The following is a 225,448-nucleotide window of genomic DNA, read 5'->3' on the forward strand; positions in this document are numbered from 1 at the left end:
CCTTCGTCGGATCCGCCTCTGCGGCGAGATAGCGCCGCTTCCAGACCGAGTCAAGGTGGAGCGGCTGGACGCTCACGTTGATGCGGGGCGGCTGCTCGACGGAATCAAGGTCGCCCCTTCCGACCTTGATCGGCGGCCTGCCCTCCGGAAGGGTGCGCGTAGACATTGCGCTAGCGGTGCGCGGCTTTGCCTTACAGTTGCTTGCAGGTCACATAGTGGGGTGTTGCGATCAACAGGCAGACCCTGTGGCCGAGGCCGGCCGGGAGTGTGCTTGGATCGCTTTCGTACCGATCAGGAGCCGATGGATACCGTTAAGAGACGTGAGCGAATGGGGTCATCTCGTTCTTCTTCAGTCAGGCGTGGCCGTCCCTATGGTCAGCGACCGCCGGCGTGCACGACTATAACGGCGGTGTTATGATCCCGGGCATTGGATCTGACTCGGCCCTAGATGACGACCTTGCCGCGATGTCTGACCGAGAGGCTGCCTTGTGGCTTGAAGTCATCGATCTTTTATGGGACAACCCGCTTGTGCGGGCGGAACTGGAACGCGAAAGATCCGAACGGCATACTGATCCTAGATTTGATGCTGAACCTGTAATCGAACTGCGGGATGTTGGATATTTCATTAGTAGGCTAAAGCTTACGCTGGCGGACGGAAAGCCTGCGAGTGCCTATCGTCTACTGTATGCAATTGATTACAGGCTAAGTCCTCCGAAGATTTGGTTGCTTGGCCTTATGCCTAGGGAAGAAAATTATGTCGCATCACAACCAATTACCTCGCGGTCAATCCGACGCTACGACAGTATTGGTATCCCGCGGCAAGGGACGCATTGAAAGCACGGTCAGAATCGCGCGCTCGCTTACTGTTTGGACCGGTGCATCGTTCGCCCAGTCCAAAAGCGAGGATGTGTCAGATGCGCGCCCTGGGCGTGCACGTAGGGCTGCGCTGGATGCGACGCCTGCGGGCCGAACTGCAATGGCTGAAGCGCGCGTGCAGGTCGGGCAGATGTTGGCTGCGGATCGAGTCGCGCCGTTGGCTGCTTTGCGATTGACCAAGGGTCTCACTCAAGTGGAGCTAGCAAAGCGCTGTGGCTTCCTGCAGCCGCAAATTGCTCGCCTGGAGGCGGGTGCGCATAAGACGGTTCTTGCTACGACACTGGAAAAGTTGTCTGCAGCTCTTGGCGTCACCATAGATGAGGTGAACGCTGCGGTGCTTGCTTCCCGCGAGTGTCGCGAACGTCGGGAGTGATCATGGAAGAAATCCAGGCGCGTTTCTTTTTCTGTGACGACGTTCGGCATGAAACCTCTGGCAAGGTTTCAATCATTGGCCTTTATCGGGGGTATATCGGCATCCTGCAGGCCATTCCATTTGTTCCTAAGATCGTGTGTCTGGTGTTGCTGGATTTTCCGCAATCCTTGGCGGGTGCTCCAATCGCGGTTTCGCTTCGCAGTGATGACGACGTACTGCTTTCTGAGACTATCCCCTTGCCCAGTCAGAGGCCTGGTTTGGCTGCAGGTTCAGATGATGGCTCTGCACTTGTGGAAGCGACCATCCCGGTAGAGTTGATTGGTTATGAATTTCCTAATGGGAAATCTCTCACTTGCGCAATCGACTTTGGTGGCAAAACGATTGTGAGTTCTCCGTTGAAGATTTTGCGGCTAGCTGAGCCGCCGCGAGGCTAATTCGCCATACAGGGCATGGTAAGAGTCGAATGCGCAATGTTAGGTGGCGGCTTCATCGTCACAGTATGCCGCCCAGTCTTGCATCATTGCCTGCCGCTTCTCGAACAGATCGCCCCGCCGATACGCCGCCTCTGCAGCGTTTCCGATGGCGTGAGCAAGTGCCATCTCGCTAACGTAGTTTGGGTAGTTCGTCTTCTCTGACGCCCAGTCCTTGAACGTTGAGCGAAGCCCGTGTGGGACGCACAGGCGACCGCTTGCATCCTTGTGCCCAAGACGCCGCATAAGCATGGAGAGGGCCATATCTGAGAGCGGTCCGCCTCTAGGTGCTTCAAAGCAATACTCGGGCTCAGCGCTAGCCTTGCCCATCACCGCCGGTCGCCTGGGCAGTGCTGTAAGGATGTCAACGGCCTGACGCGAAAGCGGGACTTTGTGTTCCTCGCCTGTTTTCATGCGCTGGCCGTTTGAGTCGTTCAAGGGCTCGCCGGGGATCGTCCACACAGCCCGGTCGAGATCTACTTCCCGCCAGGTCATCATTCGCACGTTGGCCGAGCGAACGGCTGTCAGCATCAAGAACTCTAGTGCGCGTGCCGTGATGCCACGAGCCCAAGTTTCTTCAAGAACGCCTGCCATTGACGCACCTTCGCCGGTTCGAGGGCGAAGGCTGGCGTCAGCGCGATCGGGGCGGTGCCGGGTATCGCTGTGGCCCGCCTTGAGAAAGTCGCGCGCAAAGCTTCGGCCAAGGTCTCTCCCACAAGGGGCTTAGACCTGGCGATGTGCGCGAGGTCAAAGAAGTCCTTCATGCGAGTGTTGGCCATGCCGAGCACGACCATCGCGTGCAGCTTTTCGGCGACTACCGTGTAGACCGGATAGGTGCGCAGCGCCGGCGCCGCCATGTCGTCGATCAGGATGGGATAGGTCACCATCTCCGGGGCGGGCGTGATGGCGTCGCCGAAGCCGATGTCCACCTGCACCGGCAGGCGAGCGTTGCCGACGAACGCCGTCACGGTCAGGCGCAGGCCGCCGTAGGTGTTGTATTCGCGGATCGGGGAGATCCGGATGGTCCGCTCGTCATACCGAACACCATCTTCTGCATCGATGCGGCAGATATCGATGAACCGGGCCCGCAGCGTCTCCTCGTCGTCGGCGCCGAAACCCAGCAGATCGGCATCCTTGGTCGGCCGGTGCGGTGTGTCGTACCAGAGCGCGAACAGCAGCGCTCCCTTCAACACGAAGTGGCCAGCATGTGCTGATACCGAAAGACGATAGAGCAGGCGCTCGATCGCGAAGCGCGAGAGCAAGAGGTTGTAGTTCTCACCCGTACCGCGTGAGCGATTGAGCAGGCGGGCCAGCACCGAGGCCGAGCGATCCGAGCTCATGCGGCAAGCAACTCCAGATATGGCCGCATCACCTGTGTCATGCGGTTGACCTTGGCATAGCGCCATAGCTCATCCATCGTCACCTTGCGTTGCGTCCACGCTTCGCGCAGCGCCTCGAGTGCGACGTCAATGCCTACCTTGCTGCGCAGCTTGAAGCAGTCGGTGATGGTTTTGGCCAGGCAGTAGACACGAACCTGCGCGCCATCAATCGTCAGGGTCTCGATGCCCTCGGTAAAGGACTCGCCGGACAGGCGAGTGACGCGCAGAGCGCTGGTGGGACTCTTTGGTGCATGAGTGCCGGCCGGCAGGGCGATCCAGACCTCGAAGGGGGTCTGCACACCGATGCCATGGATCTCCAGCGCGCTGAGCAGGCACAGCACAGCCCTCGGCACCAGCTTGCTCACTTCGATCGCGGATTGGTGCGCACTTGGCGGTACATCGGCGCCGACGTACAGACCTCGTCCGACGCGCTTGATTTGGCCGCTGGCCGTCAGGCTTGAAATCGTGCGTGCCGGAATTCCGACCGCCGCCAGCTCGCGCGCGGACAGCGCAGGCTGTTGTGCGGCGAGGCGCAGCAGCTCGGGGCTATGGGTGTCAGTTGGCATGCCTGCATGTTAGCAAAATGCACTACTTGCATGTGTCTGGTGCATTTTCTTCTTCCGTTCCCTCTTGGGCGCCACTCGAGGTGGTCGACAGCATGGTCACTCGAACGGCCATCGACCCCGCTGCTCTCGACCGCGACTCAGAGGCGAGGTGGCTGCAAGGGACGGCAACCATTGCAACCGCCCGGTGCGGACCCGCATGCCGGGTGGTGTGGGAGGGGTGGAGCCAGTCGGTTCCCCCTATCCCGATCTGCGCGCTGTTTCCGCTTCCGGGCGATACATCACGGATTCGCAGATCCGAGTTCAGTTTCGCCAATTGGGACGGCGATTCGATCATTTATGATTGAATTGTGACGGTGATGGCGAGAAATAGAACCCGGTGTCGTTGGGGCGCCCTGCTGACGCTGGCTGGCAGTCTGCTGGCCGGCGCAGCCGTGGCTGCGAGTCCAGCGCGCGGGGCTTCGCCGCCCAATCGGGCACCGGTCAGGTTGCTCGTGCCCTTCATGGCTGGCGGCGAGGCCGACGGCTCGGCCCGCAACTTCGTGCAGGCTGCCACGCGCGTCGGCGGCGGGCTCAGCTTCGAGATCACCCATCTGACGGCCGAGTCGGGCGCCGCGGCGGCGCGGGCGGTCAAGCAGGCCGCACCGGACGGCCAGACGCTGCTGCTCGCGCGCGTTGGCAACCTTGCCATCCTGCCGGCGCTGGCGCCCCGCACGACCGTGCCGGTGAGCGATTTCACCGTGCTCGCCGTGCTGGACCAGGCGCCGCTCATCTGCGCCGTTCGCAGCGGCACGCCGGTCCGGTCGATGCGCGAACTGCTCGCTGCGATCGTCGCGACGCCCGGCCAGCTGCGCTACAGCACCGCCGGCGCCGGCACGCTGCAGAACCTGGCCGTGCGCTATTGGCTTGCACTGAACGGCCTGCCGGATGACGCGGCCAGGCCGTTGCATTTCGGGCAGGGTTCGCAGGCGACGCAGGCACTGCTGCAGGGCGAGGTGGAGTTCAGCTGCAACAACGCGCGCAGCATGGTGCCGGCGGTGCAAGCGGGTGCCTTGCGTGGCCTGATGACGACGGCGCAGGGGCGGTTGCGCGCGCTGCCGCGCCTGCAGAATGCCGCGGAGCTGGGCCTGCGCGACATGCAGCAGCTGCAGGGCTGGTCGGCGCTACTGGGACCGGCGGGCATGCCGGCCGAAGCCGTCGAGCGCTGGCGTGCCGTGCTCGACAAGGTGGCCGACGATCCCGAATGGCGCGCCGGCACCGAGGCGCTGGGCGCTTCGGCCCGCATCCGCGCCATCCCGGACCCGGCGCACTTCCTGCGCCAGCAGGCCCAGTTCTATGAGCGCCTCGTGACCACGCTCGGAGCCCGGCCATGAAGTCCCGGAAGGGCCGCGGCCTCTGGCCCTCGATCGTGGACGTGGCTCTGGTGGCCTTGCTGCTGCTCGTGGGTCTCGCCGGCAGCCTGGGGGCTTACCGCTTCTTCTCCCTGAAGGCCGAGGCGCAGGAGCAGGAGCGGCTGAATGCGATGGGGCAGAGCGTCGTCGGTGCCTTCGATCGGCAGTTGACACGCGTGGTGGAGGCGCTGCAGGCGGCCGGCCTGTTGCTGTCGGCACAGACCGAGCTGACGCACGAGCAGTTCGCGCGCTGGGGTGCCAGTCTGGTCGGCGACTCGTCGGCCATTGCGCTGCTTGAATGGCAGCCCGTCGTGCCGCACGAGGAACTGGCTGAATTCGAGAAGCAGGCGGCGCGCGAGCAGCCCGGCTACCGCGTTGTCGAGCCGGCACCCGACTACCAGGGCGACGGCTTCGTCGCTGCGCGCGAGCGCGAGATCCATGTGCCGGTGCGCTATTCATGGCCCGAGAACGGCGCGGCCGTTGGCGTCGACATGGCCTTCGACCCGCGTCGCATGCGCTCCAAGCTGCTTGCCCGCGACTCCGGCGCGCCCATCGCATCCGAGACGTTCGCGCTGATCCGTCGTGGCCAGCCGGGAGCGGCGGTCAGCGGCTTTGCCGTGTCCGCGCCGGTCTACCGTCGGCCGCGGCCGGTGGGGGCCGAGGCGCGTCAGCGCGAGCTTCGTGGTTTTCTGGCCGGGGTCGTCGAACTGCCCGAGCTGATGGCCGATGCGGCACTGCGGGCCGACGCCAACGGGCTGGACGTCTTCATCTTTGACCAGCAGGACAAGCATCGCCTTATCTACGCTTCTGCGGGGAGCGAGCCTTTCCTCGCCGACGAGCGAGACATGGCGCTCAACATCGACGTCGGCGGCCGGCCCTGGCAGCTCGTGCTGCGACCACGGCCGGGTGCTTCCGACGCCGAGCGCGATCGCACGGCGCTACAGGTCCTGGCGGCGGGCAGCCTGGCCACGCTGCTCGTCGCCCTGGCCGTAGCCCGGAGTCTGGTCGTGCGCCGGCGCCTGGAGCGCACCGAGGCCGTGCTGGCCGAGGACCGCGAGCGCATGGCCAACGTGCTGGACGGCACGGCCGCCGGCACCTGGGACTGGCATGTCGACGGCGGTCGCCTCATCGTCAACGAACGCTGGGCGCAGATGCTGGGGTACTCCCGGGCCAAGCTGGAGCCCATCACCGTCTCGACCTGGGAGAGCCTGTGCCACGCCGGCGATCTCATCGAGGCCAACGACGCGCTGAAGCGCCACCTTGGCGGCGAAGAAGAACGCTACTCGGCCGAGTTCCGCCTGCGCCACGCGGATGGGCACTGGGTGTGGGTGCAGAGCCATGGCCGCATCGTCGAGCGCGATGCCGACGGCCGCCCGCTGCGCCTGGCGGGCACGCACATGGACATCTCGCGCCGCAAGGCCGACGAGCAGCGGCTGCATGACGATGCCCGTGCGCTGGAGGCCGCCAACCGCCAGTTGCGCGACCTCGCCATCCTCGATGCGCTGACCGGCGCCTTCAACCGGCGCCATTTCAACGACGTCTGCCTGGCCGCGCTGGCCGGTGGCCAGCGCGGCCAGGCCGTGGCGCTGTGCATGCTCGACGTCGACTACTTCAAGGCCTACAACGACCGCTACGGCCACCAGGCCGGCGATGCCGTGCTCCAGGCGCTTTCGCAGACGCTGCGGGACAGCCTCAAGCGTTCGACCGATGCCCTGTTCCGCCTTGGCGGCGAGGAATTCGGCATCATTTTTTCCGCGGCCTCGGCCGAGGCCGCGCAGCGTTTCGTCGGCCAGCTGATCGCCGCCCTGCACGCGCTGGCGATGCCGCATGAAGCGGCCCCGCTGCGCATCGTCACGGCCAGCTTCGGTCTGGCCTGGTGGGCGGCGCCGACCTCTCGCCTCACGCCCAAGGCCATGTATGCCGCGGCCGACGCGGCGCTGTACGAGGCCAAGCGGACCGGGCGCGATCGCGTCGTCACGCGCTGCTACCGAGCCGGCGAAGGGGAAGATCAGGCAGCGCCGGAGCCGGCGATGTCGGTGGGGCCTCAGGCGTAGCGCGTTGCGCGACCTTCGCGCACAAAGGCCCAGAGCTGCAGTCCCAGGCGAGCCGCCGTCTCGATCGCCAGGCTGCTGGGCGCCGACATGCAGGCCAGCAGCCCGGCGCCGGCCATGGCCGTCTTGTGCACGAGCTCGAAGCTGGCGCGGCTGGACATCAGCACGAAGCCGTCGCACGGATCAACGCCGCGGCGGGCGAGGGCGCCGGTCAGCTTGTCCAGCGCGTTGTGGCGGCCGACGTCCTCGCGCGCCAGCAGCAACTCGCCGCTGGGTCGGCACCAGGCGGCGCCGTGCATGCCGCCGCAGCGCTCGTTCAGCACCTGGGCCGTGTGCAGGGCCGCCAGTGCGCGCTCCAGCGCGTCGGCGGCCAGGGCCGGCGCCCGCACCGGCGCGGGCTGCACGGCGGCCAACGCCGCCAGGCTCTCGACGCCGCAAAGTCCGCAGCCCGTGCGGCCCGCCAGCGTGCGTCGCCTGACCTTCAGGCGCTGCTCGCAGGCGGCTGTGACGGTCAGCGCCAGCTCCAGGCCCTGCTCGCGGGCCTCGATCTCGATGTCCAGCAACTCGTGACGGGACGCGAGCCAGCCCTCGGTGAGGGCCAGGCCCAGCGCGAAGTCTTCGAGGTCGGCCGGGGTTGCCAGCATGACGGCCTGCGAGACGCCGTTGACCGCCAGCGCCACCGGCACTTCGACGGCGACTTCCTCGTCGGCGGCGGCATTCAGCGGACGCAGCGTCTGCAAGGGACAGGCGTTGGCCGGACTCGAAACATCGGACATGGCAGCGATGATAGGAGGCTTGTTTCGCCGGAGCTGCCGTGTACCTGCCTGCCCACTTCAACTCGACCGATCTTGATGCCGCGCTGCGCCTCATCGCCGAGCATCCGCTGGCCCTGCTGATCGGCCCCGATGCCCGGGGCGAGAGCTTTGGCAGCCATCTGCCGCTGGTGGTCGTGCCGGACGAGGGCGGCCTGGTGCTCGAAGGCCATATGGCGCGTGCCAACCCGCATTGGGGCTGGCTGTCGGCGCAGCAGCGCCTGCTGGCCGTCTTCAGTGGCCCGAGCGCCTACATAAGCCCGAGCCACTATGAATCGGTGCAGAACGTGCCGACCTGGAACTACGCGGCCCTGCATGTCCAGGGCGACATCGAGTTCATCGACGGGCAAACCGACAAGGACGCGCTGCTGAAGCGCCTCATCGGCCGTTTCGAGCCCGAGTACGCCGAGCAATGGCGAGGCCTCAAGGAGGACTACCAGGCCAGGCTGCTCGGCGCCATCGTCGGCTTTCGCATCCGCGTGACGCGCTGGGAGCTCAAGCTCAAGATGAGCCAGAACCGCGCGGCGGTGGAGCGCCAGCGCATCCGCGAGGCGCTTGCCGCGTCCGAGCGCGCCGAGGACCGCGCCACGGCGAAGTGGATGGAAGGGCTCGAGCGCTAGATTTTCATCTCCCAGCGCAGCTGCCACTGCGTGTAGCTGGGTCCGCCGCTGCGCGACTTGATGACCTGGTCGTTCGTGGCGATCAACGTGCCGGTGAAGTAGTCCATCGCCGACAGGTTGGTGGCAGACAGCCGCAACGACTGCTCAGTATTGATGGCCAACAGCGCGAAGGCGTCGACCACGGCCTTGCGGCTGGCCGTCGTCTCGGTGATCAGCGTCTGCTGGATGGTCGTCGCGGGCGTCCAGTTCAGCGAGGCGCCGAGTGTGAGCGGCAGTGAACGCAACCGATAGTCCGCGCCGAGGTTGGCCGTGCCCTTGGGCTGGCCGTCGATGTGGTTGTTGGGCCCCGGGATGCCATCCACGCTGGACCTGCAGAAGCTGAAGTTGCTGCGCACGTTGATGGGCAGCGCGTCCTCGAAATACTCGTCCAGGCGGAAACGCGCCTCCAGCTCGACGCCGGCCGTCGAGGCCCTGCCGATGTTCTGCGGCCGCGCCACCCAACGCTGCGTCGCGGCCCAGGGAACGGTCTCCAGCGCCGTCACGGTGCGCATCAGGTTGGTGATGCGGCGGGCGAAGAAGTTGGCGCTGAGCAGGCCGCCCTTGCTCAGGTAGTGCTCGTAGCCGACCTCGAATCCCGTCGCCAGCTCCGGCTTGAGCTCGGGATTGCCGGCGCGGTCGGGCGTGTTGGCCTGGTGGGGCACCTGACTGTTGATCGTGGGCCGGGCGATCAGGTCCTGCAACTGCGGGCTGCGGTAGCTGCGCGTCAGGCTGGCGCGGATCATGTCGCGGCCCTTGTCGTCGAGCTTGTAGCGGGCGTGGGCCAGCGGCGTGAAGACGCCGGACCTGTTGCGAGCGTCGTAGGTAGCGGCGCTGGACTTGGTGGTGATGCCCTCCCAGCGCAGGCCGGCGTAAAAGTCCCATTGCTTGCCGACGTTCCACTCGTCCTGGGCATAGGCGGCGATGCGGGTGGAGGAGGCGTCGAGGTCGTCGCCGAAGTCGTCCAGCCCCGGCTGCGGGCTGCCATTGACCAGGGTGACGCGCTTGGTGTGCCGCGTCGTGCCTTCGCCCTCGAAGCCGGTGACGAGGGCGTGGTCGCCGCCGAGGTTGTGCGAGAGCTTGGCCAGCGCGCTCCAGCTGCTGTCGCGGCTGCTGCTGGTGTCGTCCTGCAGCCGCGTGGCCGAGCCGGCCAGGCGCTCCTGGCGCCGGCTGTGGCTGTCGCCGCTGGCGCGACCCAGGCCGCCGCGCGCCTCGACGCGGGTGTCGCTGTCCAACCGGCTCTGCCACTGGGCGTTCAGCCGTGCCATCGTGAAGCGGCTGTCGCCCTCGGTGTCGGCCTGGTCGAAGAATCCGGCCGGGCGCGGGTTGGGCGTGGGTGTCGTCGTCTGCAGCAGCTGGCTGCTGTTGCTGGCCTTGGTGGAGACGACGAATGGCTGGATGGCCAGGCTGTCGGTCGCGCTCAGCTTGAACTGCACGCGGCCAGTCAGATTCAGCGCGCTGCGTTCGTCCGACGTGCGGCCGCGGGAGGTCAGCAGGCTGTCGCTGCCGGTCGAGACGAAGTGGGTCAGCGTGTCGTTGATGATGTCGTCGACGCGCTTGCCGTGCATCGCGTTGACGGTCAGGTTGAAGGCATGGCCGTCGCCGAAGTTGTCGTTGCGTGTCCAGCCAATGCCGGGGCTGAGCTGGCCGCGCTCGGTGCCGAAGCCGGCGCGGAACTCGTTGAGCCGCTTCTTCAGCGCCTCGCGCAGAACGACGTTGATGGTGCCGGCCACGGCCCGCGTGCCGTACTCGGCGGTGGGCGCGCGCAGCACCTCGATGCGTTCGACCTGCTCGGGTGGCAGCTGGTCCAGCGAGAAGCCGGGCGGCATGCGCTCGCCGTTGACGAGGATCTGCGTGTAGCCGCCGCCCATGCCGCGCATGCGGATGTCGCCGCCGCGGCCCGGGCGGCCGCCGGTCGTCACGCCGGGCAGGCGCTTGATCATCTCGCCCAGCGTCGAGTCGCCGAACTTCTCGATTTCCTCGCGCGTGATGACGATCTTGCTGGCTGTCGAGGCCTTGCGGATGGATTCGTCGCTGGCCGTGCCGCTGATCTCGACGCGCTTGAGCTGCTCGCCGGCCCTGAGTGCAGGACGGGCCGGCGCCGAGGCGGCGGTGTCGGGCGGCGTGGGGCCGGCCTGGGCGTGGGCGGCAGGCAAACCGCCGCAGGCCACCAGCGCGGCGGCCGCAGTGAGTCGGAGGGTAGGCATGGCCTGCAAGCTTGCCATGCGGCCCGTGGCGGCTTGTGGCGCCGCCGTTAACGCAAATCTTCTTTACCGAGGCTGCTGCGATTCGCTCACCGGGGTGACGATTTCTCGGTGCATCGGCGCCAGCCGGGCCAGCATGCCGTTCTGGGCGGCGAAGGGGATGGCCCTGGCGTCCATGGCTTGCTGCAGGATCTCGACGAGGGCGTTGAAGTCACGCCGACCGATGTCCATGTCCTGGTGCACCAGCCGCATCGGCGCGCCGGTGTAGCGGCAGGGCCCGCCTGCCTCCTGGCAGAGCTGCTCGGTCAGCTGGGCCGCCAAGTTCTCGCGGTTGGCGTTGCCGAAGAAGGGGGCCGTGCGCGGATCGGCGAACAACCGGGGCACGAAGTCGTCCATGACGGCGCGGATGCCAGCCTTGCCGCCCCAGGCCTGGTAGACGCTGTCGTTGGCCGGCGGCGTCTGCGCGAAGGCCGCGATGCTGGCGAGCAGCAGGCAGGCAAGGGCGGCGGGGCGCATGGGTCTCCTAGAGCGCGAACTGCGCGGACAGGTAGCTGCCCGTCTGGCGCCTGGGCTGCACGGCGGGGGCGATGCGCCCCAGGTCCACCCAGGCGGCTGTCAGCGAGAAATGCTTGCTCGGCGCCCAGGCAATGAAGACGTCCTTCCAGTCGTCCTCCTTCAGCGCGCCGGCGCCCAGCACGGACTGGTTCAGGTTGTCGGGCTTGGCGCGGAACTCGACGCCGATGGCCAGGTCTTTGCGCAGCAGCTTGGCGACCGAGAACTCCGGCTGCAGACGCATGCCCTTGCCCTGGGCGCCGCCAAAGCCGAGCAGGCCATTCTGGTTGGCCTTGGTGGCGCGCAGCGTCAGGTTGACGAGCACGCCGTCGGCGAGGAAGAGCTTGGTGGCGCTGGCGTAGAAATCGGTGCCCGAGGACTTGGCACCCAGCGGGCCGAAGAGGGTGGGGCCGAGGTTGCCGGCGCGGGTCTTCTTGTGCTCCAGGCCGAGGGCGACCTGGGGCATCAGCGTATCGCTGTCCAGCACGGCGTCGCCGGCGATGCGCACCTTCACGCCAGCGATGTCCTGCTTGAGATGCAGGCCGTCCAGGCCGAGGGGTGCGAGATTGCTCTCGGTGTCGAAGTCCTGTTTGACCAGCGTCAACTCGACGCGGTCGTGGAAGGCGACGGCCGCGCCATAGGTCAGCAGGCCATAGTTGTCGGTCTTGGCTCGGGTGATGAAGGCGGTGGTGCCGGTTTCGCCGGCAGTGGCGTAGCTGCCGGTCACGGCCCAGGGTGTCAGGCCGCCGCCGGCCGCGCCGTCGATGCTGGATACACCGCCGGTCAGCAACAGCTTGCCGCCGCCGGACTGGGCCAGGACAGGCGGGCAGAGCAGAGCGGCGGTGAGCAGAAGGGCAGGGCGGCGCATTGAATCTCCGGCGGCAGGGGCGGGGGCCGCCTCACTCTACGCACAAAGCCCGCCGGCCGGATGCAATCTGCCAGCGGGCTAGACTGTCTGCCCTCATTCCCGTGAACTGTTTCCTGCCATGACCGCGATCGCCGATGTCCAGCTGCAACCCCTGCTGCAAGCCGTGGTGGACCCCGGCAGCGGCCGCACGCTTGGCGAGGCGAAGGCGATCCGTTCGATCAAGGTCGAAGGCGCCGATGTGGCCGTCGACATCGAGCTGGGCTATCCGGGCGCCAGCCAGCATGCCGCGCTGCGCGCCGCCGTCATCGCGGCCGCCAGGGGGCTGTCCGGCGTGGGCAATGTCAGCGTCGGCATCACCACCAGGATCGTGGCCCATGCCGTGCAGCGCGGTGTCCAGTTGCTGCCCGGCGTCAAGAACATCATCGCCGTCGCCTCCGGCAAGGGCGGCGTGGGCAAGAGCACCACGGCCGCCAACCTGGCCCTGGCCCTGGCTGCCGAAGGCGCCCGCGTGGGCGTGCTGGATGCCGACATCTACGGTCCCAGCCAGCCCACCATGCTGGGTGCCAGCGGCCGCCCCGAGACGCTGGACGGCCAGAACATGGAGCCGCACATCGCCCATGGCCTGCAGGTCAATTCCATCGGCTTCCTCGTCGACGACGACCAGGCCATGATCTGGCGTGGCCCCATGGCCACCCAGGCGCTGGAGCAGTTGCTGCGGCAGACGCGCTGGCAGGAGCTGGACTACCTCGTCGTCGACATGCCGCCGGGCACCGGCGACATCCAGCTGACCCTCTCGCAGCGCGTGCCGGTGACCGGCGCCGTCATCGTCACGACGCCCCAGGACATCGCCCTCATCGACGCCAAGAAGGGCCTGAAGATGTTCGAGAAGGTGGGCGTGCCCATCCTGGGCATCGTCGAGAACATGGCCGTGCACATCTGCTCCAACTGCGGTCACGCCGAGCACATCTTCGGCGCCGAGGGTGGCCAGAAGATGGCGGCCCAGTACGGCACCGAGCTGCTGGCCTCGCTGCCGCTGGCCATGAGCATCCGTGCCCAGGCGGACTCCGGCAGGCCGACCGTGGCCGCCGAGCCTGAAGGTGAGGTGGCGACGCTCTACAAGGCGCTCGCCCGCAAGGTGGCCGTCAAGATCGCTGCCCAGGGCAAGGACTATTCGTCCAAGTTCCCGTCGATCTCGATATCCAAGTCCACCTGACGCCAGACTGACGCCGGTCGATACCCGAGCGGCGAACTCCCCCTGGAATGCCCTCAATGGACAAGGGCACCGCTTTGTGAAGAAATCACCGAGTGGATGCCGCGTGTCGGCCCGTTTTCAGTTCTCAAACGAGCGGACAACGACGTCCGCAGGAGACAGCCGAATGGACATGAACCGGAGGCAATTCTTCCGGGTGAGCGGCGCGGGGCTGGCAGCATCCAGCCTCGTGGCCCTGGGGTTCTCGCCGACGGCGGCTCTCGCCGAGGCACGTAACTTCAAGCTCTCCCGGGCGACCGAGACACGCAACACCTGCCCCTACTGCTCGGTGGGCTGCGGCGTCATCATGTATTCCCTGGGCGACAAGGCGAAGAACGTCACCTCGTCCATCATCCACATCGAAGGCGACCCGGATCACCCGGTCAACCGCGGCACGCTGTGCCCCAAGGGCGCCGGCCTGCTGGACTTCGTGCACAGCCCCAACCGGCTGAAGCATCCCGAGATCCGCGAGCCCGGCAGCAAGGAATGGAAGCGCGTCAGCTGGGATGAGGCGATGGACCGCCTCGTCAAGCTGATGAAGGCCGACCGCGACGCCAACTTCGTCGCCCAGAACGCCGACGGCAAGACGGTCAACCGCTGGCTCACCACCGGCATGCTCTGCGCGAGCGCATCCTCCAACGAAGCGGGCTACATCACCCACAAGGCGATGCGCTCGATGGGGATGCTGGTCTTCGACAACCAGGCGCGCGTTTGACACGCCCCGACGGTGGCCAGTCTGGCCCCGACGTTTGGGCGCGGTGCGATGACCAACCACTGGGTGGACATCAAGAACGCCGACCTCGTGCTGATCATGGGCGGCAATGCCGCCGAGGCCCACCCCTGCGGCTTCAAGTGGGTGATCGAGGCCAAGCAGCACAACAAGGCCAAGCTGCTGGTCGTGGACCCGCGCTTCACGCGCTCGGCTGCGATGAGCGACTACTACGCGCCCATCCGCGCCGGCACTGACATCGCCTTCCTGGGCGGCGTCATCAATTACCTGCTGTCCAACAACAAGATTCAGCACGAGTACGTCAAGACCTACACCAACGCCAGCTTCATCGTCGGCGAGGACTACAAGTTCGAGGCCGGCATCTTCAGCGGCTACGACGAGACCAAGCGCCGCTACGACAACAAGAGCTGGGGCTACGAGCTCGACGAAAAGGGCTTCGCCAAGGTCGACCCGACGCTCGAACACCCGCGCTGCGTGCTCAACGTGATGAAGGCGCATTACGCGCGCTACACGCCCGAGCAGGTCAGCAAGATCACCGGCACGCCCAAGGACAAGTTCCTGAAGGTCTGCGAAATGATCGCGGAGACGGCCAAGCCCAACAAGGTGATGACCATCATGTACGCCCTGGGCTGGACGCAGCACAGCCAGGGCTCGCAGATGATCCGCACCGGTGCGCTGATGCAGCTGTTGCTGGGCAACATCGGCCTGCCTGGCGGCGGCATGAACGCGCTGCGCGGCCACTCCAACATCCAAGGCCTGACGGACCTGGGCCTGCTGTCCACGTCGCTCACCGGCTACATGAGCCTGCCGCGCGATAGCGAACAGGATCTGGAGACCTACTACAAGCCGCGTGCGCTCAAGCCCCTGCGCCCGGGGCAGATGAGCTTCTGGCAGAACTACCCGAAGTTCTTCGTCAGCCAGCAAAAGGCGTGGTGGGGCAAGGCGGCGACGGCCGAGAACGAGTGGGCCTTCCACTATCTGCCCAAGTGGGACAAGGCCTATGACGTGCTGCAGGCCTTCGAGCTGATGAACCAGGGCAAGCTCAACGGCTATATCTGCCAGGGCTTCAACCCGGTCGGCTCCTTCCCGAACAAGAAGAAGATCGTCGCGGGCCTGTCCAAGCTCAAGTACCTCGTCATCATCGATCCGCTCAACACCGAGACCGCCGAGTTCTGGAAGAACTACGGCGAGCACAACGACGTGAAGAGCGAGGAAATCCAGACGACCGTGTTCCGCTTCCCGAGCACCTGCTTTGCGGAGGAGGACGGGTCCCTCACCAACTCCGGTCGCTGGCTGCAGTGGCACTGGAAGGGTGCCGAGCCTCCGGGCGAGGCCAAGGGCGACCCGGAGATCATCGCCCAGCTCTTCACGCGCATGAAGGCGGCCTATGCCAAGGAAGGCGGCGCCTTTGCCGACCCCATCCTCAACCTCACCTGGCCCTATCTGCAGCCCACCAACCCCTCGGCCGAGGAACTGGCCAAGGAGTACAACGGCAAGGCGCTGGCCGACGTGCTGGACCCCAAGGACCCGACCAAGGTGCTGGCCAAGGCCGGCGAGCAGCTCGCCGGCTTCGGCCTGCTGCGCGACGACGGCTCCACCTCCAGCGGCTGCTGGATCTACGCCGGCGCCTGGACCCAGGCCGGCAACCAGATGGCCCGCCGCGACAACAGCGACCCCTGGGGTATCGGCCAGACGCTGAACTGGGCCTGGGCCTGGCCGGCCAACCGGCGCGTGCTCTACAACACGGCCTCCTGCGACCCGACCGGCAAGCCCTGGAATGCCAAGCGCAAGCTGGTGAGCTGGAACGGCGAGCGCTGGGGCGGCTCCGACGTGCCCGACATCCGCCCGGACGCCAACCCGACGGACGCCGACGCCGTGCGCCCCTTCATCATGACCTCCGAAGGCGTGGCGCGCCTGTTCGCGCCCAGCGGCATGGTGGATGGCCCGCTGCCCGAGCACTATGAGCCCTTCGAGACGCCGCTCACCGCCAATCCCATGCACCCAGGCAACGCCAAGGCCAAGTCCAACCCGGCCGCGCGCGTATTCAAGGGCGACATGGAGGCCTTTGGCACGCCCAAGGACTTCCCCTATGTGGCCACCAGCTACCGGCTGACCGAGCACTTCCACTACTGGACCAAGAACGTGCGCACCTCGGCCGTCGTGCAGCCGCAGCAGTTCGTCGAGATCGGCGAGGAGCTTGCCAAGGAGAAAGGGGTGGCCAACGGCGACTGGGTGAAGGTGAGCAGCAACCGCGGCTTCATCAAGGCCGTGGCCGTCGTCACCAAGCGCATCGCTTCGCTGGACGTGGACGGCAAGCGCGTCCACACCGTGGGCCTGCCCAACCACTGGGGCTTCGTCGGCGTGGCCAAGCCAGGCTATCTCGTGAACACGCTGACCCCCTTCGTGGGCGACGCGAACACGCAGACGCCGGAGTTCAAGAGCTTCACCGTGAATCTTGAGAAGGCATAAGGAGCGCACATGTCTTCACTTCAATCACTCGACATCGCCAAGCGCTCGGCCACCACCACGCCGTCCACGCAGGCGCGCACGCACGTCGCCGAAGTCGCCAAGCTCATCGATGTGTCCTCCTGCATCGGCTGCAAGGCCTGCCAGGTGGCCTGCATGCAGTGGAACGACCTGCGCGACGACGTGGGCGACAACCACGGCACCTACGACAACCCTCGCGACCTGACGCCACAGAGCTGGACGGTCATGCGCTTCTCGGAGGTGGAGGTCGAGAAGGACAAGCTGGAATGGCTGATCCGCAAGGACGGCTGCATGCACTGCGAGGATCCGGGCTGCCTCAAGAGCTGCCCGGCCCCCGGCGCCATCGTGAAGTACACGAACGGCATCGTGGACTTCATCTCCGAGCACTGCGTCGGCTGCGGCAACTGCGTCACCGGGTGCCCCTTCGACGTGCCGCGCATCAGCAAGGTCGACTCCAAGGCCTACAAGTGCAGCCTCTGCTCAGACCGCGTCGGCGTGGGCCTGGAGCCGGCCTGCGCCAAGGCCTGCCCCACTGGCGCCATCCGCTTCGGCACCAAGGAGGACATGCTGGACTTCGGCGCCGAGCGCATCGCCGACCTGAAGGAGCGCGGCTACGCCAACGCAGGCGTCTACGACCCGCCGGGCGTGGGTGGCACCCACGTTGTCTACGTGCTGCAGCATGCCGACAAGCCCGAGCTCTACCACGGCCTGCCGGCGGACCCGAAGATCAGCCCCCTCGTCTCGTTGTGGAAGGGCGTGGCCAAGCCGCTGGCCGTCGCGGCCATGATCGGCGCGGCGGTAGCCGGCTTCTTCCACTACACGCGCGTCGGCCCCATCGAGGACCCGGACGACGCGGGCGCCGATCGCAACCCCAACGCCTGACAGGAGCACGCCATGGCCACCCGCCTACTGCAGCGCTACAACGCTGGCGAGCGCACCAACCACTGGTTGATCGTGCTGCTATTCCTTGGCGCCGGGCTTTCGGGCCTGGCCTTCTTCCACCCTGCCTTCTATTTCCTGACCGCGCTGTTCGGCGGTGGCACCTGGGCGCGCATCCTGCATCCCTTCATGGGCCTGCTGATGGCGGTGTGCTTCACGGTCATGGCCCTCAAGCTCTGGCGCCACAACGTGATGACCGAAGCGGACCGTGAGTGGATGAAGCACAGCGGCGAGATGCTGCGCGGCGACAAGAGCCGCATGCCGCCCGCCGGCCGCTACAACGGCGGCCAGAAGCGCGTGTTCTGGGTCATGGTCGTCAGCCTGGCCGTGCTGGTGCTGACCGGCTTCATCTTCTGGCAGCCCTGGTTCGCCGACAGCTTCCCCATCGTGGCCCGCCGCATCGCCGTGCTGCTGCACGCCTTCTCGGCCACCGTGCTGATCCTGTCGGTCATCGTGCACGTGTACGCGGCCATCTGGGTCAAGGGCACCATCCGGGCGATGACGCGAGGCACGGTCACCGAGGGCTGGGCGCGTCAGAATCACGCGTTGTGGCACCGTGAGATGACAGGCAAGCAGTGACTCCCGCGACGACGAACCAGAAGCTTCTCAGCCCCGAAGAAATCGCCGTCCGCGCCGGCGAGCAGCTGACCTTCCTGCACCTGCCCGAGCCCGGCGTCTTCGCCGAGCGGGCGGTGCGCCTGCGACAGTTGGCCGCTGGCCACGCGATGCGCGACTTCCTGCTCTTCGTTGCCGAACTGGCCGATGCCCAGCACCGCGCCCTGAAGGCCGGTGTGGCCGTGCCGCCACCCTCGGCCGAGCAGGTCGAGGCAGCGGCGACGGCGGGCCTGCCCCTGCTGCCGGCCGAAACCTGGCCGCGCACCGCGGTCTGGCGTGAGTCCCTGCGCACGCTGCTGCAGGACCTCTCCCGCCACCTCGCCGCAGGCCCGGCAAAGTCAGCCGCCCTGCAGCTCGCCGCCGCGAGCGACGAGCACCTGGACACCCAGGCCGGCCGCCTGATCGCGGGCGTCATGCTGGGCCTGGACATGGCCGCCGCGCCGCTGATCGCTGCGGGCCTGCAGCTGCACTGGGTGCGCCTGGCGCAACAGACGGCCGCGACCCACGCCGGGGGGCCGGTCGCGCCCTTCGGTCGCATTGACGACCCCACCGTGTGTCCCTGTTGCGGCTCGCGCCCGGTCGCGGCCGTCGAGCGGCTGGGCGCCGAAGGCGCGCGCTACCTCGCCTGCGGCCTGTGCGCCACGCAATGGCATTACGTGCGCATCAAGTGCACGCATTGCCAGAGCACCAAGGGCATCTCGCTGCAGAACCTTGTCGCGGCGGATGCCGCAGCACCCGAGGCCCAGCCTGCCGTGCAGGCGGAGTGCTGCAGCGAATGCGGCCACTACCTGAAGCTGATGCACCCGGCGCGCGACAACGGCATAGAGCCCGTGGCCGACGACTTGGCCACGCTGACGCTGGACCTGCTCGTCAGCGAGGAGGGCCAGCAGCGCCACGGCTTGAACCTGCTGTTGCTCTTCGGCGAGCCCGAGGACGCGCCTCCACCACCCGGGCGAGAACACTGATGGCGGCGCCCGACGAATCCGTGGTTCACGGTTCCAAGGCAAGTCCCAAGGACATCCCCGCCCTGGACAAGCTGCTGCGCGACTGCGCGCCCCTGGTGGCCGAGCATGGCCACACGCTGGTGGCCCGCGAGGCGAGGGCGTTGCTGGACGGGCTTCGCGCCCGCGCCGTGGCGGGTGAACTGCACCACGCCGAGCTCGAGGCGCTGCCGCGAGCGCTGGGCGGCCGCGTCAACGCGCGCATGCGGCTCAACATGCGCGCGGTGCTGAACCTCACCGGCACGGTCATCCACACCAACCTCGGCCGCTCGCTGCTGGCCGACGCGGCGCTGCAGCAGGTGCTCGCGCTGATGGGCGCGCCCAACAACCTGGAGTTCGACCTTGACACCGGCCGCCGCGGCGACCGTGACGACCTCATCGAGAGCCTGCTCTGCGAGCTCACCGGCGCCGAAGCAGCGACGGTCGTCAACAACAACGCCGCCGCCGTTCTGCTGGGCATCGCGGCACTGGCTCGCGGCAAGGAGGCCATCGTCTCGCGCGGCGAGCTGGTCGAGATCGGTGGTGCCTTCCGCATGCCCGACGTGATGAGCGCGGCCGGCGCCACGTTGGTGGAGGTGGGCACCACCAACCGCACCCATCCGCGCGACTACGAGAGCGCGATCACGCCGCGCACCGGCCTGATCGTCAAGGTCCACACCAGCAACTATGCGGTGCAGGGCTTCACGGCCTCGGTGGACGAGGCCACGCTGGCCCCCATCGCCCATGCGGCCGGCCTGCCGCTGATGACCGACCTCGGCAGCGGCGCCCTCGTGGACCTGTCCAAGTGGGGCCTGCCGGCCGAGCCGCTGCCGCAGGCCATGCTGGCGGCTGGCTGCGATGTCGTGACCTTCAGCGGCGACAAGCTGCTGGGCGGCCCGCAGGCCGGATTGATCGTCGGCAGCAAGGCGGCTGTGGGCCATATTCGCAAGTTCCCGATGAAGCGCGCACTGCGCCTTTCCAAGCTGCCCTTCGCCGCGCTGGAGGCCACGCTGCGCCTCTACCTGCGGCCCGAGCGCTTGGTGCAGGACCTGCCCACGCTGCGCCTGCTGACGCGTCCGCACGAGCAGATCGCCGCGCTGGCCCTGCGGCTGCTGCCCGAGGTGGCCGCCGCCGTCGCGCCGCGCTTCACGGTCCAGACGGTGGCGCTGCAGAGCCAGATCGGCTCCGGCTCGCTGCCGGTCGAGCGCCTGCCTTCCGCGGGCCTGGCCATCACCGCCGCCGACGGCCGCGGCCGCACGCTCGAAGCCCTGGCCGCGGCGCTGCGCGAACTGCCGCGCCCCGTCATCGGACGTATCCACGACGACCGCCTGCTGCTGGACCTCAGGGGCCTGGAAGAGCCTGCGCTGCTGACCTCGCAACTCGGCGTACTCAAGGAGACGCTCGCGTGATCGTCGGCACCGCCGGCCACATCGACCACGGCAAGACCACGCTCGTGCGTGCGCTCACGGGTGTCGACACCGATCGGCTGCCCGAGGAGAAGGCGCGCGGCATCAGCATCGAGCTGGGCTATGCCTACCTCGATGTGCCAGGCCTGGACGAACGCCTGGGCTTCATCGACGTGCCGGGCCACGAGAAGCTCGTCCACACCATGCTGGCCGGTGCCAGCGGCATCGACTTTGCGCTGCTGCTCGTCGCGGCGGACGACGGCGTCATGCCGCAGACGCGCGAACACTTGGCCGTGCTGAGCCTGCTGGGACTGAGCAAGGGTGCCGTCGCCATCACCAAGGCCGACCGCGCCGAGCCCGGCCGCATCGCCGCGCTGACCGATGAAATCCGCGCGCTGCTCGCCGGCACAGGGCTGGATGCGGCGCCCATCCTCGTCGTCGCTGCCCAGGCGGGGCAGGGTGTGCACGAGCTGCGCGAGCTGCTCTTCGATGCTGCCCGCCATCTGCCGCCGCGTCAGGCGCACGGCCTGGCGCCGCGTCTGGCCGTGGACCGGGCCTTCACGCTGGACGGCGTGGGCACCGTCGTCACCGGCACTCTGCACGCCGGCGAGATCGCCGTGGGCGACGAACTGGCGCTGGCCGGCCAGCGTGCCCGCGTGCGCAGCCTGCACGCGCAGAACCGCAGCGTCGAGCGCGCCCGTGCCGGCCAGCGCTGTGCCGTGGCCCTGGCGGGCATCGCCAGGGATGACGCCCCGCGCGGCGCCTGGCTGACGGCGCCCCACGTGGCGCTTGCCACCGACCGCCTCGATGCCCAGTTGCGCCTCTGGCCTGGCGAGGCCAGGCCGCTGCGCTCCGGCGCCCGCGTTCACCTGCACCTGGGCGCCCAGAGCGTGATGGCCAGCGTTGCCGTGCTGGACAGCGAGCAGATCGAGCCCGGCGGTTCGGGGCGCGTGCAGCTCGTGTGCCACGGCCAGGTAGGCGCCTGGCGTGGCGACCGCCTCGTGCTGAGAGATGCCGGCGCCACGCGCACCGTAGCGGGTGGCCTCGTGCTGGACCCCTTTGCGCCCGCCCGCTACCGCCGCACGCCCGAGCGCCTTGCCGAGCTCGCCGCCTGCGAGCTCCCCACCACCGCGCGCCGCCGCGAACGGCTGTTGCAGCTGTCGGTCCTGGGCCTGGACCTGGCCCGCTTCGCCCAGGCCGAGGGGCTGGCCGAGCCGCTGCAAGGCTGGGCGCTGGGCGACGAGGCCGGCGCGGCGCTGACGTCCAGGCTGCTCGCGGCGCTGGCCGTCTTCCACGCCAAGTCGCCCGACGAGCTCGGCCCCGACGCTGCCCGCCTGCGCCGGCTGGTGGCGCCGCGCATGGCCGAGCCGCTGTGGCGCCAGGTGCTGGCCGACCTGCGCGCCAACGGCCGTGTTTCACTCCGCGGCGCCTTCGTCCACCTGCCCGAGCATGGCGTGCAGCTGTCGGCCACCGAGCAGCGCATTGCGCAGAAGGTGGCACCGCGCCTGGCCGCGGCCGGCGCCGAGGGCGCCTGGGCGCGCGATCTGGCCAGGGACTGCGCCGAGGCCGAGCCGCTGCTGCGCACGACGCTTGCGCGCCTGGCGCAGCAGGGCGACTTGCATCAAGTCGTGAAGGACTTGTACGTCGACACGGCCACGATGAGCACACTCGCCGCTACAGTGCGCCGCCTGGCGCTCGAGCACGGCCATGTCGCCGCCGCGGCCTTCCGCGACGCGACCGGCCTTGGCCGCAAGCGCGCCATCCAGCTGCTGGAGCATTTCGACCGCGTCGGCCTGCTGCGGCGGGTCGGCGACGAACATAGGCTTCGAGCGGACAGCACGCTGTTCGCGGAGGTCAACGGATGATGGAAAGAGAACGACACCGGTGTGTCGGCCGGGCTTCAAACCCGGTGGGTGGCGCCACGCGTCGCCGGGTGGGTTCGACTCCCTCCTCTTTCCGCCACGCATGGGGCGGGGGGCGGTGATGCTGATCGCTGGCGCCGAGCTGCCCGACGCGCTCTGGTACTGGATCGACGACCAGACCTGGGCTCAGCCTCTGCCGGGCGGGAAGGTCCGCATCGGCATCACCGCACTCGGGCTCAAGGCCTCAGGTGAGGTCTTTATGTGCCGGCCCAAGCCGGTCGACAGCGAGGTCGAGCAGGGCCGCTCAATCGGTGTCGTGGAACTGTCCAAGTCCATCGTGTCGGTGAAGTCGCCGTTGTCGGGCATCGTCATGCGGGTGAACGAGGTGCTGCATGAGCAGCCCGAGCTGGTGCACCGGTCGCCCTACGATGCGGGGTGGCTGATCGAGATCGCGCCCACGCGCCTGGCCACCGAGAAAGCCCGACTCGCTGTCGGCGAGGCCGCCATACGTGAGGCGATGACGCGCTGGGCCTGGCTCAATCAACTGGACCCCACCTGATGCAACGTACCGGCCTTGCCATCCTGCTCTGGGCTGCCGACCCGGCCGACCCCGTGCGCCTGGCCACGCCCTTCGCGCACGCGGCGGCGGCGGCGGCACTGGAGCTGCAGGTGGAGGTTTACTTCTCCGCGCGCTCGGTGCTGCTGCTGCAGCCCGGCGTCGCCGATGCGTTGCGGGCTTCCGACCGTTTCGACAAGACCATTGCCGGCTGGATGCAGGATGCGCTCGACCACGGCGCACGCTTTCTCGCCTGCTCGGATGCGCTCGCGGCCCAGGGCCTCACGCATGCCGATCTCATCCCTGTCGCCCGCCAGCATGGCGGCGCGGTGCAATTCGCCGCCCGGGCCGCTGATCCGGCCTGGGCCACTCTCGTGTTCTGACGCTCCCAAACCCCAAGGAGAATTTCCATGAATCTGACTCGTGTCGTCGCCGGTCTGGCGCGCGGTGTGGTGATTTCGCTGGCGCTCGCGGGCGCCACAGCCCAGGCCCAGGCCCAGCAGGTGCTGCGCGTGACCGCCATCCCCGACGAGTCTCCCACCGAGCTCGCGCGCAAGTTCGCGCCGCTGGGCCAGTACCTGGAGAGCAAGCTCGGCATGAAGGTCGAGTGGACGCCGGTGACCGACTACGCCGCTGCGGTGGAGACGGTGGTCAACAAGAAGATCGACCTCGCCTGGTTCGGTGGCTTCACTTTCGTGCAGGCCAGCGTGCGTTCGGGCGGCAAGGTCGTGCCGCTGGTGCAGCGCGAGGAGGACGAGAAGTTCCGCTCCGTCTTCATCACCGACGCCAGGAGCGGCATCGCCAGGCTGGAAGACCTCAAAGGCAAGACCCTGTCCTTCGGCTCGCAGAGCAGCACCTCGGGCCACCTGATGCCACGCAGCTTCCTGCTGGCCGCCAGGATCAATCCCGACGTGGACCTCAAGCGCGTGGCCTTCAGCGGCGCGCACGACGCGACCATCGCCGCCGTCGCCAGCGGCAAGGTGGATGCCGGTGCACTGAACATCTCGGTGTGGGAGAAGTTCGTCGCCGAGAAGAAGGTGGACCCGGCCCAGGTCAAGGTGTTCTACACGACGCCGCCTTACTTCGACTACAACTGGTCGGTGCATGCCGACATGCCGCAGGCCTTGCAGGACAAGATCAGGGCTGCCTTCCTGGCGCTGGATCCGAACACCCCGCAAGGCAAGGAGATTCTTGGCCTGCAGCGCGCGACCCGGTTCATTCCGAGCAAGCCCGAGAACTACGCCGGCATCAAGGCTGCGGCCGAGAACGCGGGCCTGCTGAAGTGAACACGATGCCGGCTGCGCTCGACGCGCTGCTGACGCGCTATTCGGTCGGCCCCAAGCACCTCGTCGAGCCGGGGCCGAACGATGAGCAGCTTGCGCTGATGGCCCAGGCTGCGCTGCGCGCCCCCGACCACGCCGAGTTGGTGCCTTACCGGTTCAAGCTGGTGCGTGGCGCCGCAAAACAGGGCATGTCCGCCCTGTTTGCCGACGCGGCCCGGGCGGCGGGCAAGGGTGAGGAGGGCGCCGCACTGGACGCCGAACGGGCCTTGAAGCCGCCGGTCACGGTCGCCGTCGTTGCGCGCATCGATCTCGGCCACCCGCAGGTGCCGTCGCACGAGCAATGGGCGGCCGTGGGCGGGGCTGTTGCCAACTTCCTGTCGGCGGCCCATGCCCTGGGCTTCGGCGGCAAGATGCTCAGCGGGGCCAAGGTGCGCAACCCCGCCATCGCGGCAGCCTTCTGCGACCCCGGAGAGACGCTGGTGGGCTGGATCGCGCTGGGCACCCCCACGCGCCGCCCGGCCGGACCGGCGCGCAAGCTGTCAGCGGCCGACGTGCTGATTGAATGGCCTACACCAGCCCGGCGAACCTGAGCACTGCCCAGAAGCTGATGTCCGCGCCGATCATGGGCGTCCAGTTCCTGGCTGCGGGGTCATTGCGGAAGCTGCGCTGATCGCTGTCGACAATGCCGTTGAAGACTTCCATCAGGATGCGCCCGCCCACGGGGCCGAGCCTGGAGACGGAGCAGGGGCCGCTCATGAAATCGTCGTCCTTCAGATTGCGCTTGCCCTGCGCGCGCCAGTAGGCCAACGCGGGCTGTTGCGCCTCGGCCAGGATGTAGAACCACAGCGGCGTGTCGGTGAGGAAGCGTGGGTCCGCGGACGCAATGCTCTGGAAGGTGAAGCTGCCGTCCTCGTTCTTGGCGCGCACCATCAGCTCGTCCGCACCCAGCGGCTTCTCCTTCAGCTCGGTTGCGAACGCCTGGCCGGTGGCAATCGCATAGCTGTCCAGATTGCCGCGCCTGAGGTTCAGGGCCGCGAGCGAGCGGCGTTCCGTGTCAACACCTGGAGGCAGGGCCGCCAGCGGGTCCACCAGGGAAGGATCGATCTTGTAAGCCCATTGCAGGCGCACCGCGGGGTCGTTCTCGACCGGTGCGGGGCCGTTGCTGGCGGGGACGACGAAGCTGGGCGTGAAGAAGCGCCCCCAATGGTCGATGACGTGGCTGCCCGGCAGCGGCTGGAAGCCGACGAGACTGTCGTCGTTGACGTCGGTGCCGTCGAAGATGAGCTTCTTGGTGACGGTGTTGAGGCGGTAGCCGCGCCGGACCATCGAATGCCCGAAGCGGTAGGCCGCGCCGACAAATTCAATGGGCAGGTTCTTGCGCATCGCCAGCGTGTCGACGTAGAGGGCGTAGGCCTTGCTGCCCATGGCGGCGTGGCGCTGCGTGAAGAAGTCGTAGGTGAGCGTGTTGACGATGCGCAGCAGGTAATCCTCCAGCACGACGCGCTGATAGGTCCAGGTGACCTCCCGGCGGGCGCGCTCGAAGACGTCCCTGCCGTCGACGCCCTGCTGCCTGAGCCTGAGCACCACGGCGTTGTGGAACTTGATCATCGCCAGCTGGATCTGGCAGACGATGGAGTTCTCGTCGTTGCGCTTGTCGCCGACGATGGCGCGACCGTTGAGAGGCTGGCGCGCCAGGTCGGTGCCGCGCGGGTCGATCAGCAGCGTCGCGCCGTCGGCGGCGTACATGTAGGGCTGATCCTGCGGTCCGGCGCCGTAGACGCAGTCCAGGTCGAGCGCCGGGCTGCGCAGGTTGGAGGCGGCGTCCTTGGGCGCGGCGAAAGAAGAGGTCGTGTCCAGCGTCAGGTCGTGGTCGACGAACTGGCCGAAGTAGGTGTAGCCGGCCGGCACGGCCAGGTTCTCCTCGGCGTCGGCGCCGTCGTTGAGCGCGTCGTCCGGCATGATCATCAGCGCGGCCAGCGCCTGCAGGCTCGCGTCGGTGAACGATGTGGGATTCTTGGGCAGCAGGCGGACGAAGTCGCGCTCGCGGCCTTCGAGCTGGCCGTGGCCGTTGTTGGGAGGTGGCATGGCGGTCTCCTGAAGAAGAGGCCGCATGCTGGACCTCCGTTTCCTGCGCAGAATCCACAGACTTGCGGAAGCCAGGCCTCTGGCACGCTTCAAGCTAGGGGTCAGGTAGCACCCATTGCCCTGAAGCTGTCGTGAAGCCAACATGGAGCTGACGCACCGCTCGAGGCGAACATGACAACCGAGCTGACCCACAAGCAAAGCGAGATATGGAACTGACGCCCCGTGAGAAGGACAAGCTGCTGCTGTTCACTGCAGCCTTGCTTGCAGAGCGCCGCCGCGCGCGCGGGCTGAAGCTCAACTACCCCGAGGCCGTGGCCTTCATCAGCGCCGCCATCCTCGAAGGCGCCCGCGACGGCAGGACGGTGGCCCAGCTGATGAGCGAAGGCCGCGAGATCCTGACCCGGGCCGACGTCATGGACGGCGTGCCTGAGATGATTCCGGAGATCCAGGTCGAAGCCACTTTCCCCGACGGCACCAAGCTCGTCACGGTCCATCAACCGATTGCCTGAACCATGCGCGCACTTGCCTTTTTTCTGATCGCGGCCCCTGCACTTGCCCACGACGGCCATGGCCCCGTCGGCCCGCACGTCCATGGCTGGGATGGCATCGGCACCCTGGCGCTGGTGGCCGCGGCCGGCGTCGCGGTCTGGTGGTTTGCCAAGGGGCGCAAGTGATGATCCCCGGCGAGCTGATCACGGCCGAGGGCGATCATGAACTCAACCCGGGCCGGCGCACGCTGACCCTCAAGGTCGCCAATGCCGGCACGCGGCCCATCCAGGTCGGCTCCCACTACCACTTCGCCGAGACCAATGCGGCGCTCGCCTTCGACCGCGAGGCCGCCCGCGGCATGCGCCTGAACATTTGCAGCGGCACGGCCGTGCGCTTCGAGCCAGGGCAGACGCGCACCGTCGAGCTCGTCGAGCTGGCCGGCGACCGCACGGTCTGGGGCTTCCGCGGTCTGGTTCAAGGCAAGCTATGAGGATCAGCCGCCGTGCCTATGCCGAGATGCTCGGCCCCACCGTCGGCGACCGGCTGCGCCTGGCCGACACCGCCCTCGTCATCGAGATCGAGCAGGACCTGACGCTGCGTTCGGGCGGCTACGGCGAGGAGGTCAAGTTCGGCGGCGGCAAGACCGTGCGCGACGGCATGGGCCAGTCCCAGCGGCCCAACGGTCCGGATGCGACGGACGCAGTCGACACCGTCATCACCAACGTCGTCATCGTCGACCACTGGGGCATCGTCAAGGCCGACATCGGCCTGCGCGGCTGCCGCATCGCCGCCATCGGCAAGGCCGGCAACCCCGACGTGCAGCCCGGCGTGGACATCGTCATCGGTCCCGGCACCGAAATCATCGCGGGCGAGGGCTTCATCGTGACACCCGGCGCCATCGACACCCACATCCACTTCATTTGCCCGCAGCAGATCGAAGAGGCGCTGATGAGCGGCGTGACGACCATGATCGGCGGCGGCACCGGCCCCGCCACCGGCACGCTGGCCACCACCTGCACGCCCGGCCCGCACCACATCGCCACGATGCTGAAGGCCGCCGAGGCCTTCCCGATGAACCTGGGCTTCATGGGCAAGGGCAATGCGTCGCGGCCCGCGGCGCTGATGCAGCAGATCGACGCTGGCGCCATCGGCCTGAAGCTGCACGAGGACTGGGGCACCACGCCCGCAGCCATCGACAACTGCCTGAACGTGGCCGAGCTGACCGACACCCAGGTCGCCATCCACACCGACACGCTCAACGAGTCGGGCTTCGTCGAAGACACGATTGCCGCCTTCAAGGGCCGCACCATCCACAGCTTCCACACCGAAGGCGCGGGCGGCGGCCATGCGCCGGACATCATGAAGGTGGTGGGCGAAGCCAACGTGCTGCCCAGCTCCACCAACCCTACGCGGCCGTTCACCGTCAACACGCTGGACGAGCACCTGGACATGCTGATGGTCTGTCACCACCTGGACGCCGGCATCGCCGAGGACCTGGCCTTCGCCGAGAGCCGCATCCGCCGCGAGACCATCGCGGCCGAAGACATCCTGCACGATCTCGGCGCCATCAGCATGTTCTCGTCCGACTCGCAGGCCATGGGCCGTGTGGGCGAGGTGAGCCTGCGTTGCTGGCAGACGGCGCACAAGATGAAGGTGCAGCGCGGGGCGCTGCCTGGCGACGGTGCCGGCAACGACAACGCCCGCGTGAAGCGCTACCTGGCCAAGCTCGCCATCAACCCCGCGCTGGCGCACGGCATCGGCCATGAGGTGGGCAGCATCGAGGTCGGCAAGTGGGCCGACCTGGTGCTGTGGAAGCCCGCCTTTTTCGGCGTGAAGCCGTCGCTGATCCTGAAGGGGGGCTTCATCGCCGCCGCCGCGATGGGCGACGCCAACGCCTCCATCCCGACGCCGCAGCCGGTGCACTACCGGCCGATGTTCGGCGCCTTAGGCGGCGCGCTGTCGCAAGGCTCGCTGACCTTCGTCAGCCAGTCCGGCCAGGCGCATGCCGAGAAGCTGGGCCTGGCCAAGACGCTGGTGCCGGTGAGGGGCTGTCGGTCGGTGAAGAAGGCCGACATGCTGCTCAACAACTACCTGCCTACGATGGAGATCGACGCGCAGACCTACGAGGTGAGGGCGGACGGCGTGCTGCTGACCTGCGAGCCGGCGAAGGAATTGCCGATGGCGCAGAGGTATTTCTTGTTCTGAACGCGCTCCGCGCCGATGTGTATTGAGTAGGTTTGGTGAACATCGCGAACCCCAACGCTCGTGCCAATGAGGCTTCGTCAGCAATACAGGCCCCCGTCAAGCTCGGACGCGGCTAGCACGGGGAGTCTTTCCAGAGCCGAAATCGACATCGTGTGTGCTGGCTAGCGCATCAGTTGATGCGGCCGGTCAGTTTGACTGGAGTGAAGCAAGGTAGGCCCTGAAGGGGAAGTTTTGGGGCCGCGGTCTCACCTCACCATTTGAGTTTTGACGTCTGGCATCCGGGTTTTCCTACCATCACTTCGGTCAACCGTGGCAGGCGCCTTGACACTCGGGAAATCCTTCTATTCCGACACCGCCGCCCATGAAGCGTCTCCTTCACCCTCGCGCCCCCGCGCTCTGCCTCGGCTTCGCCCTCGCCCTCGCCGGCCCCACCCTCCACGCCGAGCCCCTGCCCACCACCTGGAACCTCAGCCCCTTCTACGCCACCGCCGCCGACTGGGACACCGCCCGCAAGACCCTGCTCGCCGACCTGCCCAAGCTGGCCGCGCTGAAGGGCACCCTGGGCAAGAGCGCCAAGAGCCTGCGCGCCGGCCTGGACGCGATCAGCGCGGCCAACCGGCGCTACGACCGGCTACGCGTCTACGCCAGCATGACGCAGAGCACCGACAACCGCGACGCCAAGAACCAGGAGCGCAGCAACCTGGCCGGCCAGCTCGGCGGTGAGTACAACAGCGCTCTGGCCTGGGTGGAGCCCGAGATCCAGTCCCTGGGAGAGGCCAAGGTGGCCGCCTTCCTGAAGGCCGAGCCGGGGCTGAAGAAGCATGCCGAACACCTGCGCAACAGCCTGCGCCAGGCCCGGCACACGCTGAGCGCTGAGACCGAGGCCGCCATCGCGGCGCTGGCGCCAGTGCGCAGCGCTACGGGCGATGCGCGCACGCTGCTGTTCAACGCCAACACCCAGTGGCCCACACTCACCGTGGATGGCAAGGCCGAGCGCGTGGACGACACCAAATACGGCCTGCTGCGCCAGCACCCCGACCGTGCCGTGCGCAAGCAGACCTTCGACGCCTTCTTCGGCGCCATCGGCCAGTATGAAGACACCTACGGCGTGACGCTGGGCAATGTGGTGCAGGACGACACCACCATGGCCAAGCTGCGCAAGCACCCCAGCGCCGTGGCCATGAGCCTGGGCGCCGAGGAGATCCCGGAGGCCGTCTACCGCACGCTGGTGGCTGAGGTGCACAAAGGCCTGCCCACGCTGCACCGCTACTTCAAGCTGCGCCAGAAGATGCTGGGCCTGCCGGACCTGCACTACTACGACATCTACCCGGCCCTGGTCACGCAGAAGAAGACCTACAGCCTGGACGAGGCCGCCGCGCTGACGCTAGCCGCCACCCAGCCCCTGGGCGCGGACTACCAGGCCCTGTTGAAGACCACTTTCCAGGCCAACACCATGCACGCGCTGCCGGCGCCGGGCAAGAGCGGGGGCGCCTACCAGGACGGCGTCTACGACACACCGCCCTTCGTCTTCCTGAACCACCAGGGCGACTTCGAATCCGTCAGCACCTTCGCCCACGAGTGGGGCCACGCCATGCACACGGCGATGGCCAACCGCGCCCAGCCCTACGAGACGGCCAACTACTCCCTCTTCGTGGCCGAGATTGCCTCCACCGCCAACGAGGTGCTGCTGAGCCACCACATGCAGGGCCGGGCCGCCAGCAAGGAGGAGAAGCTCTACCAGCTCGGCTACGCGCTGGAGCGGCTGCGCGCCACCTTCTTCCGCCAGGCCATGTTCGGCGAGTTCGAGCTGAATACCCACGACGCGGCGGCCAAGGGCGAGGCGCTGAACGGCAAGCGCTTCACCGAGATCTACTGCCAGCTGCTGAAGGACTATCACGGCGACGCAGTCGGCGTGATGAAGATCGACCCGCTGTACTGCCAGGAGTGGGCCTTCATCCCGCACTTCTACCGGCCGTTCTACGTCTACCAGTACGCCACGTCGGTCACTGCGGCGCTGCACTTTGCCGAGGACATCCTGGCCACCAAGCCCGGCGCGCGCGACAACTACCTGAAGCTGCTCGCCAGCGGCGGCTCGGTGCCGCCCTACGAGGCGCTGAAAAAGGCCGGTCTGGACATGGCCAGCCCGGCGCCCTACCAGGCCGTCGTCAAGCGCATGGACAGCCTGATGGACGAGATGGAGGCGCTGCTGGCCGCCAAGTGAGCGGTGGAAGCCCGCGGGTGTGGGTTGCAGTTCGTTCGGGCAGTCCGCGGGCTAGAGGGTGCTGCGCTGGTCCACGAGGTTGACGATGCCCGGCGCGTAGTCCTGCTGCGACTGGTTCAGGCCAGCGCTCATCCTGTTGAGCGATCGGTGGGGCAGGCGCTGGCGGGGGGCCTGGCTTCCTAAGATCCCTGCCGTTGTCAGCGCCAAGCGCGCCCGCCGGGAACCCCATGCCACGCCGCCATCGCCCCACGTTCTCCAGCCCCACGGCCACGGTGCTGAATCGCAGCGCCGCCGCGATGCTGCTGGCTTTCTCCACAATGCTCGGCGCCGCTGACGTGCCGGCCGCGCCCGCCGAGCCGGCGAGCTGGACGGACGCCACCACCGGGCGGCGCATCGTGCGGGTGGACGACACGCCGGGCAACTACGCCCTCTACTTCAACTACCCGCCGTTCACGCCTCAGGGCGATCTGATGATCTACCTGACGCCCGAGGGCATCCGCGTGGCGGATACGCGCAGCTGGCAGACCCGGCTGGTGCTGAAGGCCCAGGTGGACCGGCTTCTGTTCACAGGCCCGCGCTCGCGGCTGGCTTACTACACGACGCGGGACGCGGCGGTGGAGGAGGACGGGCCGTTCACGGTGTGGTCGGTGGACCTGGACAGCGGCAGGACGCGCCGCATCGCCGACCTGCCGGGCGGCCGCATCCAGACCATCAATGCCGACGAGACCCTGCTGGCCGGCGCCTACGAGGTGGAGCCCCCGCCGCCAGACATCGCGCGCCAGGGCCGGCGCGACCCGGCCACCGGTTCACCTGCATACGCGGGCGTGGACAAGGATGGCCGCCCGCTGACTTTCGCCCAGGCCAAAGGCCAGTGGATGGCAGCGCGACTGGCGGCACGGGTGCCGATGGCCATGTATGCCGTGGACCTGCGCAGCGGCGAGCGCCGCACCATCCATCGCGCCACTGACTGGCTCAACCACCTGCAGTTCTCGCCCGCCGACCCGACGCTGCTGCTGTTCTGCCACGAAGGCCCCTGGCACGAGGTGGACCGCATCTGGAGCATCCGCACGGATGGCAGCCAGCTCACCAAGGTGCACACGCGGACCATGGCTGGCGAGATCGCGGGGCATGAGTTCTGGGATTCAGACGGGCAGACGGTCTGGTACGACCTACAGATGCCGCGTGGCAGCACCACGTGGCTCGCCGGGCGCAACCTCGTGACGGGCGCGCAGCTGCGCTACGAGGTGCAGCGCGACCAGGCGTCTTACCACTTCTCCCAGTCGCCCGACCGGCAGTGGTTCTCGGGCGATGGCGGCAACGCGGGCAAGTGGATCAGCCTGTTCAAGCCGGTGCTGCGCGAGCAGCCCGTGCCCGGCCTCATCACGCCCGGCCGGCTGGAGAGCATCCGCGTGGCCGACCTTTCCAGGCACGACTACACGCTGGAGCCCAACCAGCACTTCACGCCCGACGGCAGGTGGCTGGTGTACCGCGCCAATGTGGAAGGCAAGCCGGCAATCTACGCGGTGGAGTTGCCAGCCGCGCGCTAAAGGGTGAGTTGGGCCGCGGCCTTGGTTGCACGCGGGAGAGTGCGCCGGCCTGACGCTTCGTTGCAGTCGGTGTACGTCTGAAACCAAGTGGTGGCAACGCCGGGAGGTTCAGGCGCGCAATGGCGCAGGTAACGGAGGAGGGCTGCGTAGCAGCCCGGGGAACACGGAGCAATTGCGTGCCTGGGCCTCCCGGTGCCATCCATAACTCCGCACCGCAAGCCATCGCAGTCACATGCTGGCGAATTGCCGCGTGGCGAGCCAGGCTTCCGGGCGTGTTCTGTTCAGACCGGCGTCGCGTGACGCCGGCCTTTCACGCGATCAGAACTTGTAGGACATGCCCAGGCCGAACGTGCGCCCGAAGTGCGCGTACAGCAGCGTGTCGTCGCGCTGCGAGTCGCGGCCGTAGCGCAGCGGCTGGTCGGTGAGGTTGGCGGCCTCGAAAGTGACCTTCAGCTTGGGCGTGATGTTGTACGAGGCCGAGAAGTCGACGTTGGTGGACGCGTTCACGAACGTGTAGTCGTGGCCGTTCACGTCGCCCAGCACGGCGTACAGGTACTTGGAGCGGTAGGCCGCCGAGATGCGGGCGCTGAACTGGCTGTCCTCGTAGTAGAGCGTCAGGTTGCGCGCATCCGGCGACATGCCCACCAGGTTGGCGTCCATCGACAGCTGGGGCAGCGTCGGCGTGGCCGTGCGGGTGATGTAGTTGATGGTGGACTTCACGTGCGTGATGTTCGCCAGCAGGCCGAAGTTGCTCCAGATGCCCGGCAGGAAGCTGAAGGGCGCCTGCAGGTTGAGCTCGTAGCCCGTCAGTGGGCCGCCCGGCGTGTTGGCCGCGCGACTCACCGTCACGATGGACGAGGGCAGCGTCGGGCAGGCCGGCGTGCTGCCGGTGATGGAGCAGGTGCCGCCGCCGGTGAGCAGGCTGTCGGGCAGGCCCAGCGTGTTGTAGGCCACGCGCTCGCTGACGCGCTGGATGTAGGTGTCGATCTTCTTGTGGAAGACGCCCAGCGACAGCATGGAGTTCTTGGCGTAGTACCACTCGGCCTGCAGGTCGTAGGTCTTGGCGCGCACGGGGTCGAGCTGCGGGTTGCCGATGCTCACCGTCTGTGCGTTGGGATTGACGGCGGCCGACGGCGCCAGGTCCACATACTCGGGGCGCGACAGCGTCTTGCCGGCCGAGAAGCGCAGCAGCACGTCGCGGGGCAGCTGGGCGGTCAGGTTGAGCGAGGGCAGGTAGTCGCGGTAGCTCTTCTCGAAGCTCACCGGCACCAGCGTGCCGCCGGCGTTCACCAGTGCCGAGGCGGTGGCCTTGGTGTCGGCCGCGCGCGCGCCTGCGTTGCCGCGCAGCGGGATGCCGCCCACGTCCAGGTTGAACTCGGCGGACACATAGGCCGCGTTGATCTGTTCCTTGACGTTGCGGTTGGACTGGGCGAGCGTCTGCAGTTGCGAACCCGGCACGGCGGCGCAGTTGCACTCGATGTCCCAGACCTGGCGGAACTTGTCCAGGTCCACGGCGATCCACTGGCTGGGGTAGCCCGAGCCTTCCAGGCCTTTGCCGAAGTTGCTGATCATGCGCGACACGCTCGCCATCGTGAAGCCGGCCGGGTTGGCCAGGCCATTGGGTGCGCCGGAGCTGATCTCGTAGTTGTCCCAGATGTTGTTGCGCGCCGAGAAGCCGCCCTTGAGCGTGAGGTGGTCGTTGACGTCCCAGGTCGCGCCCAGCGCATTCGTCTTCAGCGTGTTGCCGGTGTTCAGGCGGCGACCCACGAACTGGCCGTGCACGGTGCCGTCGGCGTCGGTGGGGGCGAAGCTGAAGTTGGCCGGGTTGGACACGTCGATGCCGAAGTTCAGCACCGGCACGTTGCGGTTCTGGCGGAAGTCGAACGAGAAGCCCTGCACGTTGGGCGAGTCGAACTGCACCGTGGTGCGCTGGGGCGAGTTCAGCCGGCTGGCCGAGATGCCGGTCATGGCCTCCAGCTTGACGGTGTCGGTCAGCTTGTGGGTGGCGCTCAGCACGTGCTGGCGGAAGTTGGTGTTGTTGACGTCCAGCAGGCCCTCGGAGCGCACGTCCACGCCGTTGAACTTGCCGTACTCCCAGCTACCGTTGCTGTTGAAGGAGGTCTCCAGGATGGAGGTCTGCGGCTTGCCGTTGGCGGCGGCCAGCGTGCGGCCGAAGGAGATGGCCGAGATGTAGTTGTCGTAGCGGTTGTTGTTGAACTTGCCAGCCAGCAGGTCGAGGTTGACCTCGGTGGCTTCCGAGGGCTTCCACTGCACCGCGCCGGTCAGGCCCAGGCGCTCGTACTCGGCGACCGAGCGGCGGTAGCGCGGGATGCGTGGGTGGAAGGCGCCGCTGCCTGCGGCCGGGCTGGCCACGGTGCCGCCGTAGTTGTCAGTGCGGCCGAACACGTCTTGGTAGGCCGTGAGGCTCGAGGTGCGGGGCAGGTTGGTGCCGCAGTTAGCGGCGCTCACGCCGCGCACGGCGTCGTTGCCGGGGCTTTGCGGCGAGTAGCCCAGCGGCGAGCAGAAGCCGCCGTCGGCATTGGCGCTGAGCAGCTCCACGGCCTCGTAGCCCTCCTCGGTGGCGCTGCGCTTGGAGTAGGCGCCGGAGACGAGGATGCCAACCTTGCCGATGCCGGCATCGGCCGTCGTCGTGAACAGCGCGGTCACGCGCGGCGAGGGCTTGCGCGCCAGCGTGTTGTAGCTCTGCTGCAGGCCGAAGGTCAGCGTCTGGGTCTTGAAGTCGAAGGGCCGGGCACCGCGCAGGTCCACCGTGGCACCCAGCGAGCCTTCCTCCACGTCGGCCTGCGAGGTCTTGCGCACCTCCAGGCTGTTGAACAGCTCGGCGGCGAACACCGAGAAGTCGAAGGCGCGGCTGCGGTTGGTGCTGCCGTTGATGTCGGAGGCGCCCGTGGCCGAGATGGCCTCGATGCCGTTGATGCGCACGCGCGTAAAGCCGGCGTTCAGGCCGCGCACGGTGATCTGCTTGCCCTCGCCCCCGTCGCCTCGCGCCAGCGACACGCCGGGCACGCGCTGCAGCGACTCGGCCAGGTTGGCGTCGGGGAACTTGGAGACGTCCTCGGCCTTGATCACGTCGACCAGACCGTCGGCGTTCTTCTTGGTGTTCAGCGCGCTGTTCAGGCTGGCGCGAAAGCCGCTCACGACGACGGCGTCGAGCTTGCTGGTGTCCTCCTGCGCGAGCGCGCCGCCCGCCATCGCGCCGATCGCCAGTGCGACCACGCTCTTGTCCAGATGCCGCCTGCCGGGGGCCCGTTGATGCTTGTTCAATTCAGTCTCCTGTGGCTTTGCGATCGCCCTTGCGGCGTCGGCGCGAATGCTCGTCGTACAACGTGCGCGTCACAATGGACTTTGGGAAACACTCATGCGACTGCGCGTTCGGCCACCCCGTGGCGATCGGGTTGTCCGGACGATGAAGGCCTGCGGAAGCTGGTGCGGCCCTGGCGTTGGCAGTCTTGCCAGAGCGTCGCCGTGCGTCGGGCCTGGGGTTTTTTCTGAGTGGTCGTCGTACAACGGTGGACGCCATTTCGCTGATGGAGGCAGTGGGGCCGGAGCTGCGGTCTACGGGGTCTTCGCCGGGCGCCAAGCCAGCACCTTGTGATGCCGATGGGCGCGGTGCTGGCGGGCTTGGACACTGCCCGGCATGCATGCAGACATTCCTTTCGCGCCGGTCGCCCCCGCTGCGCTCGCCGGCCTCAAGGTCATCGAACTCGGCCAGCTCATCGCCGGCCCCTTCGCCGCCAAGACCCTGGCCGACTTCGGCGCCGATGTCATCAAGATCGAGCCGCCCGGCGCCGGTGATCCGCTGCGCAAGTGGCGGCTGCTGCTGGATGGCACCTCGGTGTGGTGGCAGGTGCAGTCGCGCAACAAGCGCTCGCTGGCGCTGGACCTGCGCACGCCCGAGGGGCAGGACATCGTGCGGCGGCTGGCGGCCGAGGCCGATGTGCTGATCGAGAACTTCCGCCCCGGCGCGATGGAGGGCTGGGGCCTGGGCCCCGACGAACTGCTGGCCGCCAACCCGCGGCTCGTCGTGCTGCGCGTCAGCGGCTACGGGCAGACCGGCCCCTACCGTGACCGGCCGGGCTTCGGCGTCGTGGCCGAGGCCATGGGCGGCATGCGCCACCTGACGGCCGAGCCCGGCCGCGTGCCGGTGCGCGTGGGCGTGAGCATCGGCGACACGCTGGCCGCGCTGCACGGCGTCATCGGCATCCTGCTGGCGCTGCAGCACCGCCACACCACCGGCCAGGGCCAGGTCATCGACGTGGCGCTGTACGAGGCCGTCTTTAACTGCATGGAAAGCCTGCTGCCTGAGTACAGCGCCTTCGGCGTGGTGCGAGAGCCGGCCGGCAGCGCCATGCCGGGCATCGCGCCCACCAATGCCTACCGCTGCGCCGATGGCGGCTATGCGCTGATCGCCGGCAACGGCGACAGCATCTTCCGCCGGCTGATGGCGCTCATCGAGCGCGACGACCTCGGACGCGACCCGGCGCTGGCCGACAACGCCGGCCGCGTGGCCCGTGTGGCCGAGATCGACGCGGCCATCGCCTCCTGGGCCGCACAGCGGTCGGTGGACGAGGTGTTGCGGGCGCTGGACGGCGCCGAGGTGCCGGCCGGGCGGATCTACACGGTGGCCGACATCGCGGCCGACCCGCACTACCGCGCGCGCGGCATGCTGCAGCAGGTGCAACTGCCGGACGGCAGAGCCCTCGACGTGCCCGGCATCTGCCCCAAGCTGTCGGCCACGCCGGGCGGGCACCGCCGCAACGCACCGGCGCTGGGCCAGGACTCGGACGCGGTGCTGAGGGAGCTGGGGCTGACCGATGATCAGATCGCGGCCCTGAGGAGCCGGGGCATCGTCAAATGAGGGGCGCCCCGGCCTTCGGCCCGCAACCGTCGCCGCTGCGCGCCGGCAAGGGTTAAAAACGGCACCGACCTCAAACGAAGGACCGAGCGATGACGAAATACCTGGTCTCCTTTCCCGCAGCGGCGATGGACGTGCCCGCCGAGGAGCTGGCTGCCGTGGGCGAAGCCGCCCGCCAGGTGATCCGCGACGCGAAGGCCGCAGGCGTCTACGTGTTCGGTGGCGGCGTGAACACGGAGGTCGCACCGCTGATGGTCGCCGGGGACGGCGCGGCCACCCACGGCACCTATCCCCAGACGAAGGAGTTCGACGGCGGCTTCTGCGTGCTGGAGCTGCCGTCGCGCGAAGCGGCCGTCCAGTGGGCGGCGAGGATTGCCGCGGCCTGCCGCTGTGCACAGGAGCTCCGCGAATTCGGCTACGACCCCGAGAGCTGACGGGCGGGCCCGGGGCCTTCGCTCGGCGTTGCGATCAGCCGGTAGCGGGAGCCCTCGCGGCGCCGAGGCTGAGCTGACCTGCGGCGGCGCCGAATCGGCCCAGCCCCAGTTCCGTCAGCCCGTCGGCATCGCGCAGCAGGAACAGCACGTCCATGCCGCGGCGCTGCGCCATGGCCAGGCCTTTGCCGGGGCCGGCCACCAGCAGAGCGGTGGCCCAGGCGTCGGCGAGCATGCAGCTGGCGGCCAGCACGGTGACCGATGCAACGGCGTTGTTCACGGGCGCGCAGCGCGCCGGATCCATGGTGTGCGCAAGCCGGGTGCCGCCCATGTTCACGAAGTGCCGGTAGTCGCCCGAGGTGGCCACGGCCAGGTCTTGCAGCTCGATGACGCCCAGCACGGCCCGCCGCCCGGCCTCGGGGCGCTCGAGCGCCACGGCCCAGGGACTGCCGCTGGCCTGGGCGCCCACGGCGTACAGCTCGCCGTCGAGCGCCGCCAGCGCATGCCGCACGCCGTGGCGTTGCAGCACCTCGGCCATGCGGTCGACCGCGTAGCCCTTGGCGATACCGCACAGGTCCAGCTGAAAGCCCGCACGCTTGCGGGCGCGGCCGCCGGGCCGGTCCAGCTCCAGGCATGCCTGCGCATCGACGAGGCCGGCCTGGCGCGCTGCGCGGATGGCCTGTGCATCCGGCATGTCGCGCGCGGCACCGAAGCCCCAGGCATTGACGAGCGTGCCGACGCAGGGATTGAATGCGCCGTCGCTGAGACGGTGGACGTCGAGCGCGCCGTCCACCACCGCGAGCATCTCGGTGGGCAGCTCCACCCAGTCGCCGACTGGTGCGCGGTTCAGGCGCATCAGGGCGCTGCCGGGCTTCCAGGGCGACATCTGCTCGTCCACCTGTTCGACCGCCGCGGCAAGCGCCCGCTGCAGGGCGCCGAGGTCGAGGCCGGCGTCGGCATCGAGGGTGGCCGACCAGCGTGTGCCCATGGCCGGGCCGTGCAGCGTGGTGCGCCGGCAGCCCGCGGCGAGTTCAGAAGATGTCTTCGGCATAGCGCTGCCCCGTCTTCAACGCCGCCACGCTCAGCCGTAGCGGCGCCAGCAGTTCGTCCAGTGCCTGCGCCACGCCGTGCGCCATCACACGGCTGCCGCAGACGCGCACGATGGCGCCCTGTGCCACCAGCTCGCGCACGCGCCCGGCGTCCCGGCGCAGCGCGTCCTGCACATAGCCGCCGCCATCGAGCACGCGCGAGAAGGCCGTCTGCAGGCTGGCCAGCCGCCCCTCGTCGAGCCAGCGCCGGATTTCGGGGCCGAAATAGAAGTCCCGCGCCGAATCGCGCCCGCCGAAGTAGAGGTGCATGGGCCGGTGCCGGTCGTTGCGGCGGATGAAGCCGGCCAGAGGGGCCACGCCGGTGCCCGCGCCGATCAGCAGCACGGGCCGCCTGCCTCGCGGAAGGGCGAAGCCCGGGTTGGGTCGGATGAAGGCGGTGATGCCGTCGCCGGCCTGCAGGCCCAGCAGATGCGTGGAGCACAGGCCGCCCGGCATCTGGCGCACACAGATCTCCAGGAATCCGTCCTCCGAGCCCGATGCCAGTGAGTAGTAGCGCGGCACCGCCGAGCCCGGCGGCAGGATGCCGACGAGATCACCTGCCGCGAATTTCGCCAGGCGTTGGCCCGCAGTCTGGCCCTGCGCCGCCCAGGCAAAGCGCAGGATCGCCGTGGGCTGCCCGGTGGCGCTGCGGTAGTCCTGGCGCGCCGTCAGCGTGAGCGTCGCGGTGGGGGGCAGGCGCGGCACATGTTCGAGCACGAGGGGCTCGCCCAGCGCCTGCGCCAGCTCAGCGCCCCAGCGCGCGAACTGCTGGCCCGATTGCTGGTGGATGCATTCGAGCGGCAGCAGGGCCGGCCAGCCGCGTTCGCGCAGCATCCGGTCCAGCGCCACGGCGAAGGCGCAGAAGGCGGGGAACTGCCGGTCACCGAAGCCGAGCACGGTCACCGGCACGCTGCCGGCAGCCAGCCCGGCGATGCGCGCCAGCGCGCGGCCGGCATGGGCCGGTGCCTGGCCTTCGCCGTAGGTGGCGGCGAGCACGAACACCTGCCGGGTGGCGGGCGTGGTCTGAAAATCCTCCAGCGCGCCGGTGTGGACGCGGTGGCCGCCCCGTGCGAGCGCGTCCTGCAGCGTCTGCGCGAAGCCCCAGGTGCTGCCGCCTTCGCTGGCTACAAAGATCAGAATGTCGGCCTGCGCCAGCGGGACGCTGCCGGTGACGCGCGGGGACTGGCGGCGCGCCTGCCACCAGATGACGGCGCCCGACAGCCAGAACAGCAGCACGCTCGCGCCCACGATGCCGAGCACCACGGCCCAGGGCCAGGCCGTCTCGCCGGTGTGCAGCACCTTGGCCCAGTCGGTCACGCGCTGGGCCAGGCTGGCGTCCTGCCAGGCCAGCAGCCGGCCCGAGTAGCGGTCTATCCAGCCCTGGCCCCGGGTGGTGACGACCTTCCAGGTGTCCTGTGGGTCGGCGGCGTCGGGCAGGCTGAGCTTGCGCAGCTCGCGCACGCTGAGGTCCTGCAGCGCGACTAGGCGGGCGCCGGGCAGGGCCGGCCCGCCGTTGGCCACCGACAGCACGTCGGGCTCGGCCTGCGGTGCCAGCGTCAGCAGCCCCAGCGTGGAGGCGCTCATCGTCAGGGCCGTCAGCGACGTCAGGCACAGCACGGCCAGCACCACGCGGCCGGCGACCACATGGATGCGCTGTGCCAGAGAGCCTCTTACCCGCCCCGCCAGCTGCCGCCAGCCGCCCATGCGGCGAAGCAGCAGCACCAGGGCGGAGGCGCACAGCAGCCCCATCGCCAGCGCGATGCCCGCGGCGCCCCAGCGCCCGGCATCGCCCAGCAACAGCGAGCGGTGCAGGTTCTTGACCCAGCGCGGCAGCGCCGAGGGCTGCCAGGCGCCCAGCAGGCGGCCGTCGACGGGGTCCACATAGGCCGCCTGCGGCTGGTCGCCGGCGAAGCCGAACACCACGATGGCGCCCGAGGGCAGGCGGCGGATCTCCTGTGCGTCCGGGGCGTTGCGCGACACCCGTTCCACCAGCGCGGCCACGGGCAGGTCGCCCGGCGCAGTGGGGGCCTGCCAGGCCTGCCGGACCGGGTCGACCGCCAGCACGGCGCCGGTGATGCCCAGCACGACGGCCAGGGTGCCGGCCGTCAGCCCCAGCCAGCGGTGGATAGCCTTCCAGCCCATGCCTATCTGAACTGGAAGCTCACCGACTGGATGTACTGCCTGCCGGCCTGCGGCTTGCCCGCGTTGGCGGCGGACAGCGGCACGCGGACTTCCGAGGGGCTGTCCCGCATGTCTTCCGCGGCGGCGTCGATGCGGATCTCGTAGCCCGCGTCGATCAGCGCATCCGCCAGTTCGGCCGTGACCTTGAGCGTGCGCCCGGCCCCCACGCTGGCGCCCGTCACGCCGTCCAGGCGCCGGGCGTCACCCGCCGAGAGGCGGTTCCAGTCGGACAGATGCCGGTAGTACTTGGCCTTGCCGCCAGCCACCCACAGCGTGCGTACATAGCCACCCTTGGCATCGGTCAGGTAGGCCGCCAGATAGGCGCCGTCGCCGCCGTAGTCCTTGAGCTGGGCGGTCAGCGTGAGCGAGCGGCCGTGCGCCAGGGCGGGCAGCGCCAGCGCGCAGGCGCTCGCCAGCAAGGTCATAAGAGGTTTGGACAAGGCGATGCTCCTTCTTCAATTGGGGTGTGGTCACTCGAATCGGCCGCGCGGCGCGGCGTCAGGCGCCGGCGGTCCCGATGGCGCGGAGGCGCTGCCGGGCGGCGGGCGCTGCCGCCCGGGCCCGTCGTGGGCCCGCTCGCGTGCGCGCAGGCGCTCGTGGTCCCCTGGCCGCATCTTCAGAACCTTCAGCGTCTCCGGGTCCACCTTGGCCTTGAAGGCGCGGCCCTGGGCGTCGGTGCCGCGGATCTCGTAGCAGCCGTCGTCGATCCTCAGGCGCTGGATCTGCCAGCCATTGGCCAGCGCCATCTGGCGCACGGCCTCGCGCGTCTGCCAGCGATTCAGCGGCGCCTCGCAGTCGTCGTCGGCCCAGGAGGCGGCGGCGCACAGGCACAGGGTCAGGGCCGCCATGCCATGCCGTGCAAGGGTGTGATGTCTCATGGCAGATCTCCTTGGAAGCCGCGGGCGGAAGGTGCGGGCATAGGGCAGGCGAGCCGTCTCGCTGGAAATCATTCTGGGACCGCCACCTTATGGGCGGGTTAAGCGGCGCGCCCTTCATTTGCTCTGCATCAAGCGTGCGAGACGCGCCAGGGCGGGCTGGACCGGGATGGTCCGTCAGCGCGGCGCTGGCTGGCGCCTTCGGGCGATGGCGCTCATGCGCCCGAACGGAAGACTCTCGCCTGCGTCCGCCAGGCGACCTCGCGGCTCCGCGACATCAATGTCGTCCTGTCCGAGGGCTGTGTGATCGTGCCACCGGGCCACTGCGTGGCGGCGGCATCCGAGGGCGAGCCCAGGCAACTGGGCGCGATGGGCGTGCATGCGGTGCGGCCGGACCTGCTCGGCATCACCTCCACTACTCCGCGCGTGAACGGCGTTGGCACGAACACCGACTTCACCCGCCGTCCGTGCTCGTCTACGAACCGCAACCCAAGGGCGGCTACGACCTGGTCGCGGTCGAGAACATCGTGTGCGCCCAGGCCTGGCACGCGGCCGGCAACCTGAAGCGGCCCGAGTTCCATGGCAACCAGTACTACATGGTCATCGACAACCCGCCGACGCCCATCGACGTGGCGCGCGGCTTAGAGCCCCACTACGAGCTGCGCATCTGGCTGTACGGCGAGAACCCCGCGGGCATGTTCATGCCCTTCAACACGCGGGTGCGCTGCCCCGCCGAGCACTGAGCCCTACACCGGCTGGCGGTAGCGCTGCCCCTTGAAGCGCAGCACCAGCTCGCGCGGGCGGATCTGCTCCAGCACGAGGTCGGCGCCCAGGCTGGCGCCTTCGCGCACCACATCGCCGTTGATCATCACGAAGCGGCCGGCCGGGTCCTCCGAATAGACCGAGCCGCTGATCGCCAGCCGGGGCAGGTCGCGGCGCAGGCTCTCTGGCAGCTCGGCGAACCGCGGGATGGCTGCTTCGGTGGTCGGCGCCGGCGTGGCGACGACACGGGGCGCGGGCGCCGTGGCCACCACGGCCGGTGGTGGGGCCGGCGGCAGATAGGGCGAGCCTGAGGCCGGCGGCTGCGGCGCCGGTACGGCAGTGGCCGGCAACGCTGCCACCGGCGCGTTGACGACCGCGACCGGCGCAGCGGCTGCAGGCTGGGGCGGCGGCGTGGCGGCGTCCTGTGCGCCGCTCGCCCACCAGCTGCCGGCCCCGACGCCGGCGAGCAGCAGCAGGCCGCCGCCGGCCCAGGGCAGCCAGCGGCGCCGGCCCGCGGCAGGTGCGGGCTTGCCGCCGGACTGGGCCTGGGTGTGCAGGCCCGGCACCTGGCCCCGCTCGCGTTCGCGGTCGGCTTCGGCACGGCGCAGGGCGTCGAGGATGTAGGACATGTCGTTTCAGTGTTCAGCGTGTGCCGCGTCGAGTCGCGGCTCAGCCACGCCGGTGGCCCGGTTGATCTGCATCAGCGTGATGGGGCCGATGCGGCCGTCCGGCTGCAGCCCCTGGCTGGCCTGGAAGGACTGGACCTGGCGTGTCAGATCGGCAGGGCTTGGCGGGGTGGCGGTGGGCGCGCTGGCCGACGCGGCGATGCCCGGGATGACGGCCAGCTGGGCCGCGAGCCAGGCACGCAGCGGACCGCCGTCGTCAGTCCGGCGGGCGTAGCCCGGCGGCACGCGCCACAAGGTCGTGAACTCGCCGCGCCAAGCGCTGGCCAGTTCAGGAAGCGCGACGCGGCGAGGCTTGCCGTCGACCAGCAGCGTGGCCTGCTGCCCTTGCAGCCCCGCGAGCGCGGCCAGGGCCGGTGGCTGGCCCGGGCGCTGCAGCGTCAGCAGCACCGGACGATCGATCAGCCGGATCAGCGACAGGCTGCCGCTGGTGCTGCGGTGGCACTGGAGACCATGCTGAGCGGCGGTGCTGCAGGGCTCGGCCTGCGGCGGCAGCGGCAGGCCCCAGGCCTTGGCCAGCGCGGCCCAGGCGTCGCTGTCCCGCGGCGTCCAGTCGGCCAGCCGCAGCGGCTCGACGGCGGGCTCGGCGCTGCTGGCGGCCGAGGCGGGGGCCGAGGCGGCCTTCGCGGCCGCTGCTGCGGCCGAGGCAGCGCTGGCGGCCGCCGCCATGCCCTCCACCCTGGCCATCTGGATGCGCCCGGCCATCGTGGCCTGTTGCGATCGCCAGACCAGCCACCCGCTCACGACGGCGGCGGCCAGCACGGCCGCGCCGATGCCAGCTGGCCTCAGCCCGCGCCCGGGCCGCGGCGCAGCGGGCTGCTCGCCGAACACCTCGGTAGCGGCCTGGCGCACGATGGCCGGCGTGATCTGCGCCTGGCCGCTGGCGTAGCCGCCCAGCAGCGCACGGTCGCACAGCAGGTTGATGCGGCGCGGCACGCCGCGGGTGAGCTGGTGGATCAGGCGCAGCGCAGCGCCGTCGAAGGGCAGGGCGCCGGTGAGGCCGGCCACGTTCAGGCGGTGGCGGATGTACTGCGCCGTCTCGGGCTCGGACAGCGCGCCGAGATGAAAGCGTGCGATGACGCGCTGCGCCAGCTGCTCCAGCTCCGGCAGGGCCAGCATGCCGCGCAGCTCGGGCTGGCCGATCAGCACCACCTGCAGCAGCTTGCGCTCGGCAGTCTCCAGGTTGGTCAGCAGGCGCAGCTGCTCCAGCACGTCGGCCGAGAGGTTCTGGGCCTCGTCGATGATCAGCACGTTGTTGCGACCCGCTGCGTGCTGCGCCAGCAGGAAGGCGTTAAGCGGGTCGACGTAGTCCTTGACGGTCTGCGCGCCGGCCGGAACCTGCACATGGAACTCGTCGCAGATGGCCTGCAGCAGCTCGGTGACGGTGAGCTTGGGGTTGAAGATGTAGGCGACGTTGCAGCTCGCCGGGATCTGCTCCAGGAAGCAGCGGCAGACGGTGGTCTTGCCGGCGCCGATCTCGCCGGTCAGCAGCACGAAGCCGCCGCCGCCGTCGAGCCCGTACAGCAGGTGGGCCAGCGCCTCGCGATGGCGCTCGCTCATGAACAGGTAATGCGGGTCCGGCGCGATCGAGAAAGGCGCTTGTCTCAAGCCGAAGAAGGGCGCGTACATGGGGCGGCAGGATAACCATCCCGCCGCGCCCACCTTCAGCTGAACGCCGCCGCCAGCGCCTCCAGCCCGACCTTCGGGTCATGCAGCCCCTGGTAGATCGGTGGAATGTTCTTGTCCACGCCAAACAACCGGTACACCGCGTGCATGGCGCAGTGCACCGAGTACTCCACCGTGTAGACCGTGTCGTCCGGCAGTTCCACGTGCTGGCCCAGGAAGGCAAAGTTGACCGCGCCGGCGGGCAGCACCTGTGGGCGGTCGGCCGGCTTGCGAGGCGCGAACATCGCGGAGCCGTAGGGCAGCATCACGGGTGTCACGTCGGTGCCGGCCAGGGCCGTGTCGCGGATGTCGGCGAAACCCAGGTGCTGCAGCAGCTCGTCCAGGATCTCGCGGCCGCTGCAGCGGGCCATGGGCTTGGGCACGAAGTTGCCCGGCGCGTCGACGAAGAGGCCGTAGCCCCAGGCAGTGAAGGTGTCTGCTGGCATGCCGGGGAAGTGGGGCTGGTGGGGCACGACGAGGGACATCAGCCAGTTGGAGTCCACCAGCGTCATCAGCGCGCCGGTGCCGGGCGGGTTGCCGCTGAATTCGGCGATGCGGTCCAGCAGCGTGCGGCCGTGCATGGTGAGGGTGAACGACTCCCACTTGTTGTCATCCACATTGAAGAAGGTGTGCGGGCGACCGAAGTCGTCGGCCTTGAGGGCCAGCGTCTCCCACAGCGACCAGGCGCCATCGCGGCGGTCGCGCACGAGGTCGGGCGCCTCGCTGTTGCTGCCATAGGTGGCATCGGCGGTGATGGAGCCCAGCGTCACGAAGCAGGCGTCGCCCGGGGCGAGGTCGAGGGTGTGGGCGCCCTGGGCCGTCTGCACGTGCAGCCCGGTGGCGCGGCGGTGGGCGGGGTCGCGCTGGTCGAAGTCGATGTCGGTCACGCGGTGGCCGAAGCGCACTTCCACCCCCTGGGCCAGCAGCCAGCGCTGCAGCGGCACGGCGATGGAGTCGTACTGGTTGTATGGCGTGCGGCGCACGCCGGCCAGCGTGTGCATGCGCGGGAATTCTTGCAAGAAGCGAAGGAAGTAGCGGCGCAGCTCGATGGCGCTGTGCCAGTCCTGGAAGGCGAAGGTGGTGCGCCACATCTGCCAGAAGTTGCTCTGGAAGAAGTGCGGCGAGAAGAGTTCGTCGATGCGCCGCGCGCCGAGCAGGCTCTCGGGCGTGGCGAGCAGGCGGGTGAGCTCGGCACGGTCATGGCCGTTGAGTCCATAGTGCTTCGCATCCAGGATGCGCGGGCCCTGGCCGATGAGGCGGGCGCGGGCCTCGGTGTGCACCTGGGCGTTGAAGGCGGCGATCTCCTGCCGCACGCTCAGGCCCGGCTTCTCCAGCGAGGGGATGCCGTCCAGCAGGTTCCACAGGCACTGGTAGACCTCCTCGCACAGCATGCGCCCGCCGCGGGTGACGTAGCCGGGCTGGGTGGGCGATGCGCTGCCGTCCAGACAGCCGCCGGCGATGCCGAGTTCTTCGAGGATGTGGATGCGGTGGCCGGGCATGCCGGCGTCGCGGATGAGGAAGGTGGCCGCGGCCATGGAGGCGATGCCGCCGCCGACGAGCCAGACGTCGGCGTTCTTGGGGTCAAGCATGGGGAGCAGGCGACGCGGGTCGCCGGAAGCAGAACGTGGGAGCACTCTAGGCAGGGGTGGGGGTGTGTCGCCCTGATCCTCGTCAACGTGGCGGCCGATGCGAGAGGGCTCTCTAGGACCGCCGCAGCAACGCGACGTTTACCTGCCTGACCGATGATGACCCGGCCTGCCCACTCTTTTTGATCCGCTCGATGACCACACCTGCCGTTTCCCGCGACTGGGCCACGCCCCTCGTCATGGCCAGCTTCACGCTGATGGCCTGCACCGGCGTGCTGATGTTCTTCCGCTGGCAGTCGCCGCTGCAGAAGGAGATCCACGAATGGCTGGGCTGGGCCCTGGTGGCGGCCGTGCTGGTGCATGTGCTGTCCAACCTGCCGGCGTTCAAGCGGCACTTCAGCGGCCGGCGTCGCGCGGCGGCGCTGCTGTTGGCGGCACTGGCGGTCGTGGCGGGCACCTATTTCGTCCGCCCGGCCGAGGGCAAGGGCCCCTCGGTGTCGGGCATCGCCGTGCAGGCGTTGTCGCGCGCGCCGCTGCGCACGCTGGCCGAGGTCTTCGGCTTGAGCGTGGCCGATGCGCGCCAGGCCCTGGCCGGCGCGGGGCTGGAGCTGGCCGATGACGCCAGCACGCTGAACGCCGCCGCCCAGGGCAGCCGCGAGCGCGTGGGCCAGGGCCTGCGCGCGCTGGCCGCGGTCCAGCCGGCCAGTCGTTGAAAAAACCGGGCCGCCTCGTCGCGGCCGATGAACCTTTTAGCGCAGGAAACCGGCGTATGTCCAGGAACCCTCTTCACGGAGCCTTCCTGCCATGCACTTCTGCGACTTCCTTCGACCCTGCCCACTGCTGCGCGGGCTTGCTGCCGGCCTGAGCCTCGTCTTCCTTCTGTCGCAGCCCACGCGGGCGGCGGATGACCCGCTGGCCGCGCGCTGGCAGGCCTACGTCGAGGCTCGCAACGGCAACCGGCCAGCCGAGGCCCGGGCTCTCCTCGACGAACTGTCGGCCCAGGGCTACCCGAGCGCACTGACCCACCAGGCCCAGGCGCTGCGAACGGGCGCCGCCTGGTACGGCGGCGTCAAGGACTACCCCCGCGCCTTCGCGTTGTTCGAGCGCGCCTGGGCCGCGGGCAAGGCGTCAGGGGCGCATGGCATCGGCTACATGTACTACGAGGGCGAGGGCCGGCCGCAGGACCATGCTCAGGCGCTGGGCTGGTTCCGCAAGGGCGCGGAAGGCGGGCTGGATGCCTCCTACGCCATGCTGGGCCTGATGTCCAAGAACGGGCAGGGGCAGGCGCAGGACTGCGCCGCCGCCGAGCGGCACTACCTCAAGGCCATCGAACTGGGCGGCGACCTGGCCAAATACAACCTGGCCCTCATGTACGACCAGGGCTGCCCGGGCTTCGCGGCCCAGCCGGACAAGGCCCTGCAGTGGATGCGTGACTACGCCAAGGGCGGCGACGAGGACGCCAAGGCCTATGTGGCCAGGCGCGAGCAGGCGGCGCCGGCCTTCAAGGTGCGGCCGCTGGGGCCCAGTCCCGAGCAGCTCCAGCTCTTCAACGGCGCGCTGAGGGCTGCTGCGCAGATGGGCTTCAAGGCCGACGAGATCGACAACGACGGCTGCACCGCCCAGCTGCGCCACAGCTACCAGGGCCGTGCGGTGGGCTTCCGCCTGGAGGTGCCGGTGGCTGGCCGGGTGCGCGGCAACATCCTGGTAGCCGACGACACCATCCGCACCGGCTTCATCCGCCTGTACCGCCAGGAGCTGGCCAAGCAGGTGGGTACCGCCATCGATCTGGACGGCAACATCTCCGGCCGCTGAGGACGCTGCTCATGTCGACGCGCCGCCTGCTGCTCGCCCTGTGCCTGGCCCTGCTGGCAGATGCCTGCCTGGCCCAGACCCGCGCCGAGCGCCTTGGTTACTACCGCCGCGACAGCGACGAGGCCAGCCGCCAGCGCATGTCCCAGCAGTTCCGCGCCGACGCCGAGCGTGCGGCGCGCCGCAACGAGGAGCTGCGCAAAAGCTATCGCAGCAACGGCAGCAGTGGTGGGGGCAGCTCGTCGTCCGGTGACAGCAGCCGGCGCCGCAGCGGCGGCGGCAGCCCACTGCCGAGCCTGGGTGGGGGTGAGGACGGCCCGCAGTCCATCGAGAGCACGCGCACCGAGACCATCCGTGTGCGCGAGACCGAAGCCGAGACTGCACAGCGTCTGCTGCGTGAGGCAGCCCAGGGCCAGCCCGAGGCGATGTGGAACGCCGGCCGGCTGCTGTTCACCGGTGGCTTCGGCGGCGTGCCGCGCGACGATGCGCAAGCCCTGGGCTGGTTCCGCAGGGCCGCCGAGGCCGGCCACCCGCAGGCCGCCACCGCGCTGGGCGAGGCCTGCCTGTTTGGCCACGGCATGGCCCAGGACCCGGCCCAGGCTGTGCGCTGGCTCAAGGCCGGCGCCGAGGGCGGCGTGCCGCGCGCGCAGCTGCAGTACGGCTCGGCGCTGTTGCGCGGTGACGGCGGCCTGCCTGCCGACCGCAGCGCCGCCGCCGGCTGGCTGATGAAGGCCAGCCAGGGCGGCGAGCCGCATGCGCAATGGCTGGTGGGGTCCGAGCTGCGCACAGGCGGCCTGTGGCCCAAGGACCCGGCCCAGGCGCGCCGGCTGCTGCAGCAGGCCGCCGAGCAGGACCAGCCGCTGGCCACGGGCGATGTGGCCGACATGTGGTCCACCGGCGAGGGCGGCCCGCTGGACCTGGCCCAGGCGCGGCGCTGGTGGCTGCGCGCGGCGGAGCAGGGCGATGCGCGGTCCAAGGTCAATGTCGCGCTGATGCTGTTCCGTGGCCAGGGTGGCCCGACGGACGTGGTGAAGGGCGAGGCCTTGCTGCGCGACGCCGCCGCGCGCGACAACGATGTCGGCGCTCAGTACATGCTCGGCGCGCGCTTGTACGAAGGCGAAGGCGCGGGCCTGAAGCAGAACCTGCCGGAGGCGGCCCGCTGGCTGACGGCAGCCGCCGCGCGCGGCCATGCCGACGCGCAGGGGCTGCTGGGCTTCATGACCATCCATCAGGCCGGCGTGCCGCCGGATGCGCCGCGCGCACTGAGCCTGATGCGCGCCGGCGCCCAGGGCGGCTCCATCCTGGCGGCGGACTATCTCGGCGAGACGCTGTTCCTGGGCCTGGGCGGCGTGACCGTGGACATGGCAGAGGCCGCGCGCTGGAACCGTGTCGGCGCCGAGGGCGGCCGCTGGTTCTCGCAGCTGCGTTGGGGCTACCAGCTCAAGCATGGCCTGGGCACACCGGCCAATGGCCGCGAGGCCTATCGCTGGCTGAAGCAGGCGCTGGACAACGGCCTGGAGCAGGCCCGCGAGCACCTGGACCCGGCCTTTGTGGCCGCCAACCGCTGAGTCAGCGCGACACCATCATGCGCACGCCCAGGCCGATGAACACCGTGCCCGCCAGCCGGTCCAGCCAGGGGCCGATGGCGGGGCGGCGGTTCAACCAGGCGCCCACGCTGCCCGAGAAATACCCCAGCAGCCCGAACAGCAGTGCCGCCTGCGCCGTGAATACCAGGCCTAGCAGCCCGAGCTGCAGCGGCACGGCGCCCTGGGCCGCGACGACGAACTGTGGCAGGAATGCCAGGAAGAACAGCACCACCTTGGGGTTGATGGCATTGGCCACCAGGCCCTTGGCGAACAGCTGCTTCAGCGACGCGCCATCGCCCGCGGCGCCGCCCACCGCGACGCGCCCCGCGTGCCGCCAGGCCTGCACGCCCATCCACACGAGATAGGCGCCGCCCAGGCCCTTCAACAGCCCGAAGGCCAACGGCGAGGCCGCCACCAGCGCGCTCACGCCCACCACGGCCAGCAGCGTGTGGCTGAGGCAGCCCAGCGCGCAGCCGAGGCCGAAGGCCATGCCTGCGCGCCGCCCGCGCGACATGCCCATGCTGAGCACCATCAGGTTGTCAGGCCCTGGCGTGGCGGTCAGCACCAGCGCGGCGGCGAGGAAGGCAAGGGTCTGGGCAAGCGTCAACATGGCCGCATGCTAAGGCGGCGCGGCCGTTTCGCGCCTGCTGGCCGGCGCCGGGGGGCTGAACCGTAGGTTGATGCTGCGTTCAACGGTCGGGCCGTTTCCGGGCGACCCGGGTTTTTCCATCATGCGTGCCATGCCAACCGATGGGGCCGCCATGAGCACCTTGCACCTTTCCCCCGAAGCAACCCGGCGCATGCCGCAGGCCCGCGAGACCTATGTCTCGGTGCTGACCTGCCTCTTCGCGTTGTTCAATTCCGCCCGCGTGCTGGCCTACCTGCCCACCCTCTGGGCGATCCAGGTGAACGCCGATGCCAGCCAGCACTCGCTGTGGACCTGGCTGACCTGGACCGGCGCCAACGCCACGATGGCTGCCTGGCTCTACGAGCAGAACGGCCGCCGCTTGAGCCGCGCCATCGTGGTGAGCCTGTGCAACGCCACGCTGTGCCTCGCGACGACCGCGCTGATCTGCTTCTACCGCTGAGGGGCGCCACCGCGAGGCTATCTAGAATCCGGGCCCTTTTCCTGCGCGCCCGCACCCGGATTCATGGACATCGTCGTCAACGAAGAACTCAAGGCCTACATCGACCCGTTGACCTCAGAGGAGCATGAGGCGCTGGAGCGCAGCATCCTGGCCGAAGGCTGCCGCGACGCGCTGGTGCTGTGGGGCAACGTGTTGGTGGATGGGCACAACCGCTACGGCATCTGCAGCAAGCACGGTATTCCTTTCCAGACGGTGCAGAACCCGCGCTTCAAGTCCTTCGAGGACGTGCACCTGTGGATGATCGACCAGCACCTGGGCCGGCGCAGCATCTCGGACTACCAGCGCGGCGTGCTGGCGCTGCGCAAGCGCGAGATCGTGGCTGAGCGCCGCGCGCGCCGCATGGCGGTGGAGTCGGGCGCGGCGGTCCAGCCCCAGGTGGTGGATGCACCCGCGGCACCGGCGTCCGTGCCGCCGCAGGATGGTCTGGAAACCCGCGAGGCCCTGGCCCGGGCTGCGCGGCTGAGCAGCAGCCAGGTGGTGCTGATCGAGAAGATCCAGAAGCAGGGCGCGCCCGAGCTGGTCGCGGCGGTGAAGGCCGGCGTGGTTTCCATCAACGCGGCCGCCGCCGTTGCCACGCTGCCTGCCGAGGAGCAGGCTGCAGCTGCGGCGGCCGGAGCCGACGAGTTGAAGCAGGCGGCCAAGCGGGTGCGCGAGGCCCGGCGCAGGCCGCCTGCCGCCGAACCGGCGGTGGAAGCGGACGCAGTCGTGCCTGAGGAGGTAGATACCGTGGAATCGCTGCGCCAGCGCGTCGCGGCGCTGGAAGCCGAGAACGCGGCGCTGCGGGACCAGCTGGCGGCGCTGCGGGCCTAGTCTGCCCAGCGCTCGCGGATGGCCAGCACCTGCGGCAGCTCGCCGATGAAGCGTTCGACGAGGTTGGGGTCGAAGTGCTTGCCCGACTCGGCGCGCAGCAGGTCCAGCGAGGCGTCCACCGTCCAGGCCTTCTTGTAGGGGCGCTCGCTGGTCAGGGCATCGAAGACGTCGCAGATGGCGACGATGCGGGCTTCCAGCGGGATGGCCTCGCCGGCCAGCCCTTCGGGGTAGCCGCTGCCGTCGAACTTCTCGTGGTGGTAGAGCGCCACGCGCCGTGCCATCTGCAGCACGCGGGCCTCGTGCTCGCCGATGATCTCGGCGCCCATCTCGGGGTGGCGGCGCATGTGGGCCCATTCCTCGGCGTCGAGCTTGCCGGGTTTGAGAAGCACGGCGTCGGGGATGCCGATCTTGCCGACGTCGTGCATGGCTGCGGCGTTGAGCAGGTCGTCGGCCTCGTTGTCGCTCATGCCCAGGCTCCTGCCGATGACGGCCGCGAAGTGGCTCATGCGCAGCACGTGGCGACCGGTCTCGTTGTCACGGTACTCGCCAGCGCGGCCCAGGGCCTGCACGATGGCGAGGCGGCTTTCGCGCAGCTCGTCGGCAGCGACGAGCGAGAGGTGGTTGCGCACCCGCGCGAGCACGATGGGGCCGCTGACGGGCTTGGTGATGTAGTCCACCGCGCCGGCGGCGAAGCCTTCGGCCTCGTGCTCGGGGTCGGACAGCGCGGTGACGAAGACGACCGGTGTGCGGCGCAGCGCGGCGTCAGCTTTTAGCCGGCGGCAGACGTCCAGGCCCGTGAGGCCGGGCATCATGACGTCGAGCAGGATGAGGTCGGGCCGCTCGCGGGCGGCGAGTTCCAGCGCCTTCTCGCCGTCGCGCGCGAAGGACAGGCGGTAGCGGCTTTGCAGGATCTGGCGCAGCACCTGCAGGTTGGCGGGCTCGTCGTCGACGACCAGCAGGCGCGGGCGCCTGTCGTCGTTGGGGCTGTCGGTCATCCCAGTTCCTTTGTCAGCCGGGCCAGATGGCGCCGCGCCTCCTCGAATTCAAAGTCCATCAGCGCCGCCTCCAGCGGCTCGCGCTGCACGGCCGTCAGGGCCTGCAGCACGCGTTGGCTCAACTCGTCCGGCAGCTCGCCACGCGCCAGGGCCTGGTCCAGGGCCTGGGCATCGGCGGGCTGCCAGGCCGTGACCGGCGGCGCGTCGGCGATTGTGGCGGCGGGCTGCTGGGCGAGCTGTTCACGCAGTGCCTCAAGCCGTGCATGCTGCTCGCGCCAGGCCGCGGCGGGGTCGGGCAGGCCGCCCTTTTCCAGCCCGGCCAGCGCGCCGGTCTCCAGGCCGAAGTTGCCGAGGGTGCCGCGCAGGCGGTGGGCCCAGGCGGCGTCCTCGGCGCCCCGGGGCCAGTGGCCGAGGCAGTCGTCCAGGAAGCGTTTGAGCTGGCTGCGCAGCAGCTCGGCGCTGCCCCAGCGGGCCAGGCCGGCCGCCCAGTCGTGGCCGGGCGGCAGGGCGTCGGCGTCTGCTGCCGCTGCGGTGGCGATCGGTGCTGCCTGCAGGCCCAGCACGCGTGCCACCTCGGCCTGCAGCGCCGCCCAGTCGATGGGCTTGACGGCGAAGCCGTCCATGCCGGCGTCGGTGGTCATCTGGCGGTCACCCTGCATGGCGCTGGCAGTCAGCGCGATGACGGGCAGGCGGGGGCGGCCCTCGGAGGCTTCAAGCTCGCGCAAGGCCCGGCAGGCCTGCAGGCCGTCCATGACCGGCATCTGCACGTCCAGCAGCGCCACGTCCAGGCCGCCCTCGCGCATGCGGGCCAGCGCTTCCTCGCCGTTCGTGGCGCTGCTGACGGTGTGGCCCTGCTCGCGCAGGCGCAGCTCCAGCAGCACGAGGTTCTCGGGCACGTCGTCGGCGATGAGCACCCGCAGCGGCGGCAGGGCCTCGACGTGCGCCAGGCTGCCGAAGCCTGAGGCGGCGTCGCTGCTGGCCTCGGCCAGCGCCAGGCGCACCCAGAAGCGGCTGCCCTGGCCGGGCGTGCTGTCCACGCCGATCTCGCCGCCCATCAGCTGCGTCAGCTGGCGGGCGATGGTGGTGCCCAGGCCCGTGCCGCCGAAGCGGCGCGTCATTGTGGCGTCGGCCTGGGCGAAGGGGTCGAAGATGTGGGCCAGCCGGTCGGACGCGATGCCGATGCCGGTGTCGATGACCGACAGCTCCAGCCGCCCGTCGCCCAGCGCCTGGGCCGCCACGGTGACGCCGCCGTGCTCGGTGAACTTGACGGCGTTGCCGGCGAGGTTGAGCAACACCTGGCGCAGCCGCAGCGGGTCGCCCTGCAGGAGCGCGGGAAGGCCGGCGTCCAGGTCCAGCTGCAGCGCCAGGCCCTTGCGGCGCGCGCCGAGTTCCAGCGTGGAGAGCACGTCCTGGCAGAGCTGGCGCAGCGAGAAAGGGCGCGATTCGAGCTCGACGGCGCCGTTCTCGAGCTTGGCGGTGTCGAGGATGTCGTTGAGCAGGCCCAGCAGCGCGCGCGCCGAGCGCTGCACGGTCTGCATGTGCTGGCGGGCCGCGGGCGGCAGCTCGCCGTCCAGCACCACGTCCGTAAAGCCGATGATGGCGTTCATCGGCGTGCGGATCTCGTGGCTCATGTTGGCCAGGAAGGTGCTCTTGGCGGCGGCGGCGGCTTCGGCGCGCTCCTTCTCGCGGCGCAGGTCCAGTTCCAGCCTGTGGCGCTCAGTCAGGTCGGTGACGAACTTGACGATGCGCATGGGCTTGCCGGCGGCGTCGAGGATGGGGTTGTAGGTGGCCTGGATCCATATGTGGCGGCCGTCCTTGCCGACGCGCTCGTACTCGCCGCTGCGGAACTCGCCGCGTCGCAGCGCTGCCCAGTGTTCGGCGTAGTCCTGGCCGGCGGCCTCCTCGGGCAGGCACAGCAGGCGGTGGTGGCGGCCCAGCAGCTCGTCGGCGCCGTAGCCCACCAGGGCGAGGAAGTTGTCGTTGACGTGGGTGATGTGGCCGTCCAGGTCGAACTCGATGACGACCAGCGCGCGCCGGATGGCGGCCAGCACGCCGGCGAACTCGGCATTGCGCAGGCGCTGTTCGGTGATGTCCAGCAGCAGGGCGTCGACGCGGGCCTGGTCGCCTTGCAGCGGCGTGATGGTGCCGGTCTCGGCGATCCAGCGCACCTGCCCGTCGCGGCACAGCAGCCGGTACTCCATCTGGTAGGTGCGGTTGCTGGACGTGCCGCGCCGCGCAGCGCGGCCGGCGCTGGCCTGGTCGTCCGGGTGGATGAGCCGGTCCAGGCCGATGGCGTCCTGCATCAGCTGCGCGGCGCTCCAGCCGGTCAGTTTCTCGATGCCCTCGCTGACGAACAGCAGGCGTGTGTGGCCGTTGCTGAAGTCGTGCAGCGCATGCACGACCGCGCCCGGCAGGTTGGCGATCAGGCTGCGGTGCTGCTGCTCGCTGTCGGCCAGCGCCTGCTCGATGCGGCGGCGCTCGCTGATGTCGGCGATGAAGGCCACGCGCAGCGCCTCGACCTCGCCGTGGGACTTGCCGATGGCCAGGCGCAGTGGCAGCTCGTGGCCGTCCAGCGTGCGGCCCAGGGTCTCGGTCACGCCGTCGGGCAGCTGGCCGGCCTCGCGCAGCGTGGGCACGAAGTCGCTAAGGTTGCGGCCGACGAGCTCGGCCTCGGTGGCGCCGAAGATGCGCGCGGCGGCGCGGTTGACGCTCTGGATGCGGCCGGCCATGTCCATGCGCACGACGCCGTCCACGGCGGTGTCGAACAGCGCCTGCAGCCGCGCCTCGCTACGCGTCAGTTCCAGGAAGACGATGCGGTAGCGCAGCGCGGCGCTGACGGCACCGCACAGCGCGCTGACGACGCCGGCGATGAGGGCGATGGCGAGCGCCAGGTCCAGGTGGCGCCCGAAGGCGGCGGCAGGGTCGGCATCGGCCACGCCGACGAAGCGGGCCGCGTGCATGGCCGTGTAGTGCATGCCCGAGATGGCCGCGCCCATGACGAGGGCGGCACCCAGCTCCGCCACGCGCTCGGGTAGCCGAACCCGCTTCGCCAGCGCGGTGCGCACCCATAGCGCCAGCACGGCCAGCACGACGGCCACGACGATGGAGGCAGCAAACCAGGCCGGGTCGTAGCGCAGGCTGGCGCTCATCTGCAGGGCCGCCATGCCGCTGTAGTGCATCAGGCCGATGCCGGCACCCATCAGCACGCCGCCAATCAGCAGCCGCAGGCCACTGCTTTCGCGCGAGGACAGCTGCGTCAGCGCGACCCAGGCCGCGCCCAGCGCCGGCAGCATCGACAGCCCGGTGACCCAGCGGTCGTAGCGGACTTCGGTACAGAGCTGGAAGGCCAGCATGCCGATGAAGTGCATGGCCCATACCCCGGCGCCCAGCGACAGCGCGCCTGCGCTCAGCGCCCCCAGGCGCAGCATGCGGGTAGGGCTCTCGCGGGCCTTCACGGCCAACTGCAATGCCATGTAGGCGCTGAGCACGGCCACCAGCACCGACAGGGCCACCATGAGCGGGTCATGCGTGCCCGGCACGAGGCGGGTGGCGGGGGTGGCGTCGAGCAGGAAGAAGCGGTCGAGCGGCATGCGGCGGTCCTCGGACGCGGTGGGCCAGGGTCAGTCGCGGAAGTTCGGCACGCCGCCCTTGCCGGCCATCATGGCCTTGCTGAGGTCTTCGCTCATCAGCATCGCCGCGTTCCAGGTGGCGATGTAGTTCAGGCCGTCGGCCACGGAATGGTCGCGGGCGTAGTTGAGCTGCTCCTTGGTTCCGCGGATGGACAGCGGCGACTTGGCAGCAATGACGGCGGCCACCTCGCGCACGCCGGCCTGCAGGGCCTCGCGGCTGTCGAACACGCGGTTGACCAGGCCGATCTCGCGTGCCTCGGCCGCCTCCACGCGTCGGCCGGTGTAGGCCAGCTCGCGCACCAGGCCCTGGCCGCCGACGAGCTTGGGCAGGCGTTGCAGCGTGCCGACGTCGGCCACCATGCCGATGTCGATCTCCTTGATGGAGAAGTAGGCGTCGGCGCTGCAGTAGCGCATGTCGGCGCAGCAGATCAGGTCGATGCCGCCGCCCACGCAGGCGCCGTGGATGGCCGCGAGCACCGGCTTGCGGCAGCGCTCGAGACTCGTGAGGGTGTCCTGCATGTCGAGGATGACGCGGCGCAGTGCCTCGCGGGTGCGGCCATCGCAGGGGTCCTGGATCTGCGGGGCCAGGCCCATCATCATCGAGAGGTCGATGCCGGCGGTGAAGTTGCGGCCTTCGCCCTCCAGCACCGCCACGCGGGCCTCGGCCTGGCCGTCCAGCCAGTCGAAGGCCAGGCGGATGTCCTGCCACATCGTCGCGTTCATCGCGTTGGCCTTGTCGGGACGGTTCAGGCGCACGGTGGCGATGTGGTCCTGGATGGAGACGGTGAGGGTTTCGAGGTTCATGGCTGGCCGGCAGCAGGCTTGAAAGCCTGCATGATGCCCGGCAATCCCCTGCCGCACTGTCGCCACCGGGCCAGCGCCGATACTTGCGCCCATGATCCACGCCACCAAACGCATCGCCGGCGGTGCCGGCCTAGCCGCCGTGCTCGTCAAGCGCGCGCCCTCGCTCGAACTCGACTGGGACACCCGCAGCAAGAGCCGCTTCTCCGCCACCGACTCAGCCGGCCGCGAGATCGGCGTCGTGCTGCCGCGCGGCACGGCCTTGCGCGGTGGCGACGTGCTGGTGGCCGAGGACGGCACGCTGCTGCGCGTCATCGCCGCGGCCCAGCCGGTGCTGCAGGTGCGCTTCTGCGCCGAGCACGGCCAGCCCTTCGACCTGCTGCGCGCTGCCTACCACCTCGGCAACCGGCATGTGCCGCTGGAGCTGCAGCCCGAGCTGCTGCAGTTCGAGCCCGACCCCGTGCTGGCCGACATGCTGCGCCGCCAGCACCTCATCGTGACCGAGGCCCGGGCCGCCTTCGAGCCCGAAGGTGGCGCCTACGGCGAAGGGGCCGGCCACGGCCATCACCAACATGAACACCATGACCACCATGACCACCATGACCACCATGGCCATGCCCATGCCCACGGCCACGGCCACGGCCATGCACATGAGCCTGCCGCCGAGGCCGCGCCGGCGCGCAAGCCGCTGGCCATCCCGGTGAAGGCGCATGATGCCGGCCACGTGCATGGCCCGGGCTGCAAGCACGACCACTGAGCGCCATCGCCCGGCGGCGGGCGGGTTCAGTCGTCGCTGGGCGGCGCGACGCCGTTCAGCGCCTGCGTCGTGTGATGCGTCGTGGCATCGGAGCTGGCCACGGCCCGAAAGCGCTGCACCAGCGATTCGGCCTCGGTTCGGCGGCCGGTGTTGACCAGCACGAGCACGATGTTGGCGAGCTGCAGGTCCATATGGCGTTGAATGCTGCGCTGCACGGTGGCATCTGCCATCGGCGCCGGCTTGGCAGTGAAGTTCTGCAGCGAGCGTTGCACCCGCTCGAAATGCGCGGCTGCGATCGGCGGCGTCAGGTACTGGCCCGCGAGGTTGAAGTCCTGCAGCGCCACGAATGCGGGCAGCGCGAACAGTACGGCCGAGTCGGCCAGAACCGGGTCGCGGGCGGCCAGGCGCGCGAAGGCATCGCGGGTCGACGCGGGATCACGGAGCTGGGCGTTGACCTTGGTCAGCGTCAGCATGACCGCCGTGCTCCTCTGCCCCCCGGCGGCCACCCGGGCGGCCAGCTTCTCCCGGGCGAGCAGCACGCCCTCCATGGCCGGTGGATAGTGGCGGGCCAGCTTGGCCCACTCGGGCAGCAGGTTGACTTGCGCAATGCCCGGCTCGCCGTACTCTTCGGCCAGGGCGTGCTCGTAGAGCCAGCGGAACCGGTCGTTCGCCTCCGACAACTTGCCCTCGACGACCTGGGTGCTGGCCGCCTGCATGATCTGCGGCGCGGTCATGCCGGCGGGCGGCTCCCAGGCGCTGGCTTCCCCGGACATGGCGGCCAGACTCCAGGCCAGCATGCCGGCAACGATGGATGGCTTCTTCATCGTGCTGTCTCCCTGATGCTCGAAGCAGTTTAGGCTTCGCCCCTCGCATCCGCCCTCCCCAAACAGCATGACCGAGACGAGCCCCCCGACGCTGCTGCACCTGCTCTGGCTGGCCAGCCCCGCGCTGCCGGTGGGCGGCTTCAGCTACTCCGAGGGCCTGGAGGCGGCGGTCGATGCGGGTGTCGTGCATGACGAGGCCAGCGCCGGCGACTGGCTGCTGAACCAGCTCGAACTCGTGCAGGCCCGCGCCGAACTGCCCGTGGCCGCGGCCGCGCACGCCGCAGCGGTGGCGCTCGACGGCGACCGGCTGGCAGGGCTCAATGCCTGGGTGCTGCTGACGCGCGAGACCAGCGAGAGCCTGCAGCAGTCTCGGCAGATGGGGCGCAGCCTGCTGGCCTGGATGCAGAGCCTGGTGCCCGACGCGGCCGTGCTGCCGCTGCTGCTGGCGCTCAAGCCTGCGCCCACCTGGCCCGTCGTCATGGGTGCCGCCGCGGCGGCCCGTGGCGCCGCGCTGGAGCCCGCGCTGCAGGCCATCGCCTTCGGCTGGGCCGAGAACCTGATGCAGGCCGCCGTGAGGAGCGTGCCCCTTGGCCAGACGGCCGGCCAGCGCCTGCTGGCACGCCTCGTGCAAGCCATTCCGCCAGCCGTGGCGACGGCCCTGGCCGCGCCTGAGCCCATCGCCTTCGCGCCGCTGCTCGGCGTCCACGGCGCCCGCCACGAAACCCAGTATTCGAGACTGTTCCGCTCATGACCGCTCCATTGCACGCCATCCCGAACCGCACCAAGAAGCTCCCGCCACTGCGCGTCGGCGTCGGCGGGCCGGTCGGATCGGGCAAGACCACTCTCGTCGAGATGCTCTGCAAGACGATGCGCGACAAATGGGACCTCGTCGTCGTCACCAACGATATCTACACCAAGGAAGACCAGCGGCTGCTGACCGTGGCCGGCGCGCTGGCGCCCGAGCGCATCATGGGCGTGGAAACGGGTGGCTGCCCGCACACCGCCATTCGCGAGGACTGCTCCATCAACCTCGAGGCCGTGGACCGCATGCTGGAGAAGTTCCCGGAGGCCGACATCGTCTTCGTCGAGAGCGGCGGCGACAACCTCGCGGCCACCTTCAGCCCGGAGCTGTCGGACCTGACGATCTACGTCATCGACGTGGCCGCCGGCGAGAAGATCCCGCGCAAGGGCGGCCCCGGCATCACCAAGAGCGACCTCTTCGTCATCAACAAGACCGACCTGGCGCCGCACGTGGGGGCCGACCTGGACGTGATGCGCAGCGACACCGCCCGCATGCGGCCCGTGAAGCCCTGGGTCATGACCAACCTCAAGACCCGCGAGGGCCTGGCCGAGGTCGTCGCCTTCATCGAGAAGAAGGGTCTTCTCGTTGCCTGATGTCATCCGCTGGCCCGCGCGGCTGACGCTGAGCGCGGCCCGTGACGGCGCCGGCGCGACCCGCGTACATGCGCGTCACGACGGCCCGCTGCGGCTGCTGAAGACGCTTTACCCGGAAGGTCCCGGCATCGCCCATGCCGTGCTGGTGCACCCGCCGGGCGGCCTGGTCGGTGGCGACCTGCTTGACGTCACGCTGGATGTCCAGGCCGGCGCCCATCTGCTGGTGACGACGCCGGCCGCCACGCGCTTTTACCGCTCCAACGCCGGCGAGGCGGCTCAGCTCGTGCATGCCCGCGTGGGTGAGGGCGCGCGCCTCGAATGGCTGCCGCAGGAGACGCTGGCCTATCCGGCCTGCATCGCGCGCAATGAGGTGAGGTTGAGCCTGGCGCCCGGCGCCAGCCTGTTCGCGACCGAGGTGCTGGGGCTGGGCCTGCCCGCGGCGGACCAGCCGTTCGACACCGGCCGGCTGCTGCAGCACTTGGAGATCACCGGCCAGTGGCTGGACCGCGGCTGGCTGGATGCCGCCGACAAGGCGCTGCTCGACGGCCCCTGCGGCCTGGGGGGCAAGCGCGTGCTGGGCACGCTGGTCTATGCGCAGACCTCCGCGCTGGGCGACGCCGAGGCGCTGCTCACCGAGGGCCGCGCACTGCTCACCGAGGTGCCGTGCTCGGGCATCACGCATCTGCAGGGGCCGCGCGGTACGGTGCTGCTGGTGCGTGTCGTCGGCGACGAGGTCGAGGCCGTCACGCTGGCGCTGCGGCAGGTGAGGGCACTGTGGCGCGAGAAGCTGTGGGGGCTGGCCAGCAGCGACCCGCGGATCTGGGCCACCTGAGTACGCCGCGCGCGGGTCAGAGCGACCGCCAGGTCGGGATGCAGTGTTCGGCCAGCGCCGTGACCCAGTCGGGCTCGCCCGGCACGAAGGCGAGGCCGAAGCGCGGACTGACGACAAAGCCCGCACGCTCGAAGGCGTCGGTGTCATGGGCGGCGACGAAGCCGGCCAGCGAAGCGAAGGGGATGGCGACGGTGCCCAGGTGCAACACCGGCGCGCGCCGGGTCACCTCTTCGAGCCTGCCGCCGTCCTGGAAGCGGTAGACGCAGTCGCCGTAGTCGTAGGCCGTCAGCGCAACGTTGTTGCGCTCGACCGCCGCCGGCCGGCCCATCTGCGCGGTGAGCTGCTCCGGCGAGATGCCGAAGGAAACCGCGTCGACTCGGATGAAGGGCGTCAGGTGCACGCCCCGAGTGTGCCCGCTTGCCGCGATGCGGGCTTTACTCGTCGTCGCCGCCCGGGATCTGCTGGCGCAGCTTGACCTTGGTCGCCGCCTTCTTGCGCATGTTGATGTTCATCATCTCCACGCCCAGCGAGAAGGCCATCGCGAAGTAGATGTAGCCCTTGGGCACGTGGTGGCCGAAGCCCTCGGCGACGAGCACGACGCCGACGACGACGAGGAAGCTCAGCGCCAGCATCTTGATGGTCGGGTGGTTGGACACGAAGCGGCCGATGGGGCCGGCGAACAGCATCATCAGGCCGACCGAGCAGACGACGGCGGCGATCATGATGCGCACGTCATCCACCATGCCGACGGCAGTGATGATGGAGTCCAGCGAGAACACCAGGTCGATGACCATGATCTGCAGGATGACGGATGCGAAGGCTGCCTTGGCCTTGCTGCCGGTGTCCTGGGTCTCGTCCTCGCCTTCCAGCGAGCCGTGGATCTCGCCCGTGCTCTTCCAGATCAGGAACAGGCCGCCGCCGATGAGGATGAGGTCTCGGCCCGAGATGGGCTTGTCGAACACGGGCAGCGTGAACAGCGGCTCCACCATGCCGACGATCCAGGCCAGCATCATCAGCAGGCCGATGCGCATGAACATGGCCGCGAACAGGCCCAGGCGCCGCGCCACTTCCTGGCGGGCCTTGGGCAGCTTGTCCACCAGGATGCTGATGAAGATGATGTTGTCGATGCCCAGCACCAGCTCCAGCGCGGTCAGCGTGGCGAGGGCAATCCAGGTCTGCGGGTCGGTCAGCAGTTCGAGCATGGCAGCGTCGGGGAGCGTGGGGAACCCGGAATTGTCGTCATGCGCCTGGCCGAGGAGGCCAGTTTGTTCCTGAACGAAGCTTCGGTTTTGCTTGGGGTGTCGGCGCCGCTCAGGCCGGGCCGGTGCGGCGCCGCGCGTTGGAGGGCGTACCCGGCCAGCCCGCTGCGGCCCAGGCGCGGCGCAGCTGCAGCTCGGTGTTGAAGCCAGCCACCTCGCTGGCAGAAGCGACGCTCGCGCCGGCCTCCAGCGCGCGCCGGGCCGCGGACAGCCGCAGACCGCGCAGATAGGCCTGCGGGCTGGTGCCGGCATGCTGGGCGAACAGGCGGCTCAGCGTGCGAGTTGTTGTAGCCGCCAGATCGGCCATGCGCTCCAGTGGCCAGTCTTCGGCGGGGGCCACGCTGAGCGCATCCTGCACACGATGCAGGCGCGCATTCAGGTGCTGGCGGTGGGCCAGCAATGGCGAGAGCTCGGGGTCGGCCGGGCCGCGGCGCAGGGCCACGGCCATCTGCTCGGCGACACGTGCCGCCACCAGCTCGCCGGCGTGTTCTGCGATCAGGTGCAGGGCCAGGTCGATGCCGGCCGTGACGCCGGCGCTGGTGAAAACCTCTGCGTCCCGCACGAAGACGCGGTCCTGCAGCACGCTGCAGCGCGGCGCCAGGCGGGCCAGGTCGTCCAGGTGCTGGTGGTGGGTCGTTGCGCGGCGGCCGTCGAGCAGGCCGGCCTGGGCGGCGAGCAGCGCGCCGGAACAGACCGTGACCAGGCGCAGCCCTGGCCGTCCCGGGGCGAGACGGGCCAACCAGGCCAGCAGCTCGCTCTGCGCCCGCGGCCGCCGGGCCTCTGCGGCCGAGGTGCGCCCGACAAGCACGATCCAGCTGCCGTCGGGCAGCGCCCGCGGCAAGGGTTCGATGGCCTGCAGCCGGATGCCGACCGAGCCGGTGGATTCGGCGCTGGCACCGACGAAGCGCAGCGCGAAGGGGGCCGCAGTCAGCTTCAGCGCGGCCATCTCCAGACTGGCCAGACGCAGCGCCTCGGCCGGGCCGGCCCAGTCGAGGACGAGGCTGTCGTCCTGCAACACGAAGACGACGTGCTTGGCTTCAGGCAAGGGCGGGCTCTCTCGTGGCAACTGCCTGCAGCGCGGCCTCGGCGTCCATCACCCGGGCGAACCGGCCGTCCAGCACGGCGGCGGTGCGGGCGCGCAGCTGTGCGGGCGTAAGGGGTGAGCCATCGGGGTGCTGCATCGTGAACGTGAGTGTCGCCTCGGGCACGTAGATGACGTCCCAGCCGAGGTCCGACGCGTGGCGGGTGGTCGTCTCGCAGCATTGTTCGGTGCGTATGCCGCTGATGACGAGCCGGCGGATGCCTTGCTGCGTCAGCCACACGTCCAGGCCGCTGCCGACGAGGGCACTGTGGCGGGTCTTGTGTACGGTGAGGTCGGCCTTGAAGTCGCGCAGGCCTTCGAGCGGGCGCACGTGGCCGCTCTCCAGGCTGAAGGGGTCGGCGCCCGTGACGTCGGGCTGTACGTGGAAGACGCGCACGATCGGCAGCCCGGCCTTCTCGAAGCCTTCGATGAGGCGGTTCTGGGCTTCGAGATAGGCGGGCAGGCCTTCGGTTTCGAAGCTGGGGCGTTGGGTGAAGGAGTGCTGGACGTCGATGACGATGAGGGCGGTGGTCATGCGGGGCCTCGTTGCGTTGTTGAGGCACGCAGTGTTGCGCCGGCAGTCATCCATCGCCACGCACAGGCAGACGGAGATGGATCAGATCAGGACAAGCCGAGTGCGCGCAGCAGCTCGCTCGGAGAATGGGGCTGGCGGCGCCTGGGCCAGTCCTTGACGAGGCCCAGCATGCGCTGGTTCAGCGGGGCGCTGCGGCCCAGGCTTCGCGCCAGGCGCATGACCTCGCCGCACAGGGCGTCGATCTCGGTGGTGCGGCCGGCGGCGAGGTCGTCGGCCATGCTGGAGCGGGCCTTGGCGTCGATGCGCAACATGCGCGCGGCAGCCAGGCGGAAAGCGAAGGTCGGCAGGCGCAGCAGCGTCAGCAGCTTGCGCGGCGGCAGTGGCGTGATCTGGGCGACTGGGCGGTGTGCCGCGTCCAGCAGGTCCAGGGCCTCTTCCTGCAGGGCTGCCAGCACGCGCCGGTAGCCGCGCTGCAGAAGTTCGTCGCGCAGCGGCAGGCCGGACAGCGCGTTGACGGGGTTGTTCAGGTTCAGCAGCAGCTTGCCCCATTGCACGGGGCCCAGGTCGGCATGCAGTTCCAGCCGCATGCCGACCCGGGCCAGGGCGGTCTGCCACGCGGCCAGCGCCAGGTCGTCGGGGTTGCCCTCGGCGGCCAGGGCTCCGCCCGTGCCGCGGTGGTAGTGGCCGGGTGCGATCTCGGCGATGTTGTAGGGCACCATGCCCGCGTGCCAGTGCAGCTGCGGCGCGGCCTCTCGTGCGGCCGCGGCGTTGCCGATGCCGTTCTGCAGGCTGACGACAGGCGTACCCAGCGGCAGCGTCAGCCCGAGAGCGGTGGCTGCCTCGACGGTGCCGCCGGACTTCACACACAGCAGCACGAGGTCGGGCCTGAGCCCGGCTGGCGGCTCCTCGTGCAGACGCAGGTCCAGCGGCGGGATGCGGCGGTCCAGACCGTCCTGGTCGGTGAGGTGCAGGCCGTGCTTGCGCAGGCCGGCCAGCACGCGCGGGCGGCCGACGAAATGGACCGGCACGCCGGCAAGCTGCGTCAGGCCGCCGACGAAGCAGCCGACGGAGCCGGCGCCCATGACAAGAACGCCGGTCATGGATTCAGCGGCTCAGACAGGGTGGGCGAGGTCGCGCAGATGCGTTGGCCCGACGCGCTTTTCGATCTCGGCCAGCAACGGGCGCCCCCAACCGAGCATGAACAGACCCTCGCCGACGACGAACATCGGGCCGACGAGCAGGCCGACGAGGTCGTCGACGAAGGCGGGCTTCCTGCCCTCGTAGTAGTGGCCGACGAACTGGAAGATCCAGCCAACGACGAAGCTGCCAACGCCGACGACCAGCCAGCCGGCGGTTGTCGCGCCCTGCGCGGCCGTCATGGCCAGTGCGGTCAGCACGCCGTTGACGATGGCCGTGGCGGCGCCCAGGGCGAGGTTGCCGCGCGTGAGGTACCAGAGCGCGCTGACGGCCCACAGCACGATGGCCGCGTTCATCGGCGCGCCGGCGAGCGTGAACTCGGCGCGCGACAGCAGCACGCTGATGGCGAAGACGATGAGGGGGATGCCGACGAAGTGCGTCGCGATGTTGCGGCGGTCGCGGTGGTAGGCGGCGTACTGGGCCATCAGGTCGAGGGCGGGGCGGAACAGGCTGGCCATGGCGGGGCTCCGTTGAGGAGGATGGTGGCTATGCTAGTGCAGCCCGGCACGGCAGCGTTGCGCGCCGGCCCGGAAATCCCCGCGGAAAACCCCCGACTTGAGCGTGCAAACGACACCGAGACGCCGCCTGCTGCTGGTGGCGGCGCTGGCGGCCCTGGCCGGCTGCGCCGCCCCGCCACCCGACGCCGCGCCCGCAGCCGCCGCAGGCGACGAGCTGCGCATCCTCGTCTTTCGGGGCGGCACGGCGGGCCGGCTGGGCCACAACCACGTGCTGGGTGCGGCGGACCTGCGGGTGGACTGGCCGGCGGCGGGGCCGGTGCTGCGCTTTCGCCTGGATGCGCTGGACATCGACCCGCCGGCCCTGCGCGAGCGCCTCGGGCCGGCGTTTGCGAGCGCCGTGGACGACGCGGCCCGGGACGGCACGCGGGCCAATCTGCTGAAGGCGCTGGACGCGGCCACCCACCCCGAGGTCGCCGTGCGCACGCTGCAGCAGCTGGGCGAGGGCGCGCGGCGTGCCGTGGAGGCCGAGATCACGCTGCACGGCGTCACGCGGCGGCAATGGTTCGTCGTCGAGGTGGTGGCGAGGCGCGCGCGGGGCGAGGTCGTCATCCGACAGAGCGACTTCGGCATCCAGCCGTTCACGGTGCTGGGCGGCCTGCTGGCGGTGCAGGACGCGCTGGTGGTGCAGTTCGACCTAGTCCAGCCTTAGCCGCATCAGGTCCTTGTCCATGCTGCGGCCGTCCGTCAGACGGATGGCGTCCGGCAGGCTGCCGTAGCGCGCGAAACCCTGGCTTTCGTAGAGCCCGATGGCGGCGTGGTTGCCGGCCGTGACGCTGAGCGTGACCTGGGCCAGCCCGGGCACAGCCTTCAGCCGTGCGATGGCCTCCACCAGCAGGGCCCGGCCGATGCCGCGGCCGCGATGGGTGTCGGCCACCATCATTCCGATCAGGTGGGCGAGGTGCTGCACCTTCAGGCGCGGTTCGCGCTCGCAGGTCAGGGCGCCCACCAGGCGGGCGCCGTCCAGCGCCACCAGCGTGAACAAGGTGCTGCCGCCCGAGCCGCCAGCCAGGCGGTTGCGGTAGCTGGCCAGGTCGCGCCGGCTCTCGGTCTCGGCGTCGGACGTGAAAGCCTCCGGGTGGCCGGCCAGCATCGCGTCGCGCAGCGCCTTGTAGGCCAGCAGGTCGGGCTCCAGCATGGGGCGGATGCTCAGTTCAGCCATGCAGGTCGGCGAGGTGGTTGAGGTTGGCGAAGGCGGCCTCGTCGTCGAAGCGGGCGACACCATGGGGCTGCCCGCGCATCCAGCGCAACACGGCGCGGCCGCCAGCCTGCAGGTGCTCGGCCAGCGGCTCGCGCAGGCGGGCGTGCAGCAGCGCGTGGGTGGGGTGCTCGCGCCCGGCCTGCGCGAAGGCGAGGCCGTGCGGCGCGGCCGCGGCGAGCAGCCGTTCGGCGAGATCGTGGGGCAGGCGGGGGCAGTCGCAGGGGGCAGTCAGCAGCCAGGCGTCGTCGGGGATGGCTCGCAGCCCGGCCAGCATGCCGGCCAGCGGCCCGGCGAAGGTCAGGCCGGCCGGGTCGGGCAGCACGGGGGAGCCGAAGGCGGCGTAGGCGTCGAGGTGGCGGTTGGCGCTGATCAGCAGACCGCTCACCTGCGGGCGCAGGGCATCGAGCACATGGGCGGCGAGGGGGCGGCCCCGCCAGGGCTGCAGGCCCTTGTCGACGCCCCCCATGCGACTGCCCTGGCCGCCGGCCAGCACCATGCCGATGACGTCGTTCATGGCGGCGGCTGGCCCGGCGCGCCGGGGAAGACGTCCGCGTCGTGCCGCGGTCCTTTCATGACGGCCGTGACCCAGCAGCCGATGAGCCAGGTGGCCACCATGGTCAGCGCGAACAGGCTGCTGCCGATGACGATGAAGTCGATCAGCAACTGGCTGCGGGTGGCGTCGCTGGCCAGGCCGGGCTGGTAGAAGCCCTTGACGAACTCGCCGAGGGTCCAGGGCAGGAGCAGGCAGGCGGCCAGGGCCAGGGCTGCACGGCGGCGCAACGAGGGGGTGAACCAGCCGCTGCGCATCAGCCGCCGATGTAGTGCATCTCGACCCGGCGCTCGCCGGTCGGCGCCTGGCCACTGCCGCGCAGCTGGGAGTAACGGTCGGCGCGGCCGGACCAGACATTGGCCACGGCCCCGGCGATCTGTGCGTCGCTGACGGCCGCGGTGCCGCGCAGCAGCCCGCGCAGGTCGTGGCCTCGGGTCGCGAAGAGGCAGGTGTAGAGCCGCCCTTCGGTGGACAGCCGCGCACGGTTGCAGTCGCCGCAGAAGGCCTGCGTGACCGAGGAGATGAAGCCCACCTCGCCGCCGCCGTCGGCATAGGCCCAGCGTTCGGCGGTCTCGCCGGGGGCGCTGTGCGACAGCGGAGCGAGGGGAAACTCGGCCGCGATGCGGCGCTGCACCTCGGCGCTGGGCAGCACCTGGTCCATGCGCCAGCCGTTGGTGGCGCCGACGTCCATGTATTCGATGAAGCGCAGCACGATGCCGGTGTTCCTGAAATGGCGGGCCATGGGCAGGATCTGGTCGTCGTTGACACCGCGCTGCACCACCATGTTGACCTTGATCGGCCCCAGGCCCGCTGCCTGCGCCGCGGCAATGCCGTGCAGCACCTGGGCCACGGGAAAGCCGACGTCGTTCATGCGCTGGAAGACGGCGTCGTCCAGCCCGTCCAGGCTGACCGTCAGGCGCTTCAGCCCGGCGGCGCGCAGGCCGGCGGCCTTCTTCGCGAGCGTCGAGCCGTTGGTCGTCAGCGTCAGGTCCAGTTCGCGGCCTTCGGGCGTGCGCAGCGCCGCCAGCATCTCGATCAGCGTCTCGAGCCCACGGCGGAGCAGCGGTTCGCCGCCGGTGATGCGCAGCTTTTCCACGCCCAGGCCGACGAACGCGCGGGCCAGCCGGGTGATCTCCTCAAAACTGAGGAGGTCGCTGTGGGGCAGGAATTCGTGGTGCTTGTCGAACACCTGCTTGGGCATGCAATAGCCGCAGCGGAAGTTACAGCGGTCGGTGACGGAAATGCGCAGGTCACGCAGCGGCCGGCCGAGGGCGTCGGCCAGCGGCACTGCAGGCAGCTCGGCCGACCCGGGGATGACCGGTGCGACCGCCGGCGCGGTGCGGATGTCGTGCAGAGGAATCGTGCGTGCGGACATGGGCCGATTGTGTCAGCGCGCCAAAAGCCGGGGCTTGCGGCGGGCCGGCCGGCGCGCTTGAATCGGCGGAGATGATCCTGCACCCCGATCTGCCGCAATTCATCGCCTTCGGCGAAGCCCTGACCGACCTGATCCGCGTCGGCCCGGATCGCTGGCGCAGCGCCTGCGGCGGCTCACCCTGGAACGTGGCCGTGGCAATGTCGACGCTGGGCCAGTTGAGTGCCTTTGCCGGCGCCATCAGCCAGGACCCTTTCGGCGCCGAGATCTGGCGCAGCAGCCAGGAAGCGCACCTGGACATGCGCTTCATCCAGCAGTTGCCGCGGCCGCCGCTGCTGGCCGTCGTGCACGAGGTGGACCCGCCGCGCTACTTCTTCATCGGCCAGGACAGTGCGGACCTGCATTTCCGCCCCGAGGGCCTGCCTGCCGGCTGGACGCGCTCGCTGCGCTGGGCCCACTTCGGCAGCCTGGGGCTGGTGCGCGAGCCGCTGGCAGGCCGGCTGCTGGCCCTGGCGCAGGCGCTCAAGAGCGAGGGGCGCCTCATCAGCTACGACCCCAACTTCCGTGCGCCGCCGATGGACTCGCGCTACGACGACACGCTGGAGCAGATGTGCCGGCTGGCTGACGTCATCAAGGTGTCCGACGAAGACCTGCGCGGCCTCTTCCGCCTGTCCGACCACCGCTCCGGTCTGGCCCAGGTCTCGGCCTGGAATCCCGGCGCCTGGCTGCTGCTGACCCGCGGTGCCGCGGGGGCGACGCTGTATCACGGCGTCGAGGAGTGCACCGGGCTGCCGCCGCGGGTGGAGGTTGTCGACACGGTGGGCGCCGGCGACTCGGCCCTGGCGGGGTTGCTGGACAGCCTGATGCGCGACGCCGGCGCACCGGCCGAGCAGCACCTGCGCTGGGCGCTGGCGGCGGGCGCGGCGGCCTGCACGGCACCCGGCTTTGCGCCGCCGCGGCCGGCCCATGTGGCGGCATTGGTCGACGACGTCGAAATCGTCAGGGACTAGGGTTTTCCCGTTCGCCACTTGATCCAGATCAAGCTCGCTTCTACGATTAACCGACCGGTCGGTAGAGAAATGAATTCCATGTCCGAACACCTGATCCAGATCGAGCAACAAGGCGCCGTGCGCCTGCTGCGGCTGAACCGCCCCGAGGCGCTGAACGCGTTCACGACGGGCCTGCTGGGCCAGCTGCGCCAAGCGCTGGAGGCTGCGGCCTCGGATGGCGGCACGCGCTGCGTGCTGATCACGGGCGCCGGCCGGGCCTTCAGCGCGGGGCAGGACCTGGCCGACCCGCATGTGGCGCCCAGCCGCGATGCCGGCGCCGCGCCCAAGGACATCGGCCATCTGCTGGACCACTACTACATCCCGCTGGCCCTGCGCCTGCGCAGCATGCCCATCCCCGTCGTCGCGGCCGTCAACGGCGTGGCGGCCGGGGCCGGCGCCAGCCTGGCGCTGGGCTGCGACATCGTGCTGGCCGGCGAGAGCGCCAGCTTCATCCAGGCCTTCTCCAAGATCGGCCTGATTCCGGACTGCGGCGGCACCTGGCTGCTGCCCCGCCTGGTGGGCCGCGCCAAGGCGCTGGAGATGGCCCTGCTTGGCGACAAGCTCAAGGCCGTGGATGCCGAGCGCCTGGGCCTGATCGCCCGCGCGCTGCCCGATGCTGAGTTGATGGACGCGGCCATGGCCACCGCCCAGAAGCTGGCCGCCATGCCGACCCGCGCGCTGGCCGAGACACGCTTTGCGATGGACGAGGCGCTGAAGCTGGACTTCGAGAGCGCCCTCAAGCGCGAGGCCGCACTGCAGAGCCAGCTCGGCTTTGCCTACGACTACCAGGAGGGCGCTGCCGCCTTCCTGGACAAGCGCAAGCCCGAGTTCAGGGACCGCTGATGGACGCGCAAGCCATTGCCGACAAGGTGCGCGACGTCATGTTCGCGGACGATGCCGCGAGCCGCATGCTGGGCCTGCAGATCGCCGAGATCGCTCCCGGCCGGGCCGTGCTGACGATGACCGTGCGGGCCGACATGCTGAACGGCTTTGCGATCTGCCATGGAGGCCTGATCGCGACGCTGGCCGACTCGGCCTTCGCCTTCGCGTGCAACAGCCGCAATGCGCTGACGGTGGCCTCGGGCTTTGGCATCGACATCCTGAAGTCGGCCAGATTGAATGATGTGCTGACGGCCACGGCGGAGGAGACCTCGCTGGCCGGCCGCACGGGCCTCTACGACATCACGGTGAAGAACCAGAACGGTGATCTGATCGCGATGTTCCGTGGCCGCTCCTACCGCCTCGGTGAACGCAAGGTGTTCGAAGCATGACCGTCAAATCCCCCCGCCCCGGCGACCTGGAGCCCATCGAAACCGCCAGCCGCGACGAGTTGTCCGCGCTGCAGCTGGAGCGCCTGCGCTGGAGCCTGCAGCACGCCTACGACAACGTGCCGCACTACAAGGCCAGGTTCGACGAGAAGGGCGTGCACCCGGCTGACCTGAAGCAGCTCTCCGACCTGTCGAAGTTTCCCTTCACCACCAAGCACGATCTGCGGGCCAACTACCCCTTCGGCATGTTCGCCATGCCGCGCCAGAAGCTGGCGCGCATCCACGCCTCGTCCGGCACGACGGGCAAGCCAACGGTGGTGGGCTACACGCTGAAGGACATCGACAACTGGGCCAACCTGGTGGCGCGCTCGATCCGGGCCGCGGGTGGCCGCGCGGGCGACCTGGTGCATGTTGCCTACGGCTACGGCCTCTTCACCGGTGGCCTGGGTGCCCACTACGGCGCCGAGCGCCTGGGTTGTACCGTCATCCCGATGAGTGGCGGCCAGACCGAGAAGCAGGTGCAGCTCATCACGGACTTCAAGCCCGACATCATCATGGTCACGCCCAGCTATATGCAGGTGCTGATCGAGGAGTTCGCCCGCCAGGGGCTGGATGCGCGCGAGTCGTCGCTGAAGGTGGGCATCTTCGGCGCCGAGCCCTGGACCGAGGCGATGCGCCGCGAGATCGAGGCCGGTGCCGGCATCGACGCGGTGGACATCTACGGCCTGTCGGAGGTGATGGGTCCGGGCGTGGCCAGCGAGTGCGTCGAAAGCAAGGATGGCCCGGCCATCTGGGAAGACCATTTCTACCCCGAGATCATCGACCCCGATACCGGCGAGGTGCTGCCTGACGGCAGCGAGGGCGAACTGGTCTTCACGTCGCTCAGCAAGGAGGCGATGCCCGTCATCCGCTACCGCACGCGCGACCTGACGCGCCTGCTGCCACCCACCTCGCGCAGCATGCGCCGCATGGGCAAGATCGTCGGCCGCAGCGATGACATGCTGATCATCCGCGGCGTCAATCTCTTCCCCACGCAGGTCGAGGAGTTGGTGCTGCAGGAGAAGGGGCTGGGCGGGCAGTACCAGCTGGTCGTCACGCGCGACGGGCATCTGGATGAACTGCTGATCCGCTGCGAGCTGGCGCTGGGCGCTGCCGACGACGGCATTGGTCGCCGTCTGGCCGAGCGCATCAAGAACCTGATCGGCGTGACCGCCACCATCCAGGTCGAGCCGAACAATTCCATCGAGCGCACGCTGGTCGGCAAGGCCCGGCGCGTCGTGGATCAACGCAAGAAGTAAGGAGCTTCAAGCATGTATACCCAAGCCATGGATCTGATGGCGCGGGAAGCCAGGCCCAAGGTCGTCAAAAGCGCCGAGGAGCTGGCCCGCGAGCAAGCCTTTGAAGCCCGCATCGACGCGGGGGACTTCATCGAGGCCAAGGACTGGATGCCCGAGCACTACCGCAAGACGCTGGTGCGCCAGATCAGCCAGCATGCGCACAGCGAGATCGTCGGCATGCTGCCCGAGGGCAACTGGATCACCCGTGCCCCGACGCTCAAGCGCAAGGCGATTCTTCTGGCCAAGGTGCAGGACGAGGGCGGACACGGTCTGTATCTCTACGCTGCCGCCGAGACCCTGGGCACCAGCCGCGACGAGATGACGGCAGCGCTGCTGAGCGGCAAGGCCAAGTACAGCTCCATCTTCAACTACCCGACGCTGACCTGGGCCGACATCGGCGTCATCGGCTGGCTGGTGGACGGCGCCGCCATCATGAACCAGGTGCCGCTGTGCCGCTGCTCCTATGCGCCCTATGCGCGGGCCATGATCCGCGTCTGCCGCGAGGAGAGCTTCCATCAGCGCCAGGGCTACGAGAGCCTGCTGGTGATGATGCAAAAGGGTACTGCCCAGCAGAAGGCCATGGTGCAGGACGCCGTGAACCGCTGGTGGTGGCCCTCGCTGATGATGTTCGGCCCGGCGGACAAGGACTCGCCCAACTCCGAGCAGAGCATCCGCTGGGGCATCAAGCGCGTCACCAACGACCAGCTGCGCCAGAAGTTCGTCGACGCCACCATCCCGCAGGCCGAGATCCTCGGCGTGTCGGTGCCCGACCCCGACTTGAAGTGGAACGCCGAGCGCGACAGCTATGACTTTGGCGCCATCGACTGGGCCGAGTTCTGGCGCGTGGTGGGTGGCGAGGGCCCCTGCAACCGCGAACGCCTGGCCGCGCGCAACAAGGCCTGGGACGACGGCGCCTGGGTGCGCGAGGCCGCCATGGCCCACGCCAAGAAACAGGCCACCAAGGCTCAGGCCGCTTGAGGAAGAAGAGATGAGCAACACCAAGAACGAATGGCCGCTGTGGGAAGTCTTCGTCCGCAGCAAGGCGGGCCTGGACCACAAGCATTGCGGCAGCCTGCACGCGGCCGATTCGGCCATGGCCATCCAGATGGCGCGCGACGTCTACACCCGACGCCAGGAAGGCACCAGCATCTGGGTCGTGCGCTCGGAGCAGATCGTCGCCAGCGACCCGGTCGAGAAGGGCAGCCTGTTCGAGCCCGCCGACGACAAGGTCTACCGCCACCCCACTTTCTACGAGCTCCCCGAAGAGCTCAATCACATGTGATGGACGCCAAGCTCAACTACGTCCTGCAACTGGCCGACAGCTGCCTCATTCACGCCCAGCGCCTGGGCGAGTGGTGCGGCCATGCGCCGGTGCTGGAGGAAGACCTGGCCTTGTCCAACATGGCGCTGGACCTGCTGGGCCAGGCGCGCGCACTGCTGACCCACGCCGGCGTCATCGAGGGCCAAGGCCGCGACGAAGACCAGCTTGCCTTCCTGCGCGAGGAGCGCGACTACCGCAACCTCGTCCTCGTCGAGCTGCCCAATGCCGCAGCCAGCCCGAGCGACGGCAGCGGCGGACGCGACTTTGCGCTGACGACGCTGCGCAACGCGGCCATGGCCGTCTGGCTGGAACTGCTCTACGAGCGCCTGCAGGCCAGTGCCGACACCGTACTGGCCGGTATCGCCGCCAAGTCGCTGAAGGAAGTGCGCTATCACCGCCAGCACAGCAGCGACTGGGTCGTGCGGCTGGGCGACGGCACGGCGGAGTCGCAGGCCCGCATGCAGGCGGCGCTGGGCGTGCTGTGGCCCTACTTCAACGAGCTGTTTGCCGCTGCCGGCGTCGAAGGTGTCGGCCCGGCCTGGAAGGAGCTGGAGCCCGAGTGGCGTGCCCGCTGGGCCACGCTGATGCAGGAAGCCAGCTTGGCGCTGCCGCGCGACAGCGCCATGCAGCCGCAGGGCCATCTCGGCATCCACAGCGAGCACATGGGCCATCTGCTGGCCACGATGCAGCATCTGCAGCGCGCCTACCCTGGGGGCGTGTGGTGAACATTGACGCGGCCCGCGCGCGCCTCGCCGCCGTGCCCGACCCCGAGATCCCGGCGATCAGCCTGGTGGAGCTCGGCATCGTGCGCGAGCTGCGCGAGACCGACGCCGGCCTGGAGGTCGTGCTGACGCCGACCTACAGCGGCTGCCCTGCCACCGAGCTGATCGTCGACGACGTACGCGCGGCGCTCAGCGAGTTCGGCGACGTGACCGTCACGATGCAGCGCAGCCCGGCCTGGACGACGGACTGGATCACTCCCGAGGGTCGCGAGAAGCTGCAGCACTACGGCATCGTGCCGCCGCAATGCAGCGCCGAGCAGGCCATTTCAGTCGTGCCCAGGCTGCGCTGCCCGCGCTGCGACGGGGGCAAGACCGAGCAACTCTCCCGCTTCGGCTCCACCGCGTGCAAGTCCACCTGGCGCTGCATCGAGTGCGGCGAGCCCTTCGAATACTTCAAACCCATCTGAGCTGATGGCACTCCATTTCCACCCCTTGCGCGTGACTTCGGTCGAGCGCGACACCGACGACGCGATGGTCGTCGGCTTCGAGGCGCCGGCGGAGGGTTTCGCCTTCGAGCCCGGCCAGTACCTCACGCTGCGCGCCAGCGTCGGCGGCCAGGAGCTGCGGCGCAGCTACTCCATTTGCTCCGACCGCCGGCTCAAGGTCGGCATTCGCCGCGTCGATGGCGGTGCGTTCTCGACCTGGGTGCATGAGCAGCTCAAGGCCGGCGACCTCGTCGAGTCCTACCCCCCGCAGGGCCGCTTCGTGCTGCCCGCTGCCCGGGTCGAAGGCCGCCATGTGCTTTTCGTCGCCGGTGGCTCGGGCATCACGCCCATCCTCAGCCTGCTCAGCGCGTTGCTGGAGCGCGAGCCGCAGTCCCGCGCGACGCTGATCTATGCCAACCGCCGCACCGCGTCGACGATGTTCAAGGAAGAGCTCGAAGACCTGAAGAACCGCTTCATGACGCGGCTGTCCCTGCACATGATCTTCAGCCGCGAAGCGGTCGATGCGCCGCTCTATGGCGGCCGCCTGGACGCCGGCAAGCTCAGCGTCTTCCTGGCCGGCCCGGTGCCCGCCGCCAGCGTGGACGAGGTCTTCGTCTGCGGTCCTTTCGAGATGAACGATCAGGCCGAGGCCGCTCTGCTGGGAGCAGGCGTGGCGGCCGAGCGCATCCACATCGAGCGCTTCGGCACGCCCGAGACGCTGGCCGGCAAACCGGCGCCGCACGAGGTCAAGCCCGGCGACGCGCCGCAGGCGCGCGTGACCGTCATCCGCGACGGCATCTCGCGCGAGATCGAGTTCCACTCGACCGACCCCAGCCTGCTCGACGCCGCCGCGCGGGAGGGCATGGACGTGCCGTTCTCCTGCAAGAGCGGCGTCTGCTCCACCTGCCGCTGCAAGCTCGTCGAGGGCCAGGTGCGCATGGACAAGAACTTCGCGCTGGACAAGGCCGAGGTCGCCGCCGGCTTCATCCTGAGTTGCCAGGCGCATCCGCTCACCGAGCGCGTCGTCATCTCCTTCGACGAGCGCTGATGGCCCGCAAGAGAGCCCCAGGCTTCGAAGCCCAGCGCGAGGACATCCTCGCCGCCGCCGCCCGGCTGTTCGCGACCCAGGGCTTCAGCGCCACGTCCATGAACCAGGTGGCCGAGGCCTGCGGCGTGGCCAAGCCCACGCTGTACCACTACTTCCAGGACAAGCAGGACCTGCTGGCGCAGATCTGCGACAGCCATGTGCATGCGTTGCTGGCCCTGGTGGAGGAGGTCAAGGCCCGGCAACTGGCTCCCGACGCCCAGCTGCGTGCGCTGATTGACCGCTTCACCCGCGCCTATGCCGATGCGCAGGCCCAGCACCGCGTGCTGACCAGCGAAATCAAGTTCCTGGCCGACGCCGAGCGCGAGCGCCTGCTGGACGTCGAGCGTCGCGTTGTCGGCGAATTCGCCACGGCGCTGTGCCTGGTCCGCCCCGAACTGCGCGACGCCAACCTTCACAAGCCGCTGACCATGCTGCTTTTTGGCATGATCAACTGGACCTTCACCTGGCTGCGTCCCGACGGCGATCTTTCGCATGAGGCGCTCGCTGCCCTGGTCAGCGATCTGTTCTTCGGCGGTCTCGGTGCAGTTCAGCTGCGCCAGCCTGCCCACATTCAATAACCCGAGGAGACGACCCATGAAGCAATTCAAGCAACTCGCCCTGGCCCTGGCTGCCACCCTGAGCCTGGCCGCGCACGCGGACATCAACGTCGGCGTCACGCTGTCGGCCACCGGCCCGGCCGCCTCGCTCGGCATTCCCGAGAAGAACACCGTCGCGCTGATGCCTACCACCATCGGTGGCCAGAAGGTCAACTACATCGTGCTGGACGACGCCTCCGACACGACGACCGCCGTGGCGAACACGCGCAAGTTCATCACCGAGAACAAGGTCGACATCGTCATCGGCTCCACCGTCACGCCCAACTCGCTGGCGATGATCGACGCCGTCTCCGAGTCCGGCACGCCCATGATCTCGATGGCCGCCTCGGCCCGCATCGTCGAGCCCATCGATGCCAAGAAAAAGTGGGTCTTCAAGACGCCTCAGAACGACATCATGATGGCCCTGGCCATCGTGACTCACATGGTCGACAACGGCGTGAAGACGGCGGCCTTCATCGGCTTCGCCGATGCCTACGGCGAGGGCTGGTGGGGCGAGTTCAACAAGATCGCAGCGACCAAGAAGCTCAACATCGTCGCGACCGAGCGCTACAACCGCACGGACACCTCCGTCACCGGCCAGGTGCTCAAACTCGTGGCCGCCAGGCCCGACGCCATCCTCATCGCTGGCTCGGGCACTCCCGCCGCGCTGCCGCAGAAGGCACTGAAGGAGCGCGGCTACGCCGGCAAGATCTACCAGACCCACGGCGTGGCGAACAACGATTTCCTGCGCGTGGGTGGCAAGGACGTCGAGGGGACGCTGCTGCCCTCCGGCCCAGTGCTCGTCGCCGCCCAGCTGCCGGCCGATCATCCGGTGAAGAAGAGCGCGCAGGACTACATCGCCAAGTACGAGGCGGCACATGGCAAGGGTTCGGTGTCCACCTTCGGTGGCCACGCCTGGGATGCCGGCCTGCTGCTTGCCGCTGCAGCGCCCGAGGCGCTGAAGAAGGCCCAGCCCGGCACGCCCGCCTTCCGTGCCGCGCTGCGCGATGCGCTGGAAAACGTGAAGAACGTGGCCGGCGCGCATGGCGTGTTCAACATGTCGGCCGGCGACCACCTGGGCCTGGACCAGCGCGCGCGCGTGATGGTGCAGATCAAGGACGGCGCGTGGGCGCTCATCAAGTGAGCACGCTGCAGAGCTACATCGCCGGCCGCTGGGTTGGCGAGCGGGCGGCCAAGCCGCTGACGAGCGCCATCAACGGCCGCGTGGTCGCCCACACCCACGAGGAGGGCCTGGACTTCGCCGAGGCCATGGCCTACGCGCGGGGCACGGCGCTGCCCGGCCTGCTGCGCAGCCACTTCCAGGACCGCGCCCGCGTGCTCAAGGCGCTGGCCGGCTATCTGATGGAGCGCAAGGAAGAGCTGTACGCCATCAGCGCCCACACGGGCGCGACGCGCAGCGACTCCTGGATCGACATCGAAGGCGGCATCGGCACCTTGTTCGCCTACGCCTCCATCGGCGGCAAGGACCTGCCCAGCAGCAACGTGCTGCACGAGGGGCCGCCCATGCGGCTGGGGGCCAACAACCACTTCATCGGCAGCCATGTGATGGTGCCCAAGCGTGGCGTGGCCCTTCACATCAATGCCTTCAACTTCCCGATGTGGGGAATGCTGGAGAAGTTCGCGCCCAGCTTCCTGGCCGGCATGCCCTGCCTGGTCAAGCCGGCGACGGCGACCAGCTACGTCGCCGAGGCCTGCGTGCGCCTTATCGTGAACTCCGGCCTGGTGCCGGCGGGCGCGCTGCAGCTCATCATCGGCGGCACGGGCGACCTGTTCGAGCGCCTGGACGAGGCCGACGTCGTCACTTTCACCGGCAGCGCCGATACCGCGTTGATGCTGAAGGCCCACCCCAATCTGCTGAAGAAGAGCATCCCCTTCAACGCCGAGGCCGACAGCCTGAACTGCGCCATCTTGGCGCCCGACGTGACGCCGGATGATCCGGAGTTCGACCTCTTCATCAAGGAAGTGGCCCGCGAGATGACGGCCAAGGCCGGCCAGAAATGCACGGCCATCCGCCGCACCATCGTGCCGGCCAAGCTGGTCGATGCGGTCGCGGCTGCGCTGAAGGCCCGCCTGTCCAAGACGGTGGTGGGCGATCCCGCCGTCGAGGGCGTTCGCATGGGGGCGCTGGCCAGCAAGGCCCAGCAGGCCGACGTGGCCGAGCGCGTGGCGCAATTGGCGCAGAACTGTGAGTTGCTGCTGTCGGAGCGCGACGGTTTTGCGCCCAAAGGGGAGGGCGTGAAGGACGGTGCGTTCTTTGCACCGACGCTGCTGCTGGCGCGTGACTCGGCCGCCAGCGACGCCCACCATCTGGAAGCTTTCGGCCCGGTGACGACGCTGCTGCCCTACGGCGACTTCGAAGAGGCGCTGCACCTGGCGACACTGGGCCGCGGCAGCCTGGTGGGCACCGTCTGCACCAAGACGCCGGCCCTGGCCGCGCAAGCCGTGCCGACCTTCGCGGCCTGGCACGGACGCATGCTGGTGCTGGACCGCGAGGCCGCGCTGGAGAACACCGGTCACGGCTCGCCGCTGCCCAAGCTCAAGCACGGCGGCCCCGGCCGCGCGGGTGGGGGTGAGGAACTGGGCGGCCTGCGCGCGGTGAAACACTATCTGCAGCGCTGCGCGGTGCAGGGCTCGCCGACGATGATCTCGGCCGTCACGGGCGAGTACCAGCGCGGTGGCGCCGTCACCGAGAGCGAGATCCATCCCTTCCGCCGCTACTTCGAGGACGTCGAGGTGGGCATGAGCCTGCTGACCCACCGCCGCACGGTGGGCGAGGCGGACATCGTCGCCTTCGGCGGCCTGTCGGGCGACTACTTCTACATGCACTTCGACGAGGTCGCGGCCCGGGAATCGCCCTTCGGCAAGCGCATTGCCCACGGCTACTTCGTGCTGTCGGCGGCCGCCGGCTTGTTCGTCAGCCCGGCCCCCGGCCCGGTGCTGGCCAACTACGGCCTGGAGAACCTGCGCTTCATCACGCCCGTGGCCATCGGCGACACCATCCAGGCGCGGCTGACCGCCAAGCGCAAGATCGACCGCCCGCCACGTGACGACCAGCCGGCGCAGGGTGTCATCGGCTGGGACGTGGCCGTCACCAACCAGCGTGGCGAACTTTGCGCGAGCTACGAGATTCTGACGCTGGTGGCCAAGCGCGTGGCCGGCTGAGCCGGCGGGGCCGGGCTGCACGCAGTCCGGCCAGACAGCTCCGTGCAAGTCTGTCGGACGGCGCTGACAGAGAACTCGTTCCGCGGCCGACATCAAGGCTCACGCGGCTCCCCTAGGCTGGCGCCTTCACAGTCGTTGAGGGGCCTGCCATGTCTTACCTGAACCATTCCGCCATTCGTCGCTTCGCTCTACCCGTCGCCGCAGCTGCCGCCCTGGCCGCCTGCGGTGGTGGCGGCGGCGGCGGTGAACCGATGGCGAATCCCAATGCCGCCACCGGCACGCTGCGTGTCTCGCTGACCGACGCGCCTGCCTGCGGTTTCGACCATGTCTACGTGACCGTCGAGAAGGTGCGCGTGCACGGCAGCGCGTCGGCGGAGGCTACCGACGCCGGCTGGACCGACATCGCCCTCGCCACGCCGCAGCGCATCGACCTGCTGTCGCTGTCCAACGGTGCCATGACCACGCTGGGCCAGACCCAACTGCCCGCCGGCACCTACCAGCAGCTGCGCCTGGTGCTGTCGGCCAACACGGCAACCAGCCCGCTGGCCAACTCGGTGGTCATCACTGGCGGCGGCGAACAGGCCGTCGAGACGCCCAGCGCCATGCAAAGCGGCCTCAAGCTCAACGCCAACCTGACGGTGGCTGCGGACAAGGTGGCCGATTTCGCGATCGACTTCGATGCCTGCAAGTCCTTCGTGCGGGCCGGCAATTCCGGCAAGGTGCAGCTCAAGCCGGTCCTCTCGTTGATCCCGCTGCTTGGCGACGCCGGCCAGCGGGTCATCGGTTTCGTCGACGCTGCGCTGGCCAATGGCGCCGCGACGGTGTCGGTGCAGTCTGCAGGCGTGCCGGTGCGCGCCACGCCGACCGACGCGAACGGTAAGTTCGTCCTCTACCCGGTGCCTGCAGGTACCTACGACCTCGTCGTCACCGCCGCCGGCCGGGCCAATGCCGTCGTCACCGGCGTGCCCGTCACGACGACGGCCTACACCTACGTCGGTGGCGACGCCGCGCGACTCGCGCCGCCGGCCTCGGCCGCGTCGGCGGCCGTCGGGGGCACGATCAAACTGGCCGGATCCACGGCCAACACCGGGGGCGCCGTGCGCGCATTGCAGGCGCTGACCGCTGGACCGACCGTCGAGGTGGGCTATGCCAATGCCGACAGCACCAGCGGTGCCTATTCGATGCGGCTGCCGCTATCCGCGCCGGTCCTGACGGCCTATCAGGCGTCCGCCACGGGCTTTGTCTGGAGCAGCACGCCGGCCGATGCGGCCAGGTACCGTTTCGAGGCCAGCGCGACCGGCGCCACGCCGAAGACGCAGAGCCAGACGCTGACCGGCGACACGGTGCTGAACTTCGATTTCTGAGGCAGCAGGTGATGACGCCTGCCGGACGGGTTCCGGCGGGTGCCGTCAGCGCGTCAGGGCGCCGTCGCCGGCCGCCGCGGCTTTCAGGTCGGCGCGGCGCGCGCCGGTGAAGCGCTTGGCCCAGTAGGAGTCGCGCATGTCCTCCACGCGCACGGCGCTGCCGGTGCGGGGGGCATGGATGAACTTGCCCTCGCCGACGTAGATGCCCACGTGGCTGAAGGTGCGCTTCATCGTGTTGAAGAACACCAGGTCGCCGGGCTTGAGCTCGTCGCGGCGGATGGACATCAGGCTGTCGTCCTTGGCCTGCTCGTCGGCGCGGCGCGGCAGCACCAGGCCCACGCTCATCTCGAAGATGTGGCGGGTGAAGCCGCTGCAGTCAAAGCCGTTCTCGACCGAGTTGCCGCCACGCGTGTAGCGCACGCCCAGGAAGTTCATGGCCGACAGCACGAGGTCGGAGGCCGTATCGCGCACGCTGGCCAGCAGCCGCGTCGGGGCGCTCTGCTCGGAGGCGTTCAGCAGGCCGCGCTCGTTGAGGAAGCGGCTGACCGCGTCACTGGCTGCGGCGGGTTGGGCCGGCTTGGCCGCGGCGGCCTGCTGTTGCTGCAGGCTCTGGCCGTAGGCCCCCGTCATCGTGCCTGGCGGCGGCGTCACCGTCGCGGCCTGGGCCACGCCCTGCGCCTGCGCAGCCACGCAGCCGGCTGCCAGAAGGCAGGCCGCCGCAAGGCGATTCAGCGGGACAACGGAAACCAGGGACATGCGGGAGAAGGGAGCCGGGGATCAGGGGCGGACCGCGGGCGGTCGCGATAGCGGGGACGGGACAGCGGCGCGGAGGTTAGGTGGGGCACCCGGCACCGTCAATCAAAGCGGACGTAAAGCGGTCTATTTTCAGGGCAAACCCCGGCTTCGTCAGCCGCGAGCTCCGTGGAAACCCTGGATTTTGTCACGCCTGCCACGGGGTCAGACTGACGTCAGTGCCTGCTGCGCACACTTGTCGACATGACACAGACCTATGCCGACTTCCATCAGCGCTCGCTGACCGAGCGCGACGCCTTCTGGTCCGAACAGGCCCGCCGCATCGACTGGCAGACGCCGCCGCAGCAGGTCTGCGACGTGAGCCGGCCGCCGTTCGCACGCTGGTTCGTCGGTGGCACGACCAACCTCTGTCACAACGCCGTGGATCGCCACGCCGCGACGCGGCCGGGCGACGCCGCGCTGATCTGGGTGTCCACCGAGGTCGGCAAGGAAGTGGTCTACAGCTTTGCCGAGCTGCAGGCTGAGGTGCAGGCCTGCGCGGCCATGCTGCTGGCCCAGGGCGTGGGGCAGGGCGACCGTGTGCTGATCTACATGCCCATGATCCCCGAGGCGGCCTTCGCGATGCTGGCCTGTGCGCGCATCGGCGCCATCCACTCGGTGGTGTTCGGCGGCTTTGCCTCCGTCAGCCTGGCCAGCCGCATCGACGATGCCAGCCCGAAGCTCATCGTCAGCGCCGACGCCGGCAGTCGTGGCGGCAAGGTGGTGCCCTACAAGCCGCTGCTGGACGAAGCCATCCAGCTCGCCGTCCACAAGCCCGAGAAGGTGCTGATGGTGGACCGCGGCCTCGCACCCTTCGCCCCCGTGGCCGGCCGCGACCTGGACTACGCCGCGCTGCGCGGCCAGCACCTGGGCCAGAAGGTGCCGGTCACTTGGCTGGAATCCAACAGCATCAGCTACACGCTCTACACCAGTGGCACCACGGGCAAGCCCAAGGGCGTGCAGCGCGACGTGGGCGGCTACGCCGTGGCCCTGGCCACGAGCATGGACTACATCTTCGGCGGCAAGGCCGGCGAGACCTATTTCTCAACCAGCGACATCGGCTGGGTCGTCGGCCACAGCTACATCATCTACGGCCCGCTGATCGCCGGCATGGCCACGCTGATGTACGAGGGCCTGCCAGTCAACCCGGATGCCGCCGTCTGGTGGAGCCTGGTCGAGAAGTACAAGGTGACGGTCATGTTCAGCGCCCCAACCGCGGTGCGCGTGCTCAAGAAGCACGACCCCGCGCTGCTCAAGCGCCACGACCTCTCCAGTCTGCGCGCGCTCTTCCTGGCTGGCGAGCCGCTGGACGAACCCACTGGCCGCTGGATCGCCGAGGCCCTGGGCGTGCCCATCGTCGACAACTACTGGCAGACCGAGACCGGCTGGCCGCTGCTGACCGTGGCCAACCACGTGCCCGGCGTTGCCCCGGTGCCGACACGCTTCGGCTCGCCCGGCATGCCCATGTATGGCTACGACGTGAAGCTGCTCGACGAGCAGACCGGCGAGGCGCTCACCGCGCCCAACCAGAAGGGCGTGTTGGTCATCGAGCACCCGTTGCCGCCGGGCTGCCTGCAGACCGTGTGGGGCGATGATGAGCGCTTCGTGCGCACCTACTGGAGCAGCGTGCCCGGTCGGCAGGTGTATTCCACCTTCGACTGGGGCCTGCGCGACGAGGACGGCTACACCTTCATCCTTGGCCGCACCGACGACGTCATCAACGTGGCAGGCCACCGCCTGGGCACGCGCGAGATCGAGGAGAGCATTTCCAGCCATGCCGCGATTGCCGAGGTGGCCGTGGTGGGCGTGGCCGATCAGCTCAAGGGCCAGGTGGCCATCGCCTTCGCCGTGCTGCGCGATCCGGCGTTGGCTTCCACGGCGCTGGAGGGCGAGGTCATGAAGCATGTCGACGGCCAGCTCGGCGCCGTGGCCCGCCCGGCGCGGGTGCACTTCGTCGGCGTGCTGCCCAAGACCCGCTCCGGCAAGCTGCTGCGCCGCGCGCTGCAGGCCGTGGCCGAGGGGCGCGACCCCGGCGACCTGACGACGCTGGACGACCCCAACGCGCTGGCCCAGGTGAAGGCCCTGCTGGGCCGCTGAAGCCGCGGACTGTGCTGGTGGCCACCCGCCGCCGGCCATGCTGAACTACCGCCAGACCCTGCCACCGCCCGCGCTGCGTGGCGCCGTGGCGCGGTTCTCGCAGCGCCGCTGCAGGGCCGCGCACCGACACTCCCCGGCCTTCGGCCTGCCGGCGCGGCTGGATCGCTTCATCGAGGTCTACCTGGGCGAGCCGGTGCGCGTCGGCCAGGCCGGCCAGACGCCGGACAGCGTGCCTGACATCGTGCTGGTGGCCCCGCACACGCGGCCCGGCAAGCGACTGCAGATGGTGGGTGATGTGGACACCTTCACCATCCACGTTGAGCCCACCGGCCTGCACCGCCTCTTTGGCCTGCCCCTGCAGGGCCATGCCGCCGTGAAGAAGGCGCATGCCGTGTTCTTCGACGTCAAGTTTCTCGGCGAGCCGGGCCCCGCGTCGCAGAACCGCACGTCCGTCCTGGCCGTGCCCAGCCCGGGAGGGCTGCGCATCAGCCACGTCGCCAACATCGAGGTCAATCCGCAGGCAGTGCGCCACAGCCCGGTGTGACCGATGGCTGGCCGATGCCGGCTCGCGAGAATGGCGGTTTCCCACAAGGAGACCCGATGCATCCCTCGCTCACCGGCGCAGCCCTGCTGGCGCTGACCCTGTCGATCGCCCAGGCGGCACCCACGCTGCCCGGCCCCAATTTCCCGCAGTTCTCATCCGCGTCCGACGTCACGACGCGCTGCGACACCGGCCTCAAGGGCGCGAAGCAGCGGGTCGCGGCGCTGGAAAAGCGCAAGGTCGACGCCGGCTGGCTGGCCGCCTACGACGACCTGACCGTCTATCTGGAAGACCACCAGGCGCCCACGGACTTCGTCCTCAACGTCCACCCCGACAAGGCCGTGCGCGACGCCGCCCAGGCCTGCTCGCTGCGCTGGGCCGACTTCGGCTCCAGCCTTGGCCAGAACGAGAAGGTCTACCGCGCGCTGCAGAGGGCGCCGAAGAAGGACGGTATCGACGCCGAGCTCGTGCGCCTGGCTTCGGGCCAGTTCGAGGACAGTGGCGTGGCCCTGCCACTTCCCAAGCGCGAGCGTGCCAAGCAGATCCTGGACAAGCTCACCGAGCTGGACCAGCAGTTCAACAAGAACATCCGCGACGCCGGCATCCGCGTCGCCTTCACCGAGGCCGAGCTCAAGGGCGTGCCGGCCAGCGTCTGGGAGAAAGCCAAGCGCGACGACCAGGGCCGCATCCTGCTGGGCGTGGACTATCCCAGCTACGTGCCCGTCATGCGTAGCGCCGAGAGTGGCGAGGCGCGCCAGCGCATGTGGCTGGCCAAGACCAACGAGGGCGGCCAGGCCAACCTCGACCTGCTGGCCCAGATCGTCACGCTGCGCGGCGAGTACGCCGCACTGTTCGGCTTCGGCAACTACGTCGACTTCAACCTGCGCCGCCAGATGGCCAGGGACGGCGCCACGGCGACCCGCTTCCTGGACTCCGTGACCAGCGCCGTCAACGAGCGCGAGAAGGTCGAGCTGCAGGAGTTGCGCGCCGCCAAGGCCCAGCACCTGGGCACGCCCTTCGAGCAGACGCGCATCGAGCGCTGGGACGCCAGCTTCTACGGCGAGCGCGTCAAGCTGCAGAAGTTCAGCGTCGACCAGAACGCCTTCCGCCCCTACTTCCCGCCCCAGGCCAGCCTGGAGTTCGCGCTGCACGTCATCGAGAAGATGATGGGCGTGAAGTACCAGCGCATTGACAACAAGCTCTGGCATGACGAGGCCCAGACTTACGTCGTCAGCGACGCAGCCTCGGGCAAGGCCATCGCCCAGCTCTACGTCGACCTCTACCCGCGCGACGGCAAGTACAACCACGCCGCCGTGTGGCCGCTGCGCGGCAGCGCTACGCGCGCCCACCGCACGCCGGCCGCGGCCCTGGTCGTCAACTTCGACCGCAACGGCCTGACGCTGGACGAGGTGGAGACCCTGCTGCACGAGCTGGGCCATGCGGTGCACGTCAATCTGTCCAGCACCCGCTACACGACGACCTCGGGTACCAGCGTCATGCACGACTTCGTGGAGGCGCCGTCACAGATGCTGGAAAGCTGGGTCTACGACAGCAAAGTGCTCAAGCTGATGCAGGAGGTCTGCCCCGGCTGCAAGCCCGTGCCCGACGCGATGGTGACGCAGGCCCAGGCTGCCAAGCACTACGGCAAGGGCGGCCAGTTCGGTCGCCAGCATCTCTTTGCCAGCTACGACATCGCCCTGCACCAGTCGGCCAGGCCCGAGCCCCTGCCGCTGTGGGCGAAGATGGAAGGCGCCACGCCGCTGGGCCATGTGCCGGACACGCTGTTCCCGGCGGGCTTCGCCCACATCGCCGGCGGCTACGGCGCGGGCTACTACGGCTATCTGTGGAGCCTGGTGGTCGCCATGGACCTTCGCACGGCGTTCGAGGCCGACAAGTTGAGCCCCGAGGTCGGCAAGCGCTACCGAGAGCAGGTGCTGGGCCAGGGCGCACAGAAGCCGGCGCCTGAACTGGTCAAAGACTTCCTCGGCCGCGAGTCCAACTCGCAGGCCTTCTTCGAGTACCTGAAGAAGTAGGAGGCCGGGTCAGCCGCCGCAGCTGCTCGATCCGCAGCCGTGCGCGGCTCCCGCCGCGACGGGCTCGCGGCATTCGCCCGTTGCCGGGTCGAAGCCACGCTGCTCCATCGTCCACACGAGCGCGGTGTCCATCATCTCAGCGTGCTGCGGAAACCACTGGGCCAGCTCGGTGCGCAGGATGTTCAGCGGCTCGCGATCCTTTAGCTCGGTGGCGTAGCGCAGCGCCTCGCGCATGACGCGCAACACCATCGCGTGCTGGCTGGCGTGGCAGTTTTGCGGCTCGAAGCCGCAACGCGCCATCCAGTCCTCCTCCATCGCGAAGTGGGCCTCGGTGTGGGCCAGCAGCTCGTTGTAGGCGGGCAGGGGATCGCTGCCGCCGTCCAGCGCGGCGCCGAAGCCGTTCAGCAGTTCGACGAACTCCTGGTGGGTGGTGTCCAGCTTGGGTTGGTTCAGGACCAGCTTGTCGGTCCAGGCAAGGGTGCTCATCTGACGGATGCTAGGCAGCGGTTCGTGTGGCGGTATTGAGCCAGCTCAAGCCAGGCGCGCGCGGTGGCGGGCCACCTGGGCGCGCACCTGGGCCGGCGCCGTGCCGCCCAGCACGTTGCGGGCGTTCAGCGAGCCTTCCAGCGACAGCACGTCGAACACGTCAGCCTCCACGCGGGCATCGAAGGCCTTCAGCTCGTCCAGCGACAGCGCGGCCAGGTCCACACCCTTGGCTGTTGCCGTCTTCACGGCGTGCGCCACCACCTCGTGCGCATCGCGGAAGGGCAGGCCCTTCTTGACGAGGTAGTCGGCCAGGTCGGTGGCCGTGGCATGGCCCTTCAGCGCGGCGGCGCGCATGGCCTCGGGCTTGGCGGTCAGACCGGCCAGCATGTCGGCAAAGATGCGCAGCGTGTCCTTCAGGGTGTCCACCGTGTCGAACAAGGGCTCCTTGTCCTCCTGGTTGTCCTTGTTGTAGGCCAGAGGCTGGCCCTTCATCAGCGTGACGAGGCCGACGAGGTGGCCGACGACGCGGCCCGTCTTGCCGCGCGCCAGCTCGGGCACATCGGGGTTCTTCTTCTGCGGCATGATCGACGAGCCGGTGCAGAAGGCATCGGGCAGCGCGATGAAGCCGAAGTTCTGGCTCATCCACAGGATCAGCTCCTCCGACAGTCGTGACACGTGCAGCATCACGAGCGAGGCCGCCGCCGAGAACTCGATTGCGAAGTCACGGTCGCTGACCGCGTCCAGGCTGTTCTGGCAGACGCCTTCCATGCCCAGCGTCTTCGCGACGCGTTCGCGGTCCAGCGGGTAGCTGGTGCCGGCCAGGGCCGCGGCACCCAGCGGCAGGCGGTTCACTCGCTTGCGGGTGTCGAGCATGCGCTCGGCGTCGCGGGCGAACATTTCCACGTAGGCCAGCAGGTGATGGCCGAAGCTGACCGGCTGCGCAACCTGCAGATGGGTGAAGCCCGGCAGGATGACGTCGGCGTGCTTGTCCGCCTGCTCGACCATCACGCGCTGCAGGCCGTTCAGCAGGCCCTCGATCTCGTCGATCTCGCCGCGCAGCCACAGCCGCACGTCAGTGGCGACCTGGTCGTTGCGGCTGCGGCCCGTGTGCAGCCGCTTTCCAGCGATGCCGACGCGCTCCGTCAGGCGGGCCTCGATGTTGAGGTGCACGTCTTCCAGGTCCAGTTTCCAGTCGAACTGGCCGGCCTCGATCTCGGCGGCGATCTCGGTGAGGCCGCGCTGGATGGCGGCATGGTCCTCGGGGCTCAGGATGCCCTGGGTTGCCAGCATCTCGGCATGGGCCAGGCTGCCCGTGATGTCGGCCTTCCACAGCCGCTTGTCGAAGCCCACGCTGGCCGTGTAGCGCTTGACCAGATCGCTCATGGGCTCGGAGAACAGGGCGGACCAGGCTTGGGATTTATTGGCGAGTTGGTTGTCTGACATGGGGCGGGCTGTGGAAATCAGCGCGCAAAATGCACGCGCAGCCCGGGATTATCGAACGCCAACAACTCCGAGCCCCACATGCCCTTCTTCAAGCGCCGCGCGCCAGCCCACCACAGCGTCTGGCACGAGTCCATGCAGCTCAGTCAATGGCTGGGCTTCGCGGCCACCGAACTGCCTGAGCTGCCCGAGCTCAACGAGGCCCCGCTGCTGGACCCGACGCGCGCCTTCGACGTCTGCCATGTCGGCCTGGTGCTGCGCGCCGTGCTGGGCGTACAACTGCTGCTGGGCCTGGGCACGGCCCTGGTCGCGCGTGATGCCGCCCAGTGGCTGGCGCTGACGGCCAACGGTACCGTCGTGACCATGTTCGCCGTGCTGTCCTGGCTGCTGGCCGTCTGTGCAGCCAAGCGCCTGTGGCCGCGGCTGCCCGAGCCGGCGCAGTGGCTGGCGCTGATGGGGCTGGGCGCCGCCGGCGCGCTGATGGGCTTCGGCCTGCTGAGCCTGACGAGCGAGGAAGCCCCGGGGGCCTGGCGCATCGCCAGCGTGGCCGCGGCCGGCGCCAGTGGCGCGGCGTTGTTGCTGGCCTGGCTCAAGCTGCGCGAGCACACCCAGCGGCCGGCCGATGCGCTGGCCCAGCTCGTCGAGCTGCAGTCGCGCATCCGGCCGCACTTTCTCTTCAACACGCTGAACAGCGCCATCGCCCTCGTGCAGGTGGACCCCGCCCGCGCCGAGAGCGTGCTGGAGGACCTGGCCGAACTCTTTCGCGTGGCGCTGGCCGACGCCAGTGCCTCCGTCACGCTGGCCGAGGAGGTGGAGCTGGCGCGGCGCTACCTCGCCATCGAGCAGATCCGCTTCGGCAAGCGTCTGCGCATCGTCTGGCACCTGGACCCCGAGGCCGACGCCGCCCGCGTGCCGCCGCTGCTGCTGCAGCCGCTGGTGGAGAACGCGGTGCGCCACGGCGTCGAGCCCAATGACGAAGGCGGCGAGCTGGAGGTCACGACGCTGCGCCGAGGGGCTGAGGTTGAGATCCGCATCGTCAACACCGTGGGCGCACCGGCCCGCACGGTGGGACACGGCCTGGCCCTGCGCAATGTGCGCCAGCGCCTGAAGCTGATGCACGACGTCGCGGCGCGCTTCGACATCGAGTCCACGGCGGAGCGCTTCGCATTGCGGATACTCGTGCCGTTATGACTGCTGTGCTGCGCGTCCTTCTCGTCGACGATGAACCCCTGGCCCGGCTGCGCCTGCGCGGCCTCGTCGACGCCATCCAGGAGCCGCGCTGCGAGGTCATCGCCGAGGCCGCCACCGGCTCCCAGGCCGCCAGCTGGCTGCGCGAGCACAGCTGCGACATCGTGCTGCTGGACGTGCAGATGCCCGGCGCCGACGGCCTTCAGTTTGCCGACGGCCTGGCCCAGCGCCCGCCGGGCGTGCCGGCGCCCCTGATCATCTTCGTGACGGCCCATGCCATGCATGCGCTGCGCGCCTTCGAGCTGGACGCGCTGGACTACCTGACCAAGCCCGTGCGCCGCGAGCGTCTGCAGGCTGCGCTGGCCCGCGCGGCGCAGCGCCTGTCCGAGCGCGCCGCCGTGCAGGCGGCCCTGCCGCCCTCCGAGGGTGACAAGCCTGCCGCGCCCGACCACGCCGACTTCATCACGCTGACCGACCGCGGCCGCCTGCTGCGCGTGCCGGTCGCCGAGGTGCTGTACTTCAAGGCCGAGCTGAAGTACCTGACGCTGCGCACCGCCAGCGAAAGCCATGTGATGGACGGCGCACTGTCGGAACTGGAGCAGCGCCTGGGCGATCGCTTTCTGCGCGTGCACCGCAATGCGCTGGTGGCGCGCTGGGCCGTGCGCGAACTGGAGAGGCATGCGCCGACCAGCTTTGGCGAGCTGGATGGCGGCGACCCCGGGGCGGACGCCGCCGACAGCTGGGCGGTGCGCATCGTCCATGTGGATGAATGGCTGGCCGTGTCGCGGCGCCAGGTGGCGGCAGTGCGGGAGGCGCTGGCGGGGCTGAAGGCTTGAGGCGCACTGCGCCGTGGCGGGCTCGCGGGTGGCCGGTGGCCATGGCGCAGGCCTCGGGCCTGTCGATGTGGGATCTGCGCCTGCTGACCCGGGGCGGTGTGATGAGGATCCTGCGTTGAGGAAAGGATGGCGCTGGGCAGGCGCCGGGTTGGCGGTGGCTGTCATCACCACCGGCTGGCTCCACCGGACGGCTTGGGACCAGGCAGTGGGCAGCGGGCAGGCATCTGCGACCGCGACGCTCAGCGGGGCGGCCGCTGGGGAGCGTCCCTTTGCGGCCCGCGTACCGCCTTCGGTGACGGCGTCCGGCATTGCCGCAGGCATCGCCCCGTTGGTGGCCGCATCGGGTTCGGGTCAGGCCCATGACGAGTCCATCGAGATATGTGGGCTGGGCCGGGTGTCACAGCGGCAGATGGAAAACGGGAACCCGCTTCTGATGGCCAGGGCTGCCATCGCGGCCAGGGGGCTGTCTCAGCGCAAGGACGCGGCACTGAGCCAGCTGTCTGCCCGGCTGGCGGCAGGACCTGACCGCGACCAGGTCGCCGCCAGGCTGTTGATGGGCGACGCCGAAGGCGCAGCACTTTTCGCGGCGCGCTCTGCGGATGCCGTGGCCTATCGACTGGCGCTGATGAGTTGTTTGAAGTCGTCAGGCGCGCCGAGTTGCCAGGCGCTGACGACACAGGGTTGGGCTAGGCTGGATCCCGAGGACGCCAGGCCGTGGCTGCAAATCATGGGCGACGCCATGCGCCGGCCCGATGAGGCGTCGGCCGCCGAGGCGCTGGAGCAGGTGCTGCGGCGGCGCAAGCTCAGTCCGAGCCGCGTGTTGGTCCCCGTCATCGACGGGGCGGGAGCGAGCGTTGAAGACGCGGTCGGCCTGGGCCTAGCCACCATCGACATCGTCGGCATGGAAGCCGCGATGCCGGACCCGTCCGGCATGGGCATGCTTAGATACTGCAGTGCCGAGGCACTCAAGAATTCCTCGCGGCGACCACGCTGCGAGCGTCTGGCACGGTGGTTGTTCGAGCATGCAGACAGCGTCATGGATGGCCTTATCGCCGTCCGCATCGCCGATGGCGTGGCCATCGCCGCCGAGCAGCGCCCCTTCAGCCGCGAGCAGCTGAACACGGGTTTGAAGCGGCTGGCCGAGGAGTCCGCACTGGGCGTCGACATGAGCTGTGCAGGCATCGCCCGTGCGGCGGACTGGCCCGCCAGGTTCGCGCAGCGCAACGAACTGCAGCAGGCCTTGCAGGCCGCCTCGCGGCGTTGAATCTCAGGCCACCGGCATGCGCTGCATGGCGCCCAGGCTGTCCAGGATCAGCGCATTGACGCGCCCGGCCTCGGCGATCGGCGCCATGTGGCCGGCGCCTTCCAGCGTCTGGAGCTGCGCCCGCGGCAATTGCTCCGACAGGGCCTGGGCGACGCGCCGGGCACTGGTGCGCGTGGCACTGCCACAGAGCAGTTGAACCGGCATGCGCAGCAGATCCAGGCGTGCGGCGCTCCATGGCTCGGCGAACAGCGCATCGAAATGGCGGCGCACTGTCGGCATGGCCTCGGCGACACGCATCTGCTGGGTGGCGTCCATCTCGGGCCAGACATCGCGGCCCTGCCAGTAGGCGCAGAAGCCTCGTGCGGCGCCGAAGTCGTCGCCGCCGTCCAGGGCCGCGGACAGCGTGGCCGCCACGTCGCTGATCTCCAGCCAGCCCGGATCGGTCGGCCCCAGGGCCGTCAGCACGGCGAAGGCGACGGGCTCGTACAGCGTCAGCGACAGCACGCGCTGCGGCTGCTGCAGCGCCACCTGCAGCGCGACGGCGCCGCCGTAGCTGTGCCCGACGAGATGAAAGCCCTGATCCGCTGCGAGCGGCAGTTCGGCCAGCAGGCCGTTGGCCTCGACGCTCAGCCGGCTGGGCATCAGCTCGGGCCAGTCGGGGCGGCCGCCGTGGCCGTAGAGGTCGGGCGTGTGCCATTGCCAGGCTTCGCCGCCATCGGCGACGAGCCGGCGCCACTGGCGGCCGCTGGCCGCGCTGGAGTGCAGGCAGACGACGGGATGGGCGTGGGGCATGGAGGTCTCCTGGTGTGTGCCGGCATCCTCTGTTGCCCGCGTTTCAAGGCCGCTGCTGCCGATCCGGTTCTTGTTTCATCCGTTTCAGGCGGCCGCGGTACCGTCCCCGGCATGGTGCGGCGGGTGGCCCACCGGCGTGCGGGGAAGATTCACCGTGCCACCCGCATGAAGGGGGCATCTGTAGGCTTGCGCCTACCGGACTGTTGGCCCGGGACCGATACCCGCTGCAAGGCGGGTGCGCCTAGGCTGGGTTTCCCGAATCCACAGGAGCACCGCATGACGCACTCGACGCATCTCTCAGCCACCGCCCTGGCCTGCGCACTGCTGGCCGCAACGCCTCTGTGGCCTGCGGCTGCCGAAGCCCAGCGCAGCAGCCGGGTGGCCGCTGCTCCGCTGCGCGTGACCGGCTTCGACGTCGAGCAGGTCGACCGCCTGGAGCCCGGCGCCGAGCTGAACTTCACCGTCTGGGGCACGCCGGGTGCGGCGGTGCTGCTGCAGATCGACGGCAGCCGGCGCACGGTGCGCCTGGACGAGACCAGCCCCGGCCGCTACCAGGGCAGCTACGTCGTGGGCCGCTCGGACCGTATAGGGCCGGAGTCGCGCGTGCATGCCAACCTGAGGCGTGACAACCGCGTGGCCACCGCGCTTCTGGGCGAGGCGCTGCAGGTGGGCTGGACTGTGCCGGGCGAGGCGGTGCTGATGCCGGAGATCCAGTCCGTGGCGGTCGCCCGGGAGCCCGGCCGCGGGCGCACCGAAGCGCTGCGCTACACGGTGCGCGGCACGCCGGGTGGCCAGGCCTCGGTGCAGTTGCAGGGCAGCCAGACGCAGACCGTCGTGCTCGAGGAGGCGGGTCCCGGCGAATATGCCGGCACCTATGTGCTGCCCCAGGGGGCCTGGGTGGACACCGGGCAGCCGCTGGTGGCTCAGCTGCGCCTGGGCGACCGCAGCGTGCGCAGCAGCGTGCCCAACGCCTATGCCGGCGTGAACTTCACGCAGCGTCGCGGGGACGCCTGCCCCGACTGTGCCACCGTGATGGCGGTGAACACCGTCAAGGTGGACGGCGAAGGGCGCGTGCTTGGCACCGTGGCCGGTGGCGTGCTGGGTGCCGTGGTGGGCAGCCAGTTCGGCAAGGGCGATGGGCGCACGGCTGCGGGCGTGGCCGGCGCCGTGGGCGGCGCGCTGCTGGGACGCGAGATCCAGAAGCGCAGCAACGAGCGTACGCAGTACGAGGTGGTGGTGCGCATGGGTGACGGGCAGCAGCGCACCGTCGTATACGCCGAGCCGCCCAGCTTCCGGGTGGGAGAGTCGGTGCGGGTCGTCGGAGATGGCCTGGAAGCGTTGCGACGCTGAATTCAGGGGCCCGCCACCGAGCGGGCCGAGTTGCGGATGGCGTATGTCACCGCAGCCGCCGCTGTTCGGCGCGCTGCCTGCCGCCCATGCGCTCGTCAGCCCGTGTTGCGCAGGCCTGCCGCGATGCCGTTGATCGACAGGTGGATGCCGCGCTGGACGCGTTCCATGGCCGGGTCGTCGGCCTGGGTGCGGCGGTAACGGCGCATCAGCTCGACCTGCAGGTGGTTGAGCGGGTCGATGTAGGGAAAGCGGTGCTCGATGGAGCGCGCCAGCGACGGGTTGGCGGCTAGGCGCTTGTCGTCGCCGCTGATGAGGCTCAGCGCGGCCTGCGTGAGCTCGAACTCGGCCTTGATGGCCGTGAAGATGCGCTTGCCCAGCTTCTTGTCTTCGACCAGCTCCACGTAGCGCTCGGCCAGCGCCAGGTCGGTTTTGGCCAGCACCATGTCGAGGTTGGAGAGCACGGCGCGGAAGAAGGGCCAGCCCTTGAGCATGCGCTTGAGCAATGCCAGGTTCTTGGCGCGCTGCGTGGGCTCTTCGCCCAGGAAAGCTTCCACGCCCGAGCCAAAACCGCACCAGCCCGGCAGGGCCACGCGGGCCTGACCCCAGGAGAAGCCCCAGGGGATGGCGCGCAGGTCCTCGATGGCACGGGTGGCCTTGCGCGAGGCGGGGCGCGAGCCGATGTTGAGCTCGGCGATCTCGCGGATGGGCGTGCTGGCAAAGAAGTAGTCGGCAAAGCCCGGCGTGCCGTAGACCAGGCCGCGGTAGGCGGCGAAGCTGGCGTCGGACAGCGCCTGCGCGGCCTGCAGGAAGCCCTTGGGCGCGCTCTGCGTCGGGTGCAGCAGTGTGGCCTCCAGCGTGGCGGCCACCAGGGTTTCCAGGTTGCGTCGGCCGATCTCGGGATGGGCGTACTTGGAGGCGATGACCTCGCCCTGCTCGGTCAGGCGGATCTGGCCGTTCACGGTGCCCGGGGGCTGGGCCAGGATGGCCTGGTAGCTGGGGCCGCCGCCGCGGCCCACGGTGCCGCCACGGCCGTGGAAGAGGCGCAGCGTGATGGGGCCGACGCGCTTCAATTCGTCGAACAGCTCGACCAGCGCGATCTCGGCGCGGTACAGCTCCCAGGACGAGGTGAACATGCCGCCGTCCTTGTTGCTGTCGGAGTAGCCCAGCATGATGTCCTGCTCGCCGCCAGAGCGGTCCACCAGGCCGCGCACGCCGGGCAGGGCGTAGAACTCGCGCATGATCTCCGGCGCGATGCGCAGATCACCGATGGTTTCGAACAGCGGCACGATGATGAGGTCGCTGGTGGCGTACTCGCTCAGCACGCCGCGCAGCAGACCGGTCTCCTTGAGCAGCAGGGCCACTTCGAGCAGGTCGCTGACGGATTCGGTGTGCGAAATGATGTAGTGGCGCAGCGCCTCGCGGCCGAAGCGGGCCAGGGCCTCGCGGGCGGCCTCGAAAGTGGCGAGCTCGAACAGCGTCTTGTCGGTGTAGGTGGCGCCAATGACGCGCAGCGGCCGGGCGTCGTTCAGCAGGCGCAGCAGCAGCTCGCGCTTGTGGCCTTCGTCGAGGGCCGAGTAGTCGCTTTCGATGCGGGCCGTGGCCAGCAGCTCGGCCAGCACGAGTTCGTGCTGGTCGCTGCTCTGGCGCAGGTCCAGCGTGGCGAGGTGGAAGCCGAACACCTGCACGGCGCGAATCAGCGGCGCCAGGCGCGGCGCGATGAGGGCTTCGGCGTGGTTGGTCTTCAGCGAAGCCTCGATGGTGCGCAGGTCAGCCAGCAGCTCATCGGGGTTGCGGTAGGGATCCTGCGGCGCGACGGCGTGGCGCAGGGCCTCGGTGCCGGTCAGCTCGTGCAGCGTGGCGGCCAGGCGGGCGTACATGCCGGTGAGCGCGCGGCGGTAGGGCTCGTCCAGGCGGTGGACGTTCTGGTCGGGGCTGCGCTCGGCCAGCAGCTGCATCTCGGGCGACACGCCGGTCAGGCGCAGCGAGATGGACAGCTCGGCGCCCAGTTCGTGCAGCTCGGTCAGGTAGTGGCGCAGCGCCACCTCGGCCTGGCGCTTCATCGCCTGCCTGAGCGTAGCGGCGCCGACGTTGGGGTTGCCGTCGCGGTCGCCGCCGATCCAGTGGCCCATGCGCAGGAAGCTGGGCAGGGCCTGACCGGGCAGGTGCTCCTCGAGCTCGGCATACAGCTTGGGGATCTGGCGCAGGAAGGTCGACTGGTAGTAGGACAGCGCGTTCTCGATCTCGTCGGCCACGGTCAGCTTGGAGTAGCGCAGCATGCGCGTCTGCCACAGCTGGGTGATGCGGGCGCGCAGCAGCGCCTCGGTGTCGCGCAACTCGCGCTCGGTGCCCGCGCGGTCGCGCGCCTCCAGCAGGCCGGCGACGGCGCGCTCCGCGTCCAGGATGCTCTTGCGCTGAACTTCGGTCGGGTGGGCCGTCAGCACCGGCGAGATGAAGCCGCGCTGCAGGACTTCGCCGATCTCGGTCGGGCGGATGCCGGCCTCGTGCAAGTGCTCCAGGCAGTAGGCCAGCGAGCCGGGCTGCAGGCTGCCGGCGCGCTCGTGCACGTCGCGGCGGCGAATGTGGTGGCGGTCCTCGGCGATGTTGGCGAGGTGGGAGAAGTAGCTGAAGGCGCGGATGACGCTCACCGCCTGTTCGCCCGACAGGCTCTTGAGCAGCTTGTCGAAGCGCTTGCCGGCTTCCTTGTCATGCTTGTGGCGGTAGGCCACCGACAACTGGCGGATGCGCTCCACCAGCTCGTAGGCCTCGCGGCCTTCCTGCTCGCGGATGACGTCGCCAAGGATGCGGCCGAGGAGCCGGATGTCGGCCACCAGGGGCTCGTTCTTGTCGGCTTCGGTGCGGGCGGGAGCGGCGCGAGGAGGCATGGCAGGTCGTCCGGAGATGGAATTGCTATAGGAGAAGTAACGAAGTTACCTCAACGAGACTCTAGCAGTTTCCTTGCCTGAATGGCTCGCCTGCTGGCTGGCCCGGTCGCCGCGGTGGCGCGTCCCGTTGCGTCTTGGGCTGTGGATGCCGGCGAGGTGTCCAGGCGCCTGACCCGGGTGCTGGCCGTGGGGTGGCGGCGGGTGGCATCGAAGTCGTGGCCGGCGTGCGAGGTCGCGGCGTCTTCGAGCGGCGCGAAGCGGGGGTTGTGGAAGTACGGCCGCGTCAACGCGACGTTGCGCAGCCCGGGCGCTGGCAGCGGTCACGGCGGCGCGTGGTCGCCGTGGTCGTCCTGCGCGGCATCGAGCCCTTGCGGCGCTCTGACTCCCGCAGGAGCGCTCAGGTCTTCTGGGCGAAGCTCCAGGCCAGCTCGGCCAGCGGACGGGCGCTGGCCGCCGTCTCCTTGGCCTGGGCGCTGGAGGCGGTGCCATCGACGACGCGCTTGGCAATGCCCTGCACGATGGCTGCGATGCGGAACATGTTGTAGGCCATGTAGAAGTTCCAATCGGCCATGACGGCGCCGGCGCCGGCGTCGGCGCGGCCCGTGCGTTCGCAGTAGCGCTGCACGTACTCGCGCTCGCTGGGGATGCCCAGCGCGGCAAGGTCCTTGCCGCCTAGGCCGCGCGCGGCGCCCGAGGTCTTGATGTGCCAGCTCATGCAGTGGTAGCTGAAGTCGGCCAGCGGGTGACCCAGCGTGGACAGCTCCCAGTCCAGCACGGCGATGATGCGCGGCTCGGTGGGGTGGAAAACGACGTTGTCCATGCGGTAGTCGCCGTGAACGATGCTGACTTCGGCCTCGTCGCGCGCGGACGCCGGGATGTGGGCCGGCAGCCACTGGAGCAGCGAGTCCATGGCCGGATTGGGCTCGGTGACGGAGGCCAGGTATTGCTTGCTCCACCGGCCGATCTGGCGCTCGAAGTAGTTGCCGGGCTTGCCATAGCCGGCGAGGCCCACGGCCTTGAAGTCGACCTGGTGCAGCGCCGCAATGACGCGGTTCATCTCGTCATAGTGGGCGGCGCGCTCGGCATTGGCCATGCCGGGCAGGCTCTGGTCCCACAGCACGCGGCCGGGCATGAAGCTCATCACGTAGAAGGCGCGGCCGATGACGGCCTCGTCCTCGCACAGCGCATACATGGCCGGAACGGGCACGTCGGTGCCGGCAAGCGCCTGCATGACCTGGAACTCGCGCTCGATGGCATGGGCCGAGGGCAGCAGCTTGGCCACTGGCGCCGGCTTGCTGCGCATCACGTACTGCGCGTCCGGCGTGTTCAGCAGGTAGGTCGGGTTGGACTGGCCGCCCTTGAACTGCTCGATCGTCAGCGGCCCGGCGAAGCCGCCGACGTGCGAAGCCAGCCAGGCTTCGAGTGCCGCGGTGTCCAGCGCTTGGGCCAGGGGACGGGTGCCGGTGAATGCTTCCATGGATGTCGTTGCAGCGAGACGTGAACTTTCCATTCTGCGAGCAGCTCGCCGGCAGGCGTGTCCTCAGCGCGACGCCGCGGCCAGCAACTTGTCGCGGCTGAGCACCACCAGCCGGGTGGGTTCCACCCGCACGGCGCCTTCGCGCTCGAAGGCCTTGAGTTCCTGGTTGACTCGCTGGCGCGAGGCGCCGAGCAGCTGGGCCAGGTCTTCCTGGGCGAGCTGCAGGCCGATGCGGATCTCGTCGCCCTCCTGGACGCCGTAGGAGCGCGCCAGCAGCAGCACCTGCTTGGCCAGGCGCGCGGCCAGGGGCCGGGTGTTGAGGTCCTCGATCATGTCGAACATCAGCCGCAGCCGGCGGCAGTTCAGGCGCAGCAGGGCGTCGTAGAGCTCGGAATGGGCCTGCAGCAGCGCGCGGAAGTCGGACTTGCGCACGCACAGCAGCGTGGTGTCGCCGTGGGCGTAGGCGTCGTGGGTGCGAGGCAGGCCGTCGAAGAGGGCGATGTCGCCGAACCAGGTGCCGGGCTCGACATAGGTCAGCGAAATCTGCTTGCCGGCCAGCGACACCGAGCTGACGCGAACGGCTCCTTTGGCTACGCCGCACCATTCCTCGGCGGGCTCGCCGCGGTGGGAGAGCATGGTCTCGTCGGACAGGCGGCGCACGAAGGCGCGCTGCAGGATGTCGTTGCGCAGCGGCTCTGACAGCCTGGAGAACCAGGCGCCCTGGTCGATCTGCTGGCGTTCGGCGGGGGTGAGGCTGAGTGCGTTCATGGTCTGGGCGGCATTGTGCCGCCCGCGGATCGGTGGGGGAGTTGGGCCCGGTGCGGGGTGCCCCCATGCTAGAGTGATCTGCGCTGTCTCCACCCTCTCGTTCAACCATACCGTAGCCGCTCGCAGTCAATGCCCATCACGGCCCTGCGCCCTACCTTGCTGGGTGCCCTCACACCCGCCATGGCACTGATGCTCGGCCTGGTTGCCCACCAGGGCGCTCTGGCACTGGGCCTGGGCCGGCCGCAGATCCAATCGGCGCTGGGCAGGCCGCTGGATGTCAGCATCCCGCTGACGCTGGCCGATGGCGAGCAGCTCGGCGATTCTTGTCTGCGCGCCGAGGTCGTGGCCGGCGATGCCCGCGTGCCAGCTGGGCTGTTGCAGCTGCGCATCGAGGGCGAGGCCGGCCAGCAGCGGATCCGCCTGCAGAGCCAGGTGCGCATCGATGAGCCGGCGCTGCGCATCACGCTGGCCCTGGGTTGTCCGCTGCGATTGACGCGGGAATTCAATGCCTTCGTCGACCCGCCGGCTGGTGCAGCGCCCTTGCCACCACCGCCTGCGCCCGTTGCGGTGCTGCCCCCCGTGGCCGATGCGGCGCCTGGCCCGCAGGCGCTAGCGGCATCGGCGCCGGCTCCGGGGGGCAGGGCGCGCCCGCGTTCCAAGCCACGCGCCAGCGGACCACGTCTCGTGATGGAACGACCCGAGGTGCTCGTGGCCGAGGCGCCGCGGCCCGTCAAGCCGGCGGCAAGCGCGCCGGAGATGACGCTGACGCCGGAGCTGGAGGCCCAGATCACCCAGCTCGAAACCACGGTGGCCCAGTTGCGCGCCGATCTGCTGGCCCGCCAGCAGGCTGAGGCGCAGGCTGCCTCGGCGGCCATCCCGCCGGCGCCGTCGCCGGCCGTGTCTGCCGAGCCTGCGCCCGCCGTTGCGCGTAGCCACCGCGCGTCGCCCTACCGCGACCCAATGACCTGGGTGCTGACCCTGGCGCTGGGCCTGCTGGCCGGCGCTGCGGCCTTCTATGTCAGCCGCTGGCGCGACCTGCGCGTGCGCCGCGAGCTGGCTTATTGGCGTGCCCTGCACGCCGCCGAAGGCGCCGGCCTGCCGCCAGCTCCGGCGCCCGCGCCTGGCATGGCGCCGCCAGTCGTCGCCCAGGCCGCCGCCTTGCCGGATGAGGGGCAACATCAGGTCACGCGGCCCCAGCCGCGGCCCATGCCCTGGCAGCCGACCCCGTCATCCGCCCCGGTGACCATGCCGGCCTTTTCGCCGTCCATGCTGGATACCCAGCCCGTGCCTGTCCAGCCTGCGGCGGCTTCGGTGATGTCCAGCCAACTCTCCATTGCTGACGAGCTGCTGGATCTGCAGCAGCAGGTCGACTTCCTGCAGCTGCTCGGCCAGCACGAGGCCGCTGCCGACCTGCTGGCGACGCGGCTGAACCGGGGGCAGGCAGGCGCCATGCCTTATCTGCTGCTGATGGAGCTCTGCCAGCAGCGTGGTGAGCCCGAGGTGTTCTCCGAGCTGGTCAAGCAGTTCGAGCAGCGCTTCGGCACGCCGTCGCCGCAGTGGGCGCAGAGTCTGGCGCGGGGGCGCAGCCTGGATGCCTGCCCCAGCGTCATCGCGCATCTGCAGGTGGTCTGGGCCGACCCCGACGCCGCGATGAAGCTGCTGCAGGAGTTGCTGGCCCAGGGCGGTGGCCCCGGCGTGCCCCACTTCGAGCTGCCGGCCTACCGCGACCTGCTGACGCTCTACAGCGTTTCGCGCGACCTCTTTGAGGCGGGGCTGCGTGGCGACGAGGTGGACCTGATGCTGCCGATCGATTCGAGCTTCGGGCGCTGAAGGCGCCCGGCCTGCCAGGCGTCAAATGCCGAAGTCGCTCGAGTCGCCGTTCATGGCCTTCTCGATCAGCTTGCGCGACAGCCGCTCCGACAGCAGCTCGGCGAAGACATAGACGTAGTTGCGCAGGTAGGCGCCGCGCTTGAAGGCGATGCGTGTGACATTGCTGCCCAGCAGCGTGCCCAGCGGCCGCGCGACGAGGTCGCTGCCGGCCGGCTCCTCGCGCATGGCCATCTCGGCGACGATGCCCACCCCCATGCCCAGGCGCACATAGGTCTTGATGACGTCGGAGTCGATGGCTTCCAGCACGATGTTGGGCGTCAGGTGGCGCGCGGCGAAGGCCTTGTCGATGCGGGTGCGGCCCGTGAAGCTGGGGTGGTAGGACACCAGCGGCTCGCTCGCCAGCTGCTCCAGATTGATGCGCTCGACCGTGGCCAGCGGGTGTTCGCGCGGCACGACCATGACGTGCTGCCACTCGTAGCAGGGCAGGGTGACGAGCTCGGGGTACTGGGCCAGCGACTCGGTGGCCAGGCCCAGGTCGGCAGTCTCGTCGAGCAGCATCTTGGCGACCTGGTCGGGGCTGCCCTGGTGCAGGCTGATGCGCAGCTGCGGCAGGTTCTTGCGCAGCTGGGCCACCGGCGCGGGCAGCACGTAGCGGGCCTGGGTGTGGGTGGTGGCGATGGAGAAAGTGCCGCTGTCCTGGCGCGAATACTCCTCGCCGATGCGCTTCAGGTTGCCGACCTCGCGCAGGATGATCTCGATGCAGGCCAGCACCTGCTGGCCGGGTTCGGTGATGCGGCGCAGCCGCTTGCCGTGGCGGGAGAAGATGTCGACGCCCAGCTCCTCCTCCAGCTCCAGGATGGCCTTGGACACGCCGGGCTGGGACGTGAACAGCGCCTTGGCCGTCTCGGTCAGGTTGAGGTTGCGGCGGGCGGCTTCCTGAACGAAGCGGAACTGATGAAGATTCATTCGAGGACGGCCAGGCAGGCCAGGCTGATGGCGTGGAGCACCGCCTCCTGCTCGCCCAGCGGGGCGTGCAGCAGCCACTGCACGGCGTCGCCATGGCGCTCGCGCAGCCGATCGAGCAGGGGCGGGATGTCGCGGCGCACATGGCCGCCGGTGCCGAGGAAGAGGGGCAGCACATGCACGCGCCGGCAGCCGGCCGCGACCAGCTCCTCGGCCGCGGCCTCGATGCCGGGCGACATGAATTCGAGATAGGCCATCGCCAGCGGCGTGCCTGGCCGCGCGGCGCGCAGACGCTCGGCGACGATTTCGAAGGGGCGCGCCCAGGCCGGGTCGCGGGCGCCGTGGGCGAAGAGCAGCAGGCCGTCCATCAGCGGTAGCGGACGAGCCAGGTGAAGGCGGCCATCGACAGACCCAGATAGAGCAGGCTGGGTGTTGCCGCGACGACCCAGGGCGTCCAGTTCTTCAGCAGGCCCAGGTGGCCGGCCACGTTGTTCAGCAGCACGAAGCTGATGCCCAGCATGATGCCGCCGAAGACCTTGATGCTGATGCCGCCCGAGCGACCGTGAAGGTAGGCGAAGGGCAGGGCCAGGGCCACCATGACGAAGCAGGCGAAGGGGTAGAGCGCCTTGCGCCAGAACTGGATGTTGTGGGCCTGGGCCGACTGCTCCTGGGCCGACAGGTGGGCGGTGTAGCGGTAGAGCTCCAGCGTCGACATCGACATGGCCGGCAGCACGGCCGCGGCGATGACGCCGGCGTGCAGGGAACTCTGCCAGTCGAGCTTGTCCAGCGTCTGCTCGCTGACCACCACATTGCCCACCGGGTGGGTGTCCGCGCCGGCTCCGGAGTTCCAGACCGTGCGCCTGACCTGCTGGAGATGCCACAGGCCCTGAGCGTCGACGTCGACCTTGCCGGCTTCGGTGCGCGACATCAGCCGACCCTCGGCATCGAACTCGAAGATGCGCACGTCCTCCAGATCGCCGCCGCTGCCGACGCGGCCGACCTTGACCGAGTAGCTGCGCTCCTGGCCGTCGATCTTCTGGTGGTCCTTCAGCCAGGCGCCGCGCTTGGCCGGGTTGGCGTCGCGGCTGAAGCTGGCCCGCATGTCATCGCTCTTGCGCTCGAACTCCGGCGCGACGTAGTCGCCGACGACAAAAGTCAGCACGGCGAACACGGCAGCCAGCCGGGCCAGCAGCCCGAGCGCGCGCGCGGGGCCCAGGCCGCCGGTGCGCAGGATGGTGAACTCGCTGCTCTGGGCCAGCCGCGCCAGAGCGATGATGGCGCCAATCAGCACGGTGATGGGGAACAGCGTGTAGAAGTTGCCGGGCACCTCCATCGCGGCCAGCAGGGCGGCCTTGCCCGTGCCGGCGCCGATGCGTGACATGCGGTCCACCTCGTCGACGAAGTCGTTGAAGAAGACCAGCGACAGGAAGGCCATCAGCACGAGCAGGACCGAGCCGACGATGTCCTTGTAGAGCAGGCGGCGCACCGTCTTCATGCGGCCACCTCCTTCGTGCGCCGGCGCAGGCAGAATCGGTTGGCGTTGTCGCGCAGCCAGATCGTGGCCACCGCCAGCAGCAGCGCGCTGCCATGCAGAGCCAGCAGGGCGCGCGGCAGCGACGTGCGCCCGTTACCGACCCAGGATACCGACACGTTGATCAGGTTGAAGTAGACGACGAAGGCCAGCAGCGCGAATAGCAGGCTCCAGTTGCTGGCGCGGCGCGGGTTGGAGGCCGCCAGCCCCACGCCCAGCAAGGCCATGTTGAAGCTGCCCAGGATCATGCCCAGCCGCCAGGCCAGCTCGCCCTGGTTCTTGGCCGTGGGCGAGCGCAGCAGGTCCAGCGTCGGCGTCGCCTTGGGCGGCAACTGCGTCGCGTTGGACAGCGCCTGGGGGTCGGTCATGACCTTGTACTGCTCGAAGCGGGCCAGGCTCTTGTCGCCGGTCTTCAACTGCGTCTCGTTGCGCTGGCCATGGGCCAGCACCAGGTAGCGGTCGTCGCCCTCGATTTCCAGCCGCCCGCGCGAGGCGGTCGTCACCGATTCCCGCTCGTGCTGGCTGGCGAGGATGAAGACGTTGCGGCCGGTGGCTGCGTCGTCGCCGTCGCGCTCGATGAAGAAGACGCGGCTGCCGTCGCGCGAGGTCTGGAACTGGCCCGGCGCCACGCGCGACAGGTCGCTGCGCTTCTGGTAGCGGTCGCGCAGCTCGGCGCTGTTCTGGTTGCCCCAGGGCCAGACGATGAGCTCCAGCACGACGACGGCCAGCAGCACCGGCCAAGCCATGCGCAGCACCGGCCGCACGAAGCGCGACAGCGGGATGCCGCTGGCGAACCAGATCGTCATCTCCGACTCGCGGTACAGCCGCCCGAGTGTGATGACGACGGCGATGAAGATGGACAGGATCAGCATCGTCGCCAGATGGGCGATGGTGGCGTAGCCCATCAGCAGTACGACGTCCTGGGGTGCGACGTTTCCGCCTGCGGCTTGGCCCAGGGTCTTGATCAGCGTCAGCGTGAGCATGATGGTCAGGATGACCACCAGCGTGACGCCGAAGCTCTTGGCCAGCTCCGATCGCGTGGATGAATCGAATAACATCAAACGCACTTCTATTTACTTCTAGTCATTATGGACTTCAAGATTCAAACCGCTGAGCTGGATTCGCTCGCGGCAGTGGGTGCGGACGCCCTGGTCGTCGTGCTCGCTGGCGAGACGCTGCCCAAGGGGCTGGATGCCGTTGTCTCCAAGCACGCGCAGGCGGCGATCAAGCTTGGCGACCTCGAGCTGAAGGCCGGTCAGGCGCTGACGCTGACGCACGCCGAAGGTGTCAAGTCGCCCCGGCTCGTGCTGGTGGCGAGCGGCAAGGCAACGCTGGCCGCGGCGCGTGCGGCGCTGGCGGCTGGCCTGGGCCAGATCAAGTCGCGCGGCGCGGTCAGCGCGGGCGTGGCGTTCGCAGGTTTCGACGCCGGTCTGGTCGAGTCGCTGGCCGAGCAGACGGCGCTGGCCGCGACGGATGCCGTCTATGTCTACCGTCACACCAAGCCCAGCGCGCCCGCGGCGCCCAAGCTGGCCAAGATCGCCTTGCTCGTGGGCAAGGCGGATGTGAAGGCCGCCAAGGCGGGTCTTGCGCGTGGCGAGGCCATCGCCGCCGGTGTGGAACTGGCCCGCGAATGCGCGAACCGCCCTGCCAACCACGCGACGCCGACCCATCTCGGCGAAGTCGTGCGGGGCCTGGGCAGGAGCCACGGTCTGAAGGTCGAGGTGCTGGACAGGAAGGCCGTCGAGAAGCTGGGCATGGGCAGCTTCCTGGCGGTAGCCCAGGGCTCGGACGAGCCGCTGCGCTTCATCGTCGCCCGCTACGAAGGCGCGGCCAAGACGGTGGCGCCGGTCGTGCTGGTGGGCAAAGGCATCACCTTCGACACCGGCGGCATCTCGCTGAAGCCGGGCGCCGAGATGGACGAGATGAAGTTCGACATGGGCGGCGCGGCCAGCGTCATCGGTACCTTGCGGGCGGTGGCTGAGCTCAAGCCCAAGCTCAACCTCGTCATGATCGTCGCGGCCTGCGAGAACATGCCCAGCGGCCGTGCGATCAAGCCGGGTGATGTCGTCACTTCCATGTCGGGGCAGACCATCGAGATCCTGAACACTGATGCCGAAGGCCGCCTCATCCTGTGCGACGCGCTGACCTACGCGGAGCGCTTCAAGCCGGCCGTGGTCGTCGACGTGGCCACGCTGACCGGCGCCTGCGTCATTGCGCTGGGCGGCGTGCGCAGCGGCATGTACGCGAGCGACGACGAATTGGCCGCTTCGCTGACCGCAGCGGGCGACGCGGTGCTGGACCCCTGCTGGCGCATGCCGCTGGATGATGAGTACGCCGAAGGCCTGAAGAGCAACTTCGCCGACGTGCCCAACATCGCGGGCCGCGCGGGCGGCTCCATCACGGCGGCCAAGTTCCTGCAGCGCTTTGCCGGCAAGTACCGCTGGGGCCACCTGGACATCGCCGGCACGGCCTGGAAGAGCGGTACGGCCAAGGGTGCGACCGGCCGGCCCGTGGGCCTGCTGACGCACTTCGTGCTGAGCCACGCCAAGTAAGTGACCGTCCAGGTCAGCTTCTACAGCGACGCGGCGGACCCGCTGCACTTTGCCTGCAGGTTGATCCGCCGTGCCCTTGCCTCGGGCAAGCCGGTGGGCGTCTGCGTGGCAGCGGCTGATGCCGCGCGTCTTGACGCATTGTTGTGGAGCTTCGATGCGGCCGAGTTCATTCCGCATCGGCGTTGGGACGGCACGACGCCGCCTGTGCCGGGCGAGGTGCTGCTGGTCGATGACGCGGCACAGTTGCCGCACCGCGGCCTGCTGCTGAATCTGGGCGTCGAGATGCCCGGCGACGCTCTCCAATTCGAACGCGTGCTGGAGGTCATCGGACAGGCGCCCGAGCGCGTTCAGGCTGGGCGCGCGCGCTACCGTGTCTACCAGCAGGCTGGAGCCAAGCTGGACCACTTTTCAGCGGCAGGTTGACAACGCTGCGTCCACGCTTTCCCGAATGAGAGCCCCCCGGATTTGGGGTATGTTCATTTAGTTGAAAACTCAACGGTCTCTGTTTGTTCCTCTCTCTTTCAAACTGGAGTTGATCCATGCAAATCAAGCTGAATCTCGTGGTGGGTGCAGTGGCAGCGCTGCTCAGCGGCGCCGCCATGTCGCAGGACCTGGTCGTCAAGATCGGCCACGTCGGCCCGACCAGCGGCGCGATTGCCCACCTCGGCAAGGACAACGAGCTGGGTGCTCGCCTCGCCATCGAGGAACTGAACGCCAAGGGCGTCATGATCGGCGGCAAGAAGGCCAAGTTCGAACTGCTGGCTGAAGACGACGCCGGCGATCCGAAGCAAGGCACGGCTGCCGCGCAGAAGCTGGTCGACTCCAAGGTCAATGGCGTCATCGGCCACCTGAACTCGGGCACGTCCATCCCAGCCTCCAAGGTCTACAGCGACGCCGGCATCCCGCAGATCTCGCCGTCCGCGACCAACCCCAAGTTCACCCGCAACGGCTACAAGACCACTTTCCGTGTCGTGGCTGACGACGTCCATCTGGGCGGCACGCTGGGGAAATACGCAGTGGCGCAGCTGAAGGGCAAGTCCATTGCTGTCATTGACGACCGTACGGCCTATGGCCAGGGTGTCGCTGACGAGTTCGAGAAGGGCGTCAAGGGCGCGGGTGGCAAGGTTGTCGGCCGCGAGTTCACCAACGACAAGGCCACGGACTTCACCGCCATCCTGACCTCCCTGAAGGGCAAGAAGCCCGACGTGGTCTTCTTCGGCGGCATGGACGCCGTTGCCGGCCCGATGCTGCGCCAGATGAAGCAGCTCGGCATCGAAGCCAAGTTCATGGGTGGCGACGGCATCTGCTCGGGCGAACTGCCCAAGCTGGCCGCCGGCACCATGGGTGACGGCCAGGTCGTCTGCGCCGAGGCTGGCGGCGTGGAGGGCGAAGCCAAGAAGTCGATGGATGACTTCAAGGCCAAGTTCAAGTCCAAGTTCAACGTCGACGTGCAGATCTATGCGCCTTACGTGTATGACGCCGTCAATGTGATGGCTGCCGCCATGGCCAAGGCCGGCTCGGCCGATCCGGCCAAGTACCTGCCGGTGCTGGCCAAGACGGCCGGCTACAAGGGTGTGACGGGCACCATCGCCTTCGACGACAAGGGCGACATCAAGAACGGCGCGCTGACGCTCTACACCTACAAGGGTGGCGCTCGCGAGCAACTGGCCGTCGTCCGCTGACGCTGGTTCGCCTTTGCCCAAAAACGCCCGCCTCGGCGGGCGTTTTTTCTTCTCAAGGCCCGCTGCACGCGGGCCTTGGCGCTTCATTTCCAAGAGAATTTGTTCAAGACGACAAATTGAGGGTGTTTGCGACAGTCGGACGTCAAAACGTGAATACTCCCCAGCCTGTCGAGGTCGGGGCATATTTTCGATGCGCGGAGGAATTCGGTTTCCTGCGCGACGGCGATCGTCGATAAACAGGTTTCCTGCAATTTCAACGGAAAGCCTGTGCGTTCCGCACGCTTTGTCCGGCCGGGCGCGGAGGCTGTCATGCGGGCGTCGTCCTCTTTCGGTTCTACTGCCGCCCGTTGCTAAACAAGACGCTCGAGGCGGCCCTGGCAGGCTCAGCGGCACGACACGGATTCAAGGGGCGGGCACCCTCTAAACGGGGGGCTTTCAAGCCTGGGTGCCGGAGGCATGATGCCGGCGCGATCAATGGCTGGTCAGCGTACCTGTTGTGGCATCAAGCGCGGGGTGTGATCAGCCGGGCGGTCTCCGAGGTGTCCGCAACCGCTGGGCTGCCGCGAGGTGGTGTTGTACTGGCGTCCTCCGTTTCGGGGGTGAATGGAATATCGATTTTGAATCGTATTTTGTTAGTCGGATTCCATATTCGGAAAGCGCCAGGCAGTAGTGATCGGGGATGCAAATGATTCGAATATTCAACCATTACCTGCACAAGCAGACCTTGCTCCAGGTCTTCTTTGATCTCGGTCTGATTGTTTTCGCCGTCATGGCCGTGGTTCTCAGTCAGGGCGAGTCGGCGCAGACGGTGTTGCCATTTGCGGCTTCGCACGGCCTGTCGCTGGCCGGTTGCATGTTCGTGATCAATTCGGCGACGGGTTTCTACCAGCACGTTCACAACCGTTCGATCACCGAATCTTGCGCACGCGCGCTGTTTGGCCTGCTGTTCGGCTTGCCCCTGGCCTACGCCATCTTCAGCCTTGTGCCCTCCAACACCAGCCACCGTGATCTGCTGACGCTGGTGGCCATGGTTGCCGTTGCGGCGGTGATGGTGCACCGGGTCTATGCCGCGCATTCGGGCACCCAGGCTCGCATGCGCAGCCGCATCCTGATCTTTGGTACCGGCGTTGCGGCCCGTACGGTGGGCAACACATTGCGCGCCTCGGACCCGCATGCGCAGATCGTCGGTTTTTACGCGGGGCCGAACGAGGACAAGCCCGAGGTGCCGAGCGCCGAGATCATCAACGATGGTGCCAACCTGACTGAAGCGGCCCTGAAGCACAACGTCGATGAGATCGTGGTCGCGCTGAGCGAGCGCCGCGGTGGCAGCATGCCCCTGCGCCAGCTGCTGGATTGCAAGCTGTCGGGTGTGCGCGTGGTGGACATCGCCACCCACTTCGAAAAGACGCTGGCCCAGATCAACATCAAGCATGTCAATGCGGGTTGGCTGGTGTTTGGCGATGGTTTCAGCCAGGGCATGCTGCGTGCCGCGATCAAGCGGGTCTGCGACATCGTGTTTGCTTCCCTGATCCTGGCGCTGACCTGGCCGATCATGTTGATCACGGCGCTCGCCATCCGCTTCGAGTCGCGCGGTCCTGTGCTCTATCGGCAGGAGCGGGTTGGCCTGAATGGCGTGCCCTTCAATGTCATCAAGTTCCGCAGCATGCGGACCGATGCCGAGAAGGATGGCAAGCCGCGCTGGGCTACCAAGAACGATGACCGCGTGACCCGCGTCGGCCGATTCATCCGCAAGGTCCGCATCGACGAGTTGCCGCAGCTCTTCAACGTGCTCTGGGGTGAGATGAGCATGGTCGGCCCGCGCCCGGAGCGCCAGTTCTTCGTTGATGAACTGATCAGCAAGATTCCGTATTACGCCGTGCGCCACAGTGTGAAGCCCGGTGTCACTGGCTGGGCCCAGGTGCGCTACGAGTACGGCTCGACGATCGAGGATTCGGTCGAGAAGCTTCAGTACGACCTCTACTACGTCAAGAACCACTCGCTCTTTCTTGATCTGCTGATCATGCTGGAGACGGTGGCCGTCGTGCTGACTGGCAAGGGCGCGCGCTGAGCCGCGAGCGCTTCGGCGTAAGCGCCGATGCTCGCTGCCGCTGAGGCATGCTTGAATCACGCATGTCTCTTGCTGCTGAATTGGACCCTGCACCGAGCGCAATGATTGAGGTGCTCGCGCCTTTCCTCAGCCTGAGCAGCCTTGGCGATCTGACCTGCGCGCTGGCCTATGGGCTGTTTGCGCTTTATTTCGCGCAACGACTCTTGCGTGGTGGCCTGCCTGTCACTGCCCTGGCGCTCGTGTTCCTGGCGGCCCTGGCCAGCAGCGCGGTCTGGGCCGGTGCTGCCTTGGCGGATGGGTTGAGGCATTGGTCCGACCGCTTGCCGACCTGGGTCGTCCCCACCCTGGATTTGCTGCGCTTTGCGCTCTGGTTTGCTTTCATGCTGCTGCTGCTGCCGCCACCTCGGCGTGGCGCCGGTTTGGGCTGGATGCGGCCGCTTGCCGCTTTCGCGGTGGTGGGCCAGTCCTGGTTGATCCTGTCTGCCGAGAGCCTGCCTTCAGGCAACCTTGCACGACCTCAGGCCTTTGCCGCGCTTGGCATCGCGGTGCTGGGGCTGGTTCTTGTCGAGCAGATGCTGCGAAACGCAACGGGTGACGCACGTTGGAATGCCAAACCGGTGAGCCTGGGCCTTGGGGCCATCTTCGTTTTTGACATGTTCATCGCCTCCCAGGCCGCGCTGTTCCAGCGCTTTGATGGTGATGCCATCAGTGTGCGCTCCCTGGTTCACGCAGCAGCCGTGCCGCTGCTCTATGTGGCGTCCCGGCGGCATGCGGACTGGCTGGGCAGGCTGCATGTCTCGCGTGCGGCGGTCTTTCATTCCGCGACGCTCTTGCTTGTGGGTGTCTACCTGCTCCTTGTGGCGGGTGTCGGGTACTACGTTCGCTACACGGGTGGCCATTGGGGGCGGGCCCTGTCGGTGGCGCTGGTTTTCGTGGCGTTGGTAGCTCTGGCCCTGCTGGTCGCTTCGGGCTCGATGCGCTCACGGCTGCGGGTCTACATCAGCAAGAACTTCTTCAGCTACCGCTATGACTACCGTGAGGAATGGTTGCGCTTCACGCAGTTGCTGTCCAGCAGTAGCGAGGACCAGCGCACTGCTGAGACCGTCGTGCGGGCGCTTGCCAACCTGGTCGAGAGTCCCAGCGGCATGTTGTGGATGCAGCGCTCGGCGGGCAGCGACTTTGTGCAGACGGCGCGTTGGAACCTGCCGGCTCAGGCCGGCAGCGAGGCGCGCAATGGTGCCTTGGCCAGGTTCTGGCAGGAGCGGGCCTGGATCATCGACCTGGACGAGTGGCGGGCACGGCACGAAGCCTATCCAGGGCTGGAATTGCCTGCCTGGCTGACGGACGAACCGCGCTGCTGGCTGCTGGTGCCGCTGCTGGTGCGCGAAGCGCTGATCGGCTTCGTCGTGCTGGGCCGGCCGCGGGCCGTCGTTGAGCTGAACTGGGAAGTGCGCGATCTGCTGCGTACCGCCGCAAGCCAGGCCTCCGGTTTTCTAGACCAGGCACAGTCCACGGAGGCACTGCTCGAAGCCCGCAAGTTCGACGCTTTCAACCGCATGTCTGCATTCGTCGTGCACGACCTGAAGAACATCGTCACCCAGCTCTCGCTGATGATGAAGAACGCCAAGCGCCTGCGCGACAACCCCGAGTTCCAGCAAGACATGCTGGACACCGTCGAGAACTCACTCGAGAAGATGCGCCAGCTGATGCTGCAGTTGCGAGAGGGCGACAAGCCTCATGGCGTGACCAGCGGCGTTGATCTGGAGCAGATAGCGAAGCGGCTCGCGGCCGCAGCATCCAGCAAGGGCAGGGTGCTGGAGCTGGTGTTGCAGCCAGGGGTCAGTACGCGTGGGCACGCGGAGCGTGTTGAGCGCGTGCTGGGTCACGTCGTGCAGAACGCCTTCGACGCGACGCCGATCAGCGGTCGGGTTTGTCTGATGCTGGATGCCCAGGGCAGCCAGGCCCGCGTGCGGGTTGAGGACAGTGGGTGCGGCATGAGTGAGGATTTCATACAGAATCGTCTCTTCAAGCCGTTTCAGACCACCAAGGCCAGCGGCATGGGCATAGGGGCCCACGAGAGCTATCAATATGTGCAGGAACTGGGAGGCAAGATCAGCGTGCAGAGCGAATTGAACCGGGGGACTACCGTGACCCTGTTGCTCCCCTTGTTCCATGCGCAGGCCGATATGTCGCTGGCAGCGGCCGACATCCCATGAGCACGCCTCGTCACGCACCGCTGCTGATCGTCGAAGACGATCTCGCCCTGCAGAAACAACTCAAATGGTCGCTTGATCGTTTCGAGTCGGTCACGGCCGACGATGTCGCCAGTGCGGTTCTGCAATTCCGCCGCAACAGCCCGGCCGTTGTGACGATGGATCTCGGTCTGCCGCCGGACCGGGACTCGGTCTCCGAGGGATTCAAGTGCCTTGAGCGGCTGCTGGAGCTTGACCCGGCCGTCAAGGTCATCGTCCTGACCGGGCAGAACGACCAGGACAATGCGCTGAGGGCCATCCGCATGGGGGCTTACGACTTTCTCGCCAAGCCGGTCGACCCCGACGTGCTGGGTCTGACCGTCGAGCGTGCCTACCGCCTTTATGAGCTGCAGCAGGAGAACCGGCGGCTGCAGATGCAGCAGAGCAGCGATGTCTTCTCGGGCCTCATCACGCGCGACCCTGGCATGCAGCGCGTCTGCCGCATGATCGAGAAGGTGGCGCCCAGTGATGCCACCGTGCTGCTGCTGGGCGAGAGCGGTACCGGCAAGGAGGTGCTGGCCCAGGGGCTGCACGACGCCTCCAAACGCAAGGGCCGCTTCGTCGCCATCAACTGTGCAGCCATCCCAGAGACGCTGCTGGAGAGCGAGCTCTTCGGCTACGAGAAGGGGGCCTTCACCGGCGCGACCAAGTCCACTCTAGGCAAGATCGAGACGGCCAACGGCGGCACGCTGATGCTGGACGAGATCGGCGACCTGCCGATGCCCTTGCAGGCCAAGCTGCTGCGCTTTCTGCAGGAGCGGGTCATCGAGCGCGTGGGCGGCCGCCAGGAGATTCCGATCGACGTGCGGGTCGTTGGGGCCACCCATCAGGACCTCAAGGCGCGTATCGCCGACGGTCGTTTCCGTGAGGATCTTTACTACCGCCTCGCGGAGATCGTTGTCGAGATTCCGCCGCTTCGTGAGCGAATGGGGGATCCCGTGCTGCTGTCGCACGCATTTGTCCGTCGATTCGCGACCGAGATGCGGCGCCCGGTACCCACGATGGCCGATGATGCCGTCAGGGCGCTGGAGGCGCATCGCTGGCCCGGCAATGTGCGTGAACTGCAGAACATGCTCAAGCGTGCAGTGATCATGTGCGAGGACGATCGCATCACCTCACTGGACCTGGGACTGAGGGCCGGGCCCACGCCATCTGACGACAGCGCAACGATGGACTTGCGAACAGTGCGAGAGAACGCCGAGCGCCAGGCCGTCATCACGGCGCTGGCGCGCACCGACGGCAATATCGTCCGCGCGGCTGAACTGCTCGGCATCAGCCGCCCGACCCTTTACGACATGATGAACCGGTTGCAGATCAAATGAGGAACTACAAGGTGAGCTTCACTTCTGTCCGCGTTGCCGGTGCCGTCCTCGCCGCGTCGGCACTGCTTGTGGGCTGCTTCGACCAGTCGGCCGCGCAGCTTGTCGAATCGGGCAAGGAACGCATGCAGAAGAAGGAGTACAAGGCTGCTTCGATCGAATTTAAGAACGCCCTGCAGAAGGACGGCTCTATGGTCGAAGCGCGTTTCCTGCTGGGCAAGGCGTTGCTTGAGACCGGAGATGTTTCAGGTGCTTGGGTGGAGTTTTCTAAGGTTAGGGAAACTGGATACAACGCCGATGAGCTGGTGCCCCCAATGGCGGCTGCGTTGATTTTGCAGGGGCAAACAGAAAAGTTTCTTAGCGAATATGCAGACGTAGAGCTGAAATCACCCAAGAGTCAGGCCGAGCTAAAGGCGGCATTGGCCACGGTCTATGGCAGCAAGGGAAAATATGTTCAGGCAAGGGCGGCGGCAGATGCTGCACTGCAGGCTGATCCGACAAATATCGTCGCACAACTGGCTGTTGCTAGATTGTTGATGCTCTCAGGCGATAAGGCTGATGCTTTCGCAAAGATCGAGGAATCGCTGAAGGCTCATCCAGAGTCTGGCCATCCTTGGATGGCGCGTGCGGAAGCTCTTCAGGCCTCAGGTGCTGATATGGCCGAAATCATGACTGCTTATCAAGAGTCATTGAAGCGTGATCCGAGTAATTTGCAGGCTCATATTGGTGCATTCAATCTTCTTTGGAGGCAGCATGACACGGCTGGGATGGAGCGGCAACTTAAAGAACTGCGCAAGGCACTTCCGACAAGTCCTTATGTGCATTTCTTTAGTGCGGGTCTAGCGCTTGAAAATAGGGACCTCAAGGCTGCCCGGGACAGCGCGCAGCAGTTATTGAGAGTCATGCCAGATAGTCCAAGTTTCTTGCAATTGGCAGGTACGATTGAATACGAGCGAGGTGCATATCAACAAGCCGCGGCGCATTTTGGCAAGGCATTGAATAATACGCCGTCGCCGATTACGGTCAGGACTTTGCTTGCGCGTTCTTTCCTGCGGGCAGGTGATTCTCGAAAGGCTTTGGCGATTCTGCAGCCGTTGCTGGATGCCAAGACGCCCCCACCCGCAGCCGTCTATTCAGTTGCTGCTGGCGCATATTTGCAGGTTGGCGATGCGACCAATGCAAAGAAGATGTATGAAGCGTTGCATAAGCTTGATCCCACTGACAGTCAAGGTCGGACCGCGCTGGCACTGGTTGATCTGGATGAAGGTAAAACTGAACGAGCAATGTCTGAATTGCGGGCTGTTGCCGCAAGCGACCAGGGCGTTCAGGCGGAAGTCGTCATGTTAATGACGTACCTTCGTGCCAACCAGTTGGATCAAGCGTACAAAGTGGTCCAGGAGCTTGAACGCAAGCAGCCCAGCCAGCCCATTGCACCTTACTTCAAGGCGCGCATCGAGATGATGCAAGGGCAGCTGGGTAAAGCTCGCGAAGATCTTGAACTGGCAGTCAAGCGGTCAGCAAGCTATCTGCCTGCTGTTAGCAGTTTGGCCGAACTTGATCGACAAGCCGGAAAGCCGGAACTGGCGGTAGCCCGGTATGAAAAATTGGTTGCGGCTGAGCCCAAGTCGGTGGAAGCCTTGATGGGGTTGATCAGTGCTCGCGTTTTTGCTGGCGCTAAGTCTGATGACACGCGGGCGCAATTGGAGGCAGCTGTAAGTCAATTCCCAGAAGCTGAGACCCTTCAGTTGGCGCTTGCCGACCATTTGATGGGGCGCAGGGAATATAAGCAGGTGTCGCAACTCGTAAAAGGCTGGCTTGTCCGTTCGCCAGAAAATCCGAAACTGCATGAAGTGCAAGGGCTGGCTGAGTCGGCTGCCGGAGAATATAATCAAGCAGTGCAGAGCTTTTTGAGGGCGGCAGCATTTCAGCCAAATTCTATCGCCCCTCTGATGCGCGTCGTTGATGTGCATTTGCTGCGCGGGGACTCGCCGGCTGCAATTGGGCAACTGAAGAAGGTTTTGGCCATGAAGCCGGGGTATGCACCCGCAGCCGCCGCAATGGCCACTCTGTTGCTGCGTATTGGAAAATCCGATGAGGCTGTGATGTTGGCCAAAGAGCAGCAATCACTGAGCCCTGCGGATCCAATGGGTTGGGTCATGGAGGGCGACATATTCTTCTCTAAAGGTATGCGACCTGCGGCTATATCGTCTTATCGCACGGCATTGAGCAAGAAGCCAGTGAGCGAGGTGGCGATCAAGCTGCATCGTGTGCTGAGGGATGCATCGCAAGCTGCGGATGCTGATAAGTTAGCAAAAGAATGGCTTGCCAATCGGCCTGCGGATCCGATCTTTAATTTTTATCTAGGGGATGCAGCGCTGGAGAGTAGAGAATTTGACAAGGCGGAAAGTTATTATCGCAAAGTATTGGAAGTGCGACCAAACGACGCTGCAGCGTTGAACAATGTAGCGTGGCTGCTTAACCGTGCGGGCAAGGCCGAGGCCATGCAGTTCGCGGACAGGGCGCTTCTTGCCGCACCCAACAGTCCGGCATTGATGGACACGGCTGCTGAAATTCATGCAGCTGCAGGCAGGATCGACAAAGCGCTTGGCCTGCAACTGCGCGCCGTGGAAATCGACCCCAAGCAAGCGACTCATCGCCTGCATCTCGCGCAATATCTAATCAAGGCCAATAAGAAATCGGAAGCTCGTGCTGAGTTGGAGCAATTGCGTCAGCTCGGTAATGGGTTTGCAGCGCAGGAAGAGGTGCAGAAAATGCTATCGACGCTCTGACCTTTTTGAAGTCCCCGATCGAGGCCTTGCGTCCACTTTGAATTCATTCCGGTAAGCTGTATGCGAGTTAAGCAGGCGAATTTCCGCAAGCGTATTCATCAATGGATGCGGCGTGCCTTTGCCTATCTACCGCAGCACACTAGGTTTGGCATCTATCGCAGCATGATCGACTGCGATCCGGCACCTGATGCCCGGCTAGAGCTCAAGGTCGCTGAGACCCGCGAAGAACTAGAAGATTGCTTTCGTATCCTTCACGATGCCTACGTAGCCAGTGGCTTCATGAAACCGGCGCCGTCGGGGTTGCGCGTGACCATGTACCACGCGTTGCCCACGACGACGACGCTTTGCGCTAAATACGACGGCCGCGTTGTGGGTACCATGTCGATGATCCGCGAGGGCGTATTCGGATTTCCGCTACAAGCTGTCTTCGATCTCAGTGACGTGCGTGCGAAGCAAGGCCAGATCGCCGAGATCTCGGCATTGGCTGTTCACCCGGACTTCCGAAAAACGGGCGGGGCCATATTGTTCCCGCTCATGAAGTTCATGTACGAGTATTGCACTGAGTACTTCGATACTCGTCATCTTGTAATCGCAGTCAATCCCGACAAGATCGAACTATACGAATCGCTACTGTTCTTCGAGCGCCTGCAGGAGAACGTCGTGGACAAGTATGACTTTGCTAATGGCGCTCCGGCTGTTGGTGCCGCGCTGGACCTGCCCGCCGCCAAGGAAGTCTTCCGCCGCGTTTATGGCAAGCGCAAAGAACGCAAAAATCTGCATCACTACTTCGTCACGCTGAAGCTACCCAACATCAAGTTGCCCAAGCGCCGCTATTTCACCACTAACGATCCGGTGCTGACGCCGACTATCCTCGACTATTTCTTCAACCAGCGCAGTCAGGTATTCGATTCACTTGACGATCGCCGCAAGGCGTTACTGTGGTCCATCTATGACCAGCCAGAGTTTCGCGCCGTGCTGCCAATGATGAGCATGTCGGATACGAGCTTTCACCATCCGATGCGGCGTCACCAGCGGTTCTCGCTGCGCTGCCCGGCCGAGCTTCGGCTGCGGATGAAGGAAGGCGGTGATCGCTCCATTGTGATGACTGTTATCGAGATCTCGCTGTCGGGTTTCCAGGCCCAGTCCAAGTTGGATATCCCGATAGGCTCGGAGGGTTCAGTTAGGGTGGAACTCGGTATTCAGGAAAAGGCGACGCTAGACGTTAAGGTAATGCGGCATCACCACAGCGATACCGGCGAGTTCTATGGTTTCAAGCTGGAGGAGTCCGATGAAGTCTGGCGCCGCGCTGTAAGCGCCCTCGAGACTGAGTATGTATCGGGAGACTTGTGAACGCCGGACGCCGAGGGCTGCTTTTCGTGGTGGCAAGCCTGGTGTGTTCGGGCTCCGTTGCTCAGGTTCAGTCGTTGCCTGATCTTGTCGCGCGGGCTAAACGTTCAGTTGTACTAGTCGGCAGCTACGGTTTGATGGACAACCCGCGTTTCGGTTTCCGCGGAACCGGGTTTGTCGTCGCCGATGGGATGCATGTGCTGACCAATGCCCATGTCGTGCCGGAGCTAACGCCGGATCGCATCGACCGCAGCATTGCTGTGCAGGTGTGGACGCCTGAGTCGCAGTGGCTTATGCGCAGCGCCAAGCTCATAAGCGTAGATGCAGAGCACGACCTCGCGTTGCTGCAGATGGAAGGGGCTGCCGTTCCGACCTTACGGCTAGCCGCGAAGGAATCGCCAGAAGGCGCTGCCATCGCGCTGATAGGTTTCCCTATCGGAGGTGCTTTGGGTTATTCGCACGTAACACACCGCGGCATCGTGTCCGCTCGCACGGCCATAGTGCCGCCGGCTGCAGGCACGCGGGGGCTGAGTGAACGGGCGGTTCGTCAACTGCGGCAGGGACCGTTCGAAGTTTTGCAGCTTGACGCCACGGCATACCCCGGCAACAGCGGCGGCCCAGTAATCGATGTCGAGACCGGCGAGGTCGTTGGAGTGGTGAGCATGGTGCTCGTCAAGGGCACCAAAGAGGCGGCATTGAGCGCGCCCAGTGGTATCAGCTATGCGATTCCCGTCCGAGAGGCGAGGGCCCTGCTGGAGAAGTGCATTGGCCCCATGAAGACCTGCTCAGGTGCTGCCGCGGAAAGGTAGACGCCATGAGCATGTTGATTGACGAAGAAATCATCTCCTAATCGGGGAGCGGGAGGTCTCGGCAATCCCAGCCTCCCAAATCAGGAGCCGGATGAACAAGCTGCTGGAAGAACGTCACAGCCAGTCCCGGCGGGGCGTACTAGGGCGTGTTTAGCGACACCTGAGCCAGCTGGCCCGACGCAGACTGATGCCGTTTTGGCACCCGGACATAGTCCAGAGGCTTGCAGCCTCGGCGCCGCAGATCCAAAAGCCACTTTATTGCGGCAATGCCCTGCAAGGTCGCCTTGTCCTGGCCGAGGTCCGCCAGGAGTTTCTGCAACCGAGCGTTCTCGTCCTGCAACTGCTTGTGCTCGCGCGCCTGGCCGAGATCCAGGCGGTCATCGTGCATCACAGGGGTCAAGATCGACGTTTCCAATAGAAAACACCCCGGAAACATACGTCACCGAGGTGTTCGGGGCAAACTTCAACTATCGGCTACTGCCCATCCAACCTCTTGCCGCGGTTGCGAGATCAGGAGTTATGGAGGAAGGTAGCCAATCAGCTTACTTGGCGCGGCGGCGGCGAGCCACGGCGCCTGCACCGGCGAGGGCGAGGCCGACCAGCGCCAGAGACGCGGGCTCAGGCAGTGGCGACGCGACCAGCACACCGGACCAGGCATTGTTTTGCAGCGTACCGGAGAACAGCTTCGTCTGCAGAGCGGCGGCGGTGTCGTTGTAATTGGAGCTGAGCGTCAGCGTCCAATTGGTCTTGTCGTCAGTTGCGTCGCAAATCGAGCTCAGACCGCTAGTGGCCATATCGCAAGCCGTACCGATGATGGTCATCGATACCGTGGAGCCATTGCCGCTAGAAACGACCGAGAAGGGAGAGCCAACGATGTTGCCCTGATAGAGGTAGGTCGCGGTAAAGGACCAGGTGGTCTTGCCGTCAAACTTCAGGAAGTCGGCGACCGACGTCAGAGTGGCAAGCGGGAAGGCATTGCCCAAGGCCAACGGGAAGAATGTCGGGTCAGCCATATCGCGAATGCGACCGCCGGGCTGAACCAGATCGGTCAAGAACGAGCCGTTGATCGTTGCGGCAACGTTGAACTGGCCATCTGTCGTGGCGCCGCCCGTGGGCTGCGGGTTCAGATTGCAGCCAGGGCACGTCGGCAGCGGAGTCACGACGCTGGTCGTGCCGTCGTTGTTCCAGTCGATGTAGCCGGGGACCAGCTTCACTTGACCGACGGTCAGGTTGACAGTGCCGATGATCGGAGTTGCCATCGAGGCGATCGGGGCCGCGAAAACTGTCGCGACAGCCAGTGCCTTAATCCACTTGGAGAGCTTGCTCATTTGAATCTCCTTGATTCACTTGCTAGAAGTTGGGGCGCGGCCCCGGACGACGAGTTAAAAGCAGGTAGCGTGCCAACTTCGGAAGATGTCTAAGGAAATCCTTTTGGAACAACGGGTTGCGACATGTTTTTGCCTGCGGTCGGGGCGGGCTTGGGGCGGCAAGAACGCTGGCTGTAAAGTCTGCCGACACTGGTTGTCGACGCGAATAGAGGAGGTGGTGTGAGCCAATCGATGAATGGGCAGGGCGCCGGGCGGCGCGGCACGGCCAATGTGACGGGGTGGGATCGTGGGGAGCAGGAGTGCTGGCGGCCGCTGTCGGTCGACGACGTCAGGGCTTGCGTTGACCGTGCGAGGCGGGAGGGGCGCGCCCTTTATCCGCTTTCCACCGGTTTGAATTGGGGGTACGGCTCGGCCGCATCCCCGCAGCCTGGCGCGGTGCTACTCGACCTCAGCGGCATGAACCGAATTCGTAACGCGGCCGACATATCGTCGTCGCGGCCGGTTGCGGTGATAGAGCCTGGCGTAACCCAGGGGCAGTTGCAGGAGTTCCTTCGGACGTCCTGTCCCGAACTCAGCTTCAATGTCACCGGCTCATGCGTTGACTCCAGCATCCTGGGAAATGCGCTGGATCGCGGTGTCGGCTACCTGGGCCCGCGTCGAGAGGATGTCTTTGGCCTGGAGGTCGTGACAGGGCGCGGTGATTTGCTGAAGACCGGCTTTCGGCGCCTCGGCGAGGCGTCCCCGCTCTCCCATACCCATCCCTATGGTCTGGGGCCCATGCTGGATGGGTTGTTCTTCCAGGGGAACTTTGGTGTTGTGACCAGCGCCTGCTTCAAGTTGCTGCCAAGGCCCGAGCGGTCCGTCGCCGTTTCCCTGGCTTTGCGAGACAACTCGGCGCTGCCCGTGTTCCTGGACGGATTGGCGCAGTTGAAGCGCCTGGGGGTCATGAGTGGTGTGACCCATGTTGGCAATCAGGCCCGGACGCGAGCGAGCATGATGTCCGGTATCAGTCAGTATCTGCAGTCTGCGTGCGGACTGGAAGGGGGCGCCTTGAAAGAAGCGGCTGACCGCGCGTTGGCCACGGTGGCGCCCTATGAGTGGACCAGTCTTGGCGGGGTGTCGGGTAGCGCGGCGCAAGTCCGGGCGGCCGTTGCGGAGATCAGGCGTTTGATGGGGCGCATTGCGAAGCTGACTGTCGTTGACGATGCCAAGTTGGCGGCAGGATTTCGCGTGCTGCACCCTTTGCGCAAACTCTGGCCTTGGGCGCGCGCCAATGCTGCCGCGATTGCTGCGATTCAGCCTCTGCAGGGTCTGGCGGATGGTCGTCCGACAGACGCCGCGATATCAAATCTGCTTTGGCGATTCGGTCAGCCGCAGTCGCCGGCCCGGGCTCTGGATGATTCCAGTTGCGGCCTGATTTTCGTGAATCCAGCATTGCCCATGGATGGGCAGGCGGTGGTGGGGGTTGTCGATGGCATGAAGGCGGAGGCAGCCAGATTCGGCCACGAGCTCTACATCACACTGAATATCGAGACAACGACTTCTTTTGTCGCTGTCGCCAATCTGTTGTTCGACCGTGGTGACTCGGCGGCCGTCCGGAATGCGCATGCCTGCGCACATGCGCTTTGGCAATATTTACGCTCGCGTGGCCTGGAGGTGTACAGGGCGCGGGCGGACATGATGGAGGAGCTTGTCGATCCCGCTGATCCGTTCTGGCGCACGGCGTGGGAGCTCAAATCAGTTTTCGATCCGGACAACGTGATTGCTCCCGGTCGCTACAACCTGCCCGGCGCGCCCCGCAACTGAGTGGATTGTTGCCCTCGCCGCCGTGTGAAAGTCCTCGCCAGGCTGTCCAAGCCCCCGATTCAGGTTGCCTGTGGCGGGGGAGGCCTATGGCATCATTCCAAGGCTTTGGCCCTCGCGTTGCGAGAGGTGTGCTGCCCCCCGTTGAGGGGTTTTTGACGAACAGACCGCTAGAGGACTTGCCTTGGACACCATTCATGCTTCGAACAACGGCGCTGAGCAATTGATGTCCGCCCGGTTGGCCGCCAGAGCAGCTCGGAGCGCTGTGGCCGCCAGGATGGGGCGGGTCATCGCTTCGATGGTGATCGTATTGGCGGCCGGTTGCGCCAGCACCAGCCATCCGCCGGCGCCGCCTTCGGTTGCCAGCGACGATTACAGCTACATCATCGGTGCCGGCGATAGCCTCAACATTCAAGTGTGGCGCAATCCCGAGTTGTCCATGTCTGTGCCTGTTCGTCCCGACGGCAAGATTGCTGCCCCGCTGGTCGACGAGATAGTCGTGCAAGGCAAGACGTCAGTTCAGGTGGCGCGTGAAGTTGAAAAGCAGCTTGGCAAATACGTCCGGGATCCGGTCGTGACCGTGATTGTCACCAGCTTTGTCGGCCCCTACAGCGAGCAGATCCGCGTCGTCGGCGAGGCTGCAAAGCCGCAGTTCCTGCCCTACAAGCAGAAGATGACGGTGCTTGACGTGATGATCGCCGTTGGCGGCCTGACGGACTTTGCTTCTGGGAACAGCGCCACCATTCTGCGCACTGCCGAGGGCAACAAGCAGTATTCGGTGCGGCTGAAGGATCTGATCAAGCGGGGCGATGTTTCGGCCAACGTCGAGATGCGCCCGGGCGACATTCTCATCATTCCTCAGAGCCTGTTCTGAACTGAAGGGGAGGAATAGGCCAGCGGCCAACCCTCCTTGCAATAGCCTTAACTGAGACTGTTCCCCATGGAATTGCTGATTGCTCAGCTCCTGATCATCGTCCGGCGGATGTGGAAATATCGCTGGGTCGGCTTGGTCGTCGCCTGGGTGGCTGGCGTGGTCGGCGCCGTGGTGGTGTTTGTGCTGCCCGACCGTTACGAGGCCAGTGCCCGCATCTATGTGGACACCCAGTCCATCTTGAAGCCGCTGATGTCCGGCTTGGCCGTGCAACCCAACGTTGAGCAGCAGGTGACGATGTTGAGTCGCACGCTGATCAGTCGGCCCAATGTCGAGAAGCTGGTGCGCATGGCTGACCTGGACCTGAAGAATCAGTCCAAGGCCCAGCAGGAGGCCACCATCGAGACGGTGACGAGCAATCTGTCCATCCAGAGTAGTGGCCGCGACAACCTGTACATCCTCGGCTATCGCGACAGCGATCCCGAGACAGCCAAGCGCGTCGTTCAGGCCTTGGTGTCGATCTTCGTCGAATCCAGCCTAGGCCAGACCCGCCAGGGTACTTCGACGGCAACCACCTTCATCAACGAGCAGATCAAGTCCTACGAGGCCAAGCTGGAAGAGGCTGAGACGCGGCTGAAGGAGTTCAGGCTCAAGAACCTGTCGAACATGTCAGGCGACGGCAAGGACTCCGCATCGCGTATCGCTGAACTCAGCTCGCAATTGGAGCGGGCCCGTCTCGAGTACCGTGAAGCGATCAACGCGCGGGACGCGGCCAAGGCGCAGCTTGAGGCTGAGAAGTCCCGCGGTGGTTCTCAAACTACCACGCAGAGCCTGATGCAGGAGTCTGCCGCGAACATCAGCACACCCGAGCTGGATGCACGGCTGGCCGAGCATCGACGCAACCTCGACGCGCTGCTGCAGCGCTACACCGACCAGCATCCGGACATCATCACGACACGCAAGCTGATCAAGGATCTGGAGGAACAAAGGAAGCGTGAGATCGCAGAATTGCGCAAGGCGGCCATGAACGTACCCACGGTTGGGGTCGGGCAGAGCGCTGGTGGCAACATGGCCGTGCAGGAGTTGGTCCGAATCGTCGCGACGACGGAAGTGCAAGTCGCGTCTCTCAAGGCCCGTGTCGACGAATACACGGGCCGGTATGCCCAGGCGCTCTCAGCCATGAAGACGGCGCCGCAGGTTGAGGCCGAGGCTGCTCAATTGAATCGCGACTATGCGATCCACAAGCGCAACTATGAGGATCTGGTGCAGAGACGCGAGCAGGCTTCCATTTCTGGTGAGCTTGACGTGGCGTCCGGTGTGGCCGACTTCCGCGTCATTGACCCGCCACGTGCCAACCCCAAGCCTGTTGCGCCTAACCGCTTGCTGTTGCTGGCGGGTGCGATGGCGGGCGCACTGGGCATAGGGGTGTTCACGACGTTTGCGGCAAGCCAGCTTCGTCCGGTCTTCCATGATGCAAACGATCTGCGCGCTCGGGTGGAGTTGCCGATTCTTGGCGTCGTGACCCGTCTGGTGACGGACGCCGACCGTGCGAGACAGCGGGTGGAGCTGGTTCGTTTTTCCGCGGGGGCCGGAGGGTTGCTGGCAATGTTTGCCGTCGCATTGACGGTGTTGGCTGTGCAACTTAGCCGGCAGGTGGTTTGACATGACAAGCCTGATTGAACAAGCCGCGCAGCGGCTCGAACAACTGCGCCAGGCCGGCGTGGTGCTGCCGGGTGACGAGCAGGTTTCTCAGCCCGCAGCCGCACCTGCGATCGCGCCTGCCATTCCGGCCACACCAATCGTGGTGACGCCCCCAGATGCGGCGTCTCCTGCCGTGGGCATCTCCATACAAGACGACGGACACCATCCCTCGTCCAAGCGTGTCGAGCTGGATGTCGTTGCGCTGGCGGCTCAGGGCTTTCTGATGCCTCATACGCCGCGTTCGCAGACAGGTGATCAGTACCGCGTCATCAAGCGGCCGCTGATCAAGAACGCGATGGGCAAGGGCGCCGCGACGATCAACCATGCCAACCTGCTGATGGTGACCAGCGCTCTGGCCGGGGAGGGCAAGAGCTTCACGTCGATCAATCTGGCACTCAGCATTGCGGCGGAACTCGACAACACCGTGATGCTGGTCGATGCCGACGTGGCCCGGCCTTCGGTGTTGCGCATGCTGGGGCTTCCGCAAGGTCCTGGATTGCTGGACGTGCTGGAAGAGCGCGCCGAGATGGCCGAGGTTCTGCTGCGAACGAACGTCGAGAAGCTGACGATCCTTCCTAGTGGTACACCGCATCCACGAGCCACGGAATTGCTGGCCAGTGATGCCATGCGGCAACTGCTGGACAACATGGCCAAGCGCTATCCGGACCGCATCATCATCTTCGATTCGCCGCCGTTGCTGCTGACGACCGAGTCCCGGGTGCTGGCCTCGCACATGGGTCAGATCGTCATCGTCGTGCATGCCGAGAAGACGGCTCAGAGCGCCGTCCAGCAGGCGTTGGCGACCATCGAGAACTGCCCGGTCAAGATGATGCTTCTAAATCAGGCCAGCCCCAATGCCGCAGGTGGCTATGGGTATGGCTATGGGTACGGGTACGGTTACGGCTACGGCTACGGCTATGGCAGCAATGACTCGGCTCAGACCTGAGTCGCGCCATCTGCTCCTGGTCCTTGCCGTCATCGCGGCGACGGCCCATGCCCAGGAGGGCGACGGTGCAGGCTCGACCAGCGGATCGGGCATACAGCCGCGGCTCGGATTTTCCCTGGCTTGGACTGACAACCTCCGGCTCAGCGATCACAACAAGGATGCGGCTCTGATCACCACGGTCTCGCCCGGGATCAGCATCGCGCGCAAAAGCGGTTCGCTGCGGGGGACCCTGGACTACACGCTAAACGGCATCTCCTACCTGAAGTCCAACTACGGCTCCCAGGTGCAGAACTCGCTGAGCGCCACCGCCCAGGCCGAGGTCGTTCCGCGCACCTTCTTCATCGACGCGCAGGCCAACATCGGCCAGCAGAACGCGTCGGCCTTCGGCTTGCAGGCGGCGCCCACGCTGGGGTCACAGGGCTCGGTGTCGGCGCTGGACAACCCCAATCGCCGCGAGACTGGTACTCTGACCGTGTCGCCGCTGCTGCATGGTCAGCTCGGCAGTCTGGCAAGCCTCGACTTGCGCGGCAACTTCTCCATGACCGAGGTGCGTGGCAGCGCTCTGGGCGACAGCCATGGCGGTGGCGGGTCCCTGCGCGTGGCCCAGCTCAATGCCGGCCTGCTGAGCTGGTATTTTCAATTGATGACGCAGCAGGTCCGGCCCAAGAGTGCGCTGTCCAACCGCAGCAGCTCCGCGACCGCGGGACTGCAATTTCGACCTGATCCTGACCTGTTTTTCAGCGCAGACGCGGGCAAGGAGCGCAACGACTACCTCAGCCGCAGCGGCGGCGAGCAGAACGGCTTCACCGGAGGGGTGACGGCCGAATGGACGCCCACGCCGCGTACCCGCATCAGTGGAAACTGGCAGAAGCATGCCTACGGCGACGGCCATGGCCTGAGCTTCGAGCACCGCATGCGCAATTCGGTCTGGCGCTTCTCGGACTCCCGAAACGTCACGCTGGGCAATACCGGAGCAGCGGGCGGCGTGCGCACCATCTACGACCTGTTCTTCCTGATGTATGCCTCGCAGGAGCCCGATCCGATCAAGCGAGACATCATGGTGCGTGGCATTCTGCAGTCGCTGGGTCTGTCGCCGGATGCTCCGGCTTCCGCGGGCTTCCTGTCTGCTGGCCCGAGCCAACTGCGCAACCAGATCTTGAGCTTCGCGTTGCAGGGCGTGCGCAGCAATGTGACCGCCACCGTCGGCCGCACCACCACCACCCGCCTGGGCGAGAGTCTGAATCAAGGCGACCTCGCCAACAACGGACGCATCGAGCAGCGCTCCTACTCGTTGTCGGGCAGCTATCAGCTGTCGCCGGTCTCGGGCATTTCGATTACAGCCTCGCGCCAGGAGACCGTCGGCGACGCGAACAGCCGGCGCGCGCAGTTGACCACCTTGGCTACCAACTGGAACACCCGCCTGGGGAATCGCCTGAGCGTGCAGCTCGGTGCGCGCCACAGCCGCTTTGAAGGTGTCACGCCGTATTCCGAGAATGCGGCCTACGCCAACCTGACCCAACAGTTCTGAAATGAAAGAGCCCCCACGCCCGTGCTGCTCGCATCCCCCCGAGGTGATGCGTTCGTGGCCCGCTGCCCCGGGGCGCCACTGACATGTACGAAGCCTTCTACGGCCTGAGCAGCAAGCCCTTTCAGCTCAGCCCGGACCCGAACTTCTACTACGGCAGCAAACAGCACCGTCGGGCCAAGGCCTACCTGGACTACGGCGTGCTGCGCAATGACGGCTTCATCGTCATTACCGGCGAGATCGGTGCCGGCAAGACGACGCTGCTGCGTGGCCTGCTGGACAGCCTGAACCGCAGCAACGTCGTCATCGGCAATGTCGTCACGACGCAGCTCGACGCGGAAGACACGCTGCGCATGGTGGGCGCTGCTTTCGGCGTGCGTGTGAAGGACGCACCCAAGTCCGAACTGCTGATGACGCTGGAGGCCTTCTTCGTCAACCAGGTCACCCAGGGCAAGCGCTGCCTGCTCATCGTCGACGAGGCGCAGAACCTCACGCCCCGCGCGGTCGAGGAGTTGCGCATGCTGTCCAACTTTCAGTTCGCCAACCAGTCGCTGCTTCAGACCTTCCTGGTCGGCCAGCCCGAATTCCGCGGCATCCTGCAGAAGCCCGAGATGGAGCAGTTCCGCCAGCGCGTCGCTGCGACTTGCCACATCGGCCCGCTGGACGAGGACGAGACTCAGCGCTACATGGAGCACCGCCTGAAGTGCGCGGGCTCCAGCGGCAAGCCCACTTTCGACCACGACGCCTTCCCGGCCATCCACAAAGCCAGCAACGGCATCCCGCGCCGTATCAACCGCCTGTGCGACCGCCTGCTGCTGCTGGGCTTCATGCAGGGGCGCAGCCACCTGACGCTTGCCGACGTGAAAGAAGTGCTGCGCGACATCGCCCAGGAAAGCGAGACGCCCCGGCAAAGCGACGTCAGTCCTCTGGACAGCGTGCCCGCCAAGCTACCGGACAGCCGCCCGGGCGCATTGGACAGCGCACCCGGTGCGTTGGACGTTTCCAAGCTGAAGCTGAGCGTCGCGGAAGTCGAGGGGCTCTCTACCGAGATTGCCGCACTCAGTGCCGACCATCACACTGACCGTCTGCAGCGCCTGGAGCGAAGCATGATGCGGCTGGAGCGCATCAACCTGCAGACGCTGGCGCTGCTGCAGAAACTGGTTGACGCCGTCAAGCAGCATTGAGGTCCTTGTCATGCTGATGCCCACCAAGACTCCGGCCCTGCGAAATGCGATGAGCATCGACGTGGAGGACTACTTCCAGGTCTCGGCCTTCGCGCCCTACATCCGCCGCGAGGACTGGAACGGCCTGGAATGTCGCGTCGAGCGCAACATCGAACGCATCCTGGCGCTGCTGGCCGACAAGCGGGTGAAGGCCACCTTCTTCACGCTGGGCTGGATCGCCGAACGCTATCCGCAGGTCGTCAAGGCCATCGTGGCCGGCGGCCACGAACTGGCCAGCCATGGCTTCGGCCACGAGCGTGCCAGCGACCTCAGCCCGGCGGCGTTCCTGGACGACATCACGCGCGCCAAGAAGCTGCTGGAAGATCTCGGCGGAGTGCCCGTCGTCGGCTATCGCGCGCCGAGCTTTTCCATCGGCAAGGGCAACCTCTGGGCCTTCGACACGCTGCGCGAGGCCGGTTACCGCTATTCGTCCAGCGTCTACCCCATTGCCCACGATCACTACGGCATGCCCGACTCGCCGCGCTTCGCCTACCCGGTGCGCGAGGGCCTGCTGGAGATTCCGGTGACGACCGTGCGCATGGGCTCGCGCAACCTGCCCAGCAGCGGCGGCGGCTACTTCCGCCTGCTGCCTTATGCGCTGTCGCGCTGGATGATTCGCCGCGTCAACGAGATCGACGGCGAGCCTGCGGTCTTCTACTTCCATCCCTGGGAGATCGACAGCGAGCAGCCGCGCGTGCCCGGTATCGACGCCAAGACGCGCTTCCGCCATTACGTCAACATCCCCCGCACCCATGGCCGCATCGCGCGCCTGCTGGATGACTTTCGCTGGGGCCGGATGGACGAGATCTTCCTCGGCCGCGAGGCCAGCCCGCGCGCTGCGGCGCCCTCGCTGAGTCCGGCCTGAATGAGCTCCCCCCTTCGCATTGCGCGCCTCGCCGCGCAAGACAAAGCCTTGTCCGCGCGGTGGGATGAGTTCGTCTTCGCCCACCCGCAGGCGACCTTCTTCCACCGCAGCGGTTGGCTGCGTGTCATTGAGTCCGTATTCGGCCACCGGGGCTTCTTCCTGTATGCCGAGCGCGATGGCATCATCGAGGGCGTGTTGCCGCTGGCCGAGGTCAAGAGTCGGCTGTTCGGTCATTCGATCTCGAGCCTGCCGTTTGGCGTTTACGGCGGCGTCGCCGCGCTGAACGACGAGGCCGTCGCGGCGCTCGAGGCCGAGGCCGAGAAGATCGCGAGAGGGCAGGGCGCCGAACACCTCGAATACCGCAACCTCGGCCCCACCCGACACGTCGACTGGCCGCGCCAGGACCTCTACGTGACCTTTCGCAAGGAGATCCTGGCGGACGAGGAAGCGAACATGCTTGCCATCCCGCGCAAGCAGCGGGCGATGGTGCGCAAGGGCATCAAGAATGAGCTCAAGGCCGAGATCGATGCGAACGTCGACCGCTTCTTCGACCTCTATGCCGACAACGTGCATCGCCACGGCACGCCGGCCATGCCCAAGAAGTACTTCCAGGCTCTGCTGGACGAGTTTGGCCCGGACGCCGAGGTGCTGACCGTCACCGCCCCCAATGGCAAGCCGCTGTCCACCGTGCTGACCTTCTACTTCCGCGACGAGTGCCTGCCCTACTACGCCGGTGACGACGAGGCCGCTCGCGACCTTGCTGCCAACGACTTCAAGTACTGGGAGCTGATGCGCCGCGCATGCGCGCGTGGTCTCAAGGTCTTCGACTACGGCCGCAGCAAGCAGGGCACCGGGCCCTATGCCTTCAAGAAGAACTGGGGCTTCGAGCCGCAGCCGCTGAGCTACGAATACCGGCTGTTCAAGCGCGACGCGATTCCCCAGAACAATCCGAACAACCCCAAGTACCAACTCATGATCAAGGCCTGGCGCAAGCTGCCCATCGGCTTTGCGAACTGGCTGGGGCCGTTCATTGTCAAGAACCTGGGCTGAGGATGAGGATCCTCTACCTCGTCCATCGCCTGCCATACCCGCCCAACAAGGGCGACAAGGTGCGCTCCTACCACCTGCTCAAGCATCTGGCAGCACGGCACGAGGTGCATCTGGGCACGTTTCTCGACGACCCCGACGACGAGCAGCACCTGCCGCGGGTGCGTGAGCTTTGCAGGAGCGCGCATGTTGCCCGCCTGAACCCGCGCTCGGCCAAATTGCTGAGCCTGCGTGGCCTGCTCAGCGGCGAAGCGCTCAGCCTGCCGTATTACCGTAATGCCGGCCTGCAGGCATGGGTGGACGAGACGGCGGCCCGCGTCGGGTTCGACGCAGTCGTCGTGTTCAGCGGCGTGATGGCCCAGTACACCCGTGTCCTGAAGAATGTGAAGACGCTGGTGGACTTCGTCGATGTCGACTCCGCCAAGTGGCGCGACTACGCACCTGAGCACCCCTGGCCCATGTCCTGGCTCTACCGCCGCGAGTTCGCCAAGCTGCTGGGATTCGAGCAGCGCGTGGCCGACGACGCGGCCTGCAGCTTCTTCGTCACTGACAACGAGGTGGGGCTGTTCCGCGAACTGAGCCCGGGCCGCGACCTGCGTCTGGCCGCCTTGGGCAACGGGGTCGATGCCGACTTCTTCACGCCGGACCCGAGCCGTGCGAGCCCGTTCACGAAGGATGAACTGCCGCTGGTGTTCACTGGCGCCATGGACTACTGGCCCAACGTCGATGCAGTGACCTGGTTCACCAACGACATCCTGCCTGCGCTGCGCGAACGCTTCCCGTCCCTGCGTTTTCATATCGTCGGCCGCAGCCCGACGCCGGCGGTGCAAGCCCTGGCGGGCGACGCCGTCAATGTGACCGGCACCGTGCCCGACGTGCGCCCCTATCTACAGCACGCAGCCGCTGTCGTCGCTCCGCTACGGCTTGCGCGAGGTATCCAGAACAAGGTGCTGGAGGCCATGGCCATGGCGCGGCCCGTCGTCGCGGCCGGCACCTGTGTGCGCGCCATCGCGGCCGAAGCGCAGGCTGGCCTGCAGCCCGCGGAGACCGAATCCAACTATGTCGAGCGACTCAGCGCGCTGCTGGCGGATTCCGAGTCCGCCGATGTCGCCGGCCGCGCCGCTCGCGATTTCGTGCTCGGTGCCTACAGCTGGGATGCCCATCTGGCCGGTCTGGACCGTCACCTGGAAGTCGCATGATCGATCTGCCCAAGCCCTGGCGCTTGCCGCTGCTTGCCCTGGCCCTGGCCTGGGGGCTGCTCGTGGCGCTCTATTTCGCCACCGGCGCGGCAATGGTCGAGATCTGGAACCGCTCCGAGACCTTTGCCCATGCCTGGGTGGTGCCGCCGATCTCGGCGTGGCTGGTCTGGCGCATGCGCGGCGAGCTGGCGCCGATGGCACCACGGCCCGCGCCGCTGTGGCTGCTGGCATTGCTGCCGCTGGGCCTGTTGTGGCTGGTCGGTGATCTGGCTGCGGCGAACTCGGCGACCCAGTTTGCAATGCTTGGCATGGGCGTCGCCCTGGTGCCGGCGCTGCTGGGCACGGCTGTGGCGGGCCGCTTGGCTTTCCCGCTGGGTTTTCTGTTCTTTGCCGTTCCCTTCGGCGACTTCCTGACGCCCTGGCTGGTGGAGCGGACGGCCGACTTCACCGTCGTCGCGGTACGCGCCTCGGGCATCCCCGTGTTCCGCGAGGGTACGCAGTTCATCATTCCCTCGGGGTCATGGTCCGTTGTGCAGGCCTGCAGCGGCATTCGCTACCTGATGGCTTCGGTAATGGTGGGTACCTTGTTTGCCTATCTGAACTACCGCACGAACAAGAAGCGCTGGGTCTTTGTCGGCGTGGCCATCGTCACACCGCTGGTGGCCAACTGGCTGCGTGCCTACATGATCGTCATGCTTGGCCATCTGTCAGGCAACAAACTGGCCGTCGGCGTGGATCACATCATCTATGGCTGGGTGTTCTTCGGCATCATCATGATGGGGATGTTCATGATCGGCGCGCGATGGGCCGACCCGGACATCCAGCCGCAGCAGGGCTCGGCGCGCGGCGCGGAGCTGCCGTCCCCTCCGTCTCGAATCGCCGCGGTGCTGTTCGCCGCCATGCTCTTGCTCTGCCTGCCAACCGGCCTGCACACCCAGGCCGCACGTCTCGGAGCCCATGGCAAGCCCAGTCTCTTGGTGCCTGCGCTGCCCGGCGAAACCTGGGTGGCGCAGCCTCTTAGCGGCTGGAAGCCCCAGTTCAGCAATCCGGCGGCGTCGCTGCACGGGCAATTCAAGCCGGACGCAGGAGGTGCGCCGGTGGGGGTCTTCATCGGCTACTACCGGGACCAACACTACGGCCGTCAGCTCGTCACCTCGATCAACGGCCTCACCAGTGACGATGAAGGCTATGTGTGGTCGCGCACAGTCGAAGGCATGGGCGAGGTCGACTCGCAGGCCTGGCGCACGGCCGAATTGCGAGGCCAGATGCTGAGCCAGGTGTCGGGCGGGAGCACGGCTCCTCGGCTACGCGTCTGGCACCTCTACTGGATCAACGGCAAGCCGTTCATCCGTGACTGGCAGGCCAAGCTCTACGGGGCGTGGATGCGCCTGATCGGACAAGGAGATGACGCTGCGGTCGTCATCGTCTACGCAGACAAGGAAGCTGCGGGGACAGACGACGCGCTGCTGCGCAACTTTCTGCACAGACATTGGGCTGCGCTGGACACCGCTTTGCGGGACGTCCGCGACCGCGATGCCAAGCGCAAGCAGTGACAATCACGAGCCTTCCAAGCAATCACAGCAACGAGAAACGATCCATGAATACGCTCGCAGTCATCGGCCTCGGTTACGTGGGCCTGCCCCTGGTGGTGGAGTTCGGCAAGCAGATGCGCACCATCGGCTTCGACATCGCCAGGAACAAGGTCGAGGCCTGCCAACGCGGCACGGATCCGAGTCGCGAGCTGACGGACGAGGAGGTCCAGGCAGCCAAGCACGCCGTCTATACCGACGATCCCAAGATGCTGGCCGAGGCCGACGTCATCATCGTTGCCGTGCCCACTCCGGTGGATGAAGCCCACATCCCTGACTTCCGTCCGCTGGTCGGCTCGTCGACGAGCGTCGGTCGCCACATGAAGAAGGGCGCCATCGTCGTCTACGAGAGCACCGTCTACCCCGGCGCGACTGAAGAAGTCTGCATCCCCGTGCTGGAGCGCGAATCAGGCCTGAAGTGGAAGCAGGACTTCTTCGTCGGCTACAGCCCCGAGCGCATCAACCCGGGCGACAAGGAACACACGCTGACCAAGATCCTGAAAATCGTCTCCGGCGACACGCCGCAGACGCTGGACAAGGTCGCCAAGGTCTACGAGAAGATCATCATCCCCGGCGTGCACCGAGCGTCCAGCATCAAGGCCGCCGAGGCCGCCAAGGTCATCGAGAACACGCAGCGCGACCTCAACATCGCGCTGATGAACGAGCTGTCCATCATCTTCGACAAGCTCGGCATCGACACCTCCGAGGTGCTGGAGGCCGCTGGCACGAAGTGGAACTTCCTGAAGTTCAAGCCAGGCCTGGTCGGCGGCCACTGCATCGGCGTGGATCCCTACTACCTGACCCACAAGGCCGACATGCTGGGTTACCACCCGCAGGTCATTCTGGCCGGCCGGCGCATCAACGACGGCATGGGCAAGTTCATTGCTGAGCAGACCATCAAGCAGATGATTGCCAGCGGCAGCCACGTGAAGGGCGCTCGCGTCAACGTGCTGGGCCTCACCTTCAAGGAGAACTGCGGTGACCTGCGCAACTCCAAGGTCATCGACATCATCAACGAGCTCAAGACCTACGGCGTCGAGATCTTCGTGACCGATGCACAGGCCGAGGCCGAGGAGGCCATGCATGAGTACGGCGTGCGGTTGATGAAGTTCGACGACCTGCCGCAGGCCGACGCCATCGTCGCCGCCGTCTCGCACCGCGAGTACGCTGCCCTGTCCATCGAAGACATCAGGAAGAAGTTGACCAAGGGTGGTGCCTTCATCGACGTGAAGGCGGCCTTCAATAGCAAGGCCCTGCAGGACGCGGGCTTCCGCCTCTGGCGCCTGTGATGTCATCCGGTGAGGGCGATGCACGGCCCCTGGTCGTGCACCTGCTGCACCGCTTCGACACCGGCGGCTTGGAGAACGGTGTCGTCAACCTGATCAACCACCTGCCGTCGTTCCGGCACGCCGTTGTCGCGGTTACGGAGATCACCTCGTTCAAGGAGCGCGTGCAAGCACCGGGAACGCAATTCATCGCATTGAACAAGGCGCCGGGCCAGGGCCTGTGGCTGTATCCACGGGTCTACCGGCTGCTCAGGGAGTTGCGCCCGGCAGTTGTGCACACACGCAATCTCGGCGCCATGGAATTCCAGCTCCCGGCATGGGCCGCGCGCGTGCCGTTGCGTGTGCATAGCGAGCATGGCTGGGAGGTGGGTGATCTTGGTGGAGTCAATCGTTCGAATCAGCGATTGCGCCGGATCTACGGCCCCGCCGTCCATCGCTTTGTGGCGCTATCCAGGGCTATTGAGACCTACCTGACAGGGCCAGTGGGCTTTGCTCACGAACGTGTGCTGCGCATCTGCAACGGTGTGGACACGCAGCGATTCGCGCCCACGGAGTCGGTGCCCGGGGTCTGGCCTTTCCGCCGTGGCGAGCATCTCGTCATCGGCGCGGTCGGGCGCATGCAGGCCGTGAAAGACCCCCTCAATCTCGTCGAAGCGTTCCTGCACCTGCGCGAGCTGTGTCCGGCCGAATGGCCCCGGCTGCGCCTGGCGATGCTGGGCGGCGGGGCGCTCCTGGACGTGGCTCGCCAACGGCTGGTAGAGGCGGGGGCTGCAGGTCAAGCCTGGCTTCCAGGCGACCGGAGCGACGTTGCGGCACTGCTGCCGCAATTCGACATCTTTGCACTGCCTTCCCAGGCCGAGGGCATCAGCAATACGCTGCTGGAGGCGATGGCCTGCGGCTGTGCCCCCGTGGCGACGGATGTGGGCGGCAATCCGGAGCTTGTGTTGAACGACGTCAACGGCTTGCTCGTGCCGGCCCAGGACAGTGCCGCGCTTGCCGCGGCGCTGGCGCGGCTCGTCAGCGAGCCGGCACTGCGTCGCCGACTCGCCGAGGTGTCCCTGTCGCGCGCGCGAAGTCAATTCAGCCTGGACGGCATGATCTCTGCCTATGGCGCCATGTATGCAGCCCTGCCGGGTGGACATGGCGCGTGAACCTGCGGACATTTGCCGACCGCTCGTGAGTGACATTGGCCGTATCGGTGCGGTCGGGAGGTGCGGCCGCGATATGTGGGCGGCGCATCCCCCGGACAGGGGGGGAGTCGTGCCTGACATCACGCAGGGTGCCGCTGACGCCGGGCAGTGACACCAAGCTCGGTAAGAATCCGCCTTTCTTCGCGCCAGGCGTTTCAGGCGAGCGCGGTACTTCAATGATTGGCTGAACCAGGTCCTACCCATGTGCGGCATCACCGGTCTGTTCGACACCCGCGGCCAGCGCCTCCCCGAGCGCGAGCGCCTGCACCGGATGAACGAGTCCCAGCACCACCGCGGGCCGGACGAGGGTGACCTGCACATCGAGCCTGGCGTGGGCTTCGGCCATCGCCGCCTGTCGGTCATTGATATCGCCACCGGCCAGCAGCCCATCTTCAACGATGACAAGTCGGTAGCCCTGGTCTTCAATGGCGAGGTCTACAACTACCTCGAGCTGATGGACGAGCTGCGTGGCCACGGTTATGTGTTCCGCACGAAGAGCGACTCCGAAGCCATCGTGCGTGCCTGGGAGCATTGGGGCGAGGACTGCGTGCACCACCTGCGCGGCATGTTCGCCTTCATGATCCACGACCGCCGCCGCGATTGCCTCTTTATGGCGCGCGACCGCCTGGGCGTGAAGCCGCTGCACTACGCGATGACGGAGGACGGCTGGCTGCTGTTCGGCTCCGAGCTGAAGAGCCTGATGGCTCATGGTGGGCTGCGCCAGGAGATCGACCCGCGTGCGGTGGAGGCCTATTTCGCGCTGGGCTACGTGCCTGACCCGGCCACGATCTACAAGCACGCCAAGAAGCTCGCTCCCGGCCACCGCCTGCTCGTCAAGCGCGGGCAACCCATCGGCACGCCGCAGCGCTATTGGGATGTGAATTTCACGCTGGATGCCAAGATCGGCGAACAAGAGGCCGCGGAGGAGTTGCGCCGCCGCCTTTCCGAGTCCGTCAAGCTGCGCCTGAAGGCCGAGGTTCCCCTGGGTGCCTTCCTGTCCGGCGGCGTGGATTCCAGTGCGGTCGTCGCGGCCATGGCCCAGCTGGACGATCAGCCCGTCAACACCTGCTCCATCGGTTTCGACGATCCCAAGTTCAACGAGACGCAGTTCGCGCAGATGGTGGCGGACCGCTACCGGACCAACCACCGCATCGAGATCGTCAGCAGTGACGACTTCGGCCTCGTGGACCTGCTGGCTCATCTCTACGATGAGCCTTATGCCGATTCATCGGCCATCCCCACATATCGCGTATGCGAACTGGCGCGCAAGCATGTCACCGTGGCGCTGTCGGGCGACGGCGGCGATGAAAGTCTGGGGGGCTATCGTCGCTACAAGCTGCACATGATGGAGGAGCGCATGCGCCGCGCCTTCCCGCTCGCGCTGCGCCGCGGCGTGTTCGGCCCGCTGGCCAAGGTCTACCCGAAGGCCGACTGGGCGCCTCGTGTTTTTCGCGCAAAGACGACTTTCCAGGCCATCGCCCGCGATTCGGTCGATGCCTACTTCAACACCATGGGCATGGTGCGCGACCCGATGCGTCAGGAGCTCTTCAGCGACAGCTTCAAGCGCGAACTGCAGGGCTGGCATGCCAGCGAGATCTTCCACGAGCATGCCACGCGGGCCAACACGGACGATCCGCTGGCTTTGATTCAGTACCTCGATATCCACACCTACCTGCCGGGCGACATCAACACCAAGGTCGACCGCGCCAGCATGGCCCACAGCCTGGAAGTCCGTGAGCCGCTGATGGACCATCCACTGGTCGAGTGGGTCGCGACTTTGCCTTCGAACCTGAAACTGCGCGGCCAGGAAGGCAAGTACCTCTTCAAGAAGGCGCTGGAGCCCATGCTGCCGCACGACGTGCTGTACCGACCCAAGATGGGATTCTCAGTGCCGCTGGCACGCTGGCTGCGCGGCCCTCTGCGTGAGCAGACCCGCCAAGCCCTGCAGCAGGGCGCATTGGCGCAGACCGGCTGGTTCAACCCGACCGTTGTCGGCCGGATGCTAGATCAGCACGAACGTGGCGTCATGGATCACGCTCAGCCGCTATGGGTGCTGCTGATGTTCGATGCCTTCCTGCGCAATGCCGCAGGCGACCGGCGGGCGGCCGCGCCTGCAGAAACCTCCCGCCTGAGCGCATGAAGATTCTCTACCACCATCGGACGGCCTCGCGCGACGGACAATCCACGCACATCACCGAGATGATTCTCGCGATGCGCGGCATCGGCCATCAGGTGATCGAAAGCGCGCCGGCCGTCGGCGAGTACCGCGCTGGCGGCGGCAGCCCCGGCTGGGTGGGGCGGCTTAAAGCCTGGCTGCCCAAGTCGTTGTACGAACTTGCGGAGATCGGCTATTCGCTGGTGGCGCTGCGCCGACTGATTGGTGCGATCCAGCAGGAGCGGCCGGCTTGCATTTACGAGCGCTATAACTTGTACCTCTTTGCGGGCGTCTGGGCCCGCAAGATATTTGGGTTGCCGCTGGTGCTCGAGGTCAATGCGCCTATGGCCTTGGAGCGTCGCCAGTATGGTGGCTTGATGTGGCCGCGTCTTGCCGATTGGGCGGAGAAATATGTCTGGATGCGGGCTGACCTGATATTGCCGGTCACGCAGGTTCTGGCCGACTATATGGTCGATATGGGTATCGATGCGGCGAAGATCCGCGTCGTGCCCAACGCCATCAATGAAGATCATTATCAGAATCTTCCTTCCGCGGCGCAGGCCAAGGCTCAACTCGGCTTGGACGGGCGCCTGGTCATCGGTTTCACCGGATTTGTTCGCGAGTGGGATAGGTTGGAGCGCATCCTCGAATGGATGGCCACACGGCTGGATCGCTACCCGCTGCATCTTTTGGTCATAGGTGACGGCCCTGCGAGAAATAGTATAGAAGGCGTGGCGACGGCTCTTGGCATCATGGATCGCTTGTCGTTCACCGGCGCCGTTGAAAGAGAGCGTGTTCCCGCGTTGTCGATGGCCTTCGATATTGCGCTGCAGACGGCGCTAGTGCCTTATGCCTCGCCGCTGTGCCTGTTTGAATATCTTGCGCTTGGCAAGGCAATCGTTGCGCCCGATCAGCCGAATCACCATGAGATATTGACCGATGGTCGGGATGCGATTCTTTACGGACCGGATGATGAGCTTGGGATCGAGAAGGCGCTCGATACTCTGTGTATCGATGTCGAATTGCGTCAGCGGTTGGCGGGGGCTGCGTCAGAGGTGATTGTCCGCAAGCAGTTGACCTGGCGGGCTCACGCGGCACGGATCGTGGCAGAAATGAACCGGCTAGTGGCTGCGGGGGGCTGATTCATGTCAATTAAGCCACTAAGGGTCTTGACGTTTTCGACGCTTTACCCGAGTAGCAATCGCCCCGGTCACGGCATATTCGTTGAAACGCGTCTGCGCGAATTGCTGAGCAGTGGTCGGGTCGAGGCAAAGGTGGTGGCCCCTGTGCCATGGTTCCCCTCCACCAATCCTCGTTGGGGCGACTACGCACGCATGGCCGCCGTACCGCGCCAAGAAGTTTGGAACGGCATTGACGTACGCCATCCACGCTATGTGCTGCTGCCTAAGATCGGCATGACATCGGCGCCATTGCTGATGGCGCTGGGGGCGCGTCGAACGGTCGCCCGGCTGATCGAGGAAGGCTTCGACTTCGACGTCATCGATGCCCATTACTACTACCCGGACGGTGTTGCAGCAGCCTTGCTGGCCCGCTGGTTCAAGAAGCCATTTGCGGTGACTGCCCGTGGTACGGACCTCAATCTGATACCCATGTACGCATTGCCGCGCATGATGATGCAATGGACAGCAGCACGTGCGTCGGTGTCGATTGGCGTGTGCCAGGCGCTGGTGGATGTCCTGCACTCCTGGCAAGTTCCGAACGATCGCCTGGCCGTGCTGAGAAATGGCGTTGACTTGCAGCGGTTTCGGCCGCTCGACCAGGCGACGTGCCGCCGTGAACTCGGCCTGTCGGGTTCCCCGATGCTGTTGTCCGTGGGTTACCTGATCGAGCGCAAGGGCCATCACATCGCGATCGGGGCACTGGCGAGCTTGCGCACGCAGTATCCCGACGCGCGGCTGGTCATCGTCGGCGATGGCACTGAGCGCGCATCTCTGGTCGCGCTGGCGAGTGAGTTGGGAGTTTCCGACCGCGTGACCTTCGCGGGCGCCAGGCCGAATATTGAACTGATTAAATGGTACAGCGCTGCGGACGCCTTGATTCTTGCCTCCAGCCGTGAAGGATGGGCAAATGTTCTGCTGGAGGCGATGGCCTGTGGAACGCCCGTCGTGGCATCGAATATCTGGGGAACACCCGAGGTGGTTCGGAATGAGCGGGTGGGTGAATTAGTCGGGGAGCGTGAGCCTGCCGCATTTGCCTCGGCCATCGCGGCTTTGCTGTCGCGCGGCAGCAGCCGCCCGGAAATCCGGGCCTATGCTGAGGAGTTCAGCTGGCAGGCAACGACCGATGGGCAGTTGCGCCTGTTTGAGGGTATGGCCAGGAACTCGTTGGGATAGGTCATTATGCGTGATGTCGTTCTGGCGCTATCTCTGGCTTGGTTTGTGCTCGTCGCGTGGCGCAAACCCTGGATTGGTATCATCGGGTGGACATGGGTGAGCATCATGAACCCCCATGCCCTGAGCTGGAATCTCGCCAATATGCCGGTCGCCGCGGCCGTTGGGGGGAGTACCCTCATTGGTCTGTTCGTCGGCGAAGGGAAGAAGAGTTATTTCCTCTGCCGAGAGAATGTGGTTCTGATTTTGTTCATGATATGGATGACGATGGGTTTGCCCTCGTCATTCATCTATGACGAGAGTTTCAATCTCTGGTCGCGGGTTATGAAGATCGACCTGATGATTTTGGTTGCTCTCGTATTGCTTCATACCAAGCGACATATTATTCTTCTGGTTTGGGTGCTGGTTGTCTCTATTGGGTTCTTCGGCGTCAAGGGGGGCGTGTTCACTTTAGCGACAGGCGGCAGCTATCGAGTCTGGGGGCCGGACAATACGTATATTGGCGGCAACAACGAAATTGCCCTGGCCATCGTGATGACGATTCCACTGATGTGGTTTCTTCAATTGCAGTTCCGGGCGAAATGGGCGAAGCGCCTGATGATGATCTGCATCATTCTCATGGCCGCGTCCGCACTGGGAAGCCATTCGCGTGGCGCGCTCGTGGCGATCGGCGCGATGGCGCTGGTGCTTTGGTGGCGTGGCAAGAAGAAATTTGGCATGGCCATCGGGATGGTCGTGGTAGGCGCAGCCTTGCTGTCCCTCATGCCGGAAGAATGGTGGGCCCGCATGAACACCATCAAGTCCTATCAAGATGACACCTCCGCGATGGGACGCATCAATGCGTGGTGGATGGCCTGGAACGTTGCCAAGGCGAACTTCTTCGGCGGGGGCTTCATGATTTGGACAGGGTCCATCTTCGCCATCTACGCCCCGGATCCCCTCGACCCGCACGCCGCGCACAGCATCTATTTCATGGTGCTGGGCGAACAGGGATTCATTGGCCTGTTCCTCTTTTTGCTGCTGTTCTATTTTGTCTTTTCTACTGCGGGCAAATTGCGGACGCAGGCGGCACGGCAGCCCGAAACGCAGTGGCTGTCCGATCTTGGTGGCATGTTGCAGGTCAGCCTGGTTGGGTACGCGGTTGGCGGCGCCTTCCTCAGCTTGTCTTACTGGGACTTCCCGTACAACCTGATGGTGCTCGCCGTCATCGGGCGCCGATGGCTGGAGAGCAGGGCCTGGTTGACCGAGAAGCCGGAGCCGCTGGTGGTTCTGCCCGCCTTCATGAATGGCTGGCTCAAGTCCGGCAGATCGAGTTCGGCATGAAGGTCTTGTTCAACTGCCTTTCGCCGGCGGGGCGTGGAGCCCGGCTCAACGTGCTGATCTTCCACCGCGTCCTTTCGCAGCCGGATCCGCTGTTCCCGGACGAGATCGATGCGGCGCGGTTTGATCAATTGCTGGGCTGGATTGCCCGCTGGTTCAACGTGCTGCCATTGGATGCCGCCGTCGACCGGTTGCGGGACGGGAGCCTGCCGGCCCGGGCTGCCGCCTTGACCTTTGATGACGGTTATGCCGACAACCATGACGTTGCGTTGCCGCTGCTGCAGCGGCATGGACTGCCCTGCAGTTTCTTTATCGCCACGGGGTTCCTCGATGGGGGACGCATGTGGAACGACACGCTGATCGAAGCGGTGCGCTTCAGCGGCAAGCCCCTGCTGGACCTGCGCGGGCTGCAGGACGGCCTTGGCGAAGACCTGGGCCGGCATGCCCTGGGCGACACCGCCAGCCGCCGTGCAGCCCTGGGCAAGCTCATCGAGCGGGTGAAGTACCTGCCGCCCGAGCCGCGGGTGGCCTGCGTCGATGCCATCGCCGAACGTGCCGAAGTCTGTCCGCCAGATGACCTGATGATGAGCAGCGAGCAGGTGCGGTGCCTGCGTCGCGCTGGCATGCAGATCGGCGCGCATACTGTCAGCCATCCCATCTTGGCCAAGCTGACGCGACAGCAGGCCGCCGACGAGATCGGTCGCAGCCGCGACATGCTGGAGGCCCTGCTGAACGAAAAGGTAGGCCTGTTCGCATACCCCAACGGCAAACCGGGCACTGACTACCTGCCAGGCGTCCACCCAGCGCTCGTGCGAGAACTGGGCTTCGATGCCGCTGTTTCCACTTATTGGGCCGCCGCGCGCCGCGAGGACGATGTGTTCCAGATTCCGCGCTTCACGCCCTGGGACCGGAGCCGGTTGAAGTTCGGCATACGTCTGGCGAACAATCTGATTCGTGGCGATGCGCGCAAAGCGGCGGTCAGCGCAAGTTACTGAGGGAGGCTTTTCAATATGCCAAAACGCATCGTTTCCGTGGTGGGCGCACGGCCCCAGTTTGTGAAAGCTGCGGTCGTCAGCGCGGCGCTTCGTGACTTCGGTCATGACGAGGTGATGGTCCACACCGGCCAACACTACGACTACAACATGTCTGAGGTGTTCTTCGAGGCGCTGGGCATTCCCAAGCCGAAACACAGCCTGGGCATAGGCGGCGGCAGCCACGGCGAGATGACCGGCAAGCAATTGATGGCAATCGAGCAGTGCCTGCTGGCCGAGAAGCCAGACCTTGTGCTCGTGTATGGTGACACCAACAGTACGCTAGCCGGCGCGCTGGCGGCGGTGAAGCTGCACATCCCGGTGGCTCATGTTGAAGCTGGCCTGCGCTCGTTCAACGTGCGCATGCCTGAAGAAGTCAACCGCATCCTGACAGACCGTATCTCCCAGTGGCTGTTCACGCCATCGGCTGTGGCCAGCGGCCACCTGCGTGCGGAAGGCATCGCCGCGGACCGCATCATCGAAGTGGGCGACGTGATGCACGACGCCGTGCTGCGGTTCAGCCAGGGTGACGTGCCGCTGCCTGCCGATGTGCCGTCGCGCTTCGGCCTCGTCACCATCCACCGCGCCGAGAACACCGATGACGACGTGCGCCTGGCCGCCATCGTCGACGGCCTGTGCCGCGTCGCCGGCCAGCTGCCGCTGGTCATGCCCGTCCACCCACGCACCCGCCAGCGCCTGGCCGCGCTGGGTGCGCTGGAGCGACTGTCACAAGCCGTCAATGTGCTTGAGCCGGTGGGCTACCTGGAAATGCTCGCGCTGCAGAAGCGCGCAGCGGGCATCATCACGGACTCTGGCGGTATCCAGAAGGAAGCCTTCTTCCTGCAGGTGCCATGCATCACGCTGCGTGAGGAGACCGAGTGGGTGGAGACAGTCGAACTCGGCTGGAACCAGCTGGTGCGCGACCTGTCGGCTCCGGCCATCGAGGCGGCCGTGCTTGGCGCCCGCCGCCCGGCGGCCACGTCAGCGCAACCCTATGGCGACGGCCGCGCGGCCGCGCGCATCGCCGCGGCACTGGCCTGATCTGACCTGATGCGCTCGCTGCTGTTCATCGCCTACCTGTACCCGCCGATTGCGAATTCGGGGACGCGGCGCTCGCTGGAGTTCGCCAACCACCTGCCGGAACACGGCTGGCGGCCCACCGTGCTGACGCTGGCCAACCCCAAGGCCCGTAGTTGCGACCCGCACCTGCTCGACGAGGTGCGCCCCGGCACCCGCGTGCTGCGCGTGGAGCTGTCCTCCTCGATCTGGGCCCGGCGGCTGTCTTCCATGCTCCCGGCTGGCCTGCGCCAGCGTGTGGAGCCGGCCCTGGCCTGGCGGCTGGCTGGCCTGTGGACGGTGCCCGACGAAGTGGCGTCGTGGCGCAGCGCCGCGGTGGAAGCGGCCGTACAGGCGCACCGCGAAACGCCGTTCGACGCCATCCTGGCTACCGGTTGGCCGTGGACGTCCTTTCTTATCGCCCATGACGTGGCCAAGCGCACGGGGCTGCCATATGTGCTGGACTATCGCGACCAGTGGCGTCCCAGCGGTACAGCCGCCTGGGAAGGCGAGACGCATCTGCAGCGCCGCCTCAACCCCCGCCTGGAGCGGCGCGCGGCGGCCGGTGCCTCGGCGCTGGTCACCGTGACGCCCACGCTCGGTCGGGCCTTGGAGAATGACACCGGGCAAGAAGGCTTTGAGTGCATTACCAACGGCTTCGAGCCCAAGGACTTCGCCAACCTTCCGCTGCCTCCGGGTGATGGCCTGGTGCGCGTCAGCTACACCGGAGTCTGGCGCCCGGGTTACGGTCCAGACCTGCTATACCAAGCGGTGCAACGGCTGAAGGTCGTCGGTGCGCCCGGGTTAGAGCGCCTACGCGTGGACACGGCGGGCTTCGCGCCTGGACCGGCGGCCGCCTATGGCGTGCAGGACGTTGTGCATGAGCATGGCCGTGTGTCGCATGCCGACGCGCTGCGCCTGATGTCCGACTCGGACCTGGTGTTTCTTCCGGTGTCAGAAGGCTTCTATGCACTCGCTGCACTGCCCGGCAAGCTGTTCGAGTACCTGGGCAGCGGCCGGCCGATCCTAGCCGCCACGCTTCCGAACAGCGAGGTGGCACGCGTCATCAACGACGTGGGTGGCGGCCGGCAGATCATGCCCGACGACCTCGAGGCCGCGACCGCCGTGTTGGCCGACCTGTGCGCTGGCCGCGGGCTGACGGGCTTCTCGACGCAGCGCGCCGACCGACTGACCACCTACACCCGCGCCGCCACCGCACAGCAGCTGGCAGGCATTCTGGACAAGGTGGCTCGGCGGTGACGGACGCGAACAAGGGTGTGCGCCGCGCGCTCGCTTTTTCATTCATCGAACGCTGGCTCAGCATCATCATCGCGTTGGGCAGCAACGTCATCCTGGCGCGGCTGCTTTCGCCAGCGCAGGTGGGCATCTTCTCGGTCAGTCTGTCCGTCATTGGTGTGGCGCAGGTGCTGCGCGACTTCGGCGTCGTGAACTTCGTAATTCAGGAGAAGGAGCTGCACGAAGACTCGCTGCGCACCGCCTTCGGTCTGTCACTGCTGCTGGGCTTCACGCTGTTCGCTGTGGTGGCGGTATCCGCGCCCTGGGTGGCCGATTTTTACGGCGAGCAGCTCGTGCGCGATACGCTGTGGGTGTGCTCTATCAACTTTCTGCTGCTGCCGTTCGCCACTGTTGCGATGGCGCTGCTGCGCCGCGAGATGGCCTTCCGTGCCTTGGCCGTCATCGGCCTGTCCAGCGCCGCGGTGGGCGCGGTCGTTAGCATCGGCTTGGCCTGGATGGGGAAGGGCGTGATGGCGCTGGCCATCGGCGCGTTGGTGACGAACGCGGCCAACTGCGGGGGCGCCTGGATCGCCCGGCCCGACGGCGCGAAGCTTAAGCCCAACCTGAAGGCCTGGCGTCGGCTGCTAAGTTTCGGCGCGCAGAGCTCGCTGACGGGTGTCGTCACGTCGATCTCGATGGACGTCAACGACCTGGCGGTCGGCAAGCTGATGGGCTTCGAGCCCGTGGCCATCCTCAGCAAGGCGCAGGGCCTGATGCAGCTGTTCCACCGTGACGTGATGACGGCCATCCGCAATGTGGCCTTCCCGGCCTACGCCAAGGTGGTGCGCGAAGGGCAAGACCTGGAGGCGCAGTACCTCACCAGCGTGACCCACGTCACCGCGGTGGCCTGGCCGTTCTACGGCTTCGTCAGTCTGTACACGCTGGAGACGCTGCGCCTGCTGTTCGGCAGCCAGTGGGACGCCGCGGCCAGTCTTGTGCCTTGGTACTGCTTGTGCGGCGCCGTGGCGGCCACGGCCAACCTCATCGGTCCGCTGACGCTGGCCGCTGGCCGCATCGACCTGCTGACCAAGGTGGAGTTGCTGTGGCAGCCGCTGCGCGCCGTGATGATCGTGCTCGCTGCGCTGTGGTTCAAGTCGATGCTGGCCTGCGCGATCGCGCTGCTGCTGGCGTTGCTGCTGCAAGTGCCGCTGCTGTATGCCGTCAAGGCGCGGTTTATGCGGAACAATTGGGGCGCGTGGTGCGCCAACCTGGGCCGCAGCGCAGCGGCGGCGGCGGTCAGCCTGCTGGCGCCCGCCGCGATTGCCTTGCACTACGGCCTCGGCCGAGGTGAGCCCATGCCGGCCGGTGCCTTCGTCGCGGCCATCCTGTTGTGCATCGCGACTTGGATTCCTGGCCTGCTGCTGGTGAGGCATCCACTGACGCTCGACCCTGTGTTCCAGAGGCTTCTGGTGACGGTGACCCGTCTGCGCCGGTCCTGATTTAGTACTTGGAGATTCGCCATGAATTTGCTGCGCCCACCCGTCACCGGCCGCCTCGTCCGCTTCGCGCTGATCGGCTGTGGCCGCATCGCCCAAAACCACATAGAGGCGATCAAGAAGCACGCCGAGCGAGCCGAACTCGTGGCAGTGTGCGACTCCGATCCCGTGGCGCTGCAGGCCGCCGTCGTCAAGACCGGCGCCCGCGGTTTTTCTTCCCTCACGGAGCTGCTCGCCGCCAACGGCGAGCTGGGCATCGACTGCGTCGTGCTCACTACGCCCAGCGGCCTGCACCCGCGTCAGGCCATCGAAGTCGCCCGGGCCGGCATCGATGTCATGACCGAGAAGCCAATGGCCACTCGCTGGCAGGACGGCCTCGCCATGGTCAAGGCCTGCGACGACGCCGGCGTGCGCCTCTTCGTCGTCAAGCAGAACCGCCGCAACCCGACGCTGCAACTCCTCAAACGTGCAGTGAGCGAGGGCCGCTTCGGGCGCCTATACAACATCGCGGTCAACGTCTTCTGGACCCGCCCGCAGAGCTACTACGACAGTGCCGAATGGCGTGGCACCTGGGAGTTCGATGGTGGCGCCTTCATGAACCAGGCCAGCCACTACGTGGACCTGCTCGACTGGATCTGCGGTCCAGTCGAAAGCGTCATGGCCTACACCGGCACGCTGGCTCGCAACATCGAGGTCGAGGACAGTGGGGCTGCGGCGCTGAAGTGGCGCAACGGTGCCATGGGCACTGTCAACGTCAGCATGCTGACCTACCCCAAGAACCTCGAAGGCTCGATCACCCTGCTAGGAGAAAAGGGCTCGGTGCGCGTCGGCGGCCTGGCCGTCAACGAGATCCAGCACTGGGCGTTCGAGGCGCCGCACGAGATGGACAGCCTCATCGGCGACGCCAGCTACCAGACCACCTCTGTCTACGGCTTCGGCCACCCGCTGTACTACGACAACGTCATCCAAACGCTGCGCGGCGAGGCCCAGCCGGAAACCGACGGGCGCGAGGGCCTGAAGTCCCTGGAGCTGCTGATCGCGCTCTACATGAGCGCACGCGACGGCAAGCGCATCAACCTGCCCCTGGCCTACTGATCATGACGACGACCATCCACCCCAGCGCCATCGTCGACGACGGCGCCCAGCTCGGCGATGGCTGCCGCGTCTGGCACTTCGTCCACATCTCCGCCGGCGCCCGCATCGGCGCGAAATGCTCGTTCGGCCAGAACGTCTTCGTCGGCAACGACGTCCGCATCGGCGACAACGTCAAGATCCAGAACAACGTCTCCGTCTATGACGCCGTGACGCTGGAGGACGACGTGTTCTGCGGCCCCAGCATGGTGTTCACCAACGTCTACAACCCGCGCTCGGCCGTCACGCGCAAGGACGAGTACCGCCGCACGCTCGTGAAGCAGGGCGCGACCTTGGGCGCCAACTCCACCATCGTCTGTGGCACGACGGTGGGCCGTTACGCCTTCATCGGCGCCGGCGCTGTCATCAACCGCGACGTGCCGGGCTTTGCGCTGATGGTGGGCGTGCCGGCCAAGCAGATCGGCTGGATGAGCCGCTTCGGCGAGCGCCTCGAGCTGCCAGTGGCAAGCGCCCAGCCCGTCGAGGCCATGTGCCCCCATACCGGCGACCGCTACCTGCTGAGCGGCCAGCAACTTCAACTCATCGAGAAAAGCTGATGGACTTCATCGACCTCAAGAGCCAGTACGCGGCGCTGCGCGACAACATCAATGCCCGCATCCAGAAAGTTCTGGACCATGGCCAATACATCCTGGGACCTGAGGTCAAGGAAATGGAGGAGGCGCTGACCGCCTACAGCGGGGCCAAGCACTGCGTCAGCGTGGCAAGCGGCACCGAGGCCCTGCTGATCGCGCTGATGGCCCTGGACCTGCGGCCCGGCGACGAGATCATCACCAGCCCCTTCACCTTCGCGGCCACGGCGGAGATGATCGTGCTGGCTGGCGGCGTGCCCGTGTTCGTTGACATCGAGCCCGGCACCGCCAACATCGACGCCCGCCTCGTCGAAGCCGCCATCACGGCCCGGACCAAGGCCATCATGCCGGTGAGCCTGTACGGCCAGGTGGCCGACATGGACGAGATCAATTCCCTGGCCCAACGTCATGGGCTGGCCGTCATCGAAGATGCCGCGCAGAGCTTCGGCGCCTCGTACAAGGGCAGGAAGAGCTGCAACCTGTCGACCTTCGGCTGCACCAGCTTCTTCCCCAGCAAGCCACTGGGCTGCTATGGCGATGGCGGGGCCATCTTCACGAGCGACGACAGGCTCGCCCAGGCCTGCCGTGAGATCCGCACGCATGGCCAGAGCCAGCGCTATCTGCACACCCGCCTGGGCGTGGGCGGCCGCATGGACACGCTGCAATGCGCCGTCGTGCTGGGCAAGCTGGACCGCTTCGAATGGGAGATCCGCCGCCGTCTGGAGCTTGGCAACGCCTACAAGCGCAAGCTCGCTGCCGCCCTTCCAGGCCTGCAATTGCTGGAGGTCAAGGACGACCGCGACTGCGTGTGGGCGCAGTACACCATCTTCGTCGACGACCGCGAGGCGGTGCAGGCCAAGCTCAAGGCCGCCGGCGTGCCGACAGCCGTGCACTACCCGCGCCCGCTGCACCATCAGCCCGCCTACGCCCACTATGCCCAGGCCGATGCCTGCCCCCACAGCATCGCCGCTGCGGCTCGTGTGATGAGCCTGCCCATGAGCGCGGATCTCACCGATGGGCAGCAGGACCAGGTCGTCGCTGCGCTGGCCGCCGCGCTAGCCTGATCGCGATCTCGCTCGGATGAAGTTCCGGCCAGACATCGAGGGCCTGCGCGCGCTGGCCATCGTGCCGGTCGTCGTATTTCACGCCTGGCCGACGATGCTGCCTGGTGGTTTCGTCGGCGTGGACGTCTTCTTTGTGATCTCAGGTTACCTGATCACAACGTTGCTTCTGCAACGCATGGCCACGGGCAGCTACAGCGTCGTGTCCTTCTACGCGGCGCGCATCCGCCGCATCTTCCCGGCCCTGTTTGCGATGCTGGCCATCGTTGCGCCAGCCTGCTGGCTGTTGCTGGAGCCGCAGGCACTGCGCGAGTTTGCACGGCTGCTGGGTGCAACGGGCCTGTTCGCCTCCAACGTGGAGCTGTACCGCACGACGGGCTATTTCGAAGTCGCGGCCGATCTCAAGCCCTTGTTGCACACCTGGTCCCTGGCGGTGGAGGAGCAGTACTACATCGTTTTTCCGCTGCTGCTGGCGCTGCTCTGGCGCTTCGCACCGCGCCGCATCGGCTGGGCACTGCTGGCAGTCGGTCTCGTGTCGCTGGTCTACTGCCTGCGGTTGATGCCCTATAACTCCGAGTTCGCTTTCTATGCCGCCCCTGCACGCACCTTCGAGCTGATGATCGGCTCTGGCCTGGCTTGGTGGATGAGCCAGGCCAAAGAGCTGCCGCATAGGCCCATCTGGGCGAACCGCGTGCTTGGGTGGCTAGCGCTGGCGGCTCTCGTCACGTCATTGCTGTGCCTGCGGGCCGACCATGCATTTCCAGGGCCCGCGGCGCTGTGGCCCTGTCTGGCCACGGCAGTGCTTATTTGGGTTGGCGGCAGCAGCCAAGCCGGTGCCATACGCTGGCTGTCAGTACAACCGCTGCGCTGGATAGGCGCCCACTCGTTTTCGCTGTACTTGTGGCACTGGCCGGTTCTCGTGCTAACGCGGCATCTCCTGCTCGACGAGCCTACGCCGATGCAGGCCGCAGTGGCCGTGGCGTTGTCGGTGGTGCTGGCCGCAGCGTCATTACGCTGGGTGGAAGGGCCTGTTCGCCAGGCCAAGGTGCCTCAGCCGGTCATGCTGCTCGCCGGCGCATCTGCCATGCTGGCCAGCCTTGCCGGCGCCTGGGTTTTGACGGTAGTGTCGGATCAGCATGCCGCCCAGCCTGGCCGCGACGCGCTGCTGCGGGCTGGTGCGGCCGACTACAGCCCCGACCGCAAGCGCTGCCACTCCAGCGGCAATCGCTGGCTGGCCTATGACGATCGCTGCCTATTCGGCAACACAGCTCCGATGGCGACCCTGGCGGTCTGGGGTGATAGCCATGGTGTGGAGGTCGCACGCGCGCTGGGTGATCGGGCCTCGGGGCGGCGGATCGCGCAGCTGACGGGCTCCAGTTGCCCTCCGGCCCTGGACTACACGCCACCGGGCCGACCGCGTTGCGCCGAAGTTAACCGTCGGCTCATCGAACGTCTGGGCCAGGATGCAAGCGTTGACGCCGTGCTGCTGGCAGCTCGCTACGAGTTCTACCTGGGCGCTGCCGACGCTGCGGCCTTCAAAGCGGGCATGGCCAAGAGCGTGCAGCGGCTGCGTGATGCTGGGAAACAGGTACTGCTGCTGGACCCGGTGCCGACCTATCACTACCCCGTGCCTGCAGCGCTCGCCCTGCGCTGGCGCCGCGGTGAGGCGCTGGAAGAGCAGGGGCAGACGCCAGGCTGGTACGAAGCAACGCAGGCCGAGGGGCTGCAGTTGGTGCGGCGGCTCGCGGCCGATGGCCGGGCACATCGTGTCGCCGTCGGCGAGTTGCTGTGCGATGGCCGCCCACGTTGCCTCGTGCTGGAAGGCGATCACAGTCTTTACTTCGACGACAACCACCTCAGCATGCATGGCGCGGCACTCGTGGCGCCGGCGGTGCTGCAGGCACTGGAACCTGGTCGTTTGCATTGAAGCTGCCGTTCAACCCAGTCTGAGGCCTGCTCGTGCTGCGAGCGCCCGAGTGGAGACATTGCGAGCAGCCCGGGCCGCCAAACAGTTGCCAAATATGGTTGCGGTCTCTCAGAGTCGCCAGTTCGGCGCATGCCGGCGCAACCATTGCTCCAGCATCATCAGGATCCAGACCATCTCGCCGTAGTAGCCGGCGTGTTCCTTGAGGCGCTGCGTCAGCAGGCTCTGAACGAACTCGGTGCGCACGAGGCCGCGGGCAGCGATGCCGCGCAGGGATTCGGCGGCCAGTGCGTTCAGGGCGGTGTCCTTGAGGGCCCATGGGCCGAAGGGCAGGCCGAAGCCATGCTTCTTCTTCGTCAGGATTTCGTCCGGCAGGAAGCCGCGCAGCGCCTCCTTGAAGAACCAGCGCAGCTTCAGCCCCTTGAGTTTGTAGCTGGTGGGCAGCTTCAGCGAGAAATCCAGCAACCGCGTGTCCAGCAGCGGGAAGCTGACATCGATGTTGGCCAGGCCGGTCGTGCCGACGACCTTGGGCAGATCGTTCTCGGCCAGCGTGTAGCGCCAGTCGAAGGCCAGCATCTGGTTGACGAGGCTGGCCTCGTGCGGGCCGGCGGCCCAGGTGGCGCGCTGGTGCTGGCGCGGGCCGTCGGTGTCGACGCTGGCCAGGAAGGCCGGAGTGAACACCTCGGCGAGGCCCAGGCGGTCCAGCAGGTTGTAGCTCTGCATGCGGTCTGGCATGGGCACACGGGCCTGGCGGATGTAGCTGGTGCCTTTTTTCAGCAGCGGGATGCTGCCCGTCACCGGGTTCATGAACAGGGGGTTCAGCACGCCCGCACGCAGCGGCGTCGGGATCTGGCTGTAGACATGGAAGACGCGCTCCTTGGCGTAGCGCACATTCCCGCCAAAGAGCTCGTCGCCGCCGTCGCCCGCCAGCATGCGGGTATAGCCATCGGCACGCGCCTTGGCCGCGCAGTAGAAGGCCGGCACGGCCGAGGAGTTGCCGAAGGGCTGGTCGTAGTGGGCGGCGACGTCGGGGATGGCCCTCACGAGGTCGGCCGGCGTCACGTAGTACTCGTGATGGTCGGCGCCATAGGCCCTGGCGGCGATGCGGGCGTACTCCATCTCGTCGTAGCCCTCTGCCTCGAAGCCGATGGAATAGCTGGCCGGTGGCCGGTCGGTGGTCTCGCGCAGCAGGCCGCAGACGGTGGAGCTGTCAGTGCCGCCGCTCAGGAAGCAGGCAGTCTTGCCGTCGGCGCCCAGTCGTTCGCGAACGGCATTGCGCAGGATGCCGCGGAACTCGTCGCGCAGCGTGTCGAAGTCGGGATTGGGCAGTTCGTCGAAGCGCGCAACCCAGTAGGGGGCCACCGTCAGCTGGCCGTTCTGGAACAGCGCGTAGTGCGCCGGGGGAAGGCGGTGGACGCCTGCGTAGATGGTTCGCGGCGACGGGATGCAGTGATGGAAGAGGTAGTCGAAGATGGCCTGCGGGTCCAGGTCCGAGATCCCCAGCCGGCTGGCCAGGCCGTCTGCGCGCGTCGCGAAGTGAAGCCGCCCCTCATGCACCGCGTAGCAGAGGCTGTGCACGGCGAAGCGGTCGACGGCGAGGTAGCTGCCACCCTCGGGCAGCGTCAACGCGACGGCAAATTCGCCGCGAACGTCGGCGGCGCAGGCAGGGCCGCGCGCGGCATAAGCCTGCTGCCAGGCGGCCAGGGCGTCGTCGGCGGGCACGGAAAAACGAGGGGCGCCAGAGGCGAACGGCGTATCAGGTGACAGGTTTTGAGCTTGCATCTCTTCTTGTCGTTTGGGCTTCAGGCCGCCGCATTGTCGTGGCGCGGTTTGGATTGCGGGCGCAGCCGGCGCCAGGCCGCGCCGACGGCCTGGCGCGCGAGGCCCAGGAGCCCGCGCAGCGTCAGCGGGTCATAGGCGACGAGGCCGAAACGCTCGCGCCGCCGGCTCATCCAGGCGGCCTTGTAGGCGTCGTCACCGATCAGGTAGTCGATCTCCCGCACCCGGTCGATTTCGATCGCCTGTTCCATCAGCAGTGCGGTTAGCAGCGTGCCTGGGGCGAGAGCCTTGTGGGCTTCGTCGTATGCCAGCTTGTAGATGTCGGCCCGGCCGTTGGCGACGATCCAGATCTGCGCGGCGACTGGCTTGTCACCCAGCCAGGCCAAGCCCAGGCGCAGCCAGCCACGTCGTGCGCAAAGGCGGATCAGCCCGGGCACGAAGCCGGGATAGGGTTCGGGCACCTTCCAGCTCTGCGCGTACACGGCCTGGTAGGCGGAGAGGCCGGCTTCGAGGGCTTCGCCGCCACGCACGATTTCCAGCCGGCCGCCCTCGGCTGCGAACTTCTTGGCGTTGCGCTTTATCGTGCTGCGAACCTGGCCGCTGCGTTCCTTCAGGTAGTCGGCCCAGTTGCGGCTGACCGGCTCGAACCAGTTGCCGAACGCGAAATAGGTATGCGCGCTGAGGCCCGCCCGGGCCAGAGCGCGCTTGAGGACACTGAACTCGCGTGCGTCCGGATCCATCGGTGAGAAACGATAGGCCGCGGCGCGGCCGCCACCCCTGCGCAGCGTGCGCATCAGTGGCAACAAGTCCTCCGCCTCGACGTCCGGTCCCAGCGCCGGCGCGTAGATAGCGGTGTAAAAATTGGACAGTGCACTGACCTCGCGGCCCAAAGCGCTCGTCTGCACGACAGTCGGCAGCACGGCCAGCACGCGGCTCTGGCGGCGCAGCACATGGAAGCGTACCTCGTGTTCCCGTGGCGCGCGCGCGTAGACGGTGTCAATCAGGTTTGCGTACCAGTCGGCGCCGAATTCGATGTGGCGCTGCTCGGCCTGGTTCAGTAATGCGAGGGCATCGGCGGGCAGCTCGCGGACATGGACGTAGGTGTCCACGCTGGCGCCGCTGCGGTTGACCATGATCTCCGTGTCCACCGGCTGCTTGTCCCGTCGGTGCCAGCTTCGGGCGGTCCGCCTCAACATGCCGAACAGCGCGGGCAGGCCTCGGTGGCGATAGACGCTGACGTGGTTGATCCAGCGTTGCGACGTCGACCAGGCCAGCAGGTCGGGGTCGGCGTTCGTGTAGAACTCGACGACCGCGCCCGGGGCCCGCGTGAACAAGTCTTCCAGGGTGCGCAGCAGCAGGACGCGGCCGGGCGCGAAGCGTTCGAACTGCTCGTCGAAAGCGGTCTTGAGCATGACGGCCATGTCGTCGCGCAGCAGCAGCATGCGCGAGGCCAGCAGGCTGTCTCCCAGCCATAGCTCGTAGACCAGGGCTTCGCCGCGCTCGGCGAACTGGCGCATGACTTCCGCGTAGAAGCGGCCCTGCGGGTTGTCGCTGCCGACGGCTGTGCCTTCGCGTCCCTTCCAGCCACGGCTTTCCAGCATGGCGTAGCGCTCCACGGCCGCGGGCATGGCGTCAGGTGCTGCAATGATCTCCAGACGTTCGGCGCCAGCTTCGGATTGCAGGCGGCGCAGATAGCGGCGCATGTTCTGGATCAGCTTGCGCGGCCGCTGGGCCCAGTAGTCATCGAAGCTTTCCTTGAGGCTGATGTTCATGGTCAGCGCATGCGGCAGGCTCCTGACCGGCCTGCCTTGCAGCTCCCTGAGGTCGCCGAAACGCGGGTCGTTGCACAGCAGATCCAGTTCGCTGGCGTGGCCGGGCAGGGCGGCGAACAAGCCCCCAAGGTCGAACCCCTCCGGGATCAAGCTGGGCCCGATCTGTGTCTGTGAGGGCAGAAAGCTGGACCACACGCCCAGACCACGCGTACGTGCGTTCAGCAGCAGCATGGCCACTGGCTCGCCGCCCTGTGCGGCGATGGCGAGCAGGGTGCCCTTGTCGCCGAAATGGCGCAGCAGGGCGTCGACGAAGGAGCCGTCCAGCATGCCGTGGCGTCCCATCAGGCGCTGGTTCAGGCCGTCCCAGGCGTCGCGATGCGGGCCCAGGCCTTGCGCCGGTGCCAGCGTGTGGAGTTGCCAGGCCATGCCAGAGTTCATTGCGGGTCGAGATCCAGGAAATGGGCGCCCGGTTCGGCGCAGAGTCGGGCATGGCGGCGCGCCGGCATGAGTTCTACCAGCAGTTGCAGACTGGCCAGCAGGCTGGCAAGGAAGCCTTGCAGGTCGTGATTGGTCAACAGGTCGGCCAAGGGCTGCACTACGCCTGCCGCCAGCAGGCGCAGCAATTGTCCAGGCAGGCTCCCATGCGGGCGCTTGAGATCCAGCAGCAGCGCCGAGCGCTTGCGTCGCGCGCGGCCGGCGAGTTGTTGCCGCCAGCTTCGCGGCGGACTTGGCGGCTTTGCACGCAGATGCACGATGCGGGCGGCCGGCAGCAGCGCGGTGCGCAGCCCGTGATGCGCAAAGCGCTCGATGAGGTCGTCGTCCTCTCCGTACATGAAGAACAGCGGGTCAAAGCCGCCGACGCGGTGGAACACACCGGCGCGCAGCATCCAGGCCGCCGCGTTGATGCCGCGGATCGCGTAGTGCGGCTGCACCCGCCCCAGGCAGGCGTCTGACAGATAGCCACTGGCATGGCGTTGCAGATAGGCGCTCTGGGTGTTGGGGTCGACCCGGCTCAGGTCGGGGCTGCAGTGCAGGGGGCTGACGATGTCGAAGCCGGGCTCGGCGGTGAGGAAATCCACCATCAGCCCGACGGCCTCGGGCGTCACCCAGGCATCCTGATTCAGCAGCAGGATCGCGTCGGCGCCGGCTCTCAGGGCCGCCGCGATGCCGAGATTGTTGCCTCGGCCAAAGCCCAGATTGGCGCCCGCCTCGATGAGATGTGCCTCGGGAAAATCGCGCCGCACGATGGCCACCGTGTCGTCGGTCGAGGCGTTGTCGACGACGATGGCCGTGCAGGCGTGGGTGCTGGCACGCAGGGAGCGCAGCGCATCGGCAATCCAAGCGGCGCCGTTGTAGCTCACGATGACGGCGTGGACCTTCATGACACGCCAACCCCTGCACGCCGGCGGATCAGGGCGAGCAGTTCGCCATGGAGCGGGTGATCCAGCAACTTCAGCCCGGCCAGCCAGAGCAGGCAGGTCATCGCCGCACAGCCGAGCCAGATCGGCAGCCCGAGCGCTCCGCCGGGCGGCCGCAGCCAGGCCGCGGCCAGGGCGGAAGGAAGCAGGCAGATCAGCGCCAGCAGGGCATTGCGCGCCAGCTCGCGCCCGATCGCGTGAAAGTCGCTCGGCAGGCAGCGCTGCTTGAACGCATAGAAATAGGGCACGGCGACGATGGCCATGGCGAGGAAGCCGAGGGCCAGCGGCTCCAGCGCCCGCCACCACCACAGCACCCCGACCAGCAGCAGGGCCTTGACGGGTTGAATGATGAGATCGGCAAGGGCCACGAGCCTGGCCTGGCCGGCGGCCAGCATGACGGTTGGCACGAGGCTGTTCAGCACGCTGACGGCGCCGGCGGCGCAATAGATCGGCACGAGGGGGGCCGAGGCATCCCATTGCGGCCCGAACATCAGGCGCAGCACTTCCAGCGCGAACAGGCCGACGAAGCCGTAGAAGGGCCAGGCCACGGCGCTGACGGCGGCGAGGCTCTGCACATGGCGTTGCTCCAGCGCACCCTCCTCGCGGTGCACCTTGGCGAAGGCGGGGTAGGCGACCGAGCGCACCGTGCCCATGATGTCGCGTGCGAACAGGTTCATCAGTCCCTGGGCGCGGCTGGCAACGGCGACCTGGCCGAAGTTGAGCAGCTTGCCCACTGCCAGGTCGTTGATGTCCATGGACACCGAGGTCACGACGTTCGCTGCCGTCACCGGGCCGCCGAAGGCGAGGATCTCGCGCCACCGGTGCAGTTGCGGCCGTGCCAGCCTGCCCCAGGCCCCGGTCAGGCTGACGCCGGTGGCGATGGTCAGGCTGCCGGCGATATCGCCCCAGGCCAGGCTGGCCGAGCCGGCGCCGGACCAGGCCAGCCCGAGCGTCGTGAAGGTTCCCACGACGGCTGCCGACACGTTGACGCGCATCAGCGCGTCAAAACGCATGTCGCGCCTGAGCAGCGCGATGGAAATGGAGTTGAAAGGCAGGATCAGGAAGTTGAACGAGATGATGCGGACGATGCCGGCCAGGCTGTCGTCTCGATAGAACTCGGCGATCCATGGGGCCGCCGCGTTGATGACGACGAAGAGACCGCCGCCCAGCAGTACAGACAGGCCCAGGGCGCTGCCAACGTCCTCGGGACCCAGCTCCTTGCGCTGGATCAGGTAGTTGGCGAGGCCGAAGTCACGCACTACCTGAGCCATGCTGATGAGTGCCATGGAGACCGAGTACAGCCCGATCTGTTGCGGCGTCAGCAGCCGCGCCAGCAGCGTAAAAGACAGCAGCTGCAGTCCGATCAGCAGATAGCGCTCCATGAAGGCGAAACCGAGCGAGCGGTGGACGTTGCTCATCAGTAGAGATTCCGCTTCAGGGAGCGGCGCTCGACCCAGGCCGGGTAGGCGGCCGGGCGAAGCCGAGACAGCCAGCGTGCCGCGATAGTTCCCCGGGCGCGCCAAATGCGAAGCTCGCGCGCGAAGCGTTGCGCCGGGGGCTCGCACAGCAGCGGGGCGATCAGCCAAAGGAGCATGTCCTGGGCGAGCCGGCGGTACAGCCACGCCGGTACCCAGGCCAGGTGGTACTCGTCGGGCAGCATGCGCTGCCACGGCGAGATGCCGGCCTTCAAAGACCAGCGGCGGAAATAGCGCCGGGTCAGCATGGCCGGATCGATCGGCGCCGTCACGCACAGACGTGGCTCATAGGCGACGATCTCACCACGGTTCAGGCAGCGCTGGCCGAACTCGAAGTCCATGTGGCGGAAATGCGCCTCCGAGAAGCCGCCAACCCGCTGGAACAGCGCGGCCCTGGCGACCAGATTTGCGCCGGCAGGGGCGTAGCCGGGCGGTGGTGGCGCGAGCCGTTCGGGCCCCAGGTCCACACCGCCCACGATGGCCGCCATGCTGTCGTCATACCAGTCAGGGCGGCCGCTTGCGGGCCACTGCAGCACGGTGCGCCCGCCGGCCAGCGCCAGATCTTCGTTGTCGAAGGCTGCGTCGATCTGCTCCAGCCAGTCGGCCGAAAAGACGATGTCGTCGTCAGTGAAAGCGAGCACCTCGCAGCCCAGCTCGCGGGCTCTGGCGATGGCCGTGTTGAGCGCGAACTGCTTGCCCTGGCGGCGCTCAAAGAAAGCATGCAACCGACCCAGCGGCCAGGCCGGCTGGCGCTCCCGCACGCGGGTCTGGGTGTCGTCCTGCGAATTGTTGTCGACCACCATCACATCCACCGCACAGCCGTCGGGGCGGCGCACTGCTGCGAGGGAATCCAGGGTTGCCGCCAGCATGTCGGCGCGGTTCCATGTGCAGATGACGACGCCCAGGCGCTTCATCGCTGCTCGGCCACCTTGCGATACACCTCGAGATGGCCGCGCCAGCTCTCGGCCCAGCGAAATCCCTGGGCCCATTTCCGTGCGCGCACGGTCTTTTCGGCCCGAGCTTCGGGCGTGAGCGTGACGGCTTCGTTCAGTGCATGGGCCCAGGCCGAAAGATCCTCGGCGGGCACGAGGGTTGCCAGCGGGCCGGTCAGTTCCGCCAGACTGCCCAGCGGGCTGAAGATGACTGGCGTGCCGGCTGCCTGCGCCTCGATGGCCGGGAAGCCGAAACCCTCGTAAAGCGTGGGATACAGCACTGCTGCGGCCGCGGTGTACAGCGCATGCAGCTCGGCGTCAGAGAGGAATTCAGCGAACACCACGCGACCCTGCAGCTCGCGCGGCAGGGCGGCACTGGCCGCCTGGCGCGCCGACGCGCCGAAGCCGCAGGCCACCAATTTGAGAGCGGGGTCGGGCTGCGCGGCAAGCACCTCCAGCGCCCAGTCGAAGCGCTTGCGCTTCAGGGGGCCGCCCAGATAGACCGCGAACGCCGCGCCGCCGAGGGCTTGCTGCAGCGACGGTGGGATCGGCGCCTTTGGTGGCTCGAAATAGGCGGACTCGATGCCGTGGTAAATGACGGTCAGCCGTGATTCCAGCTCCGGCCAGCGGGCCAGGATGTCGCGCCGAGAGGATTCGCTGATCGTGATGACGTGGGCGGCGCGCCTGAGTGCGGCGGGAATGAGCCGGTCCCAGTACAGCCGCTCGACGACTGTGTCGGCGCGCTCATCGAAAGCCAGCGTGTCGTGCAGCGTCACGACGGTGGGGAGGGGCTGCCACAACGGCAAGGCGCCCTCCGTGCAGTGCAGCAGCGTCAATGGCGTGCGCCTGCTCCGCAACGGCAACCCCATCTGCTCCCACAGCCGGAAGCGGTCACCACGGAACTCGAAGATGTCCGGCGTGAACCGGGCCCCCTGAGGGTGCTGGAGTGGATGTCGGGGGTCGTTGGCGAATAACTGCCAGCAGACATCGTCGCTGCTGTTGCGCAGCAACTCCATGACGTATTTGCCCATGCCCCGTACATGGGCCGTGTTCAGGCAACACGCAACCAGGCCGATCCGAAGGCTTGCGAACTGATCGTTGTTCATCTGGGCAGGACTATCGGGTGACGGCTTGGTGGGAAGAAACTTCAGTCGAAGACAGACTGCCGCACAGGACCGTACGGCGGCCTTGCATAGTCCCGAACCTTATTGAGACGCCGCAGATGCCGGAGCCGCTGCAGACGCGGCGCCTTCGGCGGGTTCGGCCCATTGATTCGCCGCGACAAGACGATTGCGAAGTTCAGGACGGGAGAAACCCATGGCAATGACCTTGTGAGCTTGGGTCAATGCGCGAGCGTATTCCTTCATGTCCATGAAAAGCATTCCGGCATTGAACTGGGTCAGCGGATCGTCTTCGTTTGTATTGACAACATAGTCCAGTTGCGAAATCGCTTCCGGAAGGCGTTGCTTGCTGATGAGGAAGTTGGCATACAGCATCCGCAGCAATTGATCTTTGGGGGTGAATCGCAGGCCCCGCTCATAAAAACATTCAACCGTGTAGGCGCCGTCAAGCGGAGGGTCGCGCTTTTCCTTTTCAGCAAGCCGCTGATAGGTGAGCAGGGCACGATAATGGTTGGGAAAAACCTTCAGTGTGTATGAGATGTCGCCTCCGAAATAGGAGGTCGACTGCTTGCTCAATGTTTCTACGCCATGGTTGAAGTGTCGCTGCTCGACGATGTCTTTCTGTGACTTGTGCGCCGTACGGTAATCATAGGGACCATAATGATTCCAGAGGTCGCCGCACACATTGGGCTCGTCCGCGTGGGCCGATGTTGCACAGAGAAGCTGAATCAGCGCAACCACAGCGCCGGTGGTTACGCCAAGCAAGCTGAAATGGTTCAATGTCCCTTTGGCTGCAGGCATGAAATCACTCCAAGAAGATTGGGCGGTGGGCCTATTATTTTTCGATGGGGAGCGGGGCTCCCTGCTCGGGCCTTTGCGGAGTCTGCAGTGCGAGCGCTCGGGCCAGTTCGGTGGCAATTTCCTGCAGTTGCAGAATCTTGAATTGCAGGCTGACCGATATGGCGAGGCTGATCACGATCCAGCAATACATGATCAGGTCGGCGCCTCGGCCGACACCCAGAAAATGGGCCAGGGCCGTGGTGAAATCCGGAAAGCTGACGAATGCGATGCCTGCAAGGCTTGTGGCCGTGATCGTCCAACTGACCAGTCCGGATTTACGCCTTTGCAGGAAGGCATAAAACAGGCAAAAAAGAAGGCCGATGATCAAGAGTAGTTTGATGATCATTTCTGCATCCTTGCCAGAATGGTTTCCCAGATGATGTTGACGGCGTTGCTCAGGCGCTGACCTTTTTGAAGCGAGTATTCCGTGTAGAGTACCGTGACAGGGGCCTCTGCAAGCGAAATCTGCTGACTTTTGATCTGGTCAATGATCTCTGAGGCGTGCGACATGCGGTTCTGCCTGATGCGCAGCCGTAATGCGGCGCTGCGTGTCAGCAGTCGAAAACCGTTGTGGGCATCCGTCATGCTCACGCCGCTGGTCAGTCTTGTGTAGTGGACCGCCATTTTCAAAACGAACCGGCGCAGGGCAGGCATACCTTCGGCAGAGCCCAGAAATCGGCTGCCGATCACCATTTCCGCATCCGTCTCCATTTGCCTGCGCAGAAGGACCTCGATGTCGTCGACGCGATGTTGGCCATCTGCGTCGAAGGTGACGATGTACTCCGCGCCCTGGGACAACGCGTAACGGATGCCCGTGGCGAGTGCCGCACCCTGACCCAGGTTGATGGGGTGGCGCAAGACGATGGCGCCAGCCTGTTGCGCAATCGCAGCGGTGTCGTCGGGGGAGCAGTCATCGATCACCACGACCTTCGGGTATTTCTTGATGACCCCGGCGATAACATCGCCGATCACCGTGGCTTCCTTGTAGGCCGGTACCACGATGTATATTGAATCTAGCGACTTCATTTAAGTTGCCTTCACAACGATCAGGCCTAGCCCCATCAATATGAGCGCCAGCCCCAGTGCATACCAGGCGTTAATGTTTTCCTCGAAGAAAACGATCGAAAAAGCTGGCGTGAAAACGAATGCGAGTGCCACGAATGGATAGGCGCGACTCAGCGGAATGCGGGATAGTATCCAGACCCAGACGAGCGTCAGTATCGCGTACAGCGTGATTGACGCATAAAAATAAAGCGATGTCATCAGCGCTGGCCAGAACGCCTGGTCGACCGCATTGCGGGCATGGTCTGCCGCAAGCTTGAACAAGCATTGCCCAAGGGAAAGCCCCAAGGTATACGCGACCAAAATTGCAAAATTAAGGGGCGTCATGGTGTGGTCGCGCGCTGCGGTTCCGAGGCCGGGGGTGTCGTGGTGGGGACGACAGCCGACTGATCGGAGTTGGCTGGTGTTCGGTAGAGCGCTGTGCTCGGATTTGGACGGTCAATCCGTTTCGCCAGGCCTTGGGGCAGGCGGTTGAGCAGGCCCAGACGGTCAAGCAGCACGCCCAGCAGTTTGCGGTCTTCAACATAGCGCTGCTGGAGTTGCCAGTCAGGGCCTGGTTGCAGACGCTTGAGTTGCTCTGCGTTGACATATCTGTTGGGTGATTCCGTATTTTTCGGATTGTGATAAAAAAGTGCGCCCGGTGGCGGCGGGCCGACTTTTACTCGACTGCAATCAGCCTTTTCCCATCTGCAAAACCAGTAAATGTCGTCTTCTGTGAGCGGATCTGTATAAACGATACCGGAGGTTGAGCCCAGCAGCGCCACCAGACTGCGCTCGCCAAACCGCGGATTCTTATTGTCCAAATAGATCGCGAGGAGATTGATCAATATGAAGGCGGACAATCCGGCGGTCAGCAGGCCTGGGCGTGACGGCCTGAGGGCGATACTGGCCCAGATGCTGATGACGATGAAGAGCGCGTAGGCCGACATCATGTAATAGCGCGGACCTAGGATCATGTCGCGCAGGACGATGGCCGCGAAGACCATCCATGCCGCCGCCAGTGCGGCGAAGATCCGTGCGCAGCGCAGGGCCGCGGAAGACTGGCCACGGGTGCCAATGCAGGCCCACCACAGCGCTGGCAGCGAGGCCAGGCCGACGAGGCTGAATTCATGCTTGGTGAGCAGCATGATGATTGGATCGATGGGGTCCCAGATATGCAGCGTACCGTTCGCGGCAATCTGGCCGAATCCGACCTGCACGCGGTCAACATACCGGACGGCAGAGCGAAGCAGGTTGAAACGATGCAGGGGATCGCCTGCGACTATCGCGTAGTAGGCGCATTCGATGCCGATGACAGCACCGAAGCCGAGGCCGATGAACAAGTAGTTGCGTCGATCGGTGATCGGCGAGAAAACGAAGGCGATGCCGTAGAGAACCAGCGCCGCCAATGTGAGTTCGTGTGCGGAAAAGGCCAGGCCCAGGCAAAGGCCCACGCAAAGCATGCGTGCTGCGGGGCGCGCGCTTTCCTTGCTGAAGGCGTAAAGCCATACGGAACTTGCTACGAAGAACAGTTCAGGCAGGTCAGCCGAAGCAATGGTGGCGCGCAATGCGAATACCGGCACTGTCGCGAGTAGTATGCTGCATACCAGCGCTGCGGTGTTTTCAATGACGCGCGAAAGCATGCTCAGCGTCAGGGACAGCGTCAGACCAAAATATAGGCAGGTGCTCAGCGGGATAACCCATTCATGCTCGCCGAACACCGCGAGCGTCAGGGCCATGGGAATGCCGACGACCACGCGACTCGTGCCGAAATGGGATGGGATATATGGAAAGGTGCTGAGCCAGCCCAGCGCACCCTGAGTGTAGGTTTCGTCGTCGCTCGCGATGAAACCCACCCAGGAGAACCAGAGTGTCAGAGCGAGGGCACCCCACAGCAGCGCGTGTCGGAGTAACTGTCCGGTCAAGTCGCTACTTGAAATTATGCCGGTCTGGCGGTTTGTCATGGACCTGGTAAGCATCGGCTCTTCTCTTTCAGCTCCGGGTGGGCGCCGCTCATGGCGCAAGGCGATACATCCAGGCGACGATGCTGTCGAACATCTGCTGCTGATGCGAAATCTTCGAAAGCGTGTGGTCGGCGCCTTCGATAGATACGACGCTGATGTTTGGCTTCGTCAGCAGTTGATTCCAGATGTTTTCAGTGTGGGCATACTCGACGAATTCCTGGGCGGTTTGATCTAGGTCGCTCAATATGAGCATGCAGGGTGCTGTCGTATTGCCCAATGCATCGAGCATCCTGGCCTGAAATGGACGAATGTCGGTGTTGCTGACCGGTTTGCCACCGCCGGCGAAGGCATCGCGAAGATTGCCGAGCAGCGTTCGAATCGCTGCCAGTCCGAGCTGACCGCTTGCGATCTTGAGCCAGAACTCCTTCTGGAGAATGCGGCGTCTGTAGTAGTGTTTAACCGTCGCTTTGGCGAGGCTAGCCGTCGACCGTACCCATGGATTGACGAGACAAAGCGCCTGAACCTGCGCGGTGTCCCGGCTGCCGATATGGAGGAGGGCGGCGGAAGCGGCATCGCAGAGCCCCCACAGCACGACCCGCTGCACGCCAGCGCTGGCTGACCGAAACGCGGCGATCGCGGCGGCAATGTCATCGTCAACGTCGAGAAAATCCCGCGCAACTCCCGCGCTGTCACCCATGCCGCGGTAATCAAAGCGTAACGTGGCGAATCCGTGCGCCGCCAAGTGCCGGGCCAGCAAGGTGAACTGGCGGTGACTGCCCGCGCGGTATTGCGGGCCGCCGACGATGATGAGCACCCCGATCTCGCCCGGTGTCTGCCCGGTTGGCTCGCTGAGGATGCCGACCAGCGGATCGCCTTTGCAGGCAAAGCCGATCGCTGATTCCCGATAGGCGCTCATTGAAGAGCTTCCAGCGAGCCAGCGATCAGCGCGGGGGCGACTTCGATCTCGGTGGCGGCCCAGAAGCTGGGGCCGGGCACGATGCGCGAACGCAACGTCCAGCCGGCGTCGCGCCAGCGTTGGGCGGCCTGCTCGCTGACCGGCATCAGTGTGGCGTCATCCCTTGTGCTCAATTCCAGCCACTCGACGCGACCCGGCTCGCCTGCCGGCGTCAGCGAGGCTGCTTCGAGTCCTGAGGCCAGGGAGGCATTCAGCCGATAGCCTGCCACTTCCACACCAGACCCATTGGCCAGTTCCGACTTCATCTGTTCCATCAGCCCCTTGCCGGTCCCGCCGACCATTTCGGCGGCCACCCGCAGGCGCAGGAACTGTTGCAGCGCAAGTTTTCCACTGGTCATCGGCTGCCAGAACAGATAGTTCACAGGTCGGTCCCAGTCGGCTGCGGCCAGCAGGCATCCGGCGCGCAGACCCCAGAGCCATAGCGGCGCCGCGTTCGGGGTGCGCTCGTCCAGAGCCTGCAGCCCCAGTTGTACGTCGGCACGCCAGTCGGCCCAACTGGCTTGGCCGAAGTCGGCCGACGAATCGCCGCAACCCCGCAGGTCAATCTGCAGCACCGCATGTCCGGCCTCGGCCAGTGCACGGCAAGTCAGGGCGGCCATGCGGCGCGACTTGTTCATCTCTTCGGCGAAGGGGTGCAGATAGAGCACCCGGCTGCGCGGTACCCCGGTCGGCGTATGAAAAAGGCAAAGCCGCTGCTCGCCGCTCGCAGCGGGCAGGAAGAAGACTTCGGCTTGGGGGGTCAAGTCAGGCGGGCGGCCACGAAGTCCGCCAGCGAGCCAACCGTGGCGAAGGTGTCGCCGTCGATGTCGTCGTCGTCAACGACCAGGCCCAGTTGTTCCTCGAGCGCTGTGATCAGGCTGACCACGGCCATGGAGTCCAGTTCGGGCAGGGCGCCCAACAGTGGTGTGCTGCGGTCGAAGGTCTCGGCGCGGCCATCCAGGCTCAGCACGTCGTTGAGAAGCCTCAGCACATGGCTGAGCACCTGATCGTTGTCCATTCAAGGGCGTCCAAAAAGCAAGCTGGCCAGTTTATCCGTCGGCCCCCTCGGACCTGGGGGCGGCTACCCCTTGGCCTCGGGGGCGCATGAGATACTTTTTGCACTCTTTTTGGCCCTTTCTGACATCGCCGCTTCATGCCCGAATCGACCCTGCTGAACGAGTTGGTGGCGATTGCTGCCGAGCGCACGCCCGACGCCTCCGCCCTGACCTACGGCACGACGACTCTGAGCTACGGGGGGCTGGATGCTGCCGTGCGAGGCTTCAGCGGGGGGCTGATGCAGCTGGGCCTGGCGCGCGGTGAACGAGTCGCGATCTACCTGGAAAAGCGCTTTGAGACGGTTGTTGCGAGCTTCGGGGCGCCGGCAGCCGGCTGCGTCTTCGTGCCTCTGAACCCGTTGCTAAAGCCCGAGCAGGTGTGCTTCATCCTGCGGGACTGCGATGTGCGCGTCCTGGTCACCTCACCCGAGCGGCTGGCCCAGTTGGGCGACACGCTGGCGAACTGTCCCGCACTGCGCCATGTCGTGTTGACGGGGGGGGAGGGCTCGGCGCCGGTGCCGGTGCACCACTGGGCCGCGCTGCTCGCTTCGCACCCTCGCGCCGGCCACCGAGTCATCGACACAGACATGGCGGCCATCCTCTACACCTCGGGTTCCACGGGGCGGCCCAAGGGCGTTGTACTTTCGCACCGCAATATGGTGGCTGGCGGCAAGAGCGTCGCGAGCTATCTGGAGAACCGTCCCAGCGACACGCTGCTGGCTGCACTGCCCCTTTCCTTCGATGCGGGCTTCAGCCAGCTGACGACTGCCTTCCATAGCGGCGCTCGCGTCGTGCTGCTGAACTATCTGCTGCCCAAGGACGTGCTCAAGGCCATGGAGCGCGAGAAGGTCACAGGCCTCACTGCCGTGCCGCCGCTCTACATCCAATTGACTCAGCTCGAGTGGCCGACAGCCATCGATGCCAATCTGCGCTACTTCGCCAACACTGGCGGCCGAATGCCGCGTGCGACGCTTGATCTGCTGCGTGCCAAGGCACCATCGGCCAAGCCATTCCTGATGTACGGCTTGACCGAGGCCTTCCGCTCGACCTATCTGCCGCCATCAGAGGTGGACCGTCGACCGGACTCGATCGGCAAGGCGATCCCGAACGCCGAGATCCTCGTGCTGCGCGAGGACGGTACGGAGTGTGCGCCGGACGAGCCCGGCGAACTGGTGCATCGCGGGGCGCTGGTGGGGTTGGGTTACTGGAACGACACCGAAAAGACGGCCGAGCGATACAAGGCGCTGCCCGCGGGTGTCGGTGGCCGCGAGGCCGGCATGCAGTTGCCCGAAATCGCCGTGTTCTCGGGCGATACCGTGCGGCGCGACGCCGACGGATTTCTTTACTTCGTTGGCCGCCGCGACGAGATGATGAAGACGTCGGGCTACCGCGTCAGCCCGACCGAGGTGGAGGAGATCCTCTACGCCACCGGTCTGGTGGGCGAGTGCGTGGCCTTCGGCGTCGAACACGACACCCTGGGCCAGGCCATCCAAGTCATCGCGACGCCGCCAGATGGCGCCGCCGCCGTGGACACCGCGGCGCTGCTGGCCGCCTGCAAGGCGCGCATGCCCGCCTACATGGTGCCTCACGGCTTCGAGCAGCGCCTCGGTGCGCTGCCGCGCAACCCGAACGGCAAAATCGACCGCAAGACCCTCTCGACCGACTGGGTCGAGCGCCATTCCGCATGAGTGACACCACACCCACGAAGCGCGCGCTGGAGCACGCCTCCGTCCTGTTCCCCCGCGATGCCCAGGGCGAGTTGCTCATCGGTGGGCAGCGCCTGTCTGTGCTGGCCGAGCGCGTCGGCCAGACGCCGTTCTACGCCTATGACCGCGGCCTGCTGAGGGCCCGCGTGGGGGAACTGCGCGCCGCCCTGCCAACGGGCATTGAGCTGCACTACGCGATGAAGGCCAACCCCATGCCGGCGCTCGTGCAGCTGATGGCGGGCCTGGTGGACGGCATCGACGTGGCTTCGGCCGGTGAATTGCAGGTGGCGCTCAATGCAGGTGCAGACCCGCACGAAATCAGTTTCGCCGGGCCGGGCAAGCGTGAAGTCGAGCTTTCTCAAGCAGTGGCGGCCGGCGTCCTCGTGAACGTCGAGTCTGTGCGCGAGCTCGCGCCGCTGGGGCGTGCCGCGCAGCGGTTGGGGCTGCCGGCCCGCGTCGCGCTGCGCGTGAACCCCGACTTCGAGCTCAAGGGCTCGGGCATGCGCATGAGTGGTGGTCCCAAGCAGTTCGGCATCGATGCGGAGACGGTGCCCGCGGTGCTGGCCGAGGTGGGGCGGCTGGAAGGTGAGGGGCTGGCCTTCGAAGGCTTCCACCTGTTTGCTGGTTCGCAGAACCTGAAGGCCGAAGCCATCTGCGAAGCCCAGCAGAAAAGCTACGAGCTCGCCCTGCGCTTGGCCGATGCCGCGCCGGCGCCGATCAGATTCCTAAACCTTGGCGGCGGTTTCGGCATTCCCTACTTCCCTGGCGAGGCGCGGCTGGACCTGCGCCCCATCGCCGACAACCTGGCTGAATTGCAGGCGCGTGCGAAGGTGGACCTGCCGCAGGCCAAGCTGGTCATCGAACTGGGGCGCTACTTCGTCGGCGAGGCAGGTGTCTACGTCAGCCGTGTCGTCGACCGCAAGGTTTCGCGTGGCCAGGTCTTCCTGGTGAGCGATGGAGGCCTGCACCACCATCTGGCTGCCTCCGGCAACTTCGGTCAGGTGCTGCGCAAGAACTACCCCGCTTCCGTCGAGCCTCAGGGGCGCCGGGAGCCGGTCATTGAATCCGCGAGCATCGTCGGCCCGCTGTGCACGCCGCTGGACCTGCTGGCCGACCGCATGGACATGTTCAGGGGCGAGGTCGGCGACCTGACAGTCGTCTATCAGAGCGGCGCATACGGCAGCAGTGCCAGCCCGGGCGCGTTTCTTGGCCATCCCCCCTGTGTCGAGGTGCTGGTCTGATGCATCCGTGCTCCTAGAATCCGCGCCTCTCTCTCCATGGCCACGCCCAAGCGGGCCTCTTGCGAACAGGACTGGAAATGAAGACGAATGGCTTGAGCAAGCGCATCCTGGTCACCGGCGGCGCGGGCTTTCTGGGCTCCCATCTCTGCGAGCGCCTGCTGGACCAGGGCCACGACGTGCTTTGCGTGGACAACTATTTCACCGGCACCAAAGCCAATATTGCTCACCTGCTGGCCAACCCGCATTTTGAGCTGATGCGTCATGACGTGACCTTCCCCTTGTACGTGGAGGTCGACGAAATCTATAACTTGGCCTGTCCCGCCTCGCCGATCCATTACCAGTTCGATCCGGTCCAGACGACGAAAACCAGCGTGCACGGCGCGATCAACATGCTGGGGCTGGCCAAGCGCGTCAAGGCCAAGATCCTGCAGGCCTCGACCAGCGAGGTCTATGGCGACCCGAAGATCCATCCTCAGACCGAGGACTATTGGGGCCATGTCAACCCCATTGGCCTGCGCTCCTGCTACGACGAGGGCAAGCGCTGCGCAGAAACGCTGTTCTTCGACTACCACCGCCAGCACAAGCTGCGCATCAAGGTTGCTCGCATCTTCAATACCTATGGCCCGCGCATGCATCCCAACGATGGGCGCGTGGTGTCCAACTTCATCGTGCAGGCCCTCAAAGGTGACGACATCACCATCTATGGGGACGGCTCGCAGACACGCTCCTTCTGCTACCGGGACGATCTGATCGAAGCCATGATCCGGCTGATGAACACCGGTGACGATTTCACCGGGCCGGTGAACATCGGCAATCCTGGCGAGTTCACGATGCTGCAGCTGGCGCAGAAGGTGATTGCCTTGACTGGGTCTTCCTCCAAGGTCGTGCATCGGCCGTTGCCGAGCGACGACCCGTTGCAGCGCCAGCCCGACCTGACGCTGGCGCGTGAGAAGCTGAACTGGCAGCCGACGACCGGGCTCGACGAGGGGCTGCGACGCACCATCGAGTACTTTGACGGGCTGCTGTCCACGGGGCGGATGTCCGTTGGAGCCGCGGTTTGATGCCCTCACCCGCGGAGCGCGTCGCGGGCCTGGTCAGCGTCATCATCCCAGCCTACAACGCTGCAGCCTATGTGGCCGAGGCGGTGGACAGCGTCCTTGCACAGGACTACCCGCAGGTCGAGATCATCGTTGTCAACGACGGTTCCAAGGACGACACCCTGGAGGTGTTGCGTCGGTATGGTGATCGCATACGGGTCATCGACCAAGCCAACGCCGGCCCGCCCCGCGCGCGCAACGCAGGTCTTGCCGCCATGCGCGGCGAATTCGTCGCCTTCCTGGATGCCGATGACATCTGGCTGCCGAGCAAGCTGACTGCACAGGTGGCGCATTTGCGCGCCAACCCCGACGTCGGCACGGTGTTCACCCATTGGCATGTCTGGCCCGCAGATGCCGATGGCGTGTTCCGCCTCTCGGAGGTCAGCCCCGTGCCCGTTGCTGGCGTGGCTGTGGTCCCGGACCGCTCCGGATGGATGTACACCCGCCTGTTGCTGGAATGCCATCTGCTCACCACGACGGTTCTGATGAGGGCCAGCCTGATCGACGAGATCGGTCCTTTCGACGTGGAGCTCTACAACGGCGATGACTATGACTGCTGGTTGAGGGCGTCTCGGGCGGCCAAGGTCGACAAGCTGGATTGCATCGGTGCCTACTACCGCGTCGTGGACGGTTCTGTCTCGCGCAAGGCCCGTCCCGTCAACGATGAGCGTGTGGTCGTGGAGATGGCACTTCGGCGCTGGGGCCTGGAAGACCCGAAGGCGGGCACCAGTCTGGATGCCTCGGTCATGCGCAGGCATATCGACGATCTCATCGTTCAGTTCGCTTACGGCCATCTGATTCGCGGTAGCGCCCAGATGGCGCTCGACAACTACCTCGAGGTGCTGCGCCGCAGTCCCTGGCGGGCGAAGCTTTGGCCTGCGGTCGCTCGGTTATGGTTCAAGCGTCTGACGGCGTCTGCGGCGAGCTAGTTGCGTAGACCCATTCGCCCTGCTGCAGCACCTGGTGGGGCCTGAACCCGGCCTTGTAGGCCATCTTCGGGCTCTCCTCGATCCAATAGCCTAGATAGAGGTGTTCCAGCTTGAGCTCGCGGGCCTGCTGGATCTGCCACAGCACGCCATAGGTGCCGAAGCTGCCGTCGATGTCGGGGTCGTAGAAGGTGTAGACCGCGGACAGGCCGTCGCTGAGGATGTCCAGTATGGACACCATGCGCAGCGGCCCCGGGCCATCCTGTCCGTCGGGCGCTGGCTCGCGGAACTCCACCAGGCGCGAGTTGATGCGGCTCTGCAGCAGGAACTGGGTGTACTGGTCGACGCTGTCGTGGTCCATGCCGCCGCCGCTGTGCCGGCCGGCCTGGTAGCGCAGGTAGAGGGCGTAGTGCTCGGGCGAGTAGCCCAGGCGCATGACCTTGGCCTGCAGGTTGCGGTGGGCTTTCCAGGCGCGGCGCTGAGAGCGCGTGGGTTCGAAGCGGGCCACCGGCACGCGCAGCGCCACGCAGGCGCGGCACTGGTCGCAATAGGGGCGGTAGGTGAACAGGCCGCTGCGGCGAAAGCCCGCGGCGACGAGGTTGGAGTAGGCGTCGGCGTGGATCAGGTGGCTGGGCGTGGCGACCTGCGAGCGAGCCTGGCGGCCCGGCACATAGCTGCACGGGTAGGCAGCCGTGGCGTAGAACTGGATCTGCGCGAGGGGCAGTTCTTTGGGGTGGGTCACGTCGTGGTCAGGAGCCTGTGCCAGTAGTCCGGATGATAGGTCCAGGGCCCCGGTGTGGCCTCATCGACATGGGTGGCGAGATGGGCCTCGAAGGCCTCGCGCGGGATTTCTGCCGCGCCCAGCGAGGCCAGGTGGGGGGTGTTCTGCTGGCAGTCGATCCACGGGATGCCGAAGCCGCGGCAAAGACAGACCAGCGCGCACAGCGCGATCTTGGAGGCGTCCGTGCGCCGCATGAACATCGATTCGCCGTAGAACATCCGCCCGAGGTTGACGCCGTAGAGGCCACCCACCAATTCACCTTCCATCCAGGTCTCGATGCTGTGCATGGCAGGCCAGGCCAGGTAGGCGGCCTGCAGCTCCGGCACGATCCAGGTGCCGGCCTGCCCCTCGCGCGGCGCGCTGGCGCAGGCCCTGAGGACGGCGGCGCGGTCGTGGTCGACCCGGATCTCGCAGCCGGGTGTGGTGGCGAAGCGCTGCACGGTCCTGCGCAGCGAGCGTGACAGCTTGAAGTCCGCCGTCTTCAGCACCATGCGCGGGTCGGGCGCCCACCACAGCGGTGGCTGGCCGGGGCCGTACCAGGGAAAGACGCCGCGGCGGTAGGCAGCCGCCAGCCGTTCGGGAGTCAACCTGCCACCGGCGGCCAGCAGGCCCGGCGCGTCGGTGTCGGGGCCGAGCGCGACGGCACTGGGCGGGAATTCGAGGGACGCTTCATCGAGCCAGTCGATCATGGCCGCATGGTAAGTTGCCGCCCCATGATCAAGGTCTATGGCATCCCCAACTGCGACACCGTCAAGAAGGCCCGCGCCTGGCTGGCCGACAACGGCCTGGAGGTCGCCTTCCACGATTTCAAGAAGCAGGGCGTTCCCGCGGAACTGCTGCCCGCCTGGCTGGCGGCCTTCGGCCGCGACAAGCTCGTCAACCGCGCCGGCACGACCTGGCGCAAGCTGGACGAGGCCACCAGGGCGGGCGTGACCGACGACACGTCGGCCATCGCCCTGATGCTGGCCGAGCCCAGCGTCATCAAGCGCCCCGTCGTGCACTGGCCGGCCGGCCATCGGACGCTCGGATTCAGTGCCGATGCGTTCGAGAAGAGTGCGCAAAACGCACCAAACAAGGGCTGAATGCCGTTTCGTGGTGCGGGCCGCCTGGAAATCCATGCCTTAAAAGCGGGCATTGAATTTGCAATTTCGGTGCGATCCGGTTCGGCTTGGTGCGTGGTGCCCAAGTCTGGAGCCGGCGGCCGGAGACAGCGTTGGAGTCATCGATCAAGCAGGGCGCGGATGCGCTCTTCATTCTCCTGGGTGCCATCATGGTGCTCGCCATGCATGCAGGCTTTGCCTTCCTGGAACTGGGCACGGTGCGCAAGAAGAACCAGGTCAATGCCCTGGTCAAGATCCTGGTGGACTTCGCGGTTTCCACCTTGGCGTACTTCCTCGTCGGCTACGGCGTCGCCTACGGCATGCACTTCTTCGTCGGTGCCGAGCAACTTGCGCAGAAGAACGGCTACGAGCTGGTCAAGTTCTTCTTCCTGCTGACCTTCGCGGCGGCTATTCCCGCCATCGTGTCGGGCGGCATTGCCGAGCGGGCCCGCTTCGGCCCGCAGCTGGCTGCCACCTGCGTCATCGTCGGCTTCGTCTACCCCTTCTTCGAGGGCATCGCCTGGAACCAGGCCTTCGGCATCCAGACCTGGCTGAAGACGGTCACGGGCGCCGAGTTCCACGACTTCGCCGGCAGCGTCGTCGTCCACGCCGTCGGCGGCTGGATCGGCCTGGCTGCCGTGCTGCTGCTCGGGCCTCGCCTGAACCGCTACCGCAAGGACGGTGCGATGAGCGCTCACCCGCCCTCCAGCATCCCGTTCCTGGCCCTGGGCGCCTGGGTGCTGACTGTGGGCTGGTTCGGCTTCAACGTGATGAGCGCACAGACGCTGGACAAGATCTCGGGCCTGGTGGCCGTGAACTCGCTGATGGCGATGGCGGGCGGCACGCTGGTGGCCGTGCTGCTGGGCCGCAACGACCCGGGCTTCGCCTACAACGGCCCGCTGGCCGGCCTGGTGGCCGTCTGCGCGGGGTCTGACGTCATGCACCCGCTGGGCGCCCTGGTGACCGGCGGCGTGGCCGGCTGGCTCTTCGTGCAGTTCTTCACCCTGACGCAGAACCGCTGGAAGATCGACGACGTGCTGGGCGTCTGGCCACTGCACGGCCTGTGCGGCGCCTGGGGCGGCATCGCCTGCGGCATCTTCGGCCAGCGGCTGCTCGGCGGCATCGGCGGCGTCTCCTTCGGTGCGCAGCTGATCGGCACGCTGGGCGGTGTGGCCTGGGCGCTGGCGGGCGGTTTCGTCGTCTACGGCGTGATCCGCCGGTTCGTCGGCCTGAGGCTGGATGCCGAGCAGGAGTTCGAGGGCGCCGACCTGTCCATCCACAAGATCGGCGCCACGCCGGACCGCGAGGTCAGCTGGTAAGCTGCCCCATCGCTGTTCAGACAGGCCCCTGCCGGGGCCTTTTTTCATCATGTTCACCGGCATCGTCCAGGGCGTCGCCCGCGTCCAGTCCATCGAGGCCCGCGAGGGCCTGCACACGCTGCATCTGAAGTTTCCCGAGGGCTTCGACGACGAACTGGCCATCGGCGCCAGCGTGTCCTGCGACGGCGTCTGCCTGACGGTCACCGAGCGTCCGGCGGCCGGTGTTGCGAGCTTCGACGTGATGGCGCAGACGCTCAGCCTGACCACGCTCGGCGGCTTGCAGCTGGGCTCGGGCCTGAATGTGGAGCGCGCGGCCAGGGAGGGAGTCGAGATCGGCGGCCACCCGCTGTCCGGCCATGTGGACGTGTCAGCCCGTATCGCCGAGATCCGCCGGCCCGACAACAACCACGTCATCCGCTTCGCGCTGCCGGCGCCGTGGATGCGCTACGTCTTCGCCAAGGGCTATATCGGCGTCAACGGCTGCAGCCTGACCGTGGCCGAGGCCTGGCGCGAGCGCGACGGCTCGGGCTGGTTCGAGGTCTGGCTGATTCCGGAAACGCTGCGCATGACGACCTTCGGCGACAAGGTCGTGGGCGACGCGGTGCACATCGAGATCGAGCGCAGCACGCAGGTCGTCGTCGACACCGTGCGCGACGCGCTGGACGAGAAGCTGGGCCCCCTGCTGCCGGTGCTGGAAGCCATCGCCGCGGAGCGCGGCATCGACATCACGCAGCTGGCCCTGCCGAAGTCTTGATGCTTTCTTGATGCCGCCCGCCGCGATCTTGTCGGCGGTTTGACGGCCCGATTTCCAGAATGACCTCCATCGCAATGGAGGTGTCATGGACATCGTTTTTCTGGGGCTGGGCGCGGCACTCGCGCTGCCGACCGGGCTCGCGGCCTGGGGCTGCGACAGGCTGGCGGGGAGGAGGTCATGAGCGGCTTCGAACTCGCCGCCGCCATCCTCGTCGTCGGTCTGGCGGGCTATCTGTTCTGGGCGCTGCTGTTCCCGGAGGACTTGTCATGAGTGTCTCTGCCTGGATGCAGCTGGCTGCTTTCCTCATCGTGCTGTTCGCGCTGGCCTGGCCATTGGCGTGGTGGATCCATGCCGCGATGCAGGGCAACGTCGCCTGGCTGCGTCGTGCCGAGCGCGGGCTGCTGAAGCTGGCCGGCACTGACGCCGATGCCGAGCAAGGGTGGCTGAGCTATGCGCTGGGCCTGGTGCTCTTCAATGCGCTGGGTGTTGCCGCTGTCTACCTGCTGCAGCGGCTGCAACCCCTGCTGCCGCTGAACCCGCAGGGCTTCGCCGCCGTCGCGCCGGATTCAGCCTTCAACACCGCCATCAGCTTCGTCACCAACACCAACTGGCAGGGCTATGGCGGCGAGACGACGATGAGCCATCTCACGCAGATGCTGGCGCTGACGGTGCAGAACTTCCTGTCCGCTGCGACGGGCATCGCCGTGGTGCTGGCGCTGGTGCGTGGCTTCGCCCGCCATTCGTCCCTGGCCATTGGCAACGTCTGGGTCGACCTGACCCGCGCCACGCTGTGGGTGCTGTTGCCGCTGTCCTTTGCATTCGCGCTCGTGCTGGCCGGCCTGGGCGTCGTGCAGACGCTGGAGGCCAGCCGGCAGGTCGTGACGCTGGAAGGCGCCAGCCAGACGCTGTCCCTCGGTCCGGTCGCGTCGCAACTGGCCATCAAGATGCTGGGCACCAACGGCGGCGGCTTCTTCAACGCCAACTCGGCCCACCCCTTCGAGAACCCGACGGCGGTGACGAACGCGCTGCAGATGCTGTCCATCTTCCTGATCCCGGCGGCGCTGTGCTTCGTCATGGGCAGGCAGGTGGGCGACATGCGCCAGGGCTGGGCGCTGCTGGGAGCCATGACCGCGCTCTTCGTCGCCGCCGTCGTCGTGACCACCGCGGCGGAGCAGGCCGGCAACCCTCGGCTGGCAGAGCTGGGCGCGAGCGTCGGTGGCGGCAACATGGAAGGCAAGGAGGTGCGCTTCGGCATCGAGGCCTCGTCGCTGTTCGCCGTCGTGACAACGGCCGCCAGTTGCGGCGCCGTCAACGCGATGCTCGACAGCTTCACGCCGCTGGGCGGCCTGGTGCCGCTGGTCATGATGCAGCTGGGAGAGGTCGTGTTTGGCGGCGTGGGCTCGGGCCTGTACGGCATGCTGGTGTTCGCCATGCTGGCGGTGTTCGTGGCCGGCCTGATGATCGGCCGCACCCCCGAGTACCTCGGCAAGAAGATCGAGGCCTTCGACATGAAGATGGTGTCGCTGGCCATCCTGCTGGCGCCGCTCGCCGTGCTCGTGGGCTCGGCGGTTGCCGTCGTCGCGGAGCCGGGCAGGGCGGGCATCGCGGCGCCCGGTGCGCATGGCTTCAGCGAGGTGCTGTATGCCCTCTCGTCCGCCGGCAACAACAACGGCAGCGCCTTTGCGGGCCTGTCTGCCAACACGCCGTTCTACAACCTGCTGCTGGGCCTGGTGATGTGGATGGGCCGCTTCGGCGTCATCGTGCCGGTGCTGGCCCTGGCCGGGTCGCTGGCGGGCAAGAAGCGTCTGGCCGCAGGCGAGGGCACGCTGCCCACGCACGGCCCGCTTTTCATCGCGTTGCTGATCGGCGTCGTGCTGCTGGTCGGCCTGCTGAACTACGTGCCGGCACTGGCCCTGGGGCCGGTCGTCGAGCACCTGATCCTCTGGAGCGCCGCATGAGCCGCACCACTTCCTCGCTGCTCGATCCCAGGCTGGCCCGCCAGGCGCTGGCCCAGGCCTTCGCCAAGCTGGACCCGCGCGTGCAGCTGCGCAACCCGGTGATGTTCGTCGTCTACCTTGGCAGCCTGCTGACGACGGCACTCTCGATGGCCCGGCCCGACGGCTTCGTCGTCGCCGTGACGGTATGGCTGTGGTTCACCGTGCTGTTCGCCAACTTCGCCGAGGCGCTGGCCGAGGGCCGCAGCAAGGCCCAGGCGGCGTCGTTGCGCGGTCTGCAAAAGGAGACCTGGGCCAAGGTCGCCGACGGCTGGCGGCCCGGCGTGGCGCGCACGGCCCTGAACTGGCACCCACGCGAGGCCGGCACGCTGCGCAAGGGCGAGGTCGTGCTGATCGAGGCCGGCGACGTGGTGCCCGCCGACGCCGAAGTCGTCGACGGCGTCGCCTCGGTGGACGAAAGCGCCATCACCGGCGAGTCCGCGCCCGTCATCCGCCAGAGCGGCGGCGACTTCTCTGCGCTGACCGGCGGCACGCGCGTGCTTTCCGACTGGGTCGTGGCGCGCGTAGCCGTGAATCCGGGCGAGACCTTCGTCGATCGCATGATCGCGATGGTCGAAAACGCCAAGCGCAAGAGGACGCCCAACGAGATCGCGCTGACCATCCTGCTCGTCGCACTGACGCTGGTGTTCCTCGGCGTCTGCGCCACGCTGCTGCCGTTCTCGTTGTTCGGCGTTGCGGCGGCGGGCGGGGGCGAGCCCGTCAGCCTCGTCGTGCTGGTGGCGCTGCTCGTCTGCCTGATCCCGACCACCATCGCCGGCCTGCTGTCGGCCGTGGGCGTGGCGGGCATGAGCCGCATGCTGCAGGCCAACGTCATCGCCACGTCGGGCCGCGCCGTCGAGGCCGCGGGCGACGTGGACGTGCTGCTGCTCGACAAGACCGGCACCATCACGCTGGGCAACCGCCAGGCCGACGCCTTCTGGCCGCTGGACGGCGTCAGCGAATCTCGGCTGGCTGATGCCGCGCGCCTCGCGTCGCTGGCCGACGAGACGCCCGAGGGCCGCAGCATCGTGGCGCTGGCGGACCGCAGGTTCGGGGCCGCAGCGGCTGCGGAGCGCGGCGAGGCCGTGCCGTTCACGGCGCAGACGCGAATGAGTGGCGTCGACCTGGCTGGCCGCAGCATCCGCAAGGGTGCCGGCAGTGCCGTGCGGGCCCATGTCGAGGCGGCCGGCGGCCGCTGGCCCGGCGGTGTGCAGGCCACCGTCGACGAGGTGGCCCGCCGCGGCAGCACGCCGCTGGTCGTCGCCGAAGGCGAGCAGGTGCTGGGGGTCGTCGAGCTCAAGGACATCGTCAAGCCCGGCATCAGGGAGCGCTTCGCCCAGATGCGCCGCATGGGAATCAAGACGGTCATGGTCACCGGCGACAACCGGCTGACCGCCGCAGCCATCGCGGCCGAGGCCGGCGTGGACGACTTCCTCGCCGAGGCCACGCCCGAGGCCAAGCTGGCGCTCATCCGCGAGCACCAGGCCCAGGGCCGGCTGGTGGCCATGACCGGCGACGGCACCAACGATGCGCCCGCGCTGGCCCAGGCCGACGTGGCCGTCGCGATGAACACCGGCACCCAGGCTGCCAAGGAGGCCGGCAACATGGTGGACCTCGACAGCGACCCCACCAAGCTCATCGAGGTGGTGGAGACCGGCAAGCAGATGCTGATGACGCGCGGCTCGCTGACGACGTTCTCCATTGCCAACGACCTGGCCAAGTACTTCGCCGTGCTGCCGGCGGCGTTCGCGTCGACTTACCCGCAGCTTGCGGCGCTCAACGTCATGCACCTGGCCAGCCCCGGCTCGGCCATCCTGTCGGCAGTCATCTTCAACGCGCTCATCATCGTCGCGCTGATTCCGCTGGCGCTGAAGGGCGTGCGCTACCGCGCCATCGGCGCCGCGGCCCTGCTGCGCCGCAACCTGCTGGTCTACGGCCTGGGCGGCGTCATCGTGCCCTTCATCGGCATCAAGGCCATCGATCTCCTCATCTCCGCCTTCTTCCCATGAACACCCAGCTCCGCCCTGCTCTGACGCTCTTCGTGATGCTCAGCCTCATCACCGGCCTGGCCTACCCGCTGGCCGTCACCGGCCTCGCGCAGACGCTGTTCCCACGGGCGGCCAACGGCAGCCTGGTCGAGCGCGACGGCCTGGCGATCGGCTCCGAGCTGATCGGCCAGCGCTTCACCGACCCTGGCCACTTCTGGAGCCGTCCCTCGGCCACGGCACCCACGCCCTACAACGCGGCCAATTCAGGCGGCTCCAACCTCGCACCGACGGCGCCGGCCCTGGTCGACGCGGTCAAGGCCCGCGTGCAGGCCCTGCGCGCCGCCGACCCCGGCAACCTCGCCCCGGTGCCGGTCGACCTCGTGACCGCCTCGGCCAGCGGGCTGGATCCGCACATCAGCCGCGCCGCGGCCGACTACCAGCTCGCCCGCGTGGCCCGCGTGCGGGGCCTGCCGGTAGAGCAGGTGCGAGCGCTGGTGGATGCGCACACCGAGGGCCGTCGGCTCGGCTTTCTCGGCGAGCCGCGCGTCCATGTGCTCAGGCTCAACCTCGCGCTCGCGCATGCGACGATGACCGCCCGATGACTTTGCGCAGACCGCCATGCTGATCAACAGCGCCGTGTACGACGATGGGCGCATCGTGGCCGAGCCCGGGCTCGAAGGCGTCTCCGAGGCGCTGCACAGCCAGAGCGGCTTCGTCTGGATCGCGCTGAGGGACCCGAGCGACGACGAACTTGACCTGCTGCAGCACGAGCTCAGCCTGCCGCCGCTAGCAGTGGAAGACGCCCGCAAGGGCCACCAGCGTCCCAAGCTGGAGGAGTACGGCGACATGCTGTTCGCCGCCATGCACCTGCTCGAAGCCGGCGCCGACGGCCTGGAGGTGGGCGAGGTGCACGTGTTCGTCGGCGCGCGCTTCATCGTGTCGGTGCGCCACCGCAGCGCCCAGGGCTTCCTCGGCGTGCGCGGTCGTGCCGAACGCGAACCCGAGCTGCTGCGGCAGGGGCCGGGCTTCGTTTTCTACGCGCTGATGGACGCGGTCGTCGACCGCTACTTCCCCCACATGGACGCCATCGAGGCCGAGCTGGAGCAGCTCGAGGCCACCATGTTCCAGCCCCGTCAGGACCGCCAGGCCGTCGTGCAGCAGCTGTTCGACCTGAAGCAGCGCCTGGCCTTGCTGCGCCACGCCGTCACGCCGCTGCTGGAGGTGTCGTCCAAGCTGCACGGCGGGCGGGTGCCGGTGGTCTGCAAGGCCATGCAGGACTATTTCCGCGACGTCTACGACCACCTGCTGCGCATCCAGGCCAGCATCGACGCCGCGCGCGAAACCATCATCGCTGCCACCCAGGTCAATCTCACCCTGGTCACCATCGACGAGTCCCTCGTCACCAAGCGCCTGGCCGCCTGGGCGGCCATCTTCGCGGCGTCCACCGCGCTGGCCGGCATCTGGGGCATGAACTTCGAGAAGATGCCCGAACTGAAATGGGCGTATGGCTACCCGATGGCGCTGGGCGTGATCGTGCTCGTCAGCGGCGCGTTGTACTGGCGCTTCAAGCGCCTGAAGTGGCTGTGAGCGAGGACCGGCCCGACCCCGACGCCTTGCTCGCCCAGGTCCGGCGTGCAGAGGCCGCGGCCCGGCGTGGCCGGCTGAAGATCTTCTTCGGCGCCAATGCCGGCGTCGGCAAGACCTTCGCGATGCTGGCGGCGGCACACGCGGCCCGCCAGCAGGGGCGGGCCGTGCGCATCGGCGTCGTCGAGACCCATGGCCGGGCCGACACCGAAGGCATCGCCCGCGATCTGCTGCGCCTGCCGCTCAAGGACATCGCCCACCGCGGCCAGGTGCTGCGCGAGTTCGATCTCGACGCCGCGCTGGCCTGGGGCGCGGCCGAGCCCGGCGGCGTGTTGCTGCTGGACGAGCTGGCCCACAGCAACGCACCCGGCTCCCGCCATGCCAAGCGCTGGCAGGATGCGCAGGAGTTGTGCGAGTCCGGCGTGGAGGTGTGGGCGACGCTGAACGTGCAGCACCTGGAAAGCCTGAACGACGTCGTCGGCGGCATCACCGGCATCCGCGTCTGGGAGACGCTGCCTGACAAGGTCTTCGACGCGGCCGACGAGGTCGTCGTCGTCGACCTGCCGCCGGACGAGCTGCTGCAGCGGCTCAAGGAAGGCAAGGTCTACCTGCCGGCCCAGGCCGAGCGGGCGGCCAAGAACTTCTTCCGCAAGGGCAACCTGCTGGCGCTGCGCGAGCTGGCCCTGCGCCGCACGGCAGACCGCGTGGACGACCAGATGCAGGCCTACCGGCGCGAGCATGCGGACCTGGGCAAGGGCGCCGTCTGGCCCAACCGCGAGTCGCTGCTGGCCTGCGTGGGCCCCGGGGCGGCCAGCGACAAAGTCGTGCGCAGCGCGGCCCGCCTGGCCCGGCAACTGGGCCTGGACTGGCATGCTGTGCATGTGCAGGCGGCCCGGGGCCTGGGTGATGCGGCCCGCCAGCGCGTGCAGCGTACGCTGGAGCTGGCGCAGTCGCTGGGCGCGCGCACGGCCGAGCTGTCGGCGCCCGAGGTGGCCCCTGCGCTCGTGGGCTACGCGCGCGAGCACAACCTGGCCCGGCTGGTTGTCGGCCGGCGCGAGCGCACCTGGCGCTGGCCCGGGCGGCCGGCCCTGGCCGAGGCGCTGAGCCAGCTCGCCGGCGAGATGGACGTGCTGCAGGTGGCGCTGCCCGCCGCCGCGCGCGAGCGACCGCAGGCGCCGCCGCGCGGCCTGCCGGCGTCGCAGGCCCTGCGTGGCCATGCGGCGGCGCTGGCCGGTGTGGCGCTGACCACGGCCATCTCCCAGCTGCTGCTGGGCTTCATGGCGCCGACGAACATCGCCATGCTCTATCTGCTCAACGTCGTCGGCGTGGCATTGCGCTTCGGCCGTGCGCCGGCCGCGCTGGCGGCGCTGCTGGGCGTGGCGGCCTTCGACTTCGCCTTCGTCGAGCCGCGCGGCTCGTTCGCGGTGGGCGACGCGCAATACCTCGTCACCTTCGCCGTTCTGCTACTCGTCGGCCTCGTCATCGGCCAGCTCGCGGCAGGACTGCAGGCCCAGGCCCGCGCGGCGCAGGAACGCGAGCGCCGCGTGCGCGGGCTGTACGCGATGTCGCGCGACCTGGGGGCGGCGCTGGTGCCCGAGCAGGTGGCCGAGATCGCCGCGCGCTTCTTGCGTGCCGAGTTCGGCGTGGCGTCGGCGGTGCTGGTGCCGCCGCTGGCGGCGTCGCCCGGCCGCGAGGTGCTGGCCCTGCTGCCGGGTGCGGGCGTGCAGCCCGATGTCGGCGTCGCCCAATGGGCCTTCGATCATGGCCAGGCTGCAGGGCAGGGTACCGACACCCTGCCGGCCAGCCCCTGCCTGATGCTGCCGCTGAGCGCACCCATGCGGCTGCGTGGTGTGCTGGCGGTGCAGGGGCAGGGGCGGCGCTGGTCCCCCGAGGCTCGCGAGCTGCTGGACACCTGCGCGGCCCTGCTGGCCATCTCGCTGGAGCGCATCCACTACATCGAGGTGGCGCAGCAGAGCACGTTGCAGATCGAGAGCGAGCGGCTGCGCAACTCGCTGCTGACGGCCATCTCGCACGACCTGCGCACGCCGCTGGCGGCGCTGGTGGGCCTGGCCGATGCGCTCAGGCTGACGCCGCTGACCGCGCCGCAGACCGAGGTGGCCGATGCCATGCGCCGCTCGGCGCTGCGCATGAGCGCGCTGGTCGGCAACCTGCTCGACATGGCGCGGCTGCAGTCCGGCGCGGTGCAGCTCAACCGGCAGTGGCTGCCACTGCAGGAGGTGGTCGGCAGCGCGCTTGCCGGACTGGACGAGCTGCTGGCCGGCCGTGAGGTGGTGGTGGACCTGTCTGCCGGGCTGCCTCTTGTCGAGCTGGACGCCGTTCTCATCGAGCGTGTCCTGGTCAACCTGCTGGAGAACGCCGCCAAGTATGCGCAGGGCGCCATCCGCATCGACGCGCGCGTGGCGGGGCGGTATGTCGAGGTCGACGTGACTGACGCCGGTCCCGGCTTCCCGGCGGGGCGCGAGGCGCAGCTGTTCGACAAGTTCGAGCGTGGCGACCGCGAGAGCGCCACGCCGGGCGTGGGCCTGGGGCTGGCGATCTGCAAGGCCATCGTCGAGGCGCACGGCGGGCGCATCGGCGCCCACAATGCCGCGACCGGCGGTGCCTGTGTCCGCATCGAGCTCCCTCTCGGTCAGCCCCCGGTGGAGAAACCTGAGTGAGCGCCCCACGCGTGTTGATGATCGAGGACGAGCCGGAGATCCGGCGCTTCGTGCGCATGGCGCTGCAGAGCGAGGGCCTGGAGGTGTTTGAGGCCGTCACGCTGCAGCGCAGCCTCATCGACGCGGCCACGCGCCGGCCCGAGCTGGTCGTGCTGGACCTGGGCCTGCCGGATGGCGACGGGCTGGACTTCATCCGTGAGTTCCGCGGCTGGTCGCAGGCGCCCATCGTCGTGCTGTCGGCACGCGAGGGCGAGGAGCGCAAGGTGCAGGCCCTGGATGCCGGTGCCGACGACTACCTCGTCAAGCCCTTCGGCGTGGCCGAGCTGCTGGCGCGCGTGCGCGTGCAGCTGCGCCGGCGCGGCGGTGGCGGCGATGCCGACCCCGTGCTGCGCTTCGGCCCCATCGCCGTGGACCGCGCTCTGCGCACGGTCAGCCGGGACGGCGAGGAGCTGCACCTGACGCCCATCGAATACCGCCTGCTGCAGGAGCTGGCCAACGCGCCGGGGCGCGTGCTGACCCACCAGCACCTGCTCAAGGCCGTGTGGGGTCCCGGCCATGCCGAGGACGTGCACTACGTGCGCGTGCACATGGCCAATCTGCGCAAGAAGCTGGAGCCCGACCCCAACCGGCCCCGCTGGCTGGTGACGGAGGCCGGCGTGGGCTACCGGCTCAAGGCCTGAGCCGCCCGACCCGGCTGTAGGGAATTTGCCTACGCCAACACCGGCAATCCGCGCGCATTGGCGTCAGGCGTTGCCGGCTCGCCGCCGCCTGGTCGTGTCCCGAAGATGACATCCATCCATCGTTGATGTTGTTTCAAGGGAGTGAAGCCATGTCGTTCTGGAAAAACCTGTCGGTGAAGAGCAAGTTGATCGGCGCCTTCGGGCTGTTGATCCTGATGATCGTGGCCATGTCCGTCGCGGCGCTGCAAGCCATCCGCGAGGACGGCGATCAGTTCAGCGACTACGTGCAGGGCGTGGAGGCGCGCGCCGCAGCAGCCAACCAGGTGCGCTTGGCCGTCGACCGTCGCGCCATCGCTGCGCGCAACCTTGTGCTGGTGACCCGGCCGGAAGACGTTGCCGCCGAGAAGGCCGCCGTGATGGCCGCCGTGGAGGACGTGCGCAAGTCGCTTGATGCGCTGCAGGCGCTCTCCAACAAGGCGGGCGTGCCGGCCGAGGCGCGCAGGCACGTCGACGAGATCGCCGGCATCGAGGTGCAGTACGCCCGCGTGGCCGAGGCCATCCTGGGCCTGGTGCTGGCGGGCGACCGGGAGGCCGCCATCGGCCGCATGAACGAGCGCTGCCGGCCGCTGCTGGCCGCCCTCGTGAAGGCGACGGACGACTACATCCGCTACACGGCTGAGACCTCGGCGCAGCTCATCGCCGAAACCGACAAGGCGCATGGCAGGAGCATGCTGGCCCTGGCGACGGGCTGCGGCCTGGTCGTCGCGCTGTCGCTGGCGGCCGCCTTCGCCATCACGCGCTCCATCGTCGGGCCGCTGAACCAGGCGGTCTCGCTGATCAACGACGTGGCCCAGGGCAATCTGGACCGGGACATCCGCGTCGGGACGCGCGACGAGTTCGGCCACCTGCTGCAGACGATCGCCGCCATGCAGGGCAGCCTGCGCGAGCTGGTGGCCAGCGTGCGCCAGGGGGCGGATAGCCTGTCGCTGGCCAGCGCCGAGATCGCCCAGGGCAACCACAGCCTGTCCTCGCGCACCGAGAGCCAGGCCAGCGCGTTGCAGCAGACGGCGTCGTCCATGGAGCAGCTGAGCGTCACCGTGCGCCAGAACGCCGACAACGCCAGCCAGGCCAACCGCATGGCCGAGGCGGCCAGCAGCGTCGCCCAGCAGGGCGGGCAGATCGTGGCGCTGGCCGTGGGCACCATGCGCGGCATCAGCGACTCCAGCAAGCGCATCGCCGACATCACGGCCGTCATCGACGGCATCGCCTTCCAGACCAACATTCTGGCGCTCAACGCGGCCGTGGAGGCGGCCCGCGCCGGCGAGCAGGGCCGCGGCTTCGCGGTCGTCGCCAGCGAGGTGCGCGCACTGGCTCAGCGCAGCGGTGAGGCGGCCAAAGAGATCAGGGCGCTCATCACCGACAGCGTCGCCCGTGTCGAGACCGGCGCCGCGCAGGTGGGCGAGGCCGGCAGCACGATGCAGGAGGTTGTCGCCAGCATCGCTCGCGTGACGTCCATCATGCGCGAGATCAGCACGGCCAGCGCCGAGCAGAGCGAGGGCGTCGGCCAGGTCGGCGGCGCGGTGTCCAGCATGGACCAGGCGACGCAGCAGAACGCCGCCCTCGTCGAGGAGATGGCGGCTGCGGCGTCCAGCCTGAAGAGCCAGGCCATGGACCTCGTGCAGGCCGTGGGCGTGTTCAAGCTGTCGCACTGACACGAGGTCGCTGGCAGCCCGGCTCAGGCCGCGCTTTTGCCGGCCTGACCCACGCGGCCAACGGCCTGTCGGAAGGCCGTTGGCGACGGGCAGACCGCTGCCTAACCTGCGAGCGATCTCAAGGACAGGAGGTGGCCATGCTGCTCATCCAGAATGTCGTCAAGACCTTCGGCAAACACAACGCGGTAGACGGTGTCACGCTGCAACTCGAACCCGGCGTCGTCGGGCTGATCGGCCACAACGGCGCGGGCAAGAGCACGCTCATGCAGATGCTGGCCACGCTGATGCGCCCCACGAGCGGGCGCATCCAGCTCGACGGGCAGGACATCGTTGCCAGGCCCGAGCTGATGCGCCAGCGCCTGGGCTATCTGCCACAGGACTTCGGCGTCTACCCGCACCTCACGGCGCTCGAATTCCTGCAGTACTTCGCGGCGCTCAAGGGCGTGCGCGACCGGCGGCGCCTGCATGACCTGCTGGCGCTGGTGAACCTGCATGAACAGGCCAATCGGCCAGCCATCGGCTTCTCGGGCGGCATGCGCCAGCGCCTGGGCATCGCGCAGGCGCTGCTGAACGACCCCGACGTGCTCATCGTCGACGAACCCACTGCCGGCCTCGACCCCGAGGAGAGGCTGCGCTTTCGCCAGCTGCTGGGCGACCTGGGGCGCAAGCGCCTCGTCATCGTGTCGACCCACATCGTGTCCGACGTGGAGAACATGGCCACCCGGCTGGCCATCCTGCGCCGGGGCCGCCTCGTGGCCTATGAGACGCCCGATGCCGTGCTGGCGCGCGCCGCGGGCAAGGTCTGGACGGCGCGGCTGGCGCCGGCCGACTACGAAGCCCTGAAGGGCCATGTGCAGGTGCTGCAGGCCCAGCCGCAGGGAGGCCGTGTGCAGGTGCGCATGGCACATCCGTCGCGGCCGTTCGCCGAGGCCGAGCCGGCAAGCGCCAGCCTGGAAGAGGCTCTGATGGCGGAGCGCTATGCCGATGCGCGGGAGGCGGCATGAACGGCAGCCTCTACCGAGCCCTGGTGCTCAATGAATGGCGGCTGCGCAGCCGTCGCGTCAGCAGTCTCGTCATCCTGCTGGCCGTCGTGGCCGTGAGCTGGCTGATGGTGCTGGACCCGCGGAGCGGCGCCGCGATGATGGTCGTGAACAAGCAGCGCGTGGCTTACGAGAGCCAGGCCCTGGCCTTTGCGACCAGCCTGATCGCCTCGCTGCTGTTCGGGCTGGCGGGTTTTTATCTGGCACGCGGACGCACGCAGGAGGACCTGCGCTGCGGCACCGCCGGCGTGCTGGCCGCCACGCCGGTCAGCAATGCCCAGCTGCTCGGCGCACGCTGGCTGGGGGCCTTCGGCTTCTTGTTCTCGCTCGGCACGGTCGTCATGCTGACGGTCTGGGTGCTGCAGCTGGTGCGCGGCGAAGGGGCGCTGCAGCCGCTGCCGTATCTGCAGATGCTGGTCCTCGGGCTGGCGCCCGGCCTGATGCTGTGCGCCAGCCTGGCCGTCCTGGCCGACGCCTGGGCACCGCTGATGGGCAAGCGCGGCGACGCGGTCTACTGGGTGCTGTGGATGGTGCAGTTCGCCTTCATCCCGGCCACGCTGGGGCAGGGCGCCGTGCGGCTGACGGGCTGGCAGGTGTTCGACATCAACGGCGTGTCGCCGCTGCTGGTGGGCGTGAGCCGGTTGATGGACGTCAGCCACATCAGTGTCGGCGGCAGTCCCTTCGATGCCACGCTGCCCTTGCTGCACATGCCCGCGGGCCTGTGGAGCACGGAGCTGGTCGCGCTGCGCCTGGGCGCGATGGCCCTGGCCCTGCTGCCGCTGCTGCCCGCCATGCGGCTCTTTCACCGCTATTCGCCGGAAAGCGTGAAGCTGCGTAACCCTGCCGGCCGCGGGCGCCTGGTGGTCCTGCTGCACTGGCTGCTTCGCCCGCTGGTGTGGCCCGTCACCTGCTCACTGGGTTTGCTGCTGCGCGCCGCGGCAGGATTGCCGGGCCTGCCGGGGCGCTGGCTGGCGGACGTGAGCCTGGTGCTGCTCAGCCAGCCGCTGCTGGCGCTGGCGATGCTGGCCGGCATGGTGGCCTGTGCGGTGGTGCCGATGGCGCTGCTGCCCGGTGTGCTGGCCGCGACGCTGTGCGCCTGGGGCCTGGCGGTGGCGGACGTGAGCTCGCGCGATCTGCAGAGCGGCACGCTGACCCTGGCCAGCGCCGCGCCCGGCGGAGCGCTGGAGCGCGGCTGGCGCCAGGCGCTGGCGGCCTTCGGCCTCGGGTTGCTGCTCGCGCTGCCGGCGTTGTGGCGCGAGTCGGGCGGGGCGCCCGTGCAGGCGCTGGCCTGCGTGGCCGGGCTGCTTTTCCTCAGCGTGGCGGCGACGCTGCTGGGCCGGCTGACGCGCGGCTCGCGCACCTTTCTTGCGCTGTTCCTGTTCGGCCTCTACGTCGATCTGCAGAAGACGGGCGTGGCGGCGCTGGACCTGCTCGGGCTGGCGGGGCAGGCACAGGCCGGCAGCGTGCTGGGCTACGCGCTGGCCGGCCTGCTGGGCCTGGCCCTGATGCGCTGGCCAGCGGCGGCGTCGTGGCGTCAGGCCGCTTGACGTCCCCGTAGCCCTGTCACAAACGGGGCTGCTGTTTCGTCTGGGAGGGATGGGACAGCAAACTCCGGCCATGCAAGAACCCCTGGATACCTCACCCACGGCCCGCGCCCTGCGCTTCGACCAGGACCACGCCCGCCGGCTGCGGGCGCTGGCCTACCGCATGCTCGGCTCGCGTGCCGAGGCCGAGGACATCGTGCAGGAGGCCTGGCTGCGCTGGGCCGAGGTTGACGAGACGGGCATCGATCAGCAAGGCGCCTTCCTGTCGCGGCTGGTGACCAACCTCTGCCTGGACCGGCTGCGATCGGCGGCCGTGCAGCGAGAGCGCTACGTGGGCGTGTGGCTGCCTGAGCCGCTGCTGGAGGACGAGGCCTTGTTCGGCTGGGCGCCCGACCCCGGCCAGCAGGCCGAGTTCGCCCAGGACGTGTCCATCGCCTTCATGCTGGCGCTGGAGCGGCTGTCGCCGCTGGAGCGCGCCGCTTTCCTGCTGCACGACGTGTTCGACCTCGGCTACGAGGAGATTGCGCGGCACCTTGATCGCAGCGAGGTGGCGTGCCGCCAGCTCATCAGCCGCGCACGCAAGAACGTCAAGGCCGACTACGCGCGCCGCGAGGTAGCGAAGGAGGAGGGCCAGCGCCTCGTCGAAGCCTTCATGCAGGCCGTGCGCAGCCAGGACGTGTCGGCACTCGCGCAACTGCTGGCCGAGGACGCCGTGCTGATGGCCGACGGCGGCGGCAAGGTCAGCGCCGTGCCGCGCCCGCTACGGGGCGGCGCAGTCATCGCGCGCGCCTTCATCGGCTTTGCGCAGATGCCCGCCAGCCGCGGCTGGCGCCTGCTGCCGGCCGTCGTCAACGGCCTGCCGGGCCTGCTCATCGTCGACGAACTGGCCGGCGGCCGGCTGGTGCAGACGCTGGCGCTGGCACCGGGCACCGAGCCGGGCCGCGTGGGGGCGATCTACATCCAGCGCAACCCCGAGAAGCTGGCTGGGATCGAGGCACGTGTCACAAGTGGCGACGCTGATCCGTCCTGAGGGTGTGGCCGGCAATCACGCCGGCCCGCTCCCTTCAAGGACAAGCCATGAGCTCGCAAGCCCGCCTCGACTACAGCCGCCTGTCGGCCGATCTCTTCAAGAAATTTCTCGACTTCAGCATGGCCTTCAAGATGGACGAAGGCTTGGCCCTGCTGGTGGACATCCGAGCCTCCCAGCTCAACGGCTGCGCGTTCTGCCTGGACATGCATGTCAAGCAGGCCCGCATTCACGGCGAGCGCGAATTGCGCCTGCACCATGTTGCCATCTGGCGCGAGTCGCAGCTCTTCACCCCGCGCGAGCGGGCTGCGCTGGCCTGGACCGAGGTGCTGACGCACATGGCCCCTGAAGGCGTTTCCGATGCCGTCTATGCCGAGGTGCTCGAGCAGTTTTCAGAGGCCGGGCTGTCGGAACTGACCTGGCGTATCGCGGCCATCAATGGCTGGAACCGTCTCAACGTCGCCTTCCGCAACCCGCCGGGCACCAAGGACAAGATGTTCGGGTTGGACAAGGCCGGCCTGAACTGAGTCCAGGCCGGGCTCAGACGAGTTGCGCGGCGATCCAGGCGCGGGCTTCGGCCAGCGTGGCAAAGACGTGGTACGGCGTCGACACGAAGCCGTGGCGGCGGAACTCGTCAATCGAAGCCAGGATGTCGGGCCGATCCGTCACGGCGACGATCAGCAGCTGCGGGTTGGTGAAAAGCGGGCCGATGTGCAGGGCCGCGATCTCGGCTGTGGCCTCGGGTGTCACCTCGTATGCATCGACGTCGAGGAAGTCGGTGAGCGCATAGCGGATGCGGTCGAAGCGGTGGTCTCCGGCGATGGCCTCGAAGGACGCGCGACGCTGGGCGATGCTGACATCGCCGAAATAGCGCCGGTAGACGCCGTCGGGTTCCCAGGTGATTCGGTAGGACATGGCCGGGGTCAATGATAGGAATCGCGCCCGAGGGCGGGCGTGACATTCTGCGCGGCCGCCGCGTGGCGCGTTGAGCGGCGGCCCTCGCTAGGATGTGGCAGCTCCAACTCCCACCGCTTCCCATGGCCCTCAAGACCTCCATCGTCGCCCTGGTGCTGGCCGCCGTCGCGGGCCCCGCGCTCGCGCAGGACGCCGCCGACCCCGTCGCCGCGCTCGTCAACCAGTTGGAACTGGAGAAGTACAAGGCCACCATCAAGGGCCTGACGCAGTTCGGCGACCGCCGCCAGGGCACGGGGCGCAACCGTGCGGCGCTGGACTGGATCGAGGCTCAGCTCAAGAGCTATGGCTGCACGAACACCGAGCGCCTGCGCTACGACTTCACGGAGCCCGCGAAGCGCGGCCCCGTGCAACTGCAGCCGCTGCGCGCCGCCGGCCCGGCGGCGCAGGGTGGCGGCACCCTGTTCGGCAGGCGCGCGCCCATCGGCGTCAACACCGATCCCATGGTCCAGCCGGACGAGCGGCTGCGCGCTCTCAACGCCGAGCAGACGCCACTGGGCACCTCGGCGCGCGAGAGCGTCTACTGCACCAAGGTCGGCGCCACGCGGCCGGACGAGATGTACATCGTCTCGGCCCACATGGACGGCATCGGCTTCGGCGAGGCGGCCAACGACGACGGGTCCGGCACGGCGCTGGTGATGGAGCTTGCGCGCATCCTCAGTGCGCCGGGGGTGACGACGGAGCGCTCCATCCGCTTCATCCTCTGGAACAACGAGGAGACGGGCCTGAACGGTGCCTACGCCTACGTGGCTCAGCGCAAGGACCTGCAGGGTATCGAGTCGCCCAAGGGCTCGGGCCAGTACCCGGAGCCGAAGTGGCTGGGCATGATCCAGCACGACATGCTGCTGTTCGACCACGGCATGCCGGAGCCCAAGCTCGACGCTGCGGGCAAGCCGGTCCTGGATGCTCGTGGCCAGCCCGTCTACACCGCGCCCAGGGAACAGCGCGCCGAGGCCGACGTCAACATCGAGTTCCAGGTGAGCTCGAGGTTCGCCGACGGCGCGGCCAGGCTCGCCTGGGCTCTGCGTGCGGCCAACGAGAAGTACGCGACCGACTACCCGGCAGCCGTGGGAAACCGCATGACCAATACCGACTCGACTCCCTTCATGGACATGGTGCCTGCGATTTCGGTACGCGAGAACGAGCGCGGCATGCAGATAGGCGCGGGCTGGAACCCGCACTGGCACCAGCCCACCGACCTGTACACCAGCTACTCGGACAAGGATTTTCTGCTCGGCCTGAACGCGGCGCAGACGACGCTCGCCGCCGTCGCGCAGCTGACGGGCGCCAAGGTCAAGCCCTGACCCCTGCCCGCATTTGCGGGGATGCGCGAATGTTTCAAATGGATACAGTTGCGGCCCAAGCGCGGCGTGCAAACGTTTCAGTGCGCTGACACAAGATGACGCGGGGCTCTCAAGCCCCAGTGAGCACGCAGGGGGAGTTGGGCCGACCGGACATGAAGTCCCGGCCCGTCGGGAATCCGCTCCGGTGGATTCGTTCTCATCCCGATGCCGTGCTGCCCACCGCCGCATCGCGCCCTGTCGGCGCGTTGCTGCGCCGTTGCATGGTGTCTCTCGACTGCCTGCAACGTGGAATCGAATACTGCTCTTGCCCCTTTCTATACCGGGGCGTCCGGCTCGTCGCGTGAACCTGCCGTGCGAGATGCCGCCGACCTGCTGGTCGACGCGCTGGCTGCCCTCGGCGTGGAGTACGTTTTCGGCGTGCCTGGCGGCGCCATCGAGCCGCTTTACAACGCGCTGGCCCGCAGCGCCCGCCGTGGCGGCCCGCAGGCCGTCGTGGCCCGCAACGAGCAGGGCGCGGCCTACATGGCCGATGGCTATGCCCGCGAGACTGGCCGGCTCGGCGTTTGCATCGCCACCTCGGGGCCGGGCGCCACCAACCTGATCACGGGCGTGGCCTGTGCCTACGACAACAACGTGCCCCTGCTGGTCATCACCGGCCAGCCGCCGATCAGGAACTTCGGTAAGGGCGCACTGCAGGAGTCGAGCTGCACGGGCATCAACACGATGGCGATGTTCCGCCCCTGCACGCGCTACAACTCGTTGGTCTCGCACGCCGAGCAGCTTCCCACCAAACTGTTCAACGCGCTGATGCAGGCCCAGCGCGCGCCGAGCGGCCCGAGCCATCTGTCCATCCCGGTCGACATCCTGCGCCAGCCTCTGCCCGAGGACCTGGAGCTGCCCGATTTCGCCGGCCTGCTCCGCCGTGCGCCAGCCCTCGTCGACCTGCCCGCCGTGCGCCAGCTCGCGCGGCTGTTGTTCTCGGCGCGCCAGCCGGTCTGGCTGATCGGCGACGGCTGCGGCGAGGCCGCCAGCGACCTGATGCAGCTGGTGCAGCGCACCGACGGCCACTTCATCACGACGCCCGACGGCAAGGGCTTCGTCAACCCGCGCCACCCGCGCTTTCGCGGCGTGTTCGGCTTCGGCGGCCATGCCAGCGCGGCCGAGCTGCTGCAGAGCGAGCCGGACCTCGTCATCGCGCTGGGCACGGGCTTCGGTGAGTTCAACAGCGGCGGCTGGTCCACGGCCCTTCTGAACAGCCGCCTGGTCCACGTGGACGACAGCGACGAGAACCTCATGCGCTCGCCGACGGCGCGGCTGCACGTTCGCGGCCACATCAGGTCGGTCTGCGAGCAGCTGATCGCGCTGCTGGCCCCGGCGAATGGTGGTCAGGAGGCGATGCTGCTGCCCTTCATGCACCCGCAGGTGGCGCGCCAGGCCTATGAGGCCATGGTCGATAGCCCGCAGGCCCTGCGCAACGACAGCGCCCCGGTGAAGCCGCAGCAGCTTGTGGCCACGCTGGGTGAGCGCTGCCCGCCACAGACGCGTTTCGTTGCCGATGCCGGCAACAGCGCGGCCTGGGCCGTGCACTACCTCGCGCCGCACGACCAGCGCGGCGGCCGCATGCCAGGCGGCGCCTACCTGCCTGCGGGCAAGGAGCGCCGCACTCGCAGCTCCAGCTGGCTGCGCGTGACCATGGACTTCGCGCCCATGGGCTGGGCCATCGGCTCGGCTGTCGGCATCGCCATGGCCAACCGCCGCTGCCCGGTCGTGTGCCTGACCGGCGACGGCAGCTACCTGATGAACGGGCAGGAGATCACCGTGGCGGCCGAGCTGGGCCTGCCGGTGCTCTATGTGGTGCTGAACGATGGCGCCCTGGGCATGGTCAAGCACGGCCAGCGCCTGGCGGGGGCCGAGCCCATCGGCTTCCAGCTGCCCAAGGTGGACTTTGCAGCCATGGCCCAGGCCATGGGCATCCCGGGCGTCGTGGTGCGCCACCCTCAGGACCTCGACGCGCTGGACTTCGAGGCCCTGCTGTCGCGCCGCGGCCCGACGCTGCTGGACGTGCGCATCGACGGCGAGGAAGTGCCGCCGATGAACCTGCGCATGAAGACGCTGGGGACGGCGCGATGACGCTGGCAGCACCGCGCGAGCAGGTCCGCACGCGCATCTGGCACGAGGAGGCAGAACCCGACAACGGCTTTGCCACGCGCAGCGCGCTCTGTCACGGCTATGACGTTTACGGCGACATGCTGGGCCAGGCGAGCTGGATGGACATGCTCTTTCTGCTGCTGCGCGGCGAGGCACCGTCGGCCGGCCAGGCGCGGCTGCTCGACACGTTGGCCGTGGCCCTGGCTAACCCCGGTCCGCGCGACGCGGCGGTGCATGCGGCGATGTGCGCCGGCGTGGGTGGCTCGACCTCGGCCGCGGCCCTGATCGCTGCGCTGTCGGTCGGCGCCGGCAAGGCCGGTGGTGCGCGCGAGGTCTGGGCGGCGATGCAGCTGTTCGTCGACTGCGGCCGCAGCCCCGCGGCCTGGGAGCGCGCGCTGGCCGCGCCTGCCACCGAGCCTGCGGGCATCTGGCCGCAGGTCGAGCATGCCCCCGGCTTTGACGCGCACGCCGTGCAGAGCTGCGGCATCGTGCAGCGCACGCTGCAGGTGCTCGCCCCGCTCAGCACCGGTCCCTGTCTGCCCTGGCTGAGCCAGAGCCGCCTCCAGCTGGAGCTGGCTGCCGGCCGCGGGCTGGCGATGACCGGCGTGGCCGCGGCCGCGCTTGTTGACCTGGGCTTCTCGCCCGACCAGGGCGAGCTGCTGCACCTGCTGCTGCGCCTGCCCGGCGCCGCGGCCCATGCGCTGGAGCAGCGCGAGCGGGGCCACAAGGGATTCCCGTTCTTTGCGCTGGACCTGCAGAACGATCCGGGAGCCGCGGCATGAAGGGCCCGGCAGCACTCGTGAGCGGCGCCGACCGCATGGCGACCCGCATCGGGCAGGCCTTCGTCGGCACACGCACCGTCTTCCGTGGCCAGGATCTGCACGCCGAGCTGCGACATCTGGACTGGATGGCGCTGTACGTGCTGGGCATCACCGGCCGCCATCATTGCGACGCCCAGGTCCGGCTGCTGCATGCCCTGTGGGTCTGCACCAGCTACCCCGATGCCCGAATCTGGAACAACCGTACCGCGGCGCTGGCGGGTTCGGCGCGCAGCACGCCGGGGCTGGGCATCGCGGCGGCGCTGGCCATGTCCGAAGCCACCATCTACGGCGGCCACCCTTACGTCAGCAGCATCGACTTCTTCATCCGCGCCCGCGCCCATGAGGAGCAGGGCGGGGCGCTGAGCGGCTTCGTGGACGCGGAGCTTGCCCAAGGCCGCATCTACGGCTATGGCCGCCCCATCGCCAGCATCGACGAGCGCCTGCCCTGGGTGCTGCGCATCGCACGTGAGCTGCAGCTCGACGGCGGGCCGCATCTGCGCATCGCGCTCGACGTCGAGCAGCTGCTGGTGGCGCGCAACCCCAAGCTGCGCATGAACTACGCGGCGCTGATGTCCGCCCTCTGCGCCGACCTCGGCTTCTCGCCCACCGAGATGCACCACTTCCAGGTGCCGGTCTTCATGGCCGGCATGTCGCCCTGCTTCATCGAAGCCGCCGAGCGGGCGCCGGGAGCAACCTTCCCGCTGTCCTGCGCCCACATCCACTACGAAGGCCCGGCACCGCGCCGCTGGCCCCAACCCGCCAAGCCATGAGCACGCCCATCGATCCCTACGCCCACTACGCCCACATGCGCGCCACGACGCCGGTGCATTTCAACGCCGCCCTCGGCGTCTGGGAGGTCTACGGCTACCACGACATCCAGACTGTGCTGGGCGATGCCAAGACCTTCTCGTCGGACTTGTCGGACGGCAAGATGATGGTCTTCATGGACCCGCCGCGGCACACGCAGTTCCGCCGCCTGGTGGCGCGGGCGTTCACGAGCAAGGTCATTGCCGAGCTGGAGCCTAGCGTCCAGGCCATCACCGACGCGCTGCTGGACCGCGTGGCGGACAGCGGTCGCATGGACCTGGTCACCGACCTGGCCTTTGCGCTGCCCGTCACCGTCATCGCCGAGCTGCTGGGCCTGCCGGCCGCCGACCATGATCGGTTCAAGCAATGGTCCATCCCGGCCATCCGCGCGGCCGAGATGGAGCTGATGGGCCAGGTGCCCTCGCCCGAGCTGGTGCAGGCAGTGGACGAGCTGGACGCCTACCTGGCCGATCTCATCGCCGCGCGCCGCGACCGGCCGGCCAACGATCTCGTCAGCGGCCTGCTGGCGGCCGAGGTCGACGGCGAGCGGCTCACACTGAATGAGGTGGCCAGCACCTGCCGGCTGCTGCTCATCGCCGGCTTCGAGACGACGACCAATCTCATCGGCAACACGTTGCAGCTGCTGCTCGCCCACCCCGAGGCGCTGGCCCGGCTGTGCGCCGACCCGGCGCTACTACCCTCTGCCATCGAGGAGGCGCTGCGCTTCAACACGCCCTTCATGTTCTTCGCGCGCCGCGCCACGCGCGACGTGGTGCTGGGCGGACAGCTCATCCAGGCCGGCCAGCAGGTGATGACGTTCAATGCCTCGGGCAACCGCGACGAGTCGGCCTTTGCGCATGCTGACCGTTTCGACATCACACGCACGGCCAACCGCCACCTGAGCTTTGGCCACGGCATCCACTACTGCCTGGGCGCCGGCCTGGGCCGGCTGGAGGCGCGCGTGGCCATCGGCACGCTGCTGCGCCGCTTCGAGGGGCTGCGGCTGGACGAGGGCAGGGCGGCCCGGCCGTTGTCGTCCTTCGTGCTGTACGGCTTCAGCAGCCTGCCGGTGCGGTTCGAGGCATCACAGGTGGCAGGCGAGCTGCACGTAGAGTGAGCGCCGCGCCAGCGGGATGTCGTTGGGCAGACCCGCGCCGGGCGCCATGCTGGGCTCGCGCGCGTCGGCGTTGAAGAGGTTGCGCACCGACACCGCGAAGTCCCAGTTGCCGCGGCTCCTGGCGGTGCGCAGCGTCAGGTCGGTGGTGGTGTAGTCGGGGATGGGGGCGCGCGCATCGCCGGCCGAGCGCTTGCGTTCGGCCACATGGTTGACCTGGCCGCTGAGCAGCCAGCCGTTGGCGATGCTCCAGTCCGCGCGGGCATTCAGGTGCTGGCGCGGCGCGTAGCCCGCGTCGGTGCCCGTCAAGTCCTCGATGGAGCGCTGCAGGCCGATATTGCCGCTCAGGCGCAGCTTGCGCGTCGCGTCCCATTGCGCTTCGAGCTCGGCGCCCGTGCCGTGCTGGGCGCCGACGTTGTTGAACTGCGCCGTGCCTCCGCCGGTATCGGTGGTGCGGATGATGTCCTTCATGTCGTAGCGGAACAGGCTCAGGTTGACCTGGGCGTCCGGGCGGGCCTGCCAGGAGAAGGCGGCCTCGAAGGTGCTGATGGTCTCGGGCTTGAGCGCGGCGTTGCCCCGGATGACGGGGTTGTTGATGCTGTACTGCTCCGTGAAGGCCGGCGCGCGAAAGGCGCGCCCGTACAGCAGCTTGACCGTCAGGTCCAGGTTGGCGTCCCACACCAGCGCGGCGCGCGGGTTGGTGGTGGTGCCGAAGTCGGAGTAGCGGTCATGGCGCAGGCCGGCGGTCAGCGTCCAGTCCTTGGCCACGCTCCATTCGTCCTGCACGTACACGTAGCTGACCGTGCGCCGGTGCGGCTCGGCGAAGGAGCCTGAGGCCGGGAACTCCTCGACCTGGCCGCTGGGCAGCGGCACGGGCAGGCCGGTGGCCGGGCCGCTGGCGATGATGGTGAAGTTCTTGAACTCCTGGGTGCGGTACATGTCGAGGTCGTCGTGCCCGGCACCGAGGCGCAGGTTGTGGCCCTTGAAGCCGCCGTAGGACGCCACCGCCGCCAACCGGATCTGCCGCTCCCAGGTATTGGGAGCGCCCAGCATGCCCTTGGGGAAAGAGCCGCCGAAGGCGCCCGGCGGGAACAGCTGCAGCGGCACATTGAAGGTCTGCTTGTAGTGCAGATAGCTGGCCGACAGCGTGCCCCGCCAGTCGTTGCCGAGCTCGATGTCCGACCAGGAAAAGTCCGAGGTGATCCGCTCGATCCGGTAGCGGCCGACCGGGTCCAGCGCGCCGGCGACGCCGGCGCCGGTCTGCAGATCGTCGCGCAGCTTGTAGCTGCCGCGCAGGCGCAGCCTGTCGCGGCTCACGTCGGCGTTGGCATCGAGCGCCTTGAAGCCCACGTTCATATGCCCCGGCGCCAGGCTGGCCTTGGTGCTGAAGACGCCGTCCAGCAGGGTCTGCTGGTCGGCGGTGACGGTCTCGTGCTGGCCGTCGGTCTGTCCCAGGCGCAGGTAGGCGGCCACGTCGTAGCTACCCAGCTTGCCGCCGTATTGCAGCCAGCCGTCGCGGCTGTTGAACGATCCGGCGCGGGCGCCGAGGTCGGTGCCGCCCACGTCGGCCGCTGTCTTGGTGATGACGTTGATGACGCCCGAGAACGCGTCGGCGCCGTAGAGCGCCGAGCCCGGCCCGCGGATGATTTCGATGCGGGCGATGTTCTCTACCGGCATGTCGCCCCAGCCCAGGCCGCGGTTGCCGACGAAGAGGGTGGTCAGCGGCACGCCGTTGAGCAGCATCAGCGTCTGCGCGTTGAACTCGCTGTGGATGCCCCGGATCAGGTAGAGCGGCGCGTAGGTGTTGTTGCTGCGGCTCACGTGGATGCCCGGCACGCTCTCCAGCACCTCGTCGATGCCCGTCGCGCCCATGGCCGCGATGTCCTGGGCCGTGATGACCGTGGCCACGGCCGGCGCGCGGCGCAGCGCCTGGGGGGCGCCGGTGGCAATGGAGACCGTGTTCTTGTCGCCGTAGACCTGGGCCAGCTCGTCCTCTTCACTCGGCGGCTGAGCGAAGGCGGCCGGTTGCATCGCCGCCAGCCAGGCGCCTCCCAGAATCGCCATGCCGAACAAAGATCTCATGTGCTGCGTCCCCGAGGTGGAGGGTGATGGGCGCGTATTGTGCTGTCAGCGCAGGGCCGCGGAGGGTTTGCCGGCGGGGAGTGTGGCGAGTTGGTGAACATCGTCCGCACGCCCCTGGACGTGGGGGTCGGCGTCAAGGGCGATCTGCATAATGCGCCACTTCGCGCCTGGCGTTGCAAAGCTCCAACCCTCCACTTGATCACCCCCGGCTGCTCCTCCGACGCCACGCGCCGCGCGCTGCTGCGACAGGCCCTGGGTGGCATGGCTGCCCTGGCCGGCGGCGAGGCGATGGCGGCCGACCCGGGCCGCGGCGTGGCGGTCGTCTATCCCGACCTCGGCGAGCCGTTCAAGCAGATTTTCGCCGCCATCGTCGAGGGCATCGAGGAACGATTGAAGGGGAGCGTCGTCAGCCTGGCCCTGGCCAGCAATGCCTCACCTGCAGAGATTGCCGAAGACCTGCGCCGGCGTGACGTGAAAGTGCTGATCGGCCTGGGGCGCGGCGGCATGCGCATCGCGGCGGCCTTGGCGGGCGAGATGGCCGTGCTGGTGGGGTGTGTGGTGTCGGTGCAGGAGTCCGAGTCGCGCGCCTTCCCCGTGCACACGCTGGCGCCCGACCCGGTGCTGCTGCTGTCGCGGCTGAAGCGGCTGATGCCCGGTTCGCGGCGCGTGCATCTGGTGTACGACCCCCGCCTCAACGGCTGGCTGGTGCGGCTGGCCCGCGAGGCCGCCCGTGCCGAGAGCCTGGAGCTGCTGGCCCAGGAGGCCACCGACCAGGCCGGCGCGCTGCGCCTGTACTCCCAGCTGCTGGCCTCGGCCGACCCGGCGCGCGACGCCGTCTGGTTGCCGCAGGACCCCACCACGGTGGACGACAACGTCGTGCTGTCCCTGGTGCTGAAGGACGGGTGGAATCGTTCCATCGCCGTGTTCTCCAGCCACCTCGCCCACGTGAAGCGCGGCGCGCTGTTCTCGCTCTACCCGGACAACGCCGAGCTCGGGCGCAGCCTGGCCGCCTCGGCACTGCGCCTGCTGGGCAACCCGCGGGCGTTGGCCGCCGGCGTGACGCCGTTGCGCGATACCCGGGCCGCCATCAACATCCGCACGGCTGCGCACCTGGGGATGGACGTCGCCACCGCGCAGGCCGGATTCGACCTGGTCTACCCCAACAGCTGAGGACCCAGATTGCCGAATCGCACACCCCTCAGTCGCCAAGCCACCAGCCTGCCGCTGGATGAGGGCGCGAGCCCTGCGATTCTGCGCGGACCCTGGCCGTTCAAGGTGTACGCGCGCTACCTCCGCGAGGCGTCGTTCCGCCGCCAGTTGAGCATCGGCGTCGCGCTGGGCGCGCTGTGCCTGGCCCTGATGATGGCCGCGGTCAACGCCTGGCAGGGCGGGCGCCAGGTGCGGGCCATGCTCATGGAGCAGGGTGGTCGCGTGGCGACCAACCTCGCGTCCAACAGCTCGCTGGCGCTGCTCTACGCCGCCGCCGACAACGCCGAGGAGGCGGTGCGCGCGTCGCTGGCTTTCCCGGACGTCATGGCCATCGAGATCCGCGACACGCGCGGCCATCTGCTGCTCGCGCTGGGGCCCGAGGCGGGGCGGCGGCCCGCGACGGCCGTACCGCCTGCCATGGCTGCCAGCGAGGCCTGGCTGGACGAGGAGACCGAGGACAGCTGGTCGTTCTCCGCGCCGGTCTGGACCCGTCCCGAGCCGTCGCCCTTCGACGTGACGCTGCGGCCGGCCCAGTTGCTGGGGCATGTGCACGTCATCCAGAGCAAGGCCACGCTGCACCGTACCCAGACCTCGCTCTTCGCCGCGAACTTCGGCGTGGCCCTGCTGTTCTCGCTGCTGTTTCTCGTCGCAGTGCGCTATCTGGCACTGCGCCTGACGCGGCCGCTGGCGGCGCTGTCCGACGCGATGGAGCGCGTCGAGCGCGGCGAGAGCGACGCCCGTGCGCCAGTGGGCGGGCCGCGCGACATCGCGCTCATCGCAGACAGCTTCAACCGCATGATTGCCGCGCTGCAGGAGCGCGAGGCCGAGCTCGGTGCGCACCGCGACCACCTGGAAGACCTGGTGCAGGAACGCACGCTGGAGCTCAGCGATGCCAAGGAGCGCGCCGAGATCGCCAGCCAGGCCAAGAGCCAGTTCCTGGCGCGCATGAGCCACGAGCTGCGCACGCCGCTGAACGCCGTCATGGGCTATGCGCAGATCCTGAAGATGGACAACGGGCTCAGCCCCAAGCAGCGCAACGGCCTGGACATCATCCACAGCAGCGGTCAGCACCTGCTGACGCTGATCGTTGACATCCTGGATCTGTCGCGCATCGAGGCCGGCAAGGCCGAGCTGCGCATCGCACCGCTGGAGCTGGTGGCGCGGCTGCAGGCCGTCATCGACATCGTGCGCGTGATGGCCGAGGACAAGCAGATCGCGCTCAAGCTCGAACTCGATCCGCAGTTGCCGGCCGTCGTGCAGGCCGATGAGAAGCGGCTCAACCAGATCCTGCTGAACCTGCTGGGCAATGCGGTGAAGTTCACCCATGTCGGCGGCGTGACGCTGCGGGTGCAGGCCTCGACGCCGGCCGAGGCCGAACCGGGCCATGTGCTGCTGCGCTTCGAGGTGCAGGACACCGGCGTCGGCATCGCCGACGACCAGGCCGTTCGCCTGTTCGAGCCCTTCGAGCAGGCCGGCAGCGCCGAGCAGCGCGTGGGCGGCACGGGCCTGGGCCTGGCCATCAGCCGGCAGCTGGTGCGCATGATGGGCGGCGAGATCCGACTGGAGAGCCGGCTGGCCCAGGGCAGCCGGTTCTGGTTCGAGATCAGCGTGCCCGTGCAGGCTTGACGTAGGCGGCCAGGTGCTGGCCGGTCAGCGTCGAGCGCGCCTTGACCAGCCCGGCCGGCGTGCCCTCGAAGACGACGCGGCCGCCTTCGTGGCTGGCGCCGGCGCCGAGGTCGCTGATCCGGTCGTACTCGCGGTCGATGCGGTCGCGTACGCGGCGAAGCCGCGCGAGGTCGCGCAGGTGGAGTTCGGAGCCGGGTCTGGTGGTCATCGTCAGCGGGCGGCAACGAGATCAGGGCTGGTCGGGCGCGGCGACAGGCGCTCGCGCAGCCTGAGCCCCGGCTTCTCCACCAGGTAGTGCAGGGCGGCGCCCACGGCCAGGATGACGGCCGCGTAGACCGGGAACAGCGCCGGCCCCTGCCATGGCAGGGCCGGGGCGATCCAGGCGTGGACGGCGTGCATCGCGATCTTGTGGCTCAGGTACAGGCTGTACGACGCGGCGGCCAGCCAGCCGGCACCCGGCAGCGCGCGGCGGCCGAGCCAGCCTCGGGTCGACGTGGCGGCCAGCACGAGCAGGCCGAAACCGAAGGACAGCAGCGGCCAGCCGATGGCGTTGGCGGCAAGGCCGGTGCGGTTGCTGAACAGCGTGAAGGCGAGCGCGGCTGCGGCGAGGCCCGCCAGCATCAGCGGCGTCGAGCGCGCCTGCAGCCTTGCCCAAAGCTGCGGCCGGTAGACGTGCAGCGTCGCCAGCATGACGCCCATCAGCAGTCCGTCCAGGCGCATCCAGGTCGGGTAGTAGATGTCCTCGATGAACCAGTTGCGCGGCGGCTGGTGGGCGTTGTCGTGCAGCCAGACGCCGGCTCGCAGCGCGATGCCACCCAGCACGAGGATCGCGCACAGGCCGGTGAAGCGGGCCACCGAGGGACGGCGCGTGAACCCCCAGGCCAGCAGAGGGAAGAACAGATAGAAATGCTCCTCCACGCACAGCGACCAGGCGTGCGAGAAAGCCTGGTTGTGGGTGTAGTCGATGAGGAGGTTTAGCGTGAAGGTGGCGAACTGCCACCAGGCTTCCAGGTTGGGCTCTTCACGCAGCGCCGGAAAGGCGACGTAGGCGGCCAGCACGACGGCGAAGGCGGGAAGAATCCGCCAGGCCCGGCGCCAGTAGAAGTCGCCCAGTTGCAGGCCGTCGCCACGCTGCAGCTTGCGCAGCAGCTGCGAGCCGATCAGAAAGCCGCTGAGCACGAAGAAGATGTCCACGCCGGCCCAGCCGAAGCGTGTCAGCCAGGTCCAGTCCGGCCCCAGGCCGCCGATGAGGAAAGTGTGGAAGAACATCACCCAGACGATGGCGATGCTGCGCAGGAGGTCGAGGCCGGGAAGGCGTTGCATTGGGGGCGTGAAAGCAGGCCGGCCCGGGGGGGGGCCGGGCCGGCATTCAAGGGCGAGAGGGTTCAGGCCGCGAGCAGTTGGCGCAGCACGAACGGCAGGATGCCGCCGTGCCGGTAGTAGTCCACTTCGATGGCCGTGTCGATGCGCAGCGTCAGCACGACGGTCCGGGTGCTGCCGTCCGGGCGGGTGATGCGCATCGTCGCGTCGCCCTGCGGCCTGATGTCGTCGGCCAGCGTGATGTCGATGGTTTCGGCGCCGCTCAGGCCCAGCGACTCCCAGCTCGTGCCGGGCTTGAACTGCAGCGGCAGCACCCCCATGCCGATGAGGTTGCTGCGATGGATGCGCTCGAAGCTCTTGGCCACGACGGCCTTGATGCCCAGCAGCTGGGTGCCCTTGGCAGCCCAGTCGCGGCTGGAGCCGGTGCCGTATTCCTCGCCGGCAAAGATGACGGTCGGCGTGCCTTCCTTGATGTAGGCCATCGCGGCGTCGTAGATCGTGGTCTGCTGGCCGTCCTTCAACGTGTAGCCGCCTTCCTCGCGCGAGCCGTCAGGGCGGGCCGGCAGCATCAGGTTCTTCACGCGCACGTTGGCGAAGGTGCCGCGCATCATCACGTCGTGGTTGCCGCGGCGGGCGCCGTAGGAGTTGAAGTCGGCCTTGAGCACGCCGTTCTCGGTGAGGAACTTGCCGGCCGGCGTGGTCTCCTTGAATGAGCCGGCGGGGCTGATGTGGTCAGTAGTGATGGAGTCGCCGAACAGCGCCATGATCTTGGCCCCCTTGACGCCGGCCTCCAGCGCCTTGGGCACCATGGTGAAACCCTCGAAGAAGGGCGGCTGGGCGATGTAGGTGCTCTTGGGCCAGTTGTAGACCTGGCCCTTGACGCCCTTGATGGCGTCCCAGAGCTTGCCGGGCTTCCTGGCGACCTTGTCGTAATTGGCCTTGAAGGCCTTCGCGTCCATCGCGTACTTCATCAGCTTGTAGACCTCGTCGCTGCCGGGCCAGATGTCGCCCAGGTAGACCGGCTTGCCCTTCTTGCCGATGCCCACGGGCTGAGTCATCAGGTCGCGCGTCACGTTGCCGGCGATGGCGTAGGCGACGACCAGCGGCGGACTGGCCAGGAAGTTGGCCTTCAGGTTGGGGTGGATACGGGCCTCGAAGTTGCGGTTGCCCGACAGCACCGCCGCGCAGATGAGGTCGTTGTCCTGGATGAGCTTGTTCAGCTCCGGCGTCAGGTCGCCAGCGTTGCCGATGCAGGTCGTGCAGCCATAGGCGGCGACGTTGAAGCCGAGTTTCTCCAGGTAGGGCAGCAGGCCTGCCTTCTCCAGGTATTCGGTGACGATGCGCGAACCCGGGGCGAGGGAGGTCTTGATGTGGGGCTGGACGCTGAGCCCCGCCTCGACCGCCTTCTTGGCCAGCAGGCCGGCGGCCAGCAGCACGCCGGGGTTGCTGGTGTTGGTGCAGGAGGTGATGGCGGCGATCAGCACGTCGCCGTTCCTGATCTCCAGGCCGGAGTCGGTCTTGAAGGTCCGGGCCAGCTTGTCCGCCGGCTGGTTGAAGCCGTTCTCGGCCACGGGCTTGCTGAAGAGCTCGCCGAACTGGGTCGACAGGTGCGTGATCTCGATGCGATCCTGCGGGCGCTTCGGGCCGGCCAGGCTGGGCGTGACGGTGCCGAGGTCCAGCGTGACGACCGAGGTGTAGTCGATGTCGCCGGCCTTGGGTACGCCGAACATCTGCTGCGCCTTCCAGTAGGCCTCGAAGGCCTCGATCTCGCGCTTGCTGCGGCCGGTGCCCTTGAAGTAGTCGACGGTCTTGTCGTCCACCGGGAAGAAGCCCATCGTTGCGCCGTACTCGGGCGCCATGTTGGCAATCGTCGCGCGGTCGGGCAGGGCCAGGCTGGCTGTTCCTTCGCCGAAGAACTCGACGAACTTGCCGACGACCTTGTGCCTGCGCAGGATCTCGGTGACGGTCAGCACCAGGTCGGTGGCGGTGACGCCCTCGCGCAGCTGGCCGGTGAGCTCGAAGCCGACGACGTCCGGGGTCAGAAAATAGACCGGCTGGCCCAGCATGCCGGCCTCGGCCTCGATGCCACCCACGCCCCAGCCGACGACGCCGATGCCGTTGATCATGGTGGTGTGGCTGTCGGTTCCGACCAGGCTGTCGGGGTAGTAGACCTTGTCCCTGCTCTTGTGCACACCGCGCGCCAGGTATTCGAGGTTGACCTGGTGCACGATGCCGAAGCCCGGTGGCACGACGCCGAAGGTGTCGAAGGCCTGCATGCCCCACTTCATGAATTCATAGCGCTCGCGGTTGCGCTCGAACTCCAGCTTCATGTTCAGGTCCAGCGACTTCTTCGTGCCGTAGTGGTCGATCATGACCGAGTGGTCGACGACGAGGTCGACCGGCACCAGCGGCTCGATGGCCTTGGGGTTCTTGCCCATGCTGGCTGCCACATTGCGCATGGCAGCGAGGTCGGCCAGCAGGGGCACGCCCGTGAAGTCCTGCAGCACGACGCGGGCGACGACGAAGGGGATCTCGTCCACGCGGGCGGCCTTGGGCTGCCAGTTGGCCAGTTGCTCGACGTGCTCCTTCGTCACTTTCTGCCCGTCGCAGTTGCGCAGCACGCTCTCCAGCACGATGCGCATGGACACCGGCATGCGCGCCACGTTGGGGTAGGCCTTGGCCAACTCGGGCAGCGAGAAATACTGCCCGGACTTGCCGGAAGCGGTCTTGAAGCTGGCACGTGTGCCGGCAAAAGCGTGGGCGGCGGGTTTCGGCATGGTTACTCCTTTAGGATTCCGGGCCATTCTGGCGAGCTTGTCGTGACTTGTGTGAATCCCGTCTTCAGGACTCGGCCATGACGGCCCGGTCTGCTCGCCCGCGTCTCTTTCCGCTCACCTGGCCCCTGCTGCTGGAACTGCTGCTGGGCATCGGCATCGGCGTGATCGGCACGGCGCTGGCCGCCCGGCTGTCCGACAACAGCGGCGCGGCCTTCGGCATCGCCAACCAGGTCTTTGCGGCCCTGTTCGTGCTGTTCCGCGTCATCGGTGCGGGTGTCAGCGTGGCCGTGACCCAGGCCCTGGGCGCCGGCCGGCGCGATCAAGCCGACGCGGTGGCCCGCGCCGTCGTCGGCGCCAGCACTTGGCTGGGGCTGGCCGGCGCCGCGGCGGCGCTGCTGGCGGCGGGGCCGATGCTGAGCCTGGTCAACACGCCGGCCGAGGTGGCGCCGCTGGCCCGCACGCTGCTGCAGGCCCTGGCTCCCGCCCTGTTGCTGGACGCCTGGAACGCCAACATGTCCAGCGTCATGCGCGCCCACCTGCGCAGCCGCGAGGCGCTGTTCGTCGTCGTCGTCATCCAGGTCGTCACGCTGGCGGTGGCTCTGCTGACCATGCCCCACCTGGGCCTGCCGGGCTACGCGCTGGCCTGCATCCTGGGGCGCGGCATGGGTCTGGCCATGCACATCGTGCTGTGGCGGGGCCGGCTGGACCTGTCTCTTCGCTGGGCCGACTGGTGGCGGCTGGTGCGCGCGCCGCTGGGCACTGTGCTGCACATCGGCATCCCGGGTGCGGCCGAGAACATCGCCTGGCGGGCCGCCTTCATGACCAGCCTGGCGGCCGTGGCCCAGCTCGGCGCCCATGCCCTGGCCACCCATGCCTACACGATGCAGTTCCTGCACGTGATCTTGATGTTCGGCCTGGCCGTCGGCTTCGCGGTGGAGATCCTGGTCGGCCACATGATCGGCGCCGGCGAGTTGCACGCGGCCCACAAGCTGGTGCGCAAGTCGCTGGGCCTCGGCATCGTCGTCGCCTTCTTCGTGGCGGGCAGCTTCGCCCTGGCCGGGCCCTGGCTGCTGGCCCGGTTCACGTCCGACCCGGAGATCATCGCCATGGGTTGCACGCTGCTGTGGTGGACGGTGCTGGTGGAGCCGGGGCGCACCTTCAATCTGGTCGTCATCAACGCCTTGCGGGCCACGGGCGATGCGCGCTATCCGGTGCTGGCCGGCGCCGCCTCCATGGCCCTGGTGCTGGCCGGGGGCAGCTGGTTCCTGGGCGTTTACCTGGGCTGGGGGCTGGTCGGCGTGTGGATTGCCTATGCGGCGGATGAGTGGATTCGAGGCCTCTTGATGTGGCGGCGTTGGGCGACACTCGGCTGGCTGCCCCACGCCCGCGCATCGCACCGCAAGCTGCGCCATGCCAGGCCCGGGTGAATCAGTATTTTCCTACCCAGTAAAACTTGAGGGATGTTTTCTACAATGCGCCCCTTTCGCCTTGCCCACGCCAATCCCATGAAGTCTTCTCTGCCCCGCCTTGCCGCCTTGACCCTGGTGGTCGCCTCGGCCATGGCCCAGGCCCAGCAGCCCGCGGTGATCTTTGACATGGGCGGCAAGTTCGACAAATCCTTCAACCAGGCCGGCTACCAGGGCGCCGAGCAGTGGAAGAAGGAGACCGGCAAGACCTATCTCGAATTCGAGATCAGCAACGACACCCAGCGCGTGCAGGCCATCCGCCGCATGGCCGAGCGGGGCGCCAGTCCAATCATCAGCATCGGCTTCGCCCAGGCCTCGGCCCTGCAGCAGGTCGCCAAGGACTTCCCCAAGACCCAGTTCGCCATCATCGACGCCAAGGTCGACCTGCCCAACGTGCAGTCCACGCTCTTCAAGGAGCATGAGGGCAGCTACCTCGTCGGCGCCATGGCCGCCCTGGTCAGCAAGACCGGCAAGGTCGGCTTCGTCGGCGGCATGGATATCCCGCTGATCCGCAAGTTCCAGTGCGGCTACGAGCAGGGCGCCAAGGCGACCCTGCCCAAGATCGAGGTGTTCTCGAACATGACGGGCACCACGTCCACCGCCTGGAACGACCCCACCCGCGGCGGTGAGCTGGCCAAGAGCCAGTTCGCCAAGGGCTCCGATGTCGTCTTCGCCGCCGCCGGCGGCACGGGTGTGGGCGTCTATCAGGCCGCCAAGGACGCCGGCAAGCTTGCCATCGGCGTGGACAGCAACCAGAACCACATCCAGCCTGGCACCATGCTGACCTCCATGGTCAAGCGGGTGGACGTGGCCGTCTACAACGTGCTCAAGGGCTGGAAGCCCGGCGTGCAGGTGTTGGGCCTGAAGGAAGGCGGTGTGGACTACGCCGCCGACGAGCACAACGCCAAGCTGCTGACGCCGGCGCTGAAGACCAAGGTCGACGCCGTGAAGGCCGACATCATCGCCGGCAAGGTGAAGGTGGCCGACTACATGGCCGACAACGCCTGCAAATACTGAGCGGTATGGCCGCGGCCGTCCGCCTTCTGGGCGTCTCCAAGCGCTTCGGCGCAGTTCAGGCCAACCGCGAGGTGTCGTTCGACGTCGCGGCGGGCAGCGTGCATGGCCTCGTCGGCGAGAACGGCGCGGGCAAGAGCACGCTGATGGCCATCCTGTACGGCTACTACCACGCCGATTCGGGAAGCATCGAGGTCAACGGACAGCAAGTCCACATCGCCAACTCCCAGCAGGCCATTGCCTTGGGCATCGGCATGGTCCATCAGCATTTCATGCTGGTCGACACGCTGACCTGCCTGGAGAACATCATGCTGGGCGCCGAGGGTGGCTTCTTCCTCGCCGCCTCCAAGGCCAAGGTCAGGGCGAAGCTTGAAGCGCTGATGGCCGAGACCGGCCTGCACGTGCAGCTCGATGCCGTCGTCGCCGACCTGCCCGTGGGCGAATTGCAGCGGCTGGAAATTCTGAAGGCGCTGTACCGAGGCGCAAGGATCCTGATCCTTGACGAGCCGACGGCCGTGCTGACGCCGCAGGAGACCGACCAGCTCTTCGTCACGCTGCGCAAGCTGAAGGAACGCGGCACGACGCTGATCCTCATCACGCACAAGCTGCGCGAGGTCATGAGCCTGTGCAGCGCGGTCACGGTGATGCGAGCGGGCCAGGTGGTCGAGACGCGGGGCATCGAGTCCTGGAGCGAGGAGTCGCTCGCCGAGTCCATGGTCGGCCGCAAGGTCACGCTGGGCCGGCCCGAGGGGCTGGAAGTGCATGCCGGCGAGGTGCGGCTGCAGGCTTCGGGCCTGAGCCTGAAGCACGCCAACGGCGTGCCGGCGCTGAAGGACGTCAGCCTGACGTTGAAGGCCGGCGAGATCGTCGGCGTGGCCGGCGTGTCGGGCAATGGCCAGAGCGAACTGCTTGAAGTGCTCAGCGGCCTGCGTGCGCCCGAGGGCGGCCGCATGGCGCTGGGCGGCCAGTCCTTCACGCCGCAAGCGTGGCTGGACACCGCCCAGGCCCGCCCGCTGCGCCTGGCCCACGTGCCGGAGGACCGGCATGCCGTGGGCCTGGTCATGAGCTTCCCGGCCTGGGAATCGGCCGTGCTGGGCTACCAGGGCCTGCCGAAGTACCGCAAGGGCGCTTCGATGAACCACGCCGCGATGCGCGACGCGACCCGGCAGATGCAGGAGCGCTTCGACGTGCGTCCGCGCGACGAGAACCTGGGCTCGTCCAAGTTCTCGGGCGGCAACCAGCAAAAGCTCATCCTGGCGCGCGAGATCGGCGAGCAGCCGACCGTGCTGCTGGTGGGCCAGCCCACCCGCGGTGTCGACATCGGCGCCATCGAATTCATCCACGGCCAGTTGCGCGCGCTGCGCGATGCCGGCTGCGCGGTGCTGCTGGTCAGCAGCGAGCTGGACGAGATCCTGGCCCTGGCCGACCGCGTCGTCGTCATGAACTGCGGCCGCATCACCGGTGAACTCGCCATCGAGGACTGCGACGAGAAGCGTCTCGGCCTGCTGATGGCCGCACAAGAAGAACGAGCGGCCGCATGAGCCAACCTGTGCAACTCCCCCGCTGGATCGACATCGGCCTGCTGCCGCTGTGGAACCTCGCCATCGCGCTGGTCGTCGCCGGCCTCGTCGTCATGGTCATTGGCCACAGCCCCTGGCAGGCGCTGACCGTGCTGCTCAACGGGGCCCTGGGCAGCGTGCGCGGCCTGGGCTATTCGCTTTACTACGCGACGAGCTTCATCTTCACCGGCCTGGCGGTTGCCGTGGCCATCCATGCCGGCCTGTTCAACATCGGCGGGGAAGGGCAGGCGACGCTGGGCGGCCTGGGTGTGGCCCTGGTCGCGCTGTGGCTGGGCGCCAAGCTGCCGGCCGTCGTCATGCTGCCGCTGCTGGTGCTGGCGGCCGCGGGCTTCGGCATGCTGTGGGCGGCGCTGCCGGCCTATCTGCAGGCCTGGCGCGGCAGCCACATCGTCATCACGACGATCATGTTCAACTTCCTGTCCGCGAGCCTGAACAGCTATCTGCTGGTCAACTGGCTGCGCCCGGCCGGCAGCATGGCGGTGGAGTCCGCCGAGTTTGCCGACGGCGCCCGCATGCCGGCGCTGCACCAGATCGCCGCGGCCTTCGGTGTGGAGCTGCCCTCATCGCCGCTGAACCTCAGCCTCGTCATCGCGTTGGCGGCCTGCTTCTTCGTCGCCTGGTTCCTGTGGAAGAGCGCCGCCGGCTACGCGGTGCGCGCTGTCGGCAGTGCGCCGCGTGCCGCGCACTACGCGGGGATCCGCCCGCGCGCCCAGGTGTTGCTGGCGATGGCCATCTCCGGCGCCCTGGCCGGCATGGTGGGGATCAACGAGATCTCTGGCGTGCAGGGCAAGCTGACGCTGGACTTCGTCGCCGGCGCCGGCTTTACCGGCATCGCCGTGTCGCTGATGGGCCGCAACCACCCCTTCGGCATCGTGCTGGCGTCGCTGCTGTTCGGCGTGCTCTACCAGGGCGGCGTCGAGGTGTCGTTCGAGCTGCAGGGCTTCAGCCGCGAGATGGTCGTGACGGCCCAGGGCCTGATCGTGCTGTTCTCGGGTGCCATGGCCACGGTCAGCGTGCCACTGTTCGCCCGCGTCTACGGCATGGTGAAGGGAGGCCGCTGATGGATGAAGTCCTGATCGCCTCGGTGCTGGCGTCCACGCTGCGCGTGTCCGCGCCGCTGCTGCTGTGCGCAATGGCCGGCGTGCTGTCCGAGCGCGCCGGCGTGGTCGACCTGGGCCTGGAAGGCAAGATGCTGTTCGCTGCGTTTGCGGCCGCGGCGGCCGCTTCGGTCACCCATTCCACAGCCTATGGCGTGATGGCGGCCATCGCCGTCGCCTGCGCGGCTTCGCTGCTGCACGGGTTCGCCTGCGTGACCAACCGTGGCGATCAGGTCGTCTCCGGCGTCGCGCTGAACATGGTCGCCGCGGGCCTGACTGTGGTGCTGGGCATCGCCTGGTTCCAGCAGGGGGGCCAGACACCGCCCATCGATCCCGACGTGCGCCTGACGGCCATCGCCAAGGGCTTTGCCGAGCCGCAGCCGGGCCACTGGTTCGCCTCGGTCTTCGGCCATGGGTTCCTCAGCCACAACGTGCTGGTTTACGTCGCCTTCCTGATGGTGGCGACGGTCTGGTTCTTCCTGGAGCGCACCCGCCCGGGCCTGCGCCTGCGTGCGGTCGGCGAGAACCCGGCGATGGTTGAAGCCGCCGGCATGTCGGTGCAGGGCCTGCGCTACCAGGCGCTGCTGATGAACGGCGTGCTGTGCGGCCTGGCAGGTTCGTATCTGACGCTGGCACAGAACGCCTCCTTCTCTCCCAACATGACGGCCGGCCGCGGTTTCATCGCGCTGGCCGCCATGATCTTCGGCAAGTGGAAGCCGCTGCCCACCATGGGCGCCTGCCTGCTGTTCGGCTTCCTGGATGCCGTGGCCATCCGCATGCAGGGTGTGCAGCTACCGGGCATTGGCGAAGTGCCGGTGCAACTGATCCAGGCGCTGCCCTATGTCTTGACGGTCGTCCTGCTCGCTGGCTTCATAGGCTCAGCCATCGCCCCGAAGGCGCTGGGCCGACCGTACGTGAAGGAGCGCTGAGATGGAACTGAGCCAAGACCTGCTGGACCGCCTGCTTGCCGAGTCCCTGCGCGCGCGCGAGTTCTCGCATTCGCCGTACTCCAAGTACCGGGTCGGCGTGGCCATCCTTGACGAGCAGGGCCGCATCCACATCGGCGCCAATATGGAGAACGCCTCCTACCCGCAGGGCTGGTGCGCCGAGCCCTCGGCGCTGACGGCCATGATCATGGCCGGCGGCAGGCAGGCGAAGGTGGCGCTGGTGACCGGCCCCGGCCCGGACATCATCACACCGTGCGGCGGTTGCCGCCAGAAGCTGCGGGAGTTCTCCGTGCCCGAAGAGCTTGTCATCATCGCCGGCGATCCTGGCGGCATCCGCCAGCGCTGGACCCTGGCCGAACTGCTGCCTTGCAGCTTCGGACCGGATCACCTGAAGACCTGAGGTTTCCCCATGATCGACAACCAAAAGCTCGACCCCGCGATCACCGCGAGCGTCGAGAAGCTGCAATCCCTGTTCGGCAACGCGCCCGAAGTCGCCGTGGTGCTCGGCTCCGGCTGGGCCGGCGCCGTCAGCCATGTGCAGGACGCCAGGAACCTGCCCTACACCGAGCTGCCGGCCTTCCCGCAGCCCAAGGTCGAGGGCCATGTCAACGAGATCGTCGTCGGCAAGATCGGCGAGCAGCGCGTCATCTTTCTGCGGGGCCGCGCTCACACCTACGAGAGTGGCGACTGCACCGGCATGGCCGGCGCGCTGCGTACGCTCAAGCGCTGGGGCGTGAAGCTGGTGGTGCAGACCAATGCCTCGGGCTCTCTGCGCGGCCACATGCCCCCCGGGAGCCTGATGCTGATTGCCGACCACATCAACGCGCCTCAGCGCAGCCCGCTCGTGGGCGAACAGGGCAGCCATCGCTTCGTCGACATGGTCAACGCCTACGACGCCGACCTGCGCAGGCACGCTCTGGCCCTGGCAAAGCGCGAGAACTTGATGCTGGGCGAGGGCGTCTACTGCTGGGCCCTGGGCCCGCAGTTCGAGACGGCCGCCGAGATCCGCATGTTCGCCGCCTGGGGCGCCGATGCCGTCGGCATGAGCACCGTGCCCGAGACTATCCTGGCCCGCCACGCCGGCCTCAAGGTGATGGGCATCGCGCTGATGACCAACATGGCCGCCGGCCTCTCCGCCGAGGCGCTGACGCACGATCTGACGCTCAAGCAGGCCCAGGCCTCGGGCGAGCGCGCCGCCGGTTTCCTGGCGGCGCTGGTGGCCAGCCTCAAGGACGTGGCGCTGTGAACGCCGACCCGAAGGCTGCCGCCCGCACCGCGCTGGCCTGCCTGGACCTCACCAGCCTGAACGACAACGACACGCCGGCCGACATCGACGCGCTGTGCCGCCGTGCCCGCACGGCCCATGGCGACGTCGCCGCCGTCTGCGTCTGGCCGCGCTTCGTCGCCCAGGCGCGGGCGGCCCTGCCGGACTCAATCAAGGTGGCCGCCGTCGCCAATTTCCCCGAGGGCTCGCTGAACCTGCAGCGCGCGCTGGCCGATGTCGCCGAGATCGCGCAGGCCGGTGGCGACGAAGTGGACGTCGTGCTGCCGTACCGTGCCTTGGCCGCCGGACAGTCCACCGAGGTTGCCGAGTTCCTGTCCGAAGTCCGCTTCGCATCGCGCCCACTGACGCTCAAGGTCATCATCGAGTCCGGCGAACTGGCCACGCCGGAGCGCATCGCCCAGGCCACGCGCATGGCCCTGGCGGCTGGCGCCGACTTCGTGAAGACCAGCACCGGCAAGACCAGGACCGGCGCCACACCCGAAGCGGCGGCGACGATGCTGAAGGAGATCGCCGCCAGCGGCCTGTCTGCGGCCGGTTTCAAGGCCTCCGGCGGCGTGCGTTCGGTGGCGGACGCCGCCGGCTACATCGCCCAGACCGAAGCCGCCCTCGGCGCCGCCGCGCTGAACCCGCAGCGCTTGCGCTTCGGTGCCAGCGGCCTGCTGACCGACATCGAAGCCGTGCTCACCGGCGCCCAATCAACGGCCACGACGGCCGCGTACTGACCATGCTTGCCCAAGAAATCATTCGCGCCAAGCGTGACGGCCAGGCGCTCAACGAAGCGCAGATCAACCACTTCGTCCGCGGCCTCGTCGACAACTCCTGGAGCGAGGGCCAGGTGGCTGCCCTCGGCATGGCCGTGTTCCTGCGCGGCATGGGTCGTGACGAAGCCGTGCTGCTGACGCGCGCGATGATGAACTCCGGCCGCGTCATGCGCTGGCCCGACATGCCCGGCCCGGTGCTGGACAAGCACAGCAGCGGCGGCGTGGGCGACAAGGTCAGCCTGATGCTGGCGCCCATGGTGGCGGCCTGCGGCGGCTATGTGCCGATGATTGCCGGCCGCGGCCTGGGCCACACCGGCGGCACGGTCGACAAGCTCGAGGCCATTCCCCACTACACGACGACGCCCGACCCGGCCAGGTTCGACCAGATCGTCCGCACGCTGGGCTGCGCCATCATCGGCCAGACCGCTGACCTCGCCCCCGCGGACAAGCGTTTCTACGCGACGCGCGACGTGACGGCGACCGTCGAGAGCGTGCCGCTGATCACCGCCAGCATCCTGTCAAAGAAGCTGGCTGCCGGCCTCGAAGGCCTGGCCATGGACATCAAATGCGGCAACGGCGCGTTCGCGTCCACGCCCGAGTTCGCGAAGGAACTGGCGGAGAGCATCGTCGCCGTCGCCGGTGGCGCGGGCCTGAAGACGCGCGCGCTGATCACCGACATGAACCAGATCCTGGGCACCGATGTCGGCAATTCGCTGGAAGTCATCGAGACCATCCGCTACCTGAAGGGCGAGCGCCGCGAGCCGCGCCTGCACGAGGTCACGCTGGCGCTGTGCGCCGAGATGCTGGTGCTGGGCAACCTCGCCGCCGACACGGCCGCTGCCCGCGTGAAGCTGCAGGCCGCACTGGATTCCGGCGCTGCTGCCGAGAAATTCGCCAAGATGGTTGTGGCCCTGGGTGGCCCGGCCGACCTGATGGAGCGCCCGCAGGCCTACCTCACGGCCGCACCGGTCGTAAAGCCTGTGGCCGCGCCGCGCGCTGGGGTCATCACGACGATGGCGACCCGCGACCTGGGCGTGGCCATCGTCGAACTGGGCGGGGGCCGTCGCAAGGCCGGCGATGCCATCGACATGCGCGTCGGCTTCTCGGAAGTAAAGCCCATCGGCACACGCATCGCCGCTGGCGAGCCGATGGCCTGGATCCACGCCGCCGACGAAGCCGCTGCCGATCGCGCGATCGCGTCGTACCTTGCAGCCTGCACGCTGGGCGACGCCGACGTGGCCGCCACGCCGCTCGTCATGGCGACAATCGGGTGATGGACGGACAGAACAACAACCCACCACAAGACCCGCCGCAGGATCTGCCACGACGGGCGATCAAGAGCTTCGTCACGCGCGCCGGCCGCATGGGCACGGGCCAGATCAAGGCGCTGGCTGAACTGGGCCCCAGGTTCGTGCTGCCCTACAAGCCCGAGCGCATCGACGCCGGGCAGGTGTTCGGTCGCAAGGCCCCACTGGTGCTGGAGATCGGCTTCGGCATGGGCGGCGCCACCGCCGAGATCGCCCAGAAGCTGCCCGACCACGATTTTATCGGCTGCGAGGTGCACGAGCCCGGCGTCGGCGCGCTGCTCAAGCTCATCGACGAGAAGCAGATCGGCAACATCCGCATCGTGCAGCACGACGCGGTCGAAGTGCTGCGCGACATGATTGGCCCCGAGTTGCTCGCCGGCGTGCACATCTTCTTCCCCGACCCGTGGCACAAGAAGCGCCACAACAAGCGTCGCCTGATCCAGCCCGAGTTCGTCGCCCAGCTCGTGCAGCACATCGCGCCCGGCGGCTACCTGCACTGCGCCACCGACTGGCAGCCCTATGCCGAGCAGATGCTTGAAGTGCTGTCGGCTGAAGGCCATCTCCTGAACACTGCGGCCGGCTATGCTGACAAGCCCGCCTACCGGCCCCTGACCAAGTTCGAGAACCGTGGCATCAAGCTCGGACATGGTGTGTGGGATCTGGTGTTCAGGAAGCGTTGATGACATCACCACTGCAAGGCAAACACATCCTGCTTGCGATGACCGGCGGCATCGCCGGCTACAAGATCGCCGAGCTGACGCGCCTGTTCGTGAAGGGCGGCGCGACCGTGCAGGTCATGATGACCGAGGCCGCTGAAGCCTTCATCACCGCCGTCACCATGCAGGCCCTGTCCGGCCGGCCGGTCTACACCAGCCAGTGGGACGCGCGGCCCGACAACAACATGGCCCACATCAACCTCAGCCGCGAGGCCGATGTGATGCTGGTGGCGCCGGCCAGCGCCGACGCCATCGCCGCGCTGGCCCAGGGCAGGGCGGACGAGCTCGTCAGCCTGACCGCGTTGGCGCGTCGCATCCATGAATGCCCGCTGCTGGTCGTGCCGGCCATGAACCGCGAGATGTGGGCCCACCCGGCCACGCAGCGCAATGTGGCCCAGATCAAGGCCGACGGCGCCACGTTCATCGGCCCGGCCAACGGAGACCAGGCCTGTGGCGAGATCGGCGATGGCCGCATGCTGGAGCCGCAGGAGATCTTCGACGACGTCGAGGCCTTTCTCGCACCGAAGAGTCTGCGCGGCAAGAAGCTCTTGATCACCGCCGGCCCCACCTTTGAGGCCATCGACCCGGTGCGAGGCATCACCAACCACAGCAGCGGCAAGATGGGCTTCGCCATCGCCCGTGCGGCGGCCGAGGCCGGTGCCGACGTGACTTTGGTAGCGGGTCCTGTGCATCTCGCGACGCCGCGCGGTGTGCAGCGCATCAATGTGCAGTCGGCTCAGCAGATGTTCGATGCCGTGCTGCCGCAGGCCGCTAATCACCATGCCTTCATCGCCACGGCGGCCGTCGCCGACTGGCGCCCAGCGCAGACTCACGAGCACAAGCTCAAGAAGGCGGAAGGCGGGGCCACTGCACCGACCATCGCCATGGCCGAGAACCCCGACATCCTGGCCGCCGTGGCAAGGCTGCCCAAGCCGCCTTACTGCGTGGGCTTCGCCGCCGAGAGCGAGAAACTGGCCGAGCACGCAGACGCCAAGCGCCGCCGCAAGGGCATCCCGCTCATCGTCGCCAACCTCGGCCCGGCCACCTTTGGCCGCGACGACAACGCGCTGCTACTCATCGACGAGCAGGGCCAGCGCGAGCTGCCCCGGGCCGGCAAGCTCAGCCTCGCACGCGAGCTGATCCAAGAACTTTCCAGAAGACTCTGATGCACGCGATTGACTTGCAAGTGCTCGACGCCCGCATGGCCGAGCAGATCCCCGCCTACGCCACGCCCGGCAGCGCCGGCCTCGACCTGCGCGCCTGCCTGGATGCGGCCATCACCCTGGCTCCCGGCCAGACGACGCTGATCCCCACGGGCCTGGCCATCCACATTGCCGACCCGGGCCTGGCGGCCATCATCCTGCCGCGCTCCGGTCTGGGCCACAAACATGGCATCGTGCTGGGCAATCTCGTCGGCCTGATCGACAGCGACTACCAGGGCCAGCTCATGGTCAGCTGCTGGAACCGCGGCCAGGCCGAGTTCACCATTCAACCCTTCGAGCGCATCGCCCAGCTCGTCATCGTGCCCGTCGTGCAGGCACAGTTCCGCCGCGTGGACAGCTTCGATGCGTCGGCGCGCGGTGCCGGCGGCTTCGGCTCTACCGGCAAGGCATAGAGAAAAGGCGCCGTGAGGCGCCTTTCGTTTCAGTGGATCGGCTCGTCCGGCGGCGCGCCGGTCTGCACCATGAAGATGGGCTCGCCGACCGAGCCGGCCTGGGCTTCCTCCTCGGTGGCTGCACGCACGTCCAGCAGCGTCAGGTGCATGCGCAGGCCGATGCCGGCCAGCGGGTGGTTGCCGTCCAGCACCACATGCTCCGGGTAGACCTCGGTGACGGTGTAGACCGCCTCGGGCATGCCCTCGGTGACGGCACCTTCGGGCAGACCCTCGAACTGCATGCCGGGCTCCACATCGCTCGGGAACAGGCTGCGGGCCTCGAAGCAGACGAGGCCTGAGTCGTAGTCGCCAAAGGCCTCCTCGGGCTGCAGCGCGAGGTCGGTCTCGAAGCCGGCCTCCTGGCCTTCAAGCGCCGACTCGACCTTGGCGAACAGGTCGTCGCCGCCGACCAGGAATTCCATGGGTTCGGCCAGCTCGTCAATGAGCTGGCCTTGGGCATCGTCGAGTCTCCAGCGCAGGGAGACGACACAGGGGCGGGTCACTTGCATGGAATCAATTTTCCCACACAGCCTCGGCACAATGGCCGCATGCAGATCGATCTCCCCACCCCCATGCTCGCCGGGTTGAGCCCGGCGCAGTTCATGCGCAAGCACTGGCAGAAGAAACCGCTGCTGGTGCGCCAGGCCTTTGCCGACGCGACGCCGCCGGCTTCGCTGAAGGAGCTGGCCGCGCTGGCCGCGCGCGACGATGTTGAGTCGCGCCTCGTCACCGCCTTCGATGGCGACTGGAAGCTCAAGCATGGCCCCATCGCACGCTTGCCGGCGATGAGCAAGCCCGGCTGGACGCTGCTCGTACAGGGGCTGGATCAGCATCTGGCCGAGGCGCGGGCGCTGATGGACCTGTTCCGCTTCGTGCCCGATGCGCGGCTGGACGACCTGATGCTATCGGTGGCCAGCGACGGTGGCGGCGTCGGCCCGCATTTCGATTCCTACGACGTCTTCCTGATCCAGCTCGCCGGCCAACGCCGCTGGCGCATCGGGGCCCAGCGCGACGCCGTGCTGCGCGACGATGTACCGCTGAAGATCATTGCCAACTTCAAGCCCGAGCAGGACTTCATCCTCGAGCCAGGCGACATGCTCTATCTGCCGCCCGGCTGGGCGCATGACGGCATCGCCGTCGGCATGGGTTGTGTGACGGGCTCGGTGGGCTTTCGTGCGTCTACGGCCGAGGGCCTGGCTGCCGAGCTGCTGCCGCGCTTCCTTGACGATATCGATGGTGCTGGCAAGCTTTACGCCGACCCGCGCCAAGAAGCCTCGACCGAGCCTGCCCGTGTACCTGCCGCGCTGCTGGACTTTGCCCGACGCGCCGTGGAGGCCGCCGTGCAGCGCCCCCAGGCGCTTGAGCGGGCTCTGGGCGAGGCGCTGACCGAGCCGAAAGCCCAGGTCTGGTTCGAACCTGGTGAACCGCTGCCGGCCGAGCTGGGCGTGGCGCTGGACCGGCGCAGTCGCATGCTCTACGACGCGGCGCATGTGTTCCTGAACGGGGAAAGCTTTCGCGCCGGTGGGCGCGACGCGGTACTGATGCGCCGCCTCGCGGACCAGCGCCGGTTGAGTGCTGCCGAAGTGGCCCGGTTGTCGCCCGATGCGCGCGAACTGCTCGATCAATGGACGGAGGATGGCTGGGTGCAGCCGCTGGTCTCATGAATGCGCAGAACTTTGCCGGCCGCGCTGAATTCCAGCGCCTGCTCGTCGAGACCCTGGCCTGGGCGGCCGAGCAGGGGTGCCGTGAACTGCATGCTTGGGATGCCAGCTTCGTCGACTGGCCGCTGTCGGACGCTCAGGCCCTCGACGCACTGGCGGCCTGGGCGCGGCCCGGGCGCCAGCTGCATCTGCTGGCCTTGCAGTACGACGACATCGTGCGCCGCCATCCGCGCTTCGTGCGCTGGCGGCGCGATTTCGCGCACTGCGTGACGGCGCGTGCCGTCGAGCCCGAACTTCGGCTGGAGGCCGCGCCTGAAAGCTTGCTGCTGGCCGTCGGGTCGGAATCGTCGAAGACGCTGCGCCTCTTCGACCGTCATCTATGGCGGGGCGAGATCCGCGGGGACGCCGCCCAGCGGCTGCGTGGCCTGGAATGGTTTGATGCCGTGGCACAACGCTCCAGCGAAGCTTTTGCGCCGACGACTTTGGGGTTGTGATCGTTTGAGTTACACAAGCCCTATAATTGTTGGCTAGGCGAGGGAAGCGCTCGAGGTTTTCCACGTCTTGTTCTGTCGGGGTCGGCAGTCGGTGTGCAAAAGCACTGGCGCACGACCCCAAAGTTATGGTGTGCACCGTCGTTTAAACGTTTGAGGACAAGTAATGAATAAGTCGATCCTGTTGGCTTCCCTGCTGGCTGCTGCTGCTCTGACCGCTTGCAGCAAGAAGGAAGAACCCAAGGTTGAGGCCCCGGCTCCCGTCGCCGCTGCCGCTTCGGCCGTTGTTGACGCCGCTTCGGCTGCTGCCAGCGCCGTGGACACCGCCGCTTCGGCCGTCGTTGACGCCGCCGCCTCGGCCGCTTCGAAGTAATCGCTTCGTCCCCACGGAAAAAGCCGTCGCTGCGCAAGCAGCGGCGGCTTTTTTCTTTTTTGCGACGTTTTGCCGCCGGCGGCGTCTTTGATTACAAAACTTTGCGCATCCGCCCCGAGCGGGCCGAATCAACCCAGCGTCACCCAGTCCAGACCTAGCACCGGGTGAACGACGCGAATATCTGAGTCCTGGGCGTTGACCGCCTGACTCAGCGCCGCACGTGCCAGTTCCGGCGTGTTGTTGTGCTCGCTGAGGTGGGCGGCAGCGATGTGATTCAGCCCGCGATGGCGGCAGCGCGCCAGCAGATCGCCGGCCGCGGCGTTCGACAGATGGCCGTGGCTGCCAAGGATGCGCTTCTTCAGCGCTGGGTGGTAGGGCCCGCTGCGCAGCAGGTGCTCGTCGTGGTTGCATTCCAGCAGCAGGGCCTGGCAGCCCGCCAGGGCGTCGGCGACGCCGTCCGGTGCGCAGCCCAGGTCGGTGACGATGCCCAGCCGCAGCGCCCCATCGCCGAGGGTCAGCTGCAGCGGCTCATTCGCGTCGTGCGGCACGGCAAAGGGCTGCAATGCCATGTCTCCGAGAGGCATGGACTCGCCATCCCTGGCAATCCGAAGCAAGGCCGGATCGAAGTCGGTGCTGCCGACCGCACGCCAGGTGCCGCGGCTCGTGATCAGGGGTAGCCGGTAGCGTGTCGCGAAGGCGAGGGCGCAACCGATGTGGTCGCCGTGCTCGTGCGTGATGAAGACGGCGTCGATCTCTTCCGGCTTGCAGCCCGCACGTGCGAGGCGTTTGACGAGTTCCCGGACGCTGAAGCCTGCATCGACGAGCAGGCGCGTGCTCGTGATGCCCTGGCTGGCCTCGACCAAGGTCGAGTTGCCGCCGCTGCCGCTGCCGAGGCTGCAAAAGCGCATCACGGCGGCGACTTCCGTGCAGGAGGCTGGCTTACTTCAGATCGTCCATCAGCAGGCCGAGGATGCGCTTGGCGTTGTCGTCCGCGACGGCCTGGCCGCGGTCGTCCAGGATGCGCACCGTGCTCTTGACGCCGTCGGCCTTCACGGAGACGCGGTAGCGCACCGGCGTCGCGGCCTTGGCGCCGAAGAGGCGCTGGAAGAAGTTGGGCTCGTCCTTGCCGGCCTGCTCGGGGTCGGCATAGCGCAGGTAGAACAGGCCGGCCGCCCGGTCCCGGTCCTCGATGGTGAAGCCGTGGCGATCCAGCGACAGGCCGACGCGGCGCCACGCGCGGTCGAAGCCATCGTTGACGGCAAGGCTGTCGGGCACTTCGGACAGCGCACGGCGCACGGGCGCCTGGGTCTCGCCGCCAACCTTGAGCGTGCTGGGCGTGGTGGCCGGGGCAGGCTTGCCGGCTTCGGCCACGATGGTCTTGGCGGCGTCTTCCTTGCCGCCGAGCTTGAGCATCAGGCGCGACAACATCTCGGCTTCGAGATAGGGGTCGGTGGGCCGGGTCTGCCAGGCGGTCGACTCGCGGCCCTGCGAGGTGTAGACCTCCTGCATGCCGCGGTGGCTGATGAAGATGTCGGTGCCGGTCGTGCCGCGTTCGACGCGGGTGCGGTACATGTCGCGCTCGCCGGTCGAGTACAGGCCGTCGAAGACCTTGCCGACGGTCGAGCGAATGAAGTCCTGCGGCAGCTTGGCGCGGTTCTCGCCCCAATTGGTCTCCATGGTGCCGATCTCGGGTTGCTCCTTGATCACCTCCAGGCCGCGCTCCTGCCAGAAGTTGCGGATCTGCGGCCACAGCTGCTCGGGCGTGGCAGAGGTGTGCAGCCAGCGGTCGGTACCGCTGCGCTCCAGGCGCACGTCACCGGCAGCATTGGCGGCGACGCTGCCAGCCACCAGGGCCTGCGCGTTCGTGGAGTTGGCCGGCTTGACGGCGGAGAGGGCCGAAGCGGTGATGGAGCCGCCCTGCACCTGGGCGCGGTTGTCCTTGGCGAGCTGGGTCAGGTCGGGCGGGATGTCCAGGCCCTGGGTCTGGCGCGAGGCGGCCTTGTAGTCGACCTTGTCCGTCGAGAACAGGCCGTCGATGGTGCTGCAGCCGGCGAGCGACAGGACAAAGGCCGTGCAGGCCAGGCGGGTCGCCGTGGGGCGAAGCGAGGAAACAGACATCACGCTGGAAATCTCCGGGGAACAAAGGCGCCGGACCCTGCCGGCGCAGCCGCGCATTAGAGCAGACCTGCCTCGACCATCGCCTGGCCGACGCTGGCCTGTCCGGCCGCCGTCATCGGGGTGATGGGCAGGCGCAGTGCACCGCCACAGCGGCCCAGGCGGGACAGGGCCCACTTGGCCGGCCCGGGGCTGGGTTCGCAGAACAGCTGCTTGTGCAGGCCGAGCAGCTTCAGATGGATCTTGCGGGCCTCGATGGCATTGCCTTCGATGGCCAGGCGGCACAGCTCGGCCATCTGGCGCGGCGCGACGTTGGCCGTCACGCTGACATTGCCATGGCCGCCCAGCAGCATCAGCGCGACGGCGGTGCCGTCGTCGCCCGAGTAGATGTGGAAGCCTTCCGGCGCGTGCTTGATGAGGAAGGCCGCGCGCTCGATGTTGCCGGTGGCCTCCTTCACGCCGAAGACGCCGGGCAGGCTGGCGCAGCGCAGCGTGGTCTCGGGCGCCATGTCGGCAACGGTGCGGCCCGGCACGTTGTAGAGCATCATGGGGATGTCCACGGCCTCCGCGATGGCCTTGAAGTGCTGGTAAATGCCTTCCTGGGAAGGCTTGTTGTAGTAAGGCACGACGGACAGCGTGCAATCCGCGCCGACTTCCTTGGCATAGCGGCTCAGCTCGATGGCCTCGGCCGTGGAGTTGGCGCCGGTGCCGGCCAGGATGGGGACACGGCCCTTGGCATGCTCGACCGCGACGCGAATGATTTCGCGGTTCTCTGCCATGCTGACGGTGGGCGACTCGCCGGTGGTTCCGACGACGCCGACGCAGGCCGTGCCTTCCTCGACATGCCAGTCGATCAGGCGGCGCAGGGCGGGGTAGTCGATGCTGCCGTCCTCGTTCATGGGCGTGACGAGGGCGACGATGCTGCCGAGGATGGGCTTCATGGTGGGAATGTCTTTGAGAGTCTGATGATTTTAGGCTGCTGTCATGGTGACCCGGGCGGCCGGATCGCCGCAACGCGCTGCACGAAGCGCGGGTTGACGCCATCTTCGAACAGGTCTTCGTAAGCCACGATGCGCCAGTCGCTGCAGACGCGCAGCAATTCGCCGCGCTGCAGAAGGAAGTCGGGCCGCGACGGGCGGCCGATGGTCTGCTGGCCCTCGGCGAAGGTTTCCCAGATCAGCCAGCCCCCTGGCCTGACCGCGGCCTTGACGGCATCCAAAAGCGGGCGCCAGAGGTAGTTGCAGACGACGACGAGATCGAACTCCCGTCCGGCCAGCGGCCAGGGGCCGTGCTCGATGTCGGCATCGATGATCTTTGCAAGGCTTTGCAGTGGTGCCGTGGCGGTGCTGTCACGGTCGACGCCGGTGACCTGCCAGCCGGCCTGGGCCAGCCAGACGAGGTTGCGTCCCGAGCCGCAGGCCAGGTCCAGCGCGGTGCCTGGAGGGCGAGGCGCGAATCGCTGCAGCCAGGCCGAGGGCGGGCTGCTCATCCGAAGCAGGCCCAGATCTGCTCGCTGAGCTGGATCATGACCGCCGGATGCCGGTAGGCCAGCGTCGTCAGCGCCAGGGCCGCGATGCCCAGGGCCGGCAGGATCCAGCGGCCCGGCTTCATGCTGGCTGGGGCTGGGCCGAGCGGGAGATGGGCGTCTCGCGCACCGGCAGATTGGCCAGCATGGCCATCACGCCCAGCGCAATGGCGAGATACCAGACGACGTCGTAGCTGCCCGTCGCGTCGTACAGCCGCCCGCCCAGCCACACGCCGAGGAAGCTGCCGATCTGGTGGCTGAAGAAGACGAAGCCGCCCAGCATGGACAGGTGCTGTGCGCCGAAGATCTGCGCGACGACGGCATTGGTCGGCGGTACGGTGGACAGCCACAGGAAGCCGATGACGGCCGCGAAGACGTAGACGCTCAGCGGGGTCAGCGGTACCGAGATGAAGATGACGATGGCCACCGCCCGCAGGCCGTAGATGGCTGACAGCAGATAGCGCTTGGGGAAGCGCTGGCCCAGCATGCCGGCGGCATAGGTGCCGAAGATGTTGAACAGGCCGATCAGCATCAGCGCGCCCGTCGACACGCCGATGCCCAGGCCGTGATCCTTCAGATAGCTTGGCAGGTGCACGCCGATGAAGACGACCTGGAAGCCGCAGACGAAGTAGCCCAGCATCAGCAATTGAAAGCTGCGGTAGCCGAAGGCCTCCTTCAAGGCCTGACCGATGCTTTGGTGGGCGCCGCTGAAAGCCGCCACGCTGCGCTCTCGCACGCCCAGCGCCAGCGGCAGGATCAGCAGCGCCGCACCCGCCAGCAGGTAGAGGGCGCCCTGCCAACCGAGATGGCCGATCAGCCAAGTCTCGACCGGGATCATGACGAACTGGCCGAACGAGCCCGCGGCCGCGGCGACGCCGAAGGCCCAGGAGCGCTTGTCCGGCGACACCGTGCGGCCCAGCACGCCGTAGATGACGGCATAGGTCGAGCCCGACTGGGCGATGCCGATCAGCACGCCCGCACCCAGGGTGAAGCTCGTGGGGTGGCTGGTCACGGCCATCAGCAGCAGGCCGCCGGCATAGGCCAGGCCGCCACCGATGAGCACCTTCCAGGCGCCGAAGCGGTCGGCCAGCATGCCGGCGATCGGGCCGGCAATGCCCCATGACAGGTTCTGCACCGCCATCGCGAAGGAGAAGGTCTCGCGCGTCCAGCCGCGCTCCGTGATGATGGGCTGCAGCCAGAAGCCGAAGCCGTGGCGAATGCCCATCGACAGCGTGACGATCATGGCGCCGCACAGCAGCACCTGCTGGACGGACAGGCCGGTGGCGGCGGGGCGGGGAGTGTTCATCGGGCGACTGTAATCAGCGCCGCTTGGCCTTGCTGGCCGTCTTGGATTTGCCGGCCGGCTTCTTTTTGGCGGCCTTGGGCGGGTCGGCGGTGGAGGCGCTGGCCTGGGAGCTGGAGGCCGCCACGTCGGCCAGCCGCGTCAGCAGCCGGCCCTGCCTGACGCGCAGCATGGGGGTGTCGACCTGGGCCAGGTCGGCGAGCGGGTCGCCGCCCAGCACCAGGAAACTGGCTTCGCAGCCGGGCTCGAAGCAGCCGAGCTTGCGCCCGGGGAAGAGGGCGCGCGGCGTGTCCTGCGTGGCCAGGCGCAGCAGCGTCGCGCGGTCCAGCCCCAGGGCGTCCAGGGCATGCAGCTCCGCCCGGGCGGTGCCGATGAAGACGTCGGAGCCCACCAGCAGCGGCACGCCGGCGGACTGCAGCCGGGCCAGGTTGGCGCGCTGCACCTCGCGCAGCGCGGCGAGTGGCGGAGCGTCGAGATTGAAGAGAGCCGTGGCGGCCGTGGTCGTGATGACGGCCGTGCGCTGGCGTGCTGCCTGTGCCGCGGCGGCCTCGCTGATCGCGAAGGCCTCGGGTGCCTCGTCCAGCGTGTTGGCATAGCCGGGCAGGTGGGCGATGGCGTCCACGCCCGCCGTCAGCGCCGCGTCGAAATCGGCCGCCGTCTCGACATGGGCGACGACGCGCCGGCCCTCGGCATGGGCCAGGCGCGTCAGCTCGGCCGCGGTGTCGGGCCGCAGGCCCAGGCGGCCGAACATGGCCGGCTGCTGGCGCAGCTCGGGCCGCTCGCTGTGGGCCAGCACGATGCGCAGCCAGTTGCCTCCGCGGGCCTTGATGAGCGGCCACAGGCTGCGGGCCTGCTCGGGGCCGTCGACGAGGACGATCTGGTTCTGCGCTGCTGCCGCCTCGGGGCTGGGCTGGGGCAGCACGGCGGCCAGCGGGTAGCCGTCGGGCGAGGTGATGCAGGCGGTGACGAAGCTGACGTCCGGCGCGGCCGGCGTGGCGGCCAGAGGCCTGACGTCGGCGACGCTCTGGGGGTCGCCGCACAACATGGCGGCGTAGAACACGCCTTCGTCGATGTATTTGTCAGCGTACTGGCCCCAACCCCAGGCTGTCTGCAGGTTGTGGTTGTGCGCCTCGGCCAGCGGGCCGATCAGCACCTGGCCGCGCATGTCCATCTTGCGGTTGACCTTGGGCGGCTTCTTGGCAACGAAGACGCCGTTCTCGACGTAGAGGTTGCCGCGCTGGATCTGCCGGCCGTCGAACCAGCGGGCGTTCTTCAGCTCCCAGCTCAGCGGGGCGCTGGCTTGGTAGGGCTGCTGCGGGGGAGCGGTTGTCTGGGCCTGTGAAAAAATACAGGTCATCAACAAGCAAGCGATCAGGAATCTCAAGCGGCAGGACTCGTTTTCGAGGGCCGCGAATCCTACTTCTTAGAATCCCGCCCCTATGTCCAGCCGTCCTCCCGCCACTTCCCCTGCTTCACCTGCCGCTTACGGCGAAGCCTCCATCCGTGTTCTGAAGGGCCTGGAGCCCGTCAAGCAGCGGCCGGGCATGTACACCCGCACCGAGAACCCCCTGCACTGCATCCAGGAGGTCATCGACAACGCCGCCGACGAGGCGCTGGCGGGTTTTGGCAAGCGCATCGACCTCACCCTGCATGTGGATGGATCGGTCTCGGTCGCCGACGACGGACGCGGCATCCCCTTCGGCCTTCACCCCGAGGAAGGCGTGCCCGTCGTCG

General features: G+C 67.7%; 204 protein-coding genes and 1 tRNA gene (1 of these 205 cut by a window edge). 132 read left to right on the plus strand and 73 right to left on the minus strand.

What is annotated here, in order from left to right; all coding sequences use genetic code 11:
- Positions 1 to 976 precede the first annotated feature (976 nt).
- Both AC07VX_RS14735 and AC07VX_RS14740 read left to right on the plus strand, forming a co-directional pair.
- Complete coding sequence (locus tag AC07VX_RS14735) at positions 977 to 1,249, plus strand: helix-turn-helix domain-containing protein (RefSeq protein ID WP_493183917.1); 273 nt, start codon at positions 977 to 979, stop codon at positions 1,247 to 1,249.
- 2 nt (positions 1,250 to 1,251) lie between these two features.
- The gene (locus tag AC07VX_RS14740) at positions 1,252 to 1,683 is read left to right on the plus strand and encodes a hypothetical protein (RefSeq protein WP_493166607.1); all 432 of its coding nucleotides are present in this window, start codon (positions 1,252 to 1,254) and stop codon (positions 1,681 to 1,683) included.
- Between the two features lie 39 nt (positions 1,684 to 1,722).
- Here AC07VX_RS14740 and AC07VX_RS14745 read toward each other — a convergent pair whose 3' ends face one another.
- Genes AC07VX_RS14745 through AC07VX_RS14755 form a run of 3 tightly spaced genes read right to left on the minus strand, consistent with a single transcriptional unit; the run spans position 1,723 to position 3,664 of the window.
- Positions 1,723 to 2,250: a tyrosine-type recombinase/integrase gene (locus AC07VX_RS14745; protein ID WP_493166606.1), complete on the minus strand. Its 528-nt coding sequence runs from the start codon at positions 2,248 to 2,250 to the stop codon at positions 1,723 to 1,725.
- A gap of 8 nt (positions 2,251 to 2,258) precedes the next feature.
- Positions 2,259 to 3,059, minus strand: coding sequence for a nucleotidyl transferase AbiEii/AbiGii toxin family protein (locus AC07VX_RS14750; protein WP_493166605.1), 801 nt, complete (start codon positions 3,057 to 3,059; stop codon positions 2,259 to 2,261).
- Positions 3,056 to 3,664 carry a type IV toxin-antitoxin system AbiEi family antitoxin domain-containing protein gene (locus tag AC07VX_RS14755; RefSeq protein ID WP_493166604.1) on the minus strand — a complete coding sequence of 203 codons (609 nt, stop codon included), beginning with the start codon at positions 3,662 to 3,664 and terminating at the stop codon, positions 3,056 to 3,058. Before AC07VX_RS14755 ends, AC07VX_RS14750 begins: the two co-directional genes overlap by 4 nt.
- 500 nt (positions 3,665 to 4,164) lie before the next feature.
- On the opposite strand from AC07VX_RS14755, the gene AC07VX_RS14760 reads away from it, so the two are divergent.
- Positions 4,165 to 5,034, plus strand: coding sequence for a tripartite tricarboxylate transporter substrate-binding protein (locus AC07VX_RS14760; protein WP_493166616.1), 870 nt, complete (start codon positions 4,165 to 4,167; stop codon positions 5,032 to 5,034).
- Entirely contained in the window at positions 5,031 to 7,106 is a 2,076-nt protein-coding gene (locus AC07VX_RS14765) for a CHASE domain-containing protein (RefSeq protein ID WP_495119382.1), read from the plus strand. The genes AC07VX_RS14760 and AC07VX_RS14765 overlap by 4 nt, the downstream gene beginning before the upstream one ends.
- Here AC07VX_RS14765 and fdhD read toward each other — a convergent pair.
- On the minus strand, positions 7,097 to 7,879 hold the full coding sequence (gene fdhD / locus AC07VX_RS14770) for a formate dehydrogenase accessory sulfurtransferase FdhD (protein WP_493166602.1): 783 nt from the start codon (positions 7,877 to 7,879) through the stop codon (positions 7,097 to 7,099). The genes AC07VX_RS14765 and fdhD overlap by 10 nt on opposite strands.
- A gap of 38 nt (positions 7,880 to 7,917) precedes the next feature.
- On the opposite strand from fdhD, the gene AC07VX_RS14775 reads away from it, so the two are divergent.
- A complete protein-coding gene (locus AC07VX_RS14775) occupies positions 7,918 to 8,535 on the plus strand; it encodes an FMN-binding negative transcriptional regulator (RefSeq protein WP_493166601.1) in 618 nt (205 codons plus the stop codon).
- Here AC07VX_RS14775 and AC07VX_RS14780 read toward each other — a convergent pair.
- The 3 genes from AC07VX_RS14780 to AC07VX_RS14790 all read right to left on the minus strand — a co-directional run bounded on the left by AC07VX_RS14780 (position 8,532) and on the right by AC07VX_RS14790 (position 12,195).
- The gene (locus tag AC07VX_RS14780) at positions 8,532 to 10,778 is read right to left on the minus strand and encodes a TonB-dependent receptor plug domain-containing protein (protein WP_493166599.1); all 2,247 of its coding nucleotides are present in this window, start codon (positions 10,776 to 10,778) and stop codon (positions 8,532 to 8,534) included. The two genes, AC07VX_RS14775 and AC07VX_RS14780, sit on opposite strands and share 4 nt — an antisense overlap.
- Before the next feature lie 63 nt (positions 10,779 to 10,841).
- Positions 10,842 to 11,291, minus strand: coding sequence for a group I truncated hemoglobin (locus AC07VX_RS14785; RefSeq protein WP_493166598.1), 450 nt, complete (start codon positions 11,289 to 11,291; stop codon positions 10,842 to 10,844).
- A gap of 7 nt (positions 11,292 to 11,298) precedes the next feature.
- Entirely contained in the window at positions 11,299 to 12,195 is an 897-nt protein-coding gene (locus AC07VX_RS14790) for a DUF3034 family protein (RefSeq protein ID WP_493166597.1), read from the minus strand.
- Between the two features lie 118 nt (positions 12,196 to 12,313).
- On the opposite strand from AC07VX_RS14790, the gene apbC reads away from it, so the two are divergent.
- The 12 genes from apbC to AC07VX_RS14850 all read left to right on the plus strand — a co-directional run bounded on the left by apbC (position 12,314) and on the right by AC07VX_RS14850 (position 24,892).
- Positions 12,314 to 13,408 (plus strand): iron-sulfur cluster carrier protein ApbC, encoded by a 1,095-nt coding sequence (gene apbC, locus AC07VX_RS14795; RefSeq protein WP_493166596.1) that lies wholly within the window; start codon positions 12,314 to 12,316, stop codon positions 13,406 to 13,408.
- A 163-nt stretch (positions 13,409 to 13,571) separates the two neighbouring features.
- Entirely contained in the window at positions 13,572 to 16,643 is a 3,072-nt protein-coding gene (gene fdnG, locus AC07VX_RS14800; RefSeq protein WP_493166595.1) for a formate dehydrogenase-N subunit alpha, read from the plus strand.
- Positions 16,644 to 16,652: 9 nt separating this feature from the next.
- Complete coding sequence (fdxH, locus tag AC07VX_RS14805; RefSeq protein WP_493166594.1) at positions 16,653 to 17,543, plus strand: formate dehydrogenase subunit beta; 891 nt, start codon at positions 16,653 to 16,655, stop codon at positions 17,541 to 17,543.
- Positions 17,544 to 17,555: 12 nt separating this feature from the next.
- Positions 17,556 to 18,179, plus strand: coding sequence for a formate dehydrogenase subunit gamma (locus tag AC07VX_RS14810; RefSeq protein WP_493166593.1), 624 nt, complete (start codon positions 17,556 to 17,558; stop codon positions 18,177 to 18,179).
- A complete protein-coding gene (gene fdhE / locus AC07VX_RS14815) occupies positions 18,176 to 19,180 on the plus strand; it encodes a formate dehydrogenase accessory protein FdhE (protein ID WP_493166592.1) in 1,005 nt (334 codons plus the stop codon). The genes AC07VX_RS14810 and fdhE overlap by 4 nt, the downstream gene beginning before the upstream one ends.
- On the plus strand, positions 19,180 to 20,604 hold the full coding sequence (gene selA / locus AC07VX_RS14820; protein ID WP_493166591.1) for an L-seryl-tRNA(Sec) selenium transferase: 1,425 nt from the start codon (positions 19,180 to 19,182) through the stop codon (positions 20,602 to 20,604). The genes fdhE and selA overlap by 1 nt, the downstream gene beginning before the upstream one ends.
- Positions 20,601 to 22,466, plus strand: a complete 1,866-nt coding sequence (selB, locus tag AC07VX_RS14825; RefSeq protein WP_493166590.1) for a selenocysteine-specific translation elongation factor — start codon at positions 20,601 to 20,603, stop codon at positions 22,464 to 22,466. The genes selA and selB overlap by 4 nt, the downstream gene beginning before the upstream one ends.
- Before the next feature lies 1 nt (position 22,467).
- Positions 22,468 to 22,563 (plus strand) — tRNA-Sec (locus tag AC07VX_RS14830).
- A gap of 21 nt (positions 22,564 to 22,584) precedes the next feature.
- The gene (locus AC07VX_RS14835) at positions 22,585 to 23,022 is read left to right on the plus strand and encodes a glycine cleavage system protein H (protein ID WP_493166589.1); all 438 of its coding nucleotides are present in this window, start codon (positions 22,585 to 22,587) and stop codon (positions 23,020 to 23,022) included.
- Positions 23,022 to 23,402 carry a DsrE family protein gene (locus tag AC07VX_RS14840; protein WP_493166588.1) on the plus strand — a complete coding sequence of 127 codons (381 nt, stop codon included), beginning with the start codon at positions 23,022 to 23,024 and terminating at the stop codon, positions 23,400 to 23,402. Before AC07VX_RS14835 ends, AC07VX_RS14840 begins: the two co-directional genes overlap by 1 nt.
- 27 nt (positions 23,403 to 23,429) lie before the next feature.
- Positions 23,430 to 24,305, plus strand: a complete 876-nt coding sequence (locus AC07VX_RS14845) for a putative selenate ABC transporter substrate-binding protein (RefSeq protein ID WP_493166587.1) — start codon at positions 23,430 to 23,432, stop codon at positions 24,303 to 24,305.
- A 5-nt stretch (positions 24,306 to 24,310) separates the two neighbouring features.
- Positions 24,311 to 24,892: a nitroreductase family protein gene (locus AC07VX_RS14850; protein ID WP_493166586.1), complete on the plus strand. Its 582-nt coding sequence runs from the start codon at positions 24,311 to 24,313 to the stop codon at positions 24,890 to 24,892.
- On the opposite strand, the gene AC07VX_RS14855 is transcribed toward AC07VX_RS14850, so the two are convergent.
- A complete protein-coding gene (locus tag AC07VX_RS14855; RefSeq protein ID WP_493166585.1) occupies positions 24,870 to 26,387 on the minus strand; it encodes a peroxidase family protein in 1,518 nt (505 codons plus the stop codon). The two genes, AC07VX_RS14850 and AC07VX_RS14855, sit on opposite strands and share 23 nt — an antisense overlap.
- A gap of 206 nt (positions 26,388 to 26,593) precedes the next feature.
- Here AC07VX_RS14855 and AC07VX_RS14860 point away from each other — a divergent pair, with 206 nt between their 5' ends.
- The 6 genes from AC07VX_RS14860 (at position 26,594) to AC07VX_RS14885 (ending at position 32,849) form a co-directional block, all read left to right on the plus strand.
- A complete protein-coding gene (locus AC07VX_RS14860) occupies positions 26,594 to 26,896 on the plus strand; it encodes an urease subunit gamma (protein WP_493166584.1) in 303 nt (100 codons plus the stop codon).
- Positions 26,897 to 26,899: 3 nt separating this feature from the next.
- Entirely contained in the window at positions 26,900 to 27,061 is a 162-nt protein-coding gene (locus AC07VX_RS14865) for a hypothetical protein (protein ID WP_493166583.1), read from the plus strand.
- Positions 27,061 to 27,366, plus strand: a complete 306-nt coding sequence (locus tag AC07VX_RS14870; RefSeq protein ID WP_493166615.1) for an urease subunit beta — start codon at positions 27,061 to 27,063, stop codon at positions 27,364 to 27,366. Before AC07VX_RS14865 ends, AC07VX_RS14870 begins: the two co-directional genes overlap by 1 nt.
- A complete protein-coding gene (gene ureC / locus AC07VX_RS14875; protein ID WP_493166582.1) occupies positions 27,363 to 29,081 on the plus strand; it encodes an urease subunit alpha in 1,719 nt (572 codons plus the stop codon). The genes AC07VX_RS14870 and ureC overlap by 4 nt, the downstream gene beginning before the upstream one ends.
- Positions 29,082 to 29,442: 361 nt before the next feature.
- On the plus strand, positions 29,443 to 31,302 hold the full coding sequence (locus tag AC07VX_RS14880) for a M3 family oligoendopeptidase (protein ID WP_493166581.1): 1,860 nt from the start codon (positions 29,443 to 29,445) through the stop codon (positions 31,300 to 31,302).
- A 227-nt stretch (positions 31,303 to 31,529) separates the two neighbouring features.
- Positions 31,530 to 32,849 carry an oligogalacturonate lyase family protein gene (locus AC07VX_RS14885; protein ID WP_493166580.1) on the plus strand — a complete coding sequence of 440 codons (1,320 nt, stop codon included), beginning with the start codon at positions 31,530 to 31,532 and terminating at the stop codon, positions 32,847 to 32,849.
- Positions 32,850 to 33,167: 318 nt separating this feature from the next.
- On the opposite strand, the gene AC07VX_RS14890 is transcribed toward AC07VX_RS14885, so the two are convergent.
- Positions 33,168 to 36,134: a TonB-dependent receptor gene (locus AC07VX_RS14890; protein ID WP_493166579.1), complete on the minus strand. Its 2,967-nt coding sequence runs from the start codon at positions 36,132 to 36,134 to the stop codon at positions 33,168 to 33,170.
- A 373-nt stretch (positions 36,135 to 36,507) separates the two neighbouring features.
- Between AC07VX_RS14890 and AC07VX_RS14895 the strand changes: the two genes are divergently transcribed.
- Positions 36,508 to 37,728 (plus strand): CaiB/BaiF CoA transferase family protein, encoded by a 1,221-nt coding sequence (locus tag AC07VX_RS14895; RefSeq protein ID WP_493166578.1) that lies wholly within the window; start codon positions 36,508 to 36,510, stop codon positions 37,726 to 37,728.
- A gap of 89 nt (positions 37,729 to 37,817) precedes the next feature.
- Complete coding sequence (locus tag AC07VX_RS14900) at positions 37,818 to 38,159, plus strand: YciI family protein (protein ID WP_493166577.1); 342 nt, start codon at positions 37,818 to 37,820, stop codon at positions 38,157 to 38,159.
- Between the two features lie 34 nt (positions 38,160 to 38,193).
- On the opposite strand, the gene AC07VX_RS14905 is transcribed toward AC07VX_RS14900, so the two are convergent.
- From AC07VX_RS14905 to AC07VX_RS14920, 4 genes are read right to left on the minus strand one after another with little or no spacing between them, the layout of a single operon-like run.
- On the minus strand, positions 38,194 to 39,207 hold the full coding sequence (locus AC07VX_RS14905; RefSeq protein WP_493166576.1) for an FAD:protein FMN transferase: 1,014 nt from the start codon (positions 39,205 to 39,207) through the stop codon (positions 38,194 to 38,196).
- Complete coding sequence (locus AC07VX_RS14910) at positions 39,188 to 41,386, minus strand: PepSY domain-containing protein (protein WP_493166575.1); 2,199 nt, start codon at positions 41,384 to 41,386, stop codon at positions 39,188 to 39,190. The genes AC07VX_RS14905 and AC07VX_RS14910 overlap by 20 nt, the downstream gene beginning before the upstream one ends.
- A 2-nt stretch (positions 41,387 to 41,388) precedes the next feature.
- Positions 41,389 to 41,865, minus strand: a complete 477-nt coding sequence (locus AC07VX_RS14915; protein ID WP_493166574.1) for a DUF2271 domain-containing protein — start codon at positions 41,863 to 41,865, stop codon at positions 41,389 to 41,391.
- Between the two features lie 30 nt (positions 41,866 to 41,895).
- Positions 41,896 to 42,303, minus strand: coding sequence for a PepSY domain-containing protein (locus AC07VX_RS14920; RefSeq protein WP_493166573.1), 408 nt, complete (start codon positions 42,301 to 42,303; stop codon positions 41,896 to 41,898).
- 464 nt (positions 42,304 to 42,767) lie between these two features.
- Between AC07VX_RS14920 and AC07VX_RS14925 the strand changes: the two genes are divergently transcribed.
- Complete coding sequence (locus tag AC07VX_RS14925) at positions 42,768 to 43,043, plus strand: hypothetical protein (RefSeq protein WP_493166572.1); 276 nt, start codon at positions 42,768 to 42,770, stop codon at positions 43,041 to 43,043.
- Between the two features lie 3 nt (positions 43,044 to 43,046).
- On the opposite strand, the gene AC07VX_RS14930 is transcribed toward AC07VX_RS14925, so the two are convergent.
- Genes AC07VX_RS14930 through AC07VX_RS14940 form a run of 3 tightly spaced genes read right to left on the minus strand, consistent with a single transcriptional unit; the run spans position 43,047 to position 46,999 of the window.
- A complete protein-coding gene (locus tag AC07VX_RS14930; protein ID WP_493166571.1) occupies positions 43,047 to 43,691 on the minus strand; it encodes a general secretion pathway protein GspB in 645 nt (214 codons plus the stop codon).
- 6 nt (positions 43,692 to 43,697) lie between these two features.
- Positions 43,698 to 45,374, minus strand: a complete 1,677-nt coding sequence (locus AC07VX_RS14935) for an ExeA family protein (protein ID WP_493166570.1) — start codon at positions 45,372 to 45,374, stop codon at positions 43,698 to 43,700.
- A 35-nt stretch (positions 45,375 to 45,409) separates the two neighbouring features.
- Positions 45,410 to 46,999, minus strand: a complete 1,590-nt coding sequence (locus AC07VX_RS14940; protein ID WP_493166569.1) for an oleate hydratase — start codon at positions 46,997 to 46,999, stop codon at positions 45,410 to 45,412.
- Positions 47,000 to 47,190: 191 nt separating this feature from the next.
- Between AC07VX_RS14940 and AC07VX_RS14945 the strand changes: the two genes are divergently transcribed.
- From AC07VX_RS14945 to AC07VX_RS14955, 3 genes are all read left to right on the plus strand, one after another.
- Complete coding sequence (locus AC07VX_RS14945; RefSeq protein WP_493166568.1) at positions 47,191 to 47,709, plus strand: DUF4405 domain-containing protein; 519 nt, start codon at positions 47,191 to 47,193, stop codon at positions 47,707 to 47,709.
- A gap of 91 nt (positions 47,710 to 47,800) precedes the next feature.
- Positions 47,801 to 48,808 (plus strand): tetratricopeptide repeat protein, encoded by a 1,008-nt coding sequence (locus AC07VX_RS14950; RefSeq protein ID WP_493166567.1) that lies wholly within the window; start codon positions 47,801 to 47,803, stop codon positions 48,806 to 48,808.
- 11 nt (positions 48,809 to 48,819) lie between these two features.
- Positions 48,820 to 50,373 carry a tetratricopeptide repeat protein gene (locus AC07VX_RS14955; RefSeq protein WP_493166566.1) on the plus strand — a complete coding sequence of 518 codons (1,554 nt, stop codon included), beginning with the start codon at positions 48,820 to 48,822 and terminating at the stop codon, positions 50,371 to 50,373.
- Between the two features lies 1 nt (position 50,374).
- Here AC07VX_RS14955 and AC07VX_RS14960 read toward each other — a convergent pair whose 3' ends face one another.
- Positions 50,375 to 51,001 carry a LysE family translocator gene (locus tag AC07VX_RS14960; RefSeq protein WP_493166565.1) on the minus strand — a complete coding sequence of 209 codons (627 nt, stop codon included), beginning with the start codon at positions 50,999 to 51,001 and terminating at the stop codon, positions 50,375 to 50,377.
- Between the two features lie 151 nt (positions 51,002 to 51,152).
- On the opposite strand from AC07VX_RS14960, the gene AC07VX_RS14965 reads away from it, so the two are divergent.
- Positions 51,153 to 51,479 (plus strand): hypothetical protein, encoded by a 327-nt coding sequence (locus AC07VX_RS14965; RefSeq protein WP_493166564.1) that lies wholly within the window; start codon positions 51,153 to 51,155, stop codon positions 51,477 to 51,479.
- A 63-nt stretch (positions 51,480 to 51,542) separates the two neighbouring features.
- Complete coding sequence (locus AC07VX_RS14970) at positions 51,543 to 52,349, plus strand: ParB N-terminal domain-containing protein (protein WP_493166563.1); 807 nt, start codon at positions 51,543 to 51,545, stop codon at positions 52,347 to 52,349.
- Here the strand turns inward: AC07VX_RS14970 and AC07VX_RS14975 are convergent.
- Genes AC07VX_RS14975 through AC07VX_RS14985 form a run of 3 tightly spaced genes read right to left on the minus strand, consistent with a single transcriptional unit; the run spans position 52,346 to position 57,777 of the window.
- Complete coding sequence (locus AC07VX_RS14975) at positions 52,346 to 53,344, minus strand: HD-GYP domain-containing protein (protein WP_493166562.1); 999 nt, start codon at positions 53,342 to 53,344, stop codon at positions 52,346 to 52,348. The genes AC07VX_RS14970 and AC07VX_RS14975 overlap by 4 nt on opposite strands.
- Positions 53,341 to 56,934, minus strand: a complete 3,594-nt coding sequence (locus AC07VX_RS14980) for a PAS domain S-box protein (protein WP_493166561.1) — start codon at positions 56,932 to 56,934, stop codon at positions 53,341 to 53,343. Before AC07VX_RS14980 ends, AC07VX_RS14975 begins: the two co-directional genes overlap by 4 nt.
- Positions 56,935 to 56,964: 30 nt before the next feature.
- Complete coding sequence (locus tag AC07VX_RS14985; RefSeq protein WP_493166560.1) at positions 56,965 to 57,777, minus strand: crotonase/enoyl-CoA hydratase family protein; 813 nt, start codon at positions 57,775 to 57,777, stop codon at positions 56,965 to 56,967.
- A gap of 91 nt (positions 57,778 to 57,868) precedes the next feature.
- Here AC07VX_RS14985 and ureE point away from each other — a divergent pair, with 91 nt between their 5' ends.
- Positions 57,869 to 58,531 carry an urease accessory protein UreE gene (gene ureE, locus AC07VX_RS14990; RefSeq protein WP_493166559.1) on the plus strand — a complete coding sequence of 221 codons (663 nt, stop codon included), beginning with the start codon at positions 57,869 to 57,871 and terminating at the stop codon, positions 58,529 to 58,531.
- A 26-nt stretch (positions 58,532 to 58,557) separates the two neighbouring features.
- Here the strand turns inward: ureE and AC07VX_RS14995 are convergent, their stop codons facing one another.
- On the minus strand, positions 58,558 to 59,355 hold the full coding sequence (locus AC07VX_RS14995; protein WP_493166558.1) for a hypothetical protein: 798 nt from the start codon (positions 59,353 to 59,355) through the stop codon (positions 58,558 to 58,560).
- Positions 59,356 to 59,422: 67 nt separating this feature from the next.
- Between AC07VX_RS14995 and AC07VX_RS15000 the strand changes: the two genes are divergently transcribed.
- From AC07VX_RS15000 to AC07VX_RS15010, 3 genes are read left to right on the plus strand one after another with little or no spacing between them, the layout of a single operon-like run.
- Positions 59,423 to 60,106 (plus strand): urease accessory protein UreF, encoded by a 684-nt coding sequence (locus tag AC07VX_RS15000; RefSeq protein ID WP_493166557.1) that lies wholly within the window; start codon positions 59,423 to 59,425, stop codon positions 60,104 to 60,106.
- Positions 60,103 to 60,750, plus strand: coding sequence for an urease accessory protein UreG (gene ureG / locus AC07VX_RS15005; RefSeq protein WP_493166556.1), 648 nt, complete (start codon positions 60,103 to 60,105; stop codon positions 60,748 to 60,750). Before AC07VX_RS15000 ends, ureG begins: the two co-directional genes overlap by 4 nt.
- Positions 60,743 to 61,582 carry an urease accessory protein UreD gene (locus tag AC07VX_RS15010; protein WP_493166555.1) on the plus strand — a complete coding sequence of 280 codons (840 nt, stop codon included), beginning with the start codon at positions 60,743 to 60,745 and terminating at the stop codon, positions 61,580 to 61,582. The genes ureG and AC07VX_RS15010 overlap by 8 nt, the downstream gene beginning before the upstream one ends.
- 16 nt (positions 61,583 to 61,598) lie before the next feature.
- On the opposite strand, the gene AC07VX_RS15015 is transcribed toward AC07VX_RS15010, so the two are convergent.
- From AC07VX_RS15015 to AC07VX_RS15040, 6 genes are all read right to left on the minus strand, one after another.
- Positions 61,599 to 61,982: a hypothetical protein gene (locus tag AC07VX_RS15015; protein WP_493166554.1), complete on the minus strand. Its 384-nt coding sequence runs from the start codon at positions 61,980 to 61,982 to the stop codon at positions 61,599 to 61,601.
- Positions 61,983 to 62,016: 34 nt separating this feature from the next.
- A complete protein-coding gene (locus AC07VX_RS15020; protein WP_493166553.1) occupies positions 62,017 to 62,784 on the minus strand; it encodes a TerC family protein in 768 nt (255 codons plus the stop codon).
- 109 nt (positions 62,785 to 62,893) lie between these two features.
- The gene (locus tag AC07VX_RS15025) at positions 62,894 to 63,886 is read right to left on the minus strand and encodes a GlxA family transcriptional regulator (protein WP_493166552.1); all 993 of its coding nucleotides are present in this window, start codon (positions 63,884 to 63,886) and stop codon (positions 62,894 to 62,896) included.
- The gene (locus AC07VX_RS15030; protein ID WP_493166551.1) at positions 63,879 to 64,457 is read right to left on the minus strand and encodes a cysteine hydrolase family protein; all 579 of its coding nucleotides are present in this window, start codon (positions 64,455 to 64,457) and stop codon (positions 63,879 to 63,881) included. Before AC07VX_RS15030 ends, AC07VX_RS15025 begins: the two co-directional genes overlap by 8 nt.
- 86 nt (positions 64,458 to 64,543) lie before the next feature.
- Complete coding sequence (locus AC07VX_RS15035) at positions 64,544 to 65,557, minus strand: 2-dehydropantoate 2-reductase (RefSeq protein ID WP_493166550.1); 1,014 nt, start codon at positions 65,555 to 65,557, stop codon at positions 64,544 to 64,546.
- Positions 65,558 to 65,569: 12 nt separating this feature from the next.
- Complete coding sequence (locus AC07VX_RS15040; protein ID WP_493166549.1) at positions 65,570 to 66,112, minus strand: Mpo1 family 2-hydroxy fatty acid dioxygenase; 543 nt, start codon at positions 66,110 to 66,112, stop codon at positions 65,570 to 65,572.
- A 103-nt stretch (positions 66,113 to 66,215) separates the two neighbouring features.
- On the opposite strand from AC07VX_RS15040, the gene AC07VX_RS15045 reads away from it, so the two are divergent.
- On the plus strand, positions 66,216 to 66,821 hold the full coding sequence (locus tag AC07VX_RS15045; RefSeq protein WP_493166614.1) for a YceI family protein: 606 nt from the start codon (positions 66,216 to 66,218) through the stop codon (positions 66,819 to 66,821).
- On the opposite strand, the gene AC07VX_RS15050 is transcribed toward AC07VX_RS15045, so the two are convergent.
- Genes AC07VX_RS15050 through moaA form a run of 4 tightly spaced genes read right to left on the minus strand, consistent with a single transcriptional unit; the run spans position 66,807 to position 69,295 of the window.
- Positions 66,807 to 67,331, minus strand: coding sequence for a GNAT family N-acetyltransferase (locus tag AC07VX_RS15050; RefSeq protein WP_493166548.1), 525 nt, complete (start codon positions 67,329 to 67,331; stop codon positions 66,807 to 66,809). The two genes, AC07VX_RS15045 and AC07VX_RS15050, sit on opposite strands and share 15 nt — an antisense overlap.
- Positions 67,324 to 67,884, minus strand: a complete 561-nt coding sequence (mobA, locus tag AC07VX_RS15055; protein WP_493166547.1) for a molybdenum cofactor guanylyltransferase MobA — start codon at positions 67,882 to 67,884, stop codon at positions 67,324 to 67,326. The genes AC07VX_RS15050 and mobA overlap by 8 nt, the downstream gene beginning before the upstream one ends.
- Positions 67,881 to 68,177, minus strand: a complete 297-nt coding sequence (locus AC07VX_RS15060) for a hypothetical protein (RefSeq protein WP_493166546.1) — start codon at positions 68,175 to 68,177, stop codon at positions 67,881 to 67,883. Before AC07VX_RS15060 ends, mobA begins: the two co-directional genes overlap by 4 nt.
- Positions 68,177 to 69,295, minus strand: a complete 1,119-nt coding sequence (moaA, locus tag AC07VX_RS15065; RefSeq protein ID WP_493166545.1) for a GTP 3',8-cyclase MoaA — start codon at positions 69,293 to 69,295, stop codon at positions 68,177 to 68,179. Before moaA ends, AC07VX_RS15060 begins: the two co-directional genes overlap by 1 nt.
- Before the next feature lie 71 nt (positions 69,296 to 69,366).
- Between moaA and AC07VX_RS15070 the strand changes: the two genes are divergently transcribed.
- From AC07VX_RS15070 to AC07VX_RS15130, 13 genes are all read left to right on the plus strand, one after another.
- Positions 69,367 to 70,302, plus strand: coding sequence for a carbohydrate kinase family protein (locus tag AC07VX_RS15070; protein WP_493166544.1), 936 nt, complete (start codon positions 69,367 to 69,369; stop codon positions 70,300 to 70,302).
- Positions 70,303 to 70,380: 78 nt separating this feature from the next.
- On the plus strand, positions 70,381 to 71,184 hold the full coding sequence (locus tag AC07VX_RS15075) for an enoyl-CoA hydratase-related protein (protein ID WP_493166542.1): 804 nt from the start codon (positions 70,381 to 70,383) through the stop codon (positions 71,182 to 71,184).
- Positions 71,184 to 71,612 (plus strand): hydroxyphenylacetyl-CoA thioesterase PaaI, encoded by a 429-nt coding sequence (paaI, locus tag AC07VX_RS15080; protein ID WP_493166541.1) that lies wholly within the window; start codon positions 71,184 to 71,186, stop codon positions 71,610 to 71,612. Before AC07VX_RS15075 ends, paaI begins: the two co-directional genes overlap by 1 nt.
- A complete protein-coding gene (gene paaK, locus AC07VX_RS15085) occupies positions 71,609 to 72,907 on the plus strand; it encodes a phenylacetate--CoA ligase PaaK (protein ID WP_493166540.1) in 1,299 nt (432 codons plus the stop codon). The genes paaI and paaK overlap by 4 nt, the downstream gene beginning before the upstream one ends.
- A gap of 12 nt (positions 72,908 to 72,919) precedes the next feature.
- Positions 72,920 to 73,924 carry a 1,2-phenylacetyl-CoA epoxidase subunit PaaA gene (paaA, locus tag AC07VX_RS15090; RefSeq protein ID WP_493166539.1) on the plus strand — a complete coding sequence of 335 codons (1,005 nt, stop codon included), beginning with the start codon at positions 72,920 to 72,922 and terminating at the stop codon, positions 73,922 to 73,924.
- A gap of 10 nt (positions 73,925 to 73,934) precedes the next feature.
- Complete coding sequence (paaB, locus tag AC07VX_RS15095; protein WP_394396507.1) at positions 73,935 to 74,228, plus strand: 1,2-phenylacetyl-CoA epoxidase subunit PaaB; 294 nt, start codon at positions 73,935 to 73,937, stop codon at positions 74,226 to 74,228.
- A complete protein-coding gene (gene paaC, locus AC07VX_RS15100; RefSeq protein WP_493166538.1) occupies positions 74,228 to 74,992 on the plus strand; it encodes a 1,2-phenylacetyl-CoA epoxidase subunit PaaC in 765 nt (254 codons plus the stop codon). The genes paaB and paaC overlap by 1 nt, the downstream gene beginning before the upstream one ends.
- Entirely contained in the window at positions 74,986 to 75,456 is a 471-nt protein-coding gene (gene paaD / locus AC07VX_RS15105; protein ID WP_493166537.1) for a 1,2-phenylacetyl-CoA epoxidase subunit PaaD, read from the plus strand. Before paaC ends, paaD begins: the two co-directional genes overlap by 7 nt.
- 4 nt (positions 75,457 to 75,460) lie before the next feature.
- Positions 75,461 to 76,522 (plus strand): 1,2-phenylacetyl-CoA epoxidase subunit PaaE, encoded by a 1,062-nt coding sequence (gene paaE, locus AC07VX_RS15110; protein ID WP_493166536.1) that lies wholly within the window; start codon positions 75,461 to 75,463, stop codon positions 76,520 to 76,522.
- Positions 76,522 to 77,139, plus strand: a complete 618-nt coding sequence (locus AC07VX_RS15115; RefSeq protein ID WP_493166535.1) for a TetR/AcrR family transcriptional regulator — start codon at positions 76,522 to 76,524, stop codon at positions 77,137 to 77,139. The genes paaE and AC07VX_RS15115 overlap by 1 nt, the downstream gene beginning before the upstream one ends.
- A 16-nt stretch (positions 77,140 to 77,155) precedes the next feature.
- Positions 77,156 to 78,301 carry an ABC transporter substrate-binding protein gene (locus tag AC07VX_RS15120; protein ID WP_493166534.1) on the plus strand — a complete coding sequence of 382 codons (1,146 nt, stop codon included), beginning with the start codon at positions 77,156 to 77,158 and terminating at the stop codon, positions 78,299 to 78,301.
- Positions 78,298 to 80,340, plus strand: a complete 2,043-nt coding sequence (gene paaZ, locus AC07VX_RS15125) for a phenylacetic acid degradation bifunctional protein PaaZ (RefSeq protein ID WP_493166613.1) — start codon at positions 78,298 to 78,300, stop codon at positions 80,338 to 80,340. The genes AC07VX_RS15120 and paaZ overlap by 4 nt, the downstream gene beginning before the upstream one ends.
- Before the next feature lie 149 nt (positions 80,341 to 80,489).
- The gene (locus AC07VX_RS15130) at positions 80,490 to 81,704 is read left to right on the plus strand and encodes a DUF4382 domain-containing protein (RefSeq protein WP_493166533.1); all 1,215 of its coding nucleotides are present in this window, start codon (positions 80,490 to 80,492) and stop codon (positions 81,702 to 81,704) included.
- 45 nt (positions 81,705 to 81,749) lie between these two features.
- Here AC07VX_RS15130 and AC07VX_RS15135 read toward each other — a convergent pair whose 3' ends face one another.
- Complete coding sequence (locus AC07VX_RS15135) at positions 81,750 to 82,460, minus strand: C40 family peptidase (RefSeq protein WP_493166532.1); 711 nt, start codon at positions 82,458 to 82,460, stop codon at positions 81,750 to 81,752.
- Positions 82,461 to 82,700: 240 nt separating this feature from the next.
- Between AC07VX_RS15135 and AC07VX_RS15140 the strand changes: the two genes are divergently transcribed.
- From AC07VX_RS15140 to AC07VX_RS15150, 3 genes are read left to right on the plus strand one after another with little or no spacing between them, the layout of a single operon-like run.
- Entirely contained in the window at positions 82,701 to 84,593 is a 1,893-nt protein-coding gene (locus tag AC07VX_RS15140; RefSeq protein ID WP_493166531.1) for a propionate--CoA ligase, read from the plus strand.
- Between the two features lie 37 nt (positions 84,594 to 84,630).
- Entirely contained in the window at positions 84,631 to 85,137 is a 507-nt protein-coding gene (locus tag AC07VX_RS15145; RefSeq protein WP_493166530.1) for a hypothetical protein, read from the plus strand.
- Positions 85,138 to 85,193: 56 nt separating this feature from the next.
- Entirely contained in the window at positions 85,194 to 87,167 is a 1,974-nt protein-coding gene (locus AC07VX_RS15150; RefSeq protein WP_493166529.1) for a M3 family metallopeptidase, read from the plus strand.
- Between the two features lie 9 nt (positions 87,168 to 87,176).
- Here AC07VX_RS15150 and AC07VX_RS15155 read toward each other — a convergent pair whose 3' ends face one another.
- The gene (locus AC07VX_RS15155; RefSeq protein ID WP_493166528.1) at positions 87,177 to 87,653 is read right to left on the minus strand and encodes a hemerythrin domain-containing protein; all 477 of its coding nucleotides are present in this window, start codon (positions 87,651 to 87,653) and stop codon (positions 87,177 to 87,179) included.
- A 45-nt stretch (positions 87,654 to 87,698) separates the two neighbouring features.
- A complete protein-coding gene (gene argH, locus AC07VX_RS15160; RefSeq protein WP_493166527.1) occupies positions 87,699 to 89,096 on the minus strand; it encodes an argininosuccinate lyase in 1,398 nt (465 codons plus the stop codon).
- A gap of 78 nt (positions 89,097 to 89,174) precedes the next feature.
- On the opposite strand from argH, the gene AC07VX_RS15165 reads away from it, so the two are divergent.
- The 3 genes from AC07VX_RS15165 to AC07VX_RS15175 all read left to right on the plus strand — a co-directional run bounded on the left by AC07VX_RS15165 (position 89,175) and on the right by AC07VX_RS15175 (position 92,381).
- On the plus strand, positions 89,175 to 90,284 hold the full coding sequence (locus AC07VX_RS15165) for a sensor histidine kinase (protein ID WP_493166526.1): 1,110 nt from the start codon (positions 89,175 to 89,177) through the stop codon (positions 90,282 to 90,284).
- Complete coding sequence (locus tag AC07VX_RS15170; RefSeq protein ID WP_493166525.1) at positions 90,281 to 91,117, plus strand: LytR/AlgR family response regulator transcription factor; 837 nt, start codon at positions 90,281 to 90,283, stop codon at positions 91,115 to 91,117. Before AC07VX_RS15165 ends, AC07VX_RS15170 begins: the two co-directional genes overlap by 4 nt.
- Positions 91,118 to 91,271: 154 nt before the next feature.
- Positions 91,272 to 92,381 carry a hypothetical protein gene (locus tag AC07VX_RS15175; protein WP_493166524.1) on the plus strand — a complete coding sequence of 370 codons (1,110 nt, stop codon included), beginning with the start codon at positions 91,272 to 91,274 and terminating at the stop codon, positions 92,379 to 92,381.
- A gap of 3 nt (positions 92,382 to 92,384) precedes the next feature.
- Here the strand turns inward: AC07VX_RS15175 and AC07VX_RS15180 are convergent, their stop codons facing one another.
- Positions 92,385 to 93,173, minus strand: coding sequence for an alpha/beta fold hydrolase (locus AC07VX_RS15180; RefSeq protein ID WP_493166523.1), 789 nt, complete (start codon positions 93,171 to 93,173; stop codon positions 92,385 to 92,387).
- 276 nt (positions 93,174 to 93,449) lie between these two features.
- On the opposite strand from AC07VX_RS15180, the gene AC07VX_RS15185 reads away from it, so the two are divergent.
- Positions 93,450 to 94,523: an outer membrane lipoprotein gene (locus tag AC07VX_RS15185; protein WP_493166522.1), complete on the plus strand. Its 1,074-nt coding sequence runs from the start codon at positions 93,450 to 93,452 to the stop codon at positions 94,521 to 94,523.
- Positions 94,524 to 94,618: 95 nt separating this feature from the next.
- Here AC07VX_RS15185 and ppc read toward each other — a convergent pair whose 3' ends face one another.
- From ppc to AC07VX_RS15200, 3 genes are all read right to left on the minus strand, one after another.
- Entirely contained in the window at positions 94,619 to 97,405 is a 2,787-nt protein-coding gene (ppc, locus tag AC07VX_RS15190) for a phosphoenolpyruvate carboxylase (protein WP_493166521.1), read from the minus strand.
- Positions 97,406 to 97,802: 397 nt separating this feature from the next.
- A complete protein-coding gene (locus tag AC07VX_RS15195; protein WP_493166520.1) occupies positions 97,803 to 98,882 on the minus strand; it encodes a phosphotransferase in 1,080 nt (359 codons plus the stop codon).
- Between the two features lie 63 nt (positions 98,883 to 98,945).
- Complete coding sequence (locus AC07VX_RS15200) at positions 98,946 to 99,650, minus strand: Crp/Fnr family transcriptional regulator (RefSeq protein ID WP_493166519.1); 705 nt, start codon at positions 99,648 to 99,650, stop codon at positions 98,946 to 98,948.
- Positions 99,651 to 99,830: 180 nt separating this feature from the next.
- Here AC07VX_RS15200 and AC07VX_RS15205 point away from each other — a divergent pair, with 180 nt between their 5' ends.
- The gene (locus tag AC07VX_RS15205) at positions 99,831 to 101,480 is read left to right on the plus strand and encodes a type IV pilus assembly protein FimV (protein WP_493166518.1); all 1,650 of its coding nucleotides are present in this window, start codon (positions 99,831 to 99,833) and stop codon (positions 101,478 to 101,480) included.
- A gap of 21 nt (positions 101,481 to 101,501) precedes the next feature.
- Here the strand turns inward: AC07VX_RS15205 and AC07VX_RS15210 are convergent, their stop codons facing one another.
- Genes AC07VX_RS15210 through lptF form a run of 4 tightly spaced genes read right to left on the minus strand, consistent with a single transcriptional unit; the run spans position 101,502 to position 105,032 of the window.
- On the minus strand, positions 101,502 to 102,446 hold the full coding sequence (locus AC07VX_RS15210; RefSeq protein ID WP_493166517.1) for a CysB family HTH-type transcriptional regulator: 945 nt from the start codon (positions 102,444 to 102,446) through the stop codon (positions 101,502 to 101,504).
- Complete coding sequence (locus AC07VX_RS15215; RefSeq protein ID WP_493166516.1) at positions 102,443 to 102,811, minus strand: sirohydrochlorin chelatase; 369 nt, start codon at positions 102,809 to 102,811, stop codon at positions 102,443 to 102,445. Before AC07VX_RS15215 ends, AC07VX_RS15210 begins: the two co-directional genes overlap by 4 nt.
- Entirely contained in the window at positions 102,811 to 103,938 is a 1,128-nt protein-coding gene (gene lptG, locus AC07VX_RS15220; protein WP_493166515.1) for an LPS export ABC transporter permease LptG, read from the minus strand. Before lptG ends, AC07VX_RS15215 begins: the two co-directional genes overlap by 1 nt.
- Entirely contained in the window at positions 103,935 to 105,032 is a 1,098-nt protein-coding gene (gene lptF, locus AC07VX_RS15225; protein ID WP_493166514.1) for an LPS export ABC transporter permease LptF, read from the minus strand. Before lptF ends, lptG begins: the two co-directional genes overlap by 4 nt.
- A gap of 30 nt (positions 105,033 to 105,062) precedes the next feature.
- On the opposite strand from lptF, the gene AC07VX_RS15230 reads away from it, so the two are divergent.
- From AC07VX_RS15230 to AC07VX_RS15270, 9 genes are all read left to right on the plus strand, one after another.
- Positions 105,063 to 106,526, plus strand: coding sequence for a leucyl aminopeptidase (locus tag AC07VX_RS15230; protein ID WP_493166513.1), 1,464 nt, complete (start codon positions 105,063 to 105,065; stop codon positions 106,524 to 106,526).
- Positions 106,527 to 106,949: a DNA polymerase III subunit chi gene (locus AC07VX_RS15235; protein WP_493166512.1), complete on the plus strand. Its 423-nt coding sequence runs from the start codon at positions 106,527 to 106,529 to the stop codon at positions 106,947 to 106,949.
- A 116-nt stretch (positions 106,950 to 107,065) separates the two neighbouring features.
- Complete coding sequence (locus AC07VX_RS15240; protein WP_493166511.1) at positions 107,066 to 108,208, plus strand: branched-chain amino acid ABC transporter substrate-binding protein; 1,143 nt, start codon at positions 107,066 to 107,068, stop codon at positions 108,206 to 108,208.
- Between the two features lie 724 nt (positions 108,209 to 108,932).
- The gene (locus AC07VX_RS15245) at positions 108,933 to 110,276 is read left to right on the plus strand and encodes a TIGR03013 family XrtA/PEP-CTERM system glycosyltransferase (protein WP_493183915.1); all 1,344 of its coding nucleotides are present in this window, start codon (positions 108,933 to 108,935) and stop codon (positions 110,274 to 110,276) included.
- Between the two features lie 62 nt (positions 110,277 to 110,338).
- Entirely contained in the window at positions 110,339 to 112,492 is a 2,154-nt protein-coding gene (prsK, locus tag AC07VX_RS15250; protein WP_495122015.1) for an XrtA/PEP-CTERM system histidine kinase PrsK, read from the plus strand.
- The gene (prsR, locus tag AC07VX_RS15255) at positions 112,489 to 113,850 is read left to right on the plus strand and encodes a PEP-CTERM-box response regulator transcription factor (RefSeq protein ID WP_493166508.1); all 1,362 of its coding nucleotides are present in this window, start codon (positions 112,489 to 112,491) and stop codon (positions 113,848 to 113,850) included. Before prsK ends, prsR begins: the two co-directional genes overlap by 4 nt.
- Entirely contained in the window at positions 113,847 to 116,636 is a 2,790-nt protein-coding gene (gene prsT / locus AC07VX_RS15260; RefSeq protein WP_493166507.1) for an XrtA/PEP-CTERM system TPR-repeat protein PrsT, read from the plus strand. Before prsR ends, prsT begins: the two co-directional genes overlap by 4 nt.
- 60 nt (positions 116,637 to 116,696) lie before the next feature.
- Positions 116,697 to 117,986, plus strand: coding sequence for a GNAT family N-acetyltransferase (locus AC07VX_RS15265; RefSeq protein ID WP_493166506.1), 1,290 nt, complete (start codon positions 116,697 to 116,699; stop codon positions 117,984 to 117,986).
- Positions 117,987 to 118,120: 134 nt separating this feature from the next.
- Positions 118,121 to 118,792 carry a S1C family serine protease gene (locus AC07VX_RS15270; protein ID WP_493166505.1) on the plus strand — a complete coding sequence of 224 codons (672 nt, stop codon included), beginning with the start codon at positions 118,121 to 118,123 and terminating at the stop codon, positions 118,790 to 118,792.
- Positions 118,793 to 118,931: 139 nt separating this feature from the next.
- On the opposite strand, the gene AC07VX_RS15275 is transcribed toward AC07VX_RS15270, so the two are convergent.
- Together AC07VX_RS15275 and AC07VX_RS15280 are read right to left on the minus strand one after the other, a co-directional pair.
- A complete protein-coding gene (locus AC07VX_RS15275; protein WP_493166504.1) occupies positions 118,932 to 119,180 on the minus strand; it encodes a hypothetical protein in 249 nt (82 codons plus the stop codon).
- A gap of 154 nt (positions 119,181 to 119,334) precedes the next feature.
- The gene (locus AC07VX_RS15280) at positions 119,335 to 120,120 is read right to left on the minus strand and encodes a PEP-CTERM sorting domain-containing protein (RefSeq protein ID WP_493166503.1); all 786 of its coding nucleotides are present in this window, start codon (positions 120,118 to 120,120) and stop codon (positions 119,335 to 119,337) included.
- 219 nt (positions 120,121 to 120,339) lie between these two features.
- Here AC07VX_RS15280 and AC07VX_RS15285 point away from each other — a divergent pair, with 219 nt between their 5' ends.
- From AC07VX_RS15285 to AC07VX_RS15400, 24 genes are all read left to right on the plus strand, one after another.
- On the plus strand, positions 120,340 to 121,926 hold the full coding sequence (locus tag AC07VX_RS15285; protein WP_493166502.1) for an FAD-binding oxidoreductase: 1,587 nt from the start codon (positions 120,340 to 120,342) through the stop codon (positions 121,924 to 121,926).
- 274 nt (positions 121,927 to 122,200) lie between these two features.
- A complete protein-coding gene (locus tag AC07VX_RS15290; RefSeq protein WP_493166612.1) occupies positions 122,201 to 122,797 on the plus strand; it encodes an XrtA/PEP-CTERM system exopolysaccharide export protein in 597 nt (198 codons plus the stop codon).
- 66 nt (positions 122,798 to 122,863) lie between these two features.
- Positions 122,864 to 124,456 carry an XrtA system polysaccharide chain length determinant gene (locus AC07VX_RS15295; protein WP_493166501.1) on the plus strand — a complete coding sequence of 531 codons (1,593 nt, stop codon included), beginning with the start codon at positions 122,864 to 122,866 and terminating at the stop codon, positions 124,454 to 124,456.
- Between the two features lies 1 nt (position 124,457).
- The gene (locus AC07VX_RS15300; RefSeq protein ID WP_493166500.1) at positions 124,458 to 125,441 is read left to right on the plus strand and encodes an XrtA-associated tyrosine autokinase; all 984 of its coding nucleotides are present in this window, start codon (positions 124,458 to 124,460) and stop codon (positions 125,439 to 125,441) included.
- Complete coding sequence (locus tag AC07VX_RS15305; protein WP_493166499.1) at positions 125,413 to 126,969, plus strand: TIGR03016 family PEP-CTERM system-associated outer membrane protein; 1,557 nt, start codon at positions 125,413 to 125,415, stop codon at positions 126,967 to 126,969. The genes AC07VX_RS15300 and AC07VX_RS15305 overlap by 29 nt, the downstream gene beginning before the upstream one ends.
- Positions 126,970 to 127,052: 83 nt before the next feature.
- Positions 127,053 to 128,150 carry an XrtA/PEP-CTERM system-associated ATPase gene (locus tag AC07VX_RS15310; RefSeq protein WP_493166498.1) on the plus strand — a complete coding sequence of 366 codons (1,098 nt, stop codon included), beginning with the start codon at positions 127,053 to 127,055 and terminating at the stop codon, positions 128,148 to 128,150.
- Between the two features lie 10 nt (positions 128,151 to 128,160).
- On the plus strand, positions 128,161 to 129,054 hold the full coding sequence (locus AC07VX_RS15315; RefSeq protein ID WP_493166497.1) for an XrtA system polysaccharide deacetylase: 894 nt from the start codon (positions 128,161 to 128,163) through the stop codon (positions 129,052 to 129,054).
- The gene (locus tag AC07VX_RS15320) at positions 129,055 to 130,104 is read left to right on the plus strand and encodes a FemAB family XrtA/PEP-CTERM system-associated protein (protein WP_493166496.1); all 1,050 of its coding nucleotides are present in this window, start codon (positions 129,055 to 129,057) and stop codon (positions 130,102 to 130,104) included.
- A 2-nt stretch (positions 130,105 to 130,106) separates the two neighbouring features.
- Complete coding sequence (locus AC07VX_RS15325) at positions 130,107 to 131,300, plus strand: TIGR03087 family PEP-CTERM/XrtA system glycosyltransferase (protein WP_493166495.1); 1,194 nt, start codon at positions 130,107 to 130,109, stop codon at positions 131,298 to 131,300.
- Positions 131,297 to 132,853 carry an exosortase A gene (xrtA, locus tag AC07VX_RS15330; RefSeq protein ID WP_493166494.1) on the plus strand — a complete coding sequence of 519 codons (1,557 nt, stop codon included), beginning with the start codon at positions 131,297 to 131,299 and terminating at the stop codon, positions 132,851 to 132,853. The genes AC07VX_RS15325 and xrtA overlap by 4 nt, the downstream gene beginning before the upstream one ends.
- A gap of 44 nt (positions 132,854 to 132,897) precedes the next feature.
- Entirely contained in the window at positions 132,898 to 134,178 is a 1,281-nt protein-coding gene (locus tag AC07VX_RS15335; RefSeq protein WP_493166493.1) for a nucleotide sugar dehydrogenase, read from the plus strand.
- Positions 134,178 to 135,326, plus strand: a complete 1,149-nt coding sequence (locus tag AC07VX_RS15340) for a TIGR03088 family PEP-CTERM/XrtA system glycosyltransferase (RefSeq protein WP_493166492.1) — start codon at positions 134,178 to 134,180, stop codon at positions 135,324 to 135,326. Before AC07VX_RS15335 ends, AC07VX_RS15340 begins: the two co-directional genes overlap by 1 nt.
- A gap of 241 nt (positions 135,327 to 135,567) precedes the next feature.
- Positions 135,568 to 137,505, plus strand: a complete 1,938-nt coding sequence (locus AC07VX_RS15345) for an XrtA/PEP-CTERM system amidotransferase (RefSeq protein WP_493166491.1) — start codon at positions 135,568 to 135,570, stop codon at positions 137,503 to 137,505.
- Positions 137,502 to 138,662: a glycosyltransferase family 4 protein gene (locus AC07VX_RS15350; RefSeq protein WP_493166490.1), complete on the plus strand. Its 1,161-nt coding sequence runs from the start codon at positions 137,502 to 137,504 to the stop codon at positions 138,660 to 138,662. Before AC07VX_RS15345 ends, AC07VX_RS15350 begins: the two co-directional genes overlap by 4 nt.
- Positions 138,663 to 138,665: 3 nt before the next feature.
- Positions 138,666 to 139,874 carry a glycosyltransferase family 4 protein gene (locus AC07VX_RS15355; protein WP_493166489.1) on the plus strand — a complete coding sequence of 403 codons (1,209 nt, stop codon included), beginning with the start codon at positions 138,666 to 138,668 and terminating at the stop codon, positions 139,872 to 139,874.
- Between the two features lie 6 nt (positions 139,875 to 139,880).
- A complete protein-coding gene (locus tag AC07VX_RS15360; RefSeq protein ID WP_493166488.1) occupies positions 139,881 to 141,194 on the plus strand; it encodes a putative O-glycosylation ligase, exosortase A system-associated in 1,314 nt (437 codons plus the stop codon).
- Entirely contained in the window at positions 141,191 to 142,186 is a 996-nt protein-coding gene (locus tag AC07VX_RS15365; RefSeq protein ID WP_493166487.1) for a polysaccharide deacetylase family protein, read from the plus strand. The genes AC07VX_RS15360 and AC07VX_RS15365 overlap by 4 nt, the downstream gene beginning before the upstream one ends.
- A gap of 15 nt (positions 142,187 to 142,201) precedes the next feature.
- Complete coding sequence (gene wecB, locus AC07VX_RS15370; protein WP_493166486.1) at positions 142,202 to 143,263, plus strand: non-hydrolyzing UDP-N-acetylglucosamine 2-epimerase; 1,062 nt, start codon at positions 142,202 to 142,204, stop codon at positions 143,261 to 143,263.
- Positions 143,264 to 143,272: 9 nt separating this feature from the next.
- Entirely contained in the window at positions 143,273 to 144,538 is a 1,266-nt protein-coding gene (locus AC07VX_RS15375; RefSeq protein ID WP_493166485.1) for a glycosyltransferase, read from the plus strand.
- Complete coding sequence (locus AC07VX_RS15380; protein WP_493166484.1) at positions 144,535 to 146,013, plus strand: lipopolysaccharide biosynthesis protein; 1,479 nt, start codon at positions 144,535 to 144,537, stop codon at positions 146,011 to 146,013. The genes AC07VX_RS15375 and AC07VX_RS15380 overlap by 4 nt, the downstream gene beginning before the upstream one ends.
- 21 nt (positions 146,014 to 146,034) lie before the next feature.
- The gene (locus AC07VX_RS15385) at positions 146,035 to 147,105 is read left to right on the plus strand and encodes a Gfo/Idh/MocA family protein (protein WP_493166483.1); all 1,071 of its coding nucleotides are present in this window, start codon (positions 146,035 to 146,037) and stop codon (positions 147,103 to 147,105) included.
- Positions 147,106 to 147,107: 2 nt separating this feature from the next.
- A complete protein-coding gene (locus tag AC07VX_RS15390; protein ID WP_493166482.1) occupies positions 147,108 to 147,698 on the plus strand; it encodes an acyltransferase in 591 nt (196 codons plus the stop codon).
- Positions 147,698 to 148,795: a DegT/DnrJ/EryC1/StrS family aminotransferase gene (locus tag AC07VX_RS15395; protein WP_493166481.1), complete on the plus strand. Its 1,098-nt coding sequence runs from the start codon at positions 147,698 to 147,700 to the stop codon at positions 148,793 to 148,795. The genes AC07VX_RS15390 and AC07VX_RS15395 overlap by 1 nt, the downstream gene beginning before the upstream one ends.
- Before the next feature lie 16 nt (positions 148,796 to 148,811).
- Positions 148,812 to 150,719 carry an acyltransferase family protein gene (locus AC07VX_RS15400; protein WP_493166480.1) on the plus strand — a complete coding sequence of 636 codons (1,908 nt, stop codon included), beginning with the start codon at positions 148,812 to 148,814 and terminating at the stop codon, positions 150,717 to 150,719.
- A gap of 108 nt (positions 150,720 to 150,827) precedes the next feature.
- On the opposite strand, the gene AC07VX_RS15405 is transcribed toward AC07VX_RS15400, so the two are convergent.
- The 14 genes from AC07VX_RS15405 to AC07VX_RS15470 all read right to left on the minus strand — a co-directional run bounded on the left by AC07VX_RS15405 (position 150,828) and on the right by AC07VX_RS15470 (position 165,031).
- Positions 150,828 to 152,438 (minus strand): asparagine synthetase B family protein, encoded by a 1,611-nt coding sequence (locus AC07VX_RS15405; protein ID WP_493166479.1) that lies wholly within the window; start codon positions 152,436 to 152,438, stop codon positions 150,828 to 150,830.
- 80 nt (positions 152,439 to 152,518) lie between these two features.
- Positions 152,519 to 154,693: a GNAT family N-acetyltransferase gene (locus tag AC07VX_RS15410; protein WP_493166478.1), complete on the minus strand. Its 2,175-nt coding sequence runs from the start codon at positions 154,691 to 154,693 to the stop codon at positions 152,519 to 152,521.
- An 8-nt stretch (positions 154,694 to 154,701) separates the two neighbouring features.
- Complete coding sequence (locus AC07VX_RS15415; protein WP_493166477.1) at positions 154,702 to 155,649, minus strand: glycosyltransferase family 2 protein; 948 nt, start codon at positions 155,647 to 155,649, stop codon at positions 154,702 to 154,704.
- Positions 155,646 to 157,103 carry a lipopolysaccharide biosynthesis protein gene (locus AC07VX_RS15420; RefSeq protein WP_493166476.1) on the minus strand — a complete coding sequence of 486 codons (1,458 nt, stop codon included), beginning with the start codon at positions 157,101 to 157,103 and terminating at the stop codon, positions 155,646 to 155,648. Before AC07VX_RS15420 ends, AC07VX_RS15415 begins: the two co-directional genes overlap by 4 nt.
- Complete coding sequence (locus AC07VX_RS15425) at positions 157,103 to 158,074, minus strand: glycosyltransferase family 2 protein (RefSeq protein ID WP_493166475.1); 972 nt, start codon at positions 158,072 to 158,074, stop codon at positions 157,103 to 157,105. Before AC07VX_RS15425 ends, AC07VX_RS15420 begins: the two co-directional genes overlap by 1 nt.
- Positions 158,071 to 159,198 carry a glycosyltransferase family 4 protein gene (locus tag AC07VX_RS15430; RefSeq protein WP_493166474.1) on the minus strand — a complete coding sequence of 376 codons (1,128 nt, stop codon included), beginning with the start codon at positions 159,196 to 159,198 and terminating at the stop codon, positions 158,071 to 158,073. The genes AC07VX_RS15425 and AC07VX_RS15430 overlap by 4 nt, the downstream gene beginning before the upstream one ends.
- Positions 159,199 to 159,297: 99 nt before the next feature.
- Positions 159,298 to 160,014, minus strand: a complete 717-nt coding sequence (locus tag AC07VX_RS15435) for a tetratricopeptide repeat protein (protein WP_493166473.1) — start codon at positions 160,012 to 160,014, stop codon at positions 159,298 to 159,300.
- A gap of 34 nt (positions 160,015 to 160,048) precedes the next feature.
- The gene (locus AC07VX_RS15440; RefSeq protein ID WP_493166472.1) at positions 160,049 to 160,399 is read right to left on the minus strand and encodes a DUF2304 family protein; all 351 of its coding nucleotides are present in this window, start codon (positions 160,397 to 160,399) and stop codon (positions 160,049 to 160,051) included.
- Positions 160,396 to 161,079, minus strand: a complete 684-nt coding sequence (locus tag AC07VX_RS15445) for a glycosyltransferase family 2 protein (RefSeq protein ID WP_493166471.1) — start codon at positions 161,077 to 161,079, stop codon at positions 160,396 to 160,398. The genes AC07VX_RS15440 and AC07VX_RS15445 overlap by 4 nt, the downstream gene beginning before the upstream one ends.
- Positions 161,080 to 161,442 carry an EamA family transporter gene (locus AC07VX_RS15450; protein WP_493166470.1) on the minus strand — a complete coding sequence of 121 codons (363 nt, stop codon included), beginning with the start codon at positions 161,440 to 161,442 and terminating at the stop codon, positions 161,080 to 161,082. It abuts the gene before it with no gap.
- Positions 161,439 to 163,073, minus strand: coding sequence for an ArnT family glycosyltransferase (locus AC07VX_RS15455; RefSeq protein WP_495122016.1), 1,635 nt, complete (start codon positions 163,071 to 163,073; stop codon positions 161,439 to 161,441). The genes AC07VX_RS15450 and AC07VX_RS15455 overlap by 4 nt, the downstream gene beginning before the upstream one ends.
- Before the next feature lie 34 nt (positions 163,074 to 163,107).
- Entirely contained in the window at positions 163,108 to 163,974 is an 867-nt protein-coding gene (locus AC07VX_RS15460; protein WP_493166468.1) for a hydrolase 1, exosortase A system-associated, read from the minus strand.
- Positions 163,971 to 164,777 (minus strand): hydrolase 2, exosortase A system-associated, encoded by an 807-nt coding sequence (locus tag AC07VX_RS15465; protein ID WP_493166467.1) that lies wholly within the window; start codon positions 164,775 to 164,777, stop codon positions 163,971 to 163,973. The genes AC07VX_RS15460 and AC07VX_RS15465 overlap by 4 nt, the downstream gene beginning before the upstream one ends.
- A complete protein-coding gene (locus tag AC07VX_RS15470; RefSeq protein WP_493166466.1) occupies positions 164,774 to 165,031 on the minus strand; it encodes an acyl carrier protein in 258 nt (85 codons plus the stop codon). The genes AC07VX_RS15465 and AC07VX_RS15470 overlap by 4 nt, the downstream gene beginning before the upstream one ends.
- A 135-nt stretch (positions 165,032 to 165,166) precedes the next feature.
- On the opposite strand from AC07VX_RS15470, the gene AC07VX_RS15475 reads away from it, so the two are divergent.
- The 4 genes from AC07VX_RS15475 (at position 165,167) to AC07VX_RS15490 (ending at position 170,041) form a co-directional block, all read left to right on the plus strand.
- The gene (locus tag AC07VX_RS15475) at positions 165,167 to 166,756 is read left to right on the plus strand and encodes an acyl-CoA ligase (AMP-forming), exosortase A system-associated (protein ID WP_493166465.1); all 1,590 of its coding nucleotides are present in this window, start codon (positions 165,167 to 165,169) and stop codon (positions 166,754 to 166,756) included.
- Positions 166,753 to 168,015 carry a pyridoxal-dependent decarboxylase, exosortase A system-associated gene (locus tag AC07VX_RS15480; protein WP_493166464.1) on the plus strand — a complete coding sequence of 421 codons (1,263 nt, stop codon included), beginning with the start codon at positions 166,753 to 166,755 and terminating at the stop codon, positions 168,013 to 168,015. The genes AC07VX_RS15475 and AC07VX_RS15480 overlap by 4 nt, the downstream gene beginning before the upstream one ends.
- 77 nt (positions 168,016 to 168,092) lie before the next feature.
- Positions 168,093 to 169,076, plus strand: a complete 984-nt coding sequence (locus tag AC07VX_RS15485) for a UDP-glucuronic acid decarboxylase family protein (protein WP_493166463.1) — start codon at positions 168,093 to 168,095, stop codon at positions 169,074 to 169,076.
- The gene (locus AC07VX_RS15490) at positions 169,076 to 170,041 is read left to right on the plus strand and encodes a glycosyltransferase family 2 protein (protein WP_493166462.1); all 966 of its coding nucleotides are present in this window, start codon (positions 169,076 to 169,078) and stop codon (positions 170,039 to 170,041) included. Before AC07VX_RS15485 ends, AC07VX_RS15490 begins: the two co-directional genes overlap by 1 nt.
- Here the strand turns inward: AC07VX_RS15490 and AC07VX_RS15495 are convergent.
- Both AC07VX_RS15495 and AC07VX_RS15500 read right to left on the minus strand, forming a co-directional pair.
- Positions 170,010 to 170,780, minus strand: coding sequence for an arginyltransferase (locus AC07VX_RS15495; protein ID WP_493166461.1), 771 nt, complete (start codon positions 170,778 to 170,780; stop codon positions 170,010 to 170,012). The two genes, AC07VX_RS15490 and AC07VX_RS15495, sit on opposite strands and share 32 nt — an antisense overlap.
- A complete protein-coding gene (locus AC07VX_RS15500; RefSeq protein ID WP_493166460.1) occupies positions 170,777 to 171,508 on the minus strand; it encodes a leucyl/phenylalanyl-tRNA--protein transferase in 732 nt (243 codons plus the stop codon). Before AC07VX_RS15500 ends, AC07VX_RS15495 begins: the two co-directional genes overlap by 4 nt.
- A 24-nt stretch (positions 171,509 to 171,532) precedes the next feature.
- On the opposite strand from AC07VX_RS15500, the gene AC07VX_RS15505 reads away from it, so the two are divergent.
- The 15 genes from AC07VX_RS15505 (at position 171,533) to AC07VX_RS15575 (ending at position 188,766) form a co-directional block, all read left to right on the plus strand.
- On the plus strand, positions 171,533 to 171,901 hold the full coding sequence (locus AC07VX_RS15505) for an ArsC family reductase (RefSeq protein WP_493166459.1): 369 nt from the start codon (positions 171,533 to 171,535) through the stop codon (positions 171,899 to 171,901).
- A gap of 131 nt (positions 171,902 to 172,032) precedes the next feature.
- A complete protein-coding gene (locus AC07VX_RS15510; RefSeq protein ID WP_493166458.1) occupies positions 172,033 to 173,238 on the plus strand; it encodes an ammonium transporter in 1,206 nt (401 codons plus the stop codon).
- A 49-nt stretch (positions 173,239 to 173,287) separates the two neighbouring features.
- Positions 173,288 to 173,992 (plus strand): riboflavin synthase subunit alpha, encoded by a 705-nt coding sequence (locus AC07VX_RS15515; RefSeq protein WP_493166457.1) that lies wholly within the window; start codon positions 173,288 to 173,290, stop codon positions 173,990 to 173,992.
- A gap of 177 nt (positions 173,993 to 174,169) precedes the next feature.
- A complete protein-coding gene (kdpF, locus tag AC07VX_RS15520) occupies positions 174,170 to 174,262 on the plus strand; it encodes a K(+)-transporting ATPase subunit F (protein WP_493166456.1) in 93 nt (30 codons plus the stop codon).
- Entirely contained in the window at positions 174,259 to 175,950 is a 1,692-nt protein-coding gene (gene kdpA, locus AC07VX_RS15525) for a potassium-transporting ATPase subunit KdpA (RefSeq protein ID WP_493166455.1), read from the plus strand. Before kdpF ends, kdpA begins: the two co-directional genes overlap by 4 nt.
- Entirely contained in the window at positions 175,947 to 177,995 is a 2,049-nt protein-coding gene (kdpB, locus tag AC07VX_RS15530; protein WP_493166454.1) for a potassium-transporting ATPase subunit KdpB, read from the plus strand. The genes kdpA and kdpB overlap by 4 nt, the downstream gene beginning before the upstream one ends.
- On the plus strand, positions 177,992 to 178,576 hold the full coding sequence (gene kdpC / locus AC07VX_RS15535) for a potassium-transporting ATPase subunit KdpC (RefSeq protein ID WP_493166453.1): 585 nt from the start codon (positions 177,992 to 177,994) through the stop codon (positions 178,574 to 178,576). The genes kdpB and kdpC overlap by 4 nt, the downstream gene beginning before the upstream one ends.
- A gap of 16 nt (positions 178,577 to 178,592) precedes the next feature.
- Complete coding sequence (locus AC07VX_RS15540; RefSeq protein WP_493166452.1) at positions 178,593 to 179,561, plus strand: magnesium and cobalt transport protein CorA; 969 nt, start codon at positions 178,593 to 178,595, stop codon at positions 179,559 to 179,561.
- Positions 179,558 to 182,236 (plus strand): DUF4118 domain-containing protein, encoded by a 2,679-nt coding sequence (locus AC07VX_RS15545; RefSeq protein WP_493166451.1) that lies wholly within the window; start codon positions 179,558 to 179,560, stop codon positions 182,234 to 182,236. The genes AC07VX_RS15540 and AC07VX_RS15545 overlap by 4 nt, the downstream gene beginning before the upstream one ends.
- 17 nt (positions 182,237 to 182,253) lie before the next feature.
- Positions 182,254 to 182,916: a response regulator gene (locus AC07VX_RS15550; protein ID WP_493166611.1), complete on the plus strand. Its 663-nt coding sequence runs from the start codon at positions 182,254 to 182,256 to the stop codon at positions 182,914 to 182,916.
- A 149-nt stretch (positions 182,917 to 183,065) separates the two neighbouring features.
- Positions 183,066 to 184,628: a methyl-accepting chemotaxis protein gene (locus AC07VX_RS15555; protein WP_493166450.1), complete on the plus strand. Its 1,563-nt coding sequence runs from the start codon at positions 183,066 to 183,068 to the stop codon at positions 184,626 to 184,628.
- 137 nt (positions 184,629 to 184,765) lie between these two features.
- Entirely contained in the window at positions 184,766 to 185,632 is an 867-nt protein-coding gene (locus tag AC07VX_RS15560) for an ABC transporter ATP-binding protein (protein ID WP_493166449.1), read from the plus strand.
- Positions 185,629 to 187,215 (plus strand): hypothetical protein, encoded by a 1,587-nt coding sequence (locus AC07VX_RS15565; RefSeq protein ID WP_493166448.1) that lies wholly within the window; start codon positions 185,629 to 185,631, stop codon positions 187,213 to 187,215. The genes AC07VX_RS15560 and AC07VX_RS15565 overlap by 4 nt, the downstream gene beginning before the upstream one ends.
- 70 nt (positions 187,216 to 187,285) lie before the next feature.
- Entirely contained in the window at positions 187,286 to 188,242 is a 957-nt protein-coding gene (sigJ, locus tag AC07VX_RS15570) for an RNA polymerase sigma factor SigJ (protein ID WP_493166447.1), read from the plus strand.
- 47 nt (positions 188,243 to 188,289) lie between these two features.
- Positions 188,290 to 188,766: a carboxymuconolactone decarboxylase family protein gene (locus tag AC07VX_RS15575; RefSeq protein ID WP_493166446.1), complete on the plus strand. Its 477-nt coding sequence runs from the start codon at positions 188,290 to 188,292 to the stop codon at positions 188,764 to 188,766.
- A gap of 13 nt (positions 188,767 to 188,779) precedes the next feature.
- Here the strand turns inward: AC07VX_RS15575 and AC07VX_RS15580 are convergent, their stop codons facing one another.
- Positions 188,780 to 189,154, minus strand: a complete 375-nt coding sequence (locus AC07VX_RS15580) for a hypothetical protein (RefSeq protein ID WP_493166445.1) — start codon at positions 189,152 to 189,154, stop codon at positions 188,780 to 188,782.
- Between the two features lie 122 nt (positions 189,155 to 189,276).
- Between AC07VX_RS15580 and AC07VX_RS15585 the strand changes: the two genes are divergently transcribed.
- The 5 genes from AC07VX_RS15585 to AC07VX_RS15605 all read left to right on the plus strand — a co-directional run bounded on the left by AC07VX_RS15585 (position 189,277) and on the right by AC07VX_RS15605 (position 195,408).
- The gene (locus tag AC07VX_RS15585; RefSeq protein ID WP_493166444.1) at positions 189,277 to 190,515 is read left to right on the plus strand and encodes a M20/M25/M40 family metallo-hydrolase; all 1,239 of its coding nucleotides are present in this window, start codon (positions 189,277 to 189,279) and stop codon (positions 190,513 to 190,515) included.
- A gap of 351 nt (positions 190,516 to 190,866) precedes the next feature.
- A complete protein-coding gene (locus AC07VX_RS15590) occupies positions 190,867 to 192,645 on the plus strand; it encodes a thiamine pyrophosphate-binding protein (protein ID WP_493166443.1) in 1,779 nt (592 codons plus the stop codon).
- Positions 192,642 to 193,445 (plus strand): citrate synthase family protein, encoded by an 804-nt coding sequence (locus tag AC07VX_RS15595; RefSeq protein WP_493166442.1) that lies wholly within the window; start codon positions 192,642 to 192,644, stop codon positions 193,443 to 193,445. The genes AC07VX_RS15590 and AC07VX_RS15595 overlap by 4 nt, the downstream gene beginning before the upstream one ends.
- On the plus strand, positions 193,442 to 194,254 hold the full coding sequence (locus tag AC07VX_RS15600) for a hypothetical protein (RefSeq protein WP_493166441.1): 813 nt from the start codon (positions 193,442 to 193,444) through the stop codon (positions 194,252 to 194,254). Before AC07VX_RS15595 ends, AC07VX_RS15600 begins: the two co-directional genes overlap by 4 nt.
- The gene (locus AC07VX_RS15605; protein ID WP_493166440.1) at positions 194,251 to 195,408 is read left to right on the plus strand and encodes a cytochrome P450; all 1,158 of its coding nucleotides are present in this window, start codon (positions 194,251 to 194,253) and stop codon (positions 195,406 to 195,408) included. Before AC07VX_RS15600 ends, AC07VX_RS15605 begins: the two co-directional genes overlap by 4 nt.
- Here the strand turns inward: AC07VX_RS15605 and AC07VX_RS15610 are convergent.
- Positions 195,376 to 197,469 (minus strand): TonB-dependent receptor plug domain-containing protein, encoded by a 2,094-nt coding sequence (locus AC07VX_RS15610; protein ID WP_493166439.1) that lies wholly within the window; start codon positions 197,467 to 197,469, stop codon positions 195,376 to 195,378. The genes AC07VX_RS15605 and AC07VX_RS15610 overlap by 33 nt on opposite strands.
- Positions 197,470 to 197,682: 213 nt before the next feature.
- On the opposite strand from AC07VX_RS15610, the gene AC07VX_RS15615 reads away from it, so the two are divergent.
- Together AC07VX_RS15615 and AC07VX_RS15620 are read left to right on the plus strand one after the other, a co-directional pair.
- Positions 197,683 to 198,657, plus strand: a complete 975-nt coding sequence (locus AC07VX_RS15615) for a hypothetical protein (protein ID WP_493166438.1) — start codon at positions 197,683 to 197,685, stop codon at positions 198,655 to 198,657.
- Positions 198,658 to 198,762: 105 nt separating this feature from the next.
- On the plus strand, positions 198,763 to 200,322 hold the full coding sequence (locus AC07VX_RS15620; RefSeq protein ID WP_493166437.1) for an ATP-binding protein: 1,560 nt from the start codon (positions 198,763 to 198,765) through the stop codon (positions 200,320 to 200,322).
- Here AC07VX_RS15620 and AC07VX_RS15625 read toward each other — a convergent pair.
- From AC07VX_RS15625 to acnA, 3 genes are all read right to left on the minus strand, one after another.
- Positions 200,300 to 200,530, minus strand: a complete 231-nt coding sequence (locus AC07VX_RS15625) for a hypothetical protein (RefSeq protein WP_493166436.1) — start codon at positions 200,528 to 200,530, stop codon at positions 200,300 to 200,302. The genes AC07VX_RS15620 and AC07VX_RS15625 overlap by 23 nt on opposite strands.
- A gap of 2 nt (positions 200,531 to 200,532) precedes the next feature.
- Complete coding sequence (locus tag AC07VX_RS15630; RefSeq protein WP_493166435.1) at positions 200,533 to 201,645, minus strand: acyltransferase family protein; 1,113 nt, start codon at positions 201,643 to 201,645, stop codon at positions 200,533 to 200,535.
- A gap of 62 nt (positions 201,646 to 201,707) precedes the next feature.
- Positions 201,708 to 204,419 carry an aconitate hydratase AcnA gene (gene acnA, locus AC07VX_RS15635; RefSeq protein ID WP_493166434.1) on the minus strand — a complete coding sequence of 904 codons (2,712 nt, stop codon included), beginning with the start codon at positions 204,417 to 204,419 and terminating at the stop codon, positions 201,708 to 201,710.
- Positions 204,420 to 204,496: 77 nt separating this feature from the next.
- Here acnA and AC07VX_RS15640 point away from each other — a divergent pair, with 77 nt between their 5' ends.
- The 12 genes from AC07VX_RS15640 to dut all read left to right on the plus strand — a co-directional run bounded on the left by AC07VX_RS15640 (position 204,497) and on the right by dut (position 216,207).
- On the plus strand, positions 204,497 to 205,846 hold the full coding sequence (locus AC07VX_RS15640) for an MATE family efflux transporter (protein WP_493166433.1): 1,350 nt from the start codon (positions 204,497 to 204,499) through the stop codon (positions 205,844 to 205,846).
- A gap of 78 nt (positions 205,847 to 205,924) precedes the next feature.
- Positions 205,925 to 206,902, plus strand: a complete 978-nt coding sequence (locus tag AC07VX_RS15645) for a BMP family lipoprotein (RefSeq protein WP_493166432.1) — start codon at positions 205,925 to 205,927, stop codon at positions 206,900 to 206,902.
- Between the two features lie 5 nt (positions 206,903 to 206,907).
- A complete protein-coding gene (locus AC07VX_RS15650; protein ID WP_493166431.1) occupies positions 206,908 to 208,440 on the plus strand; it encodes an ABC transporter ATP-binding protein in 1,533 nt (510 codons plus the stop codon).
- The gene (locus tag AC07VX_RS15655; protein WP_493166430.1) at positions 208,437 to 209,540 is read left to right on the plus strand and encodes an ABC transporter permease; all 1,104 of its coding nucleotides are present in this window, start codon (positions 208,437 to 208,439) and stop codon (positions 209,538 to 209,540) included. Before AC07VX_RS15650 ends, AC07VX_RS15655 begins: the two co-directional genes overlap by 4 nt.
- Positions 209,540 to 210,505, plus strand: coding sequence for an ABC transporter permease (locus AC07VX_RS15660; RefSeq protein ID WP_493166429.1), 966 nt, complete (start codon positions 209,540 to 209,542; stop codon positions 210,503 to 210,505). Before AC07VX_RS15655 ends, AC07VX_RS15660 begins: the two co-directional genes overlap by 1 nt.
- 1 nt (position 210,506) lies before the next feature.
- Positions 210,507 to 210,923 (plus strand): cytidine deaminase, encoded by a 417-nt coding sequence (gene cdd, locus AC07VX_RS15665; protein ID WP_493166428.1) that lies wholly within the window; start codon positions 210,507 to 210,509, stop codon positions 210,921 to 210,923.
- 9 nt (positions 210,924 to 210,932) lie between these two features.
- Entirely contained in the window at positions 210,933 to 211,769 is an 837-nt protein-coding gene (locus AC07VX_RS15670; protein ID WP_493166427.1) for a purine-nucleoside phosphorylase, read from the plus strand.
- Positions 211,766 to 212,530 carry a deoxyribose-phosphate aldolase gene (deoC, locus tag AC07VX_RS15675; RefSeq protein ID WP_493166426.1) on the plus strand — a complete coding sequence of 255 codons (765 nt, stop codon included), beginning with the start codon at positions 211,766 to 211,768 and terminating at the stop codon, positions 212,528 to 212,530. The genes AC07VX_RS15670 and deoC overlap by 4 nt, the downstream gene beginning before the upstream one ends.
- A 2-nt stretch (positions 212,531 to 212,532) precedes the next feature.
- On the plus strand, positions 212,533 to 213,843 hold the full coding sequence (gene deoA, locus AC07VX_RS15680) for a thymidine phosphorylase (protein ID WP_493166425.1): 1,311 nt from the start codon (positions 212,533 to 212,535) through the stop codon (positions 213,841 to 213,843).
- A complete protein-coding gene (gene trmB / locus AC07VX_RS15685) occupies positions 213,843 to 214,556 on the plus strand; it encodes a tRNA (guanosine(46)-N7)-methyltransferase TrmB (RefSeq protein ID WP_493166424.1) in 714 nt (237 codons plus the stop codon). Before deoA ends, trmB begins: the two co-directional genes overlap by 1 nt.
- The gene (coaBC, locus tag AC07VX_RS15690) at positions 214,556 to 215,758 is read left to right on the plus strand and encodes a bifunctional phosphopantothenoylcysteine decarboxylase/phosphopantothenate--cysteine ligase CoaBC (RefSeq protein WP_493166423.1); all 1,203 of its coding nucleotides are present in this window, start codon (positions 214,556 to 214,558) and stop codon (positions 215,756 to 215,758) included. Before trmB ends, coaBC begins: the two co-directional genes overlap by 1 nt.
- Complete coding sequence (dut, locus tag AC07VX_RS15695) at positions 215,758 to 216,207, plus strand: dUTP diphosphatase (RefSeq protein WP_493166422.1); 450 nt, start codon at positions 215,758 to 215,760, stop codon at positions 216,205 to 216,207. Before coaBC ends, dut begins: the two co-directional genes overlap by 1 nt.
- Before the next feature lie 29 nt (positions 216,208 to 216,236).
- Here dut and AC07VX_RS15700 read toward each other — a convergent pair whose 3' ends face one another.
- Positions 216,237 to 216,755, minus strand: coding sequence for an FKBP-type peptidyl-prolyl cis-trans isomerase (locus AC07VX_RS15700; protein ID WP_493166421.1), 519 nt, complete (start codon positions 216,753 to 216,755; stop codon positions 216,237 to 216,239).
- Between the two features lie 39 nt (positions 216,756 to 216,794).
- On the opposite strand from AC07VX_RS15700, the gene AC07VX_RS15705 reads away from it, so the two are divergent.
- The 3 genes from AC07VX_RS15705 (at position 216,795) to AC07VX_RS15715 (ending at position 218,771) form a co-directional block, all read left to right on the plus strand.
- Positions 216,795 to 217,910 carry a JmjC domain-containing protein gene (locus AC07VX_RS15705; protein ID WP_493166420.1) on the plus strand — a complete coding sequence of 372 codons (1,116 nt, stop codon included), beginning with the start codon at positions 216,795 to 216,797 and terminating at the stop codon, positions 217,908 to 217,910.
- Complete coding sequence (locus AC07VX_RS15710) at positions 217,907 to 218,401, plus strand: hypothetical protein (RefSeq protein WP_493166419.1); 495 nt, start codon at positions 217,907 to 217,909, stop codon at positions 218,399 to 218,401. The genes AC07VX_RS15705 and AC07VX_RS15710 overlap by 4 nt, the downstream gene beginning before the upstream one ends.
- 163 nt (positions 218,402 to 218,564) lie before the next feature.
- The gene (locus tag AC07VX_RS15715) at positions 218,565 to 218,771 is read left to right on the plus strand and encodes a hypothetical protein (RefSeq protein WP_493166418.1); all 207 of its coding nucleotides are present in this window, start codon (positions 218,565 to 218,567) and stop codon (positions 218,769 to 218,771) included.
- 128 nt (positions 218,772 to 218,899) lie between these two features.
- Here AC07VX_RS15715 and AC07VX_RS15720 read toward each other — a convergent pair whose 3' ends face one another.
- The 7 genes from AC07VX_RS15720 to AC07VX_RS15750 are packed head-to-tail and all read right to left on the minus strand — an operon-like array spanning position 218,900 to position 225,071.
- Positions 218,900 to 219,679, minus strand: a complete 780-nt coding sequence (locus AC07VX_RS15720) for an MBL fold metallo-hydrolase (protein WP_493166417.1) — start codon at positions 219,677 to 219,679, stop codon at positions 218,900 to 218,902.
- Between the two features lie 31 nt (positions 219,680 to 219,710).
- Positions 219,711 to 220,889 carry an NlpB/DapX family lipoprotein gene (bamC, locus tag AC07VX_RS15725; protein WP_493166610.1) on the minus strand — a complete coding sequence of 393 codons (1,179 nt, stop codon included), beginning with the start codon at positions 220,887 to 220,889 and terminating at the stop codon, positions 219,711 to 219,713.
- A 56-nt stretch (positions 220,890 to 220,945) separates the two neighbouring features.
- Positions 220,946 to 221,827, minus strand: coding sequence for a 4-hydroxy-tetrahydrodipicolinate synthase (dapA, locus tag AC07VX_RS15730; RefSeq protein ID WP_493166416.1), 882 nt, complete (start codon positions 221,825 to 221,827; stop codon positions 220,946 to 220,948).
- Positions 221,828 to 221,868: 41 nt separating this feature from the next.
- On the minus strand, positions 221,869 to 222,375 hold the full coding sequence (locus AC07VX_RS15735) for a class I SAM-dependent methyltransferase (protein WP_493166415.1): 507 nt from the start codon (positions 222,373 to 222,375) through the stop codon (positions 221,869 to 221,871).
- Complete coding sequence (locus AC07VX_RS15740) at positions 222,372 to 222,497, minus strand: hypothetical protein (RefSeq protein WP_493166414.1); 126 nt, start codon at positions 222,495 to 222,497, stop codon at positions 222,372 to 222,374. Before AC07VX_RS15740 ends, AC07VX_RS15735 begins: the two co-directional genes overlap by 4 nt.
- Positions 222,494 to 223,717, minus strand: a complete 1,224-nt coding sequence (locus AC07VX_RS15745; protein WP_493166413.1) for an MFS transporter — start codon at positions 223,715 to 223,717, stop codon at positions 222,494 to 222,496. The genes AC07VX_RS15740 and AC07VX_RS15745 overlap by 4 nt, the downstream gene beginning before the upstream one ends.
- Before the next feature lie 13 nt (positions 223,718 to 223,730).
- On the minus strand, positions 223,731 to 225,071 hold the full coding sequence (locus tag AC07VX_RS15750) for an amidohydrolase family protein (RefSeq protein ID WP_493166412.1): 1,341 nt from the start codon (positions 225,069 to 225,071) through the stop codon (positions 223,731 to 223,733).
- Positions 225,072 to 225,153: 82 nt separating this feature from the next.
- Here AC07VX_RS15750 and AC07VX_RS15755 point away from each other — a divergent pair, with 82 nt between their 5' ends.
- Positions 225,154 to 225,448, plus strand: partial view of a DNA topoisomerase IV subunit B gene (locus AC07VX_RS15755; protein WP_493166411.1) — the 5' portion only. 1,700 nt of this gene lie beyond the right edge of the window; the window shows 295 of its 1,995 coding nt (coding positions 1-295); it begins with the start codon at positions 225,154 to 225,156; the stop codon falls past the right edge of the window.

It is taken from the genome of Roseateles sp. GW821-FHT03B02, from assembly GCF_059421025.1.

Coding starts and splice junctions, on each gene's coding strand:
- AC07VX_RS14735 (WP_493183917.1), top strand. CDS start 977: ATGGCTGAAGCGCGCGTGCAGGTCGGGCAGATGTTGGCTGCGGATCGA.
- AC07VX_RS14740 (WP_493166607.1), top strand. CDS start 1,252: ATGGAAGAAATCCAGGCGCGTTTCTTTTTCTGTGACGACGTTCGGCAT.
- AC07VX_RS14745 (WP_493166606.1), bottom strand. CDS start 2,250: ATGCTGACAGCCGTTCGCTCGGCCAACGTGCGAATGATGACCTGGCGG.
- AC07VX_RS14750 (WP_493166605.1), bottom strand. CDS start 3,059: ATGAGCTCGGATCGCTCGGCCTCGGTGCTGGCCCGCCTGCTCAATCGC.
- AC07VX_RS14755 (WP_493166604.1), bottom strand. CDS start 3,664: ATGCCAACTGACACCCATAGCCCCGAGCTGCTGCGCCTCGCCGCACAA.
- AC07VX_RS14760 (WP_493166616.1), top strand. CDS start 4,165: ATGGCTGGCGGCGAGGCCGACGGCTCGGCCCGCAACTTCGTGCAGGCT.
- AC07VX_RS14765 (WP_495119382.1), top strand. CDS start 5,031: ATGAAGTCCCGGAAGGGCCGCGGCCTCTGGCCCTCGATCGTGGACGTG.
- fdhD (WP_493166602.1), bottom strand. CDS start 7,879: ATGTCCGATGTTTCGAGTCCGGCCAACGCCTGTCCCTTGCAGACGCTG.
- AC07VX_RS14780 (WP_493166599.1), bottom strand. CDS start 10,778: ATGCCTACCCTCCGACTCACTGCGGCCGCCGCGCTGGTGGCCTGCGGC.
- AC07VX_RS14785 (WP_493166598.1), bottom strand. CDS start 11,291: ATGCGCCCCGCCGCCCTTGCCTGCCTGCTGCTCGCCAGCATCGCGGCC.
- AC07VX_RS14790 (WP_493166597.1), bottom strand. CDS start 12,195: ATGCGCCGCCCTGCCCTTCTGCTCACCGCCGCTCTGCTCTGCCCGCCT.
- apbC (WP_493166596.1), top strand. CDS start 12,314: ATGACCGCGATCGCCGATGTCCAGCTGCAACCCCTGCTGCAAGCCGTG.
- fdxH (WP_493166594.1), top strand. CDS start 16,653: ATGTCTTCACTTCAATCACTCGACATCGCCAAGCGCTCGGCCACCACC.
- AC07VX_RS14810 (WP_493166593.1), top strand. CDS start 17,556: ATGGCCACCCGCCTACTGCAGCGCTACAACGCTGGCGAGCGCACCAAC.
- selA (WP_493166591.1), top strand. CDS start 19,180: ATGGCGGCGCCCGACGAATCCGTGGTTCACGGTTCCAAGGCAAGTCCC.
- AC07VX_RS14835 (WP_493166589.1), top strand. CDS start 22,585: ATGCTGATCGCTGGCGCCGAGCTGCCCGACGCGCTCTGGTACTGGATC.
- AC07VX_RS14840 (WP_493166588.1), top strand. CDS start 23,022: ATGCAACGTACCGGCCTTGCCATCCTGCTCTGGGCTGCCGACCCGGCC.
- AC07VX_RS14845 (WP_493166587.1), top strand. CDS start 23,430: ATGAATCTGACTCGTGTCGTCGCCGGTCTGGCGCGCGGTGTGGTGATT.
- AC07VX_RS14850 (WP_493166586.1), top strand. CDS start 24,311: ATGCCGGCTGCGCTCGACGCGCTGCTGACGCGCTATTCGGTCGGCCCC.
- AC07VX_RS14855 (WP_493166585.1), bottom strand. CDS start 26,387: ATGCCACCTCCCAACAACGGCCACGGCCAGCTCGAAGGCCGCGAGCGC.
- AC07VX_RS14860 (WP_493166584.1), top strand. CDS start 26,594: ATGGAACTGACGCCCCGTGAGAAGGACAAGCTGCTGCTGTTCACTGCA.
- AC07VX_RS14865 (WP_493166583.1), top strand. CDS start 26,900: ATGCGCGCACTTGCCTTTTTTCTGATCGCGGCCCCTGCACTTGCCCAC.
- AC07VX_RS14870 (WP_493166615.1), top strand. CDS start 27,061: ATGATCCCCGGCGAGCTGATCACGGCCGAGGGCGATCATGAACTCAAC.
- ureC (WP_493166582.1), top strand. CDS start 27,363: ATGAGGATCAGCCGCCGTGCCTATGCCGAGATGCTCGGCCCCACCGTC.
- AC07VX_RS14880 (WP_493166581.1), top strand. CDS start 29,443: ATGAAGCGTCTCCTTCACCCTCGCGCCCCCGCGCTCTGCCTCGGCTTC.
- AC07VX_RS14885 (WP_493166580.1), top strand. CDS start 31,530: ATGCCACGCCGCCATCGCCCCACGTTCTCCAGCCCCACGGCCACGGTG.
- AC07VX_RS14895 (WP_493166578.1), top strand. CDS start 36,508: ATGCATGCAGACATTCCTTTCGCGCCGGTCGCCCCCGCTGCGCTCGCC.
- AC07VX_RS14900 (WP_493166577.1), top strand. CDS start 37,818: ATGACGAAATACCTGGTCTCCTTTCCCGCAGCGGCGATGGACGTGCCC.
- AC07VX_RS14905 (WP_493166576.1), bottom strand. CDS start 39,207: ATGCCGAAGACATCTTCTGAACTCGCCGCGGGCTGCCGGCGCACCACG.
- AC07VX_RS14910 (WP_493166575.1), bottom strand. CDS start 41,386: ATGGGCTGGAAGGCTATCCACCGCTGGCTGGGGCTGACGGCCGGCACC.
- AC07VX_RS14920 (WP_493166573.1), bottom strand. CDS start 42,303: ATGAGACATCACACCCTTGCACGGCATGGCATGGCGGCCCTGACCCTG.
- AC07VX_RS14930 (WP_493166571.1), bottom strand. CDS start 43,691: ATGTCCTACATCCTCGACGCCCTGCGCCGTGCCGAAGCCGACCGCGAA.
- AC07VX_RS14935 (WP_493166570.1), bottom strand. CDS start 45,374: ATGTACGCGCCCTTCTTCGGCTTGAGACAAGCGCCTTTCTCGATCGCG.
- AC07VX_RS14940 (WP_493166569.1), bottom strand. CDS start 46,999: ATGCTTGACCCCAAGAACGCCGACGTCTGGCTCGTCGGCGGCGGCATC.
- AC07VX_RS14945 (WP_493166568.1), top strand. CDS start 47,191: ATGACCACACCTGCCGTTTCCCGCGACTGGGCCACGCCCCTCGTCATG.
- AC07VX_RS14950 (WP_493166567.1), top strand. CDS start 47,801: ATGCACTTCTGCGACTTCCTTCGACCCTGCCCACTGCTGCGCGGGCTT.
- AC07VX_RS14955 (WP_493166566.1), top strand. CDS start 48,820: ATGTCGACGCGCCGCCTGCTGCTCGCCCTGTGCCTGGCCCTGCTGGCA.
- AC07VX_RS14960 (WP_493166565.1), bottom strand. CDS start 51,001: ATGTTGACGCTTGCCCAGACCCTTGCCTTCCTCGCCGCCGCGCTGGTG.
- AC07VX_RS14965 (WP_493166564.1), top strand. CDS start 51,153: ATGAGCACCTTGCACCTTTCCCCCGAAGCAACCCGGCGCATGCCGCAG.
- AC07VX_RS14970 (WP_493166563.1), top strand. CDS start 51,543: ATGGACATCGTCGTCAACGAAGAACTCAAGGCCTACATCGACCCGTTG.
- AC07VX_RS14975 (WP_493166562.1), bottom strand. CDS start 53,344: ATGACCGACAGCCCCAACGACGACAGGCGCCCGCGCCTGCTGGTCGTC.
- AC07VX_RS14980 (WP_493166561.1), bottom strand. CDS start 56,934: ATGCCGCTCGACCGCTTCTTCCTGCTCGACGCCACCCCCGCCACCCGC.
- AC07VX_RS14985 (WP_493166560.1), bottom strand. CDS start 57,777: ATGAACCTCGAAACCCTCACCGTCTCCATCCAGGACCACATCGCCACC.
- ureE (WP_493166559.1), top strand. CDS start 57,869: ATGATCCACGCCACCAAACGCATCGCCGGCGGTGCCGGCCTAGCCGCC.
- AC07VX_RS14995 (WP_493166558.1), bottom strand. CDS start 59,355: ATGAAGAAGCCATCCATCGTTGCCGGCATGCTGGCCTGGAGTCTGGCC.
- AC07VX_RS15000 (WP_493166557.1), top strand. CDS start 59,423: ATGACCGAGACGAGCCCCCCGACGCTGCTGCACCTGCTCTGGCTGGCC.
- ureG (WP_493166556.1), top strand. CDS start 60,103: ATGACCGCTCCATTGCACGCCATCCCGAACCGCACCAAGAAGCTCCCG.
- AC07VX_RS15020 (WP_493166553.1), bottom strand. CDS start 62,784: ATGCTCGAACTGCTGACCGACCCGCAGACCTGGATTGCCCTCGCCACG.
- AC07VX_RS15030 (WP_493166551.1), bottom strand. CDS start 64,457: ATGACCACCGCCCTCATCGTCATCGACGTCCAGCACTCCTTCACCCAA.
- AC07VX_RS15035 (WP_493166550.1), bottom strand. CDS start 65,557: ATGACCGGCGTTCTTGTCATGGGCGCCGGCTCCGTCGGCTGCTTCGTC.
- AC07VX_RS15040 (WP_493166549.1), bottom strand. CDS start 66,112: ATGGCCAGCCTGTTCCGCCCCGCCCTCGACCTGATGGCCCAGTACGCC.
- AC07VX_RS15050 (WP_493166548.1), bottom strand. CDS start 67,331: ATGGCTGAACTGAGCATCCGCCCCATGCTGGAGCCCGACCTGCTGGCC.
- mobA (WP_493166547.1), bottom strand. CDS start 67,884: ATGAACGACGTCATCGGCATGGTGCTGGCCGGCGGCCAGGGCAGTCGC.
- AC07VX_RS15060 (WP_493166546.1), bottom strand. CDS start 68,177: ATGCGCAGCGGCTGGTTCACCCCCTCGTTGCGCCGCCGTGCAGCCCTG.
- moaA (WP_493166545.1), bottom strand. CDS start 69,295: ATGTCCGCACGCACGATTCCTCTGCACGACATCCGCACCGCGCCGGCG.
- AC07VX_RS15070 (WP_493166544.1), top strand. CDS start 69,367: ATGATCCTGCACCCCGATCTGCCGCAATTCATCGCCTTCGGCGAAGCC.
- AC07VX_RS15075 (WP_493166542.1), top strand. CDS start 70,381: ATGTCCGAACACCTGATCCAGATCGAGCAACAAGGCGCCGTGCGCCTG.
- paaI (WP_493166541.1), top strand. CDS start 71,184: ATGGACGCGCAAGCCATTGCCGACAAGGTGCGCGACGTCATGTTCGCG.
- paaK (WP_493166540.1), top strand. CDS start 71,609: ATGACCGTCAAATCCCCCCGCCCCGGCGACCTGGAGCCCATCGAAACC.
- paaA (WP_493166539.1), top strand. CDS start 72,920: ATGTATACCCAAGCCATGGATCTGATGGCGCGGGAAGCCAGGCCCAAG.
- paaB (WP_394396507.1), top strand. CDS start 73,935: ATGAGCAACACCAAGAACGAATGGCCGCTGTGGGAAGTCTTCGTCCGC.
- paaC (WP_493166538.1), top strand. CDS start 74,228: ATGGACGCCAAGCTCAACTACGTCCTGCAACTGGCCGACAGCTGCCTC.
- paaE (WP_493166536.1), top strand. CDS start 75,461: ATGGCACTCCATTTCCACCCCTTGCGCGTGACTTCGGTCGAGCGCGAC.
- AC07VX_RS15115 (WP_493166535.1), top strand. CDS start 76,522: ATGGCCCGCAAGAGAGCCCCAGGCTTCGAAGCCCAGCGCGAGGACATC.
- AC07VX_RS15120 (WP_493166534.1), top strand. CDS start 77,156: ATGAAGCAATTCAAGCAACTCGCCCTGGCCCTGGCTGCCACCCTGAGC.
- AC07VX_RS15130 (WP_493166533.1), top strand. CDS start 80,490: ATGTCTTACCTGAACCATTCCGCCATTCGTCGCTTCGCTCTACCCGTC.
- AC07VX_RS15135 (WP_493166532.1), bottom strand. CDS start 82,460: ATGTCCCTGGTTTCCGTTGTCCCGCTGAATCGCCTTGCGGCGGCCTGC.
- AC07VX_RS15140 (WP_493166531.1), top strand. CDS start 82,701: ATGACACAGACCTATGCCGACTTCCATCAGCGCTCGCTGACCGAGCGC.
- AC07VX_RS15145 (WP_493166530.1), top strand. CDS start 84,631: ATGCTGAACTACCGCCAGACCCTGCCACCGCCCGCGCTGCGTGGCGCC.
- AC07VX_RS15150 (WP_493166529.1), top strand. CDS start 85,194: ATGCATCCCTCGCTCACCGGCGCAGCCCTGCTGGCGCTGACCCTGTCG.
- AC07VX_RS15155 (WP_493166528.1), bottom strand. CDS start 87,653: ATGAGCACCCTTGCCTGGACCGACAAGCTGGTCCTGAACCAACCCAAG.
- argH (WP_493166527.1), bottom strand. CDS start 89,096: ATGTCAGACAACCAACTCGCCAATAAATCCCAAGCCTGGTCCGCCCTG.
- AC07VX_RS15165 (WP_493166526.1), top strand. CDS start 89,175: ATGCCCTTCTTCAAGCGCCGCGCGCCAGCCCACCACAGCGTCTGGCAC.
- AC07VX_RS15170 (WP_493166525.1), top strand. CDS start 90,281: ATGACTGCTGTGCTGCGCGTCCTTCTCGTCGACGATGAACCCCTGGCC.
- AC07VX_RS15180 (WP_493166523.1), bottom strand. CDS start 93,173: ATGCCCCACGCCCATCCCGTCGTCTGCCTGCACTCCAGCGCGGCCAGC.
- AC07VX_RS15185 (WP_493166522.1), top strand. CDS start 93,450: ATGACGCACTCGACGCATCTCTCAGCCACCGCCCTGGCCTGCGCACTG.
- ppc (WP_493166521.1), bottom strand. CDS start 97,405: ATGCCTCCTCGCGCCGCTCCCGCCCGCACCGAAGCCGACAAGAACGAG.
- AC07VX_RS15195 (WP_493166520.1), bottom strand. CDS start 98,882: ATGGAAGCATTCACCGGCACCCGTCCCCTGGCCCAAGCGCTGGACACC.
- AC07VX_RS15200 (WP_493166519.1), bottom strand. CDS start 99,650: ATGAACGCACTCAGCCTCACCCCCGCCGAACGCCAGCAGATCGACCAG.
- AC07VX_RS15205 (WP_493166518.1), top strand. CDS start 99,831: ATGGCACTGATGCTCGGCCTGGTTGCCCACCAGGGCGCTCTGGCACTG.
- AC07VX_RS15210 (WP_493166517.1), bottom strand. CDS start 102,446: ATGAATCTTCATCAGTTCCGCTTCGTTCAGGAAGCCGCCCGCCGCAAC.
- AC07VX_RS15215 (WP_493166516.1), bottom strand. CDS start 102,811: ATGGACGGCCTGCTGCTCTTCGCCCACGGCGCCCGCGACCCGGCCTGG.
- lptG (WP_493166515.1), bottom strand. CDS start 103,938: ATGAAGACGGTGCGCCGCCTGCTCTACAAGGACATCGTCGGCTCGGTC.
- lptF (WP_493166514.1), bottom strand. CDS start 105,032: ATGTTATTCGATTCATCCACGCGATCGGAGCTGGCCAAGAGCTTCGGC.
- AC07VX_RS15230 (WP_493166513.1), top strand. CDS start 105,063: ATGGACTTCAAGATTCAAACCGCTGAGCTGGATTCGCTCGCGGCAGTG.
- AC07VX_RS15240 (WP_493166511.1), top strand. CDS start 107,066: ATGCAAATCAAGCTGAATCTCGTGGTGGGTGCAGTGGCAGCGCTGCTC.
- prsK (WP_495122015.1), top strand. CDS start 110,339: ATGTCTCTTGCTGCTGAATTGGACCCTGCACCGAGCGCAATGATTGAG.
- prsR (WP_493166508.1), top strand. CDS start 112,489: ATGAGCACGCCTCGTCACGCACCGCTGCTGATCGTCGAAGACGATCTC.
- prsT (WP_493166507.1), top strand. CDS start 113,847: ATGAGGAACTACAAGGTGAGCTTCACTTCTGTCCGCGTTGCCGGTGCC.
- AC07VX_RS15265 (WP_493166506.1), top strand. CDS start 116,697: ATGCGAGTTAAGCAGGCGAATTTCCGCAAGCGTATTCATCAATGGATG.
- AC07VX_RS15270 (WP_493166505.1), top strand. CDS start 118,121: ATGGACAACCCGCGTTTCGGTTTCCGCGGAACCGGGTTTGTCGTCGCC.
- AC07VX_RS15275 (WP_493166504.1), bottom strand. CDS start 119,180: ATGCACGATGACCGCCTGGATCTCGGCCAGGCGCGCGAGCACAAGCAG.
- AC07VX_RS15280 (WP_493166503.1), bottom strand. CDS start 120,120: ATGAGCAAGCTCTCCAAGTGGATTAAGGCACTGGCTGTCGCGACAGTT.
- AC07VX_RS15290 (WP_493166612.1), top strand. CDS start 122,201: ATGGGGCGGGTCATCGCTTCGATGGTGATCGTATTGGCGGCCGGTTGC.
- AC07VX_RS15295 (WP_493166501.1), top strand. CDS start 122,864: ATGGAATTGCTGATTGCTCAGCTCCTGATCATCGTCCGGCGGATGTGG.
- AC07VX_RS15300 (WP_493166500.1), top strand. CDS start 124,458: ATGACAAGCCTGATTGAACAAGCCGCGCAGCGGCTCGAACAACTGCGC.
- AC07VX_RS15305 (WP_493166499.1), top strand. CDS start 125,413: ATGGCAGCAATGACTCGGCTCAGACCTGAGTCGCGCCATCTGCTCCTG.
- AC07VX_RS15310 (WP_493166498.1), top strand. CDS start 127,053: ATGTACGAAGCCTTCTACGGCCTGAGCAGCAAGCCCTTTCAGCTCAGC.
- AC07VX_RS15315 (WP_493166497.1), top strand. CDS start 128,161: ATGCTGATGCCCACCAAGACTCCGGCCCTGCGAAATGCGATGAGCATC.
- AC07VX_RS15320 (WP_493166496.1), top strand. CDS start 129,055: ATGAGCTCCCCCCTTCGCATTGCGCGCCTCGCCGCGCAAGACAAAGCC.
- AC07VX_RS15325 (WP_493166495.1), top strand. CDS start 130,107: ATGAGGATCCTCTACCTCGTCCATCGCCTGCCATACCCGCCCAACAAG.
- xrtA (WP_493166494.1), top strand. CDS start 131,297: ATGATCGATCTGCCCAAGCCCTGGCGCTTGCCGCTGCTTGCCCTGGCC.
- AC07VX_RS15335 (WP_493166493.1), top strand. CDS start 132,898: ATGAATACGCTCGCAGTCATCGGCCTCGGTTACGTGGGCCTGCCCCTG.
- AC07VX_RS15340 (WP_493166492.1), top strand. CDS start 134,178: ATGTCATCCGGTGAGGGCGATGCACGGCCCCTGGTCGTGCACCTGCTG.
- AC07VX_RS15345 (WP_493166491.1), top strand. CDS start 135,568: ATGTGCGGCATCACCGGTCTGTTCGACACCCGCGGCCAGCGCCTCCCC.
- AC07VX_RS15350 (WP_493166490.1), top strand. CDS start 137,502: ATGAAGATTCTCTACCACCATCGGACGGCCTCGCGCGACGGACAATCC.
- AC07VX_RS15355 (WP_493166489.1), top strand. CDS start 138,666: ATGTCAATTAAGCCACTAAGGGTCTTGACGTTTTCGACGCTTTACCCG.
- AC07VX_RS15360 (WP_493166488.1), top strand. CDS start 139,881: ATGCGTGATGTCGTTCTGGCGCTATCTCTGGCTTGGTTTGTGCTCGTC.
- AC07VX_RS15365 (WP_493166487.1), top strand. CDS start 141,191: ATGAAGGTCTTGTTCAACTGCCTTTCGCCGGCGGGGCGTGGAGCCCGG.
- wecB (WP_493166486.1), top strand. CDS start 142,202: ATGCCAAAACGCATCGTTTCCGTGGTGGGCGCACGGCCCCAGTTTGTG.
- AC07VX_RS15375 (WP_493166485.1), top strand. CDS start 143,273: ATGCGCTCGCTGCTGTTCATCGCCTACCTGTACCCGCCGATTGCGAAT.
- AC07VX_RS15385 (WP_493166483.1), top strand. CDS start 146,035: ATGAATTTGCTGCGCCCACCCGTCACCGGCCGCCTCGTCCGCTTCGCG.
- AC07VX_RS15390 (WP_493166482.1), top strand. CDS start 147,108: ATGACGACGACCATCCACCCCAGCGCCATCGTCGACGACGGCGCCCAG.
- AC07VX_RS15395 (WP_493166481.1), top strand. CDS start 147,698: ATGGACTTCATCGACCTCAAGAGCCAGTACGCGGCGCTGCGCGACAAC.
- AC07VX_RS15400 (WP_493166480.1), top strand. CDS start 148,812: ATGAAGTTCCGGCCAGACATCGAGGGCCTGCGCGCGCTGGCCATCGTG.
- AC07VX_RS15410 (WP_493166478.1), bottom strand. CDS start 154,693: ATGGCCTGGCAACTCCACACGCTGGCACCGGCGCAAGGCCTGGGCCCG.
- AC07VX_RS15415 (WP_493166477.1), bottom strand. CDS start 155,649: ATGAAGGTCCACGCCGTCATCGTGAGCTACAACGGCGCCGCTTGGATT.
- AC07VX_RS15420 (WP_493166476.1), bottom strand. CDS start 157,103: ATGAGCAACGTCCACCGCTCGCTCGGTTTCGCCTTCATGGAGCGCTAT.
- AC07VX_RS15425 (WP_493166475.1), bottom strand. CDS start 158,074: ATGAAGCGCCTGGGCGTCGTCATCTGCACATGGAACCGCGCCGACATG.
- AC07VX_RS15430 (WP_493166474.1), bottom strand. CDS start 159,198: ATGAACAACGATCAGTTCGCAAGCCTTCGGATCGGCCTGGTTGCGTGT.
- AC07VX_RS15435 (WP_493166473.1), bottom strand. CDS start 160,014: ATGCCTGCAGCCAAAGGGACATTGAACCATTTCAGCTTGCTTGGCGTA.
- AC07VX_RS15440 (WP_493166472.1), bottom strand. CDS start 160,399: ATGATCATCAAACTACTCTTGATCATCGGCCTTCTTTTTTGCCTGTTT.
- AC07VX_RS15445 (WP_493166471.1), bottom strand. CDS start 161,079: ATGAAGTCGCTAGATTCAATATACATCGTGGTACCGGCCTACAAGGAA.
- AC07VX_RS15450 (WP_493166470.1), bottom strand. CDS start 161,442: ATGACGCCCCTTAATTTTGCAATTTTGGTCGCGTATACCTTGGGGCTT.
- AC07VX_RS15455 (WP_495122016.1), bottom strand. CDS start 163,073: ATGCTTACCAGGTCCATGACAAACCGCCAGACCGGCATAATTTCAAGT.
- AC07VX_RS15460 (WP_493166468.1), bottom strand. CDS start 163,974: ATGAGCGCCTATCGGGAATCAGCGATCGGCTTTGCCTGCAAAGGCGAT.
- AC07VX_RS15470 (WP_493166466.1), bottom strand. CDS start 165,031: ATGGACAACGATCAGGTGCTCAGCCATGTGCTGAGGCTTCTCAACGAC.
- AC07VX_RS15475 (WP_493166465.1), top strand. CDS start 165,167: ATGCCCGAATCGACCCTGCTGAACGAGTTGGTGGCGATTGCTGCCGAG.
- AC07VX_RS15480 (WP_493166464.1), top strand. CDS start 166,753: ATGAGTGACACCACACCCACGAAGCGCGCGCTGGAGCACGCCTCCGTC.
- AC07VX_RS15485 (WP_493166463.1), top strand. CDS start 168,093: ATGAAGACGAATGGCTTGAGCAAGCGCATCCTGGTCACCGGCGGCGCG.
- AC07VX_RS15490 (WP_493166462.1), top strand. CDS start 169,076: ATGCCCTCACCCGCGGAGCGCGTCGCGGGCCTGGTCAGCGTCATCATC.
- AC07VX_RS15500 (WP_493166460.1), bottom strand. CDS start 171,508: ATGATCGACTGGCTCGATGAAGCGTCCCTCGAATTCCCGCCCAGTGCC.
- AC07VX_RS15505 (WP_493166459.1), top strand. CDS start 171,533: ATGATCAAGGTCTATGGCATCCCCAACTGCGACACCGTCAAGAAGGCC.
- AC07VX_RS15515 (WP_493166457.1), top strand. CDS start 173,288: ATGTTCACCGGCATCGTCCAGGGCGTCGCCCGCGTCCAGTCCATCGAG.
- kdpF (WP_493166456.1), top strand. CDS start 174,170: ATGAGCGGCTTCGAACTCGCCGCCGCCATCCTCGTCGTCGGTCTGGCG.
- kdpA (WP_493166455.1), top strand. CDS start 174,259: ATGAGTGTCTCTGCCTGGATGCAGCTGGCTGCTTTCCTCATCGTGCTG.
- kdpB (WP_493166454.1), top strand. CDS start 175,947: ATGAGCCGCACCACTTCCTCGCTGCTCGATCCCAGGCTGGCCCGCCAG.
- kdpC (WP_493166453.1), top strand. CDS start 177,992: ATGAACACCCAGCTCCGCCCTGCTCTGACGCTCTTCGTGATGCTCAGC.
- AC07VX_RS15540 (WP_493166452.1), top strand. CDS start 178,593: ATGCTGATCAACAGCGCCGTGTACGACGATGGGCGCATCGTGGCCGAG.
- AC07VX_RS15550 (WP_493166611.1), top strand. CDS start 182,254: ATGATCGAGGACGAGCCGGAGATCCGGCGCTTCGTGCGCATGGCGCTG.
- AC07VX_RS15555 (WP_493166450.1), top strand. CDS start 183,066: ATGTCGTTCTGGAAAAACCTGTCGGTGAAGAGCAAGTTGATCGGCGCC.
- AC07VX_RS15560 (WP_493166449.1), top strand. CDS start 184,766: ATGCTGCTCATCCAGAATGTCGTCAAGACCTTCGGCAAACACAACGCG.
- AC07VX_RS15565 (WP_493166448.1), top strand. CDS start 185,629: ATGAACGGCAGCCTCTACCGAGCCCTGGTGCTCAATGAATGGCGGCTG.
- sigJ (WP_493166447.1), top strand. CDS start 187,286: ATGCAAGAACCCCTGGATACCTCACCCACGGCCCGCGCCCTGCGCTTC.
- AC07VX_RS15575 (WP_493166446.1), top strand. CDS start 188,290: ATGAGCTCGCAAGCCCGCCTCGACTACAGCCGCCTGTCGGCCGATCTC.
- AC07VX_RS15580 (WP_493166445.1), bottom strand. CDS start 189,154: ATGTCCTACCGAATCACCTGGGAACCCGACGGCGTCTACCGGCGCTAT.
- AC07VX_RS15585 (WP_493166444.1), top strand. CDS start 189,277: ATGGCCCTCAAGACCTCCATCGTCGCCCTGGTGCTGGCCGCCGTCGCG.
- AC07VX_RS15595 (WP_493166442.1), top strand. CDS start 192,642: ATGACGCTGGCAGCACCGCGCGAGCAGGTCCGCACGCGCATCTGGCAC.
- AC07VX_RS15600 (WP_493166441.1), top strand. CDS start 193,442: ATGAAGGGCCCGGCAGCACTCGTGAGCGGCGCCGACCGCATGGCGACC.
- AC07VX_RS15605 (WP_493166440.1), top strand. CDS start 194,251: ATGAGCACGCCCATCGATCCCTACGCCCACTACGCCCACATGCGCGCC.
- AC07VX_RS15610 (WP_493166439.1), bottom strand. CDS start 197,469: ATGGCGATTCTGGGAGGCGCCTGGCTGGCGGCGATGCAACCGGCCGCC.
- AC07VX_RS15625 (WP_493166436.1), bottom strand. CDS start 200,530: ATGACCACCAGACCCGGCTCCGAACTCCACCTGCGCGACCTCGCGCGG.
- AC07VX_RS15630 (WP_493166435.1), bottom strand. CDS start 201,645: ATGCAACGCCTTCCCGGCCTCGACCTCCTGCGCAGCATCGCCATCGTC.
- acnA (WP_493166434.1), bottom strand. CDS start 204,419: ATGCCGAAACCCGCCGCCCACGCTTTTGCCGGCACACGTGCCAGCTTC.
- AC07VX_RS15640 (WP_493166433.1), top strand. CDS start 204,497: ATGACGGCCCGGTCTGCTCGCCCGCGTCTCTTTCCGCTCACCTGGCCC.
- AC07VX_RS15645 (WP_493166432.1), top strand. CDS start 205,925: ATGAAGTCTTCTCTGCCCCGCCTTGCCGCCTTGACCCTGGTGGTCGCC.
- AC07VX_RS15650 (WP_493166431.1), top strand. CDS start 206,908: ATGGCCGCGGCCGTCCGCCTTCTGGGCGTCTCCAAGCGCTTCGGCGCA.
- AC07VX_RS15655 (WP_493166430.1), top strand. CDS start 208,437: ATGAGCCAACCTGTGCAACTCCCCCGCTGGATCGACATCGGCCTGCTG.
- AC07VX_RS15660 (WP_493166429.1), top strand. CDS start 209,540: ATGGATGAAGTCCTGATCGCCTCGGTGCTGGCGTCCACGCTGCGCGTG.
- cdd (WP_493166428.1), top strand. CDS start 210,507: ATGGAACTGAGCCAAGACCTGCTGGACCGCCTGCTTGCCGAGTCCCTG.
- AC07VX_RS15670 (WP_493166427.1), top strand. CDS start 210,933: ATGATCGACAACCAAAAGCTCGACCCCGCGATCACCGCGAGCGTCGAG.
- deoA (WP_493166425.1), top strand. CDS start 212,533: ATGCTTGCCCAAGAAATCATTCGCGCCAAGCGTGACGGCCAGGCGCTC.
- trmB (WP_493166424.1), top strand. CDS start 213,843: ATGGACGGACAGAACAACAACCCACCACAAGACCCGCCGCAGGATCTG.
- coaBC (WP_493166423.1), top strand. CDS start 214,556: ATGACATCACCACTGCAAGGCAAACACATCCTGCTTGCGATGACCGGC.
- dut (WP_493166422.1), top strand. CDS start 215,758: ATGCACGCGATTGACTTGCAAGTGCTCGACGCCCGCATGGCCGAGCAG.
- AC07VX_RS15700 (WP_493166421.1), bottom strand. CDS start 216,755: ATGCAAGTGACCCGCCCCTGTGTCGTCTCCCTGCGCTGGAGACTCGAC.
- AC07VX_RS15705 (WP_493166420.1), top strand. CDS start 216,795: ATGCAGATCGATCTCCCCACCCCCATGCTCGCCGGGTTGAGCCCGGCG.
- AC07VX_RS15710 (WP_493166419.1), top strand. CDS start 217,907: ATGAATGCGCAGAACTTTGCCGGCCGCGCTGAATTCCAGCGCCTGCTC.
- AC07VX_RS15715 (WP_493166418.1), top strand. CDS start 218,565: ATGAATAAGTCGATCCTGTTGGCTTCCCTGCTGGCTGCTGCTGCTCTG.
- AC07VX_RS15720 (WP_493166417.1), bottom strand. CDS start 219,679: ATGCGCTTTTGCAGCCTCGGCAGCGGCAGCGGCGGCAACTCGACCTTG.
- bamC (WP_493166610.1), bottom strand. CDS start 220,889: ATGTCTGTTTCCTCGCTTCGCCCCACGGCGACCCGCCTGGCCTGCACG.
- dapA (WP_493166416.1), bottom strand. CDS start 221,827: ATGAAGCCCATCCTCGGCAGCATCGTCGCCCTCGTCACGCCCATGAAC.
- AC07VX_RS15735 (WP_493166415.1), bottom strand. CDS start 222,375: ATGAGCAGCCCGCCCTCGGCCTGGCTGCAGCGATTCGCGCCTCGCCCT.
- AC07VX_RS15740 (WP_493166414.1), bottom strand. CDS start 222,497: ATGAAGCCGGGCCGCTGGATCCTGCCGGCCCTGGGCATCGCGGCCCTG.
- AC07VX_RS15745 (WP_493166413.1), bottom strand. CDS start 223,717: ATGAACACTCCCCGCCCCGCCGCCACCGGCCTGTCCGTCCAGCAGGTG.
- AC07VX_RS15750 (WP_493166412.1), bottom strand. CDS start 225,071: ATGACCTGTATTTTTTCACAGGCCCAGACAACCGCTCCCCCGCAGCAG.